The organism is Mesorhizobium sp. M0491, from assembly GCF_040321265.1.
In the GTDB taxonomy this organism is placed as follows: Bacteria; Pseudomonadota; Alphaproteobacteria; order Rhizobiales; family Rhizobiaceae; genus Mesorhizobium.
In genome coordinates this window covers 114,311-336,751 of sequence record NZ_JAMYRE010000003.1, presented here as the reverse complement: position 1 = coordinate 336,751, position 222,441 = coordinate 114,311, and the positions used below count along the sequence as shown (strand labels likewise).

Annotated in this window: 242 protein-coding genes, 2 tRNA genes and 1 riboswitch (2 of these 245 only partly in view); of the genes, 120 read left to right on the top strand and 124 right to left on the bottom strand. The window is 62.1% G+C overall.

The annotated features are described in order from the left end of the window. A protein-coding gene (locus tag NKI69_RS05620; RefSeq protein ID WP_352720381.1) for a hypothetical protein crosses the window boundary here: on the top strand, positions 1–164 show its final stretch. 3,217 nt of this gene lie to the left of the window's left edge; 164 of the gene's 3,381 nt are visible here — the last part of the coding sequence; its start codon lies beyond the left edge, outside the window; it ends in the stop codon at positions 162–164. A gap of 6 nt (positions 165–170) precedes the next feature. Here NKI69_RS05620 and tyrS read toward each other — a convergent pair whose 3' ends face one another. After that, entirely contained in the window at positions 171–1,424 is a 1,254-nt protein-coding gene (gene tyrS / locus NKI69_RS05615; RefSeq protein ID WP_352720379.1) for a tyrosine--tRNA ligase, read from the bottom strand. On the opposite strand from tyrS, the gene NKI69_RS05610 reads away from it, so the two are divergent. From NKI69_RS05610 to NKI69_RS05600, 3 genes are read left to right on the top strand one after another with little or no spacing between them, the layout of a single operon-like run. Further along, entirely contained in the window at positions 1,411–1,665 is a 255-nt protein-coding gene (locus NKI69_RS05610; protein ID WP_155930568.1) for a hypothetical protein, read from the top strand. The genes tyrS and NKI69_RS05610 overlap by 14 nt on opposite strands. 48 nt (positions 1,666–1,713) lie before the next feature. Beyond that, a complete protein-coding gene (locus NKI69_RS05605; RefSeq protein ID WP_352720377.1) occupies positions 1,714–3,357 on the top strand; it encodes an ArnT family glycosyltransferase in 1,644 nt (547 codons plus the stop codon). Between the two features lie 45 nt (positions 3,358–3,402). Further along, a complete protein-coding gene (locus NKI69_RS05600) occupies positions 3,403–4,233 on the top strand; it encodes a phosphatase PAP2 family protein (RefSeq protein ID WP_352610549.1) in 831 nt (276 codons plus the stop codon). A gap of 11 nt (positions 4,234–4,244) precedes the next feature. On the opposite strand, the gene NKI69_RS05595 is transcribed toward NKI69_RS05600, so the two are convergent. Both NKI69_RS05595 and NKI69_RS05590 read right to left on the bottom strand, forming a co-directional pair. Further along, entirely contained in the window at positions 4,245–4,895 is a 651-nt protein-coding gene (locus tag NKI69_RS05595; protein WP_352720375.1) for an FMN-binding negative transcriptional regulator, read from the bottom strand. Between the two features lie 21 nt (positions 4,896–4,916). Continuing rightward, positions 4,917–5,591 (bottom strand): alpha/beta hydrolase, encoded by a 675-nt coding sequence (locus tag NKI69_RS05590; RefSeq protein WP_023669128.1) that lies wholly within the window; start codon positions 5,589–5,591, stop codon positions 4,917–4,919. Positions 5,592–5,827: 236 nt separating this feature from the next. Between NKI69_RS05590 and NKI69_RS05585 the strand changes: the two genes are divergently transcribed. From NKI69_RS05585 to sufA, 9 genes are all read left to right on the top strand, one after another. Next, positions 5,828–6,991, top strand: coding sequence for a cysteine desulfurase family protein (locus tag NKI69_RS05585; RefSeq protein ID WP_352610550.1), 1,164 nt, complete (start codon positions 5,828–5,830; stop codon positions 6,989–6,991). 186 nt (positions 6,992–7,177) lie between these two features. Next, positions 7,178–8,695 (top strand): Fe-S cluster assembly protein SufB, encoded by a 1,518-nt coding sequence (sufB, locus tag NKI69_RS05580; protein ID WP_352673843.1) that lies wholly within the window; start codon positions 7,178–7,180, stop codon positions 8,693–8,695. An 8-nt stretch (positions 8,696–8,703) separates the two neighbouring features. Then, a complete protein-coding gene (locus tag NKI69_RS05575; RefSeq protein ID WP_352720373.1) occupies positions 8,704–8,946 on the top strand; it encodes a hypothetical protein in 243 nt (80 codons plus the stop codon). After that, positions 8,943–9,140 carry a hypothetical protein gene (locus NKI69_RS05570; RefSeq protein WP_352720371.1) on the top strand — a complete coding sequence of 66 codons (198 nt, stop codon included), beginning with the start codon at positions 8,943–8,945 and terminating at the stop codon, positions 9,138–9,140. The genes NKI69_RS05575 and NKI69_RS05570 overlap by 4 nt, the downstream gene beginning before the upstream one ends. A gap of 33 nt (positions 9,141–9,173) precedes the next feature. Further along, positions 9,174–9,929 carry a Fe-S cluster assembly ATPase SufC gene (gene sufC, locus NKI69_RS05565; RefSeq protein WP_352720369.1) on the top strand — a complete coding sequence of 252 codons (756 nt, stop codon included), beginning with the start codon at positions 9,174–9,176 and terminating at the stop codon, positions 9,927–9,929. A 19-nt stretch (positions 9,930–9,948) separates the two neighbouring features. Beyond that, positions 9,949–11,217, top strand: coding sequence for a Fe-S cluster assembly protein SufD (gene sufD / locus NKI69_RS05560; protein ID WP_352720367.1), 1,269 nt, complete (start codon positions 9,949–9,951; stop codon positions 11,215–11,217). A gap of 4 nt (positions 11,218–11,221) precedes the next feature. Then, entirely contained in the window at positions 11,222–12,466 is a 1,245-nt protein-coding gene (locus NKI69_RS05555; protein WP_352440141.1) for a cysteine desulfurase, read from the top strand. Positions 12,467–12,487: 21 nt separating this feature from the next. Next, on the top strand, positions 12,488–12,880 hold the full coding sequence (locus NKI69_RS05550; protein WP_023810315.1) for an SUF system Fe-S cluster assembly protein: 393 nt from the start codon (positions 12,488–12,490) through the stop codon (positions 12,878–12,880). Positions 12,881–12,983: 103 nt separating this feature from the next. After that, positions 12,984–13,364 (top strand): Fe-S cluster assembly scaffold SufA, encoded by a 381-nt coding sequence (sufA, locus tag NKI69_RS05545; RefSeq protein WP_023810316.1) that lies wholly within the window; start codon positions 12,984–12,986, stop codon positions 13,362–13,364. 253 nt (positions 13,365–13,617) lie between these two features. Here sufA and NKI69_RS05540 read toward each other — a convergent pair whose 3' ends face one another. Beyond that, positions 13,618–14,115 (bottom strand): GFA family protein, encoded by a 498-nt coding sequence (locus tag NKI69_RS05540; protein WP_352720364.1) that lies wholly within the window; start codon positions 14,113–14,115, stop codon positions 13,618–13,620. 91 nt (positions 14,116–14,206) lie between these two features. On the opposite strand from NKI69_RS05540, the gene NKI69_RS05535 reads away from it, so the two are divergent. Then, positions 14,207–14,530, top strand: coding sequence for a TfoX/Sxy family protein (locus NKI69_RS05535; RefSeq protein WP_128303267.1), 324 nt, complete (start codon positions 14,207–14,209; stop codon positions 14,528–14,530). A 205-nt stretch (positions 14,531–14,735) separates the two neighbouring features. On the opposite strand, the gene NKI69_RS05530 is transcribed toward NKI69_RS05535, so the two are convergent. Both NKI69_RS05530 and NKI69_RS05525 read right to left on the bottom strand, forming a co-directional pair. Then, the gene (locus tag NKI69_RS05530) at positions 14,736–15,653 is read right to left on the bottom strand and encodes a pseudouridine-5'-phosphate glycosidase (protein ID WP_352720362.1); all 918 of its coding nucleotides are present in this window, start codon (positions 15,651–15,653) and stop codon (positions 14,736–14,738) included. Between the two features lie 75 nt (positions 15,654–15,728). Continuing rightward, the gene (locus NKI69_RS05525; RefSeq protein WP_128303269.1) at positions 15,729–16,673 is read right to left on the bottom strand and encodes a carbohydrate kinase family protein; all 945 of its coding nucleotides are present in this window, start codon (positions 16,671–16,673) and stop codon (positions 15,729–15,731) included. Positions 16,674–16,953: 280 nt separating this feature from the next. On the opposite strand from NKI69_RS05525, the gene recA reads away from it, so the two are divergent. Together recA and alaS are read left to right on the top strand one after the other, a co-directional pair. Then, positions 16,954–18,054, top strand: a complete 1,101-nt coding sequence (gene recA, locus NKI69_RS05520) for a recombinase RecA (protein ID WP_023810321.1) — start codon at positions 16,954–16,956, stop codon at positions 18,052–18,054. Positions 18,055–18,352: 298 nt separating this feature from the next. After that, positions 18,353–21,019 (top strand): alanine--tRNA ligase, encoded by a 2,667-nt coding sequence (gene alaS, locus NKI69_RS05515; RefSeq protein WP_352720360.1) that lies wholly within the window; start codon positions 18,353–18,355, stop codon positions 21,017–21,019. Between the two features lie 231 nt (positions 21,020–21,250). Here alaS and NKI69_RS05510 read toward each other — a convergent pair whose 3' ends face one another. Continuing rightward, complete coding sequence (locus tag NKI69_RS05510; protein ID WP_352720358.1) at positions 21,251–21,877, bottom strand: glutathione S-transferase family protein; 627 nt, start codon at positions 21,875–21,877, stop codon at positions 21,251–21,253. Positions 21,878–21,889: 12 nt separating this feature from the next. Next, positions 21,890–23,101 (bottom strand): NADP-dependent isocitrate dehydrogenase, encoded by a 1,212-nt coding sequence (locus tag NKI69_RS05505; RefSeq protein ID WP_352720356.1) that lies wholly within the window; start codon positions 23,099–23,101, stop codon positions 21,890–21,892. 215 nt (positions 23,102–23,316) lie between these two features. Between NKI69_RS05505 and NKI69_RS05500 the strand changes: the two genes are divergently transcribed. The 3 genes from NKI69_RS05500 (at position 23,317) to NKI69_RS05490 (ending at position 25,277) form a co-directional block, all read left to right on the top strand. Further along, positions 23,317–24,231 carry an RNA methyltransferase gene (locus NKI69_RS05500; protein WP_128303273.1) on the top strand — a complete coding sequence of 305 codons (915 nt, stop codon included), beginning with the start codon at positions 23,317–23,319 and terminating at the stop codon, positions 24,229–24,231. After that, the gene (gene murI, locus NKI69_RS05495) at positions 24,224–25,024 is read left to right on the top strand and encodes a glutamate racemase (protein WP_023810327.1); all 801 of its coding nucleotides are present in this window, start codon (positions 24,224–24,226) and stop codon (positions 25,022–25,024) included. The genes NKI69_RS05500 and murI overlap by 8 nt, the downstream gene beginning before the upstream one ends. A 64-nt stretch (positions 25,025–25,088) precedes the next feature. Next, entirely contained in the window at positions 25,089–25,277 is a 189-nt protein-coding gene (locus tag NKI69_RS05490) for a DUF3008 family protein (protein ID WP_352720354.1), read from the top strand. 84 nt (positions 25,278–25,361) lie between these two features. On the opposite strand, the gene NKI69_RS05485 is transcribed toward NKI69_RS05490, so the two are convergent. Beyond that, positions 25,362–25,571, bottom strand: a complete 210-nt coding sequence (locus NKI69_RS05485; protein ID WP_023810329.1) for a hypothetical protein — start codon at positions 25,569–25,571, stop codon at positions 25,362–25,364. 375 nt (positions 25,572–25,946) lie between these two features. Here NKI69_RS05485 and rpsD point away from each other — a divergent pair, with 375 nt between their 5' ends. The 4 genes from rpsD (at position 25,947) to NKI69_RS33535 (ending at position 28,842) form a co-directional block, all read left to right on the top strand. After that, entirely contained in the window at positions 25,947–26,564 is a 618-nt protein-coding gene (rpsD, locus tag NKI69_RS05480) for a 30S ribosomal protein S4 (protein ID WP_023759539.1), read from the top strand. A gap of 107 nt (positions 26,565–26,671) precedes the next feature. Beyond that, on the top strand, positions 26,672–27,556 hold the full coding sequence (gene ttcA, locus NKI69_RS05475) for a tRNA 2-thiocytidine(32) synthetase TtcA (protein ID WP_352720352.1): 885 nt from the start codon (positions 26,672–26,674) through the stop codon (positions 27,554–27,556). After that, complete coding sequence (locus NKI69_RS05470; protein ID WP_352610568.1) at positions 27,546–28,379, top strand: inositol monophosphatase family protein; 834 nt, start codon at positions 27,546–27,548, stop codon at positions 28,377–28,379. Before ttcA ends, NKI69_RS05470 begins: the two co-directional genes overlap by 11 nt. 55 nt (positions 28,380–28,434) lie before the next feature. Then, complete coding sequence (locus tag NKI69_RS33535; RefSeq protein ID WP_127293481.1) at positions 28,435–28,842, top strand: UCP034077 family protein; 408 nt, start codon at positions 28,435–28,437, stop codon at positions 28,840–28,842. On the opposite strand, the gene NKI69_RS05460 is transcribed toward NKI69_RS33535, so the two are convergent. The 6 genes from NKI69_RS05460 to NKI69_RS05435 all read right to left on the bottom strand — a co-directional run bounded on the left by NKI69_RS05460 (position 28,839) and on the right by NKI69_RS05435 (position 35,489). Beyond that, on the bottom strand, positions 28,839–30,023 hold the full coding sequence (locus NKI69_RS05460) for a multidrug effflux MFS transporter (RefSeq protein ID WP_245486115.1): 1,185 nt from the start codon (positions 30,021–30,023) through the stop codon (positions 28,839–28,841). The two genes, NKI69_RS33535 and NKI69_RS05460, sit on opposite strands and share 4 nt — an antisense overlap. A gap of 254 nt (positions 30,024–30,277) precedes the next feature. Further along, positions 30,278–30,613 carry a Grx4 family monothiol glutaredoxin gene (gene grxD, locus NKI69_RS05455; RefSeq protein WP_006332883.1) on the bottom strand — a complete coding sequence of 112 codons (336 nt, stop codon included), beginning with the start codon at positions 30,611–30,613 and terminating at the stop codon, positions 30,278–30,280. A 181-nt stretch (positions 30,614–30,794) separates the two neighbouring features. Then, a complete protein-coding gene (locus NKI69_RS05450) occupies positions 30,795–31,028 on the bottom strand; it encodes a BolA/IbaG family iron-sulfur metabolism protein (RefSeq protein ID WP_010909092.1) in 234 nt (77 codons plus the stop codon). A gap of 133 nt (positions 31,029–31,161) precedes the next feature. Then, on the bottom strand, positions 31,162–31,683 hold the full coding sequence (locus tag NKI69_RS05445) for a hypothetical protein (RefSeq protein WP_352720349.1): 522 nt from the start codon (positions 31,681–31,683) through the stop codon (positions 31,162–31,164). Positions 31,684–31,728: 45 nt separating this feature from the next. After that, positions 31,729–33,960, bottom strand: a complete 2,232-nt coding sequence (gene purL, locus NKI69_RS05440; RefSeq protein ID WP_023810335.1) for a phosphoribosylformylglycinamidine synthase subunit PurL — start codon at positions 33,958–33,960, stop codon at positions 31,729–31,731. A 119-nt stretch (positions 33,961–34,079) separates the two neighbouring features. Continuing rightward, the gene (locus tag NKI69_RS05435) at positions 34,080–35,489 is read right to left on the bottom strand and encodes an aminotransferase-like domain-containing protein (RefSeq protein ID WP_352720347.1); all 1,410 of its coding nucleotides are present in this window, start codon (positions 35,487–35,489) and stop codon (positions 34,080–34,082) included. A gap of 93 nt (positions 35,490–35,582) precedes the next feature. On the opposite strand from NKI69_RS05435, the gene NKI69_RS05430 reads away from it, so the two are divergent. Beyond that, positions 35,583–35,834 (top strand): DUF1127 domain-containing protein, encoded by a 252-nt coding sequence (locus NKI69_RS05430; RefSeq protein ID WP_352720345.1) that lies wholly within the window; start codon positions 35,583–35,585, stop codon positions 35,832–35,834. A gap of 3 nt (positions 35,835–35,837) precedes the next feature. Here the strand turns inward: NKI69_RS05430 and NKI69_RS05425 are convergent, their stop codons facing one another. The 6 genes from NKI69_RS05425 to purC form a co-directional block, all read right to left on the bottom strand. After that, on the bottom strand, positions 35,838–36,479 hold the full coding sequence (locus NKI69_RS05425) for a Pr6Pr family membrane protein (protein WP_023810338.1): 642 nt from the start codon (positions 36,477–36,479) through the stop codon (positions 35,838–35,840). A 3-nt stretch (positions 36,480–36,482) separates the two neighbouring features. Further along, positions 36,483–36,890, bottom strand: coding sequence for a hypothetical protein (locus NKI69_RS05420; protein WP_023810339.1), 408 nt, complete (start codon positions 36,888–36,890; stop codon positions 36,483–36,485). Continuing rightward, positions 36,887–37,552: a glutathione S-transferase family protein gene (locus NKI69_RS05415; RefSeq protein ID WP_023810340.1), complete on the bottom strand. Its 666-nt coding sequence runs from the start codon at positions 37,550–37,552 to the stop codon at positions 36,887–36,889. The genes NKI69_RS05420 and NKI69_RS05415 overlap by 4 nt, the downstream gene beginning before the upstream one ends. 84 nt (positions 37,553–37,636) lie before the next feature. Next, positions 37,637–38,305 carry a phosphoribosylformylglycinamidine synthase subunit PurQ gene (purQ, locus tag NKI69_RS05410; protein WP_023810341.1) on the bottom strand — a complete coding sequence of 223 codons (669 nt, stop codon included), beginning with the start codon at positions 38,303–38,305 and terminating at the stop codon, positions 37,637–37,639. Between the two features lies 1 nt (position 38,306). Then, positions 38,307–38,549: a phosphoribosylformylglycinamidine synthase subunit PurS gene (gene purS, locus NKI69_RS05405; protein WP_023810342.1), complete on the bottom strand. Its 243-nt coding sequence runs from the start codon at positions 38,547–38,549 to the stop codon at positions 38,307–38,309. A 43-nt stretch (positions 38,550–38,592) separates the two neighbouring features. After that, complete coding sequence (gene purC / locus NKI69_RS05400; protein ID WP_013532127.1) at positions 38,593–39,387, bottom strand: phosphoribosylaminoimidazolesuccinocarboxamide synthase; 795 nt, start codon at positions 39,385–39,387, stop codon at positions 38,593–38,595. Positions 39,388–39,661: 274 nt separating this feature from the next. Between purC and NKI69_RS05395 the strand changes: the two genes are divergently transcribed. Then, the gene (locus NKI69_RS05395) at positions 39,662–39,982 is read left to right on the top strand and encodes a DUF1476 domain-containing protein (protein WP_013532126.1); all 321 of its coding nucleotides are present in this window, start codon (positions 39,662–39,664) and stop codon (positions 39,980–39,982) included. A 126-nt stretch (positions 39,983–40,108) separates the two neighbouring features. Beyond that, on the top strand, positions 40,109–40,882 hold the full coding sequence (locus NKI69_RS05390; protein WP_023810343.1) for an HpcH/HpaI aldolase family protein: 774 nt from the start codon (positions 40,109–40,111) through the stop codon (positions 40,880–40,882). A gap of 6 nt (positions 40,883–40,888) precedes the next feature. On the opposite strand, the gene NKI69_RS05385 is transcribed toward NKI69_RS05390, so the two are convergent. Next, positions 40,889–41,443: an RBBP9/YdeN family alpha/beta hydrolase gene (locus tag NKI69_RS05385; RefSeq protein WP_023810344.1), complete on the bottom strand. Its 555-nt coding sequence runs from the start codon at positions 41,441–41,443 to the stop codon at positions 40,889–40,891. A gap of 249 nt (positions 41,444–41,692) precedes the next feature. Between NKI69_RS05385 and NKI69_RS05380 the strand changes: the two genes are divergently transcribed. Beyond that, the gene (locus tag NKI69_RS05380; RefSeq protein ID WP_023810345.1) at positions 41,693–42,508 is read left to right on the top strand and encodes a VOC family protein; all 816 of its coding nucleotides are present in this window, start codon (positions 41,693–41,695) and stop codon (positions 42,506–42,508) included. Between the two features lie 15 nt (positions 42,509–42,523). On the opposite strand, the gene NKI69_RS05375 is transcribed toward NKI69_RS05380, so the two are convergent. The 4 genes from NKI69_RS05375 to NKI69_RS05360 form a co-directional block, all read right to left on the bottom strand. Then, complete coding sequence (locus NKI69_RS05375; protein WP_023810346.1) at positions 42,524–43,252, bottom strand: metallophosphoesterase family protein; 729 nt, start codon at positions 43,250–43,252, stop codon at positions 42,524–42,526. 7 nt (positions 43,253–43,259) lie between these two features. Then, entirely contained in the window at positions 43,260–44,561 is a 1,302-nt protein-coding gene (gene purB / locus NKI69_RS05370; RefSeq protein WP_023810347.1) for an adenylosuccinate lyase, read from the bottom strand. 59 nt (positions 44,562–44,620) lie between these two features. Further along, a complete protein-coding gene (locus NKI69_RS05365; protein WP_081734809.1) occupies positions 44,621–45,034 on the bottom strand; it encodes a hypothetical protein in 414 nt (137 codons plus the stop codon). Between the two features lie 107 nt (positions 45,035–45,141). Continuing rightward, the gene (locus NKI69_RS05360; protein ID WP_023810349.1) at positions 45,142–45,867 is read right to left on the bottom strand and encodes a DUF2259 domain-containing protein; all 726 of its coding nucleotides are present in this window, start codon (positions 45,865–45,867) and stop codon (positions 45,142–45,144) included. A gap of 128 nt (positions 45,868–45,995) precedes the next feature. Between NKI69_RS05360 and NKI69_RS05355 the strand changes: the two genes are divergently transcribed. After that, positions 45,996–46,250: a DUF2171 domain-containing protein gene (locus NKI69_RS05355; RefSeq protein WP_023810350.1), complete on the top strand. Its 255-nt coding sequence runs from the start codon at positions 45,996–45,998 to the stop codon at positions 46,248–46,250. A 9-nt stretch (positions 46,251–46,259) separates the two neighbouring features. Here the strand turns inward: NKI69_RS05355 and NKI69_RS05350 are convergent, their stop codons facing one another. Then, complete coding sequence (locus tag NKI69_RS05350; protein WP_352720340.1) at positions 46,260–47,270, bottom strand: P1 family peptidase; 1,011 nt, start codon at positions 47,268–47,270, stop codon at positions 46,260–46,262. Beyond that, on the bottom strand, positions 47,270–48,343 hold the full coding sequence (locus NKI69_RS05345; RefSeq protein ID WP_023810352.1) for a branched-chain amino acid ABC transporter substrate-binding protein: 1,074 nt from the start codon (positions 48,341–48,343) through the stop codon (positions 47,270–47,272). The genes NKI69_RS05350 and NKI69_RS05345 overlap by 1 nt, the downstream gene beginning before the upstream one ends. A 179-nt stretch (positions 48,344–48,522) precedes the next feature. Between NKI69_RS05345 and NKI69_RS05340 the strand changes: the two genes are divergently transcribed. From NKI69_RS05340 to NKI69_RS05310, 7 genes are all read left to right on the top strand, one after another. Beyond that, complete coding sequence (locus NKI69_RS05340; protein ID WP_023810353.1) at positions 48,523–49,050, top strand: flavin reductase; 528 nt, start codon at positions 48,523–48,525, stop codon at positions 49,048–49,050. Continuing rightward, positions 49,047–49,976: an AAA family ATPase gene (locus tag NKI69_RS05335; protein WP_023810354.1), complete on the top strand. Its 930-nt coding sequence runs from the start codon at positions 49,047–49,049 to the stop codon at positions 49,974–49,976. The genes NKI69_RS05340 and NKI69_RS05335 overlap by 4 nt, the downstream gene beginning before the upstream one ends. Before the next feature lie 3 nt (positions 49,977–49,979). Then, positions 49,980–51,224: a vWA domain-containing protein gene (locus NKI69_RS05330; RefSeq protein WP_023810355.1), complete on the top strand. Its 1,245-nt coding sequence runs from the start codon at positions 49,980–49,982 to the stop codon at positions 51,222–51,224. 60 nt (positions 51,225–51,284) lie between these two features. Further along, on the top strand, positions 51,285–51,623 hold the full coding sequence (locus tag NKI69_RS05325) for an XdhC family protein (protein ID WP_013532112.1): 339 nt from the start codon (positions 51,285–51,287) through the stop codon (positions 51,621–51,623). A 62-nt stretch (positions 51,624–51,685) separates the two neighbouring features. Beyond that, positions 51,686–52,423, top strand: coding sequence for an XdhC family protein (locus tag NKI69_RS05320; protein WP_023810356.1), 738 nt, complete (start codon positions 51,686–51,688; stop codon positions 52,421–52,423). 66 nt (positions 52,424–52,489) lie between these two features. Then, positions 52,490–54,100 (top strand): NTP transferase domain-containing protein, encoded by a 1,611-nt coding sequence (locus NKI69_RS05315; RefSeq protein ID WP_023810357.1) that lies wholly within the window; start codon positions 52,490–52,492, stop codon positions 54,098–54,100. Between the two features lie 230 nt (positions 54,101–54,330). Then, entirely contained in the window at positions 54,331–55,182 is an 852-nt protein-coding gene (locus NKI69_RS05310) for an alpha/beta hydrolase (RefSeq protein WP_023810358.1), read from the top strand. Between the two features lie 28 nt (positions 55,183–55,210). Here NKI69_RS05310 and NKI69_RS05305 read toward each other — a convergent pair whose 3' ends face one another. Further along, the gene (locus NKI69_RS05305; RefSeq protein WP_352720337.1) at positions 55,211–56,263 is read right to left on the bottom strand and encodes a DUF1176 domain-containing protein; all 1,053 of its coding nucleotides are present in this window, start codon (positions 56,261–56,263) and stop codon (positions 55,211–55,213) included. A 138-nt stretch (positions 56,264–56,401) separates the two neighbouring features. Here NKI69_RS05305 and NKI69_RS05300 point away from each other — a divergent pair, with 138 nt between their 5' ends. Next, positions 56,402–56,908, top strand: coding sequence for a DUF1993 domain-containing protein (locus tag NKI69_RS05300; RefSeq protein WP_023810360.1), 507 nt, complete (start codon positions 56,402–56,404; stop codon positions 56,906–56,908). Between the two features lie 61 nt (positions 56,909–56,969). Here the strand turns inward: NKI69_RS05300 and NKI69_RS05295 are convergent, their stop codons facing one another. Then, complete coding sequence (locus NKI69_RS05295) at positions 56,970–57,134, bottom strand: hypothetical protein (RefSeq protein ID WP_023810361.1); 165 nt, start codon at positions 57,132–57,134, stop codon at positions 56,970–56,972. A gap of 412 nt (positions 57,135–57,546) precedes the next feature. On the opposite strand from NKI69_RS05295, the gene NKI69_RS05290 reads away from it, so the two are divergent. The 3 genes from NKI69_RS05290 to NKI69_RS05280 all read left to right on the top strand — a co-directional run bounded on the left by NKI69_RS05290 (position 57,547) and on the right by NKI69_RS05280 (position 60,504). Then, entirely contained in the window at positions 57,547–58,002 is a 456-nt protein-coding gene (locus NKI69_RS05290; RefSeq protein WP_023810362.1) for a hypothetical protein, read from the top strand. 115 nt (positions 58,003–58,117) lie between these two features. After that, positions 58,118–59,185 carry an aldo/keto reductase gene (locus tag NKI69_RS05285; RefSeq protein ID WP_023810363.1) on the top strand — a complete coding sequence of 356 codons (1,068 nt, stop codon included), beginning with the start codon at positions 58,118–58,120 and terminating at the stop codon, positions 59,183–59,185. A gap of 53 nt (positions 59,186–59,238) precedes the next feature. Beyond that, complete coding sequence (locus NKI69_RS05280) at positions 59,239–60,504, top strand: cysteine desulfurase-like protein (protein WP_023810364.1); 1,266 nt, start codon at positions 59,239–59,241, stop codon at positions 60,502–60,504. A gap of 15 nt (positions 60,505–60,519) precedes the next feature. Here the strand turns inward: NKI69_RS05280 and NKI69_RS05275 are convergent, their stop codons facing one another. The 5 genes from NKI69_RS05275 to NKI69_RS05255 all read right to left on the bottom strand — a co-directional run bounded on the left by NKI69_RS05275 (position 60,520) and on the right by NKI69_RS05255 (position 66,251). Continuing rightward, complete coding sequence (locus tag NKI69_RS05275) at positions 60,520–61,548, bottom strand: histone deacetylase family protein (RefSeq protein WP_023810365.1); 1,029 nt, start codon at positions 61,546–61,548, stop codon at positions 60,520–60,522. After that, positions 61,545–62,060, bottom strand: a complete 516-nt coding sequence (locus tag NKI69_RS05270) for a GNAT family N-acetyltransferase (protein ID WP_031212950.1) — start codon at positions 62,058–62,060, stop codon at positions 61,545–61,547. Before NKI69_RS05270 ends, NKI69_RS05275 begins: the two co-directional genes overlap by 4 nt. Positions 62,061–62,286: 226 nt before the next feature. Continuing rightward, positions 62,287–63,216 (bottom strand): 3,5-dioxohexanoate:acetyl-CoA acetone transferase, encoded by a 930-nt coding sequence (gene kce, locus NKI69_RS05265; RefSeq protein ID WP_023810367.1) that lies wholly within the window; start codon positions 63,214–63,216, stop codon positions 62,287–62,289. Positions 63,217–63,226: 10 nt separating this feature from the next. Beyond that, positions 63,227–64,606, bottom strand: a complete 1,380-nt coding sequence (locus NKI69_RS05260) for an aminotransferase family protein (RefSeq protein ID WP_352720331.1) — start codon at positions 64,604–64,606, stop codon at positions 63,227–63,229. A 1-nt stretch (position 64,607) separates the two neighbouring features. Then, positions 64,608–66,251 carry a N,N-dimethylformamidase beta subunit family domain-containing protein gene (locus NKI69_RS05255; protein ID WP_023810369.1) on the bottom strand — a complete coding sequence of 548 codons (1,644 nt, stop codon included), beginning with the start codon at positions 66,249–66,251 and terminating at the stop codon, positions 64,608–64,610. A gap of 154 nt (positions 66,252–66,405) precedes the next feature. Here NKI69_RS05255 and NKI69_RS05250 point away from each other — a divergent pair, with 154 nt between their 5' ends. From NKI69_RS05250 to NKI69_RS05220, 7 genes are all read left to right on the top strand, one after another. Then, entirely contained in the window at positions 66,406–66,654 is a 249-nt protein-coding gene (locus tag NKI69_RS05250) for a ParB N-terminal domain-containing protein (RefSeq protein ID WP_013532091.1), read from the top strand. Positions 66,655–66,783: 129 nt separating this feature from the next. After that, positions 66,784–67,269 carry an SRPBCC family protein gene (locus NKI69_RS05245; RefSeq protein WP_023810371.1) on the top strand — a complete coding sequence of 162 codons (486 nt, stop codon included), beginning with the start codon at positions 66,784–66,786 and terminating at the stop codon, positions 67,267–67,269. 43 nt (positions 67,270–67,312) lie between these two features. Further along, positions 67,313–68,269: an alpha/beta fold hydrolase gene (locus tag NKI69_RS05240; RefSeq protein WP_128303305.1), complete on the top strand. Its 957-nt coding sequence runs from the start codon at positions 67,313–67,315 to the stop codon at positions 68,267–68,269. 197 nt (positions 68,270–68,466) lie between these two features. Next, on the top strand, positions 68,467–68,865 hold the full coding sequence (locus NKI69_RS05235; protein ID WP_023810373.1) for a GFA family protein: 399 nt from the start codon (positions 68,467–68,469) through the stop codon (positions 68,863–68,865). A 184-nt stretch (positions 68,866–69,049) separates the two neighbouring features. Further along, positions 69,050–69,247 (top strand): hypothetical protein, encoded by a 198-nt coding sequence (locus tag NKI69_RS05230; protein WP_013532087.1) that lies wholly within the window; start codon positions 69,050–69,052, stop codon positions 69,245–69,247. 189 nt (positions 69,248–69,436) lie between these two features. Beyond that, positions 69,437–70,309: an undecaprenyl-diphosphate phosphatase gene (locus tag NKI69_RS05225; RefSeq protein WP_352720328.1), complete on the top strand. Its 873-nt coding sequence runs from the start codon at positions 69,437–69,439 to the stop codon at positions 70,307–70,309. Between the two features lie 72 nt (positions 70,310–70,381). After that, positions 70,382–71,158, top strand: a complete 777-nt coding sequence (locus NKI69_RS05220) for a phosphodiester glycosidase family protein (protein ID WP_128303307.1) — start codon at positions 70,382–70,384, stop codon at positions 71,156–71,158. A 72-nt stretch (positions 71,159–71,230) separates the two neighbouring features. On the opposite strand, the gene NKI69_RS33530 is transcribed toward NKI69_RS05220, so the two are convergent. Continuing rightward, a complete protein-coding gene (locus NKI69_RS33530; RefSeq protein WP_245490376.1) occupies positions 71,231–71,506 on the bottom strand; it encodes a hypothetical protein in 276 nt (91 codons plus the stop codon). On the opposite strand from NKI69_RS33530, the gene NKI69_RS05215 reads away from it, so the two are divergent. The 3 genes from NKI69_RS05215 (at position 71,394) to NKI69_RS05205 (ending at position 74,241) form a co-directional block, all read left to right on the top strand. Then, on the top strand, positions 71,394–72,395 hold the full coding sequence (locus NKI69_RS05215; protein WP_502895807.1) for a glycoside hydrolase family 25 protein: 1,002 nt from the start codon (positions 71,394–71,396) through the stop codon (positions 72,393–72,395). The two genes, NKI69_RS33530 and NKI69_RS05215, sit on opposite strands and share 113 nt — an antisense overlap. Before the next feature lie 154 nt (positions 72,396–72,549). Next, positions 72,550–73,158, top strand: coding sequence for a class I SAM-dependent DNA methyltransferase (locus NKI69_RS05210; RefSeq protein ID WP_352440177.1), 609 nt, complete (start codon positions 72,550–72,552; stop codon positions 73,156–73,158). 117 nt (positions 73,159–73,275) lie between these two features. Next, positions 73,276–74,241 carry a DUF3592 domain-containing protein gene (locus NKI69_RS05205; RefSeq protein ID WP_352440178.1) on the top strand — a complete coding sequence of 322 codons (966 nt, stop codon included), beginning with the start codon at positions 73,276–73,278 and terminating at the stop codon, positions 74,239–74,241. A 6-nt stretch (positions 74,242–74,247) separates the two neighbouring features. Here NKI69_RS05205 and pqqE read toward each other — a convergent pair whose 3' ends face one another. The 9 genes from pqqE to NKI69_RS05165 form a co-directional block, all read right to left on the bottom strand. Next, complete coding sequence (gene pqqE, locus NKI69_RS05200; protein WP_352720325.1) at positions 74,248–75,369, bottom strand: pyrroloquinoline quinone biosynthesis protein PqqE; 1,122 nt, start codon at positions 75,367–75,369, stop codon at positions 74,248–74,250. Then, on the bottom strand, positions 75,366–75,662 hold the full coding sequence (gene pqqD, locus NKI69_RS05195) for a pyrroloquinoline quinone biosynthesis peptide chaperone PqqD (RefSeq protein ID WP_128303310.1): 297 nt from the start codon (positions 75,660–75,662) through the stop codon (positions 75,366–75,368). Before pqqD ends, pqqE begins: the two co-directional genes overlap by 4 nt. Next, a complete protein-coding gene (gene pqqC, locus NKI69_RS05190; protein WP_352440179.1) occupies positions 75,659–76,417 on the bottom strand; it encodes a pyrroloquinoline-quinone synthase PqqC in 759 nt (252 codons plus the stop codon). Before pqqC ends, pqqD begins: the two co-directional genes overlap by 4 nt. Then, positions 76,414–77,352 (bottom strand): pyrroloquinoline quinone biosynthesis protein PqqB, encoded by a 939-nt coding sequence (gene pqqB, locus NKI69_RS05185; protein WP_352720323.1) that lies wholly within the window; start codon positions 77,350–77,352, stop codon positions 76,414–76,416. The genes pqqC and pqqB overlap by 4 nt, the downstream gene beginning before the upstream one ends. Before the next feature lie 153 nt (positions 77,353–77,505). Beyond that, positions 77,506–77,601 (bottom strand): coenzyme PQQ biosynthesis protein A, encoded by a 96-nt coding sequence (locus NKI69_RS33525; RefSeq protein ID WP_013532074.1) that lies wholly within the window; start codon positions 77,599–77,601, stop codon positions 77,506–77,508. 166 nt (positions 77,602–77,767) lie between these two features. Further along, positions 77,768–78,328, bottom strand: a complete 561-nt coding sequence (locus NKI69_RS05180; protein ID WP_352720321.1) for a PQQ-dependent catabolism-associated CXXCW motif protein — start codon at positions 78,326–78,328, stop codon at positions 77,768–77,770. Beyond that, a complete protein-coding gene (locus NKI69_RS05175; protein WP_031212956.1) occupies positions 78,325–79,218 on the bottom strand; it encodes a quinoprotein dehydrogenase-associated putative ABC transporter substrate-binding protein in 894 nt (297 codons plus the stop codon). The genes NKI69_RS05180 and NKI69_RS05175 overlap by 4 nt, the downstream gene beginning before the upstream one ends. Further along, positions 79,190–79,714: a c-type cytochrome, methanol metabolism-related gene (locus NKI69_RS05170; RefSeq protein WP_023810386.1), complete on the bottom strand. Its 525-nt coding sequence runs from the start codon at positions 79,712–79,714 to the stop codon at positions 79,190–79,192. The genes NKI69_RS05175 and NKI69_RS05170 overlap by 29 nt, the downstream gene beginning before the upstream one ends. Positions 79,715–79,893: 179 nt before the next feature. Then, positions 79,894–81,795 carry a methanol/ethanol family PQQ-dependent dehydrogenase gene (locus NKI69_RS05165; protein ID WP_023810387.1) on the bottom strand — a complete coding sequence of 634 codons (1,902 nt, stop codon included), beginning with the start codon at positions 81,793–81,795 and terminating at the stop codon, positions 79,894–79,896. 686 nt (positions 81,796–82,481) lie between these two features. Between NKI69_RS05165 and NKI69_RS05160 the strand changes: the two genes are divergently transcribed. Next, on the top strand, positions 82,482–82,835 hold the full coding sequence (locus NKI69_RS05160) for a hypothetical protein (RefSeq protein WP_023810388.1): 354 nt from the start codon (positions 82,482–82,484) through the stop codon (positions 82,833–82,835). A 127-nt stretch (positions 82,836–82,962) separates the two neighbouring features. Here the strand turns inward: NKI69_RS05160 and NKI69_RS05155 are convergent, their stop codons facing one another. The 6 genes from NKI69_RS05155 to NKI69_RS05130 all read right to left on the bottom strand — a co-directional run bounded on the left by NKI69_RS05155 (position 82,963) and on the right by NKI69_RS05130 (position 87,710). Beyond that, positions 82,963–83,826, bottom strand: a complete 864-nt coding sequence (locus tag NKI69_RS05155) for a quinoprotein dehydrogenase-associated SoxYZ-like carrier (RefSeq protein ID WP_023810389.1) — start codon at positions 83,824–83,826, stop codon at positions 82,963–82,965. A 118-nt stretch (positions 83,827–83,944) separates the two neighbouring features. Then, entirely contained in the window at positions 83,945–84,916 is a 972-nt protein-coding gene (locus NKI69_RS05150) for a quinoprotein relay system zinc metallohydrolase 2 (RefSeq protein WP_023810390.1), read from the bottom strand. A gap of 34 nt (positions 84,917–84,950) precedes the next feature. Continuing rightward, positions 84,951–85,691: an ABC transporter ATP-binding protein gene (locus NKI69_RS05145; RefSeq protein ID WP_023810391.1), complete on the bottom strand. Its 741-nt coding sequence runs from the start codon at positions 85,689–85,691 to the stop codon at positions 84,951–84,953. Further along, positions 85,660–86,484 (bottom strand): ABC transporter permease, encoded by an 825-nt coding sequence (locus tag NKI69_RS05140; RefSeq protein ID WP_031212962.1) that lies wholly within the window; start codon positions 86,482–86,484, stop codon positions 85,660–85,662. Before NKI69_RS05140 ends, NKI69_RS05145 begins: the two co-directional genes overlap by 32 nt. Then, positions 86,481–87,467, bottom strand: coding sequence for an ABC transporter substrate-binding protein (locus NKI69_RS05135; protein ID WP_023810393.1), 987 nt, complete (start codon positions 87,465–87,467; stop codon positions 86,481–86,483). Before NKI69_RS05135 ends, NKI69_RS05140 begins: the two co-directional genes overlap by 4 nt. Before the next feature lie 33 nt (positions 87,468–87,500). After that, positions 87,501–87,710 (bottom strand): hypothetical protein, encoded by a 210-nt coding sequence (locus NKI69_RS05130; RefSeq protein ID WP_023810394.1) that lies wholly within the window; start codon positions 87,708–87,710, stop codon positions 87,501–87,503. Positions 87,711–88,073: 363 nt separating this feature from the next. Between NKI69_RS05130 and NKI69_RS05125 the strand changes: the two genes are divergently transcribed. Then, positions 88,074–88,454: a c-type cytochrome gene (locus NKI69_RS05125; protein ID WP_023810395.1), complete on the top strand. Its 381-nt coding sequence runs from the start codon at positions 88,074–88,076 to the stop codon at positions 88,452–88,454. A gap of 47 nt (positions 88,455–88,501) precedes the next feature. Here NKI69_RS05125 and gph read toward each other — a convergent pair whose 3' ends face one another. Genes gph through NKI69_RS05075 form a run of 10 tightly spaced genes read right to left on the bottom strand, consistent with a single transcriptional unit; the run spans position 88,502 to position 98,480 of the window. Beyond that, positions 88,502–89,203: a phosphoglycolate phosphatase gene (gph, locus tag NKI69_RS05120; protein ID WP_352720316.1), complete on the bottom strand. Its 702-nt coding sequence runs from the start codon at positions 89,201–89,203 to the stop codon at positions 88,502–88,504. Next, entirely contained in the window at positions 89,200–89,757 is a 558-nt protein-coding gene (locus NKI69_RS05115) for a thioredoxin family protein (protein ID WP_023810397.1), read from the bottom strand. Before NKI69_RS05115 ends, gph begins: the two co-directional genes overlap by 4 nt. Before the next feature lie 21 nt (positions 89,758–89,778). After that, positions 89,779–90,465, bottom strand: coding sequence for a ribulose-phosphate 3-epimerase (rpe, locus tag NKI69_RS05110; RefSeq protein ID WP_023810398.1), 687 nt, complete (start codon positions 90,463–90,465; stop codon positions 89,779–89,781). 59 nt (positions 90,466–90,524) lie between these two features. Further along, entirely contained in the window at positions 90,525–91,463 is a 939-nt protein-coding gene (cbbX, locus tag NKI69_RS05105) for a CbbX protein (protein ID WP_023810399.1), read from the bottom strand. 7 nt (positions 91,464–91,470) lie between these two features. Then, positions 91,471–91,905, bottom strand: coding sequence for a ribulose bisphosphate carboxylase small subunit (locus NKI69_RS05100; protein WP_013532057.1), 435 nt, complete (start codon positions 91,903–91,905; stop codon positions 91,471–91,473). An 18-nt stretch (positions 91,906–91,923) separates the two neighbouring features. Beyond that, complete coding sequence (locus NKI69_RS05095) at positions 91,924–93,417, bottom strand: ribulose-bisphosphate carboxylase large subunit (RefSeq protein ID WP_023810401.1); 1,494 nt, start codon at positions 93,415–93,417, stop codon at positions 91,924–91,926. A gap of 21 nt (positions 93,418–93,438) precedes the next feature. Next, positions 93,439–94,518 carry a class II fructose-bisphosphate aldolase gene (fba, locus tag NKI69_RS05090; protein ID WP_023810402.1) on the bottom strand — a complete coding sequence of 360 codons (1,080 nt, stop codon included), beginning with the start codon at positions 94,516–94,518 and terminating at the stop codon, positions 93,439–93,441. Positions 94,519–94,529: 11 nt separating this feature from the next. Beyond that, entirely contained in the window at positions 94,530–96,542 is a 2,013-nt protein-coding gene (gene tkt / locus NKI69_RS05085) for a transketolase (RefSeq protein ID WP_023810403.1), read from the bottom strand. A 10-nt stretch (positions 96,543–96,552) separates the two neighbouring features. Next, the gene (locus NKI69_RS05080; protein WP_023810404.1) at positions 96,553–97,425 is read right to left on the bottom strand and encodes a phosphoribulokinase; all 873 of its coding nucleotides are present in this window, start codon (positions 97,423–97,425) and stop codon (positions 96,553–96,555) included. An 8-nt stretch (positions 97,426–97,433) separates the two neighbouring features. Continuing rightward, entirely contained in the window at positions 97,434–98,480 is a 1,047-nt protein-coding gene (locus NKI69_RS05075; RefSeq protein WP_023810405.1) for a class 1 fructose-bisphosphatase, read from the bottom strand. A 124-nt stretch (positions 98,481–98,604) separates the two neighbouring features. Between NKI69_RS05075 and NKI69_RS05070 the strand changes: the two genes are divergently transcribed. Both NKI69_RS05070 and NKI69_RS05065 read left to right on the top strand, forming a co-directional pair. Continuing rightward, a complete protein-coding gene (locus NKI69_RS05070) occupies positions 98,605–99,543 on the top strand; it encodes a LysR family transcriptional regulator (RefSeq protein ID WP_023810406.1) in 939 nt (312 codons plus the stop codon). A 201-nt stretch (positions 99,544–99,744) separates the two neighbouring features. Further along, entirely contained in the window at positions 99,745–99,945 is a 201-nt protein-coding gene (locus NKI69_RS05065) for a hypothetical protein (RefSeq protein ID WP_023810407.1), read from the top strand. A gap of 15 nt (positions 99,946–99,960) precedes the next feature. On the opposite strand, the gene NKI69_RS05060 is transcribed toward NKI69_RS05065, so the two are convergent. Genes NKI69_RS05060 through NKI69_RS05035 form a run of 6 tightly spaced genes read right to left on the bottom strand, consistent with a single transcriptional unit; the run spans position 99,961 to position 105,001 of the window. Continuing rightward, positions 99,961–100,590 (bottom strand): hypothetical protein, encoded by a 630-nt coding sequence (locus NKI69_RS05060; RefSeq protein WP_352720312.1) that lies wholly within the window; start codon positions 100,588–100,590, stop codon positions 99,961–99,963. Continuing rightward, positions 100,590–101,426 carry a lanthanide ABC transporter permease protein PedC gene (locus NKI69_RS05055; protein WP_050580490.1) on the bottom strand — a complete coding sequence of 279 codons (837 nt, stop codon included), beginning with the start codon at positions 101,424–101,426 and terminating at the stop codon, positions 100,590–100,592. Before NKI69_RS05055 ends, NKI69_RS05060 begins: the two co-directional genes overlap by 1 nt. A 35-nt stretch (positions 101,427–101,461) precedes the next feature. Further along, entirely contained in the window at positions 101,462–102,250 is a 789-nt protein-coding gene (locus NKI69_RS05050; RefSeq protein WP_352552653.1) for a lanthanide ABC transporter ATP-binding protein PedB/LutE, read from the bottom strand. 55 nt (positions 102,251–102,305) lie between these two features. After that, complete coding sequence (locus tag NKI69_RS05045) at positions 102,306–102,749, bottom strand: hypothetical protein (protein ID WP_023810411.1); 444 nt, start codon at positions 102,747–102,749, stop codon at positions 102,306–102,308. Between the two features lie 29 nt (positions 102,750–102,778). Then, the gene (locus NKI69_RS05040) at positions 102,779–103,750 is read right to left on the bottom strand and encodes a YVTN family beta-propeller repeat protein (RefSeq protein ID WP_352720309.1); all 972 of its coding nucleotides are present in this window, start codon (positions 103,748–103,750) and stop codon (positions 102,779–102,781) included. Between the two features lie 21 nt (positions 103,751–103,771). Beyond that, entirely contained in the window at positions 103,772–105,001 is a 1,230-nt protein-coding gene (locus NKI69_RS05035) for a lanthanide ABC transporter ABC transporter substrate-binding protein PedA1 (RefSeq protein WP_128303322.1), read from the bottom strand. A 250-nt stretch (positions 105,002–105,251) separates the two neighbouring features. Here NKI69_RS05035 and NKI69_RS05030 point away from each other — a divergent pair, with 250 nt between their 5' ends. The 4 genes from NKI69_RS05030 to NKI69_RS05015 are packed head-to-tail and all read left to right on the top strand — an operon-like array spanning position 105,252 to position 109,618. Further along, entirely contained in the window at positions 105,252–107,081 is a 1,830-nt protein-coding gene (locus NKI69_RS05030; RefSeq protein WP_352720307.1) for a (5-formylfuran-3-yl)methyl phosphate synthase, read from the top strand. A 3-nt stretch (positions 107,082–107,084) separates the two neighbouring features. After that, positions 107,085–107,636, top strand: coding sequence for a flavoprotein (locus NKI69_RS05025; RefSeq protein WP_023810415.1), 552 nt, complete (start codon positions 107,085–107,087; stop codon positions 107,634–107,636). Then, entirely contained in the window at positions 107,629–109,023 is a 1,395-nt protein-coding gene (locus tag NKI69_RS05020) for a DUF6513 domain-containing protein (protein WP_352440194.1), read from the top strand. The genes NKI69_RS05025 and NKI69_RS05020 overlap by 8 nt, the downstream gene beginning before the upstream one ends. Positions 109,024–109,027: 4 nt before the next feature. Beyond that, complete coding sequence (locus tag NKI69_RS05015; RefSeq protein ID WP_023810416.1) at positions 109,028–109,618, top strand: DUF447 domain-containing protein; 591 nt, start codon at positions 109,028–109,030, stop codon at positions 109,616–109,618. Positions 109,619–109,638: 20 nt separating this feature from the next. Here NKI69_RS05015 and NKI69_RS05010 read toward each other — a convergent pair whose 3' ends face one another. Beyond that, positions 109,639–110,676 (bottom strand): hydantoinase/oxoprolinase family protein, encoded by a 1,038-nt coding sequence (locus NKI69_RS05010; protein WP_023810417.1) that lies wholly within the window; start codon positions 110,674–110,676, stop codon positions 109,639–109,641. Between the two features lie 33 nt (positions 110,677–110,709). Here NKI69_RS05010 and NKI69_RS05005 point away from each other — a divergent pair, with 33 nt between their 5' ends. Further along, positions 110,710–111,420, top strand: a complete 711-nt coding sequence (locus NKI69_RS05005; RefSeq protein WP_352720303.1) for a HisA/HisF-related TIM barrel protein — start codon at positions 110,710–110,712, stop codon at positions 111,418–111,420. Between the two features lie 137 nt (positions 111,421–111,557). Here NKI69_RS05005 and fae read toward each other — a convergent pair whose 3' ends face one another. The 7 genes from fae to NKI69_RS04970 all read right to left on the bottom strand — a co-directional run bounded on the left by fae (position 111,558) and on the right by NKI69_RS04970 (position 118,124). After that, complete coding sequence (fae, locus tag NKI69_RS05000) at positions 111,558–112,064, bottom strand: formaldehyde-activating enzyme (RefSeq protein ID WP_013532036.1); 507 nt, start codon at positions 112,062–112,064, stop codon at positions 111,558–111,560. 149 nt (positions 112,065–112,213) lie between these two features. Beyond that, a complete protein-coding gene (locus NKI69_RS04995) occupies positions 112,214–113,089 on the bottom strand; it encodes a triphosphoribosyl-dephospho-CoA synthase (RefSeq protein WP_352720301.1) in 876 nt (291 codons plus the stop codon). Next, complete coding sequence (locus NKI69_RS04990) at positions 113,086–114,033, bottom strand: ATP-grasp domain-containing protein (RefSeq protein ID WP_352720299.1); 948 nt, start codon at positions 114,031–114,033, stop codon at positions 113,086–113,088. Before NKI69_RS04990 ends, NKI69_RS04995 begins: the two co-directional genes overlap by 4 nt. A 135-nt stretch (positions 114,034–114,168) precedes the next feature. Further along, on the bottom strand, positions 114,169–115,125 hold the full coding sequence (gene mch / locus NKI69_RS04985) for a methenyltetrahydromethanopterin cyclohydrolase (protein WP_128303331.1): 957 nt from the start codon (positions 115,123–115,125) through the stop codon (positions 114,169–114,171). Then, positions 115,122–116,216, bottom strand: a complete 1,095-nt coding sequence (locus NKI69_RS04980) for an ATP-grasp domain-containing protein (RefSeq protein ID WP_128303332.1) — start codon at positions 116,214–116,216, stop codon at positions 115,122–115,124. Before NKI69_RS04980 ends, mch begins: the two co-directional genes overlap by 4 nt. Before the next feature lie 13 nt (positions 116,217–116,229). Further along, positions 116,230–117,123 carry an NAD(P)-dependent methylenetetrahydromethanopterin dehydrogenase gene (locus NKI69_RS04975; RefSeq protein WP_023810423.1) on the bottom strand — a complete coding sequence of 298 codons (894 nt, stop codon included), beginning with the start codon at positions 117,121–117,123 and terminating at the stop codon, positions 116,230–116,232. Positions 117,124–117,152: 29 nt separating this feature from the next. Beyond that, entirely contained in the window at positions 117,153–118,124 is a 972-nt protein-coding gene (locus NKI69_RS04970) for a beta-ribofuranosylaminobenzene 5'-phosphate synthase family protein (RefSeq protein ID WP_128303333.1), read from the bottom strand. A gap of 155 nt (positions 118,125–118,279) precedes the next feature. On the opposite strand from NKI69_RS04970, the gene NKI69_RS04965 reads away from it, so the two are divergent. The 7 genes from NKI69_RS04965 to NKI69_RS04935 all read left to right on the top strand — a co-directional run bounded on the left by NKI69_RS04965 (position 118,280) and on the right by NKI69_RS04935 (position 124,406). Then, complete coding sequence (locus NKI69_RS04965; protein WP_013532029.1) at positions 118,280–118,660, top strand: 4a-hydroxytetrahydrobiopterin dehydratase; 381 nt, start codon at positions 118,280–118,282, stop codon at positions 118,658–118,660. A 117-nt stretch (positions 118,661–118,777) separates the two neighbouring features. Then, on the top strand, positions 118,778–119,866 hold the full coding sequence (locus tag NKI69_RS04960) for a tungsten formylmethanofuran dehydrogenase (protein ID WP_352720296.1): 1,089 nt from the start codon (positions 118,778–118,780) through the stop codon (positions 119,864–119,866). Then, complete coding sequence (locus NKI69_RS04955; RefSeq protein WP_352552633.1) at positions 119,860–121,491, top strand: formylmethanofuran dehydrogenase subunit A; 1,632 nt, start codon at positions 119,860–119,862, stop codon at positions 121,489–121,491. The genes NKI69_RS04960 and NKI69_RS04955 overlap by 7 nt, the downstream gene beginning before the upstream one ends. Beyond that, on the top strand, positions 121,479–122,387 hold the full coding sequence (gene fhcD / locus NKI69_RS04950) for a formylmethanofuran--tetrahydromethanopterin N-formyltransferase (RefSeq protein WP_352720294.1): 909 nt from the start codon (positions 121,479–121,481) through the stop codon (positions 122,385–122,387). The genes NKI69_RS04955 and fhcD overlap by 13 nt, the downstream gene beginning before the upstream one ends. Continuing rightward, positions 122,384–123,193: a formylmethanofuran dehydrogenase subunit C gene (locus NKI69_RS04945; RefSeq protein ID WP_352720292.1), complete on the top strand. Its 810-nt coding sequence runs from the start codon at positions 122,384–122,386 to the stop codon at positions 123,191–123,193. Before fhcD ends, NKI69_RS04945 begins: the two co-directional genes overlap by 4 nt. A gap of 99 nt (positions 123,194–123,292) precedes the next feature. Then, positions 123,293–124,123: an S-formylglutathione hydrolase gene (fghA, locus tag NKI69_RS04940; RefSeq protein WP_128303338.1), complete on the top strand. Its 831-nt coding sequence runs from the start codon at positions 123,293–123,295 to the stop codon at positions 124,121–124,123. After that, positions 124,107–124,406 carry a hypothetical protein gene (locus NKI69_RS04935; protein ID WP_352720289.1) on the top strand — a complete coding sequence of 100 codons (300 nt, stop codon included), beginning with the start codon at positions 124,107–124,109 and terminating at the stop codon, positions 124,404–124,406. The genes fghA and NKI69_RS04935 overlap by 17 nt, the downstream gene beginning before the upstream one ends. A 47-nt stretch (positions 124,407–124,453) precedes the next feature. On the opposite strand, the gene NKI69_RS04930 is transcribed toward NKI69_RS04935, so the two are convergent. The 8 genes from NKI69_RS04930 to NKI69_RS04895 form a co-directional block, all read right to left on the bottom strand. Further along, entirely contained in the window at positions 124,454–124,660 is a 207-nt protein-coding gene (locus tag NKI69_RS04930) for a type II toxin-antitoxin system HicB family antitoxin (RefSeq protein WP_127293307.1), read from the bottom strand. A 4-nt stretch (positions 124,661–124,664) separates the two neighbouring features. Continuing rightward, a complete protein-coding gene (locus NKI69_RS04925; protein WP_023810432.1) occupies positions 124,665–124,865 on the bottom strand; it encodes a type II toxin-antitoxin system HicA family toxin in 201 nt (66 codons plus the stop codon). A gap of 6 nt (positions 124,866–124,871) precedes the next feature. Next, entirely contained in the window at positions 124,872–128,648 is a 3,777-nt protein-coding gene (locus NKI69_RS04920; RefSeq protein WP_352720287.1) for a vitamin B12-dependent ribonucleotide reductase, read from the bottom strand. Positions 128,649–129,244: 596 nt separating this feature from the next. Continuing rightward, a complete protein-coding gene (locus NKI69_RS04915) occupies positions 129,245–129,556 on the bottom strand; it encodes a PilZ domain-containing protein (protein WP_023810434.1) in 312 nt (103 codons plus the stop codon). A 132-nt stretch (positions 129,557–129,688) separates the two neighbouring features. After that, the gene (locus NKI69_RS04910) at positions 129,689–130,177 is read right to left on the bottom strand and encodes an NUDIX hydrolase (protein WP_023810435.1); all 489 of its coding nucleotides are present in this window, start codon (positions 130,175–130,177) and stop codon (positions 129,689–129,691) included. A 211-nt stretch (positions 130,178–130,388) separates the two neighbouring features. After that, positions 130,389–130,889, bottom strand: a complete 501-nt coding sequence (gpt, locus tag NKI69_RS04905; protein ID WP_128303340.1) for a xanthine phosphoribosyltransferase — start codon at positions 130,887–130,889, stop codon at positions 130,389–130,391. 132 nt (positions 130,890–131,021) lie between these two features. After that, on the bottom strand, positions 131,022–131,855 hold the full coding sequence (locus NKI69_RS04900; protein WP_352720284.1) for a universal stress protein: 834 nt from the start codon (positions 131,853–131,855) through the stop codon (positions 131,022–131,024). A gap of 81 nt (positions 131,856–131,936) precedes the next feature. Beyond that, positions 131,937–132,680: a competence/damage-inducible protein A gene (locus NKI69_RS04895; RefSeq protein ID WP_352720282.1), complete on the bottom strand. Its 744-nt coding sequence runs from the start codon at positions 132,678–132,680 to the stop codon at positions 131,937–131,939. 321 nt (positions 132,681–133,001) lie between these two features. On the opposite strand from NKI69_RS04895, the gene NKI69_RS04890 reads away from it, so the two are divergent. Next, entirely contained in the window at positions 133,002–133,283 is a 282-nt protein-coding gene (locus NKI69_RS04890; RefSeq protein WP_023810439.1) for a hypothetical protein, read from the top strand. Positions 133,284–133,442: 159 nt separating this feature from the next. Here NKI69_RS04890 and NKI69_RS04885 read toward each other — a convergent pair whose 3' ends face one another. The 3 genes from NKI69_RS04885 to NKI69_RS04875 all read right to left on the bottom strand — a co-directional run bounded on the left by NKI69_RS04885 (position 133,443) and on the right by NKI69_RS04875 (position 135,349). Then, a complete protein-coding gene (locus NKI69_RS04885; RefSeq protein ID WP_013532013.1) occupies positions 133,443–133,682 on the bottom strand; it encodes a DUF2188 domain-containing protein in 240 nt (79 codons plus the stop codon). Between the two features lie 30 nt (positions 133,683–133,712). Continuing rightward, entirely contained in the window at positions 133,713–133,991 is a 279-nt protein-coding gene (locus NKI69_RS04880) for a DUF982 domain-containing protein (protein ID WP_013532012.1), read from the bottom strand. A gap of 254 nt (positions 133,992–134,245) precedes the next feature. Continuing rightward, a complete protein-coding gene (locus NKI69_RS04875) occupies positions 134,246–135,349 on the bottom strand; it encodes an NADH:flavin oxidoreductase/NADH oxidase (RefSeq protein ID WP_127293293.1) in 1,104 nt (367 codons plus the stop codon). A 225-nt stretch (positions 135,350–135,574) separates the two neighbouring features. On the opposite strand from NKI69_RS04875, the gene NKI69_RS04870 reads away from it, so the two are divergent. Beyond that, complete coding sequence (locus NKI69_RS04870; RefSeq protein ID WP_023810442.1) at positions 135,575–136,153, top strand: NUDIX domain-containing protein; 579 nt, start codon at positions 135,575–135,577, stop codon at positions 136,151–136,153. A gap of 79 nt (positions 136,154–136,232) precedes the next feature. Here the strand turns inward: NKI69_RS04870 and NKI69_RS04865 are convergent. Further along, positions 136,233–136,317 (bottom strand) — tRNA-Leu (locus NKI69_RS04865). 374 nt (positions 136,318–136,691) lie between these two features. On the opposite strand from NKI69_RS04865, the gene tig reads away from it, so the two are divergent. Beyond that, positions 136,692–138,158, top strand: coding sequence for a trigger factor (gene tig / locus NKI69_RS04860; RefSeq protein WP_023810443.1), 1,467 nt, complete (start codon positions 136,692–136,694; stop codon positions 138,156–138,158). Positions 138,159–138,318: 160 nt separating this feature from the next. Beyond that, positions 138,319–138,843, top strand: a complete 525-nt coding sequence (locus NKI69_RS04855) for a hypothetical protein (RefSeq protein ID WP_023810444.1) — start codon at positions 138,319–138,321, stop codon at positions 138,841–138,843. 254 nt (positions 138,844–139,097) lie between these two features. Here NKI69_RS04855 and NKI69_RS04850 read toward each other — a convergent pair whose 3' ends face one another. The 8 genes from NKI69_RS04850 to radC form a co-directional block, all read right to left on the bottom strand. Beyond that, entirely contained in the window at positions 139,098–140,417 is a 1,320-nt protein-coding gene (locus NKI69_RS04850; RefSeq protein ID WP_352688601.1) for a M20 family metallopeptidase, read from the bottom strand. Continuing rightward, the gene (locus NKI69_RS04845; RefSeq protein ID WP_023810446.1) at positions 140,414–141,373 is read right to left on the bottom strand and encodes an ABC transporter permease; all 960 of its coding nucleotides are present in this window, start codon (positions 141,371–141,373) and stop codon (positions 140,414–140,416) included. Before NKI69_RS04845 ends, NKI69_RS04850 begins: the two co-directional genes overlap by 4 nt. Beyond that, a complete protein-coding gene (locus NKI69_RS04840; protein WP_023810447.1) occupies positions 141,370–142,317 on the bottom strand; it encodes an ABC transporter permease in 948 nt (315 codons plus the stop codon). The genes NKI69_RS04845 and NKI69_RS04840 overlap by 4 nt, the downstream gene beginning before the upstream one ends. Positions 142,318–142,364: 47 nt before the next feature. After that, positions 142,365–143,351 (bottom strand): autoinducer 2 ABC transporter substrate-binding protein, encoded by a 987-nt coding sequence (locus NKI69_RS04835; protein ID WP_023810448.1) that lies wholly within the window; start codon positions 143,349–143,351, stop codon positions 142,365–142,367. Positions 143,352–143,384: 33 nt separating this feature from the next. Next, positions 143,385–144,155: an ATP-binding cassette domain-containing protein gene (locus NKI69_RS04830; RefSeq protein ID WP_023810449.1), complete on the bottom strand. Its 771-nt coding sequence runs from the start codon at positions 144,153–144,155 to the stop codon at positions 143,385–143,387. A 28-nt stretch (positions 144,156–144,183) separates the two neighbouring features. Next, complete coding sequence (locus tag NKI69_RS04825) at positions 144,184–144,957, bottom strand: glutamine amidotransferase (protein ID WP_023810450.1); 774 nt, start codon at positions 144,955–144,957, stop codon at positions 144,184–144,186. A 71-nt stretch (positions 144,958–145,028) separates the two neighbouring features. Further along, positions 145,029–146,210 (bottom strand): carbohydrate kinase family protein, encoded by a 1,182-nt coding sequence (locus NKI69_RS04820; RefSeq protein ID WP_023810451.1) that lies wholly within the window; start codon positions 146,208–146,210, stop codon positions 145,029–145,031. A 256-nt stretch (positions 146,211–146,466) separates the two neighbouring features. Next, positions 146,467–147,228, bottom strand: coding sequence for a RadC family protein (gene radC / locus NKI69_RS04815; RefSeq protein WP_023810452.1), 762 nt, complete (start codon positions 147,226–147,228; stop codon positions 146,467–146,469). Positions 147,229–147,479: 251 nt separating this feature from the next. Here radC and NKI69_RS04810 point away from each other — a divergent pair, with 251 nt between their 5' ends. Genes NKI69_RS04810 through NKI69_RS04800 form a run of 3 tightly spaced genes read left to right on the top strand, consistent with a single transcriptional unit; the run spans position 147,480 to position 150,462 of the window. Next, positions 147,480–148,337, top strand: coding sequence for a MipA/OmpV family protein (locus NKI69_RS04810; RefSeq protein ID WP_352720278.1), 858 nt, complete (start codon positions 147,480–147,482; stop codon positions 148,335–148,337). 41 nt (positions 148,338–148,378) lie between these two features. Further along, positions 148,379–149,140 carry a response regulator gene (locus NKI69_RS04805; RefSeq protein WP_032900681.1) on the top strand — a complete coding sequence of 254 codons (762 nt, stop codon included), beginning with the start codon at positions 148,379–148,381 and terminating at the stop codon, positions 149,138–149,140. Next, a complete protein-coding gene (locus tag NKI69_RS04800; RefSeq protein ID WP_352720275.1) occupies positions 149,137–150,462 on the top strand; it encodes a sensor histidine kinase in 1,326 nt (441 codons plus the stop codon). Before NKI69_RS04805 ends, NKI69_RS04800 begins: the two co-directional genes overlap by 4 nt. Before the next feature lie 27 nt (positions 150,463–150,489). Here the strand turns inward: NKI69_RS04800 and map are convergent, their stop codons facing one another. Continuing rightward, positions 150,490–151,317, bottom strand: coding sequence for a type I methionyl aminopeptidase (gene map / locus NKI69_RS04795; RefSeq protein WP_013532002.1), 828 nt, complete (start codon positions 151,315–151,317; stop codon positions 150,490–150,492). Positions 151,318–151,517: 200 nt separating this feature from the next. Between map and NKI69_RS04790 the strand changes: the two genes are divergently transcribed. The 11 genes from NKI69_RS04790 to NKI69_RS04740 all read left to right on the top strand — a co-directional run bounded on the left by NKI69_RS04790 (position 151,518) and on the right by NKI69_RS04740 (position 158,212). Further along, positions 151,518–151,940: a hypothetical protein gene (locus NKI69_RS04790; protein WP_352440218.1), complete on the top strand. Its 423-nt coding sequence runs from the start codon at positions 151,518–151,520 to the stop codon at positions 151,938–151,940. A gap of 113 nt (positions 151,941–152,053) precedes the next feature. After that, entirely contained in the window at positions 152,054–152,179 is a 126-nt protein-coding gene (locus NKI69_RS04785; protein WP_352440219.1) for a hypothetical protein, read from the top strand. A gap of 160 nt (positions 152,180–152,339) precedes the next feature. Next, entirely contained in the window at positions 152,340–152,636 is a 297-nt protein-coding gene (locus tag NKI69_RS04780) for a DUF982 domain-containing protein (protein ID WP_352440220.1), read from the top strand. A 203-nt stretch (positions 152,637–152,839) separates the two neighbouring features. After that, entirely contained in the window at positions 152,840–153,115 is a 276-nt protein-coding gene (locus NKI69_RS04775; RefSeq protein WP_502895166.1) for a DUF6074 family protein, read from the top strand. Between the two features lie 327 nt (positions 153,116–153,442). Then, a complete protein-coding gene (locus NKI69_RS04770) occupies positions 153,443–154,624 on the top strand; it encodes a pilus assembly protein TadG-related protein (RefSeq protein WP_081734815.1) in 1,182 nt (393 codons plus the stop codon). 19 nt (positions 154,625–154,643) lie between these two features. Further along, on the top strand, positions 154,644–155,069 hold the full coding sequence (locus tag NKI69_RS04765; RefSeq protein ID WP_050592670.1) for a TadE/TadG family type IV pilus assembly protein: 426 nt from the start codon (positions 154,644–154,646) through the stop codon (positions 155,067–155,069). Then, positions 155,059–155,466, top strand: coding sequence for a TadE/TadG family type IV pilus assembly protein (locus tag NKI69_RS04760; RefSeq protein ID WP_023810463.1), 408 nt, complete (start codon positions 155,059–155,061; stop codon positions 155,464–155,466). Before NKI69_RS04765 ends, NKI69_RS04760 begins: the two co-directional genes overlap by 11 nt. A 394-nt stretch (positions 155,467–155,860) precedes the next feature. Next, positions 155,861–156,103, top strand: a complete 243-nt coding sequence (locus NKI69_RS04755) for a hypothetical protein (protein ID WP_081734816.1) — start codon at positions 155,861–155,863, stop codon at positions 156,101–156,103. Positions 156,104–156,217: 114 nt separating this feature from the next. Next, the gene (locus tag NKI69_RS04750) at positions 156,218–156,520 is read left to right on the top strand and encodes a DUF1330 domain-containing protein (protein ID WP_023810464.1); all 303 of its coding nucleotides are present in this window, start codon (positions 156,218–156,220) and stop codon (positions 156,518–156,520) included. A gap of 451 nt (positions 156,521–156,971) precedes the next feature. Next, positions 156,972–157,271, top strand: coding sequence for a hypothetical protein (locus NKI69_RS04745; RefSeq protein ID WP_127297149.1), 300 nt, complete (start codon positions 156,972–156,974; stop codon positions 157,269–157,271). A gap of 164 nt (positions 157,272–157,435) precedes the next feature. Continuing rightward, a complete protein-coding gene (locus NKI69_RS04740; RefSeq protein ID WP_352720271.1) occupies positions 157,436–158,212 on the top strand; it encodes a class I SAM-dependent methyltransferase in 777 nt (258 codons plus the stop codon). 435 nt (positions 158,213–158,647) lie between these two features. On the opposite strand, the gene NKI69_RS04735 is transcribed toward NKI69_RS04740, so the two are convergent. Both NKI69_RS04735 and NKI69_RS04730 read right to left on the bottom strand, forming a co-directional pair. After that, on the bottom strand, positions 158,648–158,947 hold the full coding sequence (locus NKI69_RS04735; RefSeq protein WP_245273186.1) for a hypothetical protein: 300 nt from the start codon (positions 158,945–158,947) through the stop codon (positions 158,648–158,650). 38 nt (positions 158,948–158,985) lie between these two features. Next, positions 158,986–159,204, bottom strand: coding sequence for a hypothetical protein (locus tag NKI69_RS04730; protein WP_155930570.1), 219 nt, complete (start codon positions 159,202–159,204; stop codon positions 158,986–158,988). 769 nt (positions 159,205–159,973) lie between these two features. Between NKI69_RS04730 and NKI69_RS04725 the strand changes: the two genes are divergently transcribed. Further along, a complete protein-coding gene (locus NKI69_RS04725; RefSeq protein WP_031212982.1) occupies positions 159,974–160,207 on the top strand; it encodes a hypothetical protein in 234 nt (77 codons plus the stop codon). Between the two features lie 155 nt (positions 160,208–160,362). On the opposite strand, the gene NKI69_RS04720 is transcribed toward NKI69_RS04725, so the two are convergent. The 4 genes from NKI69_RS04720 to phaC form a co-directional block, all read right to left on the bottom strand. Then, positions 160,363–160,605, bottom strand: coding sequence for a DUF6894 family protein (locus NKI69_RS04720; protein WP_023810468.1), 243 nt, complete (start codon positions 160,603–160,605; stop codon positions 160,363–160,365). A gap of 336 nt (positions 160,606–160,941) precedes the next feature. Beyond that, positions 160,942–161,016: transfer RNA gene (locus tag NKI69_RS04715), tRNA-Glu, on the bottom strand. A gap of 241 nt (positions 161,017–161,257) precedes the next feature. Beyond that, complete coding sequence (locus NKI69_RS04710; protein ID WP_352720269.1) at positions 161,258–162,505, bottom strand: YcbK family protein; 1,248 nt, start codon at positions 162,503–162,505, stop codon at positions 161,258–161,260. A gap of 216 nt (positions 162,506–162,721) precedes the next feature. Further along, complete coding sequence (phaC, locus tag NKI69_RS04705; RefSeq protein ID WP_352720267.1) at positions 162,722–164,557, bottom strand: class I poly(R)-hydroxyalkanoic acid synthase; 1,836 nt, start codon at positions 164,555–164,557, stop codon at positions 162,722–162,724. A gap of 97 nt (positions 164,558–164,654) precedes the next feature. On the opposite strand from phaC, the gene NKI69_RS04700 reads away from it, so the two are divergent. The 8 genes from NKI69_RS04700 to recJ all read left to right on the top strand — a co-directional run bounded on the left by NKI69_RS04700 (position 164,655) and on the right by recJ (position 171,856). Beyond that, positions 164,655–165,047, top strand: a complete 393-nt coding sequence (locus NKI69_RS04700; RefSeq protein WP_352720265.1) for a hypothetical protein — start codon at positions 164,655–164,657, stop codon at positions 165,045–165,047. Between the two features lie 45 nt (positions 165,048–165,092). Beyond that, positions 165,093–166,310 (top strand): LL-diaminopimelate aminotransferase, encoded by a 1,218-nt coding sequence (locus tag NKI69_RS04695; protein ID WP_352720263.1) that lies wholly within the window; start codon positions 165,093–165,095, stop codon positions 166,308–166,310. A 47-nt stretch (positions 166,311–166,357) separates the two neighbouring features. After that, the gene (locus NKI69_RS04690) at positions 166,358–167,671 is read left to right on the top strand and encodes a homoserine dehydrogenase (RefSeq protein WP_023810474.1); all 1,314 of its coding nucleotides are present in this window, start codon (positions 166,358–166,360) and stop codon (positions 167,669–167,671) included. A gap of 132 nt (positions 167,672–167,803) precedes the next feature. Beyond that, positions 167,804–168,160, top strand: a complete 357-nt coding sequence (locus tag NKI69_RS04685; protein ID WP_352720261.1) for a hypothetical protein — start codon at positions 167,804–167,806, stop codon at positions 168,158–168,160. A gap of 71 nt (positions 168,161–168,231) precedes the next feature. Next, positions 168,232–168,399 (top strand): Thivi_2564 family membrane protein, encoded by a 168-nt coding sequence (locus NKI69_RS04680; protein WP_023810476.1) that lies wholly within the window; start codon positions 168,232–168,234, stop codon positions 168,397–168,399. A gap of 201 nt (positions 168,400–168,600) precedes the next feature. Further along, positions 168,601–169,584 carry a class II fructose-bisphosphatase gene (glpX, locus tag NKI69_RS04675; protein WP_352440226.1) on the top strand — a complete coding sequence of 328 codons (984 nt, stop codon included), beginning with the start codon at positions 168,601–168,603 and terminating at the stop codon, positions 169,582–169,584. Positions 169,585–169,657: 73 nt separating this feature from the next. Then, positions 169,658–169,891: a DUF6434 domain-containing protein gene (locus NKI69_RS04670; RefSeq protein ID WP_023810478.1), complete on the top strand. Its 234-nt coding sequence runs from the start codon at positions 169,658–169,660 to the stop codon at positions 169,889–169,891. A 180-nt stretch (positions 169,892–170,071) separates the two neighbouring features. Then, positions 170,072–171,856: a single-stranded-DNA-specific exonuclease RecJ gene (gene recJ / locus NKI69_RS04665; protein WP_352720258.1), complete on the top strand. Its 1,785-nt coding sequence runs from the start codon at positions 170,072–170,074 to the stop codon at positions 171,854–171,856. 7 nt (positions 171,857–171,863) lie between these two features. Here recJ and NKI69_RS04660 read toward each other — a convergent pair whose 3' ends face one another. From NKI69_RS04660 to folE, 3 genes are all read right to left on the bottom strand, one after another. After that, complete coding sequence (locus tag NKI69_RS04660) at positions 171,864–172,838, bottom strand: patatin family protein (RefSeq protein ID WP_352440228.1); 975 nt, start codon at positions 172,836–172,838, stop codon at positions 171,864–171,866. 81 nt (positions 172,839–172,919) lie between these two features. Beyond that, positions 172,920–173,381: a phosphoribosyl-AMP cyclohydrolase gene (gene hisI, locus NKI69_RS04655; protein WP_352440229.1), complete on the bottom strand. Its 462-nt coding sequence runs from the start codon at positions 173,379–173,381 to the stop codon at positions 172,920–172,922. 35 nt (positions 173,382–173,416) lie between these two features. Then, entirely contained in the window at positions 173,417–174,052 is a 636-nt protein-coding gene (folE, locus tag NKI69_RS04650) for a GTP cyclohydrolase I FolE (RefSeq protein WP_023810482.1), read from the bottom strand. 239 nt (positions 174,053–174,291) lie between these two features. Between folE and NKI69_RS04645 the strand changes: the two genes are divergently transcribed. Further along, complete coding sequence (locus tag NKI69_RS04645; RefSeq protein WP_352630189.1) at positions 174,292–174,729, top strand: iron-sulfur cluster assembly scaffold protein; 438 nt, start codon at positions 174,292–174,294, stop codon at positions 174,727–174,729. 18 nt (positions 174,730–174,747) lie between these two features. Here the strand turns inward: NKI69_RS04645 and NKI69_RS04640 are convergent, their stop codons facing one another. After that, on the bottom strand, positions 174,748–175,653 hold the full coding sequence (locus NKI69_RS04640; RefSeq protein WP_023810484.1) for a LysR substrate-binding domain-containing protein: 906 nt from the start codon (positions 175,651–175,653) through the stop codon (positions 174,748–174,750). 91 nt (positions 175,654–175,744) lie between these two features. On the opposite strand from NKI69_RS04640, the gene NKI69_RS04635 reads away from it, so the two are divergent. The 7 genes from NKI69_RS04635 (at position 175,745) to NKI69_RS04605 (ending at position 181,203) form a co-directional block, all read left to right on the top strand. Continuing rightward, complete coding sequence (locus NKI69_RS04635; protein ID WP_081734812.1) at positions 175,745–175,903, top strand: hypothetical protein; 159 nt, start codon at positions 175,745–175,747, stop codon at positions 175,901–175,903. Positions 175,904–175,988: 85 nt separating this feature from the next. Next, the gene (gene yidD, locus NKI69_RS04630) at positions 175,989–176,363 is read left to right on the top strand and encodes a membrane protein insertion efficiency factor YidD (protein ID WP_023810485.1); all 375 of its coding nucleotides are present in this window, start codon (positions 175,989–175,991) and stop codon (positions 176,361–176,363) included. A 147-nt stretch (positions 176,364–176,510) separates the two neighbouring features. Continuing rightward, the gene (gene blaOXA, locus NKI69_RS04625; protein ID WP_023810486.1) at positions 176,511–177,338 is read left to right on the top strand and encodes a class D beta-lactamase; all 828 of its coding nucleotides are present in this window, start codon (positions 176,511–176,513) and stop codon (positions 177,336–177,338) included. Positions 177,339–177,513: 175 nt separating this feature from the next. Then, complete coding sequence (gene thrS, locus NKI69_RS04620; protein ID WP_352720254.1) at positions 177,514–179,490, top strand: threonine--tRNA ligase; 1,977 nt, start codon at positions 177,514–177,516, stop codon at positions 179,488–179,490. An 86-nt stretch (positions 179,491–179,576) separates the two neighbouring features. Continuing rightward, complete coding sequence (locus NKI69_RS04615) at positions 179,577–180,515, top strand: lysophospholipid acyltransferase family protein (RefSeq protein ID WP_352720252.1); 939 nt, start codon at positions 179,577–179,579, stop codon at positions 180,513–180,515. A 108-nt stretch (positions 180,516–180,623) separates the two neighbouring features. Next, the gene (locus NKI69_RS04610) at positions 180,624–180,899 is read left to right on the top strand and encodes a type II toxin-antitoxin system ParD family antitoxin (protein ID WP_023810489.1); all 276 of its coding nucleotides are present in this window, start codon (positions 180,624–180,626) and stop codon (positions 180,897–180,899) included. After that, a complete protein-coding gene (locus NKI69_RS04605) occupies positions 180,889–181,203 on the top strand; it encodes a type II toxin-antitoxin system RelE/ParE family toxin (RefSeq protein ID WP_352720250.1) in 315 nt (104 codons plus the stop codon). Before NKI69_RS04610 ends, NKI69_RS04605 begins: the two co-directional genes overlap by 11 nt. Positions 181,204–181,237: 34 nt before the next feature. Here the strand turns inward: NKI69_RS04605 and NKI69_RS04600 are convergent, their stop codons facing one another. Beyond that, positions 181,238–182,200 carry an RgsD C-terminal domain-containing protein gene (locus NKI69_RS04600; RefSeq protein ID WP_023810491.1) on the bottom strand — a complete coding sequence of 321 codons (963 nt, stop codon included), beginning with the start codon at positions 182,198–182,200 and terminating at the stop codon, positions 181,238–181,240. A 153-nt stretch (positions 182,201–182,353) separates the two neighbouring features. Between NKI69_RS04600 and NKI69_RS04595 the strand changes: the two genes are divergently transcribed. Together NKI69_RS04595 and NKI69_RS04590 are read left to right on the top strand one after the other, a co-directional pair. After that, on the top strand, positions 182,354–182,938 hold the full coding sequence (locus NKI69_RS04595; protein WP_023810492.1) for a nitroreductase family protein: 585 nt from the start codon (positions 182,354–182,356) through the stop codon (positions 182,936–182,938). Further along, complete coding sequence (locus NKI69_RS04590) at positions 182,939–183,547, top strand: flavin reductase family protein (protein WP_352720247.1); 609 nt, start codon at positions 182,939–182,941, stop codon at positions 183,545–183,547. It begins immediately after the preceding gene. On the opposite strand, the gene NKI69_RS04585 is transcribed toward NKI69_RS04590, so the two are convergent. After that, positions 183,544–184,275 carry a TetR/AcrR family transcriptional regulator gene (locus NKI69_RS04585; protein ID WP_352720245.1) on the bottom strand — a complete coding sequence of 244 codons (732 nt, stop codon included), beginning with the start codon at positions 184,273–184,275 and terminating at the stop codon, positions 183,544–183,546. The two genes, NKI69_RS04590 and NKI69_RS04585, sit on opposite strands and share 4 nt — an antisense overlap. Before the next feature lie 108 nt (positions 184,276–184,383). Here NKI69_RS04585 and NKI69_RS04580 point away from each other — a divergent pair, with 108 nt between their 5' ends. Beyond that, the gene (locus tag NKI69_RS04580) at positions 184,384–185,058 is read left to right on the top strand and encodes a methyltransferase family protein (protein ID WP_352720242.1); all 675 of its coding nucleotides are present in this window, start codon (positions 184,384–184,386) and stop codon (positions 185,056–185,058) included. Between the two features lie 7 nt (positions 185,059–185,065). Here NKI69_RS04580 and NKI69_RS04575 read toward each other — a convergent pair whose 3' ends face one another. Continuing rightward, positions 185,066–185,947, bottom strand: a complete 882-nt coding sequence (locus tag NKI69_RS04575) for an HpcH/HpaI aldolase/citrate lyase family protein (RefSeq protein ID WP_352720240.1) — start codon at positions 185,945–185,947, stop codon at positions 185,066–185,068. Positions 185,948–185,950: 3 nt separating this feature from the next. Further along, complete coding sequence (locus NKI69_RS04570; protein ID WP_352440239.1) at positions 185,951–186,403, bottom strand: MaoC family dehydratase; 453 nt, start codon at positions 186,401–186,403, stop codon at positions 185,951–185,953. Between the two features lie 150 nt (positions 186,404–186,553). Between NKI69_RS04570 and NKI69_RS04565 the strand changes: the two genes are divergently transcribed. Next, entirely contained in the window at positions 186,554–187,678 is a 1,125-nt protein-coding gene (locus NKI69_RS04565) for a DUF2336 domain-containing protein (protein ID WP_352440240.1), read from the top strand. Here the strand turns inward: NKI69_RS04565 and NKI69_RS04560 are convergent. Both NKI69_RS04560 and parE read right to left on the bottom strand, forming a co-directional pair. Further along, positions 187,675–189,741 carry an FUSC family protein gene (locus NKI69_RS04560; protein ID WP_352720237.1) on the bottom strand — a complete coding sequence of 689 codons (2,067 nt, stop codon included), beginning with the start codon at positions 189,739–189,741 and terminating at the stop codon, positions 187,675–187,677. The two genes, NKI69_RS04565 and NKI69_RS04560, sit on opposite strands and share 4 nt — an antisense overlap. 45 nt (positions 189,742–189,786) lie before the next feature. Next, complete coding sequence (gene parE / locus NKI69_RS04555) at positions 189,787–191,844, bottom strand: DNA topoisomerase IV subunit B (RefSeq protein WP_023810500.1); 2,058 nt, start codon at positions 191,842–191,844, stop codon at positions 189,787–189,789. A gap of 229 nt (positions 191,845–192,073) precedes the next feature. On the opposite strand from parE, the gene cpaB reads away from it, so the two are divergent. The 10 genes from cpaB to NKI69_RS04505 all read left to right on the top strand — a co-directional run bounded on the left by cpaB (position 192,074) and on the right by NKI69_RS04505 (position 202,245). After that, positions 192,074–193,000, top strand: a complete 927-nt coding sequence (gene cpaB, locus NKI69_RS04550; protein ID WP_245273189.1) for a Flp pilus assembly protein CpaB — start codon at positions 192,074–192,076, stop codon at positions 192,998–193,000. A gap of 57 nt (positions 193,001–193,057) precedes the next feature. After that, positions 193,058–194,476 (top strand): type II and III secretion system protein family protein, encoded by a 1,419-nt coding sequence (locus tag NKI69_RS04545; protein ID WP_502900148.1) that lies wholly within the window; start codon positions 193,058–193,060, stop codon positions 194,474–194,476. A 4-nt stretch (positions 194,477–194,480) separates the two neighbouring features. Beyond that, positions 194,481–194,750 (top strand): hypothetical protein, encoded by a 270-nt coding sequence (locus tag NKI69_RS04540; protein ID WP_128303365.1) that lies wholly within the window; start codon positions 194,481–194,483, stop codon positions 194,748–194,750. A gap of 49 nt (positions 194,751–194,799) precedes the next feature. Next, the gene (locus NKI69_RS04535) at positions 194,800–196,014 is read left to right on the top strand and encodes a CpaE/TadZ family protein (RefSeq protein WP_127297210.1); all 1,215 of its coding nucleotides are present in this window, start codon (positions 194,800–194,802) and stop codon (positions 196,012–196,014) included. Beyond that, positions 196,011–197,435: a TadA family conjugal transfer-associated ATPase gene (locus NKI69_RS04530; RefSeq protein WP_352630173.1), complete on the top strand. Its 1,425-nt coding sequence runs from the start codon at positions 196,011–196,013 to the stop codon at positions 197,433–197,435. The genes NKI69_RS04535 and NKI69_RS04530 overlap by 4 nt, the downstream gene beginning before the upstream one ends. A 4-nt stretch (positions 197,436–197,439) precedes the next feature. Then, a complete protein-coding gene (locus NKI69_RS04525; RefSeq protein WP_352720234.1) occupies positions 197,440–198,456 on the top strand; it encodes a type II secretion system F family protein in 1,017 nt (338 codons plus the stop codon). After that, positions 198,408–199,370 carry a type II secretion system F family protein gene (locus NKI69_RS04520; protein WP_352720231.1) on the top strand — a complete coding sequence of 321 codons (963 nt, stop codon included), beginning with the start codon at positions 198,408–198,410 and terminating at the stop codon, positions 199,368–199,370. Before NKI69_RS04525 ends, NKI69_RS04520 begins: the two co-directional genes overlap by 49 nt. Positions 199,371–199,466: 96 nt before the next feature. Beyond that, entirely contained in the window at positions 199,467–200,273 is an 807-nt protein-coding gene (locus NKI69_RS04515) for a PA3715 family protein (protein ID WP_352720229.1), read from the top strand. A gap of 160 nt (positions 200,274–200,433) precedes the next feature. After that, positions 200,434–200,904 (top strand): hypothetical protein, encoded by a 471-nt coding sequence (locus NKI69_RS04510; RefSeq protein WP_023810509.1) that lies wholly within the window; start codon positions 200,434–200,436, stop codon positions 200,902–200,904. A gap of 165 nt (positions 200,905–201,069) precedes the next feature. Then, complete coding sequence (locus NKI69_RS04505; protein ID WP_023810510.1) at positions 201,070–202,245, top strand: GGDEF domain-containing protein; 1,176 nt, start codon at positions 201,070–201,072, stop codon at positions 202,243–202,245. Here the strand turns inward: NKI69_RS04505 and gcvP are convergent, their stop codons facing one another. From gcvP to gcvT, 3 genes are read right to left on the bottom strand one after another with little or no spacing between them, the layout of a single operon-like run. Then, positions 202,246–205,056, bottom strand: coding sequence for an aminomethyl-transferring glycine dehydrogenase (gene gcvP / locus NKI69_RS04500; protein WP_128303367.1), 2,811 nt, complete (start codon positions 205,054–205,056; stop codon positions 202,246–202,248). 17 nt (positions 205,057–205,073) lie between these two features. After that, complete coding sequence (gene gcvH / locus NKI69_RS04495; protein ID WP_128303368.1) at positions 205,074–205,442, bottom strand: glycine cleavage system protein GcvH; 369 nt, start codon at positions 205,440–205,442, stop codon at positions 205,074–205,076. 5 nt (positions 205,443–205,447) lie between these two features. After that, positions 205,448–206,548, bottom strand: a complete 1,101-nt coding sequence (gene gcvT, locus NKI69_RS04490) for a glycine cleavage system aminomethyltransferase GcvT (RefSeq protein WP_128303369.1) — start codon at positions 206,546–206,548, stop codon at positions 205,448–205,450. Positions 206,549–206,697: 149 nt separating this feature from the next. Beyond that, positions 206,698–206,784: riboswitch (glycine riboswitch) on the bottom strand. A 244-nt stretch (positions 206,785–207,028) separates the two neighbouring features. Here gcvT and NKI69_RS04485 point away from each other — a divergent pair. Beyond that, on the top strand, positions 207,029–208,027 hold the full coding sequence (locus tag NKI69_RS04485) for a hypothetical protein (protein WP_128303370.1): 999 nt from the start codon (positions 207,029–207,031) through the stop codon (positions 208,025–208,027). Positions 208,028–208,067: 40 nt separating this feature from the next. On the opposite strand, the gene NKI69_RS04480 is transcribed toward NKI69_RS04485, so the two are convergent. Continuing rightward, entirely contained in the window at positions 208,068–208,796 is a 729-nt protein-coding gene (locus NKI69_RS04480; protein WP_352720226.1) for a GntR family transcriptional regulator, read from the bottom strand. Positions 208,797–208,804: 8 nt separating this feature from the next. Beyond that, positions 208,805–210,085, bottom strand: coding sequence for a D-amino acid dehydrogenase (locus tag NKI69_RS04475; RefSeq protein WP_352720224.1), 1,281 nt, complete (start codon positions 210,083–210,085; stop codon positions 208,805–208,807). Between the two features lie 220 nt (positions 210,086–210,305). Between NKI69_RS04475 and NKI69_RS04470 the strand changes: the two genes are divergently transcribed. After that, positions 210,306–211,103: a maleate cis-trans isomerase family protein gene (locus NKI69_RS04470; RefSeq protein WP_023810517.1), complete on the top strand. Its 798-nt coding sequence runs from the start codon at positions 210,306–210,308 to the stop codon at positions 211,101–211,103. Positions 211,104–211,134: 31 nt separating this feature from the next. Here NKI69_RS04470 and NKI69_RS04465 read toward each other — a convergent pair whose 3' ends face one another. From NKI69_RS04465 to NKI69_RS04435, 7 genes are all read right to left on the bottom strand, one after another. Then, the gene (locus NKI69_RS04465) at positions 211,135–211,926 is read right to left on the bottom strand and encodes a molybdopterin-binding protein (protein ID WP_023810518.1); all 792 of its coding nucleotides are present in this window, start codon (positions 211,924–211,926) and stop codon (positions 211,135–211,137) included. A gap of 1 nt (position 211,927) precedes the next feature. After that, positions 211,928–212,809, bottom strand: coding sequence for a cytochrome b/b6 domain-containing protein (locus tag NKI69_RS04460; RefSeq protein ID WP_023810519.1), 882 nt, complete (start codon positions 212,807–212,809; stop codon positions 211,928–211,930). Between the two features lie 97 nt (positions 212,810–212,906). Then, complete coding sequence (locus NKI69_RS04455; RefSeq protein ID WP_023810520.1) at positions 212,907–213,584, bottom strand: DUF1345 domain-containing protein; 678 nt, start codon at positions 213,582–213,584, stop codon at positions 212,907–212,909. 31 nt (positions 213,585–213,615) lie between these two features. Continuing rightward, complete coding sequence (locus tag NKI69_RS04450) at positions 213,616–214,086, bottom strand: YaiI/YqxD family protein (RefSeq protein ID WP_023810521.1); 471 nt, start codon at positions 214,084–214,086, stop codon at positions 213,616–213,618. Further along, entirely contained in the window at positions 214,083–214,355 is a 273-nt protein-coding gene (locus NKI69_RS04445) for a hypothetical protein (RefSeq protein ID WP_128303376.1), read from the bottom strand. The genes NKI69_RS04450 and NKI69_RS04445 overlap by 4 nt, the downstream gene beginning before the upstream one ends. Positions 214,356–214,417: 62 nt before the next feature. Then, positions 214,418–214,987 (bottom strand): S-(hydroxymethyl)glutathione synthase, encoded by a 570-nt coding sequence (gene gfa, locus NKI69_RS04440; protein ID WP_023810523.1) that lies wholly within the window; start codon positions 214,985–214,987, stop codon positions 214,418–214,420. Between the two features lie 66 nt (positions 214,988–215,053). Next, a complete protein-coding gene (locus NKI69_RS04435) occupies positions 215,054–216,181 on the bottom strand; it encodes an S-(hydroxymethyl)glutathione dehydrogenase/class III alcohol dehydrogenase (protein WP_352720220.1) in 1,128 nt (375 codons plus the stop codon). Here NKI69_RS04435 and NKI69_RS04430 point away from each other — a divergent pair. From NKI69_RS04430 to NKI69_RS04415, 4 genes are all read left to right on the top strand, one after another. After that, positions 216,180–216,374, top strand: a complete 195-nt coding sequence (locus NKI69_RS04430; RefSeq protein WP_023810524.1) for a hypothetical protein — start codon at positions 216,180–216,182, stop codon at positions 216,372–216,374. The two genes, NKI69_RS04435 and NKI69_RS04430, sit on opposite strands and share 2 nt — an antisense overlap. A gap of 8 nt (positions 216,375–216,382) precedes the next feature. After that, on the top strand, positions 216,383–218,395 hold the full coding sequence (locus NKI69_RS04425) for an acetyl-CoA carboxylase biotin carboxylase subunit (RefSeq protein ID WP_352720218.1): 2,013 nt from the start codon (positions 216,383–216,385) through the stop codon (positions 218,393–218,395). Positions 218,396–218,502: 107 nt separating this feature from the next. Beyond that, positions 218,503–222,030, top strand: a complete 3,528-nt coding sequence (dnaE, locus tag NKI69_RS04420; protein WP_023810526.1) for a DNA polymerase III subunit alpha — start codon at positions 218,503–218,505, stop codon at positions 222,028–222,030. Positions 222,031–222,097: 67 nt separating this feature from the next. After that, positions 222,098–222,441, top strand: partial view of a potassium channel family protein gene (locus NKI69_RS04415; protein ID WP_352440260.1) — the beginning only. 460 nt of this gene lie beyond the right edge of the window; 344 of the gene's 804 nt are visible here — the first part of the coding sequence; its start codon is at positions 222,098–222,100; the stop codon falls past the right edge of the window.

Sequence of the window (222,441 nt, the reverse complement as noted above, 5' to 3'; positions counted from 1 at the left end):
GCGAACTGCCCATCGTTGGCGCGCTGCTCGGCAATGGTCGCGACCGTGGCCTGATCGGTGTCACTTACCGGCTCAAGGGCAATGCCAACAAGCCGCTGCTGGACATCAATCCGCTGTCGGTGATCGCGCCTGGAATATTCAGGTCGATCTTCGAGTACCGGTGATCGAGTTCAGACTGGCCGCACCAGAATGTGTTTTTTCTTTCCCAAAGACAGCTTTGCGATGTTTTCCGGACTCAAATCCTTTGATGTCACCAGGCGGCGCTCGTCGCTCACCGGCTCGTCGTTCAGGCGCACGGCACCGCCCTGCACATGCCGCCGCGCTTCGCCGTTCGATGCCGCCAGTCCGGCAGTGACCAGCAGCGACAGGATACCGACGCCGGTTTCAAGCGCCGTTTTGTCGACCTCGACGGTCGGTAGCGACTCCGCGAGCGCGCCTTCCTCGAACGTCTTGCGCGCCGTATCGCTGGCTTGCTCGGCGGCTGCACGGCCGTGCAGCAGGGCGGTGATCTCGGTGGCGAGGATCTTCTTGGCCTCATTGATCTCGGATCCGCCGAGCTGTTCGAGCCGCGCCACCTCGTCCAGCGGCAGCGTCGTGTAGAGCTTCAGGAAGCGGGCGACGTCGGCATCCTCGGTGTTGCGCCAGTACTGCCAGAATTCGTAGGGGCTCAGCATCTCCGCATCGAGCCAGACCGCGCCCGAAGCCGACTTGCCCATCTTGGCGCCCGACGAGGTGGTGAGCAGCGGCGTCGTCAGCGCATAGAGCTGCGCATCCTCCATGCGGCGGCCGAGATCGATGCCGTTGATGATATTGCCCCACTGGTCGGAGCCGCCCATCTGCAGGCGGCAGCCGAGACGCTTGTAGAGCTCGACGAAATCATAGGCCTGCAGGATCATGTAGTTGAATTCGAGGAACGACAGCGACTGCTCGCGATCGAGCCGCAACTTGACGGAATCGAACGCCAGCATGCGGTTGACGGAAAAGTGACGGCCGACATCGCGGAGGAAATTGACGTAGTTGATCTCCATCAGCCAGTCGGCGTTGTTGACCATAATGGCGTCGTTCGGACCGCTGCCGAATTTGAGGTAGGGCATGAAGTTGCGGCGGATGCCGGCTAGATTGTCTTCGATGTCCTGCGGGGTCAAAAGCTTGCGCGCCTCGTCCTTGAAGGACGGGTCGCCGATCATCGAGGTGCCGCCGCCCATCAACGCGATCGGCCGATGACCCGTCTGCTGCAGCCAGTGCAGCATCATGATCTGGATCAGCGAGCCGGCGTGCAGGCTCTTGGCGGTGGCGTCGAAGCCGATATAGGCCGTCACCGTCTCCTTGGCGAAGATATTGTCGAGGCTGGCATCATCCGAAGTCTGGTGGATGAAACCGCGCTCGCTCATCGTGCGCAGGAAATCGGATTTGAAGGCGGACATTGTTTCTTTCCCGAAAGCGCCCGGCCGCTGTGGCTCGGATGTGCATGAACGCGGGCGTTTAGCATCCAAGCGCGATCAGCAAAAGTGGTTTCCGGTTTTGCGTCTGATCGCGCGCCAGACAAAGGTCCAGCGATCAGCAAAAGCGGTTTCCTGTTTTGGTGCCCGCGCGGATGGCGTTTGCGAATCCTTGCTTCGTCGTTTGGGCTGGCGTATTGAGGCGCCGCGCAGGGGCAGGGCCTGAGGCGCCGCGACGGGGCCATCCCGCAGATCAGATCCGGAAAGCTCCGCGATGAACAGGAACTATCTCTTTCTCTTTCTGTTCAGCGTGCTGATGACATTCAGCGGACTGGCGAGCCTTCCACCCGTCGACCGGGACGAATCCCGTTTTGTCCAGGCCACCAAGCAGATGGTCGAAACCTCCGACTATGTCGACATCCGTTTTCAGGATGCCTCGCGCTACAAGAAGCCGATCGGCATCTACTGGCTGCAATCGGCGGCCGTGGCGCTGAGCGGCGAGGGGGCGGCGGCGCCGATCTGGGTCTACCGCCTCGTCTCCATGCTTGGCATTGCCTTGGCCGTCGTCGGCATTGCCTGGACAGGCACCAAGCTGTTCGGGGCCAATGCCGGTCTCGCCGCCGGCCTGATAATGGCGGCTATCTTCGCCACAGCCTTCGAGGGCCGTGACGCCAAGACCGACGCCATGCTGCTGGCCTGCTGCGTGGCGGCGCAAGGCGCGCTCGCCCAGATTTATCTGGCATCGCGCCGCAACGAACCGGTGGCCGCCCATTTGCCGTGGATCTTCTGGGCGGCTCAAGGCCTCGGAATCCTTATCAAGGGGCCGGTGGCTCCGCTCCTGTCGGTGCTGACGGTCGCCGCCCTGTTTGCCTTCGAGCGCGACTGGCGCTGGCTCCTGAAGCTGAAGCTCGTGCGCGGTGTCGCTCTGGTGGTGCTCATCGTGTTGCCCTGGGTGGCCCTCATCACCTGGAAGAGCGGCGGCGCCTTTCTCAGTGATGCCGTCGGCAAGGACATGATGGCCAAGGTCGCCTCGGGCGAGGAATCGCACGGCCTGCCGCCGGGCTTCTACATGCTGACCTATTCCTTGTTCATGTGGCCGTTCGGTCTGATCGCGGTCGGCGCCGGGCTGCAGGCCCTCAACCGTCTGCGCGACGATCCGCGGTTGCGTTTCTGCCTGGCCTGGTACATTCCGTTCTGGCTGGTGTTCGAGCTGATCCCGACCAAGCTGCCGCACTATGTCCTGCCGGCCTATCCCGGCATGGCGCTGCTGATCGGCTGGCTGCTGACCTTGCCGCCGCAGGAGGCGAATGCGCCGCTCAGGCGCTGGCAGGATTGGTTGTGGTGGTCGACCGCATTCGGTCTTGCCGTGGTCAGCCTTGGCCTGGCGGCGGTCTGCGTCGGAGCGCCGATCTACCTCACCGGCACCTTCTCCTGGTGGAGCATTCCGGCCGCCGCGGCAGCACTGGGGGCGGGCTACCTTGCCTTCTCGCGGGAGTTGCAGGTTCCGCTTCCTCGCATCGGCGCCGTCGCGGCTTGCGCGGGCATCACCTATGGGCTGTTGTTCGGCGTCATCGCGCCTTCGCTGAAGCCGATCTGGCTGAGCCCGGCGATCGAGGCGGCGTTCCAGGCCAACAGGCCTTGCGACACCACGGTGCTCGCTTCGGCGGAATATCACGAGCCGAGCCTGGTGTTCCTGGTCGGCACCAAGACCGTCCTGACCGATGTCGATGGCGTCGCCAAGCATCTGCTCGGCGATCCTGCCTGCGCCCTGGCGCTGGCGCAGGTCGGCGACGAGCAGAAACTGAATGGGCTGCTGGCGGCGCAAGGCAAGTCGGCGAACCGCGTTGCCGAGGTCGACGGCCTCAACTATTCATCGGGAGACAAGCTGTCGCTCGGCCTCTATCGTGTAACCCAGTGACGGCTCGCCGATGCCCATGACGGCAACAATGGGGTCGAATTTCCTATGCTGGTGAAATCACGCCCGCCCGTTTCGAGCCTGCTCCTTGGGGTAGGGCGCCGGTCGCTCGACAATTTTCGCGATACGATGCAGATCGCCAAAAGCCGCCTTGCCACCCGTCCGGCCAGATACCCGAACGTTTTGTGGTCGGTCTGGGTGCTGGTCTGGATTTTGCTGACGGCGGCAGCGTTTGTTCGTCTCGACACTCCGGCCGGAATGCTTCACGGCAAGTGGTCGGCGGGATTTGCCCGGACTGCCGACTTTTTCACCCAGTTCGGCCTGGGTGGCTGGTATCTCATTCCGTCGGCGCTTCTGCTTGTCGCCGCGAACCTGACGGATTGGCGAAGCCTCTCCCGGCGCTCGCTGATGCTCCTCTACAACTGGACCTGCCTGGCTTTTCTGGTGCTGTGCGCCACCGGCCTGTCGGGAATCGCCGTCAATGTGCTGAAATATGCGATTGGCCGGGCTCGCCCGCTCTATTACGAGGACTTTGGCGTGCTTACCCTGCACCCCTTCGCTTTCGATGCGCGCTTCGCCGGCTTTCCATCCGGCCATGGTACGACGATGGGCGCAGTGTTCGGGGTCGCTTTGCTGTTGTTTCCGCGGCGCTGGTACATCGCCCTGGCGATCACTGCCTGCATCGCCTCGACCCGTATCTTCGTTGGCGCGCACTATCCCAGCGACACCGTCGCCGGCTTCGGCCTTGGCTGCGGTTTCGCGCTGGCCTGCGGGCTGGTCTTTGCCCGGCTCGGCTTCATCTTCCGGCCGATGCCTTCGGGACTGCCGGTCCGCAAGACAACGTTTTGGCTGATCGGACCGACAAGGAAGGCTGCCTGAGCATCCGAAGTTCAGTTGCCGTCCAGCCCGCCATAGGATCTGACTAGGCCGGCCATGCCGGGCGACTGGTGGTCTTCGCTTTCCAGCCCTTGGGCAACGCCGACGCGATCGGCCACAGGCCGGTTCTGGCTGACCTTCCACTTGCCGTGGATTTCGCTGATCTCGATTTCCAGCCCGATAATGGCTTTGATCTGCGACTGGATGAACGGCTCCGGCGCGTCGGTCACTGCCCAGGGCGCTTGGCGAGCGCCTTCCTGCGACGCCGTCAGATCGGCGATCTGCTGCGCCAGCCAATCCTGGTCATCCATCACCTTGACTGTGCCGCGAACCTGCACGATGGCATAATTCCAGGTCGGCACCACCTTGCCGGTCTCGCGCTTGGTCTCGTACCAGGACGGCGTCACATAGGCATCGCTGCCCTGGAAGACGATCAATACCGGTGAAGCCGGATTGTCGGCCAGCAGGCGCCATTGCGGGTTGGCCCGCGCCAGATGGGCGCGCAGCCTGCCGTTAGGCCCGATTTCCGCGTCGAGCAGGAACGGGACAGCGTTGGCGACCGGCCCATCGGACCCGTTGGAAATCAACAGGCCCAGCGGATGCGTCCGGATCAGCCCGTGCAGGATTTCCGGCCGCGTTTCCCTGAAATGAGGAGGCTCGTACATCGCCGTCCGTTCTTTTCTTGTTTATCTCAGCCGCTTCGGACGCGGATCCGACAATTCGCCGGCCAGCCGGCGGTCGAGATAGTCGGCGCATTCCTCGAGCAGCAGGTCGGCATCGTTGGCGAAGAAATGGTTGGCGCCGGGCAACGTCTTTTGCGTGATGGTGATGCCCTTCTGCGTGTGCAGCTTGTCGACCAGGCCCTGCACATCCTTCGGCGGCGCCACCTTGTCGGCATCGCCATGGATGATCAGGCCCGATGACGGGCAGGGCGCCAGGAACGAGAAATCATAGGTGTTGGGCTGCGGCGCGATCGAGATGAAGCCTTCGATCTCCGGCCGGCGCATCAGAAGCTGCATCCCGATCCAGGAGCCGAAGGAGTAGCCGGCGACCCAGCAGCTCTTGGAATCGGGATGCAGCGACTGCACCCAATCCAGCGCCGCGGCGGCATCCGACAACTCGCCGGTGCCGTGGTCGAATTCGCCCTGACTGCGGCCGATGCCGCGGAAATTGAAGCGCAGCGTGGTGAAATCCCGCTTCTGGAACATGTAGAAGAGGTCGTAGACGATCTTGTTGTTCATCGTGCCGCCGAATTGCGGATGCGGGTGCAGGACGATGGCAATCGGCGCGCTTTTTTCCTTGGAAGGCTGATAGCGACCCTCCAGGCGGCCGGCAGGACCGGTGAAAATGACCTCAGGCATAAAATACTCCACTTGGTAATACGAACGCGCGGTGCCTGGAACGTTTCCTCTGGCCTTGACGCAGGGCGAGCGTCTTCTTAGAAGCTAGTTTAGAATTGTTCAAAACTGGGTGGCAAGACATCGAGCCCGGCCACCCGCGCCGCAAGCCGCGTAAATAGGACGGCTCGCCTTGGAATTTCAAGGAAATAACGCCATACGACATCGGAATGGCTTCTGACGGGACTTGACGGACGAAAATGGCCGCAAAACGCGCCTATCTCGATTATAATGCCAGTGCGCCGCTGCTTGCCGCGGCCCGCGAGGCTATGGTCGCGGCGCTTGACGTCGCCGCCAATCCGTCATCGGTTCACGCCGAGGGGCGTGCGGCCCGCCGCCTGATCGAGACCGCCAGGCGTGACGTGGCGGCGCTCGTCAACGCCAAGGCGGAGCATATCGTGTTCACCTCCGGTGCGACGGAAGCAGCCTCGACGCTGCTGTCACCAGACTGGCGGATGGGGCGCGGCACCGTGCGCATGAGCCGGCTTTACGTGTCCGAGGCCGATCATCCCTGCCTGTTGAATGGCGGACACTTCCCGGCAGCGCAGGTTACCCGGATCGGTGTCGACGCCAACGGCATCGCCGATCTCGGCGCCTTGGCATCGGTGCTCGGCGGTCATGACAAGAGCGAAGGCCTGCCGCTGGTCGCCATCCACACCGCCAACAACGAAACCGGCGTCATCCAGCCGATCGATCGCATCGCCGGGATTGTCAAGGCGGCGGGCGGTATCCTCATTGTCGACACCGTGCAGGCCGCCGGGCGTGTTTCGATCGATCTATCAGCTGGTTACGCCGATTATCTGATTCTGTCCTCGCACAAGATCGGCGGTCCCAAGGGCGTCGGCGCCATGGTCGCGGCTTCGGATCTGATGATGCCGAAGCCGCTGGTCACTGGCGGTGGCCAGGAAAAGGGCCATCGCGGCGGCACTGAAAACCTCGCTGCCATTGCCGGTTTTGGCGCGGCCGCCCGCGAGGCCCTTGCCGGATTGCCGGCCATGGATGCGGTGCGCCGGCGCCGCGACGAGATCGAGGCCATCGTGAAAACGCTGGTGCCGGACGCGGAAATCTTCGGAACCGGTGCGCCAAGGCTTGCCAATACGGCATTCTTCGCTATTGCGGGCGTCAAAGCCGAAACCGCGCAGATCGCCTTCGATCTGGCCGGTGTGGCGCTGTCGGCCGGCTCTGCCTGTTCGTCTGGCAAGGTCGGACCGAGCCATGTGCTGAAAGCCATGGGATACGGCGACAGTCTCGGCGCCTTGCGGGTGTCCATCGGACCGGCGACCGGCGCGGAAGACGTTGAGCTTTTCCGCACCGCGCTTGCGGGTATTGCCGCACGTAGGGCGGATAGAGAACGGGCCGCGTAGCGGTTGGACGAATTTGGGCCTTTCGGCCTGGTAGAGCCGTGCGTTTCATGCTGGCCGGGTGAATTCCCGGTCGAAGCGCACTATATTAAACTTACGCCGCCGCGAGCACCTCTTGGGGTTCGGTTTTGGCGGTGCCATAGTTTGAAAACTGTCGGGCCTTGACCCCGGCGTGGATGGAGAACGCATATGCCTGCTGTGCAGGACACGATCGATCGGGTCCGAAAGATCGACGTCGACCAATACAAATACGGATTCCAGACCGAAATCGCGATGGACAAGGCCCCCAAGGGCCTCAGCGAAGACATCATCCGTTTCATTTCGGCCAAGAAGGACGAGCCGTCCTGGATGCTGGAATGGCGTCTGGAAGCGTATCGCCGCTGGCTGACGCTTGACGAGCCGACCTGGGCGCGCGTCCACTATCCGAAGATCGATTTCCAGGACATCTATTTCTATGCGGCGCCCAAGAGCACGCCCGGCCCGACCTCGCTCAGCGATGTCGATCCCGAACTCTTGAAGGTCTACGAAAAGCTCGGCATTCCGCTGCGGGAGCAGGAAATCCTTGCCGGTGTGCAGAAGACCGATGCCTCGGAGCTCGAGGAGGTCAGCGATAACGTCTACAAGTCGGGCCGCGTCGCTGTCGACGCCGTGTTCGATTCCGTCTCGGTCGTCACCACTTTCAAGAAGGAGCTGGCGCAGGCCGGCGTCATTTTCTGTTCGATCTCGGAAGCCATCCGCGAGCATCCGGAACTGGTGAAAAAGTATCTCGGCTCGGTCGTGCCGACCTCCGACAATTACTACGCCACGCTGAATTCGGCTGTCTTCACCGACGGCTCGTTCGTCTTCGTGCCCAAGGGCGTGCGCTGCCCGATGGAGCTGTCGACCTATTTCCGCATGAACGAGAAGAACACCGGCCAGTTCGAGCGCACGCTGATCATCGCCGAGGAGAGGGCCTACGTCTCCTATCTCGAGGGCTGCACGGCGCCGCAGCGCGACGAGAACCAGTTGCACGCCGCGGTGGTCGAACTGGTGGCGCTCGACGATGCCGAGATCAAATATTCGACGGTGCAGAACTGGTATCCCGGCGACGCCGAGGGCAAGGGCGGCATCTACAACTTCGTCACCAAGCGCGGCGACTGCCGTGGCGACCGCTCCAAGATTTCGTGGACGCAGGTCGAGACCGGCTCGGCGATCACCTGGAAATATCCGAGCTGCATCCTGCGCGGCGACGATTCCCAAGGCGAGTTCTATTCGATCGCCGTGTCGAACGGCTATCAGCAGGTCGACAGCGGCACCAAGATGATCCATCTCGGCAAGAACACGTCGAGCCGCATCATCTCCAAGGGCATCGCCGCCGGCTTCTCGCAGAACACCTATCGCGGCCAGGTCTCGGCGCATCGCAAGGCGACCAACGCCCGCAACTTCACCAACTGCGACAGTCTGCTGATCGGCGACCAGTGCGGCGCGCACACCGTGCCCTACATGGAAGCCAAGAATTCGACGGCGCAGTTCGAGCACGAAGCGACGACGTCGAAGATTTCCGAGGACCAGAAATTCTACGTCATGCAGCGCGGCATTCCCGAAGAGGAAGCGATCGCGCTGATCGTCAACGGCTTCGTCAAGGACGTCATCCAGCAACTGCCGATGGAATTCGCGGTCGAAGCGCAGAAGCTGATCGGTATTTCGCTGGAAGGTAGCGTTGGGTAACTGAGAAAATGCTGAAGGCCTTCGGAAACGTATTGGTAGGCTCATTGGCGATAGCGCTGTTTCTGGCGATCGCAGGCGCGGTGGTGGCGCTTTTTGGTTCTATCTGGGGTTTTTCGGGTTTGAAGCAGGCTGGCGCCTTTGTTTCCGCCATGGGTGCTTTTTGCTTTTTTGCTGCCCTTGTTCTGTTCCGTTACATTGGCCGGATGAAACCGAGGACACCGAGCAGAGCTGATGGCGGGAGCGTGGGGTGACAAAGCCGCCCAAACGCGAATCCACAGAAAAGCACGTCTATCTGCGGGATCGGATGAACGGTTGGTCTGCGGGTCTGGAACTGGCGTTGTGGTTGGGCGCGATGGGCGTTGCTTGGCTCGTCGCCGCCTATTCGCCGGATGGCTTTTGGCCCGGGCTTTGGGAAGCCCTGAAGCAGTTGTTAAATCGAGTTTAGCCGGGCAGACGGCTACGGACAGGACGAATAGAAATGCTTGAAATCAGAAACCTGCACGCCCGCATCGTCGATGACGGCACCGAAATCATCCGCGGCTTGACCCTGACGGTGCAAGCCGGCGAGGTCGCCGCGATCATGGGGCCGAACGGCTCGGGAAAATCGACGCTGTCCTACATTCTCGCCGGCCGCGAGGACTATGAAGTGACCGAAGGCGACATCCTCTACAACGGCCAGTCGATCCTCGAAATGGATCCGGCCGAGCGCGCCACGTCAGGCATCTTCCTCGCCTTCCAGTATCCGATGGAGATACCGGGCGTCGCGACCATGGAATTCCTGAAAGTGGCGATGAACGAGCAGCGCAAGGCACGTGGCGAGGAGCCGCTGAAGATCCCGGAATTCCTGAAGCGCGTGAAGGAAGCCGCCGCCTCGCTCAGCATGGACATGGCGATGCTCAAGCGGCCGCTCAATGTCGGCTTCTCCGGCGGCGAGAAGAAGCGCGCCGAGATCCTGCAGATGAAGCTGCTGGAGCCGAAATTGTGCGTGCTCGACGAGACCGATTCCGGCCTCGACATCGATGCGCTGAAGATCGTGTCCGACGGCGTCAACGCGCTGCGCGCGCCGGACCGGGCGTTCCTGGTCATCACCCACTACCAGCGCCTGCTTGAGCACATCGTGCCCGACACCGTGCACGTGCTCTACAAAGGCCAGGTCATCAAGTCAGGCGACAAGTCGCTGGCGCTCGATTTGGAAGCCAATGGCTATGCCGGCGTGATCGGCGAAGCAGCGTGAGATGCCAGAGGGCAGTTTGATGAATATGCACGCACAACCGCAGCGAACACCGGCCGAGACAGCGTTGATCGACGCGTTCGGCGACCGATTGTCGCTGCTGCCGGGCGACGGCGCGGTGATGCTGAAGCGCGACGACGCCATCGAGACGATCAAGCACGGCCTGCCGACGCGGCGTGTCGAATCCTGGCACTATACCGACCTGCGCCGGTTGCTGAATACCGTGCCGGACTTCGACCCGGCCGCCATGGCCAAAGCCATCGCACCGATCGTCGAAGGTTCCGCCGTGGTGTCGATCCTGAACGGCAAGTCCGACGCCAAGGTGCCTGTCCTTGAAGGCGTCACCTTCCAGCGCCTTTCGGAAAAGCTGATCGACGGCAGCATCGCACCGGGGCTCGATCCCTATGGCAGCGACGACGCGATCGGCGCGCTGAACACGGCTTTCGTCGCCGACGGGTATTTTGTCGACATCGCCGATGGTGTGGAACTTGAAAAGCCGATCGAACTGCAGAACCTGCAGGCTGGCGGCCAGACGCATGTGCGCCTGCCCGTGCGCGTCGGCGCCAGCGCCAAGGCCGTCATCGTCGAACGGCAGACGGGTGATGGCGCTGCCTTGAGCAGCTCGGTAAGTCAGATCGTGCTCGACGAGGGCGCCGAGGTAACGTGGCTGGTCGTCCAGGAGCAGCCGGAAACGGCGACGCATCTGGCGCAGTTCAAGGCCCATATCGGCAAGAATGCGAAACTGACGCTGTTCGTCATGAACGCCGGCGGCAAGCTCGTGCGCCAGGAGATCATGGTCAGGACGACTGGCGAAGGCGCCGATTTCAAGCTTCGCGGCATCAACCTGCTGGCCGGCGACACCCACACCGACGTGACCATGGTGCTCGACCACGCCGTGCCGCACACGACCTCTACGGAAGTGATCCGCAATGTGGTGACGGGCAAGGCGCGCGGTGTGTTCCAGGGCCGCATCAACGTCCATCAATATGCGCAGAAGACCAACGCGAAGATGGCCTGCAACACGCTGTTGCTGTCGGACGATGGCGAGTTCTCGACCAAGCCCGAGCTTGAAATCTTCGCCGACGACGTGATTTGCGGCCACGGCGCGACGGTGACCGAGATCGACCACAACCATCTGTTCTACCTGATGGCGCGCGGCGTCGACGAGAAAAGCGCGCGGGGGTTGCTCGTGAAGGCCTTCGTCGCGGAGGTGATCGAGGAACTGGACGACGAGGCGATCGTCGAGGCGCTGGAAGCGCGGCTCGACGACTGGTTCGTGGCACACGGGTGACCTGATGAACGCTCCAGGCAAGATCGGAGATTTCTACGACGTCGAAGCGATCCGCCGCGATTTCCCGATCCTGTCGCGGGAAGTCTATGGCAAGCCGCTGGTCTATCTCGACAATGGCGCCTCGGCACAGAAGCCGCAGGCGGTGCTCGACGCCATCCAGCACGCCTATTCTCAGGAATATGCCAACGTCCATCGCGGCCTGCACTTCCTCTCCAATGCGGCGACCGACGCATATGAAAAGGCGCGGGAAACGGTGCGCCGTTTCCTCAATGCGCCGAGCACCGACAACATCGTCTTCACCTCGAACACGACGTCGGCCATCAATACCGTCGCCTATGGCTATGGCATGCCCAACATCGGCGAGGGCGACGAGATCGTGCTGTCGATCATGGAGCACCACTCTAACATCGTTCCCTGGCATTTCATCCGCGAGCGGCAGGGCGCGAAACTCGTTTGGGTGCCGGTCGACGATCTCGGCGTCTTCCACATCGAGGAATTCGAGAAGCGGTTGACCGATCGCACCAAGCTGATCGCCATCACGCAGATGTCGAATGCGCTGGGCACGGTGACGCCGATCAAGGAGATCGTGCGCATTGCGCATTCGCGTGGAATTCCCGTGCTGGTCGACGGCAGCCAGAGCGCCGTGCATATGCCGATCGATGTGCAGGATCTCGACTGCGACTTCTTCGTCTTCACCGGCCACAAGGTCTACGGCCCCTCGGGCATCGGCGTGCTCTACGGCAAGAAGGACATTCTCGCTGGCATGCGGCCCTTCATGGGCGGCGGCGAGATGATCGAGGAGGTGACGGAAGACATCGTCACCTACAACGAGCCGCCCCACCGTTTCGAAGCCGGCACGCCGCCGATCGTCCAGGCGATCGGGCTGGGTGCTGCGCTCGACTATATGGAAAAAATCGGCCGCGAGCGCATCGCCGCGCATGAGGAAGATCTCAAGAATTACGCGCATGAGCGGCTGCGCGCCATCAATTCGCTGCGCATCTTCGGCGATGCGCCTGGCAAGGGCGCCATCATCTCGTTTGAACTGCAAGGCATTCATGCGCATGACGTGTCGATGGTGATCGACAGGCAGGGCGTTGCTGTCCGCGCCGGCACCCATTGCGCCCAGCCGCTGTTGAAACGGTTCGGCGTAACCTCCACATGCAGGGCATCGTTCGGCATGTATAATACCAGGGCCGAAGTCGACGCTTTGGCCGAGGCGCTCGAAAAAGCGCGCAAATTCTTCGGATGATGATTTTTTTGGGTGACGACCATGGATGATGCAAGCATCGCTGCCGAGACCATTCCGGAAACCGCGCCCAATGCGCTGGTTTCGGGATCGGCCATTCCAGCCGACGAGCTGGCGCGGCTGACCGACGACATCGTCTCGGCGCTGAAGACCGTCTACGATCCGGAAATCCCAGCCGATATCTACGAGCTCGGCCTGATCTACAAGATCGACATCGAGGACAATCGCTCGGTCAAGATCGACATGACGCTGACCGCTCCGGGCTGCCCGGTCGCCGGCGAAATGCCCGGCTGGGTGGAGAATGCCGTCGGCGCCGTCGAAGGCGTGTCCGGCGTCGAGGTCAACATGACTTTCGACCCGCCATGGTCGGCCGACCGCATGTCGGAAGAGGCGCAGGTGGCGGTGGGTTGGTACTAGCCCGACAGAGGCTGGTGCACTTGCGCCAGGGATAAAACTTCACCATTTTAGGTGAGGAATCATTCGGCAGGCCTTGAACCTGCATGGAATGGAAGGAAAAAGAATGGGACGCTTCGCCGTCATCACGATGACCGAAAAGGCCGCCGACCGGGTGCGCGAGATCGTCGCCACCCGCGACAACGCGCACGGCATCCGCCTCGGCATCAAGAAGGGCGGCTGCGCCGGCATGGAATATACGGTCGATCTGGTGACCGAGCCCAACACCAAGGACGACCATATCGAGCGCGATGGCGCGCATGTCTATGTGGCGCCCGAGGCAGCGCTATTCCTGTTCGGCACCGAGATGGATTTCGAGCAGACGACGCTTCGCACCGGCTTCACATTCCGCAATCCGAATCAGAGTTCGGCCTGCGGCTGCGGTGAGTCCGTCGAGTTGAAGCCGGCGGACCTCAAGGCGCTGGCAGAAGCACGCGCCTCGGCCTGATCTTCCAGCCCCGTAAGCGGCAGGGGTGATCGCATATGACTGGCTTGCGCTCTACGAATACCCCCACCCTTAATCCCTCCCCACAAGGGGGAGGGAGACTCGGTAGGCGCTGATTCCGCAAATCCCCGAGGTTTCGACGCCAAAAGGATGGCGCGCGGCAGCGTTCCCTCCCCCTTGTGGGGAGGGTTAGGGTGGGGGTCCTCTTCGTAAAAACCCATATGCAATCGCCCCGCCGTAAACGAGGTGAAGGACGCTAATCCACCCACATGCCCGTCCGCTTGTGCCAGTCGACGATCGATTCCTCGGGATAGACGTCGAAGACCTTGTCATGCTTGCCAACCTCCGGCTCCACCCAGTTCGCCTTGTATTTCAGCATCAGGTGCACCTTGCTTGGCGGAATGGGTAAATCGCTGTCGACCGCCGAGGCGAAGGGATGCACCAGTTCCGGCCATGTCGGGTCGTAGAGCCAAAGGGCCGCCCCGCATTTCTTGCAGAAATTGCGCTCGCCGGTCGAGATTTCGCAATGCGGATGCTCGTCATCCTCGATCTCCGCCCGAAAGACGCCGAGGCTGCGCTTGCCCCTGATGTTCAGTGTTTCGTTGTCCGCACCGAGATTGATGGCAAACCCGCCACCGCCCTGCTGCTTGCGGCAGATCGAACAGTAGCACAGCATGAATGGCGCCGGCGTGTGGCTCTCCACCTCGAAACGCACGGCATTGCAGCGGCAGGACCCTTTGAGCAGGACGGGCATGGCGGGAAACTCCGATCGACCTCACACAACCTGTCAGCATGATTTTGGTTGCGGCGATGACAAGGCCAAACGCCGGTGACATGATCGCGGCATGGACAATGAACGCATCGCCGAACTGTTCGAGGGCCTCGGCCCTGTCAGCATCCGCAAACTGTTCGGCGGCAAGGGCATCTATTTCGACGGTGTCATCGTCGCCATCGTGCTGCGCGGTGAGTTGATGCTGAAGGCCGACGAGCAAAGCGCGCCCGAGTTCGAGGCCGCCGGCTGCACGCAATGGACCTATACCGGCTCGCGCCACGGCAAGCTGGTCGCCATGCCCTACTGGGGCGTTCCCGACAGCGCTTTCGATGATCCCGACGAGATGGCGGCCTGGGTACGGCGGGCGTATGCGGCTGGACGGCGGGCGGGGAAGTGATGCCAGCCTTGGGACGGTCGAGGGACACCACCCCCCTCTGGCCTGCCGGCCATCTCCCCCGCAAGGGGGGAGATTGGCGGTTTCACCGTCTGCCTGCTTTTTTCAACGTTGAAGATTGGCAGAGGCGTTGACGACATTCGATCTCCCCCCTTGCGGGGGAGATGTCCGGCAGGACAGAGGGGGGTGCTGTCCCGCCGACGTTGGCCTACAACGCCTTCGCAATCCGTGCCGCCAGCCGCGCGTTGTTTTCCACCAGCGCGATGTTGGTCTTGAGGCTCCTGCCGCCGGTCAGTTCGAGGATTTTCGACAGCAGGAAGGGTGTCACCGCCTTGCCGGTCACGTTGAGCGCTTCTGCGGCCTTCTGCGCGGCGTCGATATAGCCCGCCATCTCCTCAGCCGGGATTTCATGGTTTTCCGGCACAGGATTGGCGATCAGCATGCCGCCGGCGAGTCCCAGCGCTGCCCTCGTCTGGTAGAAATGCGCGATCTCTTCCGGCTCGTGCAAGGTCAGCGGCGCGCGGAACGGCGACTGCCGCGACCAGAAGGCGGGCATCGTCTCGCAGCCAAGGCCGATCACCGGCACGCCGCGCGTCTCCAGCACCTCCAGCGTCTTTTCGATGTCGAGGATGGCCTTGGCGCCGGCCGAGACGACGATGACCGGGGTGCGCGCCAGCTCGTCGAGATCGGCGGAAATGTCAAAACTCTTTTCGGCGCCCTTGTGCACGCCGCCGATGCCGCCGGTGGCGAACACTTTTATGCCGACCATATGCGCCGCGATCATCGTGGCGGCGACCGTGGTGCCACCGGTGCGCCCTTGCGCCACGGCAAAACCGAGATCGGCGCGCGACAGTTTCATGGCGTCGCCCGTCATCGCCAGCGATTCGCGCTCGCCGTCCGAAAGCCCGATCTTTATGCGGCCGCCAACCACGGCGATGGTCGCCGGCACGGCGCCGCCGTCGGTGATGATCTTTTCGACATCGGCCGCCATGGCGCCATTGTCGGGGTAGGGCATGCCATGGGTGATGATGGTGCTTTCCAGCGCCACCACCGGCCGCCCGGCAGCCAGGGCCTGCGCCACCGGCGCGTGGATGTCGATGAAGGGGCGGGCGGTCTCAGGGGTCATCAGGGTCTCCAATCCGGAATGCAGCGCGTCCGTCGGGACATCAGGCAACATCGTGGCACTATGAATTTGCCGGTCTCATGCCACTTCCCTGGCATCCGGCACAAGAGCCAATGCCTCAGTGAAATCAGCCGCGGTGAACTCCGGAACGGCGTTGGCGCTTTCGATGGCAAGCGTCGCCCCGGCAATGCCTTCGCGCAGTGCTGACCGCAGGGGCAGTCCGCGCAGCAAAGCAGCGACCGTTGCGCCCGCCAGGGCATCGCCGGCCCCGGTGACGTCAGCGACCTTTCTTGGCGGCGGCGGCAGGATCGAGAAGGCGCCGGCTTCATCGAAGCCCAGCATGGGCTCGCTGCCCGCCGTCACCACGCCGCTGACGAGGCCGCTGCATCGCAACCCGTCGACGACCTCGCGCTCCGTGGCAGTCGCGGCGACGCCGGCCAGCACCATGGCCTCGCGCCGGTTCATGAAGACGAGCGAGAGCTCCTTCAGCACCGGTATCAGCCGCGTTACCTTGGCAGGCGAAATTGCAATGGCGAAAACCGGCTTGCCCGTGGCGAGCGCGACCAGCCGTTCCAGCGCCGAAGAGGGCAGGTTGGCGTCGCACAGGATCGCATCGGCGGCAGCGATCACCTCCCGCACCTTGGAGCGCCTGATCTGCTTGGGAAACGCCAAATCATAGAGCGCCATGTCGGCAAAGCCGACGATCAGCTCGCCTTCGCTGTCGATCAGCGCCGTGTAGCTCGGTGTCGTGCGGTCGAGGAAGACCGCCGACAGGTCGGTAATGCCTGCCTCGGCAATGGCTCGCGAAACGGTGTCGGCAGCGGCATCGCCGCCGCGAACCGATATGAGCGACGCGGAGACGCCGCGCCGCACCGCACTGCGCAAAGCGTTGAAGACCCCGCCGCCGACATCCTCGCGCATCGTGCCGGGATTGGAGGCAGCCGGCACGTAAGCGCCGGACACCTGGCCGCGCCGGTCGATATGGGCGCCGCCTACGGCCAGTATTTTCGCGGATTTCAGCATGCCGGCGATATGACCTTTGTTATTCCAGCCGCACAAGCGCTAGGCTGTGCAACGGAGCTTCGCATGCAAGGCGGCGATTCGGCAGATCGAAACAACCGAGCCGTCTGGCCCAACGTGTGGTGCATCCCTGATCGAATCCTTGGACAAAAAAAGAACAAATCCGGATATTGTTTGTTTTTCAGATATTTGACCCCTCTTGCCAAATGAGAACAAAAAAGGTACAAATAGGCAGGGATTACGGATTGTCCGGCCTTCATTGACGACCAAGGGGTGATGTATCATGGCTCAGAATTCTTTGCGGCTGGTAGAGGACAAGGCAGTGGACAAATCAAAGGCTCTGGATGCGGCGCTGTCGCAGATCGAGCGGGCTTTCGGCAAGGGCTCGATCATGCGGCTCGGCGCCAACGATCAGGTCGTCGAGATCGAAACGGTGCCGACCGGCTCGCTTGGCCTAGACATCGCGCTTGGTGTTGGTGGCTTGCCGCGCGGCCGCATCATCGAGATCTACGGGCCGGAAAGCTCGGGCAAGACGACGTTGGCGCTGCACACCGTTGCGGAAGCCCAGAAGAAGGGCGGCATCTGCGCCTTCGTCGATGCCGAGCATGCGCTCGATCCGGTCTATGCCCGCAAGCTTGGCGTTGATCTCGAAAACCTCCTGATCTCGCAGCCCGACACCGGTGAGCAGGCGCTGGAAATCTGCGACACGCTGGTGCGCTCCGGCGCCATCGACGTGCTGGTGGTCGATTCGGTCGCGGCGCTGACGCCACGCGCCGAAATTGAAGGTGAGATGGGCGATTCGCTGCCCGGCCTGCAGGCCCGCTTGATGAGCCAGGCGCTGCGCAAGCTGACCGCGTCGATCTCGCGCTCCAACACCATGGTCATCTTCATCAACCAGATCCGCATGAAGATCGGCGTCATGTTTGGTTCGCCCGAGACCACGACGGGCGGCAACGCGCTGAAATTCTACGCTTCGGTGCGTCTTGACATCCGCCGCATCGGCTCGATCAAGGACCGCGACGAGGTTGTCGGCAACCAGACCCGCGTCAAGGTGGTCAAGAACAAGCTGGCGCCGCCCTTCAAGGTGGTCGAATTCGACATCATGTTTGGTGAGGGCGTGTCCAAAACCGGCGAACTGGTCGATCTCGGGGTCAAGGCCGGTATTGTCGAGAAGTCTGGCGCCTGGTTTTCTTATAATTCGCAGCGTCTCGGCCAGGGCCGCGAAAATGCCAAGCTGTTCCTGCGTGACAATCCCGACACGGCACGCGAGATCGAGTTGTCGATCAGGCAGAATGCCGGGCTGATCGCCGAGAAATTCCTCGAGAATGGCGGCCCTGAGCGCGGCGAAGACGACGGTTTCGAGGAAGAATCCGGCGCCATGTAACAGCTTCGTGCGCGATGCCGGCCGGAGTTCGGCCATAATCGCGTTCTATTATCTCAGGCTTATGTAATTGAGTTCCGCGTTATTGCGTTTCGAAACCGCCGGCCCAGTGCCGGCGGTTTTGCGTTTTGGCGGCGAAAACAGGCCGGTTCGAATGGCCGGCAAAGGCCGTGGATTGGACCAATTCCGTGTTTCTGGACAGGGTGAGGCGCGGCGGCTAAAAGGCCAAGTCCTAATCTTCTAAAAACGCAGAGCCCATTTCCGCCGGTTTGCCGGCGGCTCTTCCGAAAAGGCAGCATTCATGAGTGGCGTGAACGAGATCCGGTCGACATTTCTCGACTACTTCCGCAAGGAGGGTCACGAGATCGTCGCGTCGAGCCCGCTGGTGCCGCGCAACGATCCGACACTGATGTTCACCAACGCCGGCATGGTGCAGTTCAAGAATGTCTTCACCGGTTTGGAGAAGCGGCCCTATTCGCGCGCGTCGACCGCCCAGAAGAGCGTGCGCGCCGGCGGCAAGCACAACGATCTCGACAATGTCGGCTACACGGCACGCCATCTGACCTTCTTCGAGATGCTCGGCAATTTCTCCTTCGGCGACTATTTCAAGGAGCGCGCCATCGAGCTTGCCTGGAACCTGATCACCAGGGAGTTCGGGCTGAACAAGGACAAGCTGCTGGTCACCGTCTATCACACGGACGACGAGGCGGCCGGTTTCTGGAAGAAGATCGCCGGGTTTTCCGACGACCGCATCATTCGCATCGCGACATCGGACAATTTCTGGGCGATGGGCGATACCGGACCCTGCGGGCCGTGCTCGGAGATCTTCATCGACCGCGGCGAGCACATCTGGGGTGGTCCTCCCGGCAGCCCGGAGGAAGATGGCGACCGTTTCCTGGAATTCTGGAACCTGGTGTTCATGCAGTATGAACAGGTGACGAAGGAGGAGCGGATCGACCTGCCGCGCCCCTCGATCGACACCGGCATGGGCCTGGAGCGCATGGCGTCCATCCTGCAAGGGGTGGAAAGCGTCTTCGAGACCGATCTGTTCCGCCACCTGATAGACGCCGCCTCGTCCGCGATCGGGCATGGTCCCGACAAGGAGACTGTCGCGTCCTACCGGGTCATTGCCGATCATCTGCGCTCGTCCTCCTTCCTGGTCGCCGATGGCGTGCTGCCTTCGAACGAAGGCCGTGGCTATGTCCTGCGTCGCATCATGCGCCGCGCCATGCGTCATGCGCAGTTGCTCGGTGCCAACGAACCGCTGATGTGGAAGCTGGTGCCGGCGCTGGTGCGCGAAATGGGTCAGGCCTATCCGGAACTGCTGCGCGGCGAACAGTTGATCACCGAGACGCTGAAGCTCGAGGAGACCAGGTTTCGCAAGACGCTGGTGCGCGGCCTCGGCCTGCTTTCGGAGGCGACCGAAACGCTTCATGCCGGCGACATGCTGGACGGCGAGACGGCCTTCAAGCTCTACGACACCTATGGCTTCCCGCTCGATCTGACGCAGGACGCGCTGCGCCAGCGCAGCATCTCTGTCGATCTTGCCGGCTTTACCAATGCGATGGAGCAGCAGAAGGCCGAGGCGCGCAAGCACTGGGCTGGGTCCGGCGACGCGGCGACCGAGACCATCTGGTTCTCCGTGCGCGAGAAGGCCGGCGCCACCGAGTTCCTCGGATATGAGACTGAAGCTGCCGAAGGCATCATCCAGGCGCTGGTCAGGGACGGCAAGACCGTCGACAGCGCCGGCAAGGGTGACGCAGTGGCGATCGTCGTCAACCAGACGCCGTTCTATGCCGAGTCCGGCGGCCAGATGGGCGACACCGGCGTTATTTCAGGCGAGGGCTTCTCGATCGAGGTTTCCGACACGCAGAAGAAGGCCGATGGGCTGTTCGTCCATGTCGGCAAGGTGGCCAGCGGCACGGTCAAGACCGGCACCGCCGTCGAGCTCAAAGTGGACCATGCGCGCCGCTCCAGGTTGCGCGCCAACCATTCCGCGACGCATCTGATCCACGAGGCTCTGCGCGAGGTGCTGGGCAGCCATGTCGCGCAGAAGGGCTCGCTGGTGGCGCCCGAGCGCCTGCGCTTCGACATCTCGCACAACAAACCCATTTCATCAGAGGACCTCGAAGAGGTCGAGCGCATGGCCAACGAGATCGTCGTGCAGAACAGCCCGGTGTCCACGCGCCTGATGTCGGTCGACGATGCCATTGCCGAAGGCGCCATGGCGCTGTTTGGCGAGAAGTATGGTGACGAAGTGCGCGTCGTGTCCATGGGCACCGGGGTGCACGGCGCCAAGGCCAACCGGCCCTATTCGGTCGAGCTCTGCGGTGGCACGCATGTCCGGGCGACCGGCGATATCGGCCTGGTGCGTGTCGTGTCGGACAGCGCGGTCGCCGCCGGCGTGCGCCGCATCGAGGCGCTGACCGGCGAAGCCGCGCGCAAACATCTCGACGAGCAGGACCGGCGTTTGAAGGCGACGGCGGCCGTGCTCAAGATTTCGCCGGCCGATGTGCCGGCGCGCGTCGAGACGCTGCTCGAAGAGCGCAAGAAGCTCGAGAAGGAATTGACCGAGGCGCGCAAGAAGCTGGCGCTGGGCGGGGGATCGTCAGCCGATGCTCCAGCCGCCAATGAGACGGTCGCCGGTGTCGGCTTCCTCGGCAAGACGGTCTCCGGTGTCTCGCCGAAGGATTTGAAGCCGCTGGCCGATGCCGGCAAGAGCTCGCTCGGCTCCGGCGTCGTCGTCTTCGTCGGCGCCGGCGAAGACAACAAGGCAAGCGTCGTGGTGGCCGTCACCGACGACCTCATCGGCCGCTTCAGCGCCGTCGACCTTGTCCGCGTGGCCTCCGCCGCATTGGGCGGGCAGGGCGGCGGCGGGCGGCCCGACATGGCCCAGGCCGGTGGCCCCGACGCTTCCAAGGCCGATGATGCGATTGCAGCGGTGAGGGCGGCACTCGAAGCGGCGTAGGCAAGTGGGTTGAATTATAGCAACGGTTGGAGGGCCAGCGCCCCCCTCTGTCCTGCCGGACATTTCCCGCACTTGGGGGGAGATCGGACGTCGCGTCGGCTTTCGCCAATCTACCGCGTGGAAATACGACCGCGCCGGAATAGGCGCCTTAGCGGACGCTGCCAATCTCCCCACTCGTGGGGGAGATGTCCGGCAGGACAGAGGCGGGCGCTGTCCCGCGGACGTCTCTTATCAGCCGACTTTTTCAGTCCGCACGAAGCTCGGCCGAGCCGCAATGCGCGTATACCAGTCCAGGATATCAGGGAACTCGGCCAGCACCTTTTGCCCCTCGCTGACCTTGACGAAATAGGCAATGATCGGCGCCGCATACAGGTCGGCCAGCGTCAGCTGATCGCCGAGCAGCCACGGTCCCGGAGCCTTGAGCGCGGCAAGCACCCGCAGCGCCGTTTCTGCCTGGTGCAGCCCGCCGGCGATCAGCGCCTCGTCTGGCGCCTCTTTCTCCAGCCGCTCGACGGCGACATCCCAGACCATCGACCTGTAGGCGTAGGCGTCGAGTATGCCGATGATCTGGTTCATGGTTGCGCGGCCGCGAGGCTCCGTCGCTTGCAGGGCCGGCCCGTCAAACACCTCGTCGACATATCTTGCAATCGCGCTTGTCTCGAAAAGGCGAAACCCGTCATGCTCGAAGGCCGGGATGCGGCCGAACGGATGATGCTCGAAATACCAGGCGGGAACGCCCTCGGCGGCAAAGACATCGACCGGCACAAGCTCGTAGTCGATGCCTTTTTCCGCGAGTACGAGGCGGACGATGCGTACATAGACGCTGTACTCCGCCCCGTAGACGATGGGCTTGCCCATCTTGCTTACTTGTCAGGCCATGGCTTTCTGCAGGTTCTCGTCGATCTTGTCGAGGAAACCGGTGGTCGACAGCCAGGGCTGGTCGGGGCCGATCAAGAGCGACAGGTCCTTGGTCATGAAGCCGGACTCGACCGTCTGGATGCAGATTTTTTCCAGCGTGTCGGCAAAACGCTTCAGGTCGGCATTGTCGTCGAGCTTGGCGCGGTGCGCGAGGCCGCGCGTCCAGGCGAAGATCGAGGCGATCGAATTGGTCGAGGTTTCCTCGCCCTTCTGATGCTGGCGATAATGGCGGGTGACGGTGCCGTGCGCGGCTTCCGCTTCCACCGTCTTGCCGTCCGGTGTCATCAGCACTGAGGTCATCAGGCCGAGCGACCCAAAACCCTGCGCAACGGTGTCGGACTGCACGTCACCGTCATAGTTCTTGCAGGCCCAGACATAGCCGCCTGACCATTTCAGGGCGGAGGCCACCATGTCGTCGATCAGGCGGTGCTCGTACCACAGCTTCTTCGACTTGAACTCGGCCTCGAATTCAGCCTCGTAGACCTCCTGGAAGATGTCCTTGAAGCGACCGTCATAGGCCTTGAGGATGGTGTTCTTGGTCGACAGATAGACCGGATAGTTGCGCAGCAAGCCGTAGTTCAGCGACGCCCGGGCAAACTCGCGGATCGAGTCGTCGAGATTGTACATGGCCATGGCGACACCGGCGCCGGGCGCGTCGTACACATCGTGCTCGATCACCTGGCCGTCCTCTCCGACGAATTTGATGGTCAGCTTGCCCTTGCCGGGGAAGCGGAAATCGGTGGCGCGGTACTGGTCGCCGAAGGCATGGCGGCCGACGATGATCGGCTTGGTCCAGCCGGGCACCAGGCGCGGCACGTTCTTCATGATGATCGGCTCGCGGAAGATGGTGCCGCCGAGGATGTTGCGGATGGTGCCGTTCGGCGACTTCCACATCTTCTTCAGCTTGAACTCCTCGACGCGCTGCTCGTCGGGGGTGATCGTCGCGCATTTCACGCCGACGCCGTGTTTCTTGATGGCGTTGGCCGAATCGATGGTCACCTGGTCGTTGGTGGCGTCGCGGTGCTCGATGCCGAGGTCGTAATATTCAAGCTTGAGGTCGAGATAAGGATGGATCAGCTTGTCCTTGATGAACTGCCAGATGATGCGGGTCATCTCGTCGCCGTCGAGTTCGACGACCGGGTTCGCCACCTTGATCTTCGCCATGGAAAGAATGCCTCGTTGCTGGGATATGGGACGGCCTTGCCCGCGTGGCGTTGGGCCGGGAGATGTCGCCCGTATATCAAAGCGCTTTTGGCCACGCAAACGGCGATCGGTCACGAATTGGAGGCCAGAGCCGTCGTCATTTGCGAATGCTTCATTTTCCCGGCCGAATGTGGCAGGGACGCTGAAATGCCGCAAACAGCAGTTCATTGACAATCATGCCCGTCATCAAAGATCCCGATAGCATTGCAGTCGCCGGCCCGGCGATCATCCTCGTCGAGCCGCAGCTTGGCGAGAACATCGGCATGGTCGCGCGCGCCATGGCCAATTTCGGTCTGTCGGAGCTGCGCCTGGTCAACCCGCGTGATGGTTGGCCGAGCGAGAAGGCACGCGCGGCGGCCAGCCGCGCCGACCATGTCATCGACGCCGTGAGAGTGTTCGACGACCTGGCCTCGGCGCTCGCCGACTTGAATTTTGTCTTCGCAACCACGGCCAGGCAGCGCGACGGCTTCAAATCCGTGCGCGGGCCGGTGGAGGCGGGCAGGATGCTTCGGACCCATCATGCAATGGGACAACGCACTGGCATCCTGTTCGGACGCGAACGCTTCGGCCTCTACAATGACGAGGTCGGCTTGGCCGACGAGATCGTCACTTTCCCGGTCGATCCCGATTTCTCCTCGCTCAACATCGCCCAGGCCGCGCTGCTGATGTCCTATGAATGGATGAAGTCCGGCCTGGAAGATGAGACCAAGACCAATTTTTCCGGCCCGGACATGAAGCCGGCAAGCAAGGAAGAATTGCACGGCCTGTTTGCGTATCTGGAAGGCGCATTGGAAGCGCGCGGCTATTTCCGGCCGGCGCCGAAGAAGCCGAAAATGGTCGACAATCTGCGCGCGGTGCTCACACGCCCCGGCTTTGCCGAACCGGAGCTCAAGGTGCTGCGCGGCATCATCTCGTCGCTCGACAGGTTTTCTCCGGCGATGCCGCGCGGCGACGGGTCCCCTGGCGACGATCCGCGGCGCTTGCCCGCGGCCGCCGCGCGTGCCCGCAAGGCGGAGGCGGCGCGCTTTGCCGACACCGGCAAGGACGATGACATACCGCCGCTTGGCGGAAAAGGAACCGACAATGACTGAGCGGCCGATCCTGATGTTCGATTCGGGCATCGGCGGGCTTACCGTGCTGCGCGAGGCACGCGTGCTGATGCCCGACCGCCGCTTCATCTATGTCGCCGACGACGCTGCGTTTCCCTACGGCGCTTGGGAAGAGCCGGCGCTGAGGGCGCATATACTCGAATTGTTCGGCAAACTGCTGGAGCGCTTTGCGCCGGCCATTTCCGTCATCGCCTGCAACACCGCCTCGACGTTGGTGATCGATGCGTTGCGCGATAGATTTCCCGAGCATCCTTTCGTCGGCATGGTGCCTGCGATCAAGCCGGCGGCGGAACGCACGCGCTCAGGGCTGGTTTCGGTGCTGGCGACGCCTGGCACCGTCAAGCGCCAATACACGCGCGACCTGATCAGCAAATGGGCGCAGAAATGCCATGTCCGCCTGGTGGGCAGCGACAGGCTGGCGGGACTGGCTGAGATCTACATGCGTGAGGGCTTCGTCGATGAAGAAGCCGTGCGCACCGAGATTACGCCGTGCTTCGTCGAACATGATGCGCTGCGTACGGATATCGTCGTGCTCGCCTGCACACACTACCCCTTTCTGGCCAATCGCATGCGCAAGACGGCGCCCTGGCCGGTCGATTGGCTCGACCCCGCTGAAGCGATCGCGCGCCGGGCGCTGTCGCTTCTCGCCGACATCGATCCGAGCGGTCGTGGCGAGATGCTGCCTGAAGGCCCCGACCTTGCCGTCTTCACATCGAAAAGAGCCGATTTTCCGACCCGTCGCCTAATACAGGGCTTCGGGCTGGCGATGTCGTGATTCCGAAGCGGAACATCACGGCAGTCGTTGCGTTTTTCTCCAGATTCTAACGGGAGAAAGAGCCATGCCAGCCACCTCGAAAGCCCAGCAGAAAGCCGCCGGCGCGGCTCTGTCGGCCAAGCGCGGCGAGACCAAGAAGAGCGAACTCCAGGGCGCTTCCAAGGGAATGTACGAATCGATGAGCGAAAAGCAGCTCGAGGAATTCGCCGAGACGAAGCGCAAGCGCCTGCCGGAGAAGAAGTCGAAAGACTAAGGGTTAAGCATCCGGAATCAAAGAGCCCGCGGCCAAGACCGCGGGCTTTGAAATGATATCGGCCGCCTGAGACCGGATAGGAGCCTACCAGCGCCCGCTGCAGCGCTTGATCTTGTAGCGTATGACCTTCTTGTGGCCGTGCCGCCAGATAACCTTCTTCTTGATCACGATGCGGCAAGCCTGGTGATGCCGGTGTCCTTGCCAATGCCTGGCCTCCGCCGGCTCCGGTGTCAGGACCGCCATGGATCCCGCCAACACAGCGGCTCCTGTCAGGGTAAGGAAGAATTTCTTCATGCGAATGTAGCTCCTCTGCTCCGGTCCCTTCCTGATGCCGCTGGCGCAACCTCCCGCCACATCCGGCACTGCACTCAACCCAGAGACGCTATATCGTCGCCATGGCCTACGCCAGCCACAAGCTTGACACCGGTTAAATCTCCGTTTAATCAGCGCCCCAACACCGGGCCGCAATGCCCGGTGGTTTTCTTTATGTGCGCAAGATGCGTGGAAATCCAATTCTACTATCTTGTTTGAACTGACGTGTCCCGTGGGTTTTCCGCCGCGTTGCGTGGGAAAACCCTGTCAGGTCTCGAAAACGGAGGCCAGAGGAGGGCGCGTTTCCTTCACCCGGACCATGAGGTTCCGGGTGTATTGTTTTGAAAAGGGAATGCGATGAGCAAGCGCGAATCCGCGAAGTACAAGATCGACCGCCGTCTCGGCGAAAATATCTGGGGCCGCCCGAAGTCCCCGGTCAACAAGCGTGAATACGGTCCTGGCCAGCATGGCCAGCGCCGCAAGGGCAAGCTTTCCGATTTCGGCCTGCAGCTGCGCGCCAAGCAGAAGCTGAAGGGTCACTATGGCGATGTTTCGGAAAAGCAGTTCCGCAAGGTCTATGAAGAGGCTGACCGCCGCAAGGGCGACACCTCGGAGAACCTGATCGGCCTGCTCGAATCGCGTCTCGACGCGGTCGTCTACCGCGCCAAGTTCGTGCCGACCATTTTCGCCGCCCGTCAGTTCGTCAACCACGGCCACGTCAACGTCAACGGCAAGCGTGTCAATATCGGCTCGTATCGCTGCAAGCCGGGCGATGTCGTCGAAGTGCGCGAAAAGTCCAAGCAGCTGGTCATCGTTCTGGAAGCGGTCGGTCTCGCCGAGCGCGACGTGCCGGACTACATCGAAGCCGATCACAACAAGATGGTCGCGACCTTCTCGCGCATCCCTGGCCTTGCGGACGTTCCGTTCGCCGTGCAGATGGAACCGAACCTGGTCGTCGAATTCTATTCGCGCTAAACGAGCGCGTTCTGCGATACCAAGCAAAGGCCGCCTGTCGAGGCGGCCTTTTCTTTGTCGGTCATGTCCGCTAATCCGGCGCTCTGGGCCACTGAAAGCGACATGCCATGAACATGCTTCCAGACATCGAACCGATCGCCGACAGCGAAGGCGGCTTCCATCCGCTGTTCGCCGACGTGCCGTCCTCGGTCGAATTCAACAAATTGCGCAAGCGGCTGCTGCGGCTGACCCGGCAGGCGATCGAGGATTTCTCGATGGTCACGCCCGGCCAGCGCTGGCTCGTTGCCCTGTCTGGCGGCAAGGATTCCTACGGCCTGCTCGCGGTGCTGCTCGACCTTAAATGGCGCGGGCTCTTGCCGGTCGATCTTCTGGCCTGCAATCTCGACCAAGGCCAGCCCAATTTCCCCAAACATATCCTGCCGGACTATCTCGACAGCCACGGCATTGCCCACCGGATCGAGTATCAGAACACCTATTCCGTCGTCACCGACAAGCTTCCTGCGGGCAGCACCTATTGCTCGCTCTGCTCGCGCCTCAGGCGGGGCCATCTCTACCGCATTGCGCGCGAGGAGGGGTGCTCGGCGCTGGTGCTCGGCCACCATCGCGAGGACATTCTCGAAACCTTCTTCATGAATCTCTTCCATGGCGGCCGTCTCGCCGCCATGCCGCCAAAACTGCTCAACGACGAGGGCGACGTCATGGTGCTGCGGCCATTGAGCTACTGCGCCGAGGCCGATCTGGAAAAATTCGCCGCCGCCATGCATTTCCCGATCATTCCCTGCGATCTCTGCGGCAGCCAGGAAGGTCTTCAGCGCAACGCCATGAAGGCGATGCTCGAGGACCTGGAAAAGCGCATGCCGGGCCGCAAGGATACGATGCTGCGCGCGCTGTCGAACAGCAGGCCATCGCATCTGCTCGACAGAAAGCTGTTCGACTTCGCTGCGCTCAATGAGACCCTCAGCACAAGGCAAGATATTTCCGATGACATTTGACGACACCGCGATCGACTGGCTGGCCGGCATTCTGGCCGAGGCGGCGCTGACCGAGATCATGCCGCGCTTTCGCCGGCTTGGTGAGGGCGACATCCGCCAGAAGACGTCGGCTGCCGACCTGGTGACCGAAGCCGACGTCAATGCCGAGCGGCTGATCGCCGCGCGGCTGCGCGAGCGCTATCCCCAGGCGATGATCGTCGGCGAGGAGGCCTGTTCCGACAATCCGGCACTGCTCGATGGTCTGGGCGATGCCGATCTGGCCTTCGTCATCGATCCGGTCGACGGCACTTTCAACTTCGCCTCCGGCGTGCCGCTGTTCGGCGTCATGCTGGCGGTCGTGGTCCAGGGCGAGACGGTTGCCGGCATCATCCACGATCCCGTCGGCAAGGACTGGCTGATCAGTGCCAGGGGCGCTGGCAGCCATATCCGGCATGCGCATGGCAGCCTGGAGAAGGTGCATGTCGCGGCACCTGCGCCGATCGCGCAGATGACCGGCTCCGTCTCCTGGCAATATATGGCCGAGCCGGAGCGGTCGCGGCTGGCGCGCAACCAGACGAAGATCCTGTCGCAATTCGCCTATCGCTGCGCCGCGCACGAATACCGCCTGTTGGCGAGCGGCCATGCCCACTTCGTCGTCTACAACAAGCTGATGCCGTGGGATCATCTGGCCGGCGTGCTGATCCATGCCGAGGCCGGCGGCCACGCGGCGCGCTTCGACGGCAGCACCTATCTGCCCTCGCATCTCGGCGGCGGCCTGCTTGTCGCGCCCGATCGCGAAAGCTGGCACGAATTGCGCCGCGAACTCTGGGCGGCACAGGATTAATTGCTGCGTTAGCCGAAGGAGCGGTGCAATTTCACGCAAATCCGGAGGCTCTCGAATGAAACCTCGGTTCGCATTTGTCGCCACGGCTCTTGCCGCCGCTCTGTTTGCCAGTTCCCAGGAAGCAAGATCGCAAGAGCGCAGCTGTCGCAGTTCCGATCCCGTCGATACGATAAGGGAGATGTCGGACGCTATCTATGCCTGCTGGAAACCGCCACCCGGAACCGCGGGCATGTCCCTGACACTGCGGTTCTCGCTTCGCCGCAACGGCACACTGATTGGCAAACCTCGCGCCACATATTCCGATCTGGGAACCGATGCCCAGCGCAGCAGGGCCTTCGTGGCATCCATCCTCAGGGCACTTGATGACGCTCTGCCATTGCCTTTTTCGGACAGCATGGGTGAAGCAATCGCAGGGCGCATGCTTGCCCCTCGGTTCACGGCAACTCTTGAAGGTGCGTCCTAATGCAAGTCGGTGATGTGCCCTGAAACGGGCGGGTTCTGTGGCTGGAACATCTTGCCGCGCTCGGCGATGAAGATCATCAGCAGCGCCGCGACCGAGACACTGCAGAAGCCGGCGGCCAGCGGCGTCACCGTGCCGTTGAAGGCCTGACCGATCAGCGTGCCGAGAATGCCGCCGAGAAACGTCTGCATGAAACCGAGGATCGACGACGCCGTGCCGGCCAGTTGTCCGAGCGGTTCCATGGCCAGCGCGTTGAAGTTCGCGCCGAGCGCACCGAACGGAAGCATGGCACAGGCAAAGAAGGTGATGAACAGCCAGAGCGGCATCTTCATTTCCAGCGAAACGACCAGCCAGGCAAGGCTGATGACCAGGAACAGCAGCAACGCGCTCTGCGACAGGCGGCGCATGCCGATGCGGCCGACAAGGCGCGAATTCAGAAAGTTGGAGAAGGCGAGCACGCCCGCAACCCCGGCGAAGATGACCGGGAACATCTCGCCGACATGGAAGATGTCCACATAGATCTGCTGCGCCGAAGCGATGAAGCCGAACATGGCGCCGAAGATGAAGGTGCTGGCGAAGGCATAGCAGATCGCAATGCGGTTGGTGAGCACGATGCGAAACCCACCGACAATGGAGTTCACGGTCAGCGGCCGGCGATGTTCGGGATGCAGCGTTTCAGGCAGGCGCAGCAGCGACCAGGCCGAGACGAGGAGCGCACCGACGGCCATGGTGACAAAGATCCAATGCCAGGTCGCAAACAGCATGATGAACTGGCCAATGCCGGGAGCAATGACCGGTATCGCCATGAACACCATGAAGATCAGCGACATCACCTCGGCCATGCGCCGGCCGTCGAACGTATCGCGCACGATCGAGACGGCGATGACGCGGGTGGCGGCCGCACCGATGCCTTGCACGGCCCGGCACAGCAGAAGTGTTTCAAAGCTTGGCGCAATGGCGGCAGCCGCCGCCGCGGCGACATAAATCACCAGCCCGGCGACCAGCGGTGCGCGACGCCCGAAGCGATCCGAGATCGGCCCGAAGAACAACTGTCCGCCGCCGAAGCCCAGAATGTAGGCCGTTATGACGTACTGCCGGTGGTTTTCATTTTCGACGCCGAGCGAGGCGCCGATCTGCTGCAGCGCGGGCAGCATGATATCGATGGCCAGCGAGTTCAGCGCCATCAGCGCCGCGCATAGGGCTATGAACTCCCAGCGCGGAATGGGCAGTTTGCTTGCCGATTGCGGCTCTGGTTTTGACTGGTCCACGGCAAGTCCGATCTTTCAAACGAAAATGCGCCGGCGGGCCGGCGCATTGGCTCGTCTTGGTCCTGGGTTCAGGACATGAAAATTGCCGAGGTGGGCTGCTCCCGGCGCCTTTGTGCATGACCCCGAAAATCAAAATCAACCTTCGGATGGCAATATGCACAAAACAGAAATCAGGCGGCGCCTTTGACGCTGACGCCCTTCTCGACCAGGAACGTCTGCAACTCACCGGCCTGGAACATCTCGCGGATGATATCGCAGCCGCCGACGAATTCGCCCTTGACGTAGAGCTGAGGGATCGTCGGCCAGTTGGAGTATTCCTTGATGCCCTGGCGCAGTTCAGCCGAGTCCAGAACGTTCACGCCTTTGTAGTCGGCGCCGATATAGTCGAGGATCTGGACGACCTGGCCGGAAAATCCGCATTGCGGGAAACCGGGCGTGCCCTTCATGAAAAGGACGACGTCGTTGCCCTTCACTTCATTGTCGATGTAGTCGTTGATACCGCTCATGGAAAATCCTTTCCCGCCTGTGGGAGTCAGGCTCGAAACATATCCCTTCAAATAAACCCAACGATTGCTCGAAACAAGACGTTAGCCGTGCCGTGGCTGAAATGGCGCAAAGGATGAGCCGTGTTGGGCCAAGCGGTTCTCTCGACACTGATCCGCGTGGTTGCGGTTGTTCCGGTGCGGCTCAGTCAGGAACGCTGGTCTGCAGCGCCAGTGCGTGCAGCACGCCACCCATATTTCCTTTCAGCGCGTCATAGACCATCTGGTGCTGCTGCACGCGGCTTTTCCCTCGAAAGCTCTCGGCCACCACCTCGGCCGCATAATGGTCGCCGTCGCCGGCGAGATCGCGGATCGTCACCTTGGCGTCCGGAATGCCGTCCTTGATCAGTTTTTCGATGTCGTGGGCATCCATTGCCATGGCAAAATCCTGTTTCGAGCGGCCGGCAGCCGGCCATAAGATGAGAGTCGGGCGAGCCTAAAGCCTTTCCGGTCCGGATTGAAGCCGTTCTGTCCCACCAACGGCAAGACGGTTCGATGGCTTCAGAGAAAGACTAGACCGGTGGGCTTGCTTCATCCTCGGCAATGTCCTCGCGTGTCGAGAAGGCGCGGCCAAGGCTGAAGGCCAGCACGTAGAGCGGCACGTTGAGCACGAGACTGACAATGGGAAGGTAACTCGTCATTTGCCAAGCTGGCGAGAAGAAGCCCTCGCCATAGCCGTCGCAGATGAGCGACGAGCCGTACTCCCACATCGCGCCTACGACCACCGCGCTGGCAAAAAGCTTGATGCAGGTGACAATGTGCCTTGCCCGTGCCGGATCCGGCGCCAGGCGGTCCCACAGAACCAGGCAGACGATCGGGACCGCGTAGATGAGATTCTGCGCGATGAGCATGGGGATGGCGCCATTGGCCGCGGCAAGGAACTCCGCGCGCGTTTCCAGCCGCATGCATACCTCGCTTGAGGTTGTCGACAGCAGGAAAAAGACGAACGGTCCCAGGAACCAGAAGAAGAACAACGACGGCCAGAAGACGACTGCAAGCAGCGCCCGGGCAGCCAGTTTCCTGTGATTGATCATGAGTTTCCCGAAAAACCGTTCCCACTTTTCGGGATCATGCTCTCGTCAACTGGCCTGGTCCATGAAGCGGGGGAACCAGCCTTCGTGCGCCGCGGAGAGTTCGCTGACCGGGATTGCCCTGGCGTCGCCAAGCTTCAGCGCGTTGCCCCCGGTCGAGCCGATCCACGGCGCGAAGATGCCGAGTTCGCCCTGCTGCTTGCGAATGGCGTCCCATTCGTCACCATGCGGATCGATCGACAGCGTCAGGAGATAACGGCCCTGATCCTCGCCGAACCAGACCGGGATCGGGTCGGTGCCGACAAGCCCGGGAACGGCGGCGCCGATTCCGGACGCCATCGCCATCTCGGCAAGTGCAACGGCGACACCGCCATCGGAAACGTCGTGCGCCGCCGTGACGATGCCGGAGGCGATGAGCGCTCGCACATGGTCGCCGACGCGTTTTTCGTGATCGAGATCGACCGGCGGCGGCGGGCCATCCGTGCGGCCGTGTACGTCCCTGAAATAGACCGATTGGCCAAGATGCGTTCCCCAGGACGCCGGTGCGCCGACCAGCAGGATCATCTGGCCCTCGGCCGCAAAGCCGATCCGCACCATCTTCGACCAATCGGCGATCAGCCCGACGCCGCCTATGGTCGGGGTTGGCAGGATGCCTTGGCCGTTGGTCTCGTTGTAGAGCGAGACATTGCCGGAGACGATCGGGAATCCGAGCGCACGGCAGGCGTCGCCTATGCCTTTCACCGCGCCGACCAGCTGGCCCATGATCTCAGGCCGTTCCGGGTTGCCGAAATTGAGGTTGTCGGTTGCGGCCAGCGGCAGAGCGCCGGTGGCGGTCAAATTGCGCCAGCATTCGGCCACCGCCTGCTTGCCGCCCTCATAGGGGTCGGCCTCGCAATAGCGCGGCGTCACGTCGGAGGAGAAGGCGAGCGCCTTGGTCGCATGGCCTTCGACCCGGACCACGCCGGCATCGCCGCCTGGAAGCTGCAGCGAATTGCCCTGGATCAACGTGTCATACTGTTCCCACACCCAGCGCCGCGAAGACAGGTCGGGCCCGCCGAGCAGCTTCAGCAGCGCGTCTGCAACGTCGGCTTGCGGAATGTCATTGGCGGCCAGCGGCGCCGGCTTTTTCGGTTCGGTCCACGGCCGATCATATTCCGGAGCCTTGTCGCCAAGATCCTTGATCGGCAGGTTGGCGACCTCGTCGCCCTGGTGCAGAACGCGGAAGCGCAGATCGTCGGTGGTCTTGCCGACGATGGCGAAATCGAGCCCCCATTTGTGGAAGATCGCCTCGGCTTCCTTTTCCTTTTCCGGGCGCAGCACCATCAGCATGCGCTCCTGGCTTTCCGAAAGCATCATTTCGTAGGCGCTCATGCGCTCTTCGCGCACAGGAACCTTGTCGAGATCGAGCTCGATTCCGAGGTCGCCCTTGGCGCCCATTTCGACCGCCGAGCAGGTGAGGCCGGCGGCACCCATGTCCTGGATGGCGATGACGGCGCCCGAGGCCATCAGTTCGAGGCTGGCTTCCAGCAGGCATTTTTCGGTGAAGGGATCGCCGACCTGCACTGTCGGGCGCTTCTCATCGATTTTGTCGTCGAATTCGGCCGAAGCCATGGTGGCGCCGCCGACGCCGTCGCGGCCAGTCTTGGCGCCGAGATAGACGACCGGCAGGCCGACGCCCTTGGCTTCCGACAGGAAGATCGCATCGGTTTTGGCAAGGCCCGCCGCAAAGGCGTTGACCAGGATGTTGCCATTGTAGCGGGCGTCGAAATTGACCTCGCCGCCGACTGTCGGCACGCCGAAGGCGTTGCCATAGCCGCCGACGCCGGAAACCACGCCTGAAACGAGGTGCCGGGTCTTGGGATGGTCAGGCGAGCCGAAGCGCAGCGCATTCATCGCCGCGATCGGCCGCGCGCCCATGGTGAAGACGTCGCGCAATATGCCGCCGACGCCGGTCGCCGCGCCTTGGTAGGGCTCGATATAGGACGGGTGGTTGTGGCTCTCCATCTTGAAGACGACGCAGTCGCCGTCGCCGATGTCGACCACGCCGGCATTCTCGCCCGGCCCCTGGATGACTTGCGGACCGGTGGTCGGCAGCGTGCGCAGCCACTTCTTCGAGGATTTGTAGGAGCAGTGCTCATTCCACATCGCCGAGAAGATGCCGAGTTCGGTGAAGCTCGGCTCGCGCCCGACGAGGTCGAGGATGCGCTGATACTCGTCGGGCTTGAGCCCGTGTGAGGCAATGAGCTCGGGGGTGATCGGCACGGAATTGGAAATGGTCATGGGCGGCGATTTATATCCGGGACGTTGGGATTTTGAGTCCCGTCTTATCGCAAGCCTCGCGGCCGATACACCCATGGATCGACGAAAAACGACGGAAAACCGGACAAAGCCACGCAGTGTCAGGAGAAGCTGTCGTAGCCGGCGCGGCCTTCATCGAGAAGTCGCCGGATCGCCGCGACGCCTTCGGCTATGTCCTCGCGCTGTCTCGGCTGCGAAACGCCAAAGCGGACGCCATGGAAAACCTGCTCGGAGCGGCCGGCCTTGAACTCGTCCTCATCGTCGATCAGCACGCCGTGCTCAAGGCAGGCGTTCTTGAAGGTGCCGGAAAGCCAGGGGTCGGGCAGGGTCAGCCAGACAAAGGGCACCCTGTCATGCGACTTGAATGCGAAGCCGGCCAAAGTCTCGCGCACGATGGCGATGCGGGCGCCGATTTCGGCGATGCTGCGCTTGCGTATCTCATCCGCCTGACCTGACAGCACCAGCCTTGTATTCACCTCCGCCAGCAGGAAGGGCATGCCGCCGGTCATCATCTTGTGAGCGACACGGATGCGGTGGCGGTAGGCGGGCGGGCAAGAAAGCCAGCCGCCGCGTACACCGGCTGCGACCGACTTCGACAGGCCGCCCGCGACAATGGTGCGTTCAGGCGCATACTCGGCCAGCAATGGTGTCGGGTCATCGGCCAGATTGCCATAGAGGTCGTCCTCGATGAGGACTACGTTGTATTCGCGTGCGACATGGGCGATCGCCTCGCGGCGCGCCGCCGACAAGGTGGCCAGCGTCGGATTCTGCGCAGTCGGCATCAGGAAGATCATCTTGGGATGCTTTTGCGCGCAGACGCGCTCGAAATCCTGCGGATCGATGCCTTCCTCGTCCGATGCCACCAGCGCGGTGCGCCTGCCGATCAGGCCGGCACTGCGGGAAATCTGCGAGTAGGTGAGGTGCTCGAAGGCAACATAGTCGCCAGGCATGGTGAGCGCCGCGATTGCCGCCATCACCGCCGCATGGGTGCCGAGCGTGGGAACGATGGTGTCGGCACTCGGACGAAACGAATTGCGCGCCAACCAGCGGGCGCCGGCTTCGTACCAGCGGTCGGGAAAATCCCGCGTGTAGCTTGAAATCTCATGTGGATGGTCCTGCGCCGTGCGCGACAGGACACCGGCGACGATGTCGCCCTGGCCGATATCGGGTGCTGCGGTGCTGTCGAAACGCAGCTTGCCTTTAGGCGCATCGATATAGCGTGTGCCTTCGCCGCCGACGTCCGGAGCCGGAAAATCCGGCTTCGCGCGCTGGCCGAGCACATAGGTTCCACGCCCGACTTCGCCGCTCACCAGCCCACGCTCGCGCAGCAATTGATAGGCCCGGCCGACCGTGCCGACGGTGGTGCCGATGTCGTAGGCGAGGTCGCGTTGCGGCGGCAGCTTTGCGCCGGCATCGATCACCCCCCGGTCGATGTCCGTTTCGATGGAATCCGCAAGCCGCTGATACAGCGGGCCGGAGCCGGTGGTGAGGTCGGGGAGCCAATTTGTCATGGTGACAATTTTCTATATTGCACCCATACATGAGTCAATACATATCAGATGCGTGCCAAAAAGGGTACAATTTGGAATTCTGGTAGAAAGAAAATGAATACAATCGCCACAATCCGTCATTCGAGCGCCGAGTTATCGGGCCAAGCGACACGTCCATCGGACCGGAGCGGCTTTGTCAGCCGTCTGGTGCGTCTGGTCAGATCGCTGGCGAGATGGATCGACAGCCTGCTGGATCGCCGCCGCAGCCGGCTGGCGCTGCTGGAAATGACCGATGATCAGCTCAAGGATATCGGCGTCTCGCGCTGCGATGCCCACCGTGAGGGCATCAGGCCGTTCTGGGACTGAAAGCTAGCGGAGTTTTGATGCCCTGATGCGTGCAATGCCATGGTCCGCAAGGACGGCGACCACGCACAGCACGAGAAAAAGTCCGGTGATGGCCAGCGCCGAGATGGCAACGCTGGGCGCACCGTTCTTGGCGACGTCAAGGAAGGGATAGGGCACCTCGCCGGCAAGCGGTGCCCGTACCAGCGCATAGATCAGATAGGCGACGGGATAGAGCATCCACCAGGAAATGTCGCTCCAGCGCGTCCTGCCGTCAGCGCCCGATATCAACCACCACAGCACGAAGAGCACCGGCGTCACATAATGCAGCAGGACGTCGCAGAGCAGGAACAGCCCCTGCGGCTGCCAGAGTTGTGCCAGGACCGTTGCGTAGATGATGAAGACCAGCGCGATCGAAACCGCAACGCCGGTGCGCATCCGCGCGCCTGCAACGGCCGGCAGCCAGGCATAGAAGGTGGGTGACAGCAGCGACGTGTACACCAGCACCGCGCCGATGTTGGTCAGGATGGTGAAGAAGCTGAAGACGAAAATGATTGAGCCAAGCAGGCTGCGGCCGGCTTCCATCGATGCCGGAATGCTGATGCAGAACTGCAGGATGAGCCCGGCCAGACCGATGACCAGACCCGCGATCTGCAGGAACCGGCCCACGGGCTAGGCCGTCGCGGCGCAGGCCGGATTGCCGGCCTGCCAACGGGCGATGTCCGAGCCGATGCGGGCGCCGAGCGGATCGTTCATCAGCGGTCCGAAGACGTCGACGCGGCTAGAATTGCCTTGCGCTTGCACGACGAGCAAAGGTTTGCCGCCATAGTGCTTGGCCGGCACCAGCAGGAAACGCGGCGTGCCGCTGAACGAATTCAGCTCATTGGCCATCTGGTACGGTTTGAAGGCTGGGTCCTTGCTGGCGATCCAGCATTTGTGGGCAGCGATCGCCACTTGTTCCATGGCCAGCAGCGCAGCACTTTTGCCTGAGGGAACAGGCGTGCTCTTTGGCGTCGACTGGCAGGATGCCAGCACAAAGCCCGCCGCGGCGACCAGCGCGATCGTCTTCGACTTGATCAAGCGGCACCCATCTCAAGCTCGGAAAGAAAAATCTTCAAACCATCGGTCATCTCGCCCCACACCCGCGACAATGCCGGGTGTTGCGAGGCGATCTGCTGGTAGGCGTCGAATTTCGGATAGGCGTCGAGCAGGTCGTGGCGTCCCGTCATAACGCGAAAATTGTTGAAGATGAACCGCGTCGGCGTCAGCCAGGCATCGGCGAAACTAATGTCGTCGCCGAGTGCGAAGGGCCCTTGCGCCATGCGGGCCTCGATCGCCGCCAGTCCATGATGTAGGCGGGCGAACTGGGCGTCGATCTCGGCATTGTTTCGCTTCGGCACGGAATGAAGCTCGAAAAGCTTCATCATCGGTGTCAGCACATCGAGATCGGTGATGCGGGCGAACATACGCACCAGCGCGCGGTCCTTGGAATCGGGCGGCAGCAGCGCCGGTTCCGGGAACCGTTCCTCGAGATATTCGGCGATGACCACCGATTCGACGATGGTTTCGCCCGAGCCGGTGATCAGAACCGGAATCCGGTTCATCGGTGAGATGGCGCGAAACTCTTCCGGGATGGGGAAACCGGGCGGCGGCGCGATGATCTTGAGTGGTACGTCCTTGATGTAGGCCAGTGCCCGCACGATCGACGAGTAGGGCGACAACGGCCGCGAATAGAGTTTCATGACCGTCTCTCTCCCCAATGAACCAGACTTGCTCCAAAGAGACAGGAATGTCCGGCTGTTTTCAAGCTGTTCGCTTCGATATCGTCAGGCGGCGATGCCGAGGGCGCTCTCGAACAGTCCGCGGCCGTCGGTGCCGCCATGGGCTGCTTCGATCAGGTTTTCCGGGTGCGGCATCAGCCCGAGCACATTGCCTTGGCTGTTGACGATGCCGGCAATGTCGTTGATCGAGCCGTTGGGGTTGGTGCCCTCCGCATAGCGGAACACCACCTGGCCTTCGCCTTCGAGACGGGCAAGCGTGTCGGCGTCGGCGAAATAATTGCCGTCATGATGCGCGACCGGCGAGCGGATGATCTGGCCCGGCTGATAGCGGCGGGTGAACATGGTGTTGGCATTGGTGATCTCGAGCTTCACCTGCCGGCAGACGAATTTCAGCGAGGTGTTGCGCATCAAGGCGCCCGGCAACAGGCCGGCCTCGACCAGGATTTGGAAACCATTGCAGACGCCGATGACTGTAACGCCCGCGGCCGCTTTTTCGGCCACTGCCCGCATGACCGGCATGCGCGCAGCGATCGCGCCGCAGCGCAGATAGTCGCCGAAGGAAAAGCCGCCCGGAATGGCGATCAGGTCGACATCGGGGATTTCGGTGTCGGTCTGCCAGACGGTGACTGGCGGTGTTCCCGAAATCTTGGTCAACGCCGCGATCATGTCGCGGTCGCGGTTGAGGCCGGGCAGGAGGACGACGGCTGCTTTCAATTTAGGCAATCTCCACCGCGTAATTCTCAATCACCGTATTCGCCAGCAGCTTGTCGCACATGGCCTTGAGGTCGGCTTCGGCCTTGGCCTTGTCACTTTCGGCCAGTTCGACGTCGAAAACCTTGCCCTGCCGCACCGCGCCGACGCCGCCGAAGCCAAGGCCCGACAATGCGTGTTCTATCGCTTTGCCCTGCGGGTCGAGCACGCCGTTCTTGAGGGTGACGGTAATGCGGGCCTTGATCACGCTGGACATGCTCCTGTTCTGACTATCAGTTCGCAAGCCGCGATCAGTGCGGCTTGCCTTTGAGGCCGTCGGTCGAGGCGACGAGCACCGGGCCGGTCGGGCGCGGCGGCTCGTTCTCGTTCATGATGCCGAGGCGGCGGGCAACTTCCTGGTAGGCCTCGACGAGGCCGCCCATGTCGCGGCGGAAACGATCCTTGTCGAGCTTGTCCTGCGTCGCCACGTCCCACAGGCGGCAGGAATCCGGCGAGATCTCGTCGGCGACGACAATGCGCATCATGTCGCCCTCGAACAGCCGGCCGCATTCGATCTTGAAGTCGACGAGCTGGATGCCGACGCCCATGAACAGGCCGGAGAGGAAGTCGTTGACGCGGATGGCCAGCGCCATGACGTCGTCGATCTCCTGCGGGCTCGCCCAGCCGAACGCAGTGATGTGCTCTTCCGACACCATCGGATCGTCAAGCGCGTCGGCCTTGTAATAGAATTCAATGATCGAGCGCGGCAGAACGGTGCCTTCCTCGATGCCGAGCCGCTTGGACAGCGAACCGGCGGCGACATTGCGCACCACCACTTCGAGCGGAATAATCTCGACTTCCTTGATCAACTGCTCGCGCATGTTCAGCCGGCGGATGAAATGGGTCGGGATCCCCATGCGGTTCAAATGGTTGAAGATGTACTCGGAAATGCGGTTGTTGAGGACGCCCTTGCCGTCGATGACTTCATGCTTCTTCTTGTTGAACGCGGTGGCGTCATCCTTGAAGAACTGGATAAGCGTGCCCGGTTCGGGTCCCTCATAGAGTATCTTGGCCTTGCCTTCATAAATGCGGCGGCGATTTTTCATCTGGATTTTTCTCTGGGGTTCCGGACAGGCGGTATCAGACCATTTCCTGTCCGTCTGCCTGAAATAGTGCGGCTACGGTAGGGTTCAATGCCGGGTCTATCCCAATCACATCGTTTGCTCAATCGGCAAATCCTTCCAATCAACCGCTTTCGGGACTGAAATGTCGCAGCGCAGCATGCGATGAAGCGTATTGACCGGCCCGCGACCTTTTGGTTTGTGCTTTGGCAACGCACATATTCACCGCCAACGAATCGAATTTGACCGGAGGGACGCCATGAGCAGCATGAAAGACCGCGAAGAGGGCTTTGAGCGTAAATTCGCATTCGACGAGGAGCTTCGGTTCAAGGCCTCGGCGCGCCGCAACAAGGCGCTCGGCCTGTGGGCCGCCGAAAAGCTCGGAAAGTCCGGCGCTGATGCCGACGCCTATGCCAAGGAAGTGGTTATCTCCGACATCGAGGAAGCCGGCGACCACGACGTGTTCCGCAAAATCCGCGGGGATTTCGACGCGGCCGGCGTCGAGCAGTCGGACCACCAGATCCGCCGCACCATGGACGAACTGATGGCGCAGGCGATCGAGCAGATCAAGAACACCTGATCCGGGCCATGCGCTGATCCCGGCCATACGCTGGACCAATCGACCGCCCGGCCTATCCGGGCGGTTTTTCTTTGCCTTTGTCACGATTTCCGGCTGAAACTGCCGGAGTTAACAAGGAAAGTACCCATGTCCCTGAAGTCCCGCCTCGCGGCCGACGAAACGTTGTTCACCGCATGGTCCGGCGTGCCGGATGCCTTGACCGTCGAGATCGTCGCCAAGCAGGGCTTTGATGCCGTCACGCTCGACATGCAGCATGGCGGCCATCACGAAGACAGTGTGCTGCGTGGCCTGGTGCCGGTGCTCGCTGCCGGCAAGCCGGCGCTGGTGCGCATTCCTGTTGGCCGTTTCGACATGGCAAGCCGCGCGCTCGATTTCGGCGCCGAGGCGGTCATCGCGCCGATGGTGAATTCGGTTGCCGATGCAAAACTGTTCGCCGCCGCCATGAAATACCCGCCGCTCGGCGAGCGCTCATGGGGGCCGACTTACGCTTTTCCACGCCACGGCAAGGGCGACCAGGCCGAGTGGCTGCGCGACACCAACCAACGCACCATGGCCTTCGCCATGGTCGAGACGCGTCCGGCCCTCGATGCGCTCGACGGCATCCTCGACACGCCCGGCATCGACGGCATCTTCCTCGGCCCATCGGATTTCTCGATCGCCTGGAGCAATGGTGCGACCGTCAATTCGACGCTGGAAAGCATGATGGAGACGGTGGCATCGGTGGCCGAGCGCACCCGCAAGGCCGGCAAACATGCGGCGATCTACGTTGTCGAGCCGGCAATTGCCGGCCGGGTTGTGTCGATGGGCTATCGCCTGCTGGCCATGGGCTCCGAGCATTCGCTGATCGGGCTTGGCGCAAAAACGCTGATCAAGAGCGTCCGCGATTCGATTGGGTCCTGAAGAAACTCAGGGTTTCAAATCCGTCAGGAATTTGGCGAAGGTCATTGAACCTTCGGGCCACGGCCCGAAGCCTGAATCCGCGTTCAGATGACCGGTCTCGCCGGCATCGATGAATAGTGAGCCCCATGCACCGGCAATGTCTTCGGCGACATCGAAGGCGCAGAACGGATCGTTGCGGCTGGCGATCACGATCGAGGGAAAGGGCAGCGGCTCACGCGGGTAGGGACCGAAGGTCATCAGGTGCCTGGGCCTGATCTCGGGATTGGCGACGTCGGGAGGTGCCACGAAGAAGGCCCCGGCGATCGGCTTGCGGAATTGCGGAATGGCTTGCACCGCAGTGGTGACGCCGAGCGAATGCGCGACCAGGACGACCGGCCGCTCGGCCTCGTTGACCGCCTTGGCGACGCTCGCGGTCCAGTCCTCGCGAACCGGCTTCGACCACTCGGCCTGTTCGACGCGGCGCGCCGTCGACAGTTTCGACTGCCAGCGGCTCTGCCAATGGTCGGGGCCGGAATTGGTGTAGCCCGGCACGATGAGGATATCTGCTTCCTTGACCTTCATGGCGCTGAGATAGCGAGCGGCATCGCTTCGTGCAACCGGCGGGAACGCCACTTTTGATCACAATAGTGAACACCATGTTCGCTTCTTCGCGTCTTGTGTGAACGATGCCGATGGACGATCTGTGGTCAGGAAAAGAAACAGCCGTGCGCGGGAACCCTGACTTTGGAACTGACACGACGTACAATGATCGGCGGAGTGGGGCTTCTCGCTTTGGGAGCTTCATCGCAGGCCGGTCGAACGGAGCATTTGATGAGCGAGTTGCCTTTTGCCGCCACCACCCCAGTCAGCGTTGCCCGCGTCGGGCTGAAGGCGCGCGACGCGGAAAGCCTTGCCGCATATTACCGCGAAATTGTCGGTCTGCAGGAGTTGAGCCGTGCCGATGGTTCGATCACGCTGGGCGCCGCCAACCGTCCCTTGTTGGTGCTTGAGCAGGACGCTTCAGCTAAGCCGGATGATCCGCGCAGCGCCGGGCTGTTCCACACCGCCTTCCTGCTGCCCAGCCGCGCCGATCTCGGCCGCTGGATCAACCACGCTATATCGAACAAGATCGCGATCGAGGGCGCTTCCGACCATCTGGTCAGCGAAGCTCTGTACCTGACCGATCCCGAAGGCAATGGCATCGAGATCTATGCCGACCGCCGCCCGCAGGACTGGAAGTGGAATGGCGACAAGATTGCCATGGCAACGGAGCGGCTGAACATTCCGTCCGTCGTTGCCGAAGTGCCTGCGGGTGACGCCGGCTGGCAGGGCGCGCCGGAAAACAGCATCGTCGGCCATGTCCACCTGCGTGTCGGCAGGCCGGAAGACGCCGAAGCCTGGTGGAACCAGGAATTCGGCTTCGACACGGTGGCGAAATATGGCGGCCAGGCGGTGTTCCTGTCTTCGGGCGGCTATCACCACCACATCGGCGCCAACGCCTGGCAGAGTTCAGGCGCAGGCCGCCGCGATCCCTCCCGGTCAGGTCTGGCCTGGGTCGAGATGCGTTCGGACAAGGCATCCACCGAAACCACGCGGGAAGACCCGTGGGGCACGGTGATCCGCACCGTGCCTGGCGCTGCCGGCTAAGCGCCCGCTGCGCTCTTAAACAGAACTGGCGGCGTAACCGGTCAGCAATCCGTGTGCCCAACTGTCGAAGCCGGCCGCCGTCGCGCGGCTGGATGCTTCGGCCCAGTCATAACTGACCGCGTGATGGCTGAACGACCATTCTCCGCGCTTGTGCGTGGCGAGGGCGTAGCGGGCATGCGGGCTGCCGGTCACGGTAAGGCCGGGAAACGCCTGAACACCGACGCTGCCGGGATTTAGGATCGTCTGGCGGTCGGAAAGCCGCACGACGCGCGGCGTATGGGTGTGGCCGCACAAGGTCAGCCCGGCATCGATGCTGCCGAGCTTGTGTCTGATTTCTTTTTGATTGGATGGATAGAAGTGATTGCCGCCGTCTTCCTCGAGCAGGAACGTCTCGTCGTCGCTGGGGCTGCCGTGGCAGAGCAGAATTTCAGGGGCGAGCGTCAGGGCAATCGGCAATGCCAAAAGCCAAGCCAATGACGTCTGGGAGAGGCAATGGTGGGTAAAGGCATCGACGTCTTCCAGCCCGGAAGCCGGCGGCTCGATCAGCACACGGTCGTGATTGCCGCGCACGGTCGGCCAGTTCTGTGCAATCAAATATTGCGCGGTTTCTTCCGGCCATAGCGGCCCGGAGAGACAATCACCCAGATTGACGATGATGTCGGGAGAATTGTCCTTGATCCGCGCATGAACCGCTTCAAGCGCGCGCAGATTCCCGTGAATGTCGGAAAGGACAGCCAGTCGCATGGAAATCCTATCCGAACACCCGCTTGAAGATCGTGTCGACATGCTTGGTGTGATAGCCCAAGTCGAATTTCTCGCGGATATCGACCTCTGGCAGCGCTGCGGTCACTTCCTTGTCGGCGAGCAGTTCTTCAAGGAAATCAGCGCCTTGCTCCCATACCCTCATAGCGTTGCGCTGCACCAGCCGGTAGGAGTCTTCGCGCGACAGGCCGGCCTGCGTCAGTGCCAGCATGACGCGCTGCGAATGCACGAGACCGCGGAACTTGTTCATGTTCTTCAGCATGTTGTCGGGGTAGATAAGCAGCTTGTCGATGACGCCGGTCAGCCGTGACAGTGCGAAATCAAGCGTCACCGTGGCGTCCGGCCCGATCATGCGCTCGACCGAGGAGTGCGAGATGTCGCGCTCGTGCCAGAGTGCCACATTCTCCATCGCCGGCAGCGCCATGGAGCGCACCATGCGGGCAAGCCCGGTGAGGTTTTCGGTCAGCACCGGGTTGCGCTTGTGCGGCATGGCCGACGAGCCTTTCTGGCCCGGCGAAAAATACTCTTCCGCCTCCAGCACCTCGGTGCGCTGCAGATGCCGGATCTCGATCGACAGCCGCTCGACCGAGGAGGCGATGACGCCGAGCGTGGCAAAGAACATCGCATGGCGGTCGCGCGGGATCACTTGCGTCGACACCGGCTCGGGCTTCAGGCCGAGCTTCGCCGCGACATGCTCCTCGACATAGGGATCGATGTTGGCGAAGGTGCCGACTGCGCCCGAAATGGCGCAGGTGGCAATGTCTTCCCTGGCATGAACCAGACGCTCGCGGCACCGCGAGAACTCGGCATAGGCCTGCGCCAGCTTGACGCCGAAGGTGGTCGGCTCGGCATGGATGCCGTGGCTGCGGCCAATGGTGACGGTGTCCTTGTGCTCGAAGGCACGGCGCTTCAGCGCTGCAAGCAGGCCGTCGATGTCAGCGAGCAGAATGTCGCTGGCGCGGGTAAGCTGTACGGCAAAGCAGGTGTCGAGAACGTCCGACGAGGTCATGCCCTGGTGGATGAAGCGGGCGTCCGGGCCGACGAATTCGGCAAGATGGGTCAGGAAGGCGATGACGTCATGCTTGGTGACGCGCTCGATCTCGTCGATCGCCTCGACATCGAATTTTGCAGCACTGCCCTTTTCCCAGATGGTTTTGGCCGCTTGCCTTGGGATGACGCCGAGTTCGGCCAGCGCGTCGCACGCATAGGCTTCGATCTCGAACCAGATGCGAAACCGGGTTTCGGGCGACCAGATGGCGACCATTTCCGGCCGGGAATAGCGAGGGATCATCGGTCAGTCCTGACGTATCGAGAAGTTTGCCCGCGTCCTAACAGAGGCGAGCAAAATGCTCAACGCTGCTGGCGCGCAAACCAGACGCCCGCGGCAAACAACGCGACGAAACCAAGCGGAAAATAAAGCCGGACGCCCAGGACCAAGAACTGATAGAGCGCAATCAACGTCGTGAAGACGAACTGGAGGGCCCAGGTGTGGGTGAAAGCAGGGGCATGCCACTCGGCATAGTAGGAGCGGTACTGCAGCGCAAACAGCCCGCCGGTCAGACCGACCGTTGCGGCGGCGAGGCACACGAACGCCGCCGCGAAGGCGACTTCCCAACGCCTTCCCTGCGAGACCAGCCGCGCCGCAAACAGACCAACCGGAAAGGCCAGCGCAGCTCCCGCTGCGAACAGCACGGTGACAATGCGGATTTTCGCCGGTGTCTCCCAGTCGTCCAGAAACAGGGTGACGAGCGCACTGGCGCCCATCGTTAACGCCCACAACAAGGCGCCATAAAACGCAGTGCGCGGCGTCGGTATAGCGCGGCGAAGGCGGTTCAGCGAACGATCGCGCGGGGCGGGTGGGACAAGCGGTGTCACAGGCGGCCGGTGACCGCGATCCAGCGAAAGTCCGGGCCTTCAAAGCCGTATTGGCGCACCGCGATCAGCACGGCATAGGCGCTGAGACTGTCCATCGAAAAGGTCTGGACAGCGCCGATGCGGTAGCCGTTCGGGCAACCCCGGCTTTTCGGTATCGCCTTGTCCTCGTGCAGCAGCTTGGTGGTGCCGCCGTCTTGCGCCTCGATGCGCAGCAGCCGGAAGCCGTTGATCTCGCCCTGGCTCTCGCAGCCCTCGGTGTTGTTCATGCCGATCTCGTCGAGCCGGAACTCGAGCGGTGGGTCGACCGGCGAAAAGATCGGGCGCGGGTTGACTGCCATCCGGTGCGGATCGGCCGAAAGTTCGGTCACCGGGTTGAAACCGGCGGTGATGCCGCGATTGGCGTCCAACTCGGCCTGACTGACAATGGCTTCGCCTTTTTGCCGGGCCTGAAGGCGCGCCGCATCCAGTTTGGCATTCTCGTCCTCAAGCCGGACCCGGATCGGCGTGCCCTTGAGAAAGCTGTCGGTGCTGGTGTCGATGTAGTAGCGGTTGGCATAGGGAAAGCCCGATCCATCCTGCACGCCATATTCCTCGAAAGCAAAGACGCTGCCGTCCTTGGTGAAGCCGAGGATTTCAAGTTCGGCGACATCGCCGGCATGAGCCGCGATCGAGGTGGCAAACTGTGCAAGCAGGCCAACGGCAAACAGAAAGAGCATTCGCATCGGTCTTCACCCCCGTGATCGTCTCAATCCCCTAGCACGCCGAAATCAAAACGTCGTGCGGTGCGAAAGCCGATGCATCCAATCGGCCCGTCATTTGTTATGGTCGGCAGTCCCAATGGAGAACCACCATGACCGACACCAGCAAAATTCGCGAGCATATGGAAGTCGTCGGCGCCGACGGCGTGCATGTCGGCACTGTCGACGAGGTCGATGGCCAGCGCATCAAGCTGACCAAGGCCGATAGCGGCGAGGGCGCTCACAAGGGCCATCATCACTATATTCCCCTGAGCCTGATTGCCGAAGTCGACGGGAAGAAGGTCTGGCTGTCGGCGAATTCCGATGTTGCGGTGACGTTCGAGGAAGAAAAGTCCGATCGGGTCTGATTGATCGCTTCACCTCAGGCGTGACGACCAGACCGGAAACAGATCGTTTTCGGCAGGCGTTGCCGCATAGACGCCGCGACTGATGGCGCGCGCCATGGTGGCGCCGGCGGCGGCGTAGAGATCGATTGCCGCATCGGCGGAGAGTTCGATACCGCTCGTGCCGGTCGCCAGCGCGAACACAAGATCGCCATCGGCCGGTGTGTGCGTCGGCCATATGGCGCGCACGAACCCGTCATGCGCCGATATCGCCAGGCGCTTGGCGGCAGCTTTTGTGAGCACCGCATCGGTGGCAATGACGGCGATGGTGGTGTTGCCGCCGGTCTCCATCTGCCTGCCAACATGCTTGTCGCGGTGTCTCGCATCGTCCGGCATCGGCGTGGGGTAACCAAGCCCGCCGAATTCGCCGCCGATCTCGAACGGTGCTGCCCAGAAATGGCGGGTTCGGCTGACGGTTACCGAGCCCGTCGGATTGACGGCGGCCAGCGCGCCGATGGTGACGCCGCTATCCAGCAGCGTCGAGGCGGAGCCGAGGCCGCCCTTTAGCCCCGAGGTCAGCGCACCGGTGCCGGCACCGATCGTGCCGAGTTGGAAATCGGCGGTGGCGGTTTGCGCCGCCTCATAGCCAAGCTCACGGTAGGGCGGATAACGGCCCCAATCCTTGTCGCCGCCATTGCGCAGGTCGAACAGGATCGCCGACGGCACGATCGGCACACGAAAGCCACCGACTTCAAGGCCGATGCCGCGTTCGCGCAACGCCGCCTGCACGCCGGACGCCGCGTCGAGGCCGAAAGCCGAACCGCCTGAAAGCACGACGGCGTGCACCACATCGACCGAATTGTGCGGTTCGAGCAGGTCTGTCTCGCGCGTGCCCGGCGCGCCGCCCAGGATCTGAACGCCAGCCACCGTCGGCGCATCGCAAAGCACGGTCGTCACCCCGGATTTCAGCCTGGCGTCGGACGCATTGCCGACGCGCAGGCCGGCAACGTCGGTGATCAGGTTGCGTGGGCCGGTGCGAAACATCAGTTGCTTTCCAAGGGCGCAAAGCGCGTGCCGTCGAAACGGAAGACGCGGTAGGGGCTCTGGCTGAGGTCGCCTTTTGCATCAAAGCGGATCGGCCCGATCGCCGTGGTGAAATCCTGCCCGGTCAGGGCTTCAGCCAATGGCTTGCCCGAGCTTTCGGACAAGCTTGATGCCGCCTTGGCGATTTCGACCGCGGCGTAGGCGGGCAGCGCATAGCCGTCGGGCACGATCTTCCTAGCGTCAAATGCCGCCAGCACTTTTGGATCGGCGACATCGGCCCATTCAGGCGGTGCGATCATCAGCGTGCCCACGGCATAGGGCACGTCGCCCGGCGGTGTGCGGAGATTTTCGCCGCCGGCAAAGACGATGCCAGCCTGAAGCTGTGCGGCATCGCGGCCCATGATGGCGATGTCGTCGCCGTCGCCGCCAGCAAAGACATGCGTCGCGCCGGCCTTCTTCAGCCGGCCGATCATGCCGATCTGGTTGTCGAGCTGTGGCCGGAACGTGTCTGTGAATACCGGCCTCAGCGCTGCCTGTTCGGCCGCTGCCCGCAACGTCTCGGCGATCTCACGGCCGTAGATGGTGCCGTCGTCGATAATGGCGAACAGCTCGTTCTGCCACAGATGGGTGAGGGCAGAAGCGACGGTGTTGCGCTCATCGTCGCCGCGTAGTCCGAGGCGATAGACCGGCCAGCCAGTCTTGGCGCGGCGGTCGGTCAGGCTTTCGGTCCGCACGCCAACGGTGATGACCGGAATGCCGGCGTCCTTCAGGATCGGCATCGCCGCCTCGATCGCCTCGGTGCAGAGGAAGCCGACCACGATATTGACCTTGGCGGCGGCAAATTCCCTGGCCGCGGCAGCGCCGCCATCGGCGGTGCAGGCATCATCCACCGTCTTGAGTTCGATGCCGTTCGCCTCGGCGGCCAGACCGGTGCCGGCCTCGATCTGCTTGCCGAGAATGGCCGATGGTCCCGACAGGGGCGCTGAGACGCCGACGAGCAGCGTCTGGGCATCCGCGGCACTGGCCAGAAACAGCCAGAACAGCGCCGCTATTGTTCTTGTCCTGGGTCGCATTCGAGCGATGGGTCCCTCCGTGCCGGCTCTATGCTCCCGGCACTATTACCGCCAAGACCTAAAGGCTGCCCGGCCTTGGTGCAACACGCGAATTTCGGGATATGGCTCAGGCACTTCGCTTGTGGCGGGCTATGTCTGGCCATATATGTCGGTAGGATCCTGACCATGGAAAATTTACGGTGCTGAAGAAGAACGACATTGGGCCGCAGGCCTATCGCGATGCGATGAGCCACTTTGCCGGCCACGTCCATGTGGTCACCACCGACGGGCCGGCCGGCAAGCGCGGCACGACGGTGATCGCCGCCTGTTCGGTGTCGGACACGCCGCCGACCATCCTGGTCTGTCTCAACCGCGAAAATGCCAAGAATGAGCTGTTCGTGAAAAACGGCAGGTTTGCCCTAAACACGCTGGCCTCGCACCAGGAGCCACTGTCGGTCGGCTTTTCCGGCATCACCGGCCTGCCGGTCGAGGAACGTTTCGCGCTTGGCGAATGGGATGTGATCTCTACCGGCGTACCGACGCTGAAAGGCGCGCTCGCCGTGTTCGACTGCGAATTGATCGACACCAAGGATCTGGCCACCCATCGTGTGCTTTTTGGCAAGGTGACAGGTCTGCGTATGGGCGATAATTTGCGGCCGCTGATTTACCACGCCCGCGGCTACCACGTACTGGAAAGCGGAGCGGCGGCGTTCACGGAGAAAGAATGACCGAGCTGAAACCGCGCGCCGCGCCACGGACGATCGACGAGACGCTCGATCTCCTGACCGGTGCGGACTATGTGGCGGACCGGTCGCTGGCGACCGTGCTGTTCCTGTCGTTGCGTATGAAGCGGCCGCTGTTCCTCGAGGGCGAGGCCGGCGTCGGCAAGACCGAGATCGCCAAGGTGTTGGCACAGGCGCTCGGTCGCCGGCTGATCCGCCTGCAGTGCTATGAAGGCCTCGACGTTTCGTCCGCCGTCTATGAGTGGAACTACGCCGCGCAGATGATCGAGATCCGCATGGAGGAGGCGGCCGGCAAGGTCGAGCGCTCCGCCATGGAGCGCAACGTCTTTTCCGAAAAATACCTGATCCGCCGCCCGGTGCTCGATGCGCTGACCGGAAAGACGGGCGCTGCCCCGGTTTTCCTGATCGATGAGCTCGACCGTACCGACGAGGCGTTTGAAGCCTTCCTGCTCGAAATCCTGTCCGACTTCCAGGTGACGGTGCCCGAACTCGGCACCATCAAGGCGGAAGAACCACCGATCGTCATCATCACCACCAATCGCACCCGCGAAATCCACGATGCGCTGAAGCGGCGCTGCCTTTATCACTGGGTCGACTATCCCAATGCCGAGCGCGAGCTGGAGATCGTGCGCCGCAAGGTGCCGCAGGCCAACCAGCGGCTTTCGGCCGAAGTGGTCTCCTTCATCCAGAAGCTGCGCCAGATCGAATTGTTCAAGGTGCCGGGCGTCGCCGAAACCATCGACTGGGCCGGCGCGCTGACCGAGCTCGACAAGGTGGCGCTCGATCCTGAAACCGTCTCCGACACGATCGGCGTGCTGTTGAAATACCAGGACGACATTGCCCGCATCGAACAGGGCGAAGGCCGGCGCATCCTCAACGAGGTGAAGGCCGAGCTTTCGGCGGCGGAGTAGGCGATGTCGCGCCCCGAGCCAAAAGAGGCCATGCCGCACGGGCGGATCGCCGACAACATCGTCTATTTTGCCCGCACCTTGCGCAAGGCCGGCATGCGGGTCGGCCCGGCTTCGGTCAAGGACGCAATCGAAGCGGTGCTCGCCGCCGGCATCGGCTCGCGCGACGATTTCTACTGGACGCTGCACGCCGTGCTGGTGTCCAGGCATGAGGACCACGCCATTTTCGACCAAGCCTTCCGGCTGTTCTGGAAGTCGCGCGAACTGATCGAAAAGATGCTGGCTATGTTTTCGCCGGTGGCACCCGACAACAGGGAAAAGCAGAAGCCACGCGCCGCTGAAAACCGGGTCAGCCAGGCGATGTTCGAGGGCCACCAGAAGAACCAGCCGCCACAGGAAATTCCCGAGATCGAGGTCGACGCCCGCTTCACCTCTTCCGGCAACGAGGTGCTGCGGGCCAAGGATTTTGCCCAGATGAATACCGCCGAGATGGCCGACGCCAAGAAGGCGATCGCGCAGCTGCGGCTGCCTTTCGACATGGTGCGCACCCGGCGCTTCAAGGCCGATGCGCATGGCCGCCGTATCGATCCGCGCGCCATGATGCGTTCGGCCGCGCGCACCGGCGGCGAACTGATCCTGCCGAAATTCCGCTCAGCCCGCGAGGTTCACCCGCCGCTGGTGGTGCTGGCCGACATTTCCGGCTCGATGAGCCAGTACACACGCATCTTCCTGCATTTCCTGCATGCGCTGACCGAAAAACGCCGGCGCGTGCACACGTTCGTTTTTGGCACAAGGCTCACCAATCTGACCCGGCAGATGCGCCATCGCGACCCGGATGCAGCCCTTGCCGACTGTTCGGCGGCGGTCAGGGACTGGTCGGGCGGCACCCGCATCGGCGACACGCTGGCCGAGTTCAACCTGATATGGTCGCGCCGCGTGCTGGGGCAGGGCGCGGTCGTGCTTCTGATCACAGATGGGCTGGAGCGCGACGATGTCGCCGGCCTGTCTGAAGAAATGGAGCGCCTGCACAAATCCTGCCGGCGTCTGATCTGGCTGAATCCGTTGCTGCGCTTCGACGGCTTTCAGGCGCGCGCCCGCGGCGTCAAGACGATGCTGCCGCACGTCGACGAGTTCCGCTCGGTGCACAATCTCGACGCGCTCGCCGATCTTTGCGCGTCGCTGGATAAGAAGTCGGCAGAATCCGTCGATCCGCGCCGATGGCTGGAAGCTGGCGCGAGGCACGCCGCATAGCCATATCTTTCCCATCCGGAAAACAGATCCCGAGAAAAACAGACTTCTGGAGAAACGGTCATGGAAAACAGCATTTATCTGGATGAGGCCCGCGACCCGCTGATCATTGCGGAGGGCTGGATGAAGGACGGCAAGGACGTGGCCATCGCGACAGTGGTCGAGACCTGGGGTTCGGCGCCCCGACCTGTAGGCAGCCATCTGGTCATCGACGCCGACGGCAATTTCCACGGCTCCGTCTCGGGCGGCTGCGTCGAAGGCGCTGTGGTCAGCGAGGCCATCGACGTCATCGACAGCGGCAAGGCCAGGATGCTGGAGTTCGGTGTTGCCGATGAGACCGCATGGCAGGTCGGCCTGTCCTGTGGCGGCCGCATCAAGGTGTATGTGGAAAGACTGGGCTAGAGCATGCCCAAAAGTGGGGCCCGGTTTTTGGACAAGATCATGCTCGGACAAGAGATTTCCTGATGGATCCCTACGCCTTAAAAACTTTGAACGCCGAACGACGCGCTCGCCGAGCGGCGATCCTTGTCACCGATCTCGGTGACGGCCGCGACAGGATCGTGCGCGAGGGCGATCAGGTCGCCGGCGATCTTGGCGCCGCGATCGCCAGGGCGTTTCGCACAGGCAATTCCGGTTCGGTCGAAGCCGAGGGGCGGAATTTCTTTCTCAACGCGCATCTGCCGCAGCCGCGTCTGGTCGTGATTGGCGCTGTCCATATCAGCCAGGCGCTGGCGCCGATGGCGAAGATCGCCGGCTATCCCGTGGAGATCATCGACCCCCGCACCGCTTTCGCCACGCCGGACCGCTTTCCCGAGGTGGCGCTTCATGCCGAATGGCCGGAGGATGTGCTGAAGCGCCAGCCGCTCGACAGCTACACCGCACTTGCCGCCGTAACCCATGACCCGAAGGTCGATGATTTCGCGCTGAAGGCCGCGCTCGACGCCAATTGTTTCTATGTCGGGGCGCTCGGTAGCAGGAAGACGCATGCCAAGCGGGTCGAACGCCTGCTGGCGCTGGGCGCGAGCGCCGATCAGATCGCCCGTATCCATGCGCCGATCGGGCTCGACATCGGTGCTGCCAGCCCGGGAGAGATCGCCGTTGCGGTGTTGGCCCAGGCGATCCACGCCTTCCGCTCGCGCGGTCTCGATGCCTCCGCATCGGCTCCAAAATCGAAATCGATTTTGGAAAAGCACGATGCGTAGATTCAAAGTAGTAGAGCGTCCTTTGCGCGTCCAAAAGGACGCGCGGCGCTCTACGGGCGCTGCGGCGTGAAATTCGGCCCGATCCCTATCGAGGCGGCGGAAGGCGCGGTGCTGGCGCACTCCACCACCGCTGGTGAACGCCGCTTCCGCAAGGCGCACAGGCTCAGCGCCGAAGATGTGGCGCTGCTGCGGGCCGCCGGCATTTCGCAGGTCGTTGCAGCCGTGCTGGCTGAGGACGACCTCGGCGAGGATGCCGCCGCGCAGGAAATAGCTGAGAGCATGACCTTTCGCGGGATCGAGGCCAAGCCTGCCGCGACCGGGCGGGTCAACCTCCATGCCAAGGCGCCGGGCATCTTCACGGTCGATGCCGCTGTCATCGACGCCATCAACGCCATCGATCCGGCCATCACCATCGCCACGCTGGCGCAGCATGCGCCGGTGGAGAAAGGCCAGATGGTCGCGACCGTGAAGATCATCCCCTTCGCGGTCAGTTCAGCGCTGGTCGGCGCCGCGACGAAAATCTGCGCCGGTGGTGAGATATTTGCCGTCAATGCCTACCGGCCCGTGCGTGTCGGCGTCATCCAGACGGTTCTGCCGGGCATCAAGCCAAGTGTGCTCGACAAGACGCTGCGCGTCACCGAAGCGCGGCTGGCGCGCACGGGCGGCAGGCTGACTGCGGAGCGCCGCACGCCGCATGAGATCGCACCGGTGGCGGAGGCCGCGGTCTCCCTGGCGCGCGACAACGACATGGTGGTGATCTTCGGCGCTTCGGCGATGAGCGATTTTGCCGATGTCATTCCCGCCGCGATCGAGAGGGCGGGTGGTATAGTCATCCGCGCGGGCATGCCGGTCGATCCCGGCAATCTGCTGGTGCTCGGCACACTCGATGGCAAGCGCGTCATCGGCGCGCCTGGCTGCGCCCGCAGCCCCAAGGAGAACGGTTTCGACTGGGTGCTGGACCGTTTGATCGCCGGTATCGACGTGACCGCCAGGGATATTGCCGGCATGGGGGTCGGCGGGCTGCTGATGGAAATCCCGACACGGCCGCAGCCGCGCGAACCGCTGCCGGCGAGAAGCCAGGTCAAGGTCGGCATCGTGCTGCTGGCGGCTGGCCGCTCAAGCCGCATGGGCGGGCCGAACAAGCTGCTGGCGCTGTTCGACGGCAAGCCGCTGGTGCGCCGCACCGCTGAGCGGGCGCTTGGCTCGAAGGCGTCCGGCACTGTCGTCGTCACCGGCCACCAGCGCGATCGGGTGCGCTCGGCACTGGCGGGCCTCGACGTGACCTTCGCCGACAATCCCGATTTTGCCGAGGGCCTGTCCACCTCGCTGAAGGCCGGCATTGGCTATCTGCCCGAGGATTCCGCCGGCGTGATGATCGTTCTCGGTGACATGCCGGGTATCGCGTCCGACGACCTCGACAGATTGATCGATGCTTTCCGCAAGGCCGGCGGCAATGCGGTGGTCCGCGCTTCGCATGACGGCAAGCGTGGCAATCCGGTACTGTTGCCGCGTTCGCTGTTTCCGGCGATCGCCCATCTGGAGGGTGACACGGGCGCTCGCCATCTGGTCGAGACTGAAGGGCTCGATGTCATCGATGTCGAGATCGGCGCGGCGGCGTCAGTCGATGTCGACACACGCGAGGCGCTGGAAGGCGCTGGCGGCGTGCTGCAGGATTGACAAACCCAAGCCGAATTACGCATGCCTTGGACATGTCTATTCATACCGTCGCACCCCCCTCTGCCCTGCCGGGCATCTCCCCCTCAAGGGGGGAGATTGGCAGCTTTGACGGCAGCTCACGTCCTGAAACCTTGGAAATTGGCGAAAACCGAAAGCGCATCCAATCTCCCCCCTTGAGGGGGAGATGGCCGGCAGGCCAGAGGGGGGCGTGCCGCGCGTTCCTCACGGCAATGCTTTTCTTGGTTTCTTCAGCCACCCACGCTGCCGCTCTCGAACTAAAACCCTTCAAGGACGATCTCTTCGCCTATCCGGCCACGCTGTCGTCCGACACCAATGGCGCCTATACCGTCATCGATTACCGCGAGCTACGCGACATCAACCAGCGTGACCAGGTGCCCGAGCGGCGGGTGAACGCCCAATATACCGACGCCAGCGTGCGCAAGGTGCAGCAGGATCTGTTGCTGAAGACCGATGCCGGCGATGTCAGGCATGTCGCCGTCGGCAAGACCGAGGGCGCCGGCATCATCGTGCTTTACCTGCACGGGCAGGGCGGCAGCCGCAAGCAGGGTGTCGACGACTTCACTTTCGGCGGCAATTTCAACCGGCTCAAGAACCTGATGGCCAGCAATGGCGGCCTCTATCTCAGTCCTGATTTCCCCGATTTCGGCGATACGGGAGCGGCGCAGGTGGCGGCGCTGATCGGTCATTATGCCGAACAGTCGCCCGGCGCGAAGATCTTCGTCGCCTGCGGCTCGATGGGCGGCGCGCTGTGCTGGGAGCTGGCCGCGCGCAAGGACACGGGCGGACGCATCAATGGTCTGCTGCTGCTCGGTTCGCTGTGGGATGAGAGCTTTTTCACCAGCCCGGCCTTCAAGCGCCGCGTGCCGGTCTTCTTCGGCCAGGGCAGCCACGACGTGGTCTACCCCGTGGCAAAGCAGGAGGCGTTCTTTCGCTCGATCCTGGCCAAATCGAAGACCTATCCGACCCGCTTCGTCCGTTTCGAGACCGGCACCCATGGTACGCCGATTCGCATGACCGACTGGCGCGGCACACTCAACTGGATGCTGTCGAAGGCGCCCTGATCGATCAGCCTGCAAGCTCGTGTGAGGCTCAGGGCGCGGTGTTGTAGTCGACGACAGTCTCGGGGTTTTGCTCCCCGTCATAGGACGCATCGACGTCGTACTGGACCAGCGAGAAATTGCCGTTGCGAAACAGGTACGTCCCCGCGTCGGACGCATCGCCGATGCCGCGCCACTTGTTGAACGTGGTGATCGTGTGGGCGGCTTCGTCATAGTCGGAATTGACTGCCCAGCCGGACGTCTGGAAACCGACGATGGTCATGCCCAGCAATTTGCCGTTGCTGTCATTGTTCTCGTAGCGGATATCCATTTTGGGTTCGGCGAACTGCAATTGCTGCACGCCCGATGTCTCGTCGGTCATGTAGTAGACCGAGCTTTCATTGTAGGCGGCGGCCGAGCAGGAAAAATGGAACAGTCGCGTTTCCTTGTCGGGATCGCCGGGCTGCGCATCCTTGTCCTTGTATTTGATCGAAAAAACGGTCGGATCATTGGCGAGGAACTGCTTGTCGCACTGGTCGCCATAGGTTGCCAGAAAGGCCTTCTTGGCCTGCTCCAGTGCGGTGTCTTTCTTTGGCGGTGGCGGGCCATCGCCGCAGCTTGGCGGCAGCGCCTCCTCGAAATCGGCAGTGGAGGGCTTCAGTGCCCCTTTCTCGATGTGGATCGGATCGAAGGGTGGCTCCACTTGTGTCTGGGCATTCACCTGGCGCAGCGTGTAGCACCCGGCAAAGACCTTTTTGCCGCCGCTCTTGTCGGTGGCGCGGACGGCGACGGGGACGTTGTAGAAAATGCTGCCGGCCGCACCTTCGTCGGAAACAGCCCCGGTCTCGACCTCGACCTTGTCGGTGCCATCAAAACCCTTGACGAAACTGTCGAAATCCTTTGCCGGCTTTGTATCGCCGAAATAACCCCAGGCGCGGGCGAATTCGTGCCAGCTGATGGCGCTGTAGAGCGAACGCACAACCGCATCGGCGCTAGACCGGTCGTCGACATAGGGCGTTTCGGGGGCATCGTCGGCCGCCAATAGCGTCTGGCCGATCGGGACAAGGGAGAGAAAGGCAGTCGCTGCGAAAAGGGCGCGTCTCATCGGGAACCTCCGCTCGATGGGGAGATTCTACTCTGGCGATTGCGGCAACGTGGTGACGCAGGCTCGGCGGTCTTGAAGAATCGCGCGCGAAGGCGCTACGTCGCGTCCGCCGGCGTTCGGCCGGGCAGGAGATTTGACGTGACGATATCGATGTATGAGGCCTCCGTGCCTGTGTTTTCAGCCAGGCTGAAAGCGCTTTCCAATGTGCTGGCGACCGCCGAACAGAATGCGCTTGATCGCAAGATCGATCCGCAGGTGTTTTTGACCTCTCGGCTGGCGCCCGACATGTACGCACTGACCCGGCAGGTGCAGATCGCTACCGATCACGCCAAGGGCGCGCCGTCGCGGCTCGCCGGGCGTGAGGTGCCGAAATATGAGGACAACGAGGCGAGTTTTGCCGATGTCCAGGCGCGCGTCACCAAGACCCTGGACCTTCTGGAGACCTTTTCGGCCGCCGAGTTCGACGGTTCGGATGACAAGGTCATCGAACTGAAGCTTGGCCAGCGCGAGATTTCGATGCCCGGCACGCAGTATCTGCTGCATGTGGCCATGCCCAATTTCTATTTCCACCTGACCACCGCTTACGACATCCTTCGCCACAATGGCGTGCCGCTGGGCAAGGCGACATTCCTGGGAGCGCGCTAGAGGATTAGGGTCTTCGAGATGTCCCGGACTGATCCGGGACATCTGGCGACTCCGATGACAGTCAGCGAATGGACATTTCGCGGGCGATGCGGGGGAAGTCGGCCGGCTTGATACCGATGTCGGCGCGGTCGGCATTGCTCATCGAATGAAGCAGCGCGAGCGCCGAGCGGTATCTCAGATGTTCCTGCGGCCGAGGCCGGGCGAACATTTCAGTGAAGAAACCCATGATTCAAGCCCCAAATTGGTCCTCCACGCCAGCCAATATAGGTGAATCGTGACAATTGTGCAGTGCAGCATTTGCATACCTGCCATGTCTTGGCGAATTTTTGCCTTGGCGAATCTTTCGCCATTTTCTGCAACCCGGTGAAACTTTTGGCCGACGCGCACCGTAGCCTCGAATGCTGGCTACATGGCCGGTTTTTCCTCGCCACTCCTGGCGAATTCCGGACTGCGTGAAAATGCAGTCCGGCTTTTGTTTTTGGGATTGCGGTGGGTCAAGCGGTAGACGAGGCGAAGGCTAAATTCGTTAAGATCGGTGCCATGCATTTTTAACGAGCCGGTTCTATGCTTTGATACCCGAATGGTCGGGCGAGGGGGAGGCTGACATCGCTACTGGCGCCAAGCGGGATTTCGCTTCGTTGCTCGACGACCTCTTCATCGCCCCCGACAAGAATGGCGAGGGCGAAGAGGCCGGCGCTCGTCCATCCATCCCGTTCGACTATCTTTCGGTGGCCGATGAACTCCATTCCGGCCGCATCAAGGTTTCCGCTGCCGAATATCGCGAGGCGGGCGCGGATCTGGCGACGGAATTCGCCGCCTTGCTCGATCATGCCAAGCTGGCTCTCGCCGGCGAAGAGCCAAAGCCCGAGGAAAAGCTGCCGCCGATCGATCCCGAAGCCATCGCCATGGAACTCGGCCTCAATCAGCCCAAGCAGGTCGCCGATTTCGGTCGCATGCGCCGCAGCTTTGCCTTTGCCAACCATCCCGACCGTGTCGCTCCGCATCTGCGCCAGCGCGCCATGATCCGCATGCAAGTGGCCAACATGCTGATCGACGAGGCCAAGCGCCGTGCATTGGCAGGTGCTCGCCGCTAACCCGGCTGGTTCACGCAAAAGTCGCTCTGGCGAGGCTTGGAGAGCGGCTCTGCTTTGCCTATAGATGCGGCTTCCTCCGCGCAGTCGCGCCAGCCTTCCTCCGGAGCCGAATTCCATGCACAAGCGTCGTCTCGGTCGGACCGATCTTCTTGTTACCCAGATCTGCCTGGGCTCCATGACCTGGGGCCAGCAGAACACCGAGGCCGAAGGCCACGCCCAGATGGACCTGGCGTTCTCGCGCGGCGTCAATTTCATCGATACCGCCGAGCTCTACCCGATCCCGCCCAAGGCGGAGACGCAAGGGTGGACCGAAAAGATCATCGGCAGCTGGATGAAAGCCAAGGGCAACCGCGACAAGGTAATCCTTGCCTCGAAGGTCGTCGGCCGCACGGCCAACAGCTGGTTTCGCGGCGACAGGCCGTCGCAACTGGTGCGCGCCGATATCTTTGACGCCATCGACAAGTCGCTGGCCAAGCTCGGCACCGACTATATCGACCTCTATCAGATCCACTGGCCGGAGCGGGATATCCCCTGGGGCGCCAACCCGACGCGCGTCGGCGCCGTGTCGCCGCGCGCCGATTCCGTCGGCGCACCGGCCGACGAAACGCCGGTCGCCGAGACGCTTGCCGTGTTCGACGAACTGGTGAAGGCAGGAAAGATACGCCATTTCGGCCTGTCGAACGAGAGTTCCTGGGGCGTGATGCGGTTCCTTGCCGAAGCCGACAAGGACATCGGCCCGCGCGTCGCGTCGATCCAGAACGCCTACAATCTCGTCAACCGCACCTTCGAGGTGAACCTCGCCGAGGTCTGCGAGCGCGAGCAAGTGTCGCTGCTGCCCTATTCGCCGCTGGCACAGGGATACCTGACTGGCAAATACGACCATGGCGCGCGGCCTCAGGGCTCGCGCACGCAGCTATTCAACCGCGGCCAGCGCTACGAGACGCCAGGTGCTGCCGAAGCACAACTTGAATACAATGAGCTGGCGCGCTCCATTGACCTGGAGCCGGCACTGTTTGCCAATGCCTATGTCTCAAGCCGGCCGTTCGTAACCTCCAACATCGTCGGCGCAACGACGCTTTCGCAGCTCGACATGGCGCTGTCTTCCGTCGATGTCGTCTGGACCGAAGAAATGCAGAAGGCGGTGGATGCGATCCATCAGCGGGTCGGTAATCCCTGTCCTTGAACGGGGATTGGCCGCTGGCCGAATCCAATGATTACAATGGGAGAAGGGCAACAATGAATTTTCCGATCGAGCTGGTCCGCGAAAGATTTCCCGCTCTCTCCCTGACCGACAAGGGCCGTCGCCGCATCTATCTCGACAATCCGGCCGGCACGCAGGTGCCGCAAGTCGTCGCAGACGCCGTGTCGCGCTGTCTTTTGACCACCAACGCCAACCTTGGCGGCTATTTCGAAACGACGATTGCCGCGCAGGCCGTCGTCGATGAGGCGCATCGGGCAATGGCCGATTTCCTTGGTGCGGCGAGCCCGGAAGAAATCATCATCGGCGCCAACATGACGACGCTGACCTATCACATGTCGCGCACGCTCGGCCGCACGATGAAGCCCGGCGACGAGATCATCCTCACCCGCATGGACCATGAGGGCAATGTGTCGCCCTGGCTGCAGCTGGCCGAGGATCTCGGCCTCGTCGTGCGCTGGCTGCCGTTCGACGAAAAGAGCTGGCAGGTCGAAGAGGCGACGCTCGCCGGGTTGCTATCCGACAGGACCCGGCTGGTCGCGTTGAACTATGCCAGCAACCTGACTGGTTCCATCAACCGGGTGAAGGCGCTGAGCGCCATCGCCAGGAACGCCGGCGCGCTGGTCTATGTCGATGCCGTGCAGTTCGCCCCGCACGGCCTGATCGACGTTCAGGAGCTCGGCTGCGATTTCTTGATCTGTTCGGTCTACAAATTCTTCGGCCCGCATATGGGCATTTTGTGGGGCCAGCATGATGTCATCGATGATCTGAAACCCTACAAGTGCCGCTGTTCATCCAACGGCCTGCCGGAGCGGTTCGAGCTGGGCACGCCGCAGATCGAACTGATGGCCGGCCTCACGGCCGCGGTCGATTACTTCGCCGACCTTGGCGCGGCAGCGGGCGAGGGTGGATCGCGAAGGCAGAAGATCGCCAAGGCGTTCGCGGTGTCGATCGCCTATGAAAACCCGCTGGCGCAACAGCTGATCGACGGTCTGTCCGATATCGAGGGTCTGACCATCCACGGCATCACCGATCCGAAGCGGATTGGCGAGCGCGTGCCGACGGTGTCCTTCACCGTCGACGGCATCGTGCCGGAGACGATCGTACGGCAGATGAACGCCGAGAACATCTTCCTGTGGTCGGGGCACAACTATGCCTGGGAGATCGTCCATCAACTCGGCATCCCGGCCGAGTATGGCGTCGTGCGCATCGGCATCGCTCACTACAACACATCTGCCGAAATCGACGAGACGCTGGAGAGCGTGCACCGGGTCATCGCCATGCTCAGGCAGCAGCGCTCCTGACACTGGCTTGAGTACTCACCGCATCTTGCCGCCGAAGCCGGTGAGGAACGCGGTGAGATTGTCGCCGAGTTCGTCGCAGAGGTAGCCGCCCTCCTGGACGATGACCGTCGGCAGGTCGAGCTTTGCGATGGCCTCGCCGATGCGCGAGAAACCCGGCGTCGTCACCGAAAGTCCGCCGAACGGATCGCCCTCGAACGCATCGAGCCCGAGCGCCACGACCAGCACGTCGGGCGAAAAGGCACGGATGCGCTGGAACGCTACCTCGAGCGCTTCGAGAAACGCCGCGTCGGCGGATTTGCGTGGCAGCGGCAGGTTGAAATTGTAGCCGAGGCCTGGCCCTTCGCCGCGCTCGTCGGCATGGCCCCAGAAGAACGGGTAGAAACGCACGGGATCGGCATGCAGCGAGACGGTCAGCACATCCGGTCGTGCATAGAAGATGCCTTGCGTGCCGTTGCCGTGATGCAGGTCGACATCGAGGATCGCCACCCGTGCGGCCTGTTTACGCAGAGCCTGTGCGGCGACGGCCGAATTGTTGATGAAACAGAAGCCGCCGGCGACATCGGCAAAGGCGTGGTGACCGGGCGGGCGGCATAGCGCGTAGGCGGCCGGTACGCCTGACATCACCGCCTCGGCCGCATCGACCGCGCTCCAGACGCTCCACAGCGCGCTTTGCCAAGTCTCGCCCGAGATCGGGCAAGCAGTATCGGCCATGTGGTAGCCGGCCTGCCCGACTGCCGAGGCCGGGTAGGAGCCGTTGCGCGCGATCGGATGGATGTTGGGGATCACTTCGGCCGAAGCGCCCTCGATGCGCTGCCAGCGCGCGTAGATATGCTCGAGGAAATCCAGATATTCGGGCGTATGCACAGCCGCGACCGGGCCGAGCCCATGATCCCGAGACCGCTCGATCGTGCAACCGGCGGATAATGCGCCGGCTAACAATCTTTCGACGCGCTCCGGCTTTTCCGGATTGGGCTGCGCCGCACCGCTTGACAGAAAGGCCTTGGGGTCGTGACGCTTCTGTTCCTCGGCGTAGAAGGCTTTCATTCCTGCTCCTCATTCTCGGCCGTGTCGGCGAAGGCAAAGAAGGCATCGCCGATGATCTTCTGGGTCTGTTCGTAGCTCGACCAGGCGATGCCCAGCCTTTCATAAAAGGCCTTGGCGCCCTCATTGTCGGTGTCGACGGATAGCCTCAGATACACGCCGCCTTCTTTCCGGCACTGCGCCGCAACGTGCCGCAGCAGCCGCTCGCCGATCTTGCGGCCACGAAAACGATCCTCGACATAGAGGTCTTGCACATAGACGCCAGGCCGCCCCATCCAGGTCGAAAAGATCGGGAAATGCAGGCAGAGCCCGGCAAATTCGCCGCCGACTTCGGCGATCAGGGTGGAGAAGGATGGCTTTTCACCAAAGCCGTAAGTTCTGAGATCGTCCGGTGTCGAAATGATCTCCTCGGGCGCGCCGATATGGGTGCCGAGTTTCAGGATCGCCGCGTGGATCGTTTCGACGTCGTCGAGAGTGCCGAGTCGAAGGAGGATATTGGGCGGGGGGACAATCATCGGAGGTTCGGTGCCCAGGCACCCCCCTCTGTCCTGCCGGACATCTCCCCCGCAAGGGGGGAGATTGGCAGTTTTGATACTACCGCCCATCCTGCAACGTTGGAAGTTAGCGAAAGCCGAAATGACATCCGATCTCCCCCCTTGCGGGGGAGATGTCCGGCAGGACAGAGGGGGGTGCGAAGGAACGCAATCATTTCAGATTGTCTCCCTTTCAAACGCCAGCATCTCAAAACGCCACCCGGTCGCCGCCCTTGAGCGCCAGCATGTCGCGCGCTTCGGTGGGGGTTGCAACCTCCAGCGACAGCCCATCGAGAATGCCACGGATGCGGCGCACCTGATCGGCATTGGATTTCGCCAGCTGGCGGCCGTCATAGAGACTGTCCTCCAGCCCGACGCGGACATTGCCGCCCATGGCCGCGGCGATCGAGATCAGCGGCATCTGCTGGCGGCCGGCGGCCAGCACCGAGAACTGGTAGCTGTCGCCGAACAATTTGTCGGCGATCCGCTTCATGTGGACGAGATTGTCCGGGTCAGCGCCGATGCCGCCCAGAATGCCCAGCACGAACTGGATGAACAATGGGCCAGACACCAGCCCCCGGTCGCGGAAATGCGCCAATGAGTAGAGATGGCCGACATCGTAGCATTCGAATTCGAAGCGCGTGCCGCAGCCCTTGCCCAGTCTTTCCAGCACCCCTTCCATGTCGGCGAAGGTGTTCTTGAAGATCGTGTCGCGGGTGGCTTCCAGCAGCTTCGGTTCCCACTCGTGCTGCCATTCCCTCGGCTTGTCGAGCATCGGGAACAGCGCGAAATTCATCGAACCCATGTTGAGCGAGCACATTTCGGGTTCGGCTCTGAGCGGTGCCGCCAGCCGCTGGTCCAGGGTCATCAGCGACGAGCCGCCGGTGGTGATGTTGATCACTGCATCGGTCGCCTGTTTGATGCGCGGCAGGAACTGCATGTAGACGTCCGGATCGGCGGTCGGGCGGCCGTCACTCGGATCGCGGGCGTGCAGATGCAGAATCGAGGCACCGGCTTCGGCCGCCGCGATCGCCTCCGCTGCGATCTGGTCCGGCGTCACCGGCAGATAGGGCGACATCGACGGCGTGTGCACCGAGCCGGTGACAGCGCAGGTGACGATGACTTTTCTAGGCGCCATCTTTGTCGCCTCAGCCTTCGACCGGTAGGTCGAGTTCGGAGGCCAGAACGTCCAGCGAGTCGCCGATGATGGAGACGATCTCGCCGACCTGCTCCCTGGTGACGATCATCGGCGGCGCGACCATGAAATTGTCGCCGTCGACGCCGCCCTTGACCCTGCGGCCATAGATGATCAGCCCGCGCTCATAGGCGAGGTCGAGCAGCCGTTGCGTGGCTTTCTTGGTCTGGTCGATCGGCCTCAGCGTCTCGGGATCGGCAACCATCTGGGCGCCGGTGAGCAGGCCCTTGCCACGCATATCGGCGATGAACGGAAACCGCTTCGCCAGCCCCTTCAGCCCGTCCATCAGCACGTCGCCCATGGCGGCCGCATTGGCGATCAGGTCGAGCCGGTCCATTTCACCGAGCACGGCAAGCCCGGCGGCGCAGGCCAGCGGATTGCCAGCATAGGTGTGGCCGTGCTGGAAGCCGCCGGAGTCAAGCAGCGGCTGCACCAGCCGCATCGGGGCGGCGAGCGCGCCAAGCGGCGCATAGCCCGAACCCAGCCCCTTCGACAGCGCAACGATGTCGGGCTTGCAGTTCCAGTGGTCGCCGCCGAGGAATTTGCCGGTGCGGCCGGCGCCGCTCATCACTTCATCGTGGATGAGCAGGATGCCGTAGCGGTCGCAGATCTCGCGGATGCGCGGATAGTAGCTGTCGGGCGCCACCAGCGCTGCGGTCGCAGCGCCACCGATCGGTTCCATGATGAAGGCGACCACGCTCTCCGGCCCTTCGGCCAGGATCTTCTCCTCCAGCATGTCGGCATAGCGGATGCCGCGCTGTTCCATCGAGAGATTGTCGCGGTCGCGCCAGGCATTCGGCGCCGGCACGGTCGGCATCACCCGCATCATCGGCTCGAAAGTTTCGGCCAGCGCATCGTCGCCGGTGATCGACAACGAACCCAGCGTGCCGCCATGATAGGAGGGAAAGCGGGTGATCACTTTCCACCGGCTGGCCTGGCCGGTGGCGACGGCCCATTGCCGCGCCAGTTTGATGCAGGATTCCGTCGCTTCCGATCCGCCCGAGACGAAGAAGATACGGTCCATGCCTTCCGGCAGCTTGCCGGCGAGTTCCCGCGCCAGTTCTTCGGCCGGCTCGTTCTCGAAATGCAGCCGATAGGCGAAGGTGGCGCGGTCCATCTGCCGCTTCATGGCATCCAGCACGTTGCGGTTGGAATGGCCGATATTGGCGACCATCGGGCCGCTCGAGCCGTCGATAAAGCGGCGGCCGTCCTGCGTCCACATATAGATGCCCTCGGCACGGTCGATCAGCGGCCGGCGCAGGCTGGACAGATAGAACAGATGCGAGTCTCGCCGGACTTCGGGTTCTTCAACGGCGGATTGGATTTTCGACATATCAGGGCTTTCCGAGGTAACGATCGAGGACATTTTTTGTGACGCGTTCGACCATCGGGTCCTGTCTTAGCAGGCCGGCGACCCATTCGCAGCTTCCGGCGTGGAACACCTCGCCCTTGCCGCGCGGGAAATTGACGATCATGCCATTGCCGCGTTTGACCTTTTCCAGATTGGCGTCGCTCGCCTCTCCGAACAGTGTTTCGGCGGTGAAGCGACCGTCTTCGTCGGTGAGGAACTGATCCTCGATCGGAATGTCGGCGCTTTCCTCGACCTGGGATGCCATGCCGACCGCGAGAACCTGCAGGCCGTCTGGCGCGCCGCTGGTCGCTGTGGGGTAGGGCAGGCCGCCGCGTATCTCGAAGTCGAGCCCATCGACTTCATAGCCATAGACATGGCTGTCGGAGCCCAGCAGGTCACCATAATAGATGCCGGTGCCGGCAAAGGCCCAGTGCTCCGGCCGGTAGACCGGAAAGCCACGCACGCCGCGCGGCGCGCAACCGCCCCAACCGGTATAAACCCCGCGCGTGGCGTTGAGCCCGAAGGTCGCCGAACCCGGCCGGCCGATTTCCGGCGCTTCCCAGGAGTTGGTGGCGCGGGTGATGTCGCCGCCTGGGAGATAGGCGGGGTCTTCGGCACGCGCGCGATATTTGTAGCAGACCTGCCGGCGGGCCTCGTCTTCCAGCCGCGTCTGCCACATGAAATTGCCGGCAAAGCGCGCCGCATGGCCGCCGCGCTCGACATAGGCGTCGACGGCATCGCGCATTTCCCAGGTCCAGTATTCGTCATGGCCGACGAAGACGGCACAGTCGTAGCCGTCGAGAATTTCGGACGAAAAATGCAGATCGTGCTGGCTGATGAGATCGACGCCATAGCCGGCCTGTTCGGCGAAGCGGAAGAAATGGCTGTCATAGCTGGCCCAGCCCGAAGAGGCGTATTTCTTCGAATGGCCTGTGGCGAGCGCCCATTCCATATGCGGATAGCGGGGAATCGTCTTGGGTGGCACGGCGACTTCCAGCGGCACGCGCGGCGCGTCTTTCGGCAGCACGACGAAGCCGCGGCACCAGGGGCGTTGCGTCGACACGATGGGCGAATACTGGTTGCGATCCGGCCCGGTGATGCCCTGGTAGTGGTTGGAGCCGCCCCAGGTGTTGTAGGCCAGCCATGTGCCTGTCGCAGCCACCTGCAGCACACGGCCGGGTTTACGGCCCGGCTGCGGGCTGACGATGAAAAGATGATGGGATTGGATCGGTTTGCCGTCGCGGCCGTCGGCGGTCAGCGTGACCCGATAGGCGCCGGACGGCCAGTCCGCCCCGACGCGAAATTCGAAGGATACGTCCCAGCCGCAGCCTTCAACCGAACACTGGTCAGGTGTGTCCTGCCGGCGTGCCGCGATGCCCGATTTTTCGAACGCTTTGGTCTCGCTGCCGCCATCCCGGGTGATTGTCATGCCGAAGTTCGGAGCTGTCGAACTGACATGCAACGCCACCGTTTCGCCGGCGCGATAGGAAAAGCGGTCGCTGTAGCACCAGATCTCGCCGCGCTCGCCATCCATCCCCGGCCATTCGTAGTAATGGCCACGCACCGCGTGGCGGCGCTGCTCCGGCGTCAGTCCGAAATCGGGGAATTCGGTCGGCAGATGGGTCATGAACACCTGAAAGGTCGAAGGCCGCCATTTCGGCGATCTGCTGTCGTTGCGTCAAATGGAAACGATCGGACCAGCATTCGTTAGCCGCACCCTTGGCCGCCTCCATCAAACGGACTATCTCAGGGCAGGCGGCGTTTCCGCCACGGGGGTCGGAATGCTCAGAGTGCAAAAGGTCAAAGTCGACGAGATCTACGTGCCGACAGCGCGCAAGAAGACGCTGCATCCCGAGACCGTCCGCCATCTGGCCGAGGACATTCTGGAAAACGGCATGAAGACGCCGATCCAGGTCCGCCATGACGGCAAACGCCACATCCTCGTCGAAGGCCTGCACCGGCTGGAAGCGGCAAAGTGGCTCGGCGAGACCGAAATCGAGGCTTATCTGGTGCAAGCCAAGCGCCACTGACACTTCCTTCGTTCCCCACGGACCGACGCGGAGCAGGGACGTCATCGCAAAATTTTCGTGGACGATGTCGGTTTGCGGTTCATCGGCTCGTCCTTGGGACGGAAGCCAGATCAAACGCAGGACGCCCTTATGACCACCAAGCTCGACACCGCCCCCACCAACGACCGTGAAGTGGTTCTTGCCCGCATCATCGATGCGCCGCGTGAGAACGTCTATCGCTGCTGGACCGATCCGAAACTGATCACGCGCTGGTTCTCGCCAAAGCCGTGGACGACGCCGCGCGCCGAGATGGATGTGCGCACCGGCGGCTCGAGCCTTGTCGTCATGGCTAGCCCGGACGGTAACGAATTCCCCAACCCGGGAATCTTCCTCGAAGTCGTTCCCGGCAGGAAGATCGTCTTCACCGACGCCTACACAGAGGCTTGGCAGCCTTCGGAAAAGCCGTTCATGACCGTCGTGCTGACCTTCGAGGACGAGGGCAACGGCAAGACGCGCTACATCGCTCGGGTCAGGCACTGGAGCGTCGCCGACCGCGAACAGCATGAGAAGATGGGTTTCCACGAGGGTTGGGGACAGTGCGCCGACCAGCTCGAAGAACTCGCCAAAACGCTTTGATCCGCATGACGCTCTGATACCGGCAGGACGAGAGGAGATCGATATGTCCAAAACCCTGTTTTTCGCCATTTTTGCTTCGGCCGCAGCACTGCTTGCCTGCCCGGGCACCACCAATGCGGAGGAGACAAAACCCGCCATGACGACTGAGACGAACGCACTGCCGAAGCCGGAAAAGTCTGGCCTGCTGCCGATCGACGGCCTGAATTATTATTATGCCATCTATGGCAAGGGCGAGCCGCTGCTTCTGCTGCATGGCGGTCTCGGCACCACGGATATGTTCGCGCCGATCCTGCCGAAACTTGCCGAAAACCGCACCGTCATCGGCGTCGACCTGCAGGGTCACGGTCGCACCGCGCTGGGTGACCGACCATTCACCGTGGAAGCGATGGGCGACGACATGGCCGCCATCGTCAAGGCGCTCGGTTACGACCAGGTCGATGTCATGGGCTATTCGCTGGGCGGCGGCGTCGCCTTCCGCATGGCCGGCCAGCATCCCGAAGCGGTGCGCCGCCTCGTCCTGGTATCGACCGGCTACGCCACGGACGGCTTCTATGACGAGATGCGTCCCCAGCAGGCACAGGTGAGCGCGGCTGCGGCTGAGTTCATGAAGGACACGCCGATGTACAAATCCTACGTCGCGGTGGCGCCGCATCCGGAGGAGTTCCCGAAGCTCCTCGATGCGCTGGGCGGCTTCATGCGTCAGAACCGCGATTACTCGGCCGACGTCGCCAAGCTGAAGATGCCTGTCATGCTGGTCTATGGCGACAGCGATATGTACAAGCCCGAGCACGAGATCAAGTTTTATCAGATGCTCGGCGGCGGGCTGAAGGACGCCGGCTGGATGCGCGAGAACCTGTCGCAGAACCGCCTGGCGATCCTGCCCAACCGCACCCACTACGACACTTTCTTCGCCCCCGAACTCACGGCCGCCGCGCTGCCGTTCCTCAACGGCCAGACCAAGGTCAAAACCTGGGACGAGGTCGTCGGCGAAACGGAGTGAACGCCAAGGCCGCCGGTTGTTGGCTGGCAGCCGGCGGATCGTCATGCGGCCGCCATGACGGCTTTCGGCGTCATGACTTCAGCCCCACTCGCATCAGCATAAGCGATGACGTTGCATCAAAGCTTTTCAATTGACCCAATCGGCCGCGCCGATACCTTGCGCGCCTATTCTCCCCCACCAGTGGATCGATCCGGACAATGGCAAGATATGACGGCGGATGCCTGTGCAAGGCGGTGCGCTACCGCGCGGACGCGGCCCCCATCAACGAACGCGTCTGCCACTGCCGGGTTTGCCAGAAGGCGATCGGCGCCGCCTTCAACGCACGCGTCCTGTTTCGCATCGACGACGTGACGATCGACGGGCCGCTGGCGACCATAAACTCTTCGCCGGATCTCAAGCGCGGCTTTTGCCCGAGCTGCGGCACGACGATGTTTTCCCGGCGTGATTCCGCTGATATCATCGGCATCACCACCGGTTCGCTCGACGATCCCACGGTTTTCAAGCCGCAAATGCATATTTTCACCGCCTCGAAGCAGCCCTGGGTGGTGCTCGATGACAGCCTGCCGAAATACGAAGGCGCCCCTCCGCCAGGCTAATTTTCCCCTTTCCCTTTGTTGTGGAAGAAGGTGGATCGACGCGCTACGCCAGCGAGAAGGAAGAACGCAACCATGGCCAAAATTTAATCCAAATCGACACGAGGTAGCCGGCAAAGCGTCATTGGCGGGCCATCATTGTCTCCCTATTTATGGGTCGCGGGTACGGCATTCGAGGAGACGACGGATGAACGACAGCATCAGCACCCTGGACGAGCTTTTGAGCGATCCGATGGTCCTGCTTGTGATGGAGCGCGATCGTGTGCGCCCCGAACAGGTGCGCATGCTGCTCGAACGGGCTCGCCGGCCTTCGACCGATGAGCCCGAAGTGCCGCCGGCGCATGTGATCGCCAGGACATGCCAGAAACTCTGGCTCTGCCCGTAGTCGCTTTGCGATTTTCCCTGTGTATCTCAAGCCGGCTCCAAGGTGGGCCGGTTTTCGAACGGCGTGCACTTCGGCACGCCAGCTTACAAATCCGTAAATTGATTATCCGGCCCATGACGATAAGGCTTGTCGGGGATTGACCGGTGGTCGGTCCACGCAACTCTGATCTCTCATGCACGGAATTCGATTTTGGCCGACATCTGCACACAAGGCCTGGACACGGGCTTCGTCGGGCTGGGGTTCGCCAAGGTGGCGTTCCTCGGCGTGGTGCAAGGCATCACCGAACTGTTGCCGATTTCCTCGACCGCCCATATGCGCATCGTGCCGGCCGTGCTCGGCTGGCAGGATCCTGGCTCCGCCTTCTCCGCCGCCATGCAACTCGCGGCTCTTGCCGCGGTGGTCAGCTATTTCTGGAGTGATGTCAGGAATATCCTGTTTGGTTCGTTCGACGCTCTGGCGCGACGCGATTTCGCCGACCGGCATTTCAAGCTGGCGCTCTGGATCGTGCTGGCGACGATCCCGATCGTCATCGCCGGCGTGGCGCTGTCGGGCGTGCTCAACGCCTGCAATTCGCCGCTACGCAGCCTAACGGTGATCGGCTGGGCCTGCATCGCAATGGCGATCTTGCTGGCGCTGGCCGAGATCTTTGCCCGTCACCGGCGCAGCATGGGCGGTGCGTCGCTGACCGATGCGCTGCTCGTCGGTGTTGCCCAGATCGGCGCGCTTGTCCCCGGCGTCTCGCGCTCGGGCTCGACCCTGACGGCGGCACTGGGGCTCGGCTTCAAGCGGGCCGAGGCGGCGCGCTTCTCGTTCCTGCTCGGGTTGCCGGCGATTGCACTCGCCGGCCTTAAGGAACTCTGGGAACTGCACAAGGTCCATCTCGACGCCCATGGGTGGTCGGTCCTTGCCGTCGGGCTGGTCGTCGCCTCGATCTCCGCCTTCTTCGCCATATGGGGGCTGATGCACGTGCTGGAGCGTTTCTCGGCCTGGCCGTTCGTCATTTATCGCGGCCTGCTCGGTGTCGTCCTGCTGCTGGGCGTGGCGATGAGATGGCTCGTCTAAGGCAAGTTCCACAGTATCGCTTGAAACGGGCTATATCCGTACCGGACCTCGAACTTCGATTCCGGTACGCACATGGATTTTTTGACCCTCCTGCAATCACTGCCGTTGCTGCTGGCGTTGGCCAAGGGCGCACTGCCGTCGGTGGCGGCATTTGGCCAGTGGGCCGCTTCACTGCCGCCATGCCGGGACTTCACCTTCGAGGCGACCAGCTATCTCGTTTGCGAGGTCGATCCGAAACGATACCAGCTCGAGCTGTTCTGGAAGGATGCGGCGGGCAAGCCGTTTCAGTCGCTGCACAATCTGCATGCCGCGCAACAGGCGATCGGGCGCACGATGGTGTTCGGCATCAATGCCGGCATGTATCACCCTAACCTCGCGCCGGTCGGCCTCTATGTCGAGCGTGGCCAGGAGATGGCCTCGGTGAAAACGGGATCGGGAAGCGGCAATTTTTCCCTGCAGCCGAACGGCATTTTCTACCTGCGCGACGGCAAGGCCGCGGTTCGTGCCACTCGGGATTTCGTGAAAAGGCGCCCGACCGTCGACTATGCGACGCAATCGGGGCCGATGCTGGTGATCGACGGCAAGCTGCATCCAAAATTCCAGGCTGACGGCACTTCGCGGAAAACCCGCGACGGTGTCGGGGTGCGAAAGGACGGCGTCGCGGTCTTTGCGATTTCGAACGGCACAGTGACCTTCCATGCCTTCGCCCGGCTTTTCCGCGACGCGCTTGGCTGCGACAACGCGCTGTTCCTCGACGGCACGATATCAAGCTTGTTTGCGCCTGCCATAGGCCGCAAAGACGACTACTGGAATCTCGGGCCGATGATCGGCGTTTTCAGGAAATCCTAGCCGGTTTTCCACCGCGCTTACCCACACGCGGTATGGGCGAAAAAAATTGATTCAAACTTTATTGGTAATTTCTCATTCATAACTGATCCGGTTTGTCCGTCGGCTGTCGTTTTGCCCTCGGTCTGTTGTGTTTTGAGTACAGGTCCAGATGCGGATTCCGGGCGTCGTCAGTTTTTTGATCGCATCGCTATGCCTTGCCGGCTGCTCTTCAACGGCCGGCGTCGACGCGCTGGATTTGCAGAAACCGTCCAACGAGACCACCAGTTCCGTGATTCGGCCGCCGGCACCGATCGCCGCTGCTCCGGCGGCAAGGGGCAACAGGGCGGCAAGGGCCGAATTGGCCCCCATGTCTGACAACGGTCCGAGGCGCCCGTTTGGTTTGGCGGAGGAGGAAGAGACGGGGGTGTTTGCCGCACCTGATGTGCCTGATCCCCAAGTGCCTGATGTCGGCGGGTTGCCGGTCGAGCCGGCAGCCTTGGTGTCGCCGCCCAAGCTGTTGACCCGCGCGGCACCGGCCATGCTTGCCGGGCCGCTCACCCGTTACGGTTTTCGTGATGCCAAGCCTATCAATTTCGGCAAGGCTTCGCCTCGCCGCCTTGCAGTGCACGGCGTCGACGTCTCGCGTTGGCAAGGCAACGTGAATTGGGACAAGCTGCGCGCCCAGGGCGCCAACTTCGCCTACATCAAGGCGACCGACGGTGGCGACCACCTCGATCCGATGTTCATGAAAAACTGGCGCAACGCCGACGCCGCCGGCTTGAAGCGCGGCGCCTATCATTTCTTCTACTGGTGCCGCACGGCCGGCGAGCAGGCGGACTGGTTCATCCGCAACGTGCCCAGGGTCGAAGGCGCACTGCCGCCGGTGATAGACGTCGAGTGGAACGGCGAGTCCAGCTGCAAGCGCCGGCCGTCGCGCGAAAAGGTGCTGGAAAAGATGCAGGTGTTCATGGACAAGCTGGAGCGCCATTACGGCCAGCGTCCCATCATCTACACCGCGCCCGATTTCTACCGCGACAATCTCAGGGGCGAATTCCTCGACTATCCGTTCTGGCTGCGTGCCGTGGCCCAGCATCCGTCAAAGGTCTATCCCGGCCGCAAATGGCTCTTCTGGCAGTATTCCGGCTCCGGCCTGTCGCACGGCGTCACCGGCCGTATAGACCTCAATGTCTTCCATGGCGACGAACGGCAATGGCGCGCCTGGGCCGGCGGCCGGCAGACGGTAGCCGACGCCAACTGAGACAGTCGTCAGTCCCGGCGCGCTTCGCTCTGCCTGATGCCCGCGGTCTGGGCAAGCGCGATATCGGACTGCTCGATGGACACGCTTCCGCCGGCAGCATTCGCTGAGGAAAGTGTCCGGCTCTTTGACCGACATGGACGCATGGGAGGAAAAGATGGGTGTGTCATCGGAGGCTCTGGCGCAGAGCCGTCAAACGATCAGCGCCTACGAGGATTATGCCGAACAATATGATGCCACCGTGCGCCATGTTCCCAACGAGAGGGAGCAGGCATCGCTGAAGCGCCTGGTGGCAATCGCCGGTGCAGGCGGCCGGATTTTGGAAGTCGGGTCCGGAGCCGGATATGACGCGGATTTTCTGGAGACTTTGGGTGTCAAAGTCCGGCGCACCGACGCAACCAAGCGGTTTCTGGAACTGCAGGCCGCGCGTGGCAAGCATGGCGAGTTGCTCGATCTCATCACCGATGATCTCGGCGGCCCCTACGACGCAGTCCTGGCCCTATGCGTCCTCATCCATGTGCCTCGCGACGAGACCGACCAGGTACTTGCCAAGATAGCCGGGTCGCTGCGGCCGGGCGGCGCCTTCCTCGTCTCGATGCGCAATGGCGACGGCGAGACATCAGGCGAATATCACATGGTCTACTGGCGCAGGGACGACTTCGCGGCCCGTCTCGAAGGCGCCGGGCTCGTCCTCATCAGGGACGATTTCAACGTCGGCCGCGATAGCGAAGAATGGAACACGTTCCTGGCCGTCAAGCCTGCATGACCCGCCGAACGCTGTCGCTGTTTGCGCTGCTCAGCCTTTTCAGATTTCGCGAATAAGCAAGACATTGCCGCAGCCTTGCTGTCTATGTGAAGTTCCTGCACTCCTGGGGGAGACGAGTTGGAACTCAAGATCATGCTTGTCGGCTTTGCCTGCGTGGTCGCGGGCGCGCTGTCGTTCATCACCTTCATGAAATGGCGAGAGGTGAAAGCGCTCAGCCGCTGGCTGCCGGCGCCGGGAAAGATCATTTCCTCGCGCGTCGAGGCACGTGAAGTGAGAAACTCGGGCGTTGGCTCGGACAGCAGCGATACCACCGAAATGCGGAATTTTCCGGCGATCACCTTCGAATACAAGGTCGGCGGCAAGAAATTTCAAAGCTCGCGCCACAGCGTGAAGGAGAATTTGGGGAATTTCGAAGTCGCTGAAACCCTTGCCCAGTTTCCCCGCGGCGCGGAGGTGACTGTCTTCTACAATCCGGCCGATCCGAGCAAAGCGGTGATCGAGCGCACACTGCCGGACGGCGCCTTCAAGTTCATGGTCCAACTTTCGGCAGGATTGGTGATCGGGGCGGTTGTGCTGGTGTTTTCCGTCGGCGGTGTTCTGGAAGCGATCGGGCCGCATTTGCCCAAGCCGCAGAATCTCGGTGCCGCGGCGTTGCTGCTTTTTATGGGCTTGTTCATCCTGCGCATGGGTTTTGCCCAGAAATCGTTGGCCGAACAGGCGGCAAAATGGCCGATCGCGGCCGGCCGCATCGAAACCTCAGGCCTGCAGGCGCTCCGAAACCATTCAGGCTATGGTCGCTGGCGCACCGTCTTCAAATCCCGCATCGTCTACTCCTATGGCGTCGCCGGCCAGCGCTACAGCGCCGATCGTGTGACCTTCGGCGCCACCGTGACCGCCTCGCTGCCCGGCCTCGTCGGCGGCCAGGCACGGCAATATGTCGAAGGTAGCAAGGTCGACGTTCACTATGACCCCGTCAACCCCGGCTCAGCGGTGCTCGAATGCCGGGTCCGGGGGCTTGGGCTGCTATGGATCTGCTCGGCAGGCTTTCTCGGCGGCGCCGCCTTTCTGCTCGGGCTGGTATGACACTGGTCAGGCGGATTCGGTCACGGCGCCGATCCGCCGGTAGACGAATGGTTCTTCTCTCGAAGGAATTGTGGCAATGCGCTTGGCTTCGTCGATCAGCATTGCCATGCGAGCATGGATCGGCGATTTCGCGCAAGCCGGGTCCGTTGCGGCGGCATCGCCGGCGATCGCCATCGCCTGGCAGCGGCAGCCGCCCCAGTCGATCTCGCGCCGCTCACAGCCGCGGCACGGCTCCTGCATCCAGTCCGTACCGCGAAAGGCATTGAACCCCGGTGAATCGGCCCAGATCGAGGACAGTCTGCGTGGTTCGAAACGCTCGAAGCTGAGAGACGGGATCGCCTGTGCGGCATGACAGGGCAGTACGGTGCCGTCAGGCGTCACCATGAAGGCGTCACGCGCCCAGCCGCCCATGCACGGCTTGGGATAGATCGCAAAATAGTCCGGCGTCACAAAATCGATGTTGATGATGCCGGCCAACCGCTCCTGTGCCTCCGCGACGATCTCCGCCTGCCTGTCGACCGCTTCACGCTCGGGCATCAGTTGGTCGCGATTGGTCAACGCCCAGCCGGCATACTGCACATTGGCGATCTCGAGCCTCTCCGCGCCCAGCGAAAGGGCGAGATCGATGAATTCCGGCACTTCCTCGATGTTATGGCGATGGATCGGCGCGTTGATGGTAAGAGGCAGACCGGCAGCGCGCGCGCGGCGTGCCGTCTCCAGCTTCTTTTCGTGAGCGCCCTTGTGGTTGCCGATGCGATCGGTGGTCGCCGGCCGCGCACCCTGAAAGCTCAGTTGCAGATGGTCGAGACCGGCTTCGGCAAATGCCTCGATACGGCCCTCGACGATGCCAACGCCCGCGGTAATCAGATTGGTGTAGACGCCGCGCCCCGCAAGCCCGGCGATCAATTGCTCGAGGTCGCGGCGCAGTGTCGGCTCGCCGCCGGACAGATGCACCTGCAGCACTCCGAGATCGGCTGCCTCCGAGAACAGAGCGAGCCAGGTCTCTGTGTCGAGTTCGCGATTGGCCTTCAGCAGTTCGAGCGGATTGGAGCAATAAGGGCATTGCAGCGGGCAGCGATGCGTCAGTTCCGCCAGCATGCCGATTGGAGGGAGGAGGGGCGTGCTCATAGCCTCACCAGCAGCTTGTCCGACCATTCCTGCAGGAAGGCGATGACGTCGGTCGCCACGGCCTCCTGTTCAGCCTCATAATCCGCGGCAAGGCCGGCAATGATGTCACCTGCCGTTGCCCGTCCATCGCAGCGGCGCAATATGTCGAGACTGACATCGTTCGGCCAGAATATCTTTTCCGGTGAAAGCACGGCGAATGCCTGCCGCACGGAATCGTACTGTATGCGCACGTGCTTCGGCAGCGAAGGTACCGACCGCAGCGACACCACGGCTCTTTCGCGCAGCGCCATCATAGGGCTGCCTCAGGCTGGAAGGCGCCGGGCGGTATGTTTCCCTGCTCGCCATAGGCGTGTTGAAGCGCATCAAGCATGGCCCAGAGTATATCGCATTTGAACACCAGTGCATCGATTGCCTGCTGCTGGCGCTCCGCCGTATCGGCGTGGCTGAGCACGTAGGCGAGGGCGAAGTCGGCGTCACGCGAGGCCTGTTCGGGCCGTTGCCTGAAATAGGCCAGCGTATCCTCGGTGATGTAGTCGTATTTGGCCAGCATTGCCGGCACCCGCTCGCCGATGATGAGTGGCGAGAACATCTCGGTCAGCGACGACGCGACCGCCTCGAACAGCGTCCGGTTTGTACAAAAGGAAAGGTAAGCGCCCACCGCGAAGCGCGTCGCCGGCAGCGCCAGCCTTTGGCTCTTCACGGCCTCGGCGTCCAGGCCGAGCGAAGTTGCCAGATGCAGCCAGCGCGCGATGCCGCCGCTCCAGCCGTCCTCGCCGTCATGGTCTTCGATCCGCTTGCGCCAAGCGGCGCGAAACGCCGGATCCTCGGCATGCACGAGGATCATGGCATCCTTGCGCGGGATGACCGCCTGATAGCAATAGCGGTTCAGCGCCCAGGCCTTCATCTCGGCCTTTGACAACGCGCCGCTGGTCATCCTGTGGTGAAAGGGATGGCGATTGTGATAGCGCTCGGCGCCAACCTGCCTCAATACGGCTTCGAGAGCGCTCGTGGAGAGTCCGCCTTTGGCTGCATCGCGGAAGTCGCTCAAAATTCCATCTCCATACCGTCGCTTGCGATTTCCCAGCCTGCCGCCTTGACCGCCGCGTGCTCGGCGGAATTCTCGTCAAGGATGGGATTGGTGTTGTTGATGTGGACGAACACACGGCGGCTAACCTTCACATCGGCCAAGCCGGCGATCGAACCCAATTCTCCCGAGATCGCCAGATGCCCCATGCGCGCGCCGGTTTTCTGACCGACGCCGGCGACGATCATCTCCTCGTCGGTATACACCGTGCCGTCGAACAAAAGACAGGCGGCATCGGCGAGACGCGCGCGTAAGCGCGCATCGATGCGCGCGCAGCCCGGAATATAGAAGACGGAGCCGCGGTTGCCGATGCCGGCGATTCGGACTCCGATCGTATCACCTGCGTCGGAGCTGAAATTGGCATCCGGATGGTCTCTATCCTCCAGATAGAGTGCTATCTTCCCGGGCACCGGAAAGGGCTCGATCATTACGCCGGTCTCGCGGCTTTCTGCATCGCAGATGGCCAATTCTTTCGTCGGTGGCAGGATGCGCCGCGGCACAAGCGCTGGATCGAGAACGTTGAAAATCGAATTCGCCTCCAGCGTCGCCAGAACCTGCGCCGTTGCATAGATGGCGAAAGGCTGCCGTTCGCGCAGGCTGAGCAGTCCGGCGATATGATCGACATCGGCATTGGTCAGCACCACCGCGCGAATAGGCGTCGAGCGCAGCGGCGCATCGCCCGCAGGCTGCAATTCAGGTGTTGCAGCGATTTGCTGGCGAATGTCGGGCGAGGCATTGAAAAGAACCCAGCCGAACCCGTCCGCAGAGGCGGCGACACTTGACTGGGTTCGTGAATGCACGCCGGCCATGCCGGTGCGAGCCGCACGACTCAGACGGTAGTTGCAGTTCCATTGCGGAAAGCCGCCGCCTGCCGCCGATCCGATGATCCTCAAATGCATGAAAATGCCCGCGCGCCGGCTTCTCTGACCTGCAGGCAATTTGCAGTCACAAAAAACGCTTCGCGCGCTTTGCGTGCGTCAAAATCTTTCACGAAAATCCCATGCGGCGAGGGGATGCGCGCCCCTGTCGCCAGGGACGCGCACCTCTGCGGCCTACTTCTTGGGAGTAATTTCAGCAGGCAGATACCGTGAAATTTCGAAGCCAGCGGCAACCTGACACATGGTCGGTTTTTTCCAGTTCTTCTTCATGACATTTCTCCTCTTATACCAGCCCGAAGGGACCGATCCTGTCGTTAGCCAACCATTGCAGGGCACCGACGCAATGGCTCGTCCATCAAGTCTTAAAATGGACAAATGAAACAATAGGTTTTGAAAAATTGAAAACAAACTATCGAGAATAATTGCAGTCCTTACTTCAATTGGTCGTGGCGTAGGGTTTTTTCTCCTCCAGTGGCAGGTTTGCATCTTCCCACCCATCAGCGCCAAGCGGATACCAGATTACTGAACTGTAGCCCCACTCGACGGCGCGTTTCGCCGCATTCCACGACATCCAGCAATTCGTCATGCAGTAGAACAGAATCGCGCGCGACTTGTCCGTCCCGGCCTTGGCCGTGAGGCCTCGGCGAAAATAGCTGGCGGTCTCCTGCGAAATAGCGCCGTATCCCACATTGGCCAGCCATATGCTGCCTGGAATGTCCTTTCTGACCTTGTCCCTCCATATGGTTCCTGCCGGCAAATTGGTCGGTTTGGGCGTGTCCGGCATCACGTCGAAGAAGATCGCCTTTTTCGCTCGCCACAGCGCTTCCGCTTCCACCGTCGTCACCACCCTCGCGCCTTGCAGCGTCCGCGGCACCGGCGCCCGATAGTCGTCCATCCGGAAACCGCTGGGTTCGACGACATCGCCAGCCCATGTCGGCTCGGTCAGACCCAGAAGGCTCGCGGCGACCAGCAAGAAAATAGTCTCCCTTCCATTCATTGGGTAATCAGGTTGTCGTGTTCGTCGATCAGCGGCACGTTGTAGCTCAGCAGGATCCTGGTGATCTCAGCCTGGTTTTCCCTGATCACCCGGTTGAGCGTCCGCTTCCATTCCTGGTCGGACGGACGTACGCCCATGGTGATGCGGTAAGACATGCGCGAGCCGGTTTTTTCCTTCACCAGTGGAACGATCGTCACATCAGCTCCGAGTTCCCTTGCATAGTAACCTGCCATCGGTCCCCACAGCACCGCCGCATCGATCCTGTGTGCCAGCATGTCCTTGATCATGACCTCTCCCATGGATGGGGTGACGCGCGTATCCACCGCAAGCGGATAGATCTTGGCGGTCCGCAGAAGCTTGTTGGCGGCCATGTTGGCGGTTGGCGGCGTGCTTTCAACGACGCCGATCGTCTTGCCCGTGAGTCTGGGATCCTCGATCGTTTCCACACCTTCCATATCGTGGCTTTTTGGATGCACCAGCACATAGGCGGAGCGATAGTAGGCGTTGGTGTTCTGCACCAGCTCATCGCCTTGGGCATAGCCCATGATGATGTCGCATCGGTTGGCCCCCAACGTATTGCGCACGAAGCCGGTGATCGTGGGAAACCAGGTGTAGGAGACGGACTTGCGCCCGGTTTTCGCGGCAACCAGCTCGGCCAGCTTGTTTTCGAAGCCTTCGCCGCTCTTGTCGGTGAAGGGCATATTCGAGGGATCGGCGCAGACGCGCAGAATGTCGGGATCGACCAGTTCTCCCGCCGCGCCAAGACCGGCGCTTTGCGCATGCGCGTTCGACGGCAGCAAGGCGAGTGTGCCGAGGATCGGCAGAACGACGCGCAGCTTCAATGCATCGCGGCCAATCATGTCATCCACCCATGCAGGATGCTTCGGCATCCTTCGCCGCCTGGGCCTTGTCTTCGTGCTTGGGCGGCCGTCCGCGGGGGGCCGCGCCATCTGCGCGCGCGCGCAGGTAGACGTAGAGGTCGTCCATGTAGCAATAGACATTCTTGTTGTCGCCAAAGGCAGGCATGACGTTTTCCTTGCCGCCGCCGACATTCTTGCGGCCTTCGGCGACGATCGAGAGGAATGTGGCGTAATCCATGGTTTTCAGGCTGTTGACCAAAGCCGGCGCATAGCTCGAACCTGTCGCGTCCTGTCCGTGGCAGACATGGCAATCGGAGTGATACCGGCGGTAGCCGCTGAACGTGTACCAATCGACGGTTCCGTTTTCGATCTTGTAGGTCGGATTTCCATCCGCATCCATATACTTGCCGCCTTCTTCCTTTACCGCCTTGGCTTTTTCCATGCTGTCGTCGGCCTGGGCGACGCCTGAGCTTGCCAGAGGCAGCAGAGCCAGGACCAAAGCCGAAATTACAATGCGAACGGACATTCAAACGCTTCCTTCATTTGCCAATGGACACGGTTTTGCTGTCGCGACCGGCATTGATCGGTGTTTTTGGGTGCGTAACCGAATCGAGAGCCCGGACATGGCTTCCGGATGATCCGGGCTCTCGTTCTTCAAGCCTTTGGTCTCACAAGACCCGAGGCGTGCTCAAGGTTCCCGGCGCATCAATCCGGGAGACCGAAGACGGTGAGCTGACCGCCCAGCGTTGTGTAGTCGGCAAGTGCCGCGTAGCCGCCGACGGCACCAAGACCAGCGGTGCCAACGACCGCCGCCTCGTCGCCTTGGGCACGGCCCTGATCGACGGCGCCATGCCAGGCAGCGGCGTTATCAGGCGAAAGCAGGCCGCCTGCCAGGCCGATACCTGCCCAGCCACCGACGCCGGACAGAACGGCGATGTACTGCTTGCCGCCCTGCTCGTAGGTCGTGATGTTGCCGATGATGCCGGACGGGGTCTTGAACTTGTAGAGTTCCTTGCCGTCCTTATCGACCGCCTTGATGTAGCCTTCGAGTGTACCGTAGAAGACGACGTCGCCATCTGTCGCCAACGCACCCGACCACACCGAGAACTGCTCGGGCTTCGACCAGACGATCTCACCCTTGGCCGCATCCCAGGCAATGAAGTTGCCCATGTTGCCGTCGCCGCCAGGTGCGGGATACATCGACACGGTGGCGCCAACATAAGGCTGACCGGCGGTGTAGCTCACCTTGTAAGGCTCATAGTCCATGCAGACATGGTTGGTCGGGACATAGAACAGCCCGGTCTTCGGCGAATAGGCCGCCGGCTGCTGGTCCTTCGTTCCAAGCGCTGCCGGGCAGATGCCCGTCGAGTTGGTGTCTTCGCCGTTCTGCTGGGTCGAATATTTCGCCACGACCTGCGGGCGACCATATTGTTCGCTCTTGGGGTCCATGACGACTTCCGTCGCCCAGTTCACGGCCGGATCGTATTTCTTGGCGACGAGAAGGTCGCCGGTGGCGCGATCCATGGTGTAGGCGAAACCATTGCGATCGAAATGCACCAGCACGTCGTGCTTGGCGCCGTTGACCTCCATGCCATCGACGAGGATCATCTCGTTGATGCCGTCATAGTCCCATTCGTCATGCGGGGTCATCTGGTAGAGCCATTTGGCAACACCGGTATCCGCATCGCGGGCCATGATCGTCATCGACCAGCGATTGTCGCCGGGGCGTTGTACCGGGTTCCACGTCGAGGGATTGCCGGTGCCATAGTAGACCAGGTTCAGCTTGGGATCATAGGAATACCATCCCCATGTCGTGCCGCCGCCTGTCTTCCACTGCTCGCCTTCCCAGGTGTTCGTGCCGGAATCCTTGCCCACCGGCTTGCCGAGATGCGTGGTCTTCTCAGGATCGAGCAGGGTGTCTGCGTCCGGACCTTCCGAATAGGCTTTCCAGGCGAGTTTGCCATCTTTCAGATTGTAGGCGGCCAGCCAGCCGCGAACGCCGAATTCGGCGCCGGATACGCCGATGAGCACCTTGTCCTTGACGACGACGGGAGCAGCCGTGCCGGATTCGCCCTTGCCGCCATCGGTCTGGTCGCCGTTCTTGACCGACCAGACGACCTTGCCGGTCTTCGCGTCGAGGGCGACGACGGTGGTGTCGGCCTGATTGAGAATGATCTTGCCGTCACCATAGGCAACGCCGCGATTGACCGTATCGCAACACATGATCGGAATGACGTTGGGATCCTGCTTGGGTTCGTATTTCCAGAGGATCTTCCCGTCATTCTTGAGATCGAGCGCAAAGACATTGTTCGGGAAAGGCGTGTGAACATACATCACATCGCCGATGATAAGCGGTCCACCCTCGTGGCCTCGTAGCACGCCGGTGGAAAAGGTCCACTTGACCTGCAGGTTCTTCACATTGTCCGCAGTAATCTGGTTGAGTTTGGAATAGCGGGTGTTGGCGTAGTCACCCGTCTGCATTGCCCAGTTCTTCGAATCCGAAGCCAGCTTTGCAAGGTCCTCGTTAGCCGACGCCGTAAAGGCCGCGCCGAGCGACAGAAACGCCGCAGTGGTTAGAATATAGGTAGCTTTCGTAAATACACGCATCCGAATTCCTCCCGAGGTTCATAGTGATGAATCATTTGCTGAGCCCACAAGGGCTTGCCCAAGCGATTCACGGGGGGGAAATATTTCCGGCAGCGTGTCACGACCTAAGCCAGATGTGCAGAGGGCACCGTTACTGCCCACCTCACCTTGGCCTACGAAAGACTGTCGCCGCTCCCTAATGACGGTGACGCCCTTGAAGCCGGAAACAGAGTGAGGCTATGTCATCGCAAAACGCTAGGCAAGCAAAAAAGCCTGGGTGTTTTTTTGCACCGCAATATCGTAAATGATGCGGCGCAATATAAGGAAATAAGTAGGGTAGTATTTGTTAGATGAAGTATTTCTGATTGAGAAATAACGGTGGGCCGGATAAAATTTGATTATTTTTTGAGTTTTACATTTCACCTAAGTGTGGATTTTATTTGGAGGTATTCACTTCGATGTCTCGGCATGGCCATGTACGTGCCCCGTTGGGAAACGATAGTGAGCCAAGCATGAGATGATCGTTGGAGTTGGAGCGTGGACCGGGGCATGGGGCCCCCATGCGGAACCACCGTCGACCAGCACTGCATTCCTCCTTTGGTCGTATACGGAAGCCATGGGCGCTTGACTGACTCTGCGGCACGTTGCCAACTGCCACGGTGATCCCGACTGGGCGCATCACGCCCAGGCCAACCGGAGGTTTTCCCGTGATCAGATATGTTGGATTTTCGACTTTGCCGCTGCTTCTTGCCGCGCCGCTGGCCTTCGCAAACCCGGCGGGCGCCGCGGGAGATTACCCGACAGCAACGATTGCCGATTACGTGCTCGGCTGCATGCAGACGAACGGCCAGACACGTCAGGCGCTGGAAAGCTGTTCCTGCTCGATCGACGTCATCGCCTCGATCCTTCCCTACGACCACTATGAGAGAGCCGAGACTTTCAAGAGCATGTCTTTGACCACAGGGGAAAACGCGGGGCTGTTTCGCGAGAGCGCACCGGCGAAGGCAGCCCGTACCGAATTGAAGCGCGCGCAGTCGGAAGCCGACGTGCGCTGCTTTTAGAACCTGCTCAAATCCGCAAGCCGGATGGAGTTCCATCCTTTGTCTGGACAGTACCTTCCCGAAACAAGCTCCACTTTCGGGGTCAAGCTGGCAAGCACCCGGCAGTCCGGCACAGGATATCGAGACTTCAGAGTCCCGCTGTCTCCAGCGGCCACTGATTGCGAAATGTCTTGCCATCCGTATCGATCGCTTCAACCTGGATTTCGCCGTTGCCGTGCACGGTGAAATCAAATCGGAAATTGGGGTCTTCCGAAATCGATATTCCACCTTCCATGGAGAGGATCGGCTGGCCGGCTTGGGAGATCGACAGTTTCTGGACAAAATGCGCCGGTATGAAATACTGGGTCAGCGGATCCCGCTGCAGCCCCGAATTGTTAGGGTGCCGGATCATCAACTGCAGTTCCTCGGTCTTGGTCATCGTCTCTTTGGGCGGGAACTGGCGCAGCTTCATCTGACCCATCGTCGCGTTGGCCTCGTCCTGGTTCTTGACCGCAGGGGCGGAGCATCCGCCTGACGCCTTGACGAAGGTCTGCGCCATATGGAGTTGGCCGCCCTGCGTCTCAGCGATGGCCCGCAGATAGGAATAGTCGTTGACGCGCACGCGCGTCGACAGATGCGTCACGCCGGCATCCTTGCCGAGCTGGAACGTTGCCGCCACCGGTGCAGGGTTGGCATCGATGATCAAGGTAACGGATTTGATGCCGTCCGGCGCCTTGGCTGGATCGAGATAGATGTCGACGGGCACGATGGCGGCATCCTGCGCCCGCTTCGGCGCTTCGATCCTGACGACGCCGGTATCGACCAGAATTGCCCGATCGCCGAACACGTCGCCCTTCAAATCCTGCCAGATCCTATCCGAGGACGCGGTTGTTTGCTGTGCGCTGGCGGTTCCCGAGGAGCCGAGCAGCGTGCCGATGGCCAAGATGATCGCGACGAAAACGAATGCGAGCGGCAAAGCGAGCTGCCGGCTCGAGTAAGCGTGATTTTGCATTTCGATGCCTCCACCAATGCAAGAGAGGTGGTGCCCAGGCTGGCGTTGAGGATAAGCCTTTGGCGACGCCTTGGCAAATCGCCGTGCCTTACAGCTGCCTGGCGCATGTCGGTGTCGTCTATTCCCATTCGAGTTCGGCAAATGCGGCCGTTGCGTTGCGCTCGTTGTAGTCGTCGAACAGGTGCCAATTATCCCGTTCGCTTTCGCCAGCGGTTTTGACTGCTTCGCGCAGCGGCGTTCCGTCGGCGATCGCCTTGCGGATATCGCGCGCCAGAACCTCGAAATAGCGTCGCTCCCCCGCCAGCGCCTGTGGCCAGTCGGCCGTTACAGGACCATGACCTGGAACGACGCGCGCGGCGTCGATCGCGGTGAGCGCATCCATCTGGCGGAGCCATCCAAGCAGTGATCCGTCGAGCGTCGGCAAGGAGCCCATAAACACGACATCGCCGGCAAAGAGCGTTCTGGTCGCGGGATCGAACACGGTCAGGTCGTTGTCGGTGTGCGCCGCCTTCCATGCCCGCAGTTCGATCATGCGCCCGCCGAGGTCGAGTTGCAGGCGATCGTCGACCAGCATGGTCGGCGACACGATCTCGATCCCCTCCATCAGCGCCTCGCCAAGCTGTTCGCGATAGTTGTGCAGATAGAACGCGCCACGCGCCTCGAGAGCACGCGGCAGATTACGGTGACCGACGATGGTCGCGCCGATCTTCCGGAATGCCGCATTGCCGAAGATATGGTCGGGATGCATGTGGGTGTTGACCAGGAAGCGAACCGGCTTTGCTGTCAGCTTTCCGATCGCGGCGAGAAAGGCGTGCGCCTCGATGAGGCTGCCACCGCTGTCGATGACGGCAACCGCATCGGTGCCGATGACGGCGCCCAGATTGCAGATCGCACCGTCGTTGGCGGCGGTCATCAACTCATCCGCGCCCTGGAAGGCGAAGACGCCGTCGGCGATTTGTCTGACCGAGAACCGAGAACTGCCACCTGCGGCCAGAACGGCTCGTCCGAGGCAGCATGGCAGCAAGGCGGCGCTGGCGGCGGTGCAGGCGAAGCCACTCACAAGCCTGCGTCTTAGCAGATCAACCGACATGAAGGCCTCCGATATGCATTTCGCCTGCTGGCAATCAGGTGACGTCCGGAAATCTATGATGGAACGACCGCAGAAGGTCGCTCATCACCTGCGAATTGCGATGTTGCCGTGGCAGCCGTACGTCGAACACGCCGAGCACATGGGTTGGCCGCGGCGCGAGCACGATGATGCGGTCCGACAGCATCAGTGCCTCGCGTAGATTGTGCGTCACCATCAAGGCGGTCGTTGGCCGTGCCGACCACACGGTCAAAAGCAGATGCCGAAGCCGCTCGGCGGTCTGTTCGTCGAGCGAGACAAAGGGTTCGTCCAGGAAAAGCACCGCCGGCTCGGTGGCGAAAGCCCTGGCAAGTGCTGCCCTGCGCGCAAGGCCGAGCGACAGTTCGGCAGGATAGAGCGAGCGCATGCCGGCGAGGCCGAGCGTGTCGAACAGCCTGTCGAGATTTTTCGCTCTCAAGCTTTTCGGCAACGCCAGCCTGACATTCTGCTCCACCGTTCGCCACGGCAGCAGGGTCGGTTCCTGGAATACGGCGGCGATGCGGTTCGAACCTCCTTGCGGCAACTGGAAGGAGCCGGAAAAGTCTTTGTCCAAGCCAAGCAGGATACGCAGCGTCGTGGTTTTGCCGCAGCCCGACGGTCCCAGCAAGCAGGCGAATTCGCCTTGCCGGACCTCGAAGGAAAGGTCCTGAAGCGCCGTGATCGAGACGCCTCGCGCGGACCTGAAGGTCTTTTCGGCGATGTCGACCTTAAGCGGGACGACGGCGCCAACGGGTTGCATGTCGTTCAACGGGCTGCACCAGGAGAAGTTCAATGACAAGCATCACCGCCACGAAAGCCAGCGTGTAGGCAAGAATGGCGGCGACATCGAAGAGCTGGAAATAGAGATGGATCTGGAAGCCGACACCGTTCGAGCGGCCGAGCAACTCGACGACCAGGACGATCTTCCAGATGAGGGCGATGCCGGATCGCGATGCGGCGGCAAGATAGGGCTGCAATTGCGGCAGCAGGATATGGCGGATGCGTTCAAGGCGGCCGAAGCGATAGACGGTGGCCATTTCGGCGTAACTTGGATCAAGCGCCCTGGCGCCTTCGCGCATCGTCACCACGACATTCGGGATCTTGTTCACCGCCACCGCGCCGATCGCCGCCACCTCGTTGAGGCCGAACCAGATATAGCCGAGGACGATGACCACCAGCGCCGGGATGTTGAGGAACAGGATCACCCACGGGTTGAAAAAACGGTCGACGCGACGATGGCTGCCGAGCAAAACGCCGATGACGGATCCGATGATCATTGCGACGATATATGCCGCGGCGACCCGGCCGAGGGTCACGCCGAGATGGTAAAAAAGGTCGCCGCTCGCAGCCTCCCTGAGAAGCACCTGCCAGACCTGCCCAGGTCCTGGAAAGGCACGGCTTGGCCAGACACTTGCCGCAAGGTTCCATAGCAGGCAAAGCCCGAGCAGGGAGACCGCTACGGTCAGCGCGGGCATGAGTGCCGTCGCCAGATTGCGTCGGCCGGACATGGTCGGCGGGGCATCACGCGCGCCGTCGGTTCCCAATGCGGTCATTTCTCGGGGTCCTGCCAGAACGTGCCGGGCGCCATTTCCGGCGCGCTGCCGACAAGCTTCGCGCCGCCGATCGCCGCAAGCACATGGTATAGCCTCCCGGCGTCGGCCGCTTCCTCGGCGATCGACCGGCTGGGAATGCCCTGGCGGTAGCGATCGCGCAGTTTTTCCAGTTCCTTGCCTTCCGCGCGAATGATCGGCGCCAGGCGCAGCCATTCGTCATCGGATCTGGCCAGCAAGTCCTTGGCTTGCGCGGACGCCCTCACGAAACCCCTGACGGCATCGGGGTTCTCGTTGGCCCATTGGTCATGGAAGACGTAACCGAGCGCCGAAACGGGTCCCAGAGCCCCGAGCGTCTTTGCCGCGTCATTCACGCCGATCAATCGACGGAAGCCATTGGCCTCGAGACGCGCGCAAAAATGCCAGAAATTCAGCACTGCATCGAGTTCGCCCTGTATCGCCTTTTCCGAAATCAGTGGCGGCGCGCCAAAGACGATGTCGCTGGTTGCCGACAGGTCGACGCCGAGATCGCGTCTGGTCAGCGCTTGTATCAGCAGCCAACTCTTGTCGAGCGGGCCGCCGGCGACGCCGATCTTCTTGTCCTTGAGATCGGCGACCGTCCGGATCGGCGAATCCTCCTTCACCATGATCGCACCCACCGCGGTCGAATAGGGGGTCAATGTGAGGTCGCCGCCTTCGGAGCGCTGGCGCGAGACCCACAGCCAGTCGGAGACGATCATATCGATCGCGCCAGCCAGCATCGCGACGTTGGTTGCATCCTCGCCGGCGAAGTCGATGATCTCCAGACCGATCCCGTTCGCGGCATCGAATTTGTGCTGCCTTAGCGTATCGAGTTCCCAACTCACGGTTCCAAACTTCAGCACACCGAGGCGAATCCTGGCTGCCGCAACGCCCGGCCTGGTAGCAAGAACAGCGGCTGTCCCGAGAACCGCCAGACGCAACGTCATGCGCCGTGAAACCATCATGACACCTCCTCCCCAGGGTTCCGCGCTGCCAAATCAAATGGCTCGTTCCTTGTTTGGAAATGCGCATTTCCAGCGCATGACCTTGAGGGTCGGGTGTTCTTGGGACCATTTCGCGATTTCGCTGGGGGCAAGGATCATGCATTGGAACAGAGTGCCGCGGCTCTCGAAATAGAGATGTTCGTCTCGGCAATTGCTCGGATTGGCGCTGAGGCAAACCGTCAATATGAGATCGACCATGTCCATTCAGCACCTCTTGCGCGTTCCCAAACGCTCATCCCGGCGAGCTCAGCCCAACCAGAAGCGAGGGCAAAATCACCGTTTGCCGGATTTCCCGAGGTGCCAATGGAGAAACCGGAGTGAGGTCAAGCTACGCGCTCGCCGGATCACCGTCAACAAAGACGAATGGACGGGTCTGTTGAGCACCCAGGCCTCTAAACCTTTGTACGATTGACTTTCACAACATGCCAATTAGCTTCTGAATCACGCGGCGCGGCTCCACGGGAGAAGCGGATATTCCACACCACCGCGTAAGGCGCATGCCGACGGATCAAAGGATCGGCATGCGCAAATCGTCCAGGGCACCCAGACGATCAATGAGGAAATGCCATGCGCGCAATCGCATTTTTCGCAGTCATGTCCGTTGTGCCCTTCATCGCGAGCCAATCCCAGGCACAGGATGCGGCGGCTGGTGAGAAGGTCTTCGCCAAATGCAAGGTCTGCCACGTCGCCGACCAGGACAAGAACAAGGTCGGCCCGTCGTTGAACGGCGTCATAGGCCGAACGGCTGGAACACACCCGGGGTTCAGCTATTCTCAGGCGATGGTCGCGGCTGGCAAATCCGGCGTCAAATGGGATGAGCCCTCACTGAAGACCTATCTTCACGATCCCAAGGCCATGGTCAAAGGAACGAAGATGGCGTTTGTCGGCCTCAAGCAGGACGAAGACATCGCCAATGTCATTGCCTATCTGAAGCAATTCTCGAAATAGAGCGCAGCCGGCCGTTCGAATTTGCGTTCGGCCGGCGGACGCCTCAATCACGCATCGGCTTGCAGCCTCTGCATTGCCGAAGGCAGATCGAAAAGGCTGTCGCAAACAAGGTCGGCGCCAAGCTCTTCCACCGGAATGTGGCTGTAGCCGCCGCGCAACAGAATGACGGGCATGCCGGCGGCGCGTGCGGCGCCCAGGTCGGCGCCACTGTCTCCGACCAGCAGCGCGTCACCGGCGTCGACCCCAAGCTGTGCCAACGCCAGCAGCAGGGCATCGGGCGCCGGTTTCAGGAATGTCACCGCGTCTCCGCCAACGATGGCGCCGAAATATTCCGTCAATCCGAAATGAAGCAGGATTTCGCGGGTCGCCAACTGCGGTTTGTTGGTTACCACCCCCATGCTTACCCCGCCCAAATGAAAGTGGGTGAGAGCCTCCCTGACGCCAGGCATCAGCCTTGTCAGGCCGGTCAGATGCCGGCGGTAGATAGGCGCCATGACGCGGTTGGCCTCATCGAGAGCGTTACCGAGCAGTGGCGCTCCCGACGCCGCGAAGGCTCGCTCGATCAATTTCCTGACGCCGCCGCCGATCATGGCCGTGACCTGATCCAGGCGCAGCGGCGGCAGATCGCGGCTGGCCAGCAATTCGTTGACTGCGGCCGCTATGTCCGGCGCCGAGTCGACCAGCGTGCCGTCGAGGTCGAACAGGATCGCCTTCGGCGGTCGAAGCGGCCTACCTGCGCCGACGTTCATGCGGCATCCTTCCACTTGATCGAGCAGCCGATCGAGGCGATCTGGTCCAGCGGCCCGTCGCCGGTTCGGGCAACCTGCTTCATCGCCTCGAACAGATCGCGTCTCAGCCCGGGCGCTCCGGCTTCTCGTCGCGAGGCGTCCAGCCGACCGCGATATTGCAGTCCCAACTCGCTGTTGAACCCGAAGAAATCGGGAGTGCACACGGCTGCGTAATCGCGCGCCACAGTTTGGTGCTGGTCGTGCAGGTAAGGGAAGCTGAAGCCGCTCGTCGTGGCGAATAGCTTCATTTGGTCGAAGGAATCCTCCGGGTAGGCATCGGCATCGTTTGAGTTGATCGCGACAAAGCCGATACCTTCGGCCTTGAGGTCGTTGGCATCGCGCACGATACGTGAAATCACCGCCTTCACATAAGGGCAGTGATTGCAGATGAAGGCCACGACCAGGCCGTTCGGGCCGGCCTGGCTGAAGATCGAATGCGACCTGCCGTCGACGTCAGGCAAAACGGCATCGATGGCGCGCCAGCCGAAATCGCAGACAGGGGGGACGGCCGCCATGCTTGCCTCCGATGGAATGGTTTACGCGGCTTTCCGGATCGCACCGTCGGCCGCCTGTCGGATGGTTCCAATGTTGGCGCGATAGGCCGCCTCGGTGCCCCCCTTGAACACGGCCGACCCGGCGACCAGCACATTGGCGCCGGCTGCAGTGACCAGCGGGGCGGTTTCGGCCGTGACGCCGCCATCGATTTCGATGTCAATCGGGCGGTGGCCAACCAGTGCCTTGATTCGCCTGATCTTCTCGATGACCGCGGAAATGAAGGCCTGGCCGCCAAAGCCTGGATTGACCGTCATCAGAAGCACCAGGTCGAGCCTGTCGAGCACATATTCGATGGCGCTCTCCGGCGTCGAAGGATTCAGCGATACGCCGGCCTTCTTGCCGAGATTTTTGATCGCCTGCAGGGAACGATCGAGATGCGGCCCGGCCTCGGCGTGCACCGTGATGATGTCGCAGCCGGCGTCGGCGAAGGCGGCCAGATAGGGGTCGGCCGGCGCGATCATCAGATGGCAGTCGAAGACTTTGTCCGTTCGGTCGCGGATCGCCTTGATCACCGGCGGACCGAAGGTGATGTTGGGTACGAAATGCCCGTCCATCACGTCGAGATGGATCCAGTCGGCACCCGCCCGCACGACAGCTTCGACCTCGTCGCCGAGCCGCGAGAAATCCGCGGAAAGCACGGAGGGTGCGATGATTGTCCTGGTGACCATGGTCGTCGTCTCCAATCCTGTCTGCGCTGTTGGTCTCTGCGCCAGCCGGCTTCATCCCGTCAGCGCATCTTCGTCTCCGGTTCGCCTTCGAGTTTCCCTTCCGCGAACACGCGGCTGCCGCGGATGTCGGATTCCTCGATGGTGACAAGATCGGCCTTGGTCAACACCCTGCTGCGCGATGCGAAAAGCCGGTTGGCCTGCCGCAGCCGTGCCCGATCGAGCCCATTGCGGACCGAACGCGCGTTGGAGAAATGCGGCAGCCTCATGCGGATCGGAAGATACTCTTCGAGCGCACGGGATGCCGCCTCGCTGAGGCGATAATTCTGCTCCGCGAGCATAATCTCGGCGATTGATTTCAGTTCGCTGACACCATAGTCGGGGAAATCGAGATGGTGGGCGATGCGCGAACGCATACCGGGATTGCTGTCGAAGAAGCGGTCCATCTTGTTCTTGTAGCCGGCAAGGATCACAACCAGATCGTCACGGTTGTTCTCCATGCACTGCAGCAGGATTTCGATCGATTCCTGGCCGTAGTCGCGTTCGTTCTCGGGCTTGTAGAGATAGTACGCCTCGTCGATGAAAAGCACGCCGCCCATGGCACGCTTGATCACCTCGCGGGTCTTGGGCGCGGTGTGGCCCACATACTGGCCAACAAGATCGTCGCGCGTCACGGCGACCATGTGGCCTTCGCGGACATAGCCCAGACGATGCAGGATTTCGGCCATCCTCAGCGCCACGGTGGTCTTTCCGGTGCCGGGATTTCCCGTAAAGTTCATGTGCAGCGTCGGGGCGCCCGAGGTCAGCCCGAACTTGCGGCGAAGCCGGTCGACCAGGAGGAGAGCGGCGATCTCGCGGATGCGGGTCTTGACCGGCTTCAGGCCAACGAGTTCACGGTCGAGCTTGTCCATCACCTCGTCGATGTTGGAGGCCTCGAACTCGGCCTGCAGATCAACCGTCGCGTCCTGTGCGGCAGCGTCCTTGGTCATCGCGTTCAGCATGGTTCAGCTAGCTCCGCTCGCCCTCGGGCCTGTCGGTCGCATAAGGCACGATCGAATAACCCTGGCTGCGGCCGTCGCGCTCCTGGCGCAGCAGCCGGAACCCGGGTTCGCTGGGCGGCCGGTTGACAATGAACGACATGCGCGGCGCTTCCCAGCCCTTGGTCGAATCGAAGGCGGTTACCCGCACATACATGTTCGGACAGGCTTTCCGGCAAGCATTGACCTCGAGCAGTATGCCCGCCGGATCTTTCAAATCGAACATCGGGTTGCCGTACATTTCCCAGTAGGTGTTTCGCGGATGCGGATCGTCCGTGTACTCGACGCTGACCGCCCAATGGTTCTTCAGCGCGTATTTGATCTGCGCCGAAATCTGCTCATCGGTCAGGTCTGGCAGGAACGAGAACTGTCCCTGCGTGACCTTGTTTCCCGGATTGGTCATCATGACGATGGTTCCTTTCGTCTAGAAGCTGGGCGTTGCGGTTGGCACGAAGTCGGCCGTGTCGGTCGATTCGTAGTTGAAGGTGACGTCCTTCCAGGTCTCCAGGGCAGCCTTCAGCGGCGTGCACCATCTGGCCGCCTGTTCGAGGATCTTGGTCCCTTCGCGCAAATAATCGCGCCCCTCGTTGCGGGCCAGGATCATCGCTTCCAGGGCGACGCGATTGGCCGTCGCGCCTGCCTGGATGCCGTCCGGATGGCCGATTGTGCCGCCGCCGAACTGCAGGATGACGTCCTCGCCGAGATAGTGGATCAACTGATGCATCTGGCCGGCATGGATGCCGCCCGAGGCGACGGGCATCACCTTGTTGAGCGAGGCCCATTCTTGATCGAAGAACAGCCCGGTTTCGAGGTTCTGCGGCGTGCGCTCCTCACGCAGCGTGTCATAAAATCCCTTGATCATGAGCGGGTCGCCTTCCAGCTTGCCGACCACCGTGCCGGCATGGATGTGGTCGACGCCGGCCATGCGCATCCATTTGCAGATGACGCGGAAATTCATGCCGTGGTTCTTCTGGCGCGAATAGGTCGAGTTGCCGGCACGGTGCAGGTGCAGGATCATGTCGTTGCGGCGCGCCCACTTGGCCATCGACTGGATCGCCGTGTAGCCGATGACGAGGTCGATCATGACGATGCAGGAACCAAGCTGCTTGGCGAATTCGGCGCGCTCGTACATCTCCTCCATCGTGCCGGCGGTGACGTTAAGATAATGGCCTTTGACCTCGCCGGTGGCGGCCGACGCCTTGTTCACGGCCTCCATGCAGTAGAGGAAGCGGTCGCGCCAGTGCATGAAGGGCTGCGAGTTGATGTTCTCGTCGTCCTTGACGAAGTCGAGGCCGCCCTTCAGCGCTTCGTAAACGACGCGCCCATAATTGCGGCCCGAGAGGCCGAGCTTCGGCTTCGTCGTAGCGCCGAGCAGCGGCCGGCCGAACTTGTCGAGCCGCTCACGCTCCACCACGATGCCTGTCGCCGGCCCCTGGAAGGTTTTGAGGTACGCGACCGGGATACGCATGTCTTCCAGCCGCAGCGCCTTGACTGCCTTGAAGCCGAACACATTGCCGATGATCGATGCGGTCAAATTGGCGATCGAGCCCGGCTCGAACAGGTCGAGGTCGTAGGCGATGTAGGCGAAGTACTGTTGCTCGGTCTTGGTTCCGGGACCGGTGTTCGGCACCGGCTCGGATCTGAACGCCTTGGCGCGGTAGAGCTCGCAAGCGGTCAGCCGGTCGGTCCACACCACGGTCCACGTCGCGGTGGAGGATTCGCCGGCGATGGCGGCCGCCGCCTCCTCGTGGTCGACACCGGGTTGCGGCGTGATCCGGAACATGGCGATCAGATCGGTTTCCTTGGGCCTGTAGTCAGGCTCCCAATAGCCCATCTTCTTGTAGGGGATGACCCCTGACTTGTAGCGTTCCTTGCCTTCCTTGAGCGTCCCCACTGGCAGTATGTCGATCTTGTTCATGACAGGTCTCCTGTTTGTTGCTCAGGCGGCTTTCGCGGTTGCGATATGGGGGTCGAGTTTTCCCGCGGCGTAACGTTTCGCCATCTCGTCCATGGCGATGACCTTGATCTTCGAGGCGTTGGACGCCGTACCGAAGCGCTCGAAGCGGTCCCGGCAAAGGTCGCGCAAGGCATCCATGGCGGGTTTCAGGAATTTGCGGGGATCGAACTCGCGCGGGTCTTCCGTCGCGACGCGGCGGAACTGCCCGGCCATGGCCATGCGGCAATCGGTGTCGATGTTGACCTTGCGCACGCCGTAGCGGATGCCGCGCTCGATCTCCTCGACCGGAACGCCAAAGGTCTGGGGCATCTCGCCGCCGTATCTGTTGATGATGTCCTGCAGCTCCTGCGGCACCGAGGAAGAGCCGTGCATGACCAGATGCGTGTTGGGCAGCTTCTCGTGGATCGCCTCGATCACCTGCATGGCCAGGATGTCGCCGTCCGGCTTGCGGGTGAATTTGTAGGCGCCGTGCGAGGTGCCGCAGGCAATCGCCAGCGCGTCGACCTGGGTTGCAGTCACAAAATCGACCGCCTGATCTGGATCGGTCAAGAGTTGGTCGTGAGAGAGCGCGCCCTCGGCGCCGTGGCCATCCTCCGCCTCGCTTTGGCCGGTTTCCAGCGAGCCGAGCACGCCCAGTTCGCCTTCGACGGAAGCGCCGACCCAATGCGCCATGCGTGCGACGCGTTCGGTTATGGCGACGTTGTAGTCGTAGCTTGCCGGCGTCTTGGCGTCCGCCATCAAGGATCCGTCCATCATCACCGAGGTGAAGCCGTGGCGGATCGCGGAAAGGCAGGTGGCCTCGCTGTTGCCGTGGTCTTGATGGATGCATAGCGGGATGGCCGGGTGGATTTCGGTCAGCGCCTCCATCATCTTGGCCAGCATGATGTCGTTGGCATAGGACCGGGCGCCACGTGAAGCCTGGATGATGACTGGCGCGTCGCAGGCCTTGGCCGCCTCCATGATGGCGAGGCCCTGTTCCATGTTGTTGATGTTGAATGCCGGAACGCCGTAGCCGTGCTCGGCGGCATGGTCGAGAAGCTGGCGAAGGGTGATGCGAGCCATTGTGAATCCTCCTAGATGATGAGCTTCAGCGCCGCTGCAGCAACCGCTTCGGACGTTATGTTGAAATGCCGGTAGAGGTCGGGGGCAGGGGCGCTGGCGCCGAAGCCGGTCATGCCGACGAAAGCGCCGGTCTCGCCGATCCAGCGGTCCCAGCCCAGCCGGGCTGCCGCTTCGACCGCGACGCGCGGCGCCGAGCCGAGGACGGCCTTGCGGGTGGCGCTTTCCTGCTCCTCGAAAAGCTCCCAGCACGGCATCGACACGACGGCGGCGGCGACGCCATGCTCGGTCTCCAGCCTTTCGGCGGCAGCAACCGCGATCTCGACCTCCGAGCCGGTGGCGATCAGGGTGACGGCGCGGTGCTTTGCCGGCTCGCGCAGGATGTAAGCGCCCTGGCAGGAGCGGTTCTCGTCGCTGTGCGACCGACGCAGCATCGGCAGGTTCTGGCGCGACAGCACCAGGACGCTAGGCCGATCCTTGCTCTTTAGCGCGAGTTCCCAGCACTCCGCCGTTTCGATGACATCCGCCGGGCGGAAGACGTTGAGATTAGGCGTGGCACGCAGCATCGCAAGGTGCTCGACCGGCTGGTGCGTCGGGCCGTCCTCGCCGAGGCCGATGGAATCGTGTGTCATCACATAGATGACGCGCTGGCCCATGAGCGCCGAGAGCCGCATCGCGCCGCGCGCATAATCGGCGAAGCACAGGAACGTACCGCCATAGGGCACGAAACCGCCATGCAGCGCGATGCCGTTCATGGCGGCCGCCATGCCGTGTTCACGAATGCCGTAGTGAATGTAGCGGCCGGCATAATCACCCGGCGCAATGCGGTTCATGCCCTTGGTGATCGTCAGATTTGAATGCGTCAGATCGGCCGAGCCGCCGACGGTCAATTCCGTTGCGCCGTTGATGACCTCGAGCGCCATTTCGGAGGCTTTTCGCGTCGCCACCTTGGTTGCCTTCTCGACATGTTCGCGACGAAAGGCGTCGAGCGCTTTGAAGACGGTGTCGGGCAGTTCGGCGGCGACGGCGCTCTCGAAAGCCTCGCGCCGCGGCGAGGCGGCAAGCCGCTGCTCCCAGGCGCGCCGCATCGCTTCGCCGCGACCGGCAATCTCGCGCCAGGCGAAAAGGATATCATCCGGCACATCGAACGGCGCGTGGGCCCAGCCGATGTTTTCGCGTGTCGCGGCGATCTCTGCTTCACCCAGCGGTGCGCCGTGCGTCTTCTCCGAACCGCCGAGATTGGGGGCACCCATGCCGATCACTGTGCGGCAGGCAATCAGCGATGGCCGATCCGACCGCCGCGCCGACTCGATTGCCGCGGCGACTGCCTCCATGTCGTGGCCGGCGACGCTTTGGACATCCCAGCCGGCGGCCTTGAAGCGCGCCGGCTGGTCCATCGACGTGGAGAGGGAGGTCGGCCCGTCAATGGAAATCGCATTGTCGTCCCAGAAGACGATCAGGCGGGAAAGCTTCAGGTGACCAGCGAGGTCTATCGCCTCGTGACTGATGCCCTCCTGAAGGCAGCCGTCGCCCGCAATCACATAGGTATGATGATCGACCAGATCGGTACCGTAGCGGGCGGCAAGCATACGTTCCGCCAGCGCCATGCCGACCGCCGTGGAAATGCCCTGTCCCAGCGGTCCGGTGGTGGTCTCCACGCCAAGCGCATGGCCGTATTCCGGATGCCCGGCGGTGCGGCTGCCCAACTGCCGAAATCGCTGCAATTCCTCGACCTGCATGTCCTCATAGCCGAGCAAATGATGCAGCGCGTATTGCAGCATCGAGCCGTGGCCGGCTGAAAGCACAAAACGGTCACGGTCGGGCCAGTCCGGCCTCGACGGATCGATGTTGATGAAGCGGTTGAACAGCACCGTTGCGACATCGGCCATGCCCATCGGCATGCCTGGGTGACCCGAATTCGCCTTTTGGACGCTGTCCATCGCCAGCGCGCGAATGGCGTTCGCCATGTCGCGCTCCGAGACGGGAGCGGTTGTGGTGACGGGCTTCAGTGCTGTTTGGCTGGTCATTGCATCCTCCTCACGACACACGGCTCTTGCGTTCAGTCAATTGCAGGATGAGCGGCGTCAGGATCAGCTGCATGGCAAGATCGAGCTTGTTGCCTGGCACCACTATGGAATTTGGCCGCGACATGAACGAGTCGTGGATCATCGACAGCAGATACGGAAAATCGATGCCGCGCGGATTGGCGAAGCGGATAACCAGCATCGATTCGTCCGGCGTCGGGATCCAGCGCGCGATGAACGGGTTGGACGTGTCGACGATCGGCACGCGCTGGAAGTTGATGGCGGTCTGCGAGAATTGCGGGACAATGTAGCGGACATAGTCGGGCATCCGGCGCAGGATCACGTCCATCACCGCCTCGGTGGAATAGCCGCGTGTCGAACGGTCGCGATGGATCTTCTGGATCCATTCGAGATTGATGACCGGCACGACGCCGATCTTGAGATCCGCATGCTTGGCCAAATCGATCGTGTCGGTGACGACACAGCCGTGCAGCCCCTCGTAGAAGAGCAGGTCGCTGGGAGCGAATTCGCGCCATTCGGTAAAGGTTCCCGGTGGCGTGCCGTGCTGCTTTTCCTCTTCCTCATCATGAATGTAGGTGCGGGTCTTGCCGGTTCCGCGGCGGCCATATTCCGTGAACACCTCTTCGAGAATTCCGAGTTCGTTGGCCGCGGCATTGAAATGGGTGAAGTTCGGGTTGCCGGCCTTTTCCTCCTCGGCCACCTTTCCCTTCATCGCCGCGCGGTCGTAGCGGTGGAATGCGTCGCCTTCGATGAAAGCGGCCTCGATGTTCTCGCGCCGGAAAATCAGATCGAAGATGCGCTTAACCGAGGTCGTGCCCGCGCCCGACGACCCGGTGATGGTGATGATGGGGTGCTTGGCTGACATGGTGCTGCTCAGGCTCTGAACAGGCCGCGGCGGCTGAACAGCGGCGCACGCTCACCGATGTTGCTCGGCTCTGTGTGGTAGCGGGTGATGCGCGCGACTTCCCGCGCCGACCCGAAGATCATCGGCACGCGCTGATGCAGGCTCTCGGGTTCGATTTCCAGGATTCGGTTGATCGCATCGGTGGCGGCACCACCAGCCTGTTCTATGAGATAGGCGATCGGGTTGGCCTCGTAGACGAGGCGCAGCCGTCCCTGACCATAGCCCTTGCGCCGATCGCCGGGGTAGAGAAAGACGCCGCCGCGCATCAATATTCGGTAACAGTCTGCAACCAGAGAGGCGATCCAGCGCATGTTGAAATCCTTCTCGCGCGGTCCTTCGGTGCCCTCCAGGCAGTCGTCGACATAGAGCCGCACGGCCTCGTCCCAGTGCCGGTAGTTGGCGGCGTTGATGGCGAACTCCTGAGTGCGTTGCGGAATGATCCGGCTTTCATAGGCCTGGACGAAGGTGCCGAGCCTTGTCGAGAAGACGAAGACATGCGTGCCGCTGCCGAGCGACAGGACGAGTGCCAGCTGCGGCCCATAGATGAAGAAACCGGCGCCTAGCTGGTTCACGCCCGCCTGCAGGAAAGAGGCGGCCGGATCAGCGTCCGGCGCGCCAGTTGCGGTCAGGAGCGAGAAGATCGTTCCGATCGACACGTTGGTGTCGATGTTGGAAGAGCCGTCGAGCGGGTCGATCGCAATGGCGAGTGGCGCTTGCCTGTCGAGCAGGACTGGCTGCTCCAGTTCCTCGGAGGCGTAAAGCGCGACTGGTGCGCGGCGCATGGCGTCGAGGAAGATGTCGTCGGAGAAGACGTCGAGATCCTTCTGGACGTCGCCATCGGCATTGGCGCCACGGGTTTCCGCAAAGGCGGCGCCGAGCACCCCTTGATTGATGGTGTTGCGGACCTTGATGGCGGCCTGTGTCAACTGACGGACGGTCGTCACAACTGCCGAGCGGAATTCGTCAGGCTGGCCGAGATAGGAGTTCAGAAAAGCGTCGAGCGTTGCCGCTGGCATCGTAACCTCCCGGTCCGGCCGCATCTCCTCGGAGCGGCTGGACTGGAGGAATGGAAACAAACGTGGAGAGATAAGTAAAATTCAATAACTTTACTTAGCCAGTAAAAATAATTTAGTATGCGGCATGAGGAACCTCACGATCAAGCATTTCAAGACCGTCCAGGCAATCATCAAGTGCGGAAAAATTGTCAGCGCAGCCAAGATGTTAGGCCTGTCTCCTCCAGCGCTGACAATCCAGTTGCGGCAAGTGGAGGAAGAATTCCAGCTGGCTCTGTTCGACCGAACGTCGGACGGCATGCGTCCCACTGCCGCAGGTCGGGCTTTCGTCGAGACAGCACAGGTTATCGAGGAGCATCTCGGTTTGCTCGAAGACAAGATGGATGCCATCAAGGGCGTACGCACCGGCAGCTTGAGGCTCGGCGTCGTTTCCACCGCCAAATATTTCGCGCCGCGGCTGATGGCTGCGTTCATGAAGGACCATCCCGACATCGACATGCGGCTTGCCATCGGAAACCGTGCCCAGACGATCGAAAACCTCCGAAACCACGACATCGATATCGCGCTGATGGGGCGCCCGGCGAAAGAGGTTCCGGTGCGTGCTTCGGTCTTCGGCGATCACCCGCTGGTCATCATCGCGCCGCCCGACCATCCGTTGGTCGCGGCGCGCGATATCTCCAAGGAGCGCATCGCCGAGGAGCATTTCCTTATTCGCGAGCCCGGCTCCGGAACCCGCATCTCGTTGGAAATATTCCTGAGCGACGTGCCTGGGCGCATCGACGACCTCGGTGTCGAGATGGCCTCGAACGAAACGATCAAGCAGGCGGTGATGGCTGGTCTGGGCATCGCCTTCATCTCTGCCCACACCATCGCTGCGGAAACCGAAGCAGGCCGGCTCGTCATCCTCGACGTTGTCGGCATGCCGATCCGCCGGCAATGGTTCTCGGTGATGCGGACCGATCACGCAATCTCGCCGGCCATGGCCACGTTCAACGATTTCCTGATGCGCAAGGGCGCGATGTATCTGCCCCTTTTCGGAAAGCTGTATCCAGACAAGGCGGGATGACATTTTACGAACGCAACGGATGAAAGTCCGGTGGAGAACGCCCGCGATCGTTGGTGTTATATAAGCGATATGTTATGTTGCAGTGCGAAAGAGCGGGGGCCACGTCCTTTCACATCCGTAAGCGATCCGTATGTGCAACCCCTGCAGACTGTTCGGAAATCTCCCGGGTAGGGTTCGGGAATTCGATGGGGAAAAGGGGTAATGCTTTACACACTCGTTATGATGGTCTGCCTGACGGATGTACCGCGGACCTGCGAACAACGCGAACAAATGGTAGACGGTCTGGCGATGAATCCCGGGACTGCCTTCATGCAGGCGCAGCCGCTGGTGGCTCGGTGGATCGAGACGCATCCCGGTTATTTCGTGCAGCGCTGGCGTGTGCTGCCTGGCAGGGGGTCATGAGGCAGGCGCCAAGGTCTATTTCTTCACGACGAGCGTTTCCGAGACGGTCTTCGACAACTGGTAAAGCCGCTGCTCGATTATCGTGGGCACATCGCAGACATAAGTCAGCGACTGGACCCGTTCGGTGAAAATTCGCGTCGCGAAATTCAGCTGGTCGGTTCGCCGTTCGACTTCGTCCGGATCCGCATCGGCCTTGGCGCGCAGCGCGTCGACTTCGGATGCTTCCTTGCGCAACTGTGCCGCCATTTCGAGCTGTTTGTGCGCATAGCGGGAGATGCCGGAGATCACGTGCGAACGCTCGGCGTCCATATGGTCGAACATTCCCTGCACCAGCATCGTCATTTTTGGTGCGACCTGCTCGGCCGACAGGGAAGTCGCGAAATCCTTGATCTCTTTCTGGGCTTCGGCAACCGGCGTCCGCCGGGCCGCCACCGCCTCGACAAGCGCCGACACACGGGCATCCTTCGCCCAATCTTTCGCGGTCGCAGGAAGCTCCGGCCCATTCCAGATCTGGCCAAGCGAGAGCTGTGGCACCTTACGCTGTATGCAGGGCCAGTCGGGATCGGTGTTTGCCGCGCCGGCGCCCCCCATCGAGGCAAGCGTGGCGACTAGAACCAGAGTGTGAGCAAGCCTCATTCGAGCCATCAGGCGTTTCCTCCCATGTCCTGTTTGCGGATCACCAAACCGCGCGAAGGGTCGTATGCGATGATGGCGCCGCCCAGAAACAGCAGCGTGCAGCCGGCGACGACGCCCAACGACAGCCATTCGATCTGCCCGTAGAAGGCAAAGCGGATCAGTTCGACGGCATAGGTGAACGGGTTGCAGAGGCAGATCTTGTAGAGCAGCGGGCTCGCCTCCTGGATGCGCCACAAGGGATACAGCGCCGGAGACGCGAAATAGCCGGGAAAGATGACGAAGTTCATGATGCCGGCGAAGTTTTCGAGCTGCTTGATCAGCGAAGACAAGAGCATGCCGAGCGCGCAAAGCATCATGCCCGACAGGAACAGTGCCGGCAGCACGTAGAGGTAGCCGAGTGGCGGCGCCTTGACGCCCCACAACCAGGCAACGATCAGGAACGCGTAGACCTGCACGATCGATACGGCCACACCAGCGAGCATCTTCGACACCAGCAGGAACCAGCGCGGAAACGGGCTGACCAGCAGGATGCGCATGTTGCCCATCTCGCGGTCGTAGACCATCGACAGCGAAGACTGCATGCCGGAAAACAGCAGGATCATGCCGCAAAGGCCCGGTGTGATATAGACCTCGTAGAGCACATAGGTCTTGTAGGGCGGGATGATCGACACGCCGAGCACCTGGCGAAAGCCGGCGGCGAAGATGAACAGCCAGACGAGCGGCCGGACCAGCGAGGAAATGAAGCGTTCGCGCTGGTGCAGGAAGCGCAGGCACTCGCGCAGGACGACACCTTTCAGGCAAATGAGATAGTGGCGCAGGCCGAATGGCTCAGACCGCACCGGCATGATGCCGGCGAGCTTTCCGGGCATCGCTGGAGCGCTCATGGTGACGTCTCCACCATGCCCGCCGCATCGACGCGGCTGAGCTTCGAAAAGGTTTCACGAAGCGAATTTCCGCCGTTCGCACGGATCACATCCGACACCTTGCCGCTCGCGACCAGGTCACCTCGCCGCAGTATGACGACATGGTCGGCGTCTTCGACTTCGTCGATCAGATGCGTGGCCCAGAGCACGCCGATGCCCTCTGCCTGGACGAGCTTGCGGATGGTGGCGAGGATGCCCGCGCGGGACTCGATGTCGAGGCCGACGGTCGCCTCGTCAAGCAGGAGCAGGGAAGGTCGGTGAAGCAGCGCCCTGGCGATTTCGATGCGTCGCATCTGACCGCCGGAGAGGCTGCGTGCCTTGTCGTGCTGGCGGCCCTGCATGTCGACCGTTTCAAGCAGCGCGGCAATGCGCTGGCGAGCTTCGCGTCCGCCAATGCCATGCAGCGAGGCGTGGTAGGAGAGATTCTGGTAGACGCTGAGGTCGAGGTCGAGCGTGCGTGCCTGGAACACGATGCCGACCCGTCTGAGTGCTTCGCCGGACGCGCGGCGAATGTCATGGCCGAAGATGCGGATCGATCCGTGACGCGTGTCGTAGAGGTGGCTTATCAGTGAGAACAGCGTTGTCTTGCCGGCCCCGTTGAGGCCGAGCAGAACGGTGAAAGTCGCCGGCGCGATCGAGAAGGAGACGTCGTTGAGCGCCCGCTTCTGGCCATAGGAATGGCTGACGGCGCCGACATCGAGCGCCGCCACCTCTTCTCCCGGACCGTTTGTCCTCATATGCTGCATGCCGGGTCGCTCCTTCAGGACGCGTTGGCTATCTGGCGCCCTGGTCGCCTTTGTCTCACTTGATCGTAATCTTGCCCTTCAGTCCCTTGTCGGCAAGGTCGGGAACCGACCAGGTATATTCGCCCGGGCGAACGGTATGGAACTGCACCTGGATCGTTCCCGCATCGTCGAATTCCAGCCAGGCTGGTCCGCCGTCCATATGCACTTCCAAATCGTTGATGACGATCTGGTCCATCCAGACATTGCGGAAGAGGTCGGTCACGAACTTGTATTCGAAGCCGCCTTTGGAGGTGATCTTCCAGCGATACCCCTGGCCGGCGATCAGCTCGAAGTCCTTCTGATTGACGGCATAGGTGGAATCGGCCGAACCGATAATCAATTCCGGCAGGTTCTTGCTGGCACGCGACGGTTTTGGCGTTGCGTCGTCGGCGCTTGCTCCGATCGGAGCAAGGACAAATCCGGCGAGCGCGGCGAAGAAAAACCTGCGGCAAAGTTTCATGTCTTGAGCCTCCCGATGATCAATGTCTGCTATTTGGGCGAAATGACCACACCCCAGGGCTGCTGGCCCACGGTGAGCGATTGGACCGGCTCGTCGGTGGCCGTGTCGATGAAGGTGATATCGTTGGAATTGCCATTCGTGGTGATTAGCGTTTTCTGGTCGGGCGTGAAGGCCAGATGCCAGACGCGCTGGCCGACGAGGATGTATTTCTCCACCTCGTAGGTATCGGTATTGATCACCGCGACATGGTTCGCCGGGCCGAGCGCGACATAGGCTTTCTTGCCATCGGCACCGATGGCGATGCCTACCGGCTGGATGGTTTCGGCCCGCAGTCCCTGAATCGCGAACTGGATCTTCTTCACCACTTCGCGTTTGGCGTTGTCGATGACGCTGACGGTGCCGCCAACCTCGGCGCTGACCCAGACCTGCGTGCCGTCGGGCTTGAAGTCGGCGAAGCGCGGGCGCGTGTCGACCAGCACGTTGTCGGTCACCTCATGCGTGCCGGTGTCGATGAAATGCGCCATGCTGGTGGTTTCCGAGGTGTTGACCATGGTCTTGCCATCGGGGCTGACACCCATGCCTTCCGGTTCCACGCCGACCGGAATCTCGGCCAGGACTTGCTTGCTTTCGACGTCGATGGCGGTGACGAGATTATCGTCCTCATTGGCGACATAAAGCGTCTTGCCGTCCGGCGAGAGCACGAACAATTCGGGATCGGGGCCGGATGGCAGCGTACCGACGATTTCAAGCGTCGCGGTATCGATGATCTGGACCGTATCGTCATCGCTGGCGCATAGGTAGACGAATTTGCCGTCATGCGAGATGGTGATGCCGCGAGGTCTCTGGCCGACTTCAACTGTCTTCACCACCTGCATCGTCGCCGTGTCGACGACGGTCATCGTGTTGTCCTTCTCGTTGGAAACGTAGGCCGTATAGGCCGATGCCGGACTGGCCGTCAGGCCGGCCGCGAGAATGGCGAATGCGCAAGCTCGTTTCTGCACGCAAATTCCTCCCGATTGACTCTACTTGAGAGCGCATTTCGTTTCCGGCTGATCGACACCGAGCGTGTCGAGTTCGGAGACCTGGTGAAGATAGCCCTCTTGTGGCGATGTCGAGACGACGGACTTGGTGTCGCCAAGCAGGATCGGCTGGCGAAGCTGGAGGTTCCATTTGCGGAAGGTCAGCTTCTGCCCCTTGAAAGCAGCAACCGAAAAATCGTCAGAGCGCATGTAGTCGCTGATCTTTTTCGCATCGTCGCCCTTGGTGCGCGTGGTGGCCTCGCCGACGGCACGCACCGCCGTCCAGGCCGACATGTCCTTGGAGAGCATCCGCCGGCTCGTCGTCTTCAGGAAGCGGCTCTGCATCTGGATGCCGCCCCATTGTTCGCTGGCGGGATGCCACGACGATGCAACCAGACCGGCCGTGCCGGCGACCAGCCGCGGCGTCCAGGTGCGATAGGGCACGTAGGTCCCGAAAACCTCGCTTTCGTCGGCGACAAGCACCACGTCATGCTCCGGGAGATCTTGCGTGAACACGGAAATCTGCTGCTGTATCTGCGTGGCGCCGGTGTCGGTGCGCCTGGCTGTGCCGGTATCCTTGAATTCCTTCTCGGCGACGATCTGGCCGCCGAAGCGGGTTGCCGCGCGGCGCAACGCATCGGCGTAGAGATGATCCTGCTTATGCGATCCATAGAGCAGCACCCAATTCGGCCACTTCTTTACCATGAGATACTGCGCCAGCGCATCGGCCAGCATGCTGCGCGTCGGCGCGATATGGAAAACGTTGATGCGGCAGTCCTCCTCGCGAAGGCTGTCGTCGGTCGCGCCGACGTTGAAGATCAGCACGCCTTTTTCGCGGGCGATGTCGGCGATCGACAGCAATTGTTTGGCTGAAAGATCGGCGACCACATAGCGGTCGCCTTTGGCGATCATGTCCTCGAACGCCCGAACCGCGTCGCCTTCGGGTTTGATCTCGGTCACGTCGAGGCTGAATTTCTGGTTGGTGAACTTTCCCGTCGTATTGTTGTCGCCGATCGCCACCTCGGCGCCGGCGACACCTTCGTCACGTGGCGGCAGGTCGAGCATGGAAAGCGTCAATCGCGGTGCGTAGGCCCGCAAATAGCCTATTTTGATTTCAGTTGTCTTTTTTTCCGGCTTCGCCACCGTTTCCTGGCCTGTCGCGTCGGAAACGTTGACGGTCAGGGAAAAAAAGCACAAAAAGGCAGCGAGAGTGCCTGGCACCGCGCTCGTCATCGATAGTAATTACCCATTCTTGCGCAAAGGTTCGACTGTTGCCGGACCCGCGCCAAGTCAAGGTGCCCATGATCAACTTAGCCGACCCGCAAAATTTATCAAACCCTATCGGACGACTTTTCGCGCCTGCCAGAACGGTGCGGAAAGTCGCCAGCGTTGATTCGCGTGGCAACACCGACGAGACGTGGCGCAGGGGCATCGACCGCCTTTATAAAAACGTCTTGTCCTCCAAGCTGGAGAAACTGTTCAAATGACCAGAATGCTGGCAAGCGTCACCGGCATCGAAGAGGGGGAGATCGCTCTTTCTGGAGGTGTCGACATCGTCGACCTGAAGGACCCGAAGGCGGGAGCCCTGGGCGCGGTGTCCACGGAAACCATGCGCCGAACGATTTCGTTCATCGCTGGTCGGGCTCCGGTCAGCGCGGTCTGCGGCGACCTGCCGATGGAGCCCGAAGCGATCCGCATCAAGGCCGAAGAGATCGCGGCGACCGGCGTCGACTATGTGAAGATCGGATTTTTCCCTTCGGCAAATATCTCTGCCTGCGCACAGGCGCTCGAACCGCTCGCCGCACGAACGAAGCTGATTGCCGTGCTGTTTGCCGATCTGGCGCCGGACTTCGAACTTCTGCCGATATTCGCCAGGCATCGCTTCCATGGCGTGATGGTTGATACCGCGCAAAAGGGGAAGGGCCGGCTGCTCAATCATCTGCCGCCGGAGCGTATTCCGGGATTCGTCGATCGCACGAAATCGCTCGGTCTGATGGTCGGCCTGAGTGGATCGCTGGAAGCTCCGGATGTTCCGCGCCTCTTGCCTTTCGCTCCCGATTTTCTCGGCTTTCGGGGGGCGCTGTGTGGCCATTCCGGTCGCACGAGTTCGATCAGCGCCGAGGCGGTCTCGCAGATTCGAGAGTTGATCCCGGCGGAATCCGGGACCGGCGGTCAATCGAGTATCGACTATCGCCTGTTGGCGGCGAGAGGCTATTCGCCGGACACCGACCCGACACTGGGCACGGACAGGATTTTTGTGCGGGATTTTGTTCTGCCGGTCCAGATCGGTGCCTACAGCTTCGAGCATGGCCATACTCAAAAAGTGCGCTTTGATGTGACCGCCGACGTGCTGCAAATCACCGACCATCCCGAGGACATGCGCCATGTATTCTCTTATGACATCATCATGGACGGCATTCGCACCATCGTCGCGCGAGGCCATATCCAGCTCAGCGAGGCTTTGGCCGAGCAGGTGGCGGCGCACGTCCTGGAGAACCAGCGTGTCGTGCGCGTCACGGTAAGGGTGGAAAAGCTCGAGCTCGGCCCTGGCGGCGTCGGCGTCGAGATCGAACGCAAGCGCCAATCGGCGGGACGCGGTGCTGCCTCCGGCACTGCTGGCCGAAAAGACCGAAGCGTTGTTTTCCGACCGCGCCAGGAACGCCCCGAAATGCTCCGAAGGGCCATCGTCAAGCTTGGCGGCAGCACGGCCCATGCGGCGGAGATGAAGAGCTGGATCGCAGCGCTGGCGGGTTCCAGGCTGCCGATCGTCATCGTGCCCGGCGGCGGGCTCTTTGCCGATCATGTGCGCGAAACGCAGACCCGCATGGATTTTTCCGACACCGCCGCACATGCCATGGCGATCCTGGCCATGGAACAGTTCGGCCATGTCATCCTCGACCGGGACGAAAGGCTGACGCCGGCGCGGTCGCTGGATGAGATCGGGCGAGCCTTGGAGGCGGGGAAGGTTCCGGTGTGGCTGCCGTCCTCACTGGCACTGCCGGCGCTGGATGTTCCGGCCTCCTGGGACATTACCTCCGATTCTCTGGCCGCCTGGCTTGCCGGCAAGCTTGGCGCAGACGCGCTGTTGCTTATCAAACAGACCGGTGCATTCTTCGACGGCGATACCGCTGACAGCCTGAGGACCCGAGGCATTGTCGACCCAGGCTTTGCCGCCATGCTGCCTGACGGCGTCGATTTCCATCTCGCCGGTCCGAAGGATGCTGCCGAGGCCGGCGCGATGCTCGCGTTGGGCAAGCTGCCCGGCATCAGGATCGTGGCTTCAACAGGGTCGTCGGCAAAGAAGGCGGGATAGCCGATGGTGAAGCTGCATGTGCCGCGCTGGGCGTGGGTTTTGACGGGTTCCGGGCATTTTTTTACGGAGAGCTTCGCACTTGTTCGCCAACTCGAACACTGCGATGTCTTCGTGTCAAAGGCCGCCAACGAAGTGCTGCGCATGTACAAGCTTAAACTTGATTTCCCGGAGACGACGCGCGTGCTGCACGACAAGACCGCGAGCGCGATCCCGGTCGGCGAATTCTACCACGGTGTCTATCACACGGTCGTGGTGGCGCCGGCCACGTCCAACACGGTCGCCAAATGCGTGCATGGCATTTCCGACACGCTCGCCACCAATGTCTTTGCCCAAGCGGGAAAGTGCCGTGTGCCAGCCATCGTCTTTGCTTGCGACACCGCACCGGAACTCGAAACCCAGGCACCGCACGGGCTGGTCAAGGTCTATCCGCGCAGGATCGATCTGGAAAATACCGAGCAGTTGAAGAGTTTCGAGCGGACCCAGGTGGTCGAGTCGCTCGCTGATCTCGAAGCCTCGCTCACACGGCGACAGGCCGAACTCGCAAGCGATGGCTGAGCGGCTGGTTTTTCTTACCGGCCATCTGGCCAAGGCGCGGCTGGAACGGCTGCTGGCCGGACTGGGCAGAACCGAATTCGCGTGGGAAATCGTCGACGTCGGCGTCAAGGTCGCCGCGCTGATGAGCGAGGACATTGTGAAGCGTCGGCTCACTCTGACAGGAGACGCCGACCGCGTCATCCTACCCGGACGCTATCGGGGAAACATCGAGCACCTGTCGGAGCATTTCGGCGTGCCTTTTGTGCGCGGCCCCGACGAGATCGCCGACCTTCCGGCCTTCCTTGGCCGGGCGGGCAAACCGCCGGATCTGACGCGTCACGATATGCGCATCTTCGCCGAGATCGTCGATGCGCCGATGCTGTCGGTCGAGGCACTGATGGCGAGGGCCTCGATGCTAGCTGCGGCCGGCGCCGATGTCATCGATCTGGGCTGCCTGCCGGAGACGCCGTTTCCATTGCTGGCGGAGGCTGTGCGAGCGCTCAAGGCACGGGGATTTATGGTCAGCGTCGATTCGGCCAGCGTGGACGAACTGACGATCGGGGCACGCGCCGGCGCGGACTATCTTCTCAGCCTCGATGAGAACACGCTGCCGTTGATCTTCGATCATAGGGCTACGGCAGTGTTGATACCTTCCACGCCTGGCGATCTGGATTCGCTCGGCCGGGCCATCGAAGCCGCGCAAAAGGCCGGTATCGCCTTCATTGCCGATCCCGTGCTCGACCCGATCCATTTCGGCTTCGCCGTTTCACTCGGGCGCTTCATCGAGGCGCGGCGCCGCTGGCCGGACGTCGAATTGCTGATGGGCACCGGCAATCTCACCGAATTGACCGACGCGGACAGTTCTGGTGTTACGGCCGTTCTAGCGGGACTCTGCTCGGAACTCCGGATCCGAAACGTGCTGGCGGTGCATGTCAGCCCACACACGGTGCGGACGATCGAGGAGCACGATATCGCCCGCCGCGTCATGTTGGCTGCTTGCACGGACGGCGCCTTGCCGCGCGGCTATCACCCAGGCCTGTTGCAGGTCCACGATCGCAAGCCTTTCACAGCCTCAACCGACGATATCGAGGCATTGGCGGTCCAGGTGCGCGATGCCAACTTCCGGATCGCGGTAGCGGAGGACGGCATCCATGTTTTCAATAGCAAAGGGCATGCAGTTGCCACGGATGCGTTCGAACTTTTTGCCGGGCTGGACGTCAACGCCGATGGCGCACACGCTTTTTACCTCGGCGCGGAACTGATGAAGGCCGAGATCGCGTGGCGCCTCGGCAAGCGTTATGTGCAGGACGAGCCGCTCGCATGGGGCGTTGCCGCGCCGGCTCCCGAAACCGACCGTACCCGTCTTGCCGAGCCGGGCAAGACGCTCCGCGCAAGGAAAGAGCGCTAGGACCATGCCCTACATCCGCGAATCGATCATCACGACGGTCAACAAGGCAGGCAACGTCCACATCGCGCCGATCGGCATCATTGCCGAGAATGACGGCTGGGTGATTGCGCCGTTCCGGCCGTCGGTCACGCTCGACAATCTCGCCGAAGTGCCGTTCGCCATCGCCAATTATACCGACGACGTGCGTGTCTTTGCCGGCTGCCTGACAGGCCGCAAGCATTGGCCAATCGTTCCGGTTGACGGGTTTCCGGTGCCGAGGCTCGAGGCGGCGCTGGCGTATTCGGGGCTCCAAGTCCAGGCAGTCGATGACAATGGCGTGCGCCCCCGCCATTTCTGCCGCGTGGTGCGGGAGGAAGCGCTTGCGCCGTTCACCGGCCTCAACCGAGCCAAGGCGGCGGTGCTTGAGCTGGCCATCCTGGTCAGCCGGCTCGGCATGCTGCCGCGCGACAAGATCGAGGCGGAAATCGCCTACCTTTCGATCGCCATCGAAAAGACAGCAGGCGACGGTGAAAAGGAAGCCTGGGGCTGGCTGATGCAGCGTGTCAGCGATCACTTGACCGCCAAAAGTTCCGGTAGCGAGGACGCGCGAGCATAGGCGCGGGCGCCGCAACCTGCTTACGAAGGATATCCCGCCAAAAGCGCCACCGCGGACGCGGGTGCCGCGCTGCTCGCTTGCCCGCGAATGGTGTCATCAGCGGGGATGATGTCGGCGAAATCAATGTAACTGCGTTCCATGCGTTCTGCCAGTCGCCTGATCTGCCAGCGGCCGATTCCGGCGCCGACGATCGGGACATCCCGAGGCAGGGTTCCGGCAACCAGCGACGCTGCATCGTGCACTTTGCGCAGTTGCTGCTCGCTGAACCAGCGCGCGACTTCACCCCATTCCGGCGGGGTAAGGTCAGTGGCGTCGCGCCCGACCATGCGCGCCAGCCGCGCGATCGAGCCATCCACGGTCTTTTCCTTGCCGTCGGCGGGAGGGTGCCTGTCGTCGTCCTCGTCGAGCACGCCCAGGATGCGGTGAGCGTCGGCGATTGAGGCGAAATACTCGTTCATCAGCGGCGTTAGCCTGCCACGGACGGGAGCCGACGAGGCTACGCCGAACAGGAATGTTCTGGTAAAGCCGGTATAGACCAATTCGCCGGTTAGAAGCCGTCCGGCGTCGGTGTAGCCGTCATTGGCCACGGCGCCGTTCTTGATGGCGATGATATCGGTGGTGGTGGAGCCCATGTCGACGAACAGGGCATCGCCGGCAAGTTTTGCCACCAACAAGGCTGTCGCGTGCCAATTGGCGGAAGCCACATCGGCGCCTAGCTGCGCTGCCCGCTCGACCCCGACGAAACCGGATGGTCCGGCATAGACCAGCTTTTTGTCTGTGGGGAAATGGGTGGAAATCTGACCCAGCAGAGCCGCTACGCCGACATCGCGAGACGGAAAGATGTCCGACAGTTCGCCTGTCATGGTGAATGCGTTGAGATCCGCACCCGCGTAGATCGGAGCCGTTTCGTCGAGGGCTGAAGCCAGCTTGTGCAGCCCTTGCCAGAGCGGCGTTGCGATCGTTACCGCCTCGACGATGCGACCGTCTTGTGCGCGGGTCACCTTCAGATGTGCGCCGCCAATGTCGAAACCGGCAATGATGCCCTTTCTTTTTTCCACGCTTCAAGCTTTCATGACGGGGGCAATTGGTCGGTGAAAAAAGCGTTGCGTATCATTCCGGTTCTCGACCTGAAAGACGGCGTGGTGGTTCGCGCCCAGCAGGGAAAACGCGATCGCTACAGGCCGATCGTTACGCCGCTCAGCCGAAGCCCTGATGTCGTCGCGGTCGCTGAAGGACTGCGTGGGCTTTATCCTTTTTCGACCTTCTACATCGCGGATCTGGACGCTATCGAAGGCGGTGTGCCAAACAGCGACGCACTCGCCCGGCTGAGGACGATGGCGGAGCCGCCGGAACTTTGGGTCGATGCCGGTGTGGCCGACGAAAAGACACTTTTGGCGGCGCTTGCCGAACGCTCGCTGTCTCCTGTTCTGGGCACTGAATCGCAGCGGGACGACATGTTGCTGCGGCGTTTTCGCGATCATCCCGATCTCATCCTGTCCCTTGATTTCGTCGGCGATAGTTTTTGCGGACCGCGTTCTCTTCTCGATGAGCCCGAGCTTTGGCCGCAAAAGGTGATTGTCATGACGCTGGCCAAGGTCGGTGCGGCCGCCGGTCCCGACTTCGGGCGGTTGCAGGAGGTCAAGGCCAAGGCCGGAAATCGCGCCGTCATCGCGGCCGGCGGCGTCCGAGATGAGACCGACATCAGCGCCTTGTCCGCGATGGGTGTCGCCGCGGCGCTGGTCGCAACCTCATTGCACAACGCTACGCTCACCCCCGGCCGCCTCGCGTCACTCGGCGCCTGACAATCGTCGCTCGTCAACTCCCGAAGGGCGAGCGCCCTTCGGGAGTTGACGTTTCAAAAGCCCAGAACCTTTTTCAGCCGGCGCAACAGACCATCCGTCTCAGAAGAGGGTTTTTCCTGTGCGGGGCTGTCTCTTGTCTAGGCTGCGAACGGATGCTTGACCTTGTCGCGCTGGGCCGTTGCTTCGGCGGCGGTCGGGGTTCCTGCAACGGCGCGCTGGATAGCTTCCTTTGTCGCCTCGTAATTGTATTTCTGGATCTTGGCGTCGTCCGCCGCGTCCCAATGGATGAATACCCCAACGCAGATGAACACGTCGTCCGCTTCGTTGGCCGGAATGGTCCCGTCCGCAACGCTGTCCTGCACGGCCTTTGCCACGGCGTGCTGCGCCGGGCCGAACATCTGGACCGCCTGCTTGGCGCCCTTGATCGTGACCTTGTTGAACATCACGGTGTTGGGTTTGCATTGAAGATTGGGCGCGATCACCGCCAAAAGCGAAGTAAAGCCGTCCTTGTTGTTGGTAAGCGCGTTGCAGAATGCCGTTTCGACCGCGCTCCCCCGCGGGCCGATGAGCAGGTCGACATGCGCGACTTCGTTGCCGTCTCCCACCAGCGATTCACCGACCATAACCTTTGAGATTTTTGCCATGCCAATTTCCTCCAAGACACAATTATGGTGTCCACGGACGCTGCAACCGAGCAGGCGCTCGATGGACAGCTATCCTTGTTGGCAGCGTCCGGATTTGCCCGGACCGGTTGGCTAGATAGCCGCGGAAGCACAGCTTCCACTTTTGGAAGTCAAGCACCAACGCCGCGATTATGCAAGGTGAGGGCGAGGGTGTGGACTAAAAGAGTAGCCACGGTGAGGTCGGCCGAGGTGCCGGGGTTGATGTTGTCGGTCTTTAACCGGCGGTCGAACTCCATGAGCAGGCGAATGCGCGACGGTTCGTCGCCCTCCGCATGGAGCGCCGCCTGAACGGCAACGGCTTCCTGCCGCGCCTGATTTGCGACGTCAACGCCGTGCTTGCGCATCACATGGCTGTCGGGGAAGTCGGCGAAAAACGCCATGTAGACGAATACCGTCGGCCACATGCCGGTTTCTCCACGTGCCAACGCTCCATCCAGCGCCGCGAGCCCGACCCCGAACACGTCGCCGAAACAGCTGCCGTACTGGCGGGCGATCATGTCCCGGTCGGTGGCCTCCCGCATCGCGTCCAGCAAATGGATCTTCGGCTCCTGCCGCACATCGTTGGCGGCTTCTCCGAGGCCGCCTGGCGCGGCCGTGACGATCGCCTCGAACACCGCCTTGGTATCCTGCACGCTCAAAGCCCGAAGCAGCGAGTCGAGATTGTCCTGCAGTCTGTCACCGCTCATTTCGGCGGCGCATATCAGTGGCCCTGTCAGAAGGATGATTCCGAGATTGGTATTGGTTGCGACCGCCAGTCGGGTCGCGCGCACCGCCTCCAGCATGCGCTGTCCGACCGGCAGACGAGGATCGGTCAGCGGCCCGGAAGAAACCTCCGCACTCATCATGAATTGAGCGGCCGACATGCCGTGTCCGTCGGCGAACAGATGGACGTTGCCCGGTTTGAGGGCTTCGATCTCCATCCTGCAGGCATCCTTGTAGCTGGCCCGGAGGCGTTCACGCGATAGCGCCAACCTAGCGGCCCTCACGAATTCGCAGGCGCGGCGAAACGGTAGGGCCGCGGCGCGGCGGCCGCTTCGGCGCGGTCGGCCAGGAGTTTCAGCAAGGCATCGGCGATTGCTTCGGCGATGTTCACGGCGACCACCGATTGCAATCCCGACCAGGCGGGCATGCTGTTCACTTCGAGTATGAGCAGATTGCCGTCGTCAGCCCGCACGATGTCCACGCCGGCAAAATCCGCGCCGACCGCGGCTGACGCGGCGACAGCCAGCGAGGCCAGTTCCGCCTTGCCATGTTCGGAAACCTGTTCCGGCACGCCGCCCCTGTTGACGTTCGTGATCCAGTCGTCGCTGATGCGGCTCATCATCGCCACGGTCTCGCCGGCGCAGACAAAGACGCGAAAATCCCGGAAAGGCGGACCGGCACGCGACACATATTGCTGAAGGTAGTAGACGCTGTTCACCTCTTCTGCGGCCGGCAGGTCCGAGAGCGCGCGGATCAGCTTTATCCCGCGGCCTTGCGCGCCGAACAATGGTTTCAGCACCAGCGGTCCCCGCGGAAGCTCTTGCGCCGCGATCTCCTCGGCGACGGCAAGTCCTTCTACGGCAAAGGTGCGTGGCGTAGGCAGGCCGGCATTTTTCAGGAGGAATGTCGTCATCGACTTGTCGACGCAGCGCTCGATCGCCTGCGCGGAATTCCACACGGGAACCGACAGTCTGCTTAACGCGTGCAGCACGCCGAGGCGCCGGGTAATCGCTTCGAACGATCCGGCGGCGATCGAACGGACGAGCACGGCGTCGGGCAGCGTGCCGCCGAAGCCAGGGATCGAAAGCCCGCTCGGGCTGCTGGTGTCGAATGCGATCGCCGCCAGCGGCACGGCTGCAACGGCGGCGCCTCGCCGACCAAGCCCTGCCGCCAGGCCGTTGGAGCCGGTGTCCACTTTGTCGCTGACGATCAGGATGCGAGGGATCATGTGGCCTCTCGGGTACGGGAATGTCGGCGGCGCGAGCGATTCCACGCCCCAATGGCCGCGTCCGCGATGGGGCTGCACGAAATGCAGTCGTCGGGCAGGCGAATGACGGACGAATCCCTTTGCACCGCCATCCTCTTAGCCGAGACTCCGTTCGAGCATCTTCAGATCACGCCGACCGGCGCGAAACGTATCGCCGGTTTCGATCGCTGTCACGATCACTTCGGCCGGGCTGAACAGCAGCGGGTCGATGGCATAGAAATCGCCCTTGAACCGCGCAAAGATCTCGGCGAAGGGTTGGCCATAGTCCCGTGAGGCGCTGCTTGGGAGTTTTTCCGCGAGTTTGCCAGCTTCTTTCGCCGATCCTTTCACGAAGAGCTGGACGCTGCCGCCATAGATGATGGCATCGTTGGTTCGGCCCATGGCGGTCAGGAAATCCGGATGGGGGGCGGGGATCGGAGCCGTTCCGATGCCATCGACAACGTTCTCCAGCGGGAATTTGAGATCGTTGATCTTGTGCAGGGCAACCTCGAGCGCGCGCGCAACGATCTGCACGCCGCCGGCAAGGCTTTGTGTCGGCGCATAGAGGAAGGTGAGCTTTTCCGTCGCCAATCCAGTTGCCTTGCCCACTTTCTCAACGATCGCGCGGGGAGGCGGTTCGGCCGTCTCCAGGATAAGCACCGCGGACGATGCGATGTCGCGATAGGAAAGTGTTTCGAACAGCGGTTCGACCCGGGCGAGCGCCCGCGCCGGCCCAGATCCCATGGCGAAATAGTCCTGGCCAGATAGATTCCAGCCCGCATATTGGCTGCCCAGGCAGGCTAGCACCGGCTGCGAAGATCGCGCTTCGACGGTGAACGGCCATTGCTGTGACGCACGATCCATGAACACCGAAACGCTGCCGAGACCGCCCATCGCAGCCTCAGCCATGCGCAGCCCGGCTTCGACGCTGCCGACGGTCTTGGCGCCGGCATCGATCAGGCGCTCGCCCAATGGCCCCGTGGAGACGACGATACGCAGGCGTTCGGCGTCGTCGATCATGCCGTCAACGATGCGCTGTGCATTGTCGTTCAGGAATGCCGAACCGTCTTTCATGTCCGGTCTCCTTCCCATTGGAGTTGCAATTGACTGACTTGTCCCTTGATGAGCCGCTTGGTCGATTGGACGCTCGGACCGCGCGCGAAGACCGTGCAGACAGGGTCGCCGGCAATCAGACGGGTGCCAGCCGACTGCTGGTCCGCTGTCCATTCAGGCCAGGCGATCGACGGAAAGTGAGTGATTGGCGTCGCGGCGTAAGTCACCATCGACGCCATCGAATCGACGAAGCGCGGCAAGCGGAAGACCTGACCCGTCGCGGCGCGCAGATGCGCTTCGATCAATGGCGCTTCGACATCGTCGAAAATGTCGAGGGTGGCGCCTGGCCTCGGATTGATCTCGATGAACTTGTAGCCATCCGGCCCGCGGATGAGATCGGCGCTGCACAATCCAACCAGGCCGGCGCGCCGCGTCAGACTTGAGAGCCAACCGCCGATGAGCGCCGCCTGTCTGCGATCGAAGCGTCTCAACCGCACGGCGCCGCCGTAGCGATAGGGCGCTGTCGGGGAGGGGGACGTCCATTGTTGGCTGAAGCCCACGACGTGCGCGGTTTGCCCGTTGCCGACGAACAGGGCCGAGATGCTGCGACCGGCAACGAAGCGCTGGAAGTAGCGGCCGGCGGTCGGGCTTTCTCCGGTTGCTCGTCTGACGTGCCCGCCACCGGCGCCGCCCGCGGTCTTGGCCACCCAGTTCTCCGGATCAGGCGGCTGGTCCCATCGCAATTGCGGATGCGGGATGCCAAGTTCGGCGCAATCATCAGCCAGCAACTGCGGATCCTTGATCCTGCGGATCGCGCCGCCGCCATTGCCTGCGAGCGGAAAGTGTCGCGCGATCTTGTCCACGGTCTCAGGCATCCGCTCAAACCCAGAGCCCAGGATAATGGCGACCGGGAGGTCGTCGCCAGCCAATCGCCGAAGCGTGTCGATGATGCGCTCGCCATCGACGCCCCCCTGCAGGTCGCCTGGCAATATCGTCGCGCGTTCTGCGAGCGCGACGGTGTCCGTATCGCAAAAGAAATCGGCGACCAGCGGACGATAGCCGGCGCGACGCGCGGCGGCGGCCAGCGCCCGGCCTGAAATTGCCGCGATCAAAAGAGATCCGGCGTTACTTGGCAATCTCGCGTGCAAGGGAAAACGCTTCCTGAAAATCGAGCGTGATCGTCTTTTCGGATTCGATCATTCTTTTGAAGAGACCGAATTCGACCTTATATTTGACATTGCCGATGGCAAGCGGACCAATGCCGACAGCTTTTGCCGTTTCGAGTGGATCACCATTGGCATTGACGGCCAATCCTTCGATGCCGGCCGGGGGAACAGCATTGACGTCGGCCGCAATAAGCAGGTCATTGCCTTTCAATTGGGCTTTGGAGACCACTTGGACGCCGGCTTTAGCGCAAGCCAGGATAATTTCGTTTGCCTCGACCAGCTTTGTCTTGCGGGCGTCGCTCGATCCGTCAGCGGCATCGACGATGATGTTGAATCTGCTTTCGATCTCGGCCGCGATCTGCTTGACCCTTTCGATGCCGTCATGGCCGACAAGTGTGACCCGTGCACCTTCCTCTGCCGCGATGACGGCGGTGCAGAAGCCGACGACGCCGGTGGCGCCGAAAACAGCCACCCTCGTATCCCTGAGCCCACGCTGGAATTTCTTCTCCAGCGCCTTTTCGACCTTGGCCACCATCGCCGCGGCCGTGGTGAACGAGCCGGCCGGATCGGCAAATACCGAAACCTGGAAAGGCGGCACCATCGCCTTCTTCGCGGCGTCGAACATGTCGAGCGCCAACGAGGCATCCTTCCCGGCGATGAAGATGCCGGTGTCGACACCCGCATCCGGCGGGCGCGAAAAGATCGCGTCCTGGACCAGGCCTGTCACTTCGGCGAGGCTTACATCGACATAGGGGACGACGGCGTCGAAACCTGCGTCGAGCGCCATATTCACGTCGAAGGGGCTCATCTGCTTCAACGGTGTCAGCATGTGCAGGATGTGTTTGCGGGCCATTTCTTGCCTTTCTGCCTGAAACGGGAGCGTCAGCTGCCGACGAGATTCAGCCTGGTTGAGCTGATCTTCGCGCCGGAGTTCCTGCCCTTGACGATCTTGATCTCAAGGCCGTCTCCAACTTTCGTCTTCCGAACCGCGTCGACGAACTTGAGTGCGGCGTCATGCGATGGCGCGAAGGCAAAGCCTGTCGGCCCCCAGGAACTCTGGCCGATGCCGACGGCGCCTGCTTCATTGAGCCGGTGGGCCGCCATCTCGACCCCCTTCGAGGTGAACACGCCGCCCTGCGCCGGGGCGAAATGGCTGCCGATCAGCATCTGTATCGCGGTGACGGCGGCGCCGAATGCCGGAAGGTCCCGCTCGACCAGAGCCGGCATAATGCCCATCAGCACCCTCCGGCAGATCTCCCCGCTGCCTGCCGTTGGGAATGGCGGCAGCGAACGAAACGCCGCGACCTCGGCAGCGCCATGCAGTCCATGCCCGGAATGGTCGAGGATGAGGATGACGCGCCACTCTTCCGGAAACGGCAGCCGCGCGACGACCGGAGGCGTTCCGCCGCGGTCGTTCTTGCCGGCGTCGACTATGACGCCGCCGTCTTCGAAACTTGCGATGCCGATGCCGGATCGGCCGCCCCGCTCGAGCAGGCTGGCGTCGCCGACGATATCCAGAGGCAAATTATGGAGAGTGCGCAATGCCGAGGCGACGGCAAGGGCGATCTGCGTGCCGGACCCCAGACCCGCATGACTGGGGATCGACTGCTCGACCACCAGATGGTGCTGGCCGCGAATGCCGAGATGCTTGCAGAGCGTCGACAGATGCTCGCTGGCGCGGGTGCTCTCGGAGTCTTCGACGATGGTCTCGCCGGACCGCGACAGGGTGACGACGGTTTCGGGTTCGCTCAATGGAAGCCCGACGCTGCCGAACCGCCGTCCGGCATCGCCATTGAGATCAAGGAAGCCAAGGTGCAGGCGAGCGGGCACTCGTATGGTAACAGAATTCGACATCTGCCCCCCGATGGGTGCATCATGGATGCATCATGGAAGTTTAGGTGCCCGGTACCATGATAACTGTTTTCGTCGATGGGGCAAGCCAAAGAGAATGCATCACGTGTTTGCCGGCTCCGGCGCATAGACAGACCGAGCAATTCGCGGAGGTCGAGATGAACGAGACAGTCAAGGAAAAGGTCTATTCGGAAGCCGAGATCGCCGATCGGCTTGAGAAGGAGCTGCCGAAATGGCGTTACGAAAACGGCTGGATCCGGCGCAAATACAAGACCCACAGCTGGAAATCGACGCTCATGGTCATCAACACGGTTGGCCATCTCGCCGAGGCGGCGTGGCACCATCCCGATATCACCGCCTCCTATGCCTGGGTCGAGGTGCGCCTGACGAACCACGCGGCGAAAGGCATTACCGACAAGGATTTCGAGTTGGCGAAAAAGATCGAGGATGTTGTTCAGTGGCAGCCGGCCAAGGAAGGCGGGGCGCTGGAAGGCACTCCGCTGACCGATCAACGCTTCGCTTACGTCAAATATGACTAAGCAGGGTCGGAATTTGTTGACGCGTATGAAAACATTCGCTGATCCGCTGCAAGGTGGGGTTCACGGCCAATCCAGTTTCGTCTAGGATCGGGCCGGCACCAGAAAGTAGTTTAGCGAATGGCGGTTGCTTGGATCGGCAACCGGGAAGCGCTGATTGAGCACGCGGCTGCGCATGCCGCGTCGCTATTGTCGTCAAGTCGGTGCCCGGTTTTCAGCTTTGATACGGATATAGACGGCACCAGGGCGGCGATCGCGCTGGCCGAGCGGGCTGGCGCGGCATACGACCATGCCGATGGCGCGGCACTTGCCCGAGAGACCGCGCTTTTTACGGACAAGGGGGCAATGACCGTCGCCCCCGGAGAGACGCGCCGGCGTGCCGATGTCGTGGTGATCGTGGGCGAGCTCCCGCGGATCCATCATGGTCTTGTTGGCGAACTCGACGGGACGGTTCCCGACCTCTCGACCGGGAACCAGCGCGCGTTCTTCGTGGTAGGTCCAAACGGGATGTCTGTGCCGCCGCTGAACGGCGGGCGCAAGGCAACGCAACTTTCCTGTGGCCAAGCCAGCCTCGCCGCCACGCTAGCGGCACTGCGGGCACAGTACAAAGGGCAGCGTACATCGCAACCGGTGTCGAATTTCAATGATTTCGCCAAAGCTCTGGCGGCCGCGCATTTCCCCGTGTTCCTGTTTTCAGGCCACGCCGCCGAAGGCTTGGCATTGGAGATGCTGCAAGGACTGATCGCCGATCTCAATCGCAAATCGCGCGCATCCGGCCTTCATCTGCCGGCGAACGAAAACGGCTGGGGAAGCACGCTCGCCTCGGCCTGGATGACAGGTTTTCCACTGCGCACCGGCTTTGCGCGCGGCTTCCCGGAATTCGATCCCTGGCGCTGCGATGTGGCGCGCATGATCGCTGCCGGCGAAGCCGACCTGCACCTGCGGATCTCCGCCACAACGGCTCAACCGAAGGAAAAAAAGCGCCGCATCGCGCTGATTGCGTTGACGAAAACGCAAGAGCCGGTTGCCGGCGCCGCGGTCACCATCGCCATCGGCGAGGCTGGGGTCGATCACGATGCGGTTGTCTACTCCAGCCGCACGGGCTCGCTCAGGTCGATCGATGCGCAAGCTGCCTCGCAATTGCCCTCCGCCGCGACGATCATCCGCCTGATCGCTACCCATGCTTTCGCCGAGGCACTGCCATGCTGACGAAAATCGCCGGCGGCGACATCATCGATCCCGTCAACGGCCGTCTCGGCAAAGGCGACCTCTGGATCAAGGACGACAAGATCGTTCCGGCGCCGGCGGGAGGGGCGGCCGACCGGATCATCGAAGCCAGCGGCTGCATCGTGATGGCTGGCGCCATCGACATCCACTCCCACATTGGCGGCGGCAATGTGAACACCGCGCGGCTGCTCTTGCCCGAACAGCACGCCGCCCATCAGCCGCGGCCAGCAATGACGCCGCTCTCCAATGCCGGCTGGTCGACGTTCCAGACCGGCTGCCTCTACGCAAAGATGGGCTTTACGACGGTGGTCGAGCCGGCGATGTCGCCGGGAGCGGCGCTTCACACGCATCTCGAACTGGCTGACATCCCGATCATCGACAAAGCAACCCTCGCCATTCTCGGCAATGACGATTTCCTGTTGTCGATGATCCGCGACGACGCCCCCCGAACGATGATCGAGGACTATGTCGCCTGGACGGTCGCTTCGACGCGAGCGCTTGGGGTCAAGGTGATCAACGCCGGTGCGGCGGCCGCCTTCAAGGAGAACGTCCGCACCTTCTCGCTGGACGATGTCGTGCCTTCCTATGGCGTCAGTTCGCGCAAGATCGTCAAGACGCTGCAGGCCGCCGTCGACAGTCTTGGCCTGCCGCATCCCCTGCATGTCCATTGCAACAATCTGGGCAGCCCCGGATCGGCGGATACGGCGGCTGCGACGATTGCAGCGGCGGATGGGCTGCCGCTGCATCTCGCCCACCTCCAGTTCTATGGCTATGGCACGGAAGGAAAACGCGGGTTTTCTTCCGCCGCCGCACGGCTTGCCGAACTGGTCAACGCGACGCCGGAAGTCACCATCGATATCGGCCAGGTCATGTTCGGCCAGACGGTCACGGTCTCCTCCGACGTCATGCGGCAGTTTTCGGCGCGTGGCAGCGCGCACCCCAAAAAGACCGTCATTCATGACGGTGACGGCAATGGCGGCGGCATCGTGCCCTACAGCTATGGCAAGGACTTCTACGGCACGATGCAGTGGGCGATCGGGCTCGAGCTTTTTCTCCTGATCGACGATCCCTGGCGTGTGTTCTTCACCACTGATCATCCCAACGGTGCACCTTTTACCGCTTATCCGGCGCTGTTCGAACTGCTGATGAGCCGGGAAGCGCGCGCCGAAATGACCGCTGGACTTTCACGATCCGCCCTGGCGCTCTCTACCCTGGCCGCAATCGACCGCGAATACACGTTCGAGGAAATCGCCATCATGACGCGCGCGGCGCCGGCCAAGCTGCTCGGCTTGACGGATCGAGGCCATCTCGGCGCCGGTGCAATAGCCGACATCGCTGTCTATCGCAGGGACCGCGATATCGCGAAAATGCTCGGACAGGCGGCGTATGTTTTCAAGGATGGCGATCTCGTCGTGCAAGACGGGGAAATCATCCATTACCGCTGGGGCAAGGCATTGAGGCTCAAGCCACCTGTCGACAAGGCAATGGTGCGACGGCTCGAGGACTATCACCAGCAGCGCTACGGCCTGTCGCTGGACTGGTTCAATTTTCCGGATTCCGCGATTGCGCGCGAACAGCCATTCGGCGAGGTGCCATGCCGAACATGAGCGTCAATGGGGTGACGATCGACGATACCTTCGCCGAAGCCTTCGGCATGCGCGCAACCGCCATCGTCATCACCGCGCCGAGCCGGAAATGGGCTCGCCAGGCGGCGATCACGATGACCGGCTTCGCCACCTCGGTGATCGGTTGCGGCTGCGAAGCGGCAATCGATCTCGACCTGCCGCCATCGGCCACACCGGATGGCCGGCCGGGCTGCCGCGTCATGATTTTCGCGATGGGAACGGACGAATTGCAGAAACAACTGCTCAATCGTGTCGGCCAGTGCGTTTTGACCTCGCCGGGTTCCGCCTGCTTTGCCGGGCTGCAGGGCAGCGCCGAGCTCAAGCTCGGTTCGGCGCTGCGTTATTTCGGCGACGGCTGGCAAATCTCCAAGAAGATCGGCGACAGGCATTTCTGGCGTATTCCCGTCATGGATGGCGAGTTCCTGTGCGAAGCAACGACCGGACTGACGAAGGAAGCTGTCGGTGGCGGCAATTTCTTTGTCATGGCGCAAAGCAGCGCCAACGCTTTGGCCGCTGCCGAGGCCGCGGTCGGTACGATCGGCATGGTGCCTGGCGCCATCGTGCCGTTTCCGGGCGGCATTGCCCGTTCGGGTTCCAAGATAGGTGGCAAATACAAAGGGATGATCGCCTCGGCCAACGAAGCCTATGCGCCGACGCTGCGCGGCGTCGTCGCGAGTGAACTCGGTCCCGACATCAACGCCGTCCTGGAAATCGTCATCGATGGTGAAACCAATGATGCAGTTGCCGCCGCGATGAAGGCCGGCATCAAGGCTGTCATAGAGCTCGGACCGAAAAGAGGCGCGGTTCGGATCAGCGCCGGCAATTACGGCGGCAAGCTCGGAAAATTCATCTACTCGCTGAAGGATATGCTGCCATGAAGGCGCTGACCTTCACCCTGGTTGCCGAGCCGCCGGAGCGCCTTGACCTGTCGCCGCTGACGCCGGAGCGGCTGGCCGGGATCGAAAGGCGCGACGTCGAAAGAATCCAGATCGGCATGTCGAAACACGGATCGAAGGTGGGCGACATTTTTCGCGTCGCCGGCAGCGATCCGACAAACATCGTGTTCGAAGGCGGAAGCGCGCGCCTTGACCTTGTGGCGCAAGGCATGCGGGGTGGGTCGGTTCGCATCGTTGGCAATGCCGGCGCCCAGGCCGGGCGCGCTATGCGCGGCGGCAAGCTGACGATCGAAGGCAATGCGGGTCCATACGCCGGCTCCGGCATGCGCGGCGGCAGGCTTGAGATAACAGGCAATGCCGGCGACCACCTCGGTGCGCCGCTCGTGGGCGAACTGGCCGGCATGAACGGCGGTGTGTTGATTGTCAGGGGCAAGGCGGGCGCCTTCGCGGCGGACCGCATGCGGCGCGGCCTGATCGCGGTGCTGAAAGGCTCCGGCGACCTTGCCGGCAGCCGCATGATCGCCGGCACGCTGGTGGTGGCCGGTGGCACCGGCGAGATGCCCGGCTATTTGATGCGTCGCGGTTCGATCCTTCTCGATCGCGCGCCGGCACGCATGTCACCGAGCTTCGTCGAATGCGGCGCGCCCGAGAGCGTTTTCGCCGCCATCATCGATCGTCATCTGATCGCCGAGGGCATTTTGAAACGGCCGCTTCTGGGGAGCGCACCGCGCAAATATGGCGGGGATAACGCAGTGCTCGGCATGGGCGAGGTTCTTTTTCCGCGCTGAGATCCGTCGACACAAGAACCATAGGATGGCAGGACGCAAGTGCTGCCGCTGGTTGGCAGTAGGGGGCGACCGTCATCCGACCCGCAACGTGGAGAACACATGAAAATCATCTCTCAAACGAAAGCCCATGGCGGCGTGCAGGGCGTCTATTCCCATTTGTCGACGAGTTGCCGTTGCGACATGATTTTTGCCGTTTTCATACCTCCGCAGGCGCGGGAGGCGCCTTGTCCCGTTGTGTGGTATCTCTCAGGCCTGACGTGCACCCACGCCAATGTAATGGACAAGGGCGAGTACAGGCGCATGGCCGCCGAGCTTGGCCTGATCGTCGTTTGTCCCGACACCAGCCCGCGCGGGGCCGACATTCCGGATGAAAAAGACAACTGGCAGTTCGGCTCCGGCGCCGGCTTCTATCTCGATGCGACGCAAGAACCTTATGCGAAGAACTATCGTATGTATTCCTATGTCACCGAGGAGTTGCCAGCTCTCATCGCGGCTGAATTTCCAGCCGATATGGCGCGCCAGGCTATCTCCGGCCATTCGATGGGCGGGCATGGCGCGCTGACGATTGCCTTGAAGAATCCGCAGCGTTTCAAGAGCTGCTCGGCGTTCGCCCCGATCGCCCAGCCAAGCACCGCCGGCTGGTCGAGACCGGCCTTTGAGAAGTATCTGGGCAAGGATGAGGCCTTGTGGCGAACCTGTGACGCGACGTCGCTCATCGACGACGGATACCGTTTCCCCGAATTTCTGGTGGATCAGGGAACGTCGGATGGATTTCTTGACGACGGGCTGAGGCCCTGGCTGCTTGAGGCGGCCTGCGCCAAAGCGGGTATTCCGCTAAAATTGCGGATGCAGGATGGATATGATCACTCGTATCTTTTCATCTCCAGCTTCATGGACGACCATCTGAGATGGCATGCTGAGAGGCTTTGATCTGGGCAGGCCGAAGGCATGGCCAGATGCAAACAAGTTATCGAATCCGACGCCTTACACCGAGGGCGCCGCGCCTGCCGCCGTCAATTGCTACACATTCAGCCCCGACGCCGCCCACGCGAAAGAACTGAAAGCAGTAGCCGACCTCAATGAGATCCCCGAGCCGCCCTGCGGCGAAATGCCTGACGGCATCCAGTATTTCGAGGTGCCCACGGGTGAGGGGCGCAAGGTGCTGTTCGTGCTGATAAGGCAGGACGAGCAGACGCTGGAGGTGTTGCCTTAGAGATAGGAGGCGGGATCAGAGCCTGATCCGATTGAGTGAATTGCCTTCTACGCCTCTACGTATTCCGCGAGGCTGACACCCTTGGGCACATCCAGCCCATCGGCTCGCAAACCTTCGATGTGAAAGCGTATTGCATCGCGGATCTCGGTTTCCACTTCAGGCACAGTGGCACCTGTCGCGATGCAGCCGGGTAGGTCCGGCACATAGGCAGAGAAATTACTTCCTGCTTTTTCAATCACCACCGCGTAACGCATGTCATCACTCCTTCAAACCTGACTGCTTGAGGATGCTGTTCAGTGTTCCCTGTGCAACCTCTTCAGACGGCTTGCCAGCCACGGTGACGCGGCCGGCTTTGACTTCATGCTTATATTGGCGATGGCTGCCCTTGGTTGCAACCAGATACCAGCCGTCGGCCTCCAGCAGGCGAATGATCTCGCGAACTGTAAGCCGAGGTGGCACTAAACCTCAGCTGCACCCGCTCGTCGAACCACACGTATCGCACTTCTCACAGGTCCCATTCCGCACCATGGTGAAATTCTGGCACTCGGAGCAGGAATTGCCGGTGTAGCCCTGGAGCAGGGATCTTGCACGGCGGTCGTTGGCGAGTTTCTTGGCTTCGGCCGCCTCAACGGCCGCGGCATCGGTGAACAATCCCGCCGTGGCGTCGGAAGCAGCCGCTTCCTCGAAGGCGATGTCCTCGGCCAGTTCCTTCGCCCGCTCCTCATAGTCGCGCTTGTAGGCGACCGCTTCGTCGCTGGCCGGTTTCAGGGCCAGCACGTTGGAGCCGGAGAAGGCGGTCGGCACTGAGCGGGCAGGGGTGCCCGAGGGAGCCGCAAAGCCTTTCGGATCGTTGCCGCTGACGCGCGACACCAGCTTCACCGGCGAGGCGCCGCGGGTCAGGCCCTTGGAGACCGCATCCGTCTTGCCTTCGCTGATGCCGCGGCCAAGTGCGGTGTTGGAAAAGTCCGACTGGTCGACATGAGCGAGATCGTTGCGCCCGAGATAGGAGATCGCCAGCTCGCGGAACACGTAGTCGAGGATCGACGTCGCGCTCTTGATGGCGTCATTGCCCTGCACCATGCCGGCCGGCTCGAACTTGGTGAAGGTGAAGGCGTGCACATATTCGTCGAGTGGCACGCCGTACTGCAGGCCGAGCGAAATGGCGATGGCGAAGTTGTTGAGAAGGCCACGCAAGGTCGCGCCTTCCTTGTTCATGTCGATGAAGATCTCGCCGAGACGGCCATCGTCATATTCGCCGGTGCGCAGGAAGATGGTGTTGCCACCGATCTTGGCCTTCTGCGTGTAACCCTTGCGGCGGCCGGGCAGCTTTTCCTGCTCGCGCGACACGCGCTCGATGATGCGCTCGACGATCCGCTCGGTGATCTGTGCGGCACGTGCTGCCGCAGGTGCGGCGAGCAGCTGCTCGACGGCATCATCCTCGTCGTCCTCGCCATCGGCGAGCAGCGAGGAATTGAGCGGCTGCGACAGTTTCGAGCCGTCGCGGTAGAGCGCGTTGGCCTTCAGCGCCAGCTTCCACGACAGCATGTAGGCGCCCTTGGCGTCTTCCACCGTCGCGTCGTTGGGCATGTTGATGGTCTTCGAGATGGCGCCGGAAATGAAGGGCTGTGCCGCCGCCATCATCTGGATGTGGCTGTTGATCGAAAGCGAGCGCTTGCCGATCTTGCCGCACGGGCTGGCGCAGTCGAACACCGCCAGGTGTTCGGCCTTGAGGAAGGGCGCGCCTTCCAGCGTCATCGCACCGCAGACATGGATGTTGGCGGCCTCGATGTCTTTGCGGGAGAAGCCCAGCGCCGGCAGGATCTCGAACGAGAAGTCGTTGAGCTGCTCGTCGGTGAAGCCGAACGTCTCCTTCACCCAGTCGGCGCCGAGCGTCCACTGGTTGAAGACGAACTTGATGTCGAAGGCCGACTTCAAGGCTGCGTTGAGCGCCGCGATCTTGTCGTCGGTGAAACCCTTGGCCTTGAGCGCGCCGGGGTTGATGGCCGGCGCCTGGTTGAGGTTGCCGTGGCCGACCGCATAGGCCTCCATCTCGGCGATCTGGGCTTCGGAGTAGCCGAGCGTGCGCAGCGCTTCCGGCACGGCGCGGTTGATGATTTTGAAATAGCCGCCGCCGGCCAGTTTCTTGAACTTCACCAGCGCGAAGTCGGGCTCGATGCCGGTGGTGTCGCAATCCATGACCAGACCGATCGTGCCGGTCGGCGCAATCACGGTCGCCTGCGCGTTGCGGTAGCCATGCTCCTCGCCGAGTTCGATGGCGCGGTCCCAGGCGGCCTTAGCGTGGGTAGCAAGGTCCTGCTGCTTCAGGTCGGAAGCGACCAGCGGCACCGGATTGACGGCGAGCTTCTCGTAGCCCTGCTTCTCGCCATAGGCGGCACGGCGATGGTTGCGCATGACGCGCAGCATGTTCTGCGCATTGCGGTCGTAGTCGGCGAAGGCGCCGAGCTCGCCGGCCATCTCGGCCGAGGTGGCATAGGCCATGCCGGTCATGATCGCGGTGAGTGCGGCGCAGATCGCGCGGCCTTCATCGGAGTCGTAGGGAATGCCCGACGTCATCAGCAGGCCGCCGATATTGGCATAGCCGAGGCCGAGCGTGCGGTATTCGTAGGACTGCTTGGCGATCTCCTTCGACGGGAACTGCGCCATCATGACCGAGATTTCGAGAACGATGGTCCACAGCCGCACCGTGTGCTCGTAGGCTGCGATGTCGATCGTGCCGTCGGCGTTGCGGTAGGGCAGCAGATTGATCGAGGCGAGATTGCAGGCCGTGTCGTCGAGGAACATGTACTCCGAGCACGGGTTGGACGCCCGGATCGCACCAGCGGAAGCGCAGGTGTGCCAGTCGTTCATCGTGGTGTTGAAATGCAGGCCCGGATCGGCCGACGCCCAGGCGGCGTAACCGATCTTTTCCCAGATATCCCTGGCCTTCAGCGTTTTCATCACCTTGCCGTCCTTGCGGGCGGTCAGGTGCCAGTCGGCATCGTCCTCGACGGCGCGCAGGAAATTGTCCTTCAGCGACACCGAATTGTTGGAGTTCTGGCCCGAAACCGTGAGGTAGGCATCCGAATCCCAGTCGGTGTCGTAGGTCTTGAACGACATCGAGCTATAGCCCTGCTTGGCGAACTGGATGACGCGGTAGATGTAGTTCTCCGGCACGGCGGATTTCTTGGCCGCCTTGATCTCGCGCTTCAGCGCGGAGTTGATCGACGGGTCGAAGCAGTCGTCGCCATTGCCTTCGCAGTTGACGCAGGCCTTCATGATCGCTTCGAGATGCTTCTTGACGATCTTCGAGCCGGTCACCAGCGAGGCGACCTTCTGCTCTTCATTGACCTTCCAGTCGATGAATTCCTCGATATCGGGGTGGTCGGCGTCGACAATGACCATTTTGGCGGCGCGGCGCGTGGTGCCGCCCGACTTGATGGCGCCCGCCGCACGGTCGCCGATCTTGAGGAAGCTCATCAGGCCCGACGAGCGGCCGCCGCCGGACAGTTTTTCGCCTTCGCCGCGCAGCAGCGAGAAGTTGGAGCCGGTGCCGGAGCCGTATTTGAACAGGCGCGCTTCACGCACCCACAGGTCCATGATGCCGCCCTCGTTGACGAGGTCGTCCTGTACGCCCTGGATGAAGCAGGCATGCGGCTGCGGATGCTCGTAGGAGGATTTCGACTTGGTCAGCTTGCCGGTGAACGGGTCGACATAGAAGTGGCCCTGGCTCGGGCCGTCAATGCCATAGGCCCAGTGCAGGCCGGTGTTGAACCATTGCGGCGAGTTCGGCGCGACGCGCTGGGTGGCCAGCATGTAGGCAAGCTCGTCGCGGAAGGCGCGCGCGTCTTCCTCCGACCCCTTGAAGTAGCCGCCTTTCCAGCCCCAGTAAGTCCAGGTGCCGGCAAGCCGGTCGAAGACCTGGCGGGCGTCGATCTCGGAGCCGTAGCGCTCGGCTTCCGGCAGCTTCGCCAGTTCCGCCTCATCGGCTACGGAGCGCCACAGGAAGGAGGGGACGTCGTTCTCTTCGATCTTCTTCAGGCACGCCGGCACACCGGCCTTGCGGAAATATTTCTGCGCCAGGATATCGGCTGCAACTTGGGAGAACTGCGCCGGCACGTCGATATTGTCCAAGCGGAAGACCACCGAGCCATCCGGATTCTTGATCTCCGAAAGCGCCTTGCGGAATTCGATCTCCGCATAGGCAGACTGTCCTGGCTTGGTGAAACGACGCTCGATGCGCATTGGTCCGGTCCCTTTTGTCTATATATAGCGCTTTTCCCCAGGGATTTCTGCCCCCGATGCGAAACACGCATGTCCGCCGTCTGCCGGCGTTCGAAAACGGCCGGCTCTCCATTTCGCAGCCTCCGCCGGCCCTGCTGGTCAAACTCCTTGCGAAGTACCTGTCCAACACGTCGACGAACCCACGGGTCCCTCAAAACTGATTTTTTCCGATTCCCTCGGTCGAGCGAAATTCACACTATCTAGCGTCGACCCTACCTGCAAACACTAAATATAGTATTAACAGACAATTTATTCAAGCCCGACAATTGTCCCTATCGACCCCAACCGCCCCACAATTCCAACGCTTCCGCCGGCCTCGTAAACAGGCGGAAATGCGAGCAAAACGCACATAATCCGGGAAAAAGACCGGGCTCAGAACTTTCCGGTCGCACTCTCAACAGGAGCGCATGGCCTATAAAAGGCGACTCGTTTTGCGCCGTCAAGGATTCGTTTGCGTAGCTTTTGTGACCCCAACATCTTGTGTGTCACATATGTGGATAACGGGGATAGAATGCAGGCGCGGATCACGATTTTCCGCGCGCAAGCTTGCCCGGGCGTCAGCCGTAATGCAGCCGGGGTTTTGGCTCGGTGCCGGTGAACTGCACCCCGATACGGTCGTTGCGTCGCCAGCGGACCTCGCAACGATAGGCAATGCCGTCGAGCGGCACATAGAGAAGGAAGCGATCTGGGACCCGGGCTTCGAGCGGTATCTTCAGTTCGGCGCCGCCGTCGTGCTGATTGCGCAGCGTGCAGCCCACTTCCGAATTCGAAATTCCGGTGATGATCGACCCGCCCTTGAGCACGCGCGGACGACGCTCGCGCTGGGGCTCGTCGGACTCGTTTGGAATTGGATTTGCGGGATTCGCCATCGATCAAAAATACCAGAGCTGCCGAATCCTATCCTTGATTCCTTAGCAAAGCATTCATGTCGATACGCGGCAACGCATGTCCAGCCCTTGCAAGCCAGTCCCGTTTTGCAAAGAGCGCGGTGTGGCCGCCCGTCAGGAGAAGCTGTGCGGGTCGGCGCAGAAATAGGCGATGATCTGGCAAAGGTCGGGTTCGTTGACCATGCGCACCGCTTCGCTTGCGCGGACCCATTTGCGGGTGCGTGAGTGTTTTTCCTTCCAGCGGTCCGCGACTTTGTCGACATGCAGCGGAAACACCAGGACCTCGCACGGCACTTCTTCGCCGGAAGCCAGTACCTTGGCGTAGAAGTAACGGCCGGCTTCAAGATGAGAGACACGACCGCGCAGCCCGGCCTCCTCGCCGGCTTCGCGCGCCGCGGCCTCGCAGAGCGGCTCCCTGGCCTCGGGCCAGCCCTTGGGCAACACCCATCGACCCGTATCGCGGCTGGTGATCAGCATGATCTCGACGCCGTCTCCCGTGTCGCGCCAAGGCAGGGCGGCAACCTGCAGGCGGCACGGCGCCGTGCCGAAGAGCCGTCGGACCCTTTCGGCCAGATGATTATGTGTCGTTGGCCTCGTCAACATCGAAGAAGCTAGCCCCAGCCTCCGGAATCGTTTGCCGTCTCACGAATCTTACGGCTAATTGTCGGCAATAAAAGTAAAAAATTTCATTCGCCTGGCCGATTTCCGCCGATAGACGTCGATTTCACAAAATATCCGGCCCTGCCGGACCTGTTTGCGAAAGCAAATCATCCCCAGTGCAAGCTGCCGGTCTGTAACAGGCAGGTAGTTCGAATCAGCCCGCGTGGTCGTCGGCGATCGGCTTCTGGTAGGTGAAGCCCATGTCCCACGGGAAATAGATCCAGGTGTCCTGGCTGACTTCGGTGACGAAAGTATCGACCAGCGGCCGGCCTTTCGGCTTGGCGTAGACGGTGGCGAAATGCGCCTTGGGCATCATCGCGCGCACGATGCCCGCCGTCTTGCCGGTGTCGGTCAGGTCATCGATGATCAGCACGCCGGCGCCGTCTTCGGCGAGCAGGGCAGGGGTGATCTCCTTGAGGACCTGCAGCTGCCCCTGGCTGGTATAGTCGTGATAGGAGGCGACGCAGACCGTCTCGATGACGCGGATGCCGAGTTCACGCGAGATGATCGCCGCGGGGACCAGCCCGCCTCGCGTGATGCAGACGATCGCTTTCCATTGTCCCTTGTTGGCGCCGGAAAGCCGCCAGGCGAGCGCCCGGGCGTCGCGATGGAACTGGTCCCAGGAGACCGGAAAGGCTTTTTCGGGAAGGGACATGTCGCGCACTCCACAGCACGCGGGGATCGCGCGCAGGTAAACAGGGGAATGCGCGCGGAATTAGCTGGAAAGCCCCCATCTTGGCAAGAGCAAGGGCCTTGGCAAAGGCAAGGGCCAACGATCGGTGTGGACCTACCGCGACAGGAAGGCTGCCACCGGCGCGGTGCGCAGCACGCTGCGCGTCACGCCGCCGAACAGAAGCTGACGCAGCCATGAGTGGCTGTAGGCACCAAGCACCAGCAGATCGGCGCCGGTTTCCGCGATCCTGGTCTGGATGATGTCATCGACCGAACTGCCGCCCGACTGCTGCACCGAGACGCTGACGGTGGCGCCGTGGCGCGATAGCGCCGACGCGATTTCGGCGCCGGCGGCCTCCGGGCTGTCGTCGAGCGTTTCAGGAGGGTCGATAACCAATATGTCGGTCTTCTCGGCTTCGATGATGAAGGGCAGCGCGTCGAAGGCGGCGCGTGCCGCTTCCTTGCTTCCGTTCCAGGCGAGCAAGACGCGTTTGAAGGTGGTGATCAGCGGACCCTCGTGCGGCACCACCAGCACCGGCCGGCCGGCATCGTAGACCAGCGTGTCTACGTCCGCGCTGGAATCTCCGCCCGTTTCGCGCTGCGCCGCTATGATCAGGTCGGCGGCCCGCACGCTCGAAATCCCGGACAGTGCGCTGTCACCCGAAAAGCTTTCCAGGCTTCGCCACTCGAAGGAAAGACCGGAATCCTCGATATGCCTGAGAAACAGCGTCCTCAACTTCTCGGCCCGTTCCCGGTTCATGTCTGCCGAAACCTGCAGGAATTCGGTGTCGGGAAAGCCTGTGGCGGAGGTGTAGGGCACGGGAAGCGTTTCGGCGTGGATGCCGACCAGATGGCTCTGAAACCGGGTGGCGAGCGGAATGGCGCAGTCGAGCACGCGCTCGGCGTCCTGCTCGTTCTGCAGAATGGCGACGATGGTTTTGAATCGCATGACAATCCCTCGGTTTACGAGCTGGCGAACTCGTGCCGGGGAAACGTTGCAGCGTCGTGCTTTGTTCCGGCCTGGACCCGATCAGCCGGGATTGCTGGCGAAGCCGGCGACCATCGCCTCGACATCGGCGCGGGCGGCGTCCAGCGCCTCCTGGCTGCGGGCACGCACGACCAACTCGGTCCAGAACTTGCCATCGCCATATTTCGGGTAGGAGCCGATGATCGTATCGGGATGCGCTTTCTGGATATCACCCAGCGGCCCGCCGATGAGGCCTTCGCCGAACGGGCAGGGCACGGTCGCCGACAGCATCTTCGTGCCGGCCTTCAGCGTCGGCACGACATTGTCGAGCATGGCTTGGAAAATCGATGGCACGCCGGCCATGACGTGGACGTTGCCGATGCGGAAGCCAGGCGCGACCGACACCGGATTGTCGATGAGATCGGCGCCGCGCGGCATCCGCGCCATGCGCTTGCGGGCCTGCGTGTATTCGATGCCGCGCGCGGCATAGCTTGCTTCCAGCATCGCATAGGCCCGGGCATCGTATTCGCAAGGCACGCCAAAAGCCTTGGATATGGAATCGGCCGTGATGTCGTCATGCGTCGGACCGATGCCGCCGGTGGTGAACACATAGGTGTAACGGCTGCGCACGGCATTCACCGCCGCGATGATCTCGTCTTCCTCGTCAGGGACGATGCGCACTTCCTTGAGGTCGATGCCGATCGCCGTCATGATGTCGGCGAGATGGCCGATGTTCTTGTCCTTGGTGCGGCCGGACAGAATCTCATCGCCGATGACGAGCATGGCGGCGGTCACGATTTCAGGCATGGAAGGCTCCGGCAAGGCGAGTGGCCTGGGAAGGCGAGTGGTCTGAGATAGCGCGGCGCGACGGTGGCCGCAATGTCATCTTCGCGCCGCCACGGCGAGCCGATGAGGTCAAGGATCTAGGTTCGAACTGGTCGAGGGAATAGGGCACATGCCGCAATTCGTGATCCCGGAGCGAACCGCCGCATTCATCGAGCGCATCGCCGGCCGGGCTTTGCTGGTCAGGGCCTCACCTCAGCTTCACGACAATTTCAAGGAACCATTCGGCTGACTACCGGGTTTTATGAGTGTCGCACCAAGGCGGCTAAGATACGGAGTGATTCAATGGTTACAAAAATTCTCGCAGCATCTGTTCTGACGATCGGTCTCGCAACATCGGCGATGGCGCAGTCACTGGACGACAGGTATTCCAACAATCGTGATTGGTGGCTGTTCGGCGACAACGACCAGACAACTGTCGACCCCTATACCACGGGAAGCATCCGTGACGGCTCCGGGTTGAACACCCAAGGCAATACCGGCGCAATAGGCCCATGTGCCCACAACACGCCCGGCCCGGACGCCAACGCAGGGCAAAACGTCAACGATCAGTATTGCGGCAAATAGCCAGAACGCGATTTCCGAAAAGCGCACACTGATTTTCTGGAAAGCAATGTTCGAGGGCTAGTCCGCAAGGACAGCCGCTGGCCGCTGGCGCGTCCTTTCTCCGGACGGCGCTGCGGTCGGCGCCCTGTCGGACCGCTCAACATCAAGCGCTATACCGAATTAATCTGAGACTTCTGTCTGCGGCCGGTCGCGGCCGTCGGCCAATTCTTCGTGCCATTTGCCTTCGGCGTCCTCATACTGGATGCCGTCGGTCGCTCCGGCGACCTGCTGCTCGGCCGAGGCGATTTCGGCTGCGCGCAACGCGTCCTGATGCGTGGGAAACGTCTCGGAAAAGGTCGCTCCGACCTTGTAGGCCCAGCCGCCGTCATGCTCGACGATCTTGTAAGTCAGCTTCGCCATGGAAAACCTCCGGTTGAAAGGTCCGTCTGCTCAATGCAGCCGGTCGTCGGGCAGTCTGTCGTCGGGCACCAGCACTTCCGATTCCTTGGCGGCTTCAATCAGCGCCCGGCGCGCATCTGCTGTCGAACGATAACCTTCCAGCACTTTGAGGCAAGTGTCGAGGGCATCACGATGGCGCGGGCCGCGATTGAGCGGCCACACCGTCATCAGGCACTCCGCGGCCTCCTGGGCGCTGCGGATGTGGCGATATTTGCCGACGTGGCCAAGTTCGACGACGACCGGCACTTCAAAAGGTTTGTTGTCCATCATGGCCGCAACGCAAAGCAGCCAAATTGGTTGCAACCATGGCCGTCAGCCTGCGCCCAAACGTCTCAGAGGCTGTTTGAAGGTTCTACACCTGCGGTCAGCGCCGCAACCGGCAAGCATGCCCTGAACAGTTTCCTCCCACGCCCGGCCACGCCCGCCGCAGCCTCGTCCCACCCAACAGCTTGCGGACGGAATAGCTGCGAAGCACCGTCAAGCTGTCTGGAGACAGGAGGGCGCGTGTCGGGAGCGCGGACCGTTCAGCCTACTGCCTTCATCCAGTGCTGCATCGTGGTCACCGAACGGGCAAGTTGTGGCGCCGGGTGGATTGTCTCGCTGAATGTCGCCGCCGCACGCCATCCCCAGCGCGGATCAGCCAGGAAGGCCCGCGCCAGCGCCACCATGTCGGCGCGGCCCTCGGTGAGGATCGCTTCGGCCTGCTTGGGGTCGTCGATCAGGCCGACGGCGCGGGTCGGAATATCAGCGCCCTTGCGCACCGCCTCCGCCAGATGCACCTGATAGCCGGGGCCGGCGGGCAATTTCTGCAACGGCGAATTGCCGCCGCTCGAGCAGCAGAGATAGGCAACGCCTTCGTCCTTGAGCGCTTTGGCCACTTCGATCGCGTCCGCCACATCGAAGCCGCCGTCGACCCAATCCTTCACCGACAGCCTTGCGCCGAGCATCAGCTTTGGCACCGCCTTGCGCACCGCCTTGGCGATTTCGACGGCAAGACGCATGCGGTTTTCCAGCGAGCCACCCCAGCGGTCCGAGCGCTGGTTGGACAAGGGCGACAGGAACTGGAAGATCAAATAGCCATGCGCGGCGTGCAGTTCGATGAAATCGAAGCCGGCGCGTTCGGCTCGCCTTGCGGCCTCGGCGAAGCGTTCGATGAGCTGCAGGATCTCCTCGTCCTCCAACGCGTGCGGCACGTTCCAACCTGTGTCGTAGGGGATGGCCGAGGCGGAAACGGTCTGCCAGGGATCCTCGTTTGGCTGCAGTGGCCCGCCGCCTTCCCACGGCTTGCGGTTCGAAGCCTTGCGGCCGGCATGGGCGAGTTGGGAGCCGAATTTCGTGCCGGGTGCGGCGACGCGTCGTGCGGCGTCCAGTGCGCGGCGGGCGGCGGCTTCATTGTCTTCGGAATAAAGGCCGAGGCAGCCATGGGTAATACGCCCGCGCCGCTCGACATCGGTCATCTCGACTGTGACCATGCCGGCGCCGGACATTGCGAGATTCATCCAGTGATGGAGATGCCAGTCACTGGCCGAGCCGTCGTCGGCGGAATACTGGCACATCGGCGCGACGGCGATGCGGTTGGGGAAGGTGAGGCCGTCGAGGGTGATCGACTGGAAAAGCGACGCTGTCATGAGAAACTCCGGGAGGGTTCGCAGCTATTTAGGCGACCGATGGCGCCTGCGCCAGACACGAGGCGGTGAAAGGGGTTCTGGACCAATCACTGACGGGATTGCCGAAATGCCGGTTCGCGGATAGGCCTCGGCAATGCATGGCGCCCAAAAGTGGCCCCGGTTTGGGAGAACGACACGCATAAAACAGGAGCATAAAGCGCGACGCGCTTTTGCATGGAGACCACGATGGAAGATCGTATTCGCGTCCGTTCGGAGGAAATCCTCTCGGACGACTGGGCCGTCCTGAAGAAGACCGTTCTCGACTACCGTCGGCGCGACGGTCAGTGGGAGACGCAAATCCGCCAGACCTATGATCGCGGCGATGGCGCGGTGATCCTGCCTTACGACCCCTTGCGTTCGACCGTGCTTCTGGTGCGCCAGTTCCGCTATCCCGCCTATGTCACCGGCCACCGCGAGCCGCTGATCGAGGCCTGTGCCGGCCTGTTGGACGAAAACGATCCCGAAACCTGCATCCGCAAGGAGGCGGAGGAAGAACTCGGCTACCGGCTGCAGAACGTCGAGCGGCTGTTTTCGCCCTATATGAGCCCCGGCAGCGTCACCGAACGTCTCTGGTTTTTCATCGCCCGTTATTCACCCGCCGACCGCATCTCGGCCGGCGGCGGGGCGCAAGAAGAGGGCGAGGACATCGAGGTCCTGGAAATGCCGCTCGACGAGGCCCTGGCCGGCATCGCCGATGGCCGTATCCTCGACGCCAAGACCATTATCCTGATCCAGCATCTGAAGCTCAATCCGATCGCTGACTGAACGGTATTGGGCTTCGGGGAAACTCCTTCGTCTAACGAGCTTCGGGTGGCCCGCCACCCGAAGCTCGAAGAGCGAAGGGTGGTGCGGATGAAGGGACTCGAACCCCCACGCCTTTCGGCACTGGAACCTAAATCCAGGGCGTCTACCAGTTCCGCCACATCCGCATGGACCGGCAATCCCATGTAGCCATCATTCTGTCAATGTCGGAGACAAGATGTGGGTCAGGGACAAGATGTGGGTCAGGCCCGAATGCTGGTTGTTCGCCGGAATGCGAAGACTGTTGAAAATTGGCCTCGCCTGTGACAAAAGGCGTGTCAAATGTGACGGGACGCGACGATCCGCTTCTGCAGAATGTGATAAGAAGTAGGAAAAACAAGAACTTATTCACATTTTGGAACGCAGTTTGGGAGAGTTTGAGCCGGGTTTTCGGTCAAATCGCCAGGTTCCGTACCAAAAGCCATTCCCGGCAAGAATATACCGGCAGGCTGTGAACGGCAGAGGCCGTGGCAGTCTCATTGGTGAAAACAAAGGTTTTACGATGCAGGTCACCGAAACGCTCAACTCCGGTCTCAAGCGAGAGATCAAGATCACCGTGCCGGCCGGTGACATGGAAGCCAAGCTGATGGCGCGGCTTTCGGATGCCCGCAACAAGGTCCGCATCAACGGCTTCCGTCCCGGCAAGGTGCCGGTGCAGCACCTGCGCAAGGTCTACGGCAAGTCGTTCATGGCCGAAGTGGTCAACGAAATCCTCAACGATTCGACCCGTTCGATCATTACCGGGCGTGGTGAAAAGGCTGCCATGCAGCCCGAAGTCATCATGACCGAGGACGAGAAGGAAGCCGAGAAGATCCTGGCCGGCGGCGCTGACTTCGAATTCCGCCTCAACTACGAGATCATTCCGGCGATCGAGATCAAAGACTTTTCCGACATCAAGGTGACACGCCAGGTGTTCGACGTGCCTGATGCCGAGATCGACGAGCAGGTCCAGCGTGTTGCCGAATCGGCGCGCAGCTATGAGCCGAAGACCGGCAAGGCCGCCAATGGCGACCGCGTCACCATCGACTATGTCGGCAAGATCGACGGCGAGGCCTTCAATGGCGGCGCCGGCACCGATCAGCCGCTGGTTCTGGGCTCGAAGGAGTTCATCCCCGGCTTCGAGGATCAGCTGGTCGGCGCCAAGGCCGGTGACGAAAAGCAGGTCACCGTGACTTTCCCGGAAAACTACCAGGCCGCGCATCTGGCCGGCAAGGAAGCGACCTTCGACGTCACCGTCAAGGAAGTGTCCCAGCCCGGCGCGCTGGAAATCAACGACGAGACCGCCAAGAACCTCGGCCTGGAGTCGCTGGAGCGCCTGCGCGACGTCGTACGCGGCCAGATCGAGAACCAGTTCGGCGCTATGACGCGCCAGAAGGTCAAGCGCCAGCTGCTCGACCAGCTCGACGCGGCCTATTCGTTCGAGGCGCCATCGAAGCTCGTCGACGCCGAGTTCAACAACATCTGGGCGCAGGTCAATCGTGATCTGGAAGCAGCCGGACGCACCTTCGCCGACGAAGAGACGACGGAAGAAGAGGCGCGTGCCGAGTATCTGCGGCTTGCCGAGCGCCGCGTGCGCCTTGGCTTGGTGCTGGCTGAAATTGGCGAGAAGGCCGGCGTCACCGTATCGGACGAAGAGCTGCAGCGCGGCCTGTTCGAGCAGGTGCGCCGCTATCCGGGCAACCAGCAGCAGGAAGTCTTCGAGTTCTACCGCAACAATCCGGAAGCGTTGAACACGCTGCGGGCGCCGATGTTCGAGGAGAAGGTGGTCGACCATCTGCTCGGTCAGATTTCGGTCACCGACGTCAAGGTCAGCAAGGAAGAGCTGATGGCCGACGACGAAGAGGACGAGACCGCCGTCAAGGCGAAGCCGGCGAAGAAAGCCGCCGCCAAGAAGGCCGACGCCAAGAAGGCCGACGACGCGGAAGAGCCCAAGAAGAAGGCTGCGCCGAAGAAGAAGGCCGCCGAATAACACCAGCGCTCCGCTGAAACAGGAAGGCCGCCGTCGAGGCGGCCTTTTTCGTTGCCAAACTGCAACAGCCGCCATGCTTCGCACGCGACGGCCTGTGGCGACCAAGCTTTGATCATTATCTGCGCTTCTATTGCAAGCCGCTTGGTTGTTGGAGGGCGTGTTGAGACTGTTCGTCGAATTGGGACACGCTTCGGCAATCGCGCTGATGCTTGTCTCGGTCTGCGGCATTGCCCAGGCCGGCACGGTGCCTGACAACTGGCGGTTCGGCACGAGTGAAGACGGCCTCGTCACGGCCTCGCTCTATGCCACCAACAAGCTGATCACCGGCGGCGGTGCCTTGAGCTACAGCCCGATCCTGACGATTGCCTGCCGGGTAAACGGCGAGCCGCATTGGACTGAATGGCTGCAACTGAACGACGCTGTTTCGGCCAGCCGCAAGATCACCATGTCGATCACGGTCGATCAGGAGAGCAAGTTCGATGAAAGCTGGTCGGTCGGGCCGCGCGGCCGGATGCTGGTGCGCGATGGAGCCGACGGCATCAGGCGCCTTGTCGCCGCGAACCGGCTCCAGCTTTCCTGGCGGTTCGGGCTGCTGGCGGGGCGCGGCGAGGCCGATTTCGACCTCGCCGGGTTCGGCGAAGCGGTCAACCAGGTAGCCGGCAGCTGCAACACCGATCCGCCGTGAACGGACCGCAACGGGCACGGCTTGCTGCACAGGCGTTCAGCTCAAATCACGTGCGCAAGCTCGCCGGGTGTCAGAACGCGACGACGTCACCAGGCAGGGGCGCAACCATGCCTGCAGTGCGGCAAAGATCGATCACTTGCCGCATGGCGGGAACTCGAGGGCGTGCCGCCGCCGGTCGATGACCAGAAGCTGCGGCTCCTGTCGAAGGGCCATGGCCCCTATGCTGCGTTGTCGCACTGCCAATCGTCTGCCCGCTAGCGGCACCATTTTTCGACGGCAATTGCAATTGCCTTGGTGCAATCGACGAGATCGCGCACCGAAACGCGTTCGTTCGGCTGATGCGCCTGCGCGGGGTCGCCGGGACCGAAATTGACGGTCGGGGTGTTGCCGAGGCCGGTCGGCAGGCCGATGTCGCTGTGCGCGCCAAAGCCACTCAGGACCGGCGAGAGATTGGCTTCTTTGACGGCCTCCTGGAAGACGCCGACAAAGGGATTGTCCGCTGGGATCTCGGCGCAGTCGGCGTCGAGAATCCATTCGACGCGGGCAGGGCGCTGGCGAAGATAAGGGTCTGCCTGGCAGACATTGGCTATGTGCTCTTCGATTTCGCGTTTGACGTTGCCGCCCAATTTGAACTCGTCATGCTCGCTCGGCAGATATTGAGCGTCGATGATGATCTCGCCGCGCCCTGCCATGGAGGACGGATGTTCGCCGGCGCTCATCTGGGTGACGATGATCTGGTTGGGCAGGTCCATCAACGGATGGTTCTTTCTGGGATCGAACATCCAGCGCCGGTTGAGGATGTCGATGCCGTCGAGGATCTGCCGGCAAAGCTGGACGGCATCGACCGGGCCGCTCGAATACCAGGCATTGGGCGTCAGCTCCGCATGCCCGCCTATGCCGTCAATGATGATCTTCCCCCACAGAATGCCGTGACAGAGCGGTGCGATCCTGTTCGCGGTCGGTTCGGTCATGATGCCGGCGTCGGCGTGAAAGCCGCGATCGACCATGGCCAGCGACCCCATGCCGCCGATTTCCTCATCGACCACGGTGGTGAAGACGACGTCTCCGGACAGGGGAATGTCGAGTCCCCTCAGGATCTCGACGGCCATCAGCATGCAGGCGACGCCGCCTTTCATGTCGACCGTACCACGGCCGTGTAGAAAACCGTCCTTGAGGACGGGCTGGAACGGGTCGGTCGTCCAGTGACCGGCGGCGCCGGGCGGGACGACATCGATATGGCCGGTCAGCATGATGGAGCGACCGCCGCCCGTGCCCTTCAAGACGCCGCCGAGATTGGGCCGGCCTTCGAACGTCCTGCCTTTGTTGGCGCCGGCCCGCCCCTTGTATTTTTCGTAGAGTGCTGGGCCGTCCGGGTCCCATAGATCGGTCGAGAAGCCTAGCGCCTCGATCCGCTTTTGCAGATAGAGCTGGCAATCACGCTCGCCGGGGCCGGCCTCCTTTGGATCGGATTTCACGATCGAGGGGAAGGCGACGAGATCGCTCAGCGTTTGGACGATACGGTCAGCGCTTGCTTCGACGCGCGCGGCAATGATCTCTTCCATGGACGGCATCATGATCTCCAACGTTGGGAAAGTCGGTCGGCGAGAAGGACGAAAACCAGAAGGGCGCCGACAATCCCCACCTGCCAAACCGTGTTGATGTTCAATTGCAGAAGGCCGGTCTTCAGCGTGACCAGCAGCAGGACGGCCGCGAACACGCCGCCGACGCCGCCACGCCCGCCGGTGATGGCGATGCCGCCGAGCATGGCCGCAGTCAGCGATTCGAGTTCGAGGTTCTGGCCGATATTGGGCCTGCCGCTGCCGAGCCAGGCGATCGAGACGAGTCCCGCGGCGCCGGCGAGCGCGCCACTCAAGGCGTAGAGGACCAAGCGAACGCGATCGACCGGAATACCGACCAGCCTGGCCGAGCGTTCGTTGAAGCCCATGGCGTAGATCCAGCGCCCCCACGCTGTCGAGAGCAGCACCAAACCGGCTAGCGCAAAGCAGGGGATGGCAAGGGTGAGAAAGGGCAGGGGAATGCCCATGACGACGCCGCGCCCCCACACAAGCAGCCAGGAGGGCACGCCGGCTTGGGCCGCGCCGCCGGTAATGGCAAGTGCAGCGCCGGAATAGACGAAGAAGGTGCCGAGCGTCGCGATGAAGGGGAGAAGCGCGAGCCCGTTCACCAGCCATCCGTTCAAGGCACCGAGCATCGCGCCGGCCAGGATGCAGACGGCGGGCAGCAGGACCGGCGGCAATCCCAGCTTGAGGCAAAGCATCGCGACGATGGCGGACAGCGAGACCGCGCCGCCGACCGAGAGGTCGATGCCGGCGCCACCGGCCATGATGACCAATCCCTGCCCAAGGCCGACCAGGGCCAGGATCGTCGAGAACTGAAGAATGGTGGTGACAGTGCCGAGATGGAAGACAGACGGCTTGAGCGCCAGCAGGCCGAAAATGACGATCAGCCAAAGCGTACAGAGCAAAGCCAGGGTAAGGGCCGGGCCCTGCAGGTTGCGGAACGTTTTCATGCGCGGGCTCGTTGAAATCTGCCGAGCGGCAATCGGTTGCAAACAGCTTCGAAGCCAAGCACGCCGATGATGAGAACGCCGGTGACGACAGGCTGCCAAAGGGAGGGGACACCGATCAGCAGCAGACCGTTTTGCAGGATTCTAAGCAGAAGCACGCCGAGCACGGTGCCGATCAGGCTGCATCTGCCGCCCAATATGCTGGTGCCGCCAAGAATGACCGCGGCAATGGCGTCGAGCGCCAGCGTGCTGCCGATCGTCATCTCCACATTGCGATAGGTGGCGACATAGAACGTGGCGGCAATGCCAGTCAGCACACCGCTGATGGCGAAGGTCATGAAGCGGATCTTGATCACTGGGATGCCAGAAAGCCGCGCTTTTTCCTCCGAATTGCCGATCGCCAGCAGATGCAGCCCATAAGGGGTTCGCCGCAGCGCCAGCCAGACGGCCAGATAGGCAGCGGCAATCACCAGGGCAGGGACGGGGACGCCGAGCACGCTGGTTGCAAGAAGATCTGTAAGGCTCGAGGGCAGGCCCGAAAGCCATTGCCCTCCGAGAAGTACGAAGACGGCGGTGCGGTAGACACCGAGCAGGCCGAGTGTACCGACAATTGCCGGAACGCGGCCGAGGACAACGACGGCGGCGGTCACGCATCCCAGCACCGCACCGACCAAAGGACCCGCAATGAGCGCCAGCAGCGGATTGCCGCCGGCGCCGAGCACGCGCCCAATGGCGATCGCCGCCAGACCCATGACGATGCCGATCGAGACATCGATGCCGCCCATGGCGAGCAGCAGGGTCATGCCAAGGCCGATCAGCAGCAACTCGACACTGTTGCGCAAGACCGTGGCTGCATTGCCTGATGTCGCGTAGTGCGGCGATGCGACAGAAAAGATGACGATCGCCAGCAAACAGGCGACAAGCAGAGACCACTCCCGCCCGCTCATGGAGAAGACACCGTTTCCAAACTGCCGCACCACGTTCATCTCAGAGCTCAGAAGTTGAACTTGTCGACATTGTCCTTGGTGAAGACAGCCGGCGGCCCGAGAAGCAAAATGCCCTTGGCGGCATCATAGGTGACGGGCTTTTCCAGGCCGGCGACCTTGTTTTCCGCCTCGAAGCTCTTGCCGTCGATCAGCTGTTTGCCGGCCCAAACCGTGAGATAGCCGAGTTGCTCGGGATCCCAGAGCACGGTGAAGCCGAAGGCTCCGCTCTTCAGGTAGGACCGTGCCGTGTTCGGGCTGCAATAGCCGGCACCGATGACCGAGCCGATCTTGCCTGCGGTTTCGATGGCCTGGGCTACGCCCGGGCATGTCGAGGAGGCGACGGCGATGATGGCCTTGATGTCCGGGTTGGCCGCCATCAGATCGCCTGATATTTGCGCGGCGCGTTCGGCGGTGCCGCCGGCGAATTGCGGCGCGAGCAGCTTCAGCTTCGGATATTTGGCGGTGGCTTGCTTCTGCATGAAGCCGATCCAGGCGTTGAGATTGGACGCCGTTGCCTCGCCGGAGATGATGCCGATGGTTGCGTCCTCGCCGACGCGCTTGACGAGTTCGTCGACAATGGTTGTGCCGAGGCCTTCGTCGGTCGCCTGCGCCACATAGACGGCGCGGCCGCTGTCGGGCGCGTCGCTGTCACTGGTGAACAGCTTGATGCCTTTCGCCTTGGCGCTCTCGACCACGGGTGCGATGCTGGAGGCATCGAGGACGCTGACCGAGATCGCCTCGACGCCCTGATCGATCAGGTTCTGGACGATCTGCAACTGGTCGACCGGATTGGTGTCGACGGGACCGGAATAGATGAAATCGACGCCCAGGTCCTTGGCGGCGCGATTACCGCCGGCTTCCATGGCGTTGAAGTAAGGGATGCCGATCAATTGCGGAACGAAGGCGACCTTGTGTTTGTCCGCGGCATGCGCCGCGGTTGCAATGGCGAGTGACAGTGCGGAAGCGGCGAGCACTTTCTTGAGCTGTGAAAGCATTGTGTTTGAACCTCTCTGGAAATGACGTGCGTTTCAGTTTGTTTTTTCAAGCGCCCGCACGTCGGGATGAGCGCCTGTTATGAGCGAAACGACTTCCTCGTGATCGGTATCGGCGGCCAGCCGTTCGGCCACCTTGCGGCCGCGCCGGAACACCACGATGCGGTCGGCGACCTCGAAGACCTCGGAAATGTTGTGGCTGATGAGCACAACGGCACAGCCGCGCGCGGCAAGCCGCCGTGTCAGTGCCAGGACCTTGCGCGTTTCGGCAACGGCAAGGGCCGCGGTCGGCTCATCCATGATGACCAGCCTGGCATTCAGATTGAGCGCCCGGCAGATTGCGACGGCCTGACGTTGGCCGCCCGACAGGCTGCCTACGGGCGCTTCTGGATCGGAAATATGAGCATCGAGCTCCTTCAGCAGGCCGTCGACGCGCTGGCGCATTTCTTTGCGCTTCAGGAACGGAATGCCCAAAATGGAGCGTTTCAATTCACGGCCGAGAAAGACGTTTTCTGCGATCGACAGGTTCTCCGAAAGCGCCAGTTCCTGAAAGATCGTCGCGATCCCCGATGCCGCGGCATCCTTGGGCGAGTGAAAGGCGACCGGATTGCCCTCGATCACAAGCTCCCCACCACTGGGCGGATGAGCGCCTGCCAGGATCTTGATGAAGGTCGATTTGCCGGCGCCATTATCGCCGAGAAGCGCCAGCACCTCGCCGGAGCGGATCTCCAGATCGACATTTGCCAGCGCGGTCAGAGCGCCGAAGCGCTTGGCGATGTTTCTGGCGACAAGAAAGGGCTCTGTCATGACGGGTTCCCCGACGATTGCGGATCGGCTAGGCGTTGCTGACCCAGCGCAGCACGTTGGTCCAAAGCCTCGCGTAGCCAGGCCATTCGACAAAACTGTTCGGCAGCCAGTGAGGACCGATGTCCGACGTCCAGACCAGCGTACGCCCTTCGCCATGGCGCCCGGTGACCAGCAGGGGATGACCGCCCTGGTCCTGCGGCAGCCGCGCCAGGACCTCGACATCGTCGCGATCACGGGCGATGACCTCGTTGGCACCGAGCAGCAGCGGCCATTCGCCCTCGATGCCGGCAAAAAGCGGGTGGTCTCTGGAACCAGTGATCTCAGGACGAAAGCCCTCCGGAATTTCGAGCCGGTCATCATTGGGAAGGCAGGTCACCGGCAGCGCCTCCTCGACCGCCGTGCGATGCCAGCGCGCCTTGCCGTCAATGCCCTGGAAGCTGAAATAGCCGCCGATCATGATCAGGCCGCCGCCGGCCAGCGTCCAGTCGCGCAGGAGCTTGAGCCGGTTGGGAACCGTTTTGCCGTGCAGCCAGACATCGGGGTGGAGCAGGAGCGAATTCGCGCCAATGTCGGACAGGATGATCGCCCTGTATTGCGACAGCCCTTCCATGGTGAAAGGCAGCTTCTCGACGGCCTCGTGGGCGGGCATGTAGTCGAGATCGAATTCGCTGCCCTTCAAAGCGTCCACCAGGGGTGTTGCGCCCAGGTGAAAGGTGACGCTGCCGAACTGGTCGAACCCCTTGTAGTGGGTCGCCGAACTCACCCAGCTTTCGCCGACAAGAAGGACTTTTGTTTTTGCCATGATCATACTCTCCTGATTTCGTCGGTTGATGCGGTTTTCCGCGCCAGGTCGAACGTCGATAAGCCATTGTTTTAACTGGCTATCACGGCATTGTTCGCCAGGGCCGCAGCCTTCAGCGTGGCAAAGTCTGCGATGTAACCCTGCGCGCCTTCGACCGTTGTCGTCAGGCTCGCCCCGATTGCCGCATAGCGCGCGGCGTCGCCCAGCGACGCGCCATGCAGCCAAAGGGCAAGGAAGATGCCGGCAAAGCTGTCGCCGGCGCCCGTCGCGTCGACGCGATTGACCGGCAGCGCCGGCACCTCGATCTGCGGACCGCCATTCGCCGGAAAAACGACGGCGCCGAACTCGCCGAGGGTGAGCACGACCGTTCCCCGTTGTTTGATGCGTGACAGCATCAGCCGCACCTCTTCGATCGTCGTCGCCATGCGGCTGCGAAAGTCGAAGATCTCCCGTATCATCACATCGTTGATGAAGGTCAGATCGATCTGTTTGACCATCTGCGAGAAGGTTTCCGGCGTGCGGACGCTTTTGGGAAGACCGGCCGAATGCAGGCTCACCTTCCAGCCCGCCTGATGAAAGCGCGCGATGGACGCGGTCATCGTCTCGTAGTGAAAGCCTTCGATATGAAGGCAGGCCGAACGTTGCTCGGGCTGGATATCCAGATTGGCTGTCAGGTCGACCTCGCCAAGCTCGAACGGTTCGCTGATGATCGTCCGGCTGCCGTTGCGCTCGATGATCACGATCGCCTGGGAGAGGCGGTTGTTGGGCGTGTTGCGGATCGGCAAGGCGTGGACCCCCAATTTCGAAAGCGCGCCGAGCGCCCAATCGCTCTCTGGATCCTGGCCGACCGCTGTCGCCAGCTCAACGTCCAGCGCGTAGGGAGCTCCGATGCCGGCGGCGGCAACCGCGAGATTGGCCGCGGGGCCACCCAACGCCTTGTCGATGTGGCTGGCGGTGATCCGGTCGTCGCGATGCGGCAGCACGTCGACGCGGCACAGGAAGTCGACACTCACCCTACCGGCGACCAGAAGTCTTGGCAGATGGTCGAGATTCTTTGGCCTGCGTGGTGCGCGGCCCGGCAGTGAGCGCGCAAAGGAGCTCGGCCGATACATCAGCGCGGCAACCGCCTTCTCGATGCGGTCGCGCGTGCCTTCCCTCAGGCTGGCCGTTCCATTGATGAAGTTCGACACCGTGCCGATGGAGACACCGGCGGTTCGTGCGACATCCGCTATGGTCGGGCGCTTGCGTTGCAATGGCGGAGTTCCAATTGAAGCGTTTCAAAACGGTAGCAGCGAAAATGCGATGCCTCAACGGAATTATCTTCTAAAAATCAAAGAGAGAATTCTTATAGATTGGAAGATTAATCCAGAAATAGAGCGGATACTGGGCTCCTCTTTCCAAGATTGAACAATTTTCAAATTTTTTCGCAAAAGATTGTGCAAGCGAATTTCCTGCACTTCTTTCGATCGCCCGGGCTTGATCGGACGGTCGTGGCATGCCCCCGGCCCGTCAGATCAGCAACAGGCCCTTCATGCTGGCGTATCCCTTGCGCCCGATGATGATGTGGTCGTGCACCGCGATGCCCAGCCGCTTGCCCGCCTCGATGATCTCCTTCGTCATTTCGATATCGGCTCGTGAGGGTGTGGGGTCGCCTGACGGGTGATTGTGGACCAGGATGATGGCGGTGGCCGAGAGTTCGAGGGCGCGCCTGACCACCTCGCGCGGGTAGACGGGCGTATGGTCGACGGTGCCTGTCTGCTGAACCTCGTCGGCGATCAGCGCGTTCTTCTTGTCGAGGAACAGGATGCGGAACTGCTCGCGCGCCTCGAAGGCCATGACCGACCGGCAATAGGCAAGAAGCTGTGTCCAGGACGAGAGGACTTCGCGACTCTGCACCTCTCCGCGCGCCATGCGCTGCGCGGTTGCCGCGACGATCTTGAGATCGAGCGCCACCGCAGGGCCAATGCCCTTGACTTCCTGCAGGAGGCCAACCGGCGCCCCGAGCACTTCGGCCAGCGTGCCGAAGCGTGCCAGCAGCGCCTTGGCCGCCGGTTTGGTGTCGGCACGAGGGATCAGGCGAAAGAGCAGAAGTTCCAGAAGTTCGTAATCGGGCAGGGCATCCGGACCCGCCAGGGCAAAGCGCTCGCGCAAGCGGTCGCGATGGCCGAGGTAATGCGGCTTTTCGTCGAGCGTCGCCTTGGCTTTCGCCGCAGGCCGCATCGGCGCTTCGGAGAAGAAACTCCGCTCGTCGTCGTCGCTTGTGTTCCCCATACACCGCCTACATTGCTCCAGCGCAGACATTAGAGCTGTTCTGGCCTGGATTGAAACAGTTCTGTTCCCCGATCGCGAGACGATCCACGGCAGATCGTGGCAGCTCCCGCTGTCAGTCTATGGCTTCCCTATACGGCAAGATGAAACCACGATTGCGCAACAAAACTTAACATCACTTAACGCATGCGGCCACTTTCACCTGACATGTTGGCGCCATCGGAGGCTCGTGGCCTCGCTATACTGGAGCGCGCATGTTCGCCAAAATTGACTCTGGACTATTTGCCGGCCGGGCATCTCTCGCGGCCATGGCAATCCTGTTTTCAACGCATTCGGAGGGCGCGCTGGCGGCAGACGCCATTGCGGTGAATTCCGATGATTTTACCCTGCCGCCCGAGCCTTCCCGTTTCGCGCGCTTCGAACAGAAACTGTCCGACTGGCATGTCGTGCTCGGCGGCGGCGCCATCATCGTCCCCAAATACGAGGGCAGCGATGAGTTCAAGATCATGCCGGTGCCTTTCGTCACGGCGACATTCCTCGACACGGTGACGATCGACCCGACAGGTGCCAACATCGCCGTCTATGAACAAGGACCGTTCGCATTCAGCGCTCGGCTTGGCTATGAGATGGGCCGCAAGGAAGACGACTCCGACCATCTGCGCGGCTTGGGGGACGTCGACATGGGCGCGACGGTCGGCGTGAAGGCGGCGGCGAAGTTCGGTCCGGCCGAAATATTCGCGCAACTGGACAAGACCATCGGCGGCAGCGATGGCCTGGAGGGCAGGGTAGGGATCGAGGTGACCCGGCCTCTGTCTCAATCGTTGATGATCGGCGCCAGCGCGTCCGCCGTCTTCGCCGACGAAAATTACATGCAGGCCTATTTTGGTGTCACGCCCGAACAATCGGCTCGCTCGGGGCTGGCGCGCTATGATGCCGGCGCCGGTTTGAAGCGCGCCGATTTTTCGATTTCCGCCACATATATGCTCGACGAGAACTGGATGGTGCGCGGCGAAGCGGGGGTCGGTGTTCTCTTGGGTGACGCTGCCGACAGCCCTGTTGTCGTCGAAAAGATCCAGCCTTCAGGGATGCTTCTCGTCGGATATCGGTTCTGACGCCTACCCAGGCACCAAATGCAGGCTAGACAAACTCCGGAATGGCACAGCAACGGCACCAAAGCGATTTGAGCGCCGAATCCAGGTCGGCAAGGCAAGGTTCGCGCATCCTCATTGTCGAAGACGATCTTGAGATCGCACGCATGCTGGGCGAGACGCTCACCGACAACGGCATGATCGTGGAAATTGCCGAGAGCGGCGTCCAGATGAATGCCGCGCTTCGCAACCAGAAATTCGATCTCATCGTGCTCGATGTCATGCTGCCGGGCGAAAACGGTCTCAACATCTGTCGCCGTCTTCGTGCCGGAACCAACATTCCGATCCTGATGCTGACCGCGCTCGGTGAGGAAATCGACCGCATCTTCGGGCTGGAAATCGGCGCCGACGACTATGTGACGAAACCGTTCAGCGCGCGCGAACTGACGGCCAGGATACGGGCGCTGCTGCGCCGTACAGCCTATGCTCCAGACGAGCGGGACTGGTCGAAGGTGCTCCGTTTCAACGGCTGGCGCCTCGATCCCATACGACGGCAATTGCATGACCCCAACAATGCGCGGGTTACGACCACGACGCATGAATTCGACCTGTTGCTTGCGTTTTGTCGCAATGCAGGCCGGGTTCTCTCGCGCGAGGAACTTCTGGGCGTAACCCATGCCGGGCTCGCGGGGCCGATCGAGCGTAGCGTCGATGTCCATATCAGTCGAATCCGCAGGAAGATCGAAAAGGATGCGCGCGATCCGGTGCTTTTGAGGACTGTTCGGTTGGGTGGCTACATCTTCACCGCGACGGTGGAGGAAGCATGAGGGGTTTCATCCGCCGTTTCTTGCCACAGTCCGTGCGTGGGCAGTTTGTGGCAATCATTTTCATCGCGGTGATCGTGATCATGTTCGTCGGTTCGGTCGTCGAGATTTTCATAGAGAACGTCGACCTTCCCGCCGCGGAAGATAACGCAAGGCGTGCGGCCGTTGTTGCTGCCTTGTTGCAAGAAACGCCGGCGGAGGCGCGTGGGGCAATTCTGGCGACAGCAAAGCGGGCCGGCTTTGATTTCGAGATATTGCCCAAGGACCAGATACGCGGCATTCCCCAGTCCTATCTGCAATGGCGAAGTGTCGAATGGCTTTTGCGTATCGACAGGGGGACGGTTGATGGACGCTGGCTAAGGATCGGCGGCCGATACGCATTTGTCATCGATTTGGACCAGCAGGACGTCCTGGCCCATTTCGGCATGCCCGATTCCTGGCTGACATCGGGCCTCGTCCGTGCCTCGTTCTACAGGTTCATGGCTTTCGTCGCCTTGCCCGTGCTGATCTGGCTGTTTGCGGTTTGGGCCGTGACGGATCCATTGAAGCGCATCTCGGCAGCAGTCGGTTCGGCCGAGATCGAGAATGGCGAACAGCTCTTCGTCGAACACGGCTCCATTGAAAGGGTGGGCTTGGCGCGCGCCCTGAACAGGATGAGGACGCGCATCCGCACCATGATCGAAAATCGCACGCGCATGTTGCGCAGCGTCAGTCATGATCTGCGCACGCCGTTGACGCGGCTGCGGCTTCGCGCCGAGCGTATGGATGATGGCCCAATCCGAACCGCAATCCTGTCCGATGTCCAGCACATCGAAATCTTGATCGACGAGACCCTGACCTATCTGCGCAACGATGTTTCGACGGAGAAGCTGCAGCGCGCCGACATTGCCAGCGTTCTGCAAACCGTCTGCGCCGAATTCTCCGATGTCGGATTTCCTGTCTCATATTCCGGGCCGGACCGGCTCCTGGGCTGGTGCAAGCCCAATGCATTGGCGCGTGCCATCGCCAATCTTTGCGACAACGGGGTCAAATTCGCTGGCAATGTCACGGTCGCCTTGACGGCGACCGGCACGGCGGCGCGCATCACGGTAGGGGATGACGGGCCGGGTATTCCGATGACGGCACGTGCTCGTGTTTTCGAACCATTCTTCAAGGAAGATGCGTCGCGCGGCATTGCATCGAAGCATGGCTTCGGTCTGGGCCTCTCGATCGTTGCCGACATCGTCCAGGGGCACGGCGGCAGGATCGAATTGGAGGACAACCAGCCCAGCGGACTGGTCGTTACCATCGACCTGCCGAATGCTGCGGATTTGCAGTCGGCATAGACGGCCTCCTGCCGGGTAGATGCGCCGCTAGGCCGGCAGGCCGGGGCGATCGAGCTTTTTGGGCGACAGCGTGAAAATCTCGCACCCTGTGTCGGTCACGCCGATCGTGTGCTCGTACTGCGCCGACAGCGAGCGGTCGCGCGTCACCGCGGTCCAGCCGTCCGACAGAACCTTCACATGCGGCCTGCCCAGATTGATCATCGGCTCGATGGTGAAGATCATGCCTGGCCGCATCTCGACGCCCTCATTGGCGCTGCCGTAATGCAGGATGTTCGGCGCGTCATGGAACAGCTGGCCGACGCCGTGGCCGCAGAAGTCGCGCACCACCGAGCAGCGCTCGCCTTCGGCAAAGGTCTGGATGGCGGCGCCGATGGCGCCGGTGCGGGCTCCCGGCCTGACCGCCGCAATGCCGCGCATCAGGCATTCATGAGTGACTTCGAGCAGGCGCTCGGCGGCGCGCTTGATCGTGCCGACCGGATACATGCGCGAAGAATCGCCGTGCCAGCCGTCGAGGATGTAGGTGACGTCGATGTTGACGATGTCGCCATCCTTGAGCGGCTTGTTGTCGGGAATGCCATGGCAGACGACATGGTTGATCGAGGTGCAGGACGATTTCGTGTAGCCGCGATAGTTGAGCGTCGCCGGCAGCGCGCCGTGGTCCATGCCGAATTCGAAGACGAAGCGGTCTATTGCTTCGGTGGTGACGCCGGGCTGGACCATCGGCACCAACTCGTCGAGGCAGCGTGCGGTGAGATCGCATGCCTTGCGCATGCCGGCAAAGCCGTCCTCGCCATAGAGGCGGATCTGGCCGGTATTTCTGAGCGGGGCCGTGGCGGCGTCGAGATAGGTGACCATTCTGTCCGTGTAGCGGGTAGGGCTCTGCAGGAGAGCCAGCGTGAAAATTTCCCCAGATTTGGCACTTGAGGGCAAAAGGTTCAAGGAAGAACTGTTTGATGCAGCCGCGCGCTTCCGGATATTTGCCTCGCATCGGCGATGTCTTACCGGTTTTTGCCCGGTTTGCTTCCCTTTCCGGCCGTGGTGCGTTAGGGCGGGTGATGTTTTCGAGATCGCGTCCCTTCGGGGCGGCCAGGCAAACCGGATGGCCTGAAGCGCCGCTGACGGCAGCGTGCTCATGCCTGATGCGCATGGTGCTGCTGGCGATGCTGTGCTTCGGCCTGCCGGCGGCGTCAGCCTTTGCGGGGTCTGCGCCAAGCGGTGCCAGTGTCGGTGTCGAGCGGTCGGGCGAGGTGGCGGCGCTGCTGCGTGTCACCGGCAAGGCGCAAGCGCTGGAAGTTCGTGCCGGCCGTCCGCTCCTGGTCAAGTTCGCCGGCGGCCATCCCGCGCTTCCGGTCCCTGACGCTGTTTTTCTTTGGGCCGAAGGAACATCGCAAAGAGCGATGGTTTCGGGATATGGGGCCGCCTCGGTTCCCGGGGCGCGCACCAACCAGCCGCGCGCACCGCCGACCATCACGGCCTGAGCGGTCCAGAACCGTACCCTTCACCTCATCGTTATTCCTGTTTGCGTCGTGATCGTGCGGCGGCTGTCGGCCGCGCAGCGGTCGCGCGGCGCGTCTTTTTCCGGATCATTTCAATGCAACAACGCATCAAGACATTCAAAACCCTGTCGCGCGCGGCCTCGGCTGCCACGTTCCTCTCCGTCCAGATTGCCGCCATTCGCATGGCCTTCGGCGCGGAGACAGATCTGGCGAACCAGTGAGCACGTGTCGCCCAAGGCATATCATCGGTGCGTGATTGTTTTGGGCGACGTGGCGGTCCAGCGACCCAAGTGACGACACATTTCTGGACCAAAAGCCCGGCAAAGCAACTTTTGACGACGAATGGCGTTGCCTCGGTGACGCCAGTTCGGGAGATAGGAAATGGACAGACTGCAATTCGAGGTGCCGGTGCGCATCGCACCCGCGCCCGGCCTGCCAGTCGAGGAGATTTACGGCGTCGAACAGGCGCTCGACTTTCTCCAGGACTGGCCTGTGCGCCGTCAGGGCCCGATCTATCAGAAGGCGTTCAACGCCTGCTTTGGCGCTACGGTGGACGTGGTCAAGACCGAGGATGCGTGCCGGGCCTTCATGGCGTTTTGCCGGGCGAGCGGACTGATGGCCAGGGATATGATGACGCCGCGCAAGCGCGGCGGTGAGGCGAGGGCGTTCCAGGCGTAAGGCCGTCGCCCGTTTCGCCTGGCTCGATTGGCACGCCAACGAACGCGGTTGAACGCCCATGAGGATCTCGCACGCGCCTGCGCGGGTCTCGTCCGCGATGACTGCACCAGGATGCACCATCGTCGGCGCCGTTAAGCTTCCGTTTCCATCTTCCCGGCTATGCCATTGCTTGTTGGCAGTGGTTGATTCGTTGCATCAGTCTCATGGTTCGGAAGATGTCTCCAGAAAAAGTTCGTGCATTCCCGATCGACCGTCAGGTATTCTTGGTTCGAGAGGTTGCTGCCAAGCTCGGCAATCTGCATGGCGAGACCGCCACCTCCTTCTGGAGGGCCAAAGCGTCGGAGTTGCTCGATCTTGTGGTCGGATCCGGCAGGGACAGAACGGCAGCCAGCGATGAAGTGCGCAGGTTTTTCCTGGCCGTGCAGCGAGAGATGTTGGCTGATACGGTCGCGGAGTCGATGCCAATTCTTTCCGCTTGAAGCAAATCCTGAACCTCCATCCTCCACACATGCATCAGTAATTTGTAAATACGCTTACTCCGGTGTGTTTTTCGGAGACCCGGTCGTTGTTCGCGCGGTCTCGGCTGCGAATCCGGCAATTTCCCGCCGGCCTTGAGGGGCGGCCCACTCTGAGACATCGATGCGCTTGCGCGTTGGTCAGCCAGCGAAACACTTCTTTTTTGAAGCCAATGGACCACTGCTCAAAAATGCAACGAACTTTTTAGCCATTCGTTCATCTATGCGTGCTTTCTAATTTAAACCATGGCCTTGAGTAGCTTCACCCGTGTTCGGCTTGTAATGGACGCCATGCGCCGCAGCACGGGCGCGAATGTCGCTACGATTTTTGCCTTGACCTTGCCGGTCGTTGTCGGCGCTGCGGGCTTCGGCGTCGAGACCTCCTATTGGTACTACAACAGCCTGAGATTGCAGGCGACGGCCGATGCAGCCGCTTATGCCGGTGCGCTCGAACAGATCTCGGGTTCCGACAAGCCGACGATCGTCGCGGCCGCGACCCAGTCCGCGGCGTCGAACGGACTGGGCTCGGGCACGATCGTCGTCAATACGCCCCCAGCGTCCGGACCGAATACGGCAAAAAAAGCGGTCGAGGTGATCGTAGGCCAGAAGCTCGACCGGATGTTCACCCTGATCTTTACACAGGAAAAGGTTCCCGAACAGGCGAGGGCGGTGGCCGTCATTACCGATGCCTCGAGTGCCTGCATGCTCGCGCTCGATCCATCCGCTTCGCAGGCAGTGCTGTTTTCCGGCAGTACCAGCGTTAAGCTCAGCGGCTGCTCGGTCATGTCCAATTCGATCGCCTCGGACGCCATCAAGCTTCAGGGCTCGGCCGGTCTGCAGGCCGATTGCCTGATATCGGCGGGCGGTGTCTCTCTCAGCAATCCCGTCAGGACCGTCTGCGCGGCCCCGATCACCCAGGCACTGCCTGCCGGCGATCCCTTTGTCGACCTGCCGGCCCCGGTGGCCGGGACCACCTGCCAGAACGACAACAAGGCGACGCTCGGTCCAGGCACCTATTGCAGCGGCATGAACCTAAAGGGCAATGTCACGCTTTCGCCCGGCGTCTATGTCGTCCAGGGCAGTTTCAAGATAAACGCCAATGCGGCCATCACTGGCAGCGGGGTGACCATCTTCATGTCGGGCAGCTCGACTGTCAGCATGAATGGCAATGCGTCCGTGAACCTCAGCGCGGCGACTTCGGGCACCTACTCAGGCGTTCTGTTCTACGGCGACAGGACCGGCATGAGTGCATCCAGCACATTCAACGGCACGGCGGACTCGCTTTTGACCGGGGCGATCTATTTCCCCAAGCAGCAAGTGAACTATCTTGGCAACTTCTCGGGCAAGGGCGGCTGCACCAGGGTCGTCGCCAATACGATTCAATGGTCCGGTAATTCAACCATCAATCAGGATTGCTCAAGCCTCGGAGTGCCCAACATTCCAGCGGCGCGGTCCGTGGCACTTTCCGAGTAGCCCCGTGGGGCGCCGATCGATGCCGAACCTTGGCGATGATTCGGGCGTTGCGGCGGTCGAGTTCGCGATGGTGCTGCCCATTCTGTGCCTGGTGCTGCTTGGTATTCTGGACGGCTGGTCCTACGTAACGAGTTCACTGTCGATGCGCGCCGGTGTGAAGACCGCCGCGAACCTGGTCATGAGCGGATCGACCGATGATGCGGCGACCCAAGCTCTTGCCATTGCGAGCTGGGAAAATCGGCCGGAGGACGGTCAGGTCACGCTAAGCCGCATCCGTATGTGCGGGGCGACGGTGGTCGACGTGTCCACCATGTGCAGTGGGCCGAAGGTGCCGGCGGTCTATGTCCAGATACAGGCATCGGGCACCTGGGTGCCGCCAATTGCCTTCGGCCCATTTGCCACTTCCACTGTAATCGGTCACCAGGAGATGATCCGTGTCCGCTAGGGTAAGCGCGTTCCGGCAGGATCGATCGGGCGGGGCCGGGCTGGAGTTCGCGCTAATCGCCCCCTTCCTCGTCATGCTGCTGTTCGGGATCTTCGCTTTTGGCTGGTCGATGCACTCGGTCTCCAGTGTTCGCTATACGCTGGAGACGTCAGCGCGCTCGCTGCAGCTTAAGAACACGCTGACCCAGGCCGACATTCAATCGATCGCCACGCAGAAATTGCAGGCCTTGGGGTTTAAGGACGTGAACGTCACCATCGCCATCGACCCGGTGAGCGGCGGCTTCCGCATGGCGCATCTGACCGCGGCCTATGCCTTCGTCATCGACTTTCCCTACTTCAGTTCCTTCCCCATCAACTACGCGACAACCGTTACCGTGCCGCTGCTTGGCAGCGGCTAGGCTGTGGCCTGATAGCTTCGCGTGCTGGGGCTCTGCTTACTTGTACGCCTTGAGCGCGATTAGACCACCGAGAATGGTTATCGCCATCAGGATCAGCGCCCACGACACGACGTTATGCGACAGACGCCTCCGGCGGCCGCGCAGGGTCCGGTCCCGCTAGCGTTTGGCCTGATCAGCCCCTGTGTTTTGTCGATCCACATCCTTCCCCACGAGCAGAATGCGACTCATGCCGGCTGGTGTCCAGATCGGCACCGGTTTTGGCGGTCGCGCTGCAAGCCTGGCTCTCAGCCTGCTTTTGATGGCAAGGGGCTAGATAATATATTCATTAGTGCTAATATTGAGATGACGTTACGTCATGTCGGACCATCTATCGGGTGCAATAAAGGGGGTTCCAATGAGAGTGGCTGTATTTTGCGCGGCTGTGGTTTTCGCTGCGACTGGTGTCGCTGATGCCAAGGAAAAGAAGGTGGCGGTCAGTGATGCCGCCGCCTTGTGTTCCACCAACCCGTCAGCCAAGAAGCCCGTTCCAAATCTGGACTGCGGTGTCACCGGAACCGCCAAATCGCAAGATAGCGGCGCAAAGGCAGAGCCGCGCCTCGGATACGACTCCAACCCGTGGATTGTAACAGGCTTTTGACTTCGCATGGCGAATGCCGGTTGAAGCGCTGAAGAGAGTCGTCTTGACCGACGGGCGCCGCCCCCTGGGAGTGGAACGCAAGGGTCGGGCGCCGTTGAGAAGAAGGATGCGCAAATGGCCGCCTATCTGATCGCGGATGTAGACATAAAGGACGCTGCCGTGTTCGAGGAATACCGGCGGGATGTGCCGGCCACCGAGGAGCGTTATGGTGGGAAATATCTAGGTCGTGGCGGTGCGACCAAGGTTTTGGAAGGTGATTGGGAGCCACACCGTTTGGTTATTATCGAATTTCCCGACATGACGTCATTGATGGGCTGGTACAATTCGCCGGAATACGCGCGCCTTATCGAAATCCGTAAGCGTTGCGCCAACACCAGGATAATTGCGCTTGAGGGGATCGCAACACCCACTGTTTGACAGTGGTGACTCGGCTCCGCCTTCATCAGGCAGAATCCGGCTTTTGCCCGAATCCGCACACCGCGAAGTCAGCTGTTTAAAGCCGGGAAACCAGGCAATAAATACGGGCTTACCACCACTGCGGGGCTTTCTCATCATCGCAGTGCCGAGAACCCAACTCGACCGTGCAATTGAAAAGCCCGCCACGGGGGCGACCTGCGGCGGGCTCTTGGAGCGGCTACATCCCTGAGGAATCGACCACTTTGTAGCAGGATTATGACCCGTGTGACCGCGTTAGCCTATGGTGTGATCGCGGAAGACAGGTCTTCGTTGAAGATAACGGCAGAGAGCTTCCCAGTGGCGGGCCATAGGGCAATCCCAGGTGCGGACCTCTGGATTGCCCATTTTTCTTGGAACCGTCGTGCCGCAGCGAAGTTCGGTACCAAAGGGACATTCCGAAATGGAGTTGATCATGAAACAGGTTCTTTTCGCTTCAGCCATTATGGCACTGTCAACTGGCCTCGCATTTGCGCAATCGACCGACACGACCACAGGCGGATCGTCGACCTCGACAACCAAGACCATGCCGAGCACTACGACCGATCAGGGCACGGATTCGACCACCACGAGTGGAACGAACTCGAACTCCGCCAAGGACTGCGCTCCGGGTCAACAAACTGGCAGCGCCAAGCAGGCCGCCCCAGGTCAACAGGACACCGATGCTAACTCGGCTGCTCCTGGTCAGATGAAAAAGACCACGGAAGGCTGCTGACCTGCCTTTGGACTGTCCCAGGTTGATGCATAGCGGTCGATTCTCAGGATGTAGCCGCTTTCGAAAAGCCTGTCGTGCTAGGCCGCCAAGGCGGGTTCGCCTCGCTGAAGGACTTCTGGGAGGTCCAATGAGGATGCGCCTAGACACCCTTTCAGCCGCCATTTATGTTAGACATCTCTAAAGTGCAGATGAGCCGCTCGGCTTTAGAGTGCGCCAAGGGCCTGCATTCGAGCTCTAACTTGTTGTGCTTTTTCATCCGGGGGGACACCAGTATGACAAGCGAACGTCAGCACGAATACGAACTGGGGCATTCGGAAAGAGAACTGAAAAGGCTTGCGACGCAGGCGACATTGGTTGACCCGATGACACGGAATTACCTGCGGCGAGCTGGTCTCCGAGCGGGAATGCATGTCCTTGACGTGGGGAGCGGCGCCGGGGATGTCGCCTTTCTCGCGGCTGATGTTGTCGGACCCACAGGTCTTGTCATCGGCTCTGACAGGTCGGCGGAGGCTCTTGACGCTGCTCGGGCGAGAGCCGCGCAACGTGGTTTGGAGAATGTAATCTTCCACCAATGTGATCCTGCCACCTTCACTTTCGATGTATCGTTCGACGCTATCGTGGGCCGATACGTATTAATGTTCTCGCCCGATCCCGTCGAAATGTTGAGGGGCGTTGCGCGGCATCTTGCTCCCGGCGGCGTGATAGTATTCCACGAAGTCGATTGGACCGGCGCTGCCTCATTTCCCTCCGTCCCGACCTACGACAACTGCTTTCGATGTATCGTTGAGACATTTCGTCGGGTAGGGACCAACCCAAACATGGGCCTGCAACTCCATTCGACCTTCCTCAAAGCCGGGCTGCCGGCCCCTAGCATGGCGGTAAGTGCTCTAGCCGGAGGTGGATCAGACAGTCTGAGCATTCCTCGCCGAGCCGCCGCTTGATGTCACGGGCGGCGCTCGTGCGGGATATCGGCCCTCCAGCATTCAGCCCACGATGACCTGAAAGCCGGCCCATCGCCTCCTGACAGTCAATCTCAGGGTCACTCGCGCTCATGGTGCGTTGATCATGCGTTTCCTTCCACAGTGCTGTCCTCGTCCAATGCATGCGGAACCGGCAGATACGCATTAGCGACAGCCAATCGCCCACTATCGTTCGGATGGTCCGCCCTCCTGAGCCCCATTTCTTCCGCCACGCCCGACAGGGGCTCTTGGACCCTCGGGTCAAGCGCTGGGTTACGTTTCGGAGCATCAGGGCCGCTCGTAGGAGCATTACCAGAAGGTCCGCGCGGGAAAGGTCGGCGGGCGGGTTCTTTGTTAAAATCGCCCGGCAGCCCGAAAAAAGTTTTCCAGACCGGTGCGGATTTGTTCCCAACCCCACTACTGCTGCTCGGGCATTTCAGTATTTTCCTGAGGGTCTTTTTTCACGCCTGGGCTGGGTGACGTGTCCGCTGGCGCATTACCGCCCTGGTTTTGCTCAGGAGCACGCTTGAACGGTGCCGTCTGCCAAGAGCCGTTCGATAAAGGCGTGAGTACAAAGAATGCTATCAGGCCTAGAAAAAGGACGGCGATAACCGCCACGCCCCACGCCATGAGTCTTCGCGTGCCACGCTGTTCTTGCCTGCGAGATAGATTGTCCGCCATTGCTCCGGCCTTTCGTGACGTGGCGCTGGTGAGCAACGCGCCTTCCCGAACTCGGTTCCGCCCGTCGTCCGACATCAGGCTTCGCCTTGAGGCGGCTTCCCGTCGCAGTGACGGTCTGCGGTTTCTGCTTTCTGCTCCGGGGGTGGCGTCTCCGCTCGAATCACCGGTTCCAGGTCGTTGGGAAAATTGGGCGCGTCGACTGGCAGTTTCGGCAGCAAATCTTTTTCGTCCGGTGATAGCGACGGAAGTATCTCTGCCACCTCGGCCAGGATGTCGTTTACGATCCCGTTCATTGCGTGCCTGCTGCGAAAATATCTCCTCTCGAACTTCGCTATTGCATCAAAGTTCCGGCCCATAAGGATGCTTCGTCATTCAGTGGCACGGGACAGGACCGGTGAATTGGCCAATGTTCGAACCCTGCTGGTGATCTGATTTCCATCCAAGGTTTGGCCCGCTGCCGAACTGTGGGGGCTTTTTTATGTATTAGCGGAACCTGATATGTCGAGGCGGGTTGGAAATGGCGGCAGCGTCCCCCGCTGCCGGGCCGAGGCTCCAAGCCCCGGCCGGGTCCGCCTCTGCCCGCCAGTGGGGGCGGACCCACTGGAACACGCTCCGAAAAGGAGGTTTGGATCGCGCTCGGTTCCCCTGGCGGAGCAGAACATCGGAAGGCCGTCACTGCTCCCTCAGGGCGACAAAATTGATGGGAACATTTTAGCAAACTGTAAATTGAAGGTTCTTCTGCAGGAGGCCAAACTGTCCCAGCGGAGCGTCGACAAAGACCGGTTGGAGCGCGCAGACCGTGAGGCAAAGATTGCTAACGCGGCCGAGAGAGAGGCGCGAGATACAAAAACTGCCCGACTTCGAGAACAACGCCTTGCTGCCGAAGCCAAGGCTTCACAAATCAAGAAAGGTCGATCCGGGTGCTAGGTCGCTTTAGCCGCTGATGCTCGCGCTCGATGCTCGGCTGCTTGATCGGGCCGACTACGGTCGCTTGCCAGCCCGATGGCGATGAGGAATATAATCCTTCCGTTGCGGCGATCCCCTCAAACGGAGTTCGCACAAATGGCCCGATCGAAACCTTCCAAGCAGTTATCACAGGTTGAAATCGAGCGCTTTCTGGTGGCAGCGGAAGCGCTGCACCTGAGCATCGTCAAGCCGTTCATATCGCCGCTCTGCGACCACTACAGACAGACACGCGTCTTACATGAGGTGCTTTTGAAAGCCGTGCGGGATGTGACCGGAAGGGAAGTCGAGTTCATCCGGTGGAACACTACTGGGCCGGTGCTACCCACTTAAGGCCTGACGTGTCGGTTAGTCCTTCTAGCAGCTTGCGCGACTCTGCGATTGTGCGGCGCGTCTCCGCGATGGCCGAAAGCATGTTGTCTGCCTCAGCGACCGCATGTCGCTGGCGTCGGTGCGCCGCCATAATGAATAGCTCTAAGGCGATGTCCTCATCCATCGGGCAGCTCACGCACCCACTCGAACGTGACCTTCACGGTGAATAGCGGCTTGCTGGTGTGGTCGCGGACACGGATGGCAACTTTCCTGAAAGTTTCCGGCATCTGGTCTTTGGCTATTTCGAGTAACGCTGTTGCTGCCTCATCTTCAGCGGCTTTCCGGCTTTTAAGCTCGGTGCCTTCAGGGTCGGGAAACACTTCGCCATCGTCCGTTAGATCAAAGAAGAAGCGGGCCATATGGCCTTAATTCCTAACCCCGAAACTACTTGCTGGTTATCCAGTCCACCAAGCCAACTTCGATCTGCTCGCACCCGACATATTCGCGGACCAAGCATGAGGACATTGACGCGCTGCTCTGGTCGTTCCTACCGGAAGAAGTATTGGAAGAGGCGGTCAACGCTTCGGAAGGCGGCGCAGCCTGAACTGTCGCGTTTGGCCCGCTACCTCACGGTGGCGGGCTTTTCTCAGTCACGTTGATTCGGTTTGTGCGCGAACGTCCGCTGAAATTCGCTGCGCTTATTCGACGCTTATGTGACGAATGGGGTACAGATTCGGCTAAGTCGTTGAAAGATCTGGTACGCCCAAGGGGAATCGAACCCCTGTTACCGCCGTGAAAGGGCGGTGTCCTAACCGCTAGACGATGGGCGCGCTCAGACGAAGCGGCTTATACTGGCGTTGTGCGCAACCGGCAACCCGTCAGGTGCCACCTTGGACAACTTTTTTCCGGGCCTGCCAAATCAACGATTTCCCGAAGTTGGCGAGCTTGACGATTAGCGGGGACGCCGCATCGCTCTGCTCCGGAATGATGAAGTTGGGAAGGCTTCGGCCAATCCGATATTCGGGATGCCCAACGGAACGATCTTGGCCGCCAGCCGATCTCAGATCCGCGCTAGCCGTCACCGCCGCTGCGCCGGCGGCAGCGCCAGTTCCAGTCGCGCTCGGGGCCGACGTCGACGTGAACCGATTCTGTGTGGCAGTAGGTGCCGACGCCGCCGCGGCCGGGCATGCTTCTGATGTAGCTCGCCAGTTCCCATTTCGAAACGCCGGGCACCTGGATGTCGGCGGCGGCGCAATACATGTGCAGCGAATTTTTGGCGCCGTTGGCGCGCCGGTTGCGGGCCGGGTCGCGATAGCCTGACGTCACCGTCATCTTGCGGCCGTAGTGGCCTTCGATCGTCTTCAGCACACGCACCAGCGACGGCTTCAGGCAGGCCACGTCGACGCTCTCGTTCTGCTTGAGCAGCCCGTTGGGCGCCAACCGGGCCATGCCGGCGGCTGACGCAACCTGATAGGAGCCGCCGATTGGCCCCTCATCCTCGTTGAGGTCGACGTCGCTTTCGTCATCGAGGCCGGACTTGCGCTTGATCTCGAACAGGGCCGTTTGGCGCACGCCGGGCAGGGCATCGCTGCCAGTGACGTGGCCGGTATCGCCGCCGAGCGAAGCCAGCTGCACCGGCTTGGCCGTGGAACTGGCCGAGGCAAGCGTGATGATCGGCTTTGCCGCTGCTGGCGCCGCTTTTGCCTGCGCCGGGGGCTGCTCGCCCGTCCGGGCGTTGCTGATGATGGGGGCTGGTGTCGCCGAGGCTGGCGTTGCGCCAAACATCGAGGCGAGGAAGCCTTTCTTCTTTGGTGCTTCGGCCTGCGGCATCTCGCCAGCCGTCACATAGACTGGGTTGTTCATGGCCGGAGCGGAAGCGGGCTTCGGCGCCGCCACATCGCCGTCGACCGCGGCAATCTGCTGGGCGACCGCGTCGGTTTGCTGCGCGGTCTGTGCCTGCTGCGTCAGCGATTGCGGCGTGTTTCCAACGATGGTTTCGGCGCCCGCCGGCGTGATCAGCGGAAAGGCAGCTCCCGGTTTGGACATAGGCACGTAGGCGACTTTTTCAGGCAGCGCCGTATCGCTTGCCGTCATCACCGTCGTCTGCTCGGTCGTGATATCAGACGAATCGGAGGCGATCGCCTTGCCGCTGGAGGCCGCGTTTATGTCCGATGCGGTGGCATTGTAACCGGGCATTCCGACCGACATTGTCGGGTCGCCAGCCGAAGTGCAGGAGGCCAGAAGCAAGGAGCAGAGCGCTGCCACAATGGCGCGGCGTTCTCCCTTTGCGAGGCTCCATCCTGCTGATTTCAAAGTCAAATTCCCCCTCGATGTCCGGTCGGTATATCCTTGGCGCCACACGCATGCGTCGATGCCAGGGTGACCTTTGTCTCCGATCCGGAAACGAGACCTGTGTCAAATCCGCAAGCCTGAAAGTATTTTTGCGGTGATTGCCGAATTACGGCCGCTTGATGGTTGACGACACCATTTCGCCCGCTTTTGGCGGTCCGTCAACTCACCACACATTACAGTCCGTTACACACGTACTTTCACATAGGTGCCGGGAGCATCACCCAAGGTTTTCATATGCTTGCCCGGTTTGCGGGCAGGCACGCGGGTGTTGTCCTTGGCCTCTATCCAGTCTTGCCAGTGCGGCCACCAGGATCCTGGATGGTCGGTGGCATTGGCTATCCACTGGCTGAAGTCGCCCATCGGCGTACCCCCGGTCCAATACTGGTATTTGTCGGATGCCGGCGGATTGACGACCCCTGCGATATGACCCGACCCGGCCATCACATACTCGACCGCGCCGCCGAAATATTTCGAGCCGAGGAACACCGAAAGCGCCGGCGCGATGTGATCTTCCTTGGAGGCGAGGTTGTAGACCGGGATGGTGATGTCCCCGAGCGAAACCGTGTGGCCCGCCAGTTCCATCGTGCCTTGCGAAAGGTTGTTCTCGAGATAGCAGTTGCGCAGGTAGAAAGAGTGATTGGCCGCCGCCATGCGGGTGGAATCGGCATTCCAGTAGAGCAGGTCGAAGGGCAGGGGATCCTTGCCGCGCATATAGTTGTTGACGACATAGGGCCAGATCAGGTCGCCTGAGCGCAGCATGTTGAAGGCGGTCGCCATCTTGGTGCCGTCGAGATAGCCTTTTTCGCTCATCGACTTTTCCACAGCGGCGACCTGTTCTTCGTCGACGAACACTTTCAGGTCGCCGGCATGGGTGAAGTCGACCTGCGTGGTGAAGAACGTAGCCGATTTTATGCGGTCGTCGCCCTCTTGCGCCATCAGCGCCAGTGCCGCCGCCAAAAGCGTGCCGCCGACGCAATAGCCGATCGCGTTGACGTCGCGTTCGCCGGTGGCCTTCTCGACCGTGTCGAGGCCGTATTGCAGACCCTCGCGGATATAGGCTTCCCAGTTCTTGGTGCCGTGGCGCTCGTCCGGATTGATCCAGGAGATGACGAACACGGTGTGGCCCTGTTCAACCGCCCAGCGAATGAAGGACTTCTGCGGGTTCAGATCGAGGATGTAGAATTTGTTGATCCATGGCGGGCAGATCAGCAGGGGCCGCTTGAGCACCATCTCGGTCGCCGGGTCGTACTGGATGATTTCGGCGACGTCGCTGCGGCCGACCACCTTGCCGGGAGTGGTGGCGATGTTCCTGCCGATCTCGAAGGGGGAGTAGTCGGCCTGCCGCAGCTTCAGGTCGCCCTTGCCGGCGGCGATGTCCTCGGCCAGCATCTTCATGCCGCGCACCAGGTTTTCGCCGTTCGAGGCGACGGTTTCACGGAACAGTTCCGGATTGGTCAGGATGAAATTCGACGGCGAGATGGCGTTGGACACCTGCTTGACGTAAAAGCCGGCCTTGTGGCGGGTGTGCTCGTCCAGACCTTCGGCGTGCTCGACCAGATCGGCCGCCCAGCGCGAGGTGACGAGATAGGCCTGCTTGAGGAAATCGAAGAAGGCATTGCGGCCCCATTCCGGGTCGAGGAAGCGCTTGTCGCCGCGCTCCGGCTTGACCGCGTCTTCGGTGTCTTGCGCGGCGTTGCTGGTGCGCTGGATGGCGTTGGCCCAGACCGTCATATAGCCGGAGAACAGCCGCGTCTGCGCTTCCAGCGCTCGCTGCGGATCGGCAAGCCAGTATTCGCTGAGCTTGGAAAAGGTCTTCACCATATCGACAACGGGCTCGGCGACATGGTCGCGCACGTCGCCTTTTTCGCGCGGCTCGGCCCAGGCGGAAGCGGCCTTGCCGGCCTGCTCGATCATGCGAGCCATGTTCAGGGCGAAGCGTTCCGGGTCCTTCACCAGATATTGCTCGACGGTCGAAGGCTCGTCATCTTCCGCTTTGCCCGAATCGGGTGTTTTGGACATGGTTGGCGGGGTTCCTCCCGAGGCCTTTTCTTGACATATTAACATGGGACATCCGACCGGGCCAATCTCGCTCTACCTCGGCTGCCAGGGAAACAATATGACGATTAATATTGGCGAGACTGTTTTTTTCGGTGCCGGACGTTTTTGCCGCATCGGCGTGGCGATAGTCCTCATGGGGATTGCCGGGTGCTCGAGCACCAACACGAATGGCCCGACGCTTGTCGCTGCGGGTACGGGGCCGAAGGATACCGGCACCTTTCCGAACCTGAACATCAAGCCGCAAGTGGCGGCGTCGCAGTTCACCGAAGCCGAGAAGAACGCCAAGCTCGCGCAATTGAAGGCGGATGAGAATGCGCAGGCGGCAAAGGGCGGCGGCCCGAAGGTCGCCAACCAGGCGGCGCTGACGGATCTGGCCAAGAAGCATGGCGACGAAACGCTGAGGCAGATCGAAGCCAAATGCGACCCCACCCTCGACCCTACCTGCAAATAAGTATATAGCGCGCGCCCAACACCCCCTTCGCTGTCTGGAACTGCCATGGAAGAATTTCACAAGGTTCGCCGGCTTCCGCCTTACGTGTTCGAGCAGGTCAACCGGCTGAAGGCCAGCGCCCGATCGCGTGGCGCCGACATCATCGACCTCGGCATGGGCAATCCGGACCTGCCGACGCCCAAGGCTATCGTCGACAAATTGTGCGAGGTCGTGCGCGACCCGCGCACGCATCGCTATTCCTCGTCGCGTGGCATTCCGGGCCTGCGTCGCGCCCAGGCCGCCTACTATGGCAGGCGCTTCGGCGTGAAGCTCAACCCCGACACGCAAGTGGTGGCCACGCTTGGCTCCAAGGAAGGCTTCGCCAACATGGCGCAGGCGATCACGGCGCCCGGCGACGTGATCCTGTGCCCGAACCCGACCTATCCGATCCATGCCTTCGGCTTCATCATGTCGGGTGGCGTCATCCGCTCGCTGCAGGTGGAGCCGGACGACGGCTTCATCCCGGCGCTCGAGCGCGGGGTCAAACATTCGATCCCGAAGCCGCTGGCGCTGATCCTCAACTATCCGTCGAACCCGACGGCGCTGGTCGCCTCGCTCGATTTCTACAAGGATGTGGTCGCCTTCGCCAAGAATAACGACATCATCATCCTGTCCGACCTTGCCTATTCGGAGATCTATTTCGACGGCAATCCGCCGCCTTCGGTGCTGCAGGTGCCTGGCGCGATCGACGTTTGCGTCGAATTCACCTCCATGTCGAAGACCTTCTCCATGCCCGGTTGGCGGATGGGCTTTGCCGTCGGCAACGAGCGGCTGATCTCGGCGCTGACGCGGGTGAAATCCTACCTCGATTACGGCGCCTTCACGCCGATCCAGGTGGCGGCGGCACACGCGCTCAACGGCGACGGCGCCGACATCGCCGAGGTGCGCGATATCTATCACAAGCGCCGCGACGTGATGGTCGATGCCTTCGGCCGCGCTGGCTGGACCATTCCGGCACCGGCGGCATCGATGTTCGCCTGGGCGCCAATCCCGGAGCCGTTCCGACATCTCGGCTCGCTCGAATTCTCCAAGCTGCTCATCGAACATGCCGACGTGGCCGTGGCGCCGGGTGTTGGCTTCGGCGAGCATGGCGACGAATTCGTGCGCGTCGCTCTGGTCGAGAACGAGCACAGGATCCGGCAGGCGGCGCGCAACATCAAGCGCTTCTTGTCGACCAGCGCCAAGCAGCCCAACAATGTCGTGCCGCTCTCCGCTCATCGGTAAGCTTGCCGCAGACGATTTCGATCGAATTTTGAGGGACGTCGCCGGATATGGCTGAAGCATTGCGTGTTGGAATTGCCGGCCTCGGCACCGTTGGCGCGTCGGTGGCGCGCGTGCTGCGCGACAAGGCGGTGGAACTGACCCGCCAGTGCGGCCGCGACGTCATCGTCACCGCCATCTCGGCGCGTGACCCGAAGCGCGATCGCGGCGTCGATCTCAGCTCGGCAGAGTGGTTCGACGATCCGGTCAAGATGGCGCAGACCGCCGAAATCGACGTGTTCGTCGAACTGATCGGCGGCGACGAGGGTCCGTCGCGCTCATCGGTGAAAGCGGCACTCGAAGCCGGCCGTCATGTCGTCACTGCCAACAAGGCGCTGCTGGCCAAGCATGGCGTTGCGCTGGCCGAAATCGCCGAGAAGAAGGGCGTGCTGCTCAACTACGAGGCGGCAGTGGCGGGCGGCATTCCCGTCATCAAGACCATGCGCGAGGCGATGGCCGGCAATTCGGTCACCCGCGTGTTCGGCATCCTCAACGGCACCTGCAACTACATCCTGACGCGCATGGAGGCCGAGGGCATCTCGTTTGATGCTTGCCTGAAGGACGCGCAGCGGCTGGGCTATGCCGAAGCCGATCCGACCTTCGACATCGAGGGCCACGACACCGCGCACAAGCTGTCGATCCTGACCAGCCTTGCCTTTGGCACCAGGATCGCCGCCAATGACATCTACATGGAGGGCATCTCCAACATCACCCAGGCCGACATCCGCGCGGCCGCCGATCTTGGCTACCGGATCAAGTTGCTGGGTGTCGCCCAGCGCACCGAGAGCGGCATCGAGCAGCGCGTGCATCCGACGATGGTGCCGACCGCATCGGTCATCGCGCAGGTGCATGGCGTCACCAATGCGGTGGCGATCGAGACCGACATTCTGGGCGAACTGCTGCTATCAGGCCCCGGTGCCGGCGGCAACGCCACCGCCTCGGCCGTCATCGGCGACATCGCCGACATCGCCAAGAGCCGGCCAGGATTCCAGCATGGTCCGGTCTTCGGACGGCCGGCGAAGGAGCTGAAACCCTACAAGAAGGCGCAGATGCGCAGCCATGCCGGCGGCTACTTCATCCGGCTGACCGTGCATGACCGCATCGGTGTGTTCGCGGCAATAGCCAAGCGCATGGCCGACAGCGATATTTCGCTGGAATCGATCGTCCAGCACGCGGTCAACGGCGAAGCGGCGGCACAAAAAACGGTGATCCTCGTCACCCACGAGACGACCGAGGCCGCTGTGCGCAAGGCCGTCGACGGCATCACCAAGGATGGCCATCTGACCGACAAGCCGCAGGTCATCCGCATCGAGCGGGCAGGGTAGCTTTTGCCCGATAGGCCCTGCGGGACAGGAATCCCGCAGGCATTGAGGTCCGGTCTGGTGGGGACAGCCGCCACACGGGAACGAATTGGTGTCGTCGCCGTTCTCTTGGTCAGCAACCAGAGGAACCGCTTCATGGCCGATGCCAACAAGTCCGACACCCCTAATATCGACGACATCCAGAAGACGCTGGAAAAGCAGATTGCCGATTTGCGCAAGGAGATCACCAAGATCAACAAGAGCATTTCGGCGCGGGGCGCGGAAATGCTCGATGACGCCAGCGAACAGGCGTCCGAGTTCTACGACACGGCGGCGAACCGCGCGTCGCGAACCGCACAGCAGTTGCGCAGCCAAGCTCAGTCCGTCTCGGAAGTAGCGCGCGAAAACCCCGGTACGACGACTGCCCTGGTCGGCGTGATCGGTTTGCTCGGCTTTATGGCCGGTTTTGCCATAGGTCAGTCGACGAACGATACGTCGCGCCGCTGGTATTGACCACGGCGCGATAGGGCCGGGTTTGCCGGCTCGTTTCCTTGTTTCAGCACATCATTTTTAAGGAGGGCACTGTGGCTTCATCCGCCTTGATCAGCATCCTGATCACATTCCTCGTCATCATCCTCGTTCTCTATCTTGTTCAGCGCCTGCCGCTCGACGGCCGGATGAGGCAGATCGTGCAGGTTATCGTCCTCATAATCGGCATCATTTCGCTGCTCAAATATCTTGCGGTTTTCTAGCGCCGAAGAGTCTAACTTTCGCCTTTCAAGGCCGGCCCGGTTCATTGCGGCCGGCTGGCCTTGTTTCAAAAATGCGTTTTAATCGATTGATATTGCTGACTATTCGATAAATCTTCCGCAGGTCTTGCCGTTGTCATGCTCGTTTGACAAAACAGGCCCGCCTCAGGCGGGGGGCCGCATTGGCAACGAGGAAATCACCAGATGAATGTGGCCCAGAACATCGTCGCCGGCCTTGACCGGATACTCACCATGGAACTGGTGCGCGTCACCGAACGAGCCGCCGTCGCGGCCGCCAGGCTGCGCGGGCGCGGCGACGAAAAGACGGCCGACCAGGTAGCCGTGGATGCCATGCGCCAGGAGCTCAACCGGCTTTCCATCAAGGGCACGGTGGTGATCGGCGAAGGCGAACGGGATGAGGCGCCGATGCTCTACATCGGCGAGGAAGTCGGCACTGGCAAAGGTCCGGCCGTCGATATCGCGCTCGATCCGCTCGAAGGCACGACGATTTGCGCCAAGAACCTGCCCAATGCACTCGCGGTCATCGCGATCGCCGAAAAGGGCAGCCTGCTGTTCGCGCCCGACGTCTACATGGACAAGATCGCCATCGGTCCGGGCTATGCGGACGGCGTCATCGACATCGATGCCTCGGCGGCTGAGAACATCGCCAGCCTCGCTCGGGCCAAGGGCGTCGCTGTATCGGAAATCACCACCTGCATTCTCGACCGGCCGCGCCATGCCAAGCTGATCGATGCCGTGCGCGCCACGGGGGCCGCGATCCGGCTGATCGGCGATGGCGATGTCGCCGGCGTCATCCACACCACGGACCCGGAAGAAACCGGCATCGATATTTATCTGGGCACTGGCGGAGCACCCGAGGGCGTGCTGGCCGCTGCCGCGCTGCGCTGCACCGGCGGCCAGATGCAGGGCAGACTGATCCTCGACACGGCGGAAAAGGTTGCTCGCGCGGCAAAGATGGGTATTTCCAATCCGAAACGGGTCTATCGGACGGAGGACATGGCGCGCGGCGATGTGTTGTTCGCGGCCACCGGTGTCACCGACGGCAACATGCTGGCTGGCGTCAAGTTCGGCCACAATTACATCACCACCCACACGATCGTGCTGCGCTCGTCGTCGCGGACGGTGCGCGAGATCAAGGCCCGCCATCAGGATCTGGATAAGTTCTGACGCTCGCTTGCGAAGCCGCCTTGCAATTGTTAGCCATTCGGGCGCATCCGATGATGGCTGCAGGGATTTGACGATGAAACCGTTCGACTGGCATGCGGATCCGATTTCGCGTGCCACCGCCATCACAAAGTCCTATCGCAACACCCAGAATGTGCGTCGCTTTCTCATCCGGGAATGCGGCAACGCATTCATGTTCGACCGGCCTTTCATGGCCTGGCTCAAGGACGGTGTGGAAAAGACGATGGGCGATGCGGCCGACGAATGGCTTAGGCGACAGGCTGAAAAGCGGAAAGCGCAGTTTTCTTGACCTATTCCGGGACGGCGCACACCCGTGAATCGCATGGCTTTGCCCGCCTTTGGCCTATAGAGCGTCGCGTGAACGTGACGCGCTTGAAATTGTTGCCAATGCAGGTCGTGGCCTCAAAACCGCTGCGCACTTATGGGCGGCATGCATTGTCGTGCGGCCAACGATGAGTTGGCAAAGCGTATGACCGGCGAAAAACGCCTCTTCCTCGATGTCAGGCAGTCGGTATCAGGGGTTTCCTGGGAACATCGGCTGACAGAACGCCAGGACATGATTGCGCTCGCCATCGCGCAAGGCCATGGCGTGCCCGACATCGTCGCGCGGGTGCTTGCCGGCCGTGGTGTCACCGCCGAACAGACCGAGCGGTTTCTCGACCCGACGATCCGCGATCTTCTGCCGGATCCGGCATCGCTGACCGACATGGACAGGGCGGCGGCCCGCATCGCCGCCGCAGTAATGGCCAGGGAAAAGGTGGCGATCTTCGGCGACTATGATGTCGACGGCGCCGCCTCGTCGGCCTTGCTGAAGCGGTTCCTCGCGCATTTCTCGGTGCCGTCGGAAATCTATATCCCGGATCGCATCTTCGAGGGCTATGGTCCCAATCCCGAGGCCATGCGCGAACTGGTTTCGCGCGGCGCGACACTGATCGTCACCGTCGATTGCGGCACCAACAGCGCCGTTTCAGTCGATGCCGCCAACGAGGCCGGGGCCGATGTCGTGGTGCTCGACCACCATCAGGTCGGCGGTGCCTTGCCGGCGGCAATTGCCGTGGTCAATCCCAATCGCGAGGACGACCTTTCCGGGCAAGGCCATCTCTGTGCCGCCGGTGTGGTCTTCCTCGCCCTAGTGCAGACGGCGAGAATCCTGCGCGGCCGCATGGCCGATGCCACACCGCCGGACCTGCTTTCGCTGCTTGATATCGTCGCCTTGGCCACAGTCTGTGACGTGGTGCCGCTGACCGGCGTCAACCGAGCCTTCGTGGTCAAAGGGCTGCAGATGGCGCGCCAGCAGAAGAACGAAGGGCTGGCGGCGCTGGCACGGGTGTCGCGCATCGGCGAGCCGATCAGCACTTTCCATCTGGCCTATCTGATCGGGCCGCGCATCAATGCCGGCGGACGCATCGGCGATGCCGCACTTGGCAGCCGGCTGCTTGCGACCGACGACCCGGTCGAGGCGCGCACCATTGCCGAGACGCTCGACCGGCTCAACCAGGAACGGCAGTTGATGGAGCAGGAGATGCTCGCGGCGGCGCGCGCCGAGGCCGATGCAGAGCTTGCCGGCGGCAATGGCCCGGCTATCGTCGTCACCGCCAACAACAGCTGGCATCCGGGTATTGTCGGCCTGCTCGCTTCGCGATTGAAGGACCACGCCCGCCGGCCGGCCTTCGCCATCGCCTTCAACACTGTGGGCATCGGCACCGGTTCGGGCCGCTCGGTCTCGGGTTTCGACCTCGGCCGGCTGGTGCGCGAGGCGGCCGTTGCGGGGCTGATCGTCAAGGGCGGCGGCCATGGCATGGCGGCGGGCATCACCGTGGAGCGGGCGAAGCTTGGTGAGCTCAGGGCGTTTTTCGAAGAGCGGGCGGCAGCCGACGTGTTCCGCCTGCAGGGCGAGGAAAGCCTGGCCATAGACGGTGCGCTTGCCGCTGAAGGCGCGACGCTCAGCCTGCTTGACGCGCTGGAAAAGGCCGGACCCTTCGGTGCCGGGCACGCTGCCCCCGTTTTCGCGCTGCCGCGCCACCGACTAGCCGATGCGCGGCCGGTCGGCACCAACCACATCCGCGTGGAGCTGCAATCGGAAAGCGGCGGCCGCATCCAGGCGATCGCCTTTCGCGCCGTCGATACCGCGCTTGGCGAATTTCTGTTCAAGAACCGGGGCAAGACGATCCACGTCGCCGGTTCGCTGTCGGGAAATTACTGGAACGGCAACCGCACCGTGCAGTTTCGCATCACCGATGCGGCGCGTGCGTAGGTTTTGATCAGGCGAGAACGGTCTGCAGCCGGGTCAACTCGCCGATCTGGGCCATCGTCGCCTGATAGCCGATGTTGATCGCCTCGTCGGCGCGGTGGAACTCGGTCAGGCCGATATGGCTGAGCTTCGGCTGCAGCGACATATCGGGCGGGTCGCCGGCAAGCCTGGCACGCGAAATGCGGTCCTGGATGATGTTGAAGGCCTCGACCATGACGCCGGTAATGCCGAGCCGCGTCTGATGCGACTGGTGCTCGGCGTCGACCTTGCCGGGCCTTGGTGCGTCCTTTTCGATGACCAGTTCGCCGGCGCTGTGTTTTATCACCGCGGCACGGCCGAACAGATCATAGTGAAGGTTGACCGCCACGACGAGCGGCTGCTCGTACGCGCGGCAGACCGAAACCGGTACGGGGTTGACCAGCGCGCCGTCGACCAGCACGCGGCCATTGCAATTCACCGGCTCGAACACGCCGGGAAGCGCATAGGAGGCGCGCATGGCGGTGATCAATGAGCCGCTCGACAGCCAGATTTCGTGGCCGGTGCGGATTTCGGAGGTGACCGCCACGAACGGCTTGGTCAGGTCCTCGAAACGAATGCCGGCCATGTGCTCGCGCAGCCTTGCATCGAGCTTCATGCCGCCGAACAGGCCGCTGCCGCGCAAATTGAGATCGAGCAGGCCGAAGATGCGGCGCTTGGTCAGGCTGCGGGCGAATTCTTCCAGTTCGTCCAGTTTGCCGGCGAGATAGCAGCCGCCGACCAGCGCGCCGATCGAGGTGCCGGCGATCATCGATACTTCGATGCCGGCTTCGTCGAGCGCGCGCAGCACGCCTATATGCGCCCAGCCGCGGGCGCAACCGCCACCCAAGGCGAGCGAAATGCCTGTTTTCTTCTGGGAGTTCGTTTCGGACGCGCCGCCTGACGAGGACAGGCCGTTGGCCTCCCTTACATCTGGTCTGTTACGCAATGACGCCCACTCGAGCATCATGATCTCCCTTGTCCCACGGCTACTATACGAGCGGGCCGTATCGAAATGATGAATCTGTGTGGTCGGTGTCAGGCAGAAGGTTCAAGCTAGTGGTTTCCGATACGTTTTTTCCGCATCGAACAGCGGCTTGCTGCCGTCGTCGGCAAGCGTCCCCTTGCCATCGATCAGCCCCACCGTCCGATAAAAGCATGAACGCCGGCCAGTGTGACAGGTTGCGTCGTGGCCCAACACTTTGACGCGCAACCATATGGCATCCTGGTCACAATCCGTGAGCATCTCGACGACATGCTGAAAATTGCCTGATGTTTCGCCCTTTTTCCAAAGTGCGTCGCGCGAGCGCGACCAGTAGTGGGCTATGCCGGTCTCCAGTGTCAGTGCCAGTGCTTGCGCATTCATATGCGCAACCATCAACAGCATGCCGTCCGCGGCGTCTGTCACGATGACCGTAACCAGCCCGGCTGCATCGAAGCGCGGCGAAAACACCGCGCCTTCCTCAAGCGCTTTCTTGTCTGACGGAGCTTTTGGAAATTCCAGTGCCGACATCGCCGGTCCTTGTTTTGATGGCCGGCGAGGGCCGATCAGACCCCGCCGCCGCGCACCATGGTGACGAAACGGACCTGCTCTTCGGGCGTGTCCTTGAAAACGCCGGTGAAGGTCGAGGTCAGCGTGGTTGAACCCTGCTTGCGGATGCCGCGCATGGCCATGCACATGTGCTCGGCCTCGATCATGACGGCGACGCCGCGTGGATTGAGCACGTCCTGGATGACGCCGGCGATCTGCGCCGTCAGCGCCTCCTGGGTCTGCAGGCGGTGGGCGAAGATATCGACGACGCGGGCGATCTTGGACAGGCCGACGACCTTGCCGTCCGGAAGATAGCCGACATGCGCCTTGCCGATGATCGGCACCATATGGTGCTCGCAATGTGAATGGAATGTTATGTCCTTGACGATGACCAGATCATCGTAGCCGGCGACCTCCTCGAAGGTGCGGCCGAGCTCGTCGGCCGGGCACATGTCGTAGCCACCGAACATTTCGCGGTAGGCCTTTGCCACCCGCTTCGGCGTGTCGACCAGCCCCTCGCGGTCCGGATTGTCGCCGGTCCAGCGCAAAAGCGTGCGCACGGCGGCTTCGACTTCGGCTTCGCTCGGCCGGTCGGTGACCGGCTTTTCCATATAGGCTGACTGTGGCATGAGCTTCTTGATGACGGCATCCATAAAGGCGTCTCCCGTAGTCCCTCTCGGCGGAGGAACGAGTTGAACGGACCACGACCTTTCGGTGTCGGAAACTCGCCCTGTTTCCAGCCCCGTAAGCGGCGTGAACTTCCCGGCAAGGACATTGGCTTTCGTCTTCTTGTCGATACCGGACTGCCACCATTATATAAGGTCATAGCGAGCGAAAGGAAGACACGACAGCGGCAATCGCTGTTCGCTTGGCGGCGACGGATTGGAAAATAATGATAAACGAGGTCTACAACGCGAAAATTCTCGGTTTTGCCGGGAACATTGGCCGCATCGGCCGGCTCGATCATCCTGACGCAACCGCCAAGGCGCACTCCAAGCTATGCGGTTCCACGGTCACCGTCGACCTCAAGATGCAGGACGGCGTGGTCACGGACTTTGCCCATGATGTGAAGGCCTGCGCGCTCGGCCAGGCGTCGTCATCGATCATGGCGCAACATGTCGTCGGCGCGAGCGCCGAGGAATTGCGCGCGGTGCGCGACACCATGCTGAAGATGCTCAAGGAAAATGGCGCCCCGCCGGACGGTCGCTTCGCGGACCTCAGATATCTGGAGCCGGTGCGCGATTACAAGGCCCGTCATGCCTCGACCATGCTGACTTTCGACGCCGTGGTCGACGCCATCGGCCAGATCGAGAAGCGCGCCGAAGCCTGAGGGCCGGCAACCGACCGTTTACAATGCACGTCTGCTTTCGGCAAATTCGCCGCGTACCCAGTCCGCGAACGCGGCGGCCGGCTCCGACAGATCGCGCAAGCTTCTGGCCACCAGCCAATAGGCGCCGGATGCGACGTCGATGTCGAACGGCTTGACCAGCGCGCCGGACGCGACTTCTCCGCCGATCTGCAAGAGATCGCCCAGTGCAACGCCATGTCCGAGCAAGGCGGCCTGCTTTGAAAGCGACGCATCCGCCAGCATCGGCCCGCGCGCCGGCACGGCGTCGGCGGGCACGCCGGCCGCTTCGAACCAGCGCGCCCAGCCCTGGCGGTTCTCCTCGTGCAAAAGCGTGTAGCGACCAAGATCGATCGGCTTCTCGAGGGCGGGGCCCGAGGCAAGCAGCGCCGGCGACAGAACAGGTGAGTCGACTGTCGAAGCAAGTTGCTCGGCTTCGCTGCGCGGCCACGCGGTGGCATGTGCGCTGAAGCGCAAGGCAAGCTCCGGCTGATCGCTGCGGAACTCGATCAGCCTTGGATCGACCTCGAGCGAGATGTCGATGTCAGGCCGCAATTGGCGAAACCGGTTGAGCCGTGGCACCAGCCACACGGATGCAAGCGACGGCTCGACACTGACACGGACCACGGACTGCGCCGGTGTCGCCACCAGTTCTCCAAGCAAGGTATCGATAGCGTCGAAACTTCTGACAAGCTGATCCAGCAGACGCCGTCCGGTGTCGGTCAGTTCGACACGGCGATGGTGACGTTCGAATAAGGGTTGGCGCAGGAAGATTTCGAGTTCCCGGATCTGCCGGCTGATCGCCGCCTGTGAGACGAAAAGCTCCTCGGCGGCCCGGCTGAAGCTCAGATGCCGGCCCGCCGCCTCGAAGCTCCTCAATGCCGTCAGCGGCAGGCGCCCACGCTTCATTTCGCATAACCCAGGATTATCCGAAGTGGAAATTATACTCGTTTGAAGGCGAAGGCCAGCGGCCGTCTAATCGCATCAAAGGAGACCGACCATGATCCAGTTGCTGAGCATCTTTGGCGATGTCATGCGGATCGCAACGTTTCAATGGCGTGACAGAAGACAGCATGAAAAGCGTTACGAAGAGCCGACCAGTCGTGGCCGGTGGGTGGCTTCGGCTGACTGGCAGCCGTTTCGTCGTTTCCGTCCGTGACGGTGGGGCCATGCAGGGCGCGGGGATTGCGTTCTCCAGTAGAAGCCCACATCTATCGCGTGGGAAACGCGAAACGGAGACTGTGGTGCGCGACCAGCATGGGCATGCGCATATCGCCCGGCCGCCGAAACGCGGCCGTAACTGGCCCGGTCCATGGCGCAAGACGCCGGGCCGTCTCCTCGGCACGTCGCTCGTGCGCCTCTACCAGCTGACATTGTCGGGCTTTGTCGGCAATTCCTGCCGGCATCTGCCGACCTGTTCGGAATATGCCCATGAGGCGATCGCCCGCCATGGCCTGTGGGCGGGCGGTTGGATGGGATTTTTCCGGATGCTGCGCTGCGGGCCATTCGGCACGCATGGCATAGACCTCGTGCCGGAGGTGCTGGAGGATCGTTATGTCTGGTTCACGCCATGGCGGTACTGGCGGATCGGCAGCAAGCGCGGCGAAGCGCAGGGGTGATCGCGTCAGTCAGGTCCCGCCGGCTCTGCCCGTTTACGATCCGGTAGGGTTAACAACAGCCTGCACAAAGACTGCGCATTCGAGACAAAATCGAGACAAGAGACCTCGCTAAGCCGCTCCCGAACCCCCTTCTGGAGCGAGCAGAAAATGCGCAATTTCGACCGTCTTCCCTTCATCTTTGCCGGGATACTGTTCCTGCTCGCCTGGCTGCTGGGATTTCCGCTGCGCGCGCAATCGGCGCCGCTGGGGGACGTGCAGTGCACGGTGATCGCCGATGCGGCGAGCGGCAAGGCGCTCTACGAGGACGGGGTGTGCGACGAGCGGTTCAGCCCGGCTTCGACGTTCAAGGTGCCGTTGTCGCTGATCGGCTATGACAGCGGGATCCTGAGCGACGAGCACACGCCGAGCTGGGATTACAAGCCTGAATTCAACGCGGTGAAGCGGGATCAGAAGACCGTCGATCCGGTGGTCTGGGAGCGGGATTCGATCCTGTGGTTTTCCCGGGAAATCACCCGCCGGCTTGGGTCTGGGAGTTTTGCCGGTTATGTCTCGAAATTCGACTACGGCAACGCCGATGTTTCCGGCAATCCCGGCAAGAATGATGGTTTGACCAAGTCCTGGGTGAATTCCTCGCTCAAGATCACGCCGGTCGAGCAGGTCGAATTCCTGCGCAAGCTGCTGGCCCGCAAGCTGCCTGTCTCGGCCAGGGCTTACGACATGACATCAGCCATCATCCCGACCTTCCAGGCCGGAGGCTGGACGGTGCAAGGCAAGACCGGAAGCACCAGGCTGCGCAACGACGTCGACAAGGTTCAGGACAAGCGTTCGCTCGGCTGGTTCGTCGGCTGGGCGCAAAAGGATGGCCGCCAGATCGTCTTTGCGCGGCTTGTCGTCGACACCAACCGCACCGACATGCCCAAGGGCCTCAAGACCCGCGCCGCGTTCCTGAAGGACCTGCCGCTCCTCATCAAATGAACGCTGACATTTGAGCCGGGCTTTACGGAGGCGGAATCTGTCCATAAAAGACAGCCGCTGCCGGACGCATCCGGCTTTTCCCTATGCATATCGTAACCCAAAACCGCCATACACTTTTGGGCGACATGCATTTCAACCACCCGCGCTCGTTTGCGGGACTGGATAGGAGATATATATGCTGAATTCCGTTTCCCTGACATTTCCCGATGGCTCCGTCCGCGAATACGACGCGGCGATGACCGGTGCTGGCCTCGCCGAATCGATCTCGAAATCGCTGGCCAAGAAGGCGGTCGCCTATGCGATCGACGGCACCGTTCGCGATCTCAGCGATCCGCTCGGCAAGTCCGGCAAGGTCGAGATCGTCACCCGCGACGACCCGCGCGCGCTGGAGCTGATCCGCCACGACGCGGCCCATGTGCTGGCGGAAGCCGTGCAGGAATTGTGGCCGGGAACGCAGGTGACCATCGGGCCGGTGATCGAGAACGGGTTCTACTACGACTTCGCCCGTAACGAGCCGTTCACGCCTGACGATTTTCCGGTGATCGAGAAGAAGATGCGCGAGATCATCGCGCGCAACAAGCCGTTCACCAGGGAAGTCTGGTCGCGCGACAGGGCGAAAAAAGTCTTTGCCGACAAGGGCGAGCGCTACAAGCTGGAGCTGATCGACGCCATTCCTGAGGATCAGAATCTCAAGATCTATGCGCAGGGCGACTGGTTCGACCTCTGCCGTGGCCCGCACATGGCCTCGACCGGGCAGATCGGCAATGCCTTCAAACTCATGAAGGTGGCCGGCGCCTATTGGCGCGGGGATTCGAACAACCCGATGCTGACCCGCATCTACGGCACGGCCTGGGCCGACCAGGCGCAGCTCGAAGCCTACCAGATGATGCTGGAGGAGGCCGAGAAGCGCGACCATAGGAAGATCGGCCGCGAGATGGACCTGTTCCATTTCCAGGAAGAGGGACCGGGCGTCGTCTTCTGGCATGCCAAGGGCTGGAAGATGTTCCAGAACTTGGTCAACTACATGCGCCGCCGCCTCGATGAGCAGGGCTATCAGGAGGTCAACGCGCCGCAGGTGCTCGACAAGAGCCTGTGGGAGACGTCAGGCCATTGGGGCTGGTATCGCGACGCCATGTTCAAGGTGACGGTCGCCGGCGACGACACCGATGACGACCGGGTCTTCGCGTTGAAGCCGATGAACTGTCCGGGCCATGTGCAGATTTTCAAGCATGGGTTGAAGTCCTATCGCGATCTACCCGTGAAGCTTGCGGAATTCGGCAATGTGCATCGCTACGAGCCGTCGGGCGCGCTGCACGGGCTGATGCGTGTGCGCGGCTTCACGCAGGACGATGCGCACATCTTCTGCACCGAGGAGCAGCTGGCTGCGGAGTGCCTGCGCATCAACGATTTGATCCTGTCGACCTATGCCGATTTCGGTTTTGACGAAATCAGCGTCAAGCTTTCGACGCGGCCCGACAAACGCGTCGGCACCGACGAAGCCTGGGATCATGCCGAGGCGATCATGGGGAGCGTGCTGGAGACGATCAGGACACGATCCGGCAATCGCATCAAGACCTCGATCAATCCGGGCGAGGGCGCCTTCTACGGACCGAAATTCGAATATGTGCTCAAGGATGCTATCGGCCGCGAATGGCAGTGCGGCACGACGCAGGTCGACTTCAACCTGCCGGAACGGTTCGGCGCCTTCTATATCGGCTCCGATTCCGAGAAGAAGCAGCCTGTGATGGTGCACCGCGCCATCTGCGGTTCGATGGAGCGCTTCCTCGGCATCCTGATCGAGAACTATTCCGGCCATTTCCCGCTGTGGTTCGCGCCGCTGCAGGTGGTGGTGGCGACGATCACCTCGGATGCCGACGGCTATGCGACCGAAGTGGTGGCAAAGCTGAAGGCCGCCGGGCTGTTGGCGGAAGCGGATTTGCGCAACGAGAAGATCAACTACAAGGTCCGCGAACACTCGCTGGCCAAGGTTCCGGTCATCCTCGTCTGCGGCAAGCGCGAGGCGGAAGAGCAGACGGTCAACATGCGCCGGCTGGGCTCACGCGACCAGGAATCGCTTGGCCTTGACCAGGCGATCGCGCAATTGGCCGAAGAAGCCGTCACGCCCGACCGCAGGCGCAAACGCGCTGCCTGATCGGCATAGTTTTTCGGCCAAATGGCGGTGGAGCGATCCACCGCCATTTTCATATCCTTGTCACGCCGACCTTGTAACGAACCCCTATGCTCAAGCTGAAATCGCGCGAACGACCCTTTCCCGAGCTTTCCTATGCCAATCCGCGCCAGCCGGCGCTGACGCGCTGGTTCATCCATTCGATCGAAGGCCTGTCGGGCCGCGACCGCTACACCGCGCTTTACGATTTTTGGCGCCGTCAGGTCGTGCCGACCGGCGAGCGTGTGTTCAGCCGCATGCTCGACCTGATCGACGTCCGCGTGCGGACGGCAGATCAGTGGCCGCCCGCGCAATTGCCTGATACGCCGCTGGTGATCGTCGCCAATCATCCGTTCGGCATCGGTGACGGCATTGCCGTGCTGTCGCTGGCCGAGCAGCTCGGACGGCCGTTCCGGGTGATGATCCACAAGGACCTGCTCAAGATCCGCGAGATGGAGCCCTACTCGCTGCCGATCGACTTTTCCGAGACCAAGGACGCGCTGAAGAACAACATGGCCGTGCGCCATGAAGCGGTGCGGCTGCTGAAGGAGGGCGTCACCATCGTGGTGTTTCCGGCCGGCGGTGTCGCCACCGCGCCAAAAGGTTTTGGCCGGGCGCGCGACCTGCCGTGGAAGATGTTTCCGGCCCGTCTCGTCCAGGAGGCCAAAGCGTCGGTCATCCCGATGCATTTTTCCGGGCAGAACGGCAGGCTGTTCCATCTGGTCAGCGGCCCGATGAACATGGCTGAGAGCGACGGCCGGGTGGCGAAATTCATCGGCAAGGCCTCGGTGACATTGCGCACGTCGCTGCTCATCCACGAATTCGCGCGGTTGTCCGGCAAGGCGATCGACGTGCGTGTCGGCAAGATGCTGAGCTGGAGCGAACTGGAGCCATTGCGCGACCGCAAGGAGTTGCTCGACCGCCTTTATCGCGGCGTGTTCGACCTTGCGCCAGTCGTGAGGCGCCGCCGGATTCCGTTCCTGCCGGCGCGGACCAAGCTGGCTGCTTGAGGCAACAAACGTCCGGCTCACGAGGGGCCGAGACTCGACCGTCCGTTCAGAAAATAGTATGACACTGTAACGTTGCGGTGCTATAAGGAGGCAAGAAACGAACTTGCCATGAGAACCAGCAAACCAATCACCGTGACCCTCGGCCGCCAGCAGAGCAGCGTCGACGCACGTCTGGCCTCGGGCGCCTACGATTCCGCCAGCGAAGTCATGCGCGCGGCGCTACGCGCCCTCGATCGCGAGGAGCAGATCATCACCGCTGTTATGCACGCCAAGGTCCAGGAAGCCCTTGACGACCCGCGTCCGGACATCCCGGCAGAAGACGTCTTCAAAGCGTTGCGCGCCCATCATGCGGACCGCATGAAGGCCTCTAAGCGTGACGCATAAGGTCGTCTTCAGGCCAGCGGCTCAAGCCGACGTCTTCGCCATCTACAATTACATCGAAAACGACAGCGGGAATCGGCGTGCCGGCGACTATGTCAACCGCATAGAGGCCGCGTGTATGGCGCTGTCCACCTTCCCGGAGCGCGGGACCGTGCGCGACGCTGTTGGCCCCGGCGTCCGCATCGTCGGTTTTGAACGCCGCGTATCTATCGTTTTCCGGGTCAACGGTGACACCGTGGTCATCCTGCGTGTGCTCTACGGCGGACAGGATTATCCGGCCAGTTCAGAGGATGAAGCAGACACCTGATTCCTCTGGTAGGGATTGCGAACTGCAGTCTGGTCTAATCAGCACCTTCTTCGGGATCCATCGCCGCGGCCTCGGTGGCCAGAACCTCGATTTCCTGGTTCTGCCCGGCCACGACCGTAAAATCCTTCTGATAGATGCGGTCGCGGTTCTTGGCGATGATGGTGTAGTCGCCCTCGGCCAGCACCATAGAGGCGAAGGCGCCGACGGTTTCCTTGATCGGATCGCCGGACTCATTGAGCAGCGACCAGGACGTATCGGCGATCGCCTCGCCACCGGTCTCACGCACCAGCTTCATCGTGATCTCGGCGGCGTGGTGCTCGACGGTGGCTTCGGTCAGCTTGCCGGCCTCGACGCGGATGTCGGAGCGGATGACCGCGTTGACCGCGCCATAGGTCGAGACGACATGGTAGATGCCGGCGTTGAGCCGCACGACACTGTTGGGCTCGACATCGGGAATGATCAGCGCGCGGTCGCCATTGGCCTCGGCGGTGCCCTCGTAGATCGAAAAGCGCAGCTTCTTCGGTGGAATGCGCACGCCGCCGGACAGCACGGCGTCGAGCTTGAGGCCGCCGGCGTCGAGCACGAGGCTTTCGCGCTTGGCGTCCTTGCCGACAGTGATGCGCTTGGTGGCGCCGGCCCGGCCGTAGGAGGCGTGAACCAGATAGCTGCCAGGCTCGAGCTGGAAGACGGCGGTGCCGCCATGGGAGGAGGCGACCATCGGCAATTTGCCGTTGACGGCTTCGGGCTTGAAAACCCGCCAGACGATGCCGCGCGTGATGTCGGAACCCTTGTCGGTCAACTGGGCGGACAATGTGATGGCGCCGCCGCCGCTTAGTGCCAGTGACGTCTCGCCTTTCGGCGTCGCGTAGCTCGAAATTCCCGGAAGCTTCAGGTCGCTGACACCGTCGACGTTCTGCGCCATGGCGTACGAAACCGGCGCCATGAACAGCAGGGCGCCGAGCCAGATCAGGAAAAGACGGACAGTCCCCTCAAACATGCCTTGCGTTGAAGCCCATGGCGGTGGCAATTTCAAGGCTTAAGAGTCCGATACGACTCTTCCGTCCGGCGTATCCCGCGCCAATGCCCGAGCCGCCCGAATTCCCGATGGTGCGCTTCAGCTCAAAACAGAATGTTCAGGAGACTTGCGCCCATGGCGTCGCCGATCATCGATTTCCTGCTGACCCGAAACTCCGCTCCGATCCCCGATCTGAAGCAGCCGGCGCCGAGCGATGCGGAGATCGCGACGATGATCACTGCTGCCTCGCGGGTGCCCGACCATGGCCGATTGGAGCCCTGGCGCTTCATCGTCTACCGTGGCGACGCCCGCGTCGAGATCGGCAGGCAACTGGCAGCGCTTGCAGAGCAGCGGGAGGGCCCATTGCCGGAAGGCCGCCGCAATCAGGAACTGGCGCGGTTCTCACGCGCGCCGCTGGTGATCGGCGTCGTATCTGTCCCCCGGGAGAATCCAAAAATCCCGCAATGGGAAATGTTCCTGTCGGGCGGCATGGCGGCGATGAACCTGATGATAGCAGCGAATGCGCTGGGCTATGGCACCAACATGATCAGCAACTGGTATTCGGATGTACCGGAGGGCAGGGCGCTGCTGGGGCTGGCGCCGCAGGAGCGCGTCGTCGGCTTCATCCATATCGGCTCCTATGCCGGCCCGGCGCCGGAGCGGCCGCGGCCCGATCCGGCAAAGCTTTACGGCGACTATTCGGGGCCGTGGGCGGGCTGAATGTTCTACGAACCCTCAAAGGGCCACGGCCTGCCGCACGATCCATCGAAGGCGATCGTGGCGCCGCGTCCGATCGGCTGGATTTCGACGCTGAACGGAGCCGGTGAGATCAACCTTGCTCCATACTCCTTCTTCAATGCCGTTTCGACACGGCCGTTCATTGTCTGGTTCTCCTCCGAGGGCGAGAAGGACAGCGCCTCTTTCGCGCAGGAGACCGGTGAGTTCGTCGCCAATCTGGTCAGCCGCGATCTTGCGGAGAATATGAACCGCACATCGGTCAACGCACCGCGCGGCGTCAACGAGTTCGTCTATGCCGATCTTGCCATGGCGCCGTCGTGCTTGGTCGGGCCGCCGCGCGTGGCGGCAGCGCCGGCAGCACTCGAATGCCGGGTGACGGAAGTCTTTCGGCCAAAGGCGCTGGATGGATCGCCGACAAGCGCTGTGATTGTTGCCGGTGAGGTGGTCGGCGTGCACATCGACGACGCCTTCCTGACAGACGGCCTGTTCGACATCACCAAGGCCGGCAATGTCGCTCGTCTCGGCTATATGGACTATGCCAGCGTCGACGAGGTGTTTTCGATGCGCCGGCCGCGCTGGGACAAGGACTAGATATCAGGCTTGGCCAGCGCCTTGCCGGCACTCCTTCGCTGCCTGGCCGTCATGACGGTGCGCACATAGCCGGGCTCGCCGATCCGGATGCTTCCATCGGGCAGACCCAGTATGCGGTCGAGAGCGATCTCGTAGAGCCTGACGCGTTTCTCCAGGGCCTCGATCGCGATCTCCATGTCGGCGTCGCTGCCGCCGGCAATTGCCTTGGCAACGACGTCATGCGTGGCCATGCCGAACTGCATGACGATGTCGGCGACACCTTCCGGATCGAAGGTCCTGAAAGTGCCGTCTTCGATCCCTTGCCTGATGATCTTGACCAGCAGAGGTGAAAACGACGCGCTGGCGGCCAGATTGATACGGTGGAAAAGCACCAGATTCTCAGGCCGAAACATCGTCTCGAAAAGAGTCCAAGCTTCCGGCGCGGTCTCGATCTTGGCCCGCCGCGACTGGCTGAGCAGGCCATTCAGGCGGCCAAGCGGGTCTAGGCCCGGATCGTCGATTATGTCTTGCACGCCAGCCAGTGCCTGTCTTGCAAAACGATCGGCCAAGGCTTCCAGAAGAGCCTCCTTGGAGGGGAAGTAGTGATAGAAGGCGCCCTTGGAGACGCCGGCGGACGCAATCACGTCGTTGAGGCTCGCTTTGTCATAGCCCTGCGTCAGAAAAAGCATCTGGGCATGGTCCAGAAGTTCTTCTCGCCTGAACTCTGGATGCTTGATGACACGGGGCATGATGAACCTTCTGCACAGCTGGCTTGAATTATAGACCGTTGGTCGGTATGGTAGACCGATGGTCTTAAATTGCCAGCGCAAGTGAGCGGATATCATGAAAGGCCGATCATGATCGCGAAATTGGTCCTTCAAACATTCGTCTGGTTTGGCGCCATGGGCGGCTTGCTCTTCCTGTCGGCCGGCACGCTGCACTGGCCGGGGGCGTGGGTCTATCTGGTGGGGATGGTGGGGCTCAGTCTCACCTTGGGCGTGGCGCTGGCAAGGCGCGATCCCGGCCTGATGAATGAGCGGCTGAGTTCTCCCATCCAGAAGAATCAGGACACGGCCGACAAGGTCCTGCTGTCCATACTACTGTTCGCCATCTTTGGTTCGCAGATATTCATGGGGTTCGACGTCCGTTTCGGCTGGTCCGTGGTTCCCGTCTGGGTGCAGGTGGTCGGCGCGCTCGTCCTGCTGCTCGGAATCTGGATCTGCTATCTGACGATGCTGGAGAACAGTTTCGCGGCGCCCGTGGTGAAGATCCAGGATGAACGCGGACAACATGTGATCTCCACGGGGCCTTACAGCTACGTCCGCCATCCGATGTACGCCGGCGCCATCCTCTTCTTCGCCGGCACGGCACTTCTGCTTGGTTCCTGGTGGGGGCTGGCGTCGGTACTCGTGATCGTCGTTCTCCTGGCCATCCGCACCTTCATTGAAGAGAAGACGCTTCGCACCGGCCTGCGCGGCTATGACGACTATGTGGCCCGGGTCCGTTACCGCTTGATCCCGTTGGTTTGGTAGCAGGCGCTCAGGCGGAAACACCTGCCGCCTTTGCCCGCGCCAGAAGCCGCTCGGCTAGCCGCAGGTGCGGGCGGTCGAACATCCTGCCGTCGATGCTGACGACGCCGGGACTTCCCGCTGCCGCGAACGCGGCAACGATTGCCGCCGATTGTCTCACGGCGTCGACCGACGGCGTGAAGGCGGCGTTGATGACCGGCACCTGATCGGGGTGGATCGCCATCTTGCCGGTGAAGCCATCGCGCTCGGCCTCGGTGCATTCCGCTTCGAAGGCCGCCATGTCGCGAAAATTCGGGAAGACGGTGTCGATCGCCTCGACCTCCGCCGCACCGGCGGCAAGTATGGTCATGGTGCGAGCGTGACGGAACACGTCCGTGTAGCGGCCATGCTCGTCGCGGGCGCTGCGCGCGCCGATCGTCGCCGACAGGTCTTCAGCGCCCCAGGTGAGGCCGGCAAGCCGCGCGCTTGTCCCGGCATAGGTCGCAGCCGCCAGCACGCCTGCCGGCGTTTCTGTGATGATCGGCAGGATCTTGATCGCGCCGTCGGCCAAGCCGTTTTCGGCCTCGCGCACCCTGAGCTTTGCCGACAGGTGCTGCACATCCTGGCCGCTGTTCGACTTGGGCAGCATGATGCCGTCGGGTTTCGCTGGAACCAGTGCGGCGAGATCGTCGTCCGTCAGCGCGGTCGACAGGTCGTTGACCCTGACATAGATGGCTGAACCGGTTTGCGCCCTGCGTTCCAGGATGAAGCGCGCCGCCACCTCGCGTGCCAGCGCCTTGTTGTGCGGTGCCACGGAATCCTCGAGGTCGACGATGACCACGTCGGCGCCGACACCAAAACCCTTTTCCAGTTTCCTCTGGGAATCGCCAGGGATGAACAGCAGCGAACGCATGCGTCAGATCGCCTTCTTCAGCATCATCGCTTGCCTGGTGCATTTGGCGACGAGATCGCCATGCTGGTTGTAGGCGCGATGCTCGAATTCGACGATGCCGCGATCGGGTTTCGACCTGGACTCGCGCACCGAGATGACTGTCGTCTCAACGCGAATGGTGTCGCCATGGAAGACCGGATGCGGAAACACGGTCTCCTTCATGCCGAGATTGGCGACCGTAGTGCCGACTGTGATGTCATTGACCGAAATGCCGATCATCAGGCCGAGCGTGAACAGCGAGTTGACCAGCGGCTTGCCCCATTCGCTCTTGGCGGCGAAATCGAAGTCGATGTGCAGCGGCTGCGGGTTCAGCGTCATTACCGAAAACAGCATGTTGTCGCTTTCGGTAATGGTCTTGCGCAGCGTGTGCTGGAAGACATGGCCGACAACGAACTCTTGGAGATAAAGCCCGGCCATTTCTTTCTCCTCAGGTGCTTGACGGTGATAGGCGCTGCAAATCAGCCTCGCAAGCCAGTTAATGAACATGGTGAACGGTTCGTAAACCAATTCTGCCTACGGTCGTCAGTGGGGTCAGAAGCTTCTGACAAGGGGCGTAAGCAGGCGGGCATGGTTGTTGTTTCGCATTTCCTGAAATGGATCTACACGGCCAGGGTGTCGGAGCGCGCCGCGGCGGCGAGCGCTCTGGCCCGGGCCTATATCAATTCCGAATTGCCTTTCGAGGACCGTTGCGCCGCCGAGGCGGCGCTGACGCTGTTGCTCGACGATGCCTCGTCGAAGGTGCGGCTGGCGATGGCCGAGGCGCTGTCGATGAGCCACCACGCGCCAATGCAGATCATCAGCGTGCTGGCCTCCGACCAGCCGGAAGTCGCCGGCGTGGTGTTGGCGCGCTCGCCGCTGCTCACCGACGCCGACCTGATCAACCGCGTGGCTTCAAGTCCGAAGGCGACACAGAAATTGATCGCCGACCGGCCACTCGTCTCGATGGCGCTGTCGGCGGCCATCGCCGAGATCGGCGAGGCGGACGCCTGCGCCGTGCTGCTCGCCAACAGCGGCGCCGACATCGCCTCGCTCAGCTTCCGCCGCATGGCCGAACGGCATGGGCACCTGCCGTTGGTGCGCGAGGCGCTGATATCGGATATCAGGCTGCCGGCCGACTGCCGGCATATGCTGCTCGTCAAGCTTGGCGAAATGTTGAAAACGTCGCCACTGGTGATGGCGATGATGGGCGCGGCGCGAGCCGACCGCGTCATGCGCGACGCCTGCGTTAAGGCTTCCGTGACGCTGATCGAAGGCACGCGCCAGGAAGAACATGCGGCCCTGATCGAGCATCTCAGGCTGCGTGGCGACCTTACCGCGAGCTTTCTGATCCGCACCATCGCGCATGGCAAGGTGGATTTCTTCGGCTCGGCGCTGGTCGCGCTCAGCCAGCAGTCCGAACAAAGGGTAAGGGCGCTGCTGGCCGGTGGGCACGACGTGGCCTTGCAGGCGCTGTTCCGCAGCGCCGGACTCGCCGCAGTCACCCATGCCATCATCCTGCGTGCGCTGAAGATCTGGCGCGAGGTTGCCAACGGCAAGCGCATCGCCGGTGTGCAGGAGGTCAGCTGGCTGATGCTCAAGGAAGTGGGTGGGCAATCCGCCGAAGGCGATCTTGCCGCCTTGATCAAGTCGATCCATCTCGATGCGCTGCGCGAGAACGCGCGAGGCCACGCGCTGGCGATAGCGGCAGCTTAACCTTTATCCCTCGCGAAAAAGTCGGGGAAATCCTCCATCGCGGCGGCGATGATGCGCAGCGATGCCGCGATCTGCAGCAATTCGCTGGTGCCGTTTCGCTCGGCGATGTTCGCTGCGTACTGCCGGGCGACGGCGACGGTCGAGGTCTGCGGATCGCTGGGGGCGCGGAAAAGCAGTTCGCGCGCCAGTCCCCTCAGGAAGTTGGCGATCGAAAGCGCGGTCTCGGATGGAATGGCATGGCTTTGGCTTGCATCGCGCAGCCGAAGGACCTCCAGGCCGACGGTGACGGCGGCGACTCCGCCGCCCAGAACCGCATCGCCCTTCTGACCGGCATTCTGCACCAGCGGCATCAGCTGGTTGATGCGGTCGTAGGCGAGGCTCTCGAAGGCCGAACGTCTCGGCACGCGCTCATGCAGGCAAAGCCGCGCCAGATCCTCGCGCATGGCGCGCACGATGCGGTTGGCCGCGAGCCACGGATCGGCGGGCAGCACGACGATGAAGACACCGATCGCCAGCAGGATGCCGACCAGGATCGACGCCGAACCGGCGAAGAAGGGTCCGGGATCGTAGGTCATCGCCTGGTGCGGGCTCAGGAAGGCAAGGAAGTTGATGGCGAAGGCCGTCGCCACGCCGACATAGCGTGGATTGGCCATGGCCAGCGCCGTCGGTACAAGGATGGGCACGACAAACAGCATGAACCAGCCGAAGCCGGGCAGGGCAGGCAATGCGATCTGGCCGACGAGAAAGGCAAACGGCAGCGCCAGAAGCGTTCCCTTGAAGAAACCCCAGGCGACCTGCACAGGGTCGGGGCGAGCAGCAAACAGGCTCGATACGACAGCAACGAGAATGACCGTACCGGCCGCTTCCGACCATTTCGTCGTCAGCCAGAAGGCCGCGACCAGCAGCGTGGCAAGGGCAGCACGCAAGGCGTTACGCGATGCGCCGGCGTAATCGCGATGCACCACCAGCGCAGGCTGCCTGCTGCCCCGGGCCGGACGTGTGGCAGGCGCGCGCAAGGCGTCGAGGCCGCGCAGCACCTGCTTGAGCGCATCGGCGAAATCGGCGGCGATGGTCAGGCGGGTGATAGTGCCGACCCTGTCGTTGCCCTGGTCGGTCGAGGTATCGGGCATTTGCCGGGCGTTTCCGGCAATCGCATCGAGCCGAGCCATCCACAGCGCCGTATCGTCCAGCGCGCCGGGCTTGGTCGCCAGCTCGCTGACCAGCGATTGTAATTCCGAGCGCACCGGAATGAGCGCCGCATTCTTCGGGGCGGCGTGCGAATGCAGCGCGCGTGCCGCCGAGAGCGCGGAGAGCAGCTGTCCGATGGTGCGCCGGACTGGATGGGCGCGCGGCGCGAAGCTTGGCGCTTCGAGCCTGGCATAGGCGCGCATCTCGCCGAGCGTCTGGGCATCAGTGATCAGCTTTCGGTGCAGCGCGGACAGCGTTGCCGGGTCGCCGCCGGAGAACGCACCGCCGGCATAGGTGGCAAGATCAAGGATGCAGCGTTTCAGGCGCGAGACGATGGCGTCGCTGGCCAGTTTTGGCAGGATCAGGCGGCTGGTCAGGCCGGCGCAGACAATGCCAAGCACGATCTCGGCACAGCGCGCGACCGCGAGGTCGACGACGAGATGCGGCTGTCCGAAAGCGGGCAGGCCGATGATCATTGCGGTGTAGCCCGCGAGGGCGGCGCCATAGGCTTCCGGATTGCGCAGCAGCGACGAGACGAAGGTGCAGATGCCGATCCAGACGGCAAGCACCGTTACCAGCACCCAGGGGTTGGTGCCGCAAACGGTGGTGATGCCGATCGCGGCGATGCCGCCGACCAGCGTGCCGAGCAGCCGGTAGAAGCCCTTCGCCAGTACCATGCCGGCAACCGGCTGGGCGACGATGAACACCGTCATCATGGCCCATTGCGGATGGTCGAGCTTCAGCGCATAGGCGGCTAGCAGAGCGATCAGGCCAGCCGAAACAGTGCGCAGCGAGAAAATCCAGTCCGAACGCGTCGGTTGCGTCAAGCCGGCTAAACTCGTCTCGAAATAGCCTTTCAGCCGCGCCCAGGTCACATGCTCGTCTCCGCAACTGGAGCCTTGTTATGGACCGGCTGGTGGCTAGATATCCAGCACTTCCGTCTCGGCGAATTCGGCGCGTTCCTGGATGAAGCGGAAGCGGGCCTCCGGCTTGGTGCCCATCAATGCATCGACGGCGTCCTTGGTCGCCGCCTCGGCGTCGATCACATCGATCCGAAGCAGCGTGCGCTTCCTCGGATCCATGGTGGTTTCCTTGAGTTGGGCCGCCATCATCTCGCCCAGACCCTTGAAGCGGCCAAGCTCGACCTTGCCGCGCCCGGTAAATTCGGTGCGCATAAGCTCGTCCTTGTGCGCGTCATCCCGGGCATAGGCGACCTTGCCGCCTTGCCTGATCGAGTAAAGCGGCGGTACCGCCAGATAGAGGTGGCCACCACGCACCAGTGCCGGCATCTCCTGGTAGAAGAAGGTGATCAGCAGCGAGGCGATGTGGGCGCCGTCGACGTCGGCGTCGGTCATGATGATCACGCGATCGTAGCGCAAATCCTCGTCGCGGTATTTCGACCGCGTGCCGCAGCCGAGCGCCTGGATCAGGTCCGAGATCTGCTGGTTGCCGGCAAGCTTGTCGTTGCCGGCGCTGGCAACGTTGAGGATTTTTCCGCGCAATGGCAACACCGCTTGGCTGGCGCGATCGCGCGCCTGCTTGGCCGAGCCGCCGGCCGAGTCGCCTTCGACGATGAACAGTTCAGCGCCGGCCGCGGCATTCTGCGTACAGTCGGCGAGCTTGCCCGGCAGCCGCAATTTGCGCACCGCGCTCTTGCGCGACACTTCCTTTTCCTGGCGCCGGCGTACCCGCTCGTCGGCGCGTGCGATCACCCATTCGAGCAGCTTCGAGGCTTCCTGCGGGTTGTCGGCCAGCCAATGGTCGAACGGGTCGCGGATCGCGGTCTCGACGATGCGGATCGCCTCGATCGTCGCCAGCCTGTCCTTGGTCTGGCCGACGAATTCCGGCTCGCGGATGAACACCGACAGCATGCCCGCCGCCGAGATCATGACGTCTTCCGAGGTGACGATCGAGGCGCGCTTGTTGCCGACGAGATCGGCATAGGCGCGCAGGCCCCGCGTCAGCACGTTGCGGAAGCCGGCCTCGTGTGTGCCGCCTTCGCCGGTCGGGATGGTGTTGCAGTAGGAATTGATGAAGCCGTCGCCGCCGAACCAGGTCACCGCCCATTCCAGCGACCCATGGCCGCCTTGTTTCTCGCTCTTGCCGGCGAAGATTTCGCGCGTCACCTGGAAGTCGTCGCCGAGCGATGCCTTGAGATAGTCCTTCAGGCCGCCGGGAAAATGGAATTCCGCCTTGGCCGGTGTCTGGTCCTTTTCCTTGATCAGCGACGGATCGCAGGTCCAGCGGATCTCGACACCACCGAACAGATAGGCTTTCGAGCGCGTCATGCGGTAGAGCCGCGCCGGTTCGAACGCCGCGCCCTTGCCGAAAATCTGCTCGTCGGGGTGGAAGCGGATCTTTGTGCCGCGCCGGTTGTGGACCTCGCCCAACTGTTCCAGCCCGGTCACGGGAACGCCGCGCGAGAATTTTTGCCGATAGAGTTGCCGTCCCCGCGCGACCTCGACCTCGAGATGGTCCGACAGCGCGTTGACCACGGACACGCCGACGCCATGCAGGCCGCCTGATGTCTCGTAAACCTTGGAGTCGAACTTGCCGCCCGAATGCAGCGTCGTCATGATCACTTCAAGCGCCGGCTTCTTGAACTTCGGGTGCGGATCGATCGGGATGCCGCGGCCATTGTCGGTCACGGCGAGATAGCCATCGGCCGAGAGCTCGACATCGATGAAGGTGGCATGGCCGGCCACCGCTTCGTCCATCGAATTGTCGATGACCTCGGCGAACAGATGGTGCATCGCCTTGTCGTCGGTGCCGCCGATATACATGCCTGGCCGTCGGCGCACCGGCTCCAGCCCTTCCAGCACCTCGATGTCGGCGGCGCTATAGCCCTCGCTGCCGTCCTTGGTCGAGGCAGGACGCTTGGTGGCTTGCACCACCAGTGGATCCGCAGGGCGCGCTGGCGCGCGAACCGGCTGCGGCTTGTTGTCGTCATTGCCGAAAAGATCGTCCATGCCTGCCATAGAGTCCGATGCTGCGAATCACCTCGCGATACTGCCACGCTTTTCAGCGCCAAGCGACCGAGGTTCCTGTTCCGTTCGGGGATATGGCCCCTCTTACTCCAAAACCATTCGATAACCAAGCCGGCGGAAATAGGTCCGATACCGCGGTGCAGGATTCCTGATTCTTTAACAATGCCGCCTAGGGTTAAGCCCAACAAAACAAGAAACTGCGGGCATCAGGGGTTTCGGCGTGAGGGGCAAGGCCATATCGATGATCGGCATCGCCGCCGTTTTCGGGGCGATCTCGATCTTTGCCGCGGATTTCTGGGTCAAAAGCCAGGCCAAGGCCGATTCCGAAGAGAAGACGTCGTCTATTCCGGCAGCTGTCGTGCCGAAGGTCGAGTTCAAGACCATCGTGGTGGCGAATGCCCCATTGCGCTACGGCATGGCGCTCGACCGCGCGCAGCTCAGCGAAATCCCGTGGTCGCAAGAGGCCGTGCCGCAGGGCGCCTTCACCACCATCAATGCGGTGCTTGCCGATGGCAGCCGCGTGGTGCTGTCGCCGATCGAGGTCAACGAGCCGGTACTGCTGACCAAGCTGTCCGGTCCGAACGGCCGCGCGACACTCTCCAACATGATGACGCCCGGAATGCGGGCGGTCACCATCCGCACCGACGAGATAGCAGGTGTCGGCGGCTTCGTCACACCGGGCGACCGCGTTGATGTCGTGCTGACGCGCGATGCCGGCGAAATTCAGGAAGTGGCCAAGAATGCACAGGGTGCGGCCGGATCGACGGTCACCTCCGAGATTGTCGTTGCCGATGCCAAGGTGCTGAGCGTCGGGCAAGGTGCCGACGAGCGCCAGACGACGCCGCAGATTTCCAATTCGGTGACCATCGAGGTGACGACCGACGGCGCGCAGAAAGTGGCGCTGGCCCGCACTGTCGGTACGCTGTCGCTGTCGCTGCGCTCGGCCAGCGAAGGCGGCGACGGCAAGGGCGGCGTCACCACCATCTCTTCGTTCGGTGGATCGGCCGCCTCGAACGTGCAGGCCGCTGCCGGCTCGCTGTTCGATGCCGTGGTGAAAGAGCCGGAGAAGCCGAAGTTCAAGACGGTCATCGTAACGCGCGGCACAAAGGCCGAGGAATACCAGGTTCCTTCGCGGGACCAGAAATAAGCCAGTGGGGACTGGGTGAGGGACGGGACAATGTTCGGGCTGTTCACATATCGGGTCATGGGGCGGTTGCGCGTTTTGCGTGCGGCGGCTGTCGCGTCTTCGCTGGCTGCTGCCGCGATGCTGGCCTTCGGCGCCTCGGCGAGGGCTGACAACGAGATCGTCTATGTGTCGTCGACCAAGAATGCGTCAATCAAGGTCGCCAAGGGCAAGCCGAAGACGATCATGACCAGTGCCGCCTTCTACCAGATCGTCATCGGCGATCCGGAGATCGCCAACGTCAATCCGCTGACCGACAAATCCTTCTATGTGCTCGGCAACAATCTCGGCACCACCGGCATTGCCCTGTTCGATGAGAAAAAGCAGCTTGTCGGCACTGTCGACATCGAGGTGACGCTCGACACCGACCAACTGGCCAGCACCATTCGCGCCAGCGTGCCGGATGCCAGGATCACGGTCGGATCGGCCAATGGCCGGGTCGTGCTGTCGGGCGAGGCGGATGACGCGGTCGCCGCCGAAAAGGCAAACAAGATCGCGACGCGCTTTTCCGGCACTGAAGAGGTGATCAACTCGGTCAACATCTCGTCGTCGCAGCAGGTCCAGCTCAACGTCCGCTTTGTCGAAATCAACCGCCAGGCGGGCCAGGATCTCGGCGCCAAATACGCCGCCAATTTCGCCTATGGCATGGGTGGCCGCGACGTCACGCTGCCGGCCGGATCGATACAGGGCGCGGGAACAGGCGAGATCATCGGCAAGCTGCTGTCGAATGGCGTCTCCATCGATATCGCCATCAAAGCGCTGGAAGAGCGCGGCTTGGCGCGGCGGCTGGCCGAGCCGAACCTGATCGCCCGGTCCGGCCAGACGGCGAGCTTCCTCGCCGGCGGCGAGTTCCCGATCCCGGTCTCCGAGGACGACGGCAAGATCTCGGTCAGCTACAAGAAGTACGGCGTCAGCCTGGATTTCACGCCGACGGTTCTGAAGGACGGGCTGGTCAGCCTGGACATCGCGCCGGAAGTCTCCTCGATCGACGCGTCTGCCTCCTACAACATAGGCAGCATTTCGGTGCCCGGTTTCATCGTGCGCCGTGCCAGGACATCGGTCGACCTGAAGAACGGCCAGAGCTTTATGATCGCCGGATTGCTGCAGTCGCAGAACGACATCACCACGTCGCGCATTCCCGGCCTCGGCAAGATGCCGGTGCTTGGGGCGCTGTTCTCGTCGAAATCCTATCAGCGGCGCGAGACCGACCTCGTCATCATCGTAACGCCCTATCTGGTCAAGCCGGTCGATCCGTCGAAGAAGCTCGTCGAGCCGACCGATGGCACGCAGCCGGCCAGCAACGCCGATTATTTTCTCAACAACACCGAGGAAGTGAAGGGCGCCGATACCGGTCGCACCGTGGCGCTGGCAGACGGCCGCGTCACTCAACCTGCAGCGGCCGCTTCGGCTGGGCATTTCCTCGACCTGCCGAAGGATTGAAGCCATGCGTCTGGTCTTTGGATCGAGCGTCGCCTTGCTGCTGGCCGGCTTTACCGCTGGCTGCACCAGCGACGACTATGTGCGCAGCGAAGGGCCGACGGCCGGCGCCGGAAATGCGCAGGCCGCCAACACCGTCATGCAGATGGTCGATCCCTGGAAATACGGGGTCCAGAACACCAGGCTCCTGGTGCCGGCCCAACGAGGCAGTGCCGCGGCCGTAACACCCGATCAGGCGGCCGGTGCCAAGGCGTCGCAGTCCAGCACGACCAATTGATCCCACGGGCAACTGATCCAACGGTCGATCGACCTGACAGGCTGACAGAATGGCAAACGGCATCAAGACCAGGAAGATCCTGCTCGTATCGACCGACAGGACGTTTGCGCAGGACACGCGCACCGCGTTTTCCGCCTCCGAGATCATACAGCTCTCGACAGTGGAGAAGAACGTTACCGAGTTGCGCGGCGAGATCCAGGAAGCCGACTTCGGCGCCATCATCGTCGACATGGATGCGGCAAGGCTGGAGGAGGTCGAGTCGCTGCAGCGCATCATGCGCCGGCTGGAGGACAAGGTTCCGGTCGTCGTCGTCACCCAGGAGTTCAACGCCGCCGCGGTGCGCATTCTCGTGCAGCTCAAGGTCGCGGATTTCCTGGTCAAGCCGATCACCACCGCCGATCTGGTGCGCTCTGTCGTGCGGGCACTGCAGGGACCCGGGCGCGAGGAAAACAGCGAGTCGCAGATCTACACCTTCATGCCTGCCGCGGGCGGCGTCGGCACCACCACGCTGGCGCTGCAGACCGCTTTCCAGCTGCATCACTCGGTGACGCGCGGCGCCTCGACCTGCGTCGTCGATCTCAATTTCCAGCAGGGCGCCTGTGCCGAATATCTCGACCTCGAACCGCGTTTCGACATCACCGAGATCGAGAACCAGCCCGAGCGTCTCGACCGGCAACTGCTCGACGTGATGCTGTCCAAGCATGCCAGCGGGCTGTGCGTGCTGGCGGCACCGGCGCATCCAGCAGAGATGCGCTCGTTCAAGACTGATGTCGTGGTGCGCATGCTGGACCTCGTTTCGGCCTATTTCGACAATGTCGTCATCGACATGCCACGCACCTGGTTTCCATGGACGGAAACCGTGCTGCTCGGTTCCAACAAGCTCTACATCGTCGCGGAAATGACGGTGCCGTGCCTGCGCCACACGCAGCGGCTGATCCAGGCGGTCTACGAGACTGCCGGCAAGGAAGTGAAGCCGAACGTTATCGTCAACCGTTTCGAACAGAAGATGTTCGACAACGGCATCAAGCAGGCGGACGTCCAGGAAATTCTCGGCGAGCATTTCGTCGGCGGCATCGCCAACAACTACCGGCTGGTGCGCGAAGCGGTCGATCGCGGCGTGCCGCTGCACGAGATCGATCCGAACGCCAATGTCATCAACGACCTGAAGAAGATCATCCTGCCGGAAGAAGCGGTCCCAACCCGCGCGAAATCGCGCTCGCTGTTTGGTATGGGCCGTGGATTGCTGAAGAGGAAAGCCGGATGACCAGCCGCTTCTCCGCCCTGCAGAACCGAGATGCGCGTCCGCAGCAGCGCGCGCCTGAGACGACGCCGGTCGCCCATCATGCCGTCGTCATTCCGACCAGCCGAAAGGCTTTGCCGGCAAAGCCGGACACAGCGCCGGCAAAGAATGCCAACAAGGTGCTCGATGCGCGCGTGCGTATCCACCGGCTGCTGCTCGAAGAGATCAATCTTGTCGCGCTGGAGCGTTTACCGAAGGATGAGATGCGCCGGCAAGTGCATGATTTCGTGTCGGAAAAGACCAAGCAGGAGCGGATGGCGATCAACACCGTCGAGCTTGACGCGCTGGTCGACGACATCGTCGACGAGATGGTCGGCCTCGGTCCGCTCGAGCCGCTGCTCAAGGACCCCGACATCAACGACATCCTGATCAACGGCCACATGAACTGCTTTGTCGAAAAGAAGGGCAAGCTGCAGCCGGTCCACATTCCGTTCAAGGACGAGGCGCATCTCCTGCGCATCGTCAACAAGATCGTCGCCGCGGTCGGTCGCCGCGTAGACGAATCGCAGCCGATGGTCGATGCCCGCATGCTGGACGGCTCGCGCTTCAACGCGGCCATCCGCCCGGTTGCGGTCGATGGGCCGCTGGTGTCGATCCGCAAGTTTTCCAAGAACAAGCTCGGCCTGCACAAACTGGTCGAATTCGGCGCCATCACCCAGAACATGGCCGAAGTGCTGGCGGCGGCCGTGCATGCCCGCAAGACGACGATCATTTCGGGCGGCACCGGCACCGGCAAGACGACCATGCTCAATGCGCTGTCGGCCTTCATTCCGGAAGACGAGCGGCTGATCACCATCGAGGACGCGGCCGAACTCCAGTTGCAGCAGCCGCATGTCGCGCGCATGGAGACACGTCCCGCCAACATCGAAGGCCATGGCGAGCTGAAGCAGCGCGACCTCGTCAAGAATGCGCTGCGCATGCGCCCCGACCGCGTCATCCTCGGCGAGTGCCGCGGCGAGGAGGCATTCGACATGCTGCAGGCGATGAACACCGGCCACGAAGGGTCGATGGCGACCATCCATGCCAACACGCCGCGCGACGCCATTTCGCGGCTCGAGCAGATGCTTGGCATGACCGGCATGCCGATGACGGTGCAGTCGATCCGCAGCCAGATCGCCAGCGCGCTCGACCTGATCGTTCAGCTGACGCGCCTGTCCGACGGCAAGCGCAAGGTGACCAGTGTCGCCGAGGTGACCGGCATGGAAGGAGATGTCATCCAGATGCAGGAGATCTTCCGCTTTGTGCGCACCGGCATGGAGGCCGACGGCAAGATTCTGGGGCACTACGAGGCGACCGGCATCCGGCCGCGGTTCCTCGAGGATCTGCGCGCCATGGGCATCGAGTTCCCCGGGCGATATTTCGAACCCGGCCGGCCGCAGGAGTAGCCAAGTGTTCGACGGGCTCAGCGCGATCTATGTCGTCTATGCCGCGGCTGCACTGACCGGCATCCTGATCGCCGAGGCCTGCTACCTGCTTTATGCCGGCCGCAGCGACAAGCGCACCGCCATCAACCGGCGCATGAAGCTGCAGGAAAACAAGATCAGCCAGGAGCAGGTGCTCGTCCAGCTGCGCAAGGAGCGGGGCCTTGACGCGGGCACGCCGCTGTTTTCGCCGGACCGGTTCCGCGCTCTGCGAATCCAGTCGGGCATGATCATGCCGCTGTCGAAATTCCTGATGATCACCTGCGGCGTGGCATTCGCCGCTGGTCTGGTCGCCATCTGGTACGGCTTGCCACCGCTGATGGGGTTTGTGCTGTTTGTGGTGCTTGTGCCGGTGCTGCCAGTGATGACGCTGCGCTTCAAGCGCAAGCGCCGGGTGAAGCGGTTCGGCATGCAATTGCCGGAGGCGCTGGAACTGATCACGCGTGGCCTGAAGGCCGGCCATCCGGTGCCGGTGGCGATCGCCATGGTGGCGCGCGAGATGCCCGACCCGATCGGCACCGAGTTCGGCGTCATCGCCGACGAGGTGACCTATGGCTCCGATCTGGTTTCGGCGTTGAACTCGCTGTTCGACCGGGTCGGCCAGGAGGATCTGCCGCTGTTCGTCACCGCCGTCTCGATCCAGACCAGTTCGGGCGGCAATCTGCGCGAGATCCTCGATGGCTTGGCGACGACGATCCGCGAGCGCGGCAAGCTGCGCCGCAAGGTGCGCGCAATTGCGACAGGAAGGCCGGATGTCGGCCTACATACTGACGGCGGTGCCGGCGTTGCTGTTCACCGCCATCATGGCGCTGATGCCGGGCTTCTACCGCGACGTCTGGGGCGAGGCGAAAACCTGGTACCTGCTCGGCGGGTCGATCACCTGGCTGATGCTGGGCAATCTGATGATGTTCAAGATGTCGAATTTCAAGTTCTGACATGCAGCGCTTCATCGAATTCCTCGCCTCGCTTGCGCCGACCTCATTGATGCCGGTGGCCATCCTGCTGCTGGCGGCGGGTGCTGCCGCTGTTGCCTGGCCTGTTGTCATGGCGAAGGGCGACCGCAACGAGGTCATGCGCCGGCTCAGGGTCGACAACGGTCCCGTGGCCGCCAAACCGGAGCCGGTGCAAAAGAAGAATACCGGCATCGTGCGCGAGAAGGCGGTGAAGCGGGCGCAGGAATTCTACGCCAGGAGCGATCCGGAAAATGTCGCGCGGCTGCGTATGAAGCTTATCCAGGCGGGCTACATGGAGCCGCGCGCTGTCGGTACGTTCTTCCTGATCCGGTTCACCGCGATGATCGGCACGGCAATCGGTGTGTTTGTGCTCAACCGGTGGATGGCCAGCCCCGACGCGACGATGGCCAGCCGCTGGACCTTCGTCATCCTGTCGGGAGCGGCCGGCTATTTCCTGCCCGGCCTGGTGCTGAGCCAGAAAGTGCGGGAACGCAGGCGTGAGTACCGCAACGGCTTTCCCGATTTCATGGACTTGATGATTGTCTGCTCGGATGCCGGCATGAGCATGGAGGCGGGCATAGAGCGCGTCTCCAAGGAACTCGCCAAGACCTATCCCGCGCTCAGCCAGAACCTGCAGCTGGTGTCGCTGGAGCTGAGGGCCGGGCGCAGCCTCGACGATGCGCTGAAGGCGCTCGCCGACCGCCTCAGCCTGGACGAGGTGCGTTCCTTCGCCACATTGCTGCAGCAGTCCAAGGAACTCGGCACCAGCCTGTCGGGGGCGCTGCGCGTTTTCTCCGACGACATGCGCCATAAGCGTATGTCGTTGGCCGAGGAAAAGGCGCACGCTTTGCCGGCCAAGATGTCGGTGCCGGTTGTTGTGTGCATCCTGCCGGTGGTGCTGATGATCGCGGCCATTCCAGTCATCGTCAAAATGACGGCGCACTAGCGAGCGCTTCACAAAAGCCCTAGCAAGGGGCTGACAACCATTGTTCTGACCGAACCCGGCTTTGCAGGTGAGAAGTCCATGCTGCTGCGCACTCTCTTGCTCGGCCTTGCCGCGGCCAGCCTGTCGCCCGCCTGGGCCGTGGCCGACGATTGCGGCGATGCCGCCGCCCTGCTGCAGCAGGCCTACCCCAAGGCTCGAAAGAGCGCCGACGGCACCTCGTTCACGCTCGAACCCCACACCAGCATCGCCCTGACATTCGCGTATGGCGATCCGCCGGGGCTGGTTTGCAAGATCTGGCCCGCCCATGACGACCTGCTGTTGGTCGCAGTGCCGCTGATGGAGGGGTCCCAACCCAGCGACTACGCGCATGCCGGCGATATCGAGCTTTTGATTGTCGACAGGAAGAGCCGGCAGGTGCGCCAGCGCTTGCTCCAGCCCGGGCTGATGAATGATGATGCCATCGCCATCCGCAAGGTCGAACTTGATACCGGCCGCTATGCGCTGGCGCCCGATGTTACTGCCTTTGGCCTGCGCATCGAAATGGCGAACAATTCGCTGCCTAATCCCTTCAGTGAAACCGACCTGCGGCTCTATGCCGTCGATGGCGATTCCCTGAGGATGGTGCTCGATGGCCTGGTCGTGGGCGGCAATGGCGGCGAGGGCGATACCAATTGCGCCGGATACTTTCATACTAGTCGGGTTAGCCTGGCGATGAGCCCGGCCAAACATCATGGCTACCACGACATAACGGTGGTCGAGCAAATGGATACTGACAATCCGTTGCCCGACAAGGATGGCGAGTGCCAGTCCCATCCCGGCAAGTCCGTGAGCCAAACCTACCGGCTGCGCTATGATGGCAGCCGGTATACGGCTCCTGCGGGGCTCAAAGCCCTGGAGCCGTGAGGACGCCGCTGGCTGCGACTGAAGCAGCGTGGCCTGGTGGTTAATGGCTGGTGTGCCCGAAACCAAATTTTGGTGACGTTTCGGCACCAAAGTTTAAGCGTCGCTGATATAATGTGTTTCCTGAAGAACGACCCGGCAAATCGGGCGATGAGGCAGGGGCATGCGTCACAGTAACTTCACGGCAATGGCCGCGATTTCGGCCGTCTTGATGATGTCTGGCTGTACAACGGGCGGCGTCGACACCACCAAGACCACCGCCATCCAACCGGCGGCGAAGGACATCGACACCTCCGATCTGGCGCAAGGCAAGGCGCAGTTTCGCGACGCCAATTACGGCCTCGCCGAAAAGCACTTCCGCAAGGCCGTCGAGTTGAAGGCCGACAATGCGGAGGCCTGGATGGGGCTCGCTGCTTCCTATGATGAACTCGGCCGCTTCGACTTCGCCGACCGTGCCTACGGCCAGCTTTTGAAAGTCGCCGGCCGCAAGCCGCAGATCGTCAACAACATGGGCTATTCGCAACTGCTGCGCGGCAATCGCAAGAAGGCCAAGGCGCTGCTGCTCGAAGCGAAGGCCGGCATGGCCGATCCCACCGTCGTCAACGCCAACCTCGCTCTCTTGAACAAGGGTTGACCTCGCGTCGTCCAAGGGTCCGGTTTCGGGACACATGGCATCGAACGTTTTGTAAACCCTATCCGTAGGTTGCATCGATAGATCGGCTGAAAACCCATATCTGAGGGCTGCCGCTGACCTTAGAGTGCAGCGCAACCGCCGACGCTCGAGAGGCCCTTGCCCGATATGCTGGACTTCAGTTCGCTCCTGCTCGCAGCTGCGCTGTCGGGCATCTGCCTCAGCGTCACCATGTTTGCGATCTGGTTCACCGCGCCCAAGGCAGGCTTCGTGCTGACGGTGGCGTGCGGCATTCTGGTGCTCGTCGCGCATGTGATCCTGTTCTGGCGATACACCAAGGATCCCGATCCGCTGCTCTGTCAGATCGTGCTTGCGCTGCTCAGCCTGGGGTTCCTGATCCTCTGCGTGTCGGCCATGCAATATCTGGGCGTGCCCGGCCACAGACGCGCCGTTGCACCGGCGCTTGCCGCCATGGCTGTCTGTGCGGCAGTGACCTTCCTGGGGCTTGACGGTGTCGGCTTCATCGTCACCTACGCCACGGTGACGGTGCTTCTGTCGGCGATCGGCGCCATGTTTTGGATCAATGGCAGTCACGATCGCCGGATCCTGCTGGTGGTTTCGTTTCTGAGCGGCACCTGCGCTGTGTCGTTTGCGCTTTGTGGCGTGGTTCTGCTGACCAAGGGGCAATGGACGCTCGCGGTCGCGCCCGACAACTGGGCCGAACGACTGAATTCCGTCGTGGCGGTGGCTTGCATGACCGGGCTCGGCGCATTGACGCTCTCCCTCCACCATCTGCAGGCGCAGATCGAGCTGAAGGCCGAGACCATGACCGACCCGCTGACGGGGTTGATGAACCGGCGGGCGTTGACGTCGCTCTACGGCGAGCGGAGTTTCGGTCCGTTCATGTCCGTCGTCATGTTCGACCTCGACCACTTCAAGCGGACGAACGATGTCTATGGCCATCCGGTCGGGGACCAGGTCTTGTGCCGCTTCGCCGCGGTCATCAAGAAATATGCCAGGACCGGCGTCGACGCTTTTCGCCTGGGCGGCGAGGAATTCGCCGTCGTCATGTCGCGAATGACGGAAGAGAAGGCCCATGATCTCGCCAGCAAGATCTGTGTGGCCTTCGGCACCGAGATCGTCGCCACCCAACTCGGCAAGTTGCGCAGCACGGTCAGCGGCGGCATCGGCTTTGGCGAGGCAAGCGGCAGCAGCCTCGATGAGGTGCTGACCGAGGCCGATGCGGCGCTCTATGCCGCCAAGCGCGCCGGGCGAAACTGCGTCATCAGCCGTAAAAGGACAGGCAAGGCCGAACCTATCAAGCCGGCCTTGCGCTCCGCGTAATTATTCCGCCGCACCCAGATAGTCCGACAGTGGCGGGCAGGAGCAGACCAGGTTGCGGTCGCCGGCGACATTGTCGATGCGTGACACCGGTGGCCAGTATTTGGCTGCCGTGTCGGCGTCGCCGGCGGGATAGGCCGCCTCCAGGCGCGAGTAGGGATGCGTCCACTGGCCGGCCAGCACCTCGGCGGCGGTGTGCGGCGCGTTGACCAGCGGATTGTCGGCCAAAGGCCATTCGCCCCTGGCGACTTTCGCTGCCTCGCCTGCGATGGCGATCATCGCCTCGCAGAAGCGGTCGAGTTCCCGCTTGGGCTCGGATTCGGTCGGCTCCACCATCAGCGTGCCGGCGACCGGGAAGGACATGGTCGGCGCGTGGAAGCCGTAGTCGATCAGCCGTTTGGCGACATCGTCGACACTGATGCCGGCGCTGTCCTTGAGCACGCGGGTGTCGAGGATGCATTCATGCGCGATGCGATCGTGCCTGCCCTTGTAGAGAAGCGGGAAATGCGGCGCGAGCCGTGTCGCCACGTAGTTGGCCGAGATGATGGCGGTCTCCGTCGCCTGCTTCAGTCCGGCGGCGCCCATCATGCGGATATACATCCAGGTGATCGGCAGGATCGAGGCACTGCCGAATGGTGCGGCCGACACGGCGTGCGCCGAACCTTCGGTGACATGTCCCGGCAGATAGGGCTGCAGATGCGCCTTTACGCCGATCGGGCCGATGCCCGGGCCACCGCCGCCATGCGGAATGCAGAAGGTCTTGTGCAGGTTCATATGACAGACATCGGCGCCGATATCGGCGGGCCGCGCCAAGGCGACCAGCGCGTTGAGATTGGCGCCATCGAAATAGACCTGGCCGCCATGCTCGTGGATAAGGGCGCAGAGGTGGCGTGCACCTTCCTCGTAGACGCCATGCGTCGAGGGGTAGGTGAACATCAGTGCCGCGAGATTCTTGGAATGCTCGTTGGCCTTGGCTCTCATGTCGTCCATGTCGATATTGCCGTCCTCCAGGCAGCGCACAACGACAACGCTCATCCCGGCCATCGCAGCACTTGCCGGATTGGTGCCATGAGCGGAGGAGGGGATCAGGCAGACGGTGCGATGACCTTCGCCGCGTGAGCGATGATAGGCGCGGATTGCAAGCAGGCCGGCATACTCGCCCTGGCTGCCGGCATTGGGCTGCAGGCTGACGGCGTCGAAGCCGGTGATCTCCGACAGCCATCCTTCCAGTTCGCCGATCATGGCGCGATAGCCGGCCGAATGGCTTGCCGGCGCGAAGGGATGCAAATTGGCGATTTCAGGCCAGCTTACCGGCATCATTTCCGCCGCCGCGTTGAGCTTCATGGTGCAGGATCCCAGCGGGATCATGCTGCGGTCGAGCGCCAGATCCTTGTCGGCCAGCCGGCGCAGCAAGCGCATCATGTCGGTTTCCGACTTGTTCTCATGGAACACAGGCTGGGTCAGGAACTCCTTGCCGCGCGGCTTGCCAGGTACGGTGCTGTCGGCCGACGGAGAGGCCTTGGCGCCGAACAGGGCGGCGATCGCATCGAGATCGGCATCGGTCGAGGTCTCATCGAAGCTGATGCCGACATGGTCGGCATCGATGACGCGCAGCAGCCGGCCGGTCTTTTCAGCCGCAGTGGCGATCTGCGCCGCCTTGCCCTTGGTCTCCACCGTCACCGTGTCGAAACGGCTGGCGCCGATCACCGACACGCCTGCCGCTTCGAGGCCGCTTGCCAGACGATTGGCCAGCGTGTGGATGCGCCCGGCAATCGCCTGCAGCCCGGCGGGGCCGTGCCAGATCGCATAAGCCGTCGCCATGTTGGCAAGCAGCGCCTGTGCGGTGCAGATGTTGGAGGTCGCCTTGTCGCGGCGGATATGCTGTTCGCGTGTCTGTAAGGCAAGCCGGTAGCCGGGCCGGCCTTTGCTATCGGTGGATTGGCCGACCAGGCGGCCAGGCATCAGCCGCGTCAACTTGTCGGAGACGGCGCAATAGGCGGCGTGCGGCCCGCCAAAGCCCATCGGCACGCCAAAACGCTGCATCGGGCCGACGGCAATGTCGGCGCCAAGCTTGGCCGGCGCATCGGTCAGCGCCAGGCCGAGCGGATCGGCAATGAAGACGACGATGGCGCCGGTCGCACGCGCCTTGTCGATCGCCGCCTTGTGGTCGCCATAGACGCCAAACGTATCCGGCCAGGAGACGAGCAAAGCAGCGGTGTTGTCGTCGATCGTCTCGCCGTCGATCTCGATGCCGAGCGGCTCGGCGCGGGTACGCACGACGTCCAGTGTCTGCGGGTGTGGCGTGCCGGCAAGTGCGATCTTGGTGCGCTTGTCGCGGTGGTGGCGCAAGGCGATGCCTATGGCTTCGGCGACGGCGGTTGCTTCGTCCAGCAGCGAGGCCGACGCCACCGGCAGACCGGTCAATTCCGTGACCAGCGTCTGGAAGTTGAACAGCATCTCCAGCCGGCCCTGGCTGATCTCGGCCTGATAGGGCGTGTAGGCCGTGTACCAGGCCGGGTTCTCGAACAAGTTGCGCTGGATGACCGGCGGCACATGCACGCCGTGATAGCCGGCACCGATAAAGCTCTTCAGCACCGTATTCTTGGCCATGGTCGCCGACAATTCGGCCAGCGCTTCCGCTTCGCTGGCCGGTGCGGGCAGGGTCAGCGGCAAGTCGAGGCGGATCGACTGCGGCACGGCCTGGCTGATCAGCGTCTCGATGGACGGAACGCCGATCACGGCAAGCATGGCTCTGACATCGTTGACGCTCGGGCCGATGTGGCGGGCCGAGAAGGGAGTGAGTGCTGCGGTCATGTCAATCCGTCCTGATATCAGCCGATATGGGCTTTGTAGGCGGCCTCATCCATGAGGCCCGCGAGCTGGCTTTCGTCGGCAAGCTTCATCTTCCACAGCCAGCCGGCGCCGGTTGCCGCCGAGTTGACCAGTGACGGGTCCGACGACAGCGTGCTGTTGGCTTCGGTGATCTCGCCATCGACCGGCGCGTAGACATCGGAAGCCGCCTTGACGGATTCGACCACGACGGCGGTGTCGCCCTTGGTCAATTTCTTTCCGGTCTCCGGCAGTTCGACGAAGACGAGGTCGCCGAGCTGCTCCTGCGCATAGTCGGTGATGCCGACAGTGGCGATGCCGCCCTCGACGCGGAGCCATTCGTGATCTGATGTGAAATAGGTCGTTGCCATTGAGATCATCCTTTGCGGTAGCGATGCGGTGTGAAGGGCAGGGAGCTGATATCGACTGGGATTTTCGTGCCGCGAACATCGGCGAAAACCCGTATTCCCTGTTTGGCCAGTGGCGCCGTGACATAGCCCATGGCGACCGGATGGCCGGCTGACGGGCCAAAGCCGCCTGATGTGACATGGCCGGCGGGCGTGCCGTCGGCGTCAAAGAGCGCGGCGCCGGCGCGCACCGGCTGGCGGCCTTCCGGCTTCAGCCCGACGCGCTTTTGCGCGGGTCCTCGTTCCACGGCGGCGCGGAGCGCATCGGCGCCGATGAAAGCGCCGGAAGCGCGGATGTCCTTTGGAATTGCCCACATCAACGCAGCGCTGGCCGGATCGGTCTCCGGCGTGATGTCCTGGCCATGCAGGCACAGCCCTGCCTCCAGCCGCAGACTGTCGCGGGCGGCCAGGCCGATCCACAGCACGCGTTCATCGCCGAGCAGCTTCGCGACGAGGTCGCGCGCATCGGCTTCCGACAGGCCGATCTCGAAACCGTCCTCGCCGGTATAGCCCGACCGGCTCATGAACCAGTTCTTGCGCGGTTCGACACCATGCATGAACAGCAGCGAGCCGGTCTCGATGCCGGCGCGCGAAAGGGCGGCCCAGGCTTCAGGACCCTGGATGGCCAGGAAGACGCGGTCGAGCGGCTCGACCCTGGCGTCGAAATCCGCGGCAAGTGCACGCAAATGCTTTTCGTCGGCGACGGCGTTGCCTGCGTTGGCGACCACCATGAACCTGCTATCGCCAAGTCTGGTGACGATCAGGTCGTCCAGAATGCCGCCTGCCTCGTTGAGGAAAAAGGACAGTTTGGACTGTGAGATTTGGAGTGCGCCTGCATCCAAGGGGCAAGCGCGGTTGAGCAGCGCAACCGCCTCCGGCCCGCTGACTTCGAACAGCTTCATATGCGAGATGTCGAACAGGCCAGCCTGTTCGCGGGTGTGAAGATGTTCCTTCATGACGCCCGCCGGATAGGTCAGCGGCATCGACCAGCCGGCAAAAGCGCCAAAACGCGCACCGGCGGCCACATGGATGTCTTCGAGGGGTAGGTGTCTTGTATCGTCGCCCGTCATGTCGTCTCCAGAGTCGCACGCAATCGGCCGCGAATGGCGACCAGTCCGTGCCCCTCTGTCTGAAGCCTGAGAGACTCGCGCAGCCGGAGCTCTGTCAGCGGCGCTTACACCTTCGGCGCGGGGGCAAGCCCCGACTTTCCAGAGTGTCTTTCCCGTCTACGGTTCTTTTGCCTGAGAGATTTCGGGCGATTTCCCCTTCGGCGACAGCTCTCGCTGTTCTCTCCCGCAAACAGGTAGGACTCAGACCCTGAGTCCTCGACGCGCCATCCATAGCTCGCGCGCGACGGCTTGTCACCTGTCAGCGACATCTAAAGCGCGTGCATGCCATTCTTCAAAACCGCGGCACGTTTTTGGGCGACATGCGTTGGCCGACAAGTCTTCGCTAACCACGCCGTTTGCCGGTTTTTCAAGACACTGCTGATATGTTGGCTTGTATGACGCTTGGGGCCGGCGCTTGGCGACGGCGGACGGGGACGACAAATGGGCGAATTGATCATGAGCGCGCCGGTGGCCGGGCTGACCTCGAAAAGCCGCATCGCCGCGGAGGACGTGGCGATGTTGCGCCATGAAGTGTTCGGCGATGGCGTCGTGACGCGCGGCGAGGCCGAGGCGCTGTTTGCGCTCGATGCAACGGCGAAGGACAAATGCGAGGAATGGCCGCCCTTCTTCGTGGAGGCGGTTACCGACTATATCGTCCACCAGGAAAAGCCGTCGGGCTATATCTCGCAGGACAATGCCGACTGGCTGATCCGCACGATCTCGCGCGATGGCATGGTCGACAGCCGGACCGAGCTCGAATTGCTGGTGCATGTGCTGGAGCAGGCAAGATCGTCGCCGAGCCAGCTTTGCGTCTATGCGCTGGAGCAGGTGGCGCATGCCGTCATTGACGGCAAGGGGCCGCTGATGCTCGGCGGCGCGCTGGCTCCCGGCCTCATCGCACAGGCGGTCGAGCTGCTGCGCCGGATCCTCCATGCCCATGGCGGCGACGGCAACATCGCCATCACGCGCGCCGAGGCCGAGGTGCTGTTCAAGATCAACGAGTGCACTGCTCAAGGGCACAACGATCCGTCCTGGAACGAGCTGTTCGTCAAGGCGATCGCCAATTTCGTCATGTGCTCGGCCGGCTACGAAGCACCGACGCGCGATGTGGCGCTGCGCCGCGATGCCTTCCTCGAACATGCCGATCCGGAAATCGGCGGCTTCTTCAGCCGCATGATCTCTGGCGGCCTTGCCGGCATCATGGAAGCCTATCGGTCCCCGGGCGACATCGAGGCCGAGTGGGAAGCCAAGAACAGGGCGGCCGAGACCCTGGCCCGCCGCGCCGAGACGATCGATGCCGGCGAAGCCGGCTGGCTGATCGAACATATCGGCGTCGACAGGCCTCTTTACGAGAACGAACGCGCGCTGCTGACGCTGATCAAGCACGCCTCACCGGAAATCCATCCGGCGCTGAGGCCGCTGCTCGACAAGGTTGCCTGAGCGGTAGGGGGTTGCCTCGGTCAAAGCCGGGGTTGCCCGATTAGATCTGGTCGACGTCGATGTATATCCTTGCCAAGCCTTCCCTGACGGTCGACATGGCATCGGCGACGCTGATGGCGATGTGGTCGTGCATGAGCCTTGCGGCCCTGTTGGCATCGCGGGCTACCATGGCCCGGGCGATTTCGCTGTGTTCGGTGTAGGTCGTCGACAATCGCCGGTGCTTCTCCACTTCGATCTTGCGAACGAAATGGATGCGCGTGTTGATGCCTTCGAGCATGCGCGCCAGTTCGGAATTACCTGACAGCCTGGCGATGCGGATGTGAAATTCCTCGTCCCTGGCGGTCAGCTCAGTGCTGGAAAATGAGTCGGCGCGCGCCATGGTGAGCGTCCACCAGTCGACGAGCGCGGCAAGCTCCTCATCTGTCGAGCGCTGGATCGCCAGCCTGACGGAGCGCTCCTCGAGCACCGCCCGCACGTCGGAAAGATTGACGATCTCGTCGACATCGAAGCCCCGGCAAAAGAAGCCGCGATTGGTCTGGAAAGTGATGAGTTCTTCTGTGACCAACCGCTGGAGCGCCTCCCGGATCGGGCTGCGGCTGACATTCAGCCTGGCGGCAAGCGCCACTTCGTTGATGCGCTCGTTCGGCTTGAAGCGATAGTCCATCGCCATGCCACGGATTTCTTCATAGACACGCGGGCCGGTCTTGATCGGCTTGGATGCCAACGCCGCGCTGTTGTCCTGGTTGCTTTGCCTGGTGGGTCGGAGCATGGCGTCGGTCAAGCCTTTGCGGCGCTTGGTTCGGCAAACCGCGCCCGTGTGGGAAGGATGTCATCGAGGGCGATTGGTGCCGCCCGGCCGGCGATCAGATCGGCGACGATGCGGGCCGATCCATGTGCCATGGTCCACCCGATATGACCGTGGCCGGTGTTCAGCCAGAGATTTTTGATGTTGCGCAGGCCGAGGATCGGCAGGTTGTCGGGCGTCATGGGCCTCAGGCAGGCCCGCATCTCGGCGCGATCATAGGCGATGCCGCGCGGGAACAAGTCCTGCGTGACGCGCTTCATGAAGGCGAAATCCGAAGGCTTGTGGCTGCGATCATAGCCTGCGAATTCCGCGGTGGCGGTCACGCGGATGCGATCGCCCATCGGCGTGATGGCGACGAGGTTGTGCTCATCGATGACAGGGAGTTTTGGAGCCAGCGCCCGATCGACGATGGGAATGGTCATGGAATATCCCTTGACCGGATAGATCGGCAGACCAAGGCCGATCTTGCGGGCGAGGACGGGGCTCTCGGCGCCGAGACTCAGAACGTAGGTGTCGGCCAGAAACTCTCCCTTGTCGGTGACGACCTTGGTGATCGTTTCCTTTCTGCGTTCGATCCCCACGATCCTGGTCCCTGTCAGGATCTTGCCGCCCCTATTTTCGACGATGGCCGCCAGCGCGCGCGTGAACTTGGCGGCGTCGCCGGTTTCGTCGGTCGGACACAATACGCCGCCGGCAATGTTGTCGCGCGACGAAGCCAGCGCCGGCTCGCGGTCAACGATTTCCTGCGCGTCTACGATGCGGATCTCCTGGCCGTCGGCTTCCAGCAGGCGCATGTTGGCGACGCCCTTGTCGAGCGCCTGATGGCTGCGGTGGAAATAAAGAATGCCGTCCGACGTCCTGTCGTACGGGATCGCCTCTTCCCTGACGACCGCCTGCAGGACCGATTGGGAATGGACCGCAAGCCGATGTTTGAGCAGAGTGTTGCGACGTGCTTTGGCGGCCGTGCATTGCATGAGGAAGCGCAACGACCAGCTGTAGAGATGCGGGTCGGTGGAGAGCTTGAAACGAAGCGCCTGGTCTTTCAGGAACAGTGACTTCAGCAGGGTTTTTGGCGCGGCCGGCGATGACCAGACGAAGGAATGGCCGGGCGCGATCATGCCGGCATTTGCCCAGCTTGCCCCTTCGGCCACCTGTGATGCCTGCTCGAGAACGGTGACCGTGTGGCCGTCCTTCTGCAACTGATAGGCCGTGGTGATCCCGACAACGCCGCCGCCCAAGATCAATACGCGCATCGCTGTCCCGAATGGTTGTCGTTTCTATTGTCGACAATTCAATAGGAAGACGCTGGTCATTGTCAACGGCGCGTGGGTCGACGATCGATTCACCGTTCAGACAGGGCGAACCCCGGCATTTCTCGGTTCCCAAAATTCGAACGGAGCTCTTGACACGTTTGGCAAAGTTGTCGTTTCTATTGTCGACAATTCTGATTGGCATCAGGAAGGGGACTGTGCCATGGACGCCCCGCTTAGCCGCGCCGACGACACGCTTGTCCTCGACAAGGAACACATTCCCTTCACGACCGACGACGGCATCGGCACCCGCGCCAATCTCGGCCTGCTCGTCCTTCGGACCGACCAGACCATCGAGGATGAATTCCGCTATGCGCTGCCCGCGCGCGCCATCGCGCTGTACGAGGCGCGGCTCTACAGCGATGTCGAGATCACGCCTGAAAACCTGATGAAGATGTCGGCCGTCATCCCGGGAACGGTCGGGCTCTTGCCGGACGTCAAGTTCGATGTGATCGGCTTTGCCTGCACTTCGGGAGCGCTGGTTATCGGCGAGGACAAGGTCGCCGAACGCGTTCACGAGGTGCTGCCGGGCGTGCAAGTGACCAACCCGGTGACGGCGGCGCGGGCGGCGCTGAAGGCCCTGGGCGTTTCGCGGATCGCGTTGCTCACCCCTTATTTGGCAAAAATCAATCATTCCCTGCGGGCATCGCTGATGGCGCGGGGTATGGATATTCCGGTCATGGGCTCCTTCAACGAGGCGGACGACAATGTCGTTGCACGCATCACGCCGGCGTCGGTCAAGCAGGCCATCTTGGAAATCGGTGCGTCGAGCGACTGTGAGGCGGTGTTCGTTTCCTGCACCAGCATGCGCGTTGCCCGCATCATCGAGGAGGTCGAGAAGGAACTGGGGAAACCGGTAACCTCGAGCAATCACGCCCTTGCCTGGCACATGCTGCGGCTCGGCGGCATTGGTGAGCAGATTGCCGAAAAGGGCGAACTGTTTCGCCGCTCGCTAGGCTAGCATCTTCAGAGCCGGATTTGCGGTGTGCAGCTCAGATCCCGCCGTACCAGTCGTAGCCATTGTCTTCCCAATAGCCGCCGCGACCGCCGCCGACTGTGGCGAAGCCATCGACCAACTCGATCTTGTAGAGATATTTCGGCATCTTGTAGCCGAGCTGGCGCTCGACGCGAACCCGCAGCGGCGCGCCGTTCTCGACCGGCAGCGGCTTGCCGTTCAGGCCATAGGCGAGGATCGTCTGCGGGTGACGGGCATCGATCAGGTCGATGCTGCCGTAATATTTGATGTCGCCCGACAGGCTGCGGTCGATCGTGTCGAGGCAATGGAACATGACATAGCGCGCCTGTGGTTTGACCACCGCCTGGTCCAGCACCAGCGACAGCGGGGTGCCGGTCCATTTGGCTATGCAGCTCCAGCCTTCGACGCAGTCATGGCGGGTGATCTGGGTGCGGCTCGGCATGTTCTGAAGCTGCTCGCGGCTGAGCGACAGCGGCTTTTCGACGAGACCCGTCACTTCCAGACGCCAGTCGGCGAAATTGTTGGCGAGCAGGCCTTTGTAAACATCGTCATCGGGAGCGGTGACACCGTTCGGCCGCTGCGGCTGGCGTATGTCGGCCTCGGTGAATTCCGGCGCCAGCGCGTCACGTCCGGCAAGCAGGCGCTGTGCCCGGTATGTCAGGTCATTGGCGTTTTCGAGAAAACTGCGCAGGCCGCTGCCAACACCTAGCTGACTGTCGAAGGCGTCGCAGCCCGACAGCATGATGCCGGAGACGCCAAGGCTGGCACCGGTCAGGAATTTGCGGCGGCTGATCTGGAATTTTGCCATGTCAGGCATTCCTCTCGACGGGTTTGTCGTCCTGTGCGGGAGGATCGGTGCGATACCAGCCGGTGATGATCGAGCGCAGTTCGTTGATCGGGCCGGCGGCCAGGATCATCAGGATATGGACGACGAAGAAGGCGACCAGCAGCACCATGACGGTGAAATGGATGGTGCGTGCCGTCTGCCGGCCACCGAGCAGATCGTTGAGGAACGGCAGCACCGAATTCATGCTCGGCGACATCGCCAGGCCGGTGATGATCATCAGCGGCAACAGCACGAACAGCACGCCGCTATAGGCCATCTTCTGCAGCGTGTTGTATTCGCGCGCGTGGTGGAATTTGAGCTTGGCATGGTCGACGATGTCTTGCGGCAATCGCTTCAAATCGTCGAGGCGTGGCGCGAGATCGCGCCGCAGATGGCCGTTCACGATGCTGGCGACAAACCAGACGATCAACGTCGTGGTCAGTATCCAGGCAAAGAAGAAATGGATGACGCGCGCGGTGCCGAGATCATAGTAGGACGGGATGGTCGCCCAGGATGGAAAGGCGCGGGATGTCTCCTGGCCGGCCGGACCCGACCAGCCGAGCACGCCAGTCGTGTCGAAGCGCTTGCCGAAGATTTCCGTGTAGCCGCGCGGACCCGCGTCGGAATTCTCAGCGCCGATGGCGAAGATGGTGTTGTTGTAGTCAAAGCCCGATTCTTTGCCGATATAGAGCTGCGGACGGGCATTGAAGATCTGCAGGCCTGACAGCAGCATGAAGAACAAGGAGATGGCCCAGAGCCAATGCGTCAACCGCGTCCAGCGAGACTGCCGGTAGATCAGCGTTTTGTCGTTCGACGCAGAAGCGCCTGGATCGGCGGCGGATTGGCTTCTGGCAACGGATTCCATCGTCTTTCGTCTCCCGGCCTCGCGGCATGGCCTGCGCGTTCATTGTCCTCCTGATACGTCGCGATCCAAACCGATGTTTCATCCGATCACGGATTTATTACGGACCGCCCAGGCTGACGGCGAGATTGACGGCAGCGGCGACGATGACCGTGTTGAAGAAAAACGACAGGATGGAATGGACAAGCACGACACGACGCATATGCGTTGTCGAGATGTTGGTATCGGCAGTCTGTGCGGTCATGCCGATCACCGTCGAGAAGTACAGGAAATCCCAGCCCTCCGGCCGTTTGTCGCCCGGAAACAGCAGTCCGCCGACCGGGATTTTCTTCCTGGTCTCGGCATCCACCGCATCGCCGTCCATCCAGTAGACATGGGCATAATGGAGCGCTGCCATGGCATGGATGGTGAACCAGCCGAGCGGGATCGACAGCAGCGCGAAGGTGAGCTCGACGGGATGGCTTCTGTCCTTCTGATTGATCAGCAGGAACAATGAGATAACGGCAACGCCGACGACGACAAGCGTCACGGCGAAGATGACCAGCACAGGCTGGTCCGTGGCACGCGCATTCCTGCTCAGATACCTGCCGGTGAACTTCGGCATCTGGGCGACGACGAGAATGACATAGGCGGCAAAGAACGCGTTGGCGCCGATCGAATAGGCAAGCGGGGCGTGCAGCAGCAACGCCACGAGAAGCGCAAAAACGCCAACGCAGGCCGACACAGCGAACAGCATGTGGCGCTGAATGGGAGACTTCACCGGGGTTTCGGCAGCCATGTCGGTTCCAACCTTGGATGGCGCTCGGTTTCTAGTCTGGTGTGGCGGATTTGAGCGCCCGCCGCAAGATGCGGTCGAGTTCGCCCAGAAACCGCGACCGGTCTTGTGGCGCGAAGCTGGCATTGTAGCCCTTGCTTTCGCCGGTCTCGCGCAGATGCTGCTTCAGGTCACGCATCGCCATCGCCATGCCGATCGTTTCCGGAGTGAAGGGGCGCCCCGTTGGCCCAAGCACATGGGCGCCGAGCGCCACCGCGCGGGCGGCCAGCGGAATGTCCGCGGTGATCACAATGTCGTTGGTGCGTGCATTGTCGACGATCCAGTCGTCGGCGGCATCAGCGCCCTTGGAGACCACGACATTGCGGATCATCGGATCGCGCGATGGCCGCAGGCCGCCATTGGAGACGTAGGTGACAACGACGCCATGCCGGTCGGCCACTTTTTCGACCTCGGCCTTGACCGGGCAGGCGTCTGCATCGACGAGAATGGCGGGGAGTTCGCTCATGCTTGGGTGGTGCCGTCTTCGACCACGATCTCGGCTTCCTTGTCGACCATATGTTCGCGCATCAGCATTTCGGCTTCTTTCACCGCTCTCTTCACATACGGGCCTCGGGCGCTGAATGTGATCTCGTCAATGCATCTATCGATTTCGCCGAGGTCGATGCTGACGCGTTTGTTGTCGCGAAATGTTCGCCAGAGGTCTTCGCCGAAATTGCGAATGCGGTGGATACCTGACGCTTGCCCGTCGCGAAATTTGATGCGGATTATGACCATGCCTTTGCAAGCTTTCGAACGGCTGGTGCGGGCCGGACCAGGAAGGTCCAGCCCGCAATCGTTCAGGCCGGCAGCGCTCCGGACTTCTTCGCCGTCCAGGTGGCGATGTAATCCATCAGGCCGGGGTTGAGGCAGTCATAGGGCTCCAGCCCGATTGTCTTCAGCTGCGAACGGATGCCGTCCATCCCCTTCGGATCGACACCGGACTCGATGATCGATGAGACAAAGGCGGTAAAGCCCGGCGGCGACCAACCGTCCTCTTCGAAGCGTTCGGGATGGATGAAGGACAGGCCCTTGAACGGATGGTCGCGCTCGACCGGCCCGTGCATGTGGACACCGCAGCCGGTGCAGGCATGGCGCTGGATCAGCGCTGAGGGGTCGACCACCTTCAGCTTGTCGCCGTTTTCGGTGACGGTGACGTCGCCGGTGCCGGCCACGGCAACGACTGAGAACACCGCGCCTTCCGGCTTCCAGCATTTGGTGCAGCCGCAGGCGTGATTGTGGGCGATCTGGCCTTTGACCTTCACCTTCACCGGCTTGCTGGTGCAGGCGCAGACCAGCGTGCCGCCGGCAAAGCTTGCGCTTTCCTTCGGCAAGCCATTGTCGATTTTCGGATGCAGTTTCTCCGCCATTCTTTTCTCCTCCCAGTTGTGAACCACAGGGGTCGCTGGCCGTTGGTCGGCGGTTTGTGGTCTTCCTCAGTAAACGACGACGCTTCTGATCGATTTGCCCTCATGCATCAGGTCGAACCCCTTGTTGATGTCCTCGAGCTTCAGCGTGTGGGTGATCATCGGATCGATCTGGATCTTGCCGTCCATGTACCAGTCGACGATCTTGGGCACGTCGGTGCGGCCGCGCGCGCCGCCGAAGGCGGTTCCCATCCAGGTGCGGCCGGTGACCAGTTGGAACGGCCTTGTCGAAATCTCCTGTCCGGCGCCGGCGACGCCGATGACGACCGACTTGCCCCAGCCGCGATGCGAGGCTTCCAGCGCCTGGCGCATCACCTTGGTGCTGCCGGTGCAGTCGAATGTGTAGTCGGCGCCGCCGATCTGGTCGGCGCCACGCTTGGTCATGTTGACGAGGTGGGGCACGACATCGCCGTCGATCTCCTTCGGATTGACGAAATGCGTCATGCCGAACCGCTCGCCCCACTCCTTCTTGTCGTTGTTCAAATCGACGCCGATGATCATGTCGGCGCCGGCAAGTTTCAGGCCCTGGATCACGTTGAGGCCGATGCCGCCGAGGCCGAAGACGACGGCGGTGGCGCCGATCTCGACCTTGGCGGTGTTGATCACAGCGCCGATGCCGGTGGTGACGCCGCAGCCGATGTAGCAGATCTTGTCGAAGGGGGCGTCGGGGTTGACCTTGGCCAGCGCGATCTCGGGCAGCACGGTGAAATTGGAGAAAGTCGAGCAGCCCATATAGTGAAAGACCTTGTCCTTGCCGATCGAGAAGCGCGATGAACCATCGGGCATCAGGCCCTGGCCCTGGGTGGCGCGGATGGCCGTGCACAGATTGGTCTTTCGCGACAGGCAGGAATGGCACTGGCGACATTCGGGCGTATAGAGCGGGATGACGTGGTCGCCCTTCTTGAGCGAGGTGACGCCCTTGCCGATATCGACGACGACGCCGGCGCCCTCATGGCCGAGGATGGCTGGAAACAGGCCTTCCGGATCGGCGCCAGACAGCGTGAATTCGTCGGTGTGGCAAATGCCGGTCGCCTTGATCTCGACCAGCACCTCGCCCTCGCGTGGGCCGTCGAGATCGACCTCCATGATCTCCAGCGGCTTTCCGGCGGCGACAGCGACAGCGGCGCGGGTTTTCATGGGGCAGTTCCTCCAATGCGAATTTTTTTCCAAGGTTTCAGGTTTTATCGACACGATCAACCGGAACCTGGTGCCAGGACTGGTCCACAGCGGTGAATTGGAATCGCAGATCGATTGGAAGGCAGTGAATTGCATGGTCGGCTTGACCCTGCAAGCACAGGCCATAAAAGGAACGGCCGACCCGAGGGGATGACATTTCGCATGTTCACGAAAATCCTGATCGCCAATCGCGGCGAAATTGCCTGCCGCGTCATCAAGACGGCGCGCAAGATGGGTATCGCCACGGTTGCCGTCTATTCCGATGCCGATCGCGATGCCGTGCATGTCGAGATGGCCGACGAGGCGGTGCATATCGGGCCTTCGCCAGCCGCGCTGAGCTATCTCGTCCCGGAAAAGATCATCGCCGCCTGCAAGGAAACGGGAGCCCAGGCCGTGCATCCCGGCTACGGATTCCTGTCCGAGCGGGCGGCTTTCTGCGAAGCGCTGGAAGCGGAAGGCATCATTTTCATCGGCCCGAAGCCCAAGGCGATCAAGGCGATGGGCGATAAGATCGAATCGAAGAAGTTCGCCAACGCCGCCAAGGTTTCCACCGTGCCCGGCTGGCTCGGCGTCATCGAGAATGCCGACCATGCCGAAAAGATCGCCGGCGAGATCGGTTATCCCGTGATGATCAAGGCTTCGGCCGGCGGCGGCGGCAAGGGCATGCGCATCGCCTGGAGCGAGGCCGAAGTGCGCGACGGCTTCGACCGCGCGCGCTCGGAAGCCAAGAGCTCGTTCGGCGACGATCGTCTCTTCATCGAGAAATTCATCGTCGATCCGCGCCATATCGAAATCCAGGTGCTGGCCGACGCGCATGGCAACGCGCTCTATCTCGGCGAGCGCGAATGCTCGATCCAGCGACGCAACCAGAAGGTCGCCGAAGAGGCGCCGTCGCCCTTCCTGGACGCCGCGACACGCAAGGCCATGGGCGAGCAGTCGGTGGCGCTGGCCAAGGCCGTCGATTACCAGAGCGCCGGCACGGTCGAATTCATCGTCGACAAGGACAAGAACTTCTATTTCCTTGAAATGAATACACGATTGCAGGTCGAGCATCCGGTGACGGAGCTCGTCACCGGCATCGATCTGGTCGAGCAGATGATCCGCGTCGCCGCCGGCGAAAAGCTTGGCCTGAAGCAAAGCGACATCAAGCTGAACGGCTGGGCGGTGGAAAGCCGGCTCTATGCCGAAGACCCTTACCGCAACTTCCTGCCTTCGATCGGCCGACTGACGCGCTACCGGCCGCCTGAGGAAGGACAATTCGGCGATGTCGTCATCCGCAACGACACCGGCGTCACCGAAGGCTCCGAAATCTCGATGTTCTACGATCCGATGCTCGCCAAGCTGTGCACCTGGGCGCCGACGCGTCTGGAGGCCATCGATGCCATGTCGGAAGCGCTCGACAGCTTCGTCGTCGACGGTATCGAGCACAACATTCCGTTCCTGGCCGCCTTGATGCAGCATCCGCGTTGGCGGGAAGGGCGGATATCGACCGCTTTTATATCGGAGGAATATCCCGACGGCTTCGCGCCGGTCGTACCGAACGACGATGAGAAGGCCGTGCTGGCGTCGATCGCGACCGCGGTGGAACTGCTGCGCCGTGACCGGCTCGACCGGCTGGGCGGGCGGCTGGCGCCGCATTCGGGAGCTCTGAAGCGCGACTGGGTGGTAAAGATCGGCGATGACTATCTGTCGGCGTCGATTATCGAGGGCATGATTTCCATTCCGATGGAAATCGATCTGTCGATCGAGGGCGGCAGGGCGTTGACCGTTGCATCAGACTGGCGGCCGGGCGATCTGATCTGGCGCGGCACGGTAGGCAAGCGCAAGGTTACGGCCCAGGTCAGGCCGGTTGCCAACGGCTTTCGCATAGCCTGGAAAGGCATGTCGGTGACCGCGCGCGCCATGCTGCCGCGCACCGCCGAGCTGGAAAGGCTGATGCCCGAAAAGGTGGCGCCGGACACGTCGAACCTGCTGCTTTGCCCGATGCCTGGCCTTGTCGTGTCAATTGCCGTTGCCGAAGGCCAGGAGGTCAAGGCCGGCGAGACATTGGCGGTGGTCGAAGCGATGAAGATGGAAAACGTGCTGCGTGCTGAACGCGACCTTGTCGTCTCCAAACTCAACGCCAAGCCAGGCGACAGCTTGGCCGTGGATGCGGTGATCATGGAGTTTGCGTAAGGCTGGCCGGGCCGGCAGCCTGTGATCAGCAGCGGTTTGTGCTGGACTGGCATCGCGCGGTCCCGGACAATACATCTCCATCGACTCAAGGACCTTCACACAGCACCATGGCCGACGAAAAACTTCCCCGCGATCCCCTGAAGCGCGAAGCAGCGATTGCTGCGGCGCGGCCCGAGGCCCCGGCGCGGCCCTTCGTCCATCTGCGCGTGCATTCGGCCTATTCGCTGCTGGAAGGCGCCTTGCAGATCGGCAAGGTGGTGGCTCACGCGGTCAAGGACGAAGCCCCGGCCATCGCCGTCACCGACACCAACAATCTGTTCGGCGCACTGGAATTCGCGCAGAAGGCGGTGAAGGACGGCATCCAGCCGATCATCGGCTGTCAGACGGCGCTCGCCTTTTCCGGCGAAAACAGCGATGGCCAGCGCGACCGCAGGCGGCAGGGCCCGGATATGCGGCCGGTGGTCCTGCTCGCCGCGACCGAAGCCGGCTATTCCAATCTGGTCAGGCTGGTTAGCCGCGTCTACCTCGAAACGCCGCCGGGCGAAGCCGTGCACCTGACCACCGAAATGATGGACGGCTATTGTGACGGATTGATCTGCCTCAGCGGTGGGCCGCGCGGACCGATCGGCACCGCGCTCAAGGAAGATCGCCGCGACCTGGCCGAAGCCCGGCTTTTGACCCTCAAGGAGATGTTCGGCGACCGGCTCTATGTCGAGTTGGACCGGGTTTCCGGTTATGACCGCGTGATCGAAAAATCCTCGATCGATCTGGCGTATGCCCATGAACTGCCCCTGGTCGCCACCAACGAGGCGTTCTTTTCCTCTCGTGACGACTATGACGCACATGACGCGCTGATCGCCATCGCCGAGGGATCGGTCGTCGCCGCCGACAATCGTCGCCGGCTGTCGCCGGACAATTTCCTGCGCAGCCAGGCCGATATGGCGCGGCTCTTTGCCGATCTGCCGGAGGCGATCGACAACACTGTCGAGATCGCGCTGCGCTGCTCCTACTATCCCAGGAATCGCAATCCGATCCTGCCGCGCTTCACCGGCGGCGATGTCGCCGACAATGACGCCGCGGTGCAAGCGGAAGCCGACGAACTGGCCCGCCAGGCGCATGAGGGGCTCGACGCGCGCCTCGCCATGCATGGCCCAACCGCCGGCTATACGGTCGAGCAATACCGCGAGCGGTTGAACTTCGAGCTTGGCATCATCACCAAGATGAAGTTTCCCGGCTACTTCCTGATCGTTGCCGACTTCATCAAATGGGCGAAGGCTCAGGGCATTCCGGTCGGGCCGGGCCGCGGTTCGGGCGCAGGCTCGCTGGTCGCCTATTCGACGACCATCACCGACATCGATCCGCTGCGCTTCTCGCTTCTGTTCGAGCGCTTCCTCAATCCCGATCGCGTGTCGATGCCCGACTTCGACATCGACTTCTGCCAGGATCGACGTGAGGAGGTCATCCGCTACGTCCAGCAGAAATACGGTCGCGACCAGGTCGGCCAGATCATCACCTTCGGTACGCTGCAGGCTCGCGCCGTGCTGCGCGACGTTGGCCGTGTGCTGCAGATGCCCTATGGCCAGGTCGACAAGCTCTCCAAGATGGTGCCACAGAACCCGGCCAATCCGGTCAAGCTCGCTGACGCCATCGCCAACGAGCCGCGCTTTGCCGAAGAGGCCGAGAGGGAGCCGATCGTCCAGACGCTGCTCGATATGGCGCAGAAGCTGGAAGGCCTTTACCGCCATGCCTCGACGCACGCCGCCGGCATCGTCATCGGCGACCGGCCGCTGTCGGAACTGGTGCCGATGTACCGCGATCCGCGCTCGGACATGCCCGTCACCCAGTTCAACATGAAATATGTCGAGCAGGCCGGACTGGTGAAGTTCGACTTCCTCGGCCTGAAGACGCTGACCGTGCTGGAGACGGCGGTGAAGCTGATCCGCCGGCGCGGCATCGAGATCGATCTGGCGACGATCCCGCTCGACGATCCCGACACCTACGCCATGCTGTCGCGCGGTGAAGTGGTCGGCGTGTTCCAGGTGGAAAGCGCCGGCATGCGCAAGGCGTTGATCGGCATGCGGCCCGACTGCATCGAGGACATCATCGCGCTGGTCGCGCTCTACCGCCCCGGTCCGATGGAGAACATTCCGACCTACAACGCCAGAAAGCATGGCGAGGAGGAGATGGCGTCGATCCATCCCAAGATCGACCATCTGGTGAAGGAGACGCAAGGCGTCATCGTCTACCAGGAACAGGTGATGCAGATCGCGCAGGAGCTGTCCGGCTACTCGCTCGGCGAAGCCGATCTGCTGCGCCGCGCCATGGGCAAGAAGATCCGCGCCGAGATGGACAAGCAGCGCGAGCGCTTCGTCTCCGGCGCTGTCGAGCGTGGCGTCGGCAAGCCGCAAGCCGACTTCATTTTCGACCTGCTGGCCAAGTTCGCCGACTATGGTTTCAACAAATCGCATGCCGCCGCCTACGCGGTGGTTTCATACCAGACCGCCTATCTCAAGGCGCATTATCCGGTCGAGTTCCTGGCGGCGTCGATGACGCTCGACATGGGCAACACCGACAAGCTCGCCGATTTCCGCCAGGACGCGCTACGCCTCGGCATAGAGGTTCTGGCGCCGTCGGTGACATCGAGCTTTCGCCCCTTCGAGGTCGGTGAGAACCGCATCTACTATTCGCTGGCGGCGCTCAAAGGCGTCGGCGACGCGGCGGTCGAACACATCGTTGCCCAACGTGGGGAAAGGCCGTTCAAGAACCTTGCTGATTTCTGCGAGCGGGTCGATCCCAAGATTGTCGGCAAGCGCGTCTTCGAAAGCCTGATCATGGCCGGTGCGCTCGATTGCTTCGGCCACGACCGCGCGTCGATGATGGCGGGCGTGGAGCGCATGATGGGACTGGCGTCGCTGGCGCAGCAGAATGCGGTTTCCGGCCAGCACGACATCTTCGGCGCTTCGCTCGGCGCCCAGTCGCAGGCACTCAATCTGCCGGCGACAGAGCCGTGGCTCGCCGCCGACCGGCTGCACCGTGAATTCCAGGTGGTCGGCTTCTATCTCTCGGCGCACCCGCTCGACGAGTACAAGGCGGCCCTGCAGAAGATGCGGGTTCAGACGTGGGCCGAGTTTTCGGCGGCCGTCAAACGCGGTGCCGCCGCCGGCCGTCTGGCCGGCACGGTGACGTCCAAGCAGGAGCGCAAGACGCGCACCGGCAACAAGATGGGCGTTATCGCCTTTTCTGACACATCCGGCCAGTACGAAGCCGTGCTGTTTTCCGAAGGACTGGCGCAATATCGCGATCTGCTCGAGGCCGGCCGCTCCGTGGTCATCACCGTTGCCGCCGAGGACAGGCCGGAAGGCGTCAATCTGCGCATCAACTCAGTGCAGTCGCTGGAGGACGAGGCAAGCCGTATCCAGAAGGCACTTCGCATTTTCGTGCGCAACGCCTCGCCGATCAACACGCTGGCCGGCCAACTGACCGTCAGGGGCGAAGGCCAGGTCAGCTTCGTGCTGATCAAGGAAGAGGGCGAGGGGGAAATCGAGATCGAGCTGCCGAACCGCTACCGGATTTCGCCGCAGATCGCCTCGGCGATGCGCGCGGTGCCGGGCGTGGTCGAAGTGGAGTTGGTGTGACCCCCGCTCTTTCTCGCGCGCGGCAATCAGCCGGGCGGTCGCTGCCGCGAACGCCAGCGCAGTCAGCATGAAGCCGGCACAGAGGAACGGGTCGCAGACGGTTTCAACCTTGGCGCGGCTGCGTGACAGGCTGCGCAGGCTCTATCATGGGCGCACGCCGGCCGCTTTCCGGTTCCAACTGGTGGCCGTCGTCATCGACCTCGCCATCATCGCTTTCTTCATCGCGACGCCGGTTCTTCAGGACAAGCCGTCATTCCTCTGGCTCGACTATTCGGCGGCCGCGCTTGTCGCCGCGGACCTGGTCGCCCGGCTGCTTGCCTCCAAAAACATGCTGCGGCTGATGAAGCAGCCGACGTCGTGGGTCGATGTCTTCATCCTTTTGACGCTGCTGATGCCGACGGCGTTCGCCAA

Bases quoted from the DNA above. Each gene is read 5' to 3' on its own strand.
- tyrS (WP_352720379.1), bottom strand. From the start codon at position 1,424: ATGTCCGCCTTCAAATCCGATTTCCTGCGCACGATGAGCGAGCGCGGT.
- NKI69_RS05605 (WP_352720377.1), top strand. From the start codon at position 1,714: ATGAACAGGAACTATCTCTTTCTCTTTCTGTTCAGCGTGCTGATGACA.
- NKI69_RS05600 (WP_352610549.1), top strand. From the start codon at position 3,403: ATGCTGGTGAAATCACGCCCGCCCGTTTCGAGCCTGCTCCTTGGGGTA.
- NKI69_RS05595 (WP_352720375.1), bottom strand. From the start codon at position 4,895: ATGTACGAGCCTCCTCATTTCAGGGAAACGCGGCCGGAAATCCTGCAC.
- NKI69_RS05590 (WP_023669128.1), bottom strand. From the start codon at position 5,591: ATGCCTGAGGTCATTTTCACCGGTCCTGCCGGCCGCCTGGAGGGTCGC.
- NKI69_RS05585 (WP_352610550.1), top strand. From the start codon at position 5,828: ATGGCCGCAAAACGCGCCTATCTCGATTATAATGCCAGTGCGCCGCTG.
- sufB (WP_352673843.1), top strand. From the start codon at position 7,178: ATGCCTGCTGTGCAGGACACGATCGATCGGGTCCGAAAGATCGACGTC.
- NKI69_RS05575 (WP_352720373.1), top strand. From the start codon at position 8,704: ATGCTGAAGGCCTTCGGAAACGTATTGGTAGGCTCATTGGCGATAGCG.
- sufC (WP_352720369.1), top strand. From the start codon at position 9,174: ATGCTTGAAATCAGAAACCTGCACGCCCGCATCGTCGATGACGGCACC.
- sufD (WP_352720367.1), top strand. From the start codon at position 9,949: ATGAATATGCACGCACAACCGCAGCGAACACCGGCCGAGACAGCGTTG.
- NKI69_RS05555 (WP_352440141.1), top strand. From the start codon at position 11,222: ATGAACGCTCCAGGCAAGATCGGAGATTTCTACGACGTCGAAGCGATC.
- NKI69_RS05550 (WP_023810315.1), top strand. From the start codon at position 12,488: ATGGATGATGCAAGCATCGCTGCCGAGACCATTCCGGAAACCGCGCCC.
- sufA (WP_023810316.1), top strand. From the start codon at position 12,984: ATGGGACGCTTCGCCGTCATCACGATGACCGAAAAGGCCGCCGACCGG.
- NKI69_RS05540 (WP_352720364.1), bottom strand. From the start codon at position 14,115: ATGCCCGTCCTGCTCAAAGGGTCCTGCCGCTGCAATGCCGTGCGTTTC.
- NKI69_RS05535 (WP_128303267.1), top strand. From the start codon at position 14,207: ATGGACAATGAACGCATCGCCGAACTGTTCGAGGGCCTCGGCCCTGTC.
- NKI69_RS05530 (WP_352720362.1), bottom strand. From the start codon at position 15,653: ATGACCCCTGAGACCGCCCGCCCCTTCATCGACATCCACGCGCCGGTG.
- NKI69_RS05525 (WP_128303269.1), bottom strand. From the start codon at position 16,673: ATGCTGAAATCCGCGAAAATACTGGCCGTAGGCGGCGCCCATATCGAC.
- recA (WP_023810321.1), top strand. From the start codon at position 16,954: ATGGCTCAGAATTCTTTGCGGCTGGTAGAGGACAAGGCAGTGGACAAA.
- alaS (WP_352720360.1), top strand. From the start codon at position 18,353: ATGAGTGGCGTGAACGAGATCCGGTCGACATTTCTCGACTACTTCCGC.
- NKI69_RS05510 (WP_352720358.1), bottom strand. From the start codon at position 21,877: ATGGGCAAGCCCATCGTCTACGGGGCGGAGTACAGCGTCTATGTACGC.
- NKI69_RS05505 (WP_352720356.1), bottom strand. From the start codon at position 23,101: ATGGCGAAGATCAAGGTGGCGAACCCGGTCGTCGAACTCGACGGCGAC.
- NKI69_RS05500 (WP_128303273.1), top strand. From the start codon at position 23,317: ATGCCCGTCATCAAAGATCCCGATAGCATTGCAGTCGCCGGCCCGGCG.
- murI (WP_023810327.1), top strand. From the start codon at position 24,224: ATGACTGAGCGGCCGATCCTGATGTTCGATTCGGGCATCGGCGGGCTT.
- NKI69_RS05490 (WP_352720354.1), top strand. From the start codon at position 25,089: ATGCCAGCCACCTCGAAAGCCCAGCAGAAAGCCGCCGGCGCGGCTCTG.
- NKI69_RS05485 (WP_023810329.1), bottom strand. From the start codon at position 25,571: ATGAAGAAATTCTTCCTTACCCTGACAGGAGCCGCTGTGTTGGCGGGA.
- rpsD (WP_023759539.1), top strand. From the start codon at position 25,947: ATGAGCAAGCGCGAATCCGCGAAGTACAAGATCGACCGCCGTCTCGGC.
- ttcA (WP_352720352.1), top strand. From the start codon at position 26,672: ATGAACATGCTTCCAGACATCGAACCGATCGCCGACAGCGAAGGCGGC.
- NKI69_RS05470 (WP_352610568.1), top strand. From the start codon at position 27,546: ATGACATTTGACGACACCGCGATCGACTGGCTGGCCGGCATTCTGGCC.
- NKI69_RS33535 (WP_127293481.1), top strand. From the start codon at position 28,435: ATGAAACCTCGGTTCGCATTTGTCGCCACGGCTCTTGCCGCCGCTCTG.
- NKI69_RS05460 (WP_245486115.1), bottom strand. From the start codon at position 30,023: ATGGCGCTGAACTCGCTGGCCATCGATATCATGCTGCCCGCGCTGCAG.
- grxD (WP_006332883.1), bottom strand. From the start codon at position 30,613: ATGAGCGGTATCAACGACTACATCGACAATGAAGTGAAGGGCAACGAC.
- NKI69_RS05450 (WP_010909092.1), bottom strand. From the start codon at position 31,028: ATGGCAATGGATGCCCACGACATCGAAAAACTGATCAAGGACGGCATT.
- NKI69_RS05445 (WP_352720349.1), bottom strand. From the start codon at position 31,683: ATGATCAATCACAGGAAACTGGCTGCCCGGGCGCTGCTTGCAGTCGTC.
- purL (WP_023810335.1), bottom strand. From the start codon at position 33,960: ATGACCATTTCCAATTCCGTGCCGATCACCCCCGAGCTCATTGCCTCA.
- NKI69_RS05435 (WP_352720347.1), bottom strand. From the start codon at position 35,489: ATGACAAATTGGCTCCCCGACCTCACCACCGGCTCCGGCCCGCTGTAT.
- NKI69_RS05430 (WP_352720345.1), top strand. From the start codon at position 35,583: ATGAATACAATCGCCACAATCCGTCATTCGAGCGCCGAGTTATCGGGC.
- NKI69_RS05415 (WP_023810340.1), bottom strand. From the start codon at position 37,552: ATGAAACTCTATTCGCGGCCGTTGTCGCCCTACTCGTCGATCGTGCGG.
- purC (WP_013532127.1), bottom strand. From the start codon at position 39,387: ATGAAAAATCGCCGCCGCATTTATGAAGGCAAGGCCAAGATACTCTAT.
- NKI69_RS05395 (WP_013532126.1), top strand. From the start codon at position 39,662: ATGAGCAGCATGAAAGACCGCGAAGAGGGCTTTGAGCGTAAATTCGCA.
- NKI69_RS05390 (WP_023810343.1), top strand. From the start codon at position 40,109: ATGTCCCTGAAGTCCCGCCTCGCGGCCGACGAAACGTTGTTCACCGCA.
- NKI69_RS05385 (WP_023810344.1), bottom strand. From the start codon at position 41,443: ATGAAGGTCAAGGAAGCAGATATCCTCATCGTGCCGGGCTACACCAAT.
- NKI69_RS05380 (WP_023810345.1), top strand. From the start codon at position 41,693: ATGAGCGAGTTGCCTTTTGCCGCCACCACCCCAGTCAGCGTTGCCCGC.
- NKI69_RS05375 (WP_023810346.1), bottom strand. From the start codon at position 43,252: ATGCGACTGGCTGTCCTTTCCGACATTCACGGGAATCTGCGCGCGCTT.
- purB (WP_023810347.1), bottom strand. From the start codon at position 44,561: ATGATCCCTCGCTATTCCCGGCCGGAAATGGTCGCCATCTGGTCGCCC.
- NKI69_RS05365 (WP_081734809.1), bottom strand. From the start codon at position 45,034: ATGGGCGCCAGTGCGCTCGTCACCCTGTTTCTGGACGACTGGGAGACA.
- NKI69_RS05360 (WP_023810349.1), bottom strand. From the start codon at position 45,867: ATGCGAATGCTCTTTCTGTTTGCCGTTGGCCTGCTTGCACAGTTTGCC.
- NKI69_RS05355 (WP_023810350.1), top strand. From the start codon at position 45,996: ATGACCGACACCAGCAAAATTCGCGAGCATATGGAAGTCGTCGGCGCC.
- NKI69_RS05350 (WP_352720340.1), bottom strand. From the start codon at position 47,270: ATGTTTCGCACCGGCCCACGCAACCTGATCACCGACGTTGCCGGCCTG.
- NKI69_RS05345 (WP_023810352.1), bottom strand. From the start codon at position 48,343: ATGCGACCCAGGACAAGAACAATAGCGGCGCTGTTCTGGCTGTTTCTG.
- NKI69_RS05335 (WP_023810354.1), top strand. From the start codon at position 49,047: ATGACCGAGCTGAAACCGCGCGCCGCGCCACGGACGATCGACGAGACG.
- NKI69_RS05330 (WP_023810355.1), top strand. From the start codon at position 49,980: ATGTCGCGCCCCGAGCCAAAAGAGGCCATGCCGCACGGGCGGATCGCC.
- NKI69_RS05325 (WP_013532112.1), top strand. From the start codon at position 51,285: ATGGAAAACAGCATTTATCTGGATGAGGCCCGCGACCCGCTGATCATT.
- NKI69_RS05320 (WP_023810356.1), top strand. From the start codon at position 51,686: ATGGATCCCTACGCCTTAAAAACTTTGAACGCCGAACGACGCGCTCGC.
- NKI69_RS05310 (WP_023810358.1), top strand. From the start codon at position 54,331: ATGCTTTTCTTGGTTTCTTCAGCCACCCACGCTGCCGCTCTCGAACTA.
- NKI69_RS05305 (WP_352720337.1), bottom strand. From the start codon at position 56,263: ATGAGACGCGCCCTTTTCGCAGCGACTGCCTTTCTCTCCCTTGTCCCG.
- NKI69_RS05295 (WP_023810361.1), bottom strand. From the start codon at position 57,134: ATGGGTTTCTTCACTGAAATGTTCGCCCGGCCTCGGCCGCAGGAACAT.
- NKI69_RS05285 (WP_023810363.1), top strand. From the start codon at position 58,118: ATGCACAAGCGTCGTCTCGGTCGGACCGATCTTCTTGTTACCCAGATC.
- NKI69_RS05280 (WP_023810364.1), top strand. From the start codon at position 59,239: ATGAATTTTCCGATCGAGCTGGTCCGCGAAAGATTTCCCGCTCTCTCC.
- NKI69_RS05275 (WP_023810365.1), bottom strand. From the start codon at position 61,548: ATGAAAGCCTTCTACGCCGAGGAACAGAAGCGTCACGACCCCAAGGCC.
- NKI69_RS05270 (WP_031212950.1), bottom strand. From the start codon at position 62,060: ATGATTGTCCCCCCGCCCAATATCCTCCTTCGACTCGGCACTCTCGAC.
- kce (WP_023810367.1), bottom strand. From the start codon at position 63,216: ATGGCGCCTAGAAAAGTCATCGTCACCTGCGCTGTCACCGGCTCGGTG.
- NKI69_RS05260 (WP_352720331.1), bottom strand. From the start codon at position 64,606: ATGTCGAAAATCCAATCCGCCGTTGAAGAACCCGAAGTCCGGCGAGAC.
- NKI69_RS05255 (WP_023810369.1), bottom strand. From the start codon at position 66,251: ATGACCCATCTGCCGACCGAATTCCCCGATTTCGGACTGACGCCGGAG.
- NKI69_RS05250 (WP_013532091.1), top strand. From the start codon at position 66,406: ATGCTCAGAGTGCAAAAGGTCAAAGTCGACGAGATCTACGTGCCGACA.
- NKI69_RS05245 (WP_023810371.1), top strand. From the start codon at position 66,784: ATGACCACCAAGCTCGACACCGCCCCCACCAACGACCGTGAAGTGGTT.
- NKI69_RS05240 (WP_128303305.1), top strand. From the start codon at position 67,313: ATGTCCAAAACCCTGTTTTTCGCCATTTTTGCTTCGGCCGCAGCACTG.
- NKI69_RS05235 (WP_023810373.1), top strand. From the start codon at position 68,467: ATGGCAAGATATGACGGCGGATGCCTGTGCAAGGCGGTGCGCTACCGC.
- NKI69_RS05230 (WP_013532087.1), top strand. From the start codon at position 69,050: ATGAACGACAGCATCAGCACCCTGGACGAGCTTTTGAGCGATCCGATG.
- NKI69_RS05220 (WP_128303307.1), top strand. From the start codon at position 70,382: ATGGATTTTTTGACCCTCCTGCAATCACTGCCGTTGCTGCTGGCGTTG.
- NKI69_RS33530 (WP_245490376.1), bottom strand. From the start codon at position 71,506: ATGGGGGCCAATTCGGCCCTTGCCGCCCTGTTGCCCCTTGCCGCCGGA.
- NKI69_RS05210 (WP_352440177.1), top strand. From the start codon at position 72,550: ATGGGTGTGTCATCGGAGGCTCTGGCGCAGAGCCGTCAAACGATCAGC.
- pqqE (WP_352720325.1), bottom strand. From the start codon at position 75,369: ATGAGCACGCCCCTCCTCCCTCCAATCGGCATGCTGGCGGAACTGACG.
- pqqD (WP_128303310.1), bottom strand. From the start codon at position 75,662: ATGATGGCGCTGCGCGAAAGAGCCGTGGTGTCGCTGCGGTCGGTACCT.
- pqqB (WP_352720323.1), bottom strand. From the start codon at position 77,352: ATGCATTTGAGGATCATCGGATCGGCGGCAGGCGGCGGCTTTCCGCAA.
- NKI69_RS33525 (WP_013532074.1), bottom strand. From the start codon at position 77,601: ATGAAGAAGAACTGGAAAAAACCGACCATGTGTCAGGTTGCCGCTGGC.
- NKI69_RS05180 (WP_352720321.1), bottom strand. From the start codon at position 78,328: ATGAATGGAAGGGAGACTATTTTCTTGCTGGTCGCCGCGAGCCTTCTG.
- NKI69_RS05175 (WP_031212956.1), bottom strand. From the start codon at position 79,218: ATGCCGAAGCATCCTGCATGGGTGGATGACATGATTGGCCGCGATGCA.
- NKI69_RS05170 (WP_023810386.1), bottom strand. From the start codon at position 79,714: ATGTCCGTTCGCATTGTAATTTCGGCTTTGGTCCTGGCTCTGCTGCCT.
- NKI69_RS05165 (WP_023810387.1), bottom strand. From the start codon at position 81,795: ATGCGTGTATTTACGAAAGCTACCTATATTCTAACCACTGCGGCGTTT.
- NKI69_RS05155 (WP_023810389.1), bottom strand. From the start codon at position 83,826: ATGCAAAATCACGCTTACTCGAGCCGGCAGCTCGCTTTGCCGCTCGCA.
- NKI69_RS05150 (WP_023810390.1), bottom strand. From the start codon at position 84,916: ATGTCGGTTGATCTGCTAAGACGCAGGCTTGTGAGTGGCTTCGCCTGC.
- NKI69_RS05145 (WP_023810391.1), bottom strand. From the start codon at position 85,691: ATGCAACCCGTTGGCGCCGTCGTCCCGCTTAAGGTCGACATCGCCGAA.
- NKI69_RS05140 (WP_031212962.1), bottom strand. From the start codon at position 86,484: ATGACCGCATTGGGAACCGACGGCGCGCGTGATGCCCCGCCGACCATG.
- NKI69_RS05135 (WP_023810393.1), bottom strand. From the start codon at position 87,467: ATGATGGTTTCACGGCGCATGACGTTGCGTCTGGCGGTTCTCGGGACA.
- NKI69_RS05130 (WP_023810394.1), bottom strand. From the start codon at position 87,710: ATGGACATGGTCGATCTCATATTGACGGTTTGCCTCAGCGCCAATCCG.
- NKI69_RS05125 (WP_023810395.1), top strand. From the start codon at position 88,074: ATGCGCGCAATCGCATTTTTCGCAGTCATGTCCGTTGTGCCCTTCATC.
- gph (WP_352720316.1), bottom strand. From the start codon at position 89,203: ATGAACGTCGGCGCAGGTAGGCCGCTTCGACCGCCGAAGGCGATCCTG.
- NKI69_RS05115 (WP_023810397.1), bottom strand. From the start codon at position 89,757: ATGGCGGCCGTCCCCCCTGTCTGCGATTTCGGCTGGCGCGCCATCGAT.
- rpe (WP_023810398.1), bottom strand. From the start codon at position 90,465: ATGGTCACCAGGACAATCATCGCACCCTCCGTGCTTTCCGCGGATTTC.
- cbbX (WP_023810399.1), bottom strand. From the start codon at position 91,463: ATGCTGAACGCGATGACCAAGGACGCTGCCGCACAGGACGCGACGGTT.
- NKI69_RS05100 (WP_013532057.1), bottom strand. From the start codon at position 91,905: ATGATGACCAATCCGGGAAACAAGGTCACGCAGGGACAGTTCTCGTTC.
- NKI69_RS05095 (WP_023810401.1), bottom strand. From the start codon at position 93,417: ATGAACAAGATCGACATACTGCCAGTGGGGACGCTCAAGGAAGGCAAG.
- fba (WP_023810402.1), bottom strand. From the start codon at position 94,518: ATGGCTCGCATCACCCTTCGCCAGCTTCTCGACCATGCCGCCGAGCAC.
- tkt (WP_023810403.1), bottom strand. From the start codon at position 96,542: ATGACCAGCCAAACAGCACTGAAGCCCGTCACCACAACCGCTCCCGTC.
- NKI69_RS05080 (WP_023810404.1), bottom strand. From the start codon at position 97,425: ATGTCAGCCAAGCACCCCATCATCACCATCACCGGGTCGTCGGGCGCG.
- NKI69_RS05075 (WP_023810405.1), bottom strand. From the start codon at position 98,480: ATGCCAGCGGCAACGCTCGACGCTTTTCTGAACTCCTATCTCGGCCAG.
- NKI69_RS05070 (WP_023810406.1), top strand. From the start codon at position 98,605: ATGAGGAACCTCACGATCAAGCATTTCAAGACCGTCCAGGCAATCATC.
- NKI69_RS05065 (WP_023810407.1), top strand. From the start codon at position 99,745: ATGCTTTACACACTCGTTATGATGGTCTGCCTGACGGATGTACCGCGG.
- NKI69_RS05060 (WP_352720312.1), bottom strand. From the start codon at position 100,590: ATGGCTCGAATGAGGCTTGCTCACACTCTGGTTCTAGTCGCCACGCTT.
- NKI69_RS05055 (WP_050580490.1), bottom strand. From the start codon at position 101,426: ATGCCGGTGCGGTCTGAGCCATTCGGCCTGCGCCACTATCTCATTTGC.
- NKI69_RS05050 (WP_352552653.1), bottom strand. From the start codon at position 102,250: ATGCAGCATATGAGGACAAACGGTCCGGGAGAAGAGGTGGCGGCGCTC.
- NKI69_RS05045 (WP_023810411.1), bottom strand. From the start codon at position 102,749: ATGAAACTTTGCCGCAGGTTTTTCTTCGCCGCGCTCGCCGGATTTGTC.
- NKI69_RS05035 (WP_128303322.1), bottom strand. From the start codon at position 105,001: ATGACGAGCGCGGTGCCAGGCACTCTCGCTGCCTTTTTGTGCTTTTTT.
- NKI69_RS05030 (WP_352720307.1), top strand. From the start codon at position 105,252: ATGACCAGAATGCTGGCAAGCGTCACCGGCATCGAAGAGGGGGAGATC.
- NKI69_RS05025 (WP_023810415.1), top strand. From the start codon at position 107,085: ATGGTGAAGCTGCATGTGCCGCGCTGGGCGTGGGTTTTGACGGGTTCC.
- NKI69_RS05020 (WP_352440194.1), top strand. From the start codon at position 107,629: ATGGCTGAGCGGCTGGTTTTTCTTACCGGCCATCTGGCCAAGGCGCGG.
- NKI69_RS05015 (WP_023810416.1), top strand. From the start codon at position 109,028: ATGCCCTACATCCGCGAATCGATCATCACGACGGTCAACAAGGCAGGC.
- fae (WP_013532036.1), bottom strand. From the start codon at position 112,064: ATGGCAAAAATCTCAAAGGTTATGGTCGGTGAATCGCTGGTGGGAGAC.
- NKI69_RS04990 (WP_352720299.1), bottom strand. From the start codon at position 114,033: ATGATCCCTCGCATCCTGATCGTCAGCGACAAAGTGGACACCGGCTCC.
- mch (WP_128303331.1), bottom strand. From the start codon at position 115,125: ATGAAAGACGGTTCGGCATTCCTGAACGACAATGCACAGCGCATCGTT.
- NKI69_RS04975 (WP_023810423.1), bottom strand. From the start codon at position 117,123: ATGGCCCGCAAACACATCCTGCACATGCTGACACCGTTGAAGCAGATG.
- NKI69_RS04970 (WP_128303333.1), bottom strand. From the start codon at position 118,124: ATGTCGAATTCTGTTACCATACGAGTGCCCGCTCGCCTGCACCTTGGC.
- NKI69_RS04965 (WP_013532029.1), top strand. From the start codon at position 118,280: ATGAACGAGACAGTCAAGGAAAAGGTCTATTCGGAAGCCGAGATCGCC.
- NKI69_RS04960 (WP_352720296.1), top strand. From the start codon at position 118,778: ATGGCGGTTGCTTGGATCGGCAACCGGGAAGCGCTGATTGAGCACGCG.
- NKI69_RS04955 (WP_352552633.1), top strand. From the start codon at position 119,860: ATGCTGACGAAAATCGCCGGCGGCGACATCATCGATCCCGTCAACGGC.
- fhcD (WP_352720294.1), top strand. From the start codon at position 121,479: ATGCCGAACATGAGCGTCAATGGGGTGACGATCGACGATACCTTCGCC.
- NKI69_RS04945 (WP_352720292.1), top strand. From the start codon at position 122,384: ATGAAGGCGCTGACCTTCACCCTGGTTGCCGAGCCGCCGGAGCGCCTT.
- fghA (WP_128303338.1), top strand. From the start codon at position 123,293: ATGAAAATCATCTCTCAAACGAAAGCCCATGGCGGCGTGCAGGGCGTC.
- NKI69_RS04935 (WP_352720289.1), top strand. From the start codon at position 124,107: ATGCTGAGAGGCTTTGATCTGGGCAGGCCGAAGGCATGGCCAGATGCA.
- NKI69_RS04930 (WP_127293307.1), bottom strand. From the start codon at position 124,660: ATGCGTTACGCGGTGGTGATTGAAAAAGCAGGAAGTAATTTCTCTGCC.
- NKI69_RS04920 (WP_352720287.1), bottom strand. From the start codon at position 128,648: ATGCGCATCGAGCGTCGTTTCACCAAGCCAGGACAGTCTGCCTATGCG.
- NKI69_RS04915 (WP_023810434.1), bottom strand. From the start codon at position 129,556: ATGGCGAATCCCGCAAATCCAATTCCAAACGAGTCCGACGAGCCCCAG.
- NKI69_RS04910 (WP_023810435.1), bottom strand. From the start codon at position 130,177: ATGTTGACGAGGCCAACGACACATAATCATCTGGCCGAAAGGGTCCGA.
- gpt (WP_128303340.1), bottom strand. From the start codon at position 130,889: ATGTCCCTTCCCGAAAAAGCCTTTCCGGTCTCCTGGGACCAGTTCCAT.
- NKI69_RS04900 (WP_352720284.1), bottom strand. From the start codon at position 131,855: ATGCGATTCAAAACCATCGTCGCCATTCTGCAGAACGAGCAGGACGCC.
- NKI69_RS04895 (WP_352720282.1), bottom strand. From the start codon at position 132,680: ATGCCTGAAATCGTGACCGCCGCCATGCTCGTCATCGGCGATGAGATT.
- NKI69_RS04890 (WP_023810439.1), top strand. From the start codon at position 133,002: ATGGTTACAAAAATTCTCGCAGCATCTGTTCTGACGATCGGTCTCGCA.
- NKI69_RS04885 (WP_013532013.1), bottom strand. From the start codon at position 133,682: ATGGCGAAGCTGACTTACAAGATCGTCGAGCATGACGGCGGCTGGGCC.
- NKI69_RS04880 (WP_013532012.1), bottom strand. From the start codon at position 133,991: ATGATGGACAACAAACCTTTTGAAGTGCCGGTCGTCGTCGAACTTGGC.
- NKI69_RS04875 (WP_127293293.1), bottom strand. From the start codon at position 135,349: ATGACAGCGTCGCTTTTCCAGTCGATCACCCTCGACGGCCTCACCTTC.
- NKI69_RS04870 (WP_023810442.1), top strand. From the start codon at position 135,575: ATGGAAGATCGTATTCGCGTCCGTTCGGAGGAAATCCTCTCGGACGAC.
- tig (WP_023810443.1), top strand. From the start codon at position 136,692: ATGCAGGTCACCGAAACGCTCAACTCCGGTCTCAAGCGAGAGATCAAG.
- NKI69_RS04850 (WP_352688601.1), bottom strand. From the start codon at position 140,417: ATGATGCCGTCCATGGAAGAGATCATTGCCGCGCGCGTCGAAGCAAGC.
- NKI69_RS04845 (WP_023810446.1), bottom strand. From the start codon at position 141,373: ATGAAAACGTTCCGCAACCTGCAGGGCCCGGCCCTTACCCTGGCTTTG.
- NKI69_RS04840 (WP_023810447.1), bottom strand. From the start codon at position 142,317: ATGAGCGGGCGGGAGTGGTCTCTGCTTGTCGCCTGTTTGCTGGCGATC.
- NKI69_RS04835 (WP_023810448.1), bottom strand. From the start codon at position 143,351: ATGCTTTCACAGCTCAAGAAAGTGCTCGCCGCTTCCGCACTGTCACTC.
- NKI69_RS04830 (WP_023810449.1), bottom strand. From the start codon at position 144,155: ATGACAGAGCCCTTTCTTGTCGCCAGAAACATCGCCAAGCGCTTCGGC.
- NKI69_RS04825 (WP_023810450.1), bottom strand. From the start codon at position 144,957: ATGGCAAAAACAAAAGTCCTTCTTGTCGGCGAAAGCTGGGTGAGTTCG.
- radC (WP_023810452.1), bottom strand. From the start codon at position 147,228: ATGGGGAACACAAGCGACGACGACGAGCGGAGTTTCTTCTCCGAAGCG.
- NKI69_RS04810 (WP_352720278.1), top strand. From the start codon at position 147,480: ATGTTCGCCAAAATTGACTCTGGACTATTTGCCGGCCGGGCATCTCTC.
- NKI69_RS04805 (WP_032900681.1), top strand. From the start codon at position 148,379: ATGGCACAGCAACGGCACCAAAGCGATTTGAGCGCCGAATCCAGGTCG.
- NKI69_RS04800 (WP_352720275.1), top strand. From the start codon at position 149,137: ATGAGGGGTTTCATCCGCCGTTTCTTGCCACAGTCCGTGCGTGGGCAG.
- map (WP_013532002.1), bottom strand. From the start codon at position 151,317: ATGGTCACCTATCTCGACGCCGCCACGGCCCCGCTCAGAAATACCGGC.
- NKI69_RS04790 (WP_352440218.1), top strand. From the start codon at position 151,518: ATGTTTTCGAGATCGCGTCCCTTCGGGGCGGCCAGGCAAACCGGATGG.
- NKI69_RS04785 (WP_352440219.1), top strand. From the start codon at position 152,054: ATGCAACAACGCATCAAGACATTCAAAACCCTGTCGCGCGCGGCCTCG.
- NKI69_RS04780 (WP_352440220.1), top strand. From the start codon at position 152,340: ATGGACAGACTGCAATTCGAGGTGCCGGTGCGCATCGCACCCGCGCCC.
- NKI69_RS04775 (WP_502895166.1), top strand. From the start codon at position 152,840: ATGGTTCGGAAGATGTCTCCAGAAAAAGTTCGTGCATTCCCGATCGAC.
- NKI69_RS04770 (WP_081734815.1), top strand. From the start codon at position 153,443: ATGCGCCGCAGCACGGGCGCGAATGTCGCTACGATTTTTGCCTTGACC.
- NKI69_RS04765 (WP_050592670.1), top strand. From the start codon at position 154,644: ATGCCGAACCTTGGCGATGATTCGGGCGTTGCGGCGGTCGAGTTCGCG.
- NKI69_RS04755 (WP_081734816.1), top strand. From the start codon at position 155,861: ATGAGAGTGGCTGTATTTTGCGCGGCTGTGGTTTTCGCTGCGACTGGT.
- NKI69_RS04750 (WP_023810464.1), top strand. From the start codon at position 156,218: ATGGCCGCCTATCTGATCGCGGATGTAGACATAAAGGACGCTGCCGTG.
- NKI69_RS04745 (WP_127297149.1), top strand. From the start codon at position 156,972: ATGAAACAGGTTCTTTTCGCTTCAGCCATTATGGCACTGTCAACTGGC.
- NKI69_RS04740 (WP_352720271.1), top strand. From the start codon at position 157,436: ATGTTAGACATCTCTAAAGTGCAGATGAGCCGCTCGGCTTTAGAGTGC.
- NKI69_RS04730 (WP_155930570.1), bottom strand. From the start codon at position 159,204: ATGAACGGGATCGTAAACGACATCCTGGCCGAGGTGGCAGAGATACTT.
- NKI69_RS04725 (WP_031212982.1), top strand. From the start codon at position 159,974: ATGGCCCGATCGAAACCTTCCAAGCAGTTATCACAGGTTGAAATCGAG.
- NKI69_RS04720 (WP_023810468.1), bottom strand. From the start codon at position 160,605: ATGGCCCGCTTCTTCTTTGATCTAACGGACGATGGCGAAGTGTTTCCC.
- phaC (WP_352720267.1), bottom strand. From the start codon at position 164,557: ATGTCCAAAACACCCGATTCGGGCAAAGCGGAAGATGACGAGCCTTCG.
- NKI69_RS04700 (WP_352720265.1), top strand. From the start codon at position 164,655: ATGACGATTAATATTGGCGAGACTGTTTTTTTCGGTGCCGGACGTTTT.
- NKI69_RS04695 (WP_352720263.1), top strand. From the start codon at position 165,093: ATGGAAGAATTTCACAAGGTTCGCCGGCTTCCGCCTTACGTGTTCGAG.
- NKI69_RS04690 (WP_023810474.1), top strand. From the start codon at position 166,358: ATGGCTGAAGCATTGCGTGTTGGAATTGCCGGCCTCGGCACCGTTGGC.
- NKI69_RS04685 (WP_352720261.1), top strand. From the start codon at position 167,804: ATGGCCGATGCCAACAAGTCCGACACCCCTAATATCGACGACATCCAG.
- glpX (WP_352440226.1), top strand. From the start codon at position 168,601: ATGAATGTGGCCCAGAACATCGTCGCCGGCCTTGACCGGATACTCACC.
- NKI69_RS04670 (WP_023810478.1), top strand. From the start codon at position 169,658: ATGAAACCGTTCGACTGGCATGCGGATCCGATTTCGCGTGCCACCGCC.
- recJ (WP_352720258.1), top strand. From the start codon at position 170,072: ATGACCGGCGAAAAACGCCTCTTCCTCGATGTCAGGCAGTCGGTATCA.
- NKI69_RS04660 (WP_352440228.1), bottom strand. From the start codon at position 172,838: ATGATGCTCGAGTGGGCGTCATTGCGTAACAGACCAGATGTAAGGGAG.
- hisI (WP_352440229.1), bottom strand. From the start codon at position 173,381: ATGTCGGCACTGGAATTTCCAAAAGCTCCGTCAGACAAGAAAGCGCTT.
- folE (WP_023810482.1), bottom strand. From the start codon at position 174,052: ATGGATGCCGTCATCAAGAAGCTCATGCCACAGTCAGCCTATATGGAA.
- NKI69_RS04645 (WP_352630189.1), top strand. From the start codon at position 174,292: ATGATAAACGAGGTCTACAACGCGAAAATTCTCGGTTTTGCCGGGAAC.
- NKI69_RS04640 (WP_023810484.1), bottom strand. From the start codon at position 175,653: ATGAAGCGTGGGCGCCTGCCGCTGACGGCATTGAGGAGCTTCGAGGCG.
- NKI69_RS04635 (WP_081734812.1), top strand. From the start codon at position 175,745: ATGATCCAGTTGCTGAGCATCTTTGGCGATGTCATGCGGATCGCAACG.
- blaOXA (WP_023810486.1), top strand. From the start codon at position 176,511: ATGCGCAATTTCGACCGTCTTCCCTTCATCTTTGCCGGGATACTGTTC.
- thrS (WP_352720254.1), top strand. From the start codon at position 177,514: ATGCTGAATTCCGTTTCCCTGACATTTCCCGATGGCTCCGTCCGCGAA.
- NKI69_RS04615 (WP_352720252.1), top strand. From the start codon at position 179,577: ATGCTCAAGCTGAAATCGCGCGAACGACCCTTTCCCGAGCTTTCCTAT.
- NKI69_RS04610 (WP_023810489.1), top strand. From the start codon at position 180,624: ATGAGAACCAGCAAACCAATCACCGTGACCCTCGGCCGCCAGCAGAGC.
- NKI69_RS04600 (WP_023810491.1), bottom strand. From the start codon at position 182,200: ATGTTTGAGGGGACTGTCCGTCTTTTCCTGATCTGGCTCGGCGCCCTG.
- NKI69_RS04595 (WP_023810492.1), top strand. From the start codon at position 182,354: ATGGCGTCGCCGATCATCGATTTCCTGCTGACCCGAAACTCCGCTCCG.
- NKI69_RS04590 (WP_352720247.1), top strand. From the start codon at position 182,939: ATGTTCTACGAACCCTCAAAGGGCCACGGCCTGCCGCACGATCCATCG.
- NKI69_RS04585 (WP_352720245.1), bottom strand. From the start codon at position 184,275: ATGCCCCGTGTCATCAAGCATCCAGAGTTCAGGCGAGAAGAACTTCTG.
- NKI69_RS04580 (WP_352720242.1), top strand. From the start codon at position 184,384: ATGATCGCGAAATTGGTCCTTCAAACATTCGTCTGGTTTGGCGCCATG.
- NKI69_RS04575 (WP_352720240.1), bottom strand. From the start codon at position 185,947: ATGCGTTCGCTGCTGTTCATCCCTGGCGATTCCCAGAGGAAACTGGAA.
- NKI69_RS04570 (WP_352440239.1), bottom strand. From the start codon at position 186,403: ATGGCCGGGCTTTATCTCCAAGAGTTCGTTGTCGGCCATGTCTTCCAG.
- NKI69_RS04565 (WP_352440240.1), top strand. From the start codon at position 186,554: ATGGTTGTTGTTTCGCATTTCCTGAAATGGATCTACACGGCCAGGGTG.
- parE (WP_023810500.1), bottom strand. From the start codon at position 191,844: ATGGCAGGCATGGACGATCTTTTCGGCAATGACGACAACAAGCCGCAG.
- NKI69_RS04545 (WP_502900148.1), top strand. From the start codon at position 193,058: ATGGGGCGGTTGCGCGTTTTGCGTGCGGCGGCTGTCGCGTCTTCGCTG.
- NKI69_RS04540 (WP_128303365.1), top strand. From the start codon at position 194,481: ATGCGTCTGGTCTTTGGATCGAGCGTCGCCTTGCTGCTGGCCGGCTTT.
- NKI69_RS04535 (WP_127297210.1), top strand. From the start codon at position 194,800: ATGGCAAACGGCATCAAGACCAGGAAGATCCTGCTCGTATCGACCGAC.
- NKI69_RS04530 (WP_352630173.1), top strand. From the start codon at position 196,011: ATGACCAGCCGCTTCTCCGCCCTGCAGAACCGAGATGCGCGTCCGCAG.
- NKI69_RS04520 (WP_352720231.1), top strand. From the start codon at position 198,408: ATGCAGCGCTTCATCGAATTCCTCGCCTCGCTTGCGCCGACCTCATTG.
- NKI69_RS04510 (WP_023810509.1), top strand. From the start codon at position 200,434: ATGCGTCACAGTAACTTCACGGCAATGGCCGCGATTTCGGCCGTCTTG.
- NKI69_RS04505 (WP_023810510.1), top strand. From the start codon at position 201,070: ATGCTGGACTTCAGTTCGCTCCTGCTCGCAGCTGCGCTGTCGGGCATC.
- gcvP (WP_128303367.1), bottom strand. From the start codon at position 205,056: ATGACCGCAGCACTCACTCCCTTCTCGGCCCGCCACATCGGCCCGAGC.
- gcvH (WP_128303368.1), bottom strand. From the start codon at position 205,442: ATGGCAACGACCTATTTCACATCAGATCACGAATGGCTCCGCGTCGAG.
- gcvT (WP_128303369.1), bottom strand. From the start codon at position 206,548: ATGACGGGCGACGATACAAGACACCTACCCCTCGAAGACATCCATGTG.
- NKI69_RS04485 (WP_128303370.1), top strand. From the start codon at position 207,029: ATGGGCGAATTGATCATGAGCGCGCCGGTGGCCGGGCTGACCTCGAAA.
- NKI69_RS04480 (WP_352720226.1), bottom strand. From the start codon at position 208,796: ATGCTCCGACCCACCAGGCAAAGCAACCAGGACAACAGCGCGGCGTTG.
- NKI69_RS04475 (WP_352720224.1), bottom strand. From the start codon at position 210,085: ATGCGCGTATTGATCTTGGGCGGCGGCGTTGTCGGGATCACCACGGCC.
- NKI69_RS04470 (WP_023810517.1), top strand. From the start codon at position 210,306: ATGGACGCCCCGCTTAGCCGCGCCGACGACACGCTTGTCCTCGACAAG.
- NKI69_RS04465 (WP_023810518.1), bottom strand. From the start codon at position 211,926: ATGGCAAAATTCCAGATCAGCCGCCGCAAATTCCTGACCGGTGCCAGC.
- NKI69_RS04460 (WP_023810519.1), bottom strand. From the start codon at position 212,809: ATGGAATCCGTTGCCAGAAGCCAATCCGCCGCCGATCCAGGCGCTTCT.
- NKI69_RS04455 (WP_023810520.1), bottom strand. From the start codon at position 213,584: ATGGCTGCCGAAACCCCGGTGAAGTCTCCCATTCAGCGCCACATGCTG.
- NKI69_RS04450 (WP_023810521.1), bottom strand. From the start codon at position 214,086: ATGAGCGAACTCCCCGCCATTCTCGTCGATGCAGACGCCTGCCCGGTC.
- NKI69_RS04445 (WP_128303376.1), bottom strand. From the start codon at position 214,355: ATGGTCATAATCCGCATCAAATTTCGCGACGGGCAAGCGTCAGGTATC.
- gfa (WP_023810523.1), bottom strand. From the start codon at position 214,987: ATGGCGGAGAAACTGCATCCGAAAATCGACAATGGCTTGCCGAAGGAA.
- NKI69_RS04430 (WP_023810524.1), top strand. From the start codon at position 216,180: ATGGGGCAGTTCCTCCAATGCGAATTTTTTTCCAAGGTTTCAGGTTTT.
- NKI69_RS04435 (WP_352720220.1), bottom strand. From the start codon at position 216,181: ATGAAAACCCGCGCCGCTGTCGCTGTCGCCGCCGGAAAGCCGCTGGAG.
- NKI69_RS04425 (WP_352720218.1), top strand. From the start codon at position 216,383: ATGTTCACGAAAATCCTGATCGCCAATCGCGGCGAAATTGCCTGCCGC.
- dnaE (WP_023810526.1), top strand. From the start codon at position 218,503: ATGGCCGACGAAAAACTTCCCCGCGATCCCCTGAAGCGCGAAGCAGCG.